The sequence below is a fragment of the Elongatibacter sediminis genome, assembly GCF_037892215.1.
Classification (GTDB): domain Bacteria; phylum Pseudomonadota; class Gammaproteobacteria; order Xanthomonadales; family SZUA-36; genus Elongatibacter; species Elongatibacter sediminis.
In genome coordinates, this window is sequence record NZ_JAZHOG010000006.1 from 115,343 (window position 1) to 281,684 (window position 166,342).

The 166,342-nt window shown below is 63.6% G+C and carries 137 protein-coding genes and 2 tRNA genes (1 of these 139 only partly in view); 62 read left to right on the top strand and 77 right to left on the bottom strand.

Annotation, left to right across the window (positions count from 1 at the left end; genetic code table 11):
* Nucleotides 1-736 carry the 5' portion of an L-fuconate dehydratase gene (locus tag V3330_RS10370; RefSeq protein WP_354695348.1) on the bottom strand. Its footprint begins 602 nt before the window's first position, so 736 of the gene's 1,338 nt are visible here — the first part of the coding sequence; its start codon is at nt 734-736; its stop codon lies beyond the left edge, outside the window.
* A gap of 213 nt (nt 737-949) precedes the next feature.
* On the opposite strand from V3330_RS10370, the gene V3330_RS10375 reads away from it, so the two are divergent.
* Entirely contained in the window at nt 950-2,062 is a 1,113-nt protein-coding gene (locus V3330_RS10375) for a glycoside hydrolase family 172 protein (RefSeq protein ID WP_354695349.1), read from the top strand.
* 53 nt (nt 2,063-2,115) lie between these two features.
* Nucleotides 2,116-3,033, top strand: a complete 918-nt coding sequence (locus V3330_RS10380) for a hypothetical protein (protein ID WP_354695350.1) — start codon at nt 2,116-2,118, stop codon at nt 3,031-3,033.
* 7 nt (nt 3,034-3,040) lie between these two features.
* Here the strand turns inward: V3330_RS10380 and V3330_RS10385 are convergent, their stop codons facing one another.
* Together V3330_RS10385 and V3330_RS10390 are read right to left on the bottom strand one after the other, a co-directional pair.
* Nucleotides 3,041-4,243 (bottom strand): serine hydrolase domain-containing protein, encoded by a 1,203-nt coding sequence (locus V3330_RS10385; RefSeq protein WP_354695351.1) that lies wholly within the window; start codon nt 4,241-4,243, stop codon nt 3,041-3,043.
* 46 nt (nt 4,244-4,289) lie between these two features.
* Nucleotides 4,290-5,069 carry an IclR family transcriptional regulator gene (locus tag V3330_RS10390; protein ID WP_354695352.1) on the bottom strand — a complete coding sequence of 260 codons (780 nt, stop codon included), beginning with the start codon at nt 5,067-5,069 and terminating at the stop codon, nt 4,290-4,292.
* A gap of 269 nt (nt 5,070-5,338) precedes the next feature.
* On the opposite strand from V3330_RS10390, the gene V3330_RS10395 reads away from it, so the two are divergent.
* Nucleotides 5,339-7,525 (top strand): TonB-dependent receptor, encoded by a 2,187-nt coding sequence (locus V3330_RS10395; protein WP_354695353.1) that lies wholly within the window; start codon nt 5,339-5,341, stop codon nt 7,523-7,525.
* A 144-nt stretch (nt 7,526-7,669) separates the two neighbouring features.
* On the opposite strand, the gene V3330_RS10400 is transcribed toward V3330_RS10395, so the two are convergent.
* From V3330_RS10400 to V3330_RS10425, 6 genes are all read right to left on the bottom strand, one after another.
* A complete protein-coding gene (locus V3330_RS10400) occupies nt 7,670-8,944 on the bottom strand; it encodes an O-acetylhomoserine aminocarboxypropyltransferase/cysteine synthase family protein (protein ID WP_354695354.1) in 1,275 nt (424 codons plus the stop codon).
* 53 nt (nt 8,945-8,997) lie between these two features.
* Nucleotides 8,998-10,233: an aminotransferase class V-fold PLP-dependent enzyme gene (locus V3330_RS10405; RefSeq protein WP_354695355.1), complete on the bottom strand. Its 1,236-nt coding sequence runs from the start codon at nt 10,231-10,233 to the stop codon at nt 8,998-9,000.
* 211 nt (nt 10,234-10,444) lie between these two features.
* Nucleotides 10,445-12,436, bottom strand: coding sequence for a tetratricopeptide repeat-containing sulfotransferase family protein (locus V3330_RS10410; protein WP_354695356.1), 1,992 nt, complete (start codon nt 12,434-12,436; stop codon nt 10,445-10,447).
* Between the two features lie 5 nt (nt 12,437-12,441).
* Nucleotides 12,442-14,820 carry a TonB-dependent receptor gene (locus tag V3330_RS10415; RefSeq protein WP_354695357.1) on the bottom strand — a complete coding sequence of 793 codons (2,379 nt, stop codon included), beginning with the start codon at nt 14,818-14,820 and terminating at the stop codon, nt 12,442-12,444.
* 284 nt (nt 14,821-15,104) lie between these two features.
* On the bottom strand, nt 15,105-18,302 hold the full coding sequence (locus tag V3330_RS10420) for a WD40/YVTN/BNR-like repeat-containing protein (RefSeq protein ID WP_354695358.1): 3,198 nt from the start codon (nt 18,300-18,302) through the stop codon (nt 15,105-15,107).
* Nucleotides 18,303-18,403: 101 nt separating this feature from the next.
* Nucleotides 18,404-19,783 (bottom strand): amidohydrolase family protein, encoded by a 1,380-nt coding sequence (locus tag V3330_RS10425; RefSeq protein WP_354695359.1) that lies wholly within the window; start codon nt 19,781-19,783, stop codon nt 18,404-18,406.
* Between the two features lie 146 nt (nt 19,784-19,929).
* On the opposite strand from V3330_RS10425, the gene V3330_RS10430 reads away from it, so the two are divergent.
* Nucleotides 19,930-21,312 (top strand): FAD-binding oxidoreductase, encoded by a 1,383-nt coding sequence (locus V3330_RS10430; protein ID WP_354695360.1) that lies wholly within the window; start codon nt 19,930-19,932, stop codon nt 21,310-21,312.
* A 3-nt stretch (nt 21,313-21,315) separates the two neighbouring features.
* Here V3330_RS10430 and V3330_RS10435 read toward each other — a convergent pair whose 3' ends face one another.
* Nucleotides 21,316-22,281 carry a threonine ammonia-lyase gene (locus V3330_RS10435; protein WP_354695361.1) on the bottom strand — a complete coding sequence of 322 codons (966 nt, stop codon included), beginning with the start codon at nt 22,279-22,281 and terminating at the stop codon, nt 21,316-21,318.
* Nucleotides 22,282-22,312: 31 nt separating this feature from the next.
* On the opposite strand from V3330_RS10435, the gene V3330_RS10440 reads away from it, so the two are divergent.
* Complete coding sequence (locus V3330_RS10440) at nt 22,313-23,173, top strand: SDR family oxidoreductase (RefSeq protein ID WP_354695362.1); 861 nt, start codon at nt 22,313-22,315, stop codon at nt 23,171-23,173.
* A gap of 97 nt (nt 23,174-23,270) precedes the next feature.
* Here the strand turns inward: V3330_RS10440 and V3330_RS10445 are convergent, their stop codons facing one another.
* Nucleotides 23,271-24,455 (bottom strand): pyridoxal phosphate-dependent aminotransferase, encoded by a 1,185-nt coding sequence (locus tag V3330_RS10445; protein ID WP_354695363.1) that lies wholly within the window; start codon nt 24,453-24,455, stop codon nt 23,271-23,273.
* An 85-nt stretch (nt 24,456-24,540) separates the two neighbouring features.
* Nucleotides 24,541-25,809: a metal-dependent hydrolase family protein gene (locus V3330_RS10450; protein ID WP_354695364.1), complete on the bottom strand. Its 1,269-nt coding sequence runs from the start codon at nt 25,807-25,809 to the stop codon at nt 24,541-24,543.
* Between the two features lie 300 nt (nt 25,810-26,109).
* On the opposite strand from V3330_RS10450, the gene V3330_RS10455 reads away from it, so the two are divergent.
* Nucleotides 26,110-28,587, top strand: coding sequence for a TonB-dependent receptor (locus tag V3330_RS10455; RefSeq protein WP_354695365.1), 2,478 nt, complete (start codon nt 26,110-26,112; stop codon nt 28,585-28,587).
* 211 nt (nt 28,588-28,798) lie between these two features.
* A complete protein-coding gene (locus V3330_RS10460; protein WP_354695366.1) occupies nt 28,799-29,305 on the top strand; it encodes a RidA family protein in 507 nt (168 codons plus the stop codon).
* Nucleotides 29,306-29,463: 158 nt separating this feature from the next.
* Here the strand turns inward: V3330_RS10460 and V3330_RS10465 are convergent, their stop codons facing one another.
* The 7 genes from V3330_RS10465 to V3330_RS10495 all read right to left on the bottom strand — a co-directional run bounded on the left by V3330_RS10465 (nt 29,464) and on the right by V3330_RS10495 (nt 45,629).
* Nucleotides 29,464-32,622 carry a WD40/YVTN/BNR-like repeat-containing protein gene (locus tag V3330_RS10465; RefSeq protein ID WP_354695367.1) on the bottom strand — a complete coding sequence of 1,053 codons (3,159 nt, stop codon included), beginning with the start codon at nt 32,620-32,622 and terminating at the stop codon, nt 29,464-29,466.
* A gap of 858 nt (nt 32,623-33,480) precedes the next feature.
* Nucleotides 33,481-39,705 carry a putative Ig domain-containing protein gene (locus V3330_RS10470; protein WP_354695368.1) on the bottom strand — a complete coding sequence of 2,075 codons (6,225 nt, stop codon included), beginning with the start codon at nt 39,703-39,705 and terminating at the stop codon, nt 33,481-33,483.
* A 259-nt stretch (nt 39,706-39,964) separates the two neighbouring features.
* The gene (locus tag V3330_RS10475) at nt 39,965-42,592 is read right to left on the bottom strand and encodes a protein kinase domain-containing protein (RefSeq protein WP_354695369.1); all 2,628 of its coding nucleotides are present in this window, start codon (nt 42,590-42,592) and stop codon (nt 39,965-39,967) included.
* Between the two features lie 6 nt (nt 42,593-42,598).
* Nucleotides 42,599-43,195: an ECF-type sigma factor gene (locus tag V3330_RS10480; protein WP_354695370.1), complete on the bottom strand. Its 597-nt coding sequence runs from the start codon at nt 43,193-43,195 to the stop codon at nt 42,599-42,601.
* Between the two features lie 33 nt (nt 43,196-43,228).
* Nucleotides 43,229-43,672 carry a YybH family protein gene (locus V3330_RS10485; protein WP_354695371.1) on the bottom strand — a complete coding sequence of 148 codons (444 nt, stop codon included), beginning with the start codon at nt 43,670-43,672 and terminating at the stop codon, nt 43,229-43,231.
* A 107-nt stretch (nt 43,673-43,779) separates the two neighbouring features.
* Nucleotides 43,780-44,631 carry an ABC transporter substrate-binding protein gene (locus V3330_RS10490; protein WP_354695372.1) on the bottom strand — a complete coding sequence of 284 codons (852 nt, stop codon included), beginning with the start codon at nt 44,629-44,631 and terminating at the stop codon, nt 43,780-43,782.
* Nucleotides 44,628-45,629 carry an LLM class flavin-dependent oxidoreductase gene (locus V3330_RS10495; protein WP_354695373.1) on the bottom strand — a complete coding sequence of 334 codons (1,002 nt, stop codon included), beginning with the start codon at nt 45,627-45,629 and terminating at the stop codon, nt 44,628-44,630. Before V3330_RS10495 ends, V3330_RS10490 begins: the two co-directional genes overlap by 4 nt.
* Nucleotides 45,630-45,807: 178 nt before the next feature.
* Here V3330_RS10495 and V3330_RS10500 point away from each other — a divergent pair, with 178 nt between their 5' ends.
* The 7 genes from V3330_RS10500 to V3330_RS10530 all read left to right on the top strand — a co-directional run bounded on the left by V3330_RS10500 (nt 45,808) and on the right by V3330_RS10530 (nt 53,087).
* Entirely contained in the window at nt 45,808-46,278 is a 471-nt protein-coding gene (locus tag V3330_RS10500; RefSeq protein WP_354695374.1) for a c-type cytochrome, read from the top strand.
* 110 nt (nt 46,279-46,388) lie between these two features.
* Nucleotides 46,389-47,663 (top strand): metal-dependent hydrolase family protein, encoded by a 1,275-nt coding sequence (locus tag V3330_RS10505; RefSeq protein ID WP_354695375.1) that lies wholly within the window; start codon nt 46,389-46,391, stop codon nt 47,661-47,663.
* A gap of 64 nt (nt 47,664-47,727) precedes the next feature.
* Entirely contained in the window at nt 47,728-48,300 is a 573-nt protein-coding gene (locus tag V3330_RS10510) for a hypothetical protein (RefSeq protein ID WP_354695376.1), read from the top strand.
* Nucleotides 48,301-48,340: 40 nt separating this feature from the next.
* Complete coding sequence (locus V3330_RS10515) at nt 48,341-49,114, top strand: NRDE family protein (protein ID WP_354695377.1); 774 nt, start codon at nt 48,341-48,343, stop codon at nt 49,112-49,114.
* On the top strand, nt 49,107-49,943 hold the full coding sequence (locus V3330_RS10520) for a DUF3025 domain-containing protein (RefSeq protein WP_354695378.1): 837 nt from the start codon (nt 49,107-49,109) through the stop codon (nt 49,941-49,943). Before V3330_RS10515 ends, V3330_RS10520 begins: the two co-directional genes overlap by 8 nt.
* A 5-nt stretch (nt 49,944-49,948) precedes the next feature.
* On the top strand, nt 49,949-50,254 hold the full coding sequence (locus tag V3330_RS10525; protein ID WP_354695379.1) for a GNAT family N-acetyltransferase: 306 nt from the start codon (nt 49,949-49,951) through the stop codon (nt 50,252-50,254).
* A 211-nt stretch (nt 50,255-50,465) separates the two neighbouring features.
* Nucleotides 50,466-53,087: a M23 family metallopeptidase gene (locus V3330_RS10530; RefSeq protein ID WP_354695380.1), complete on the top strand. Its 2,622-nt coding sequence runs from the start codon at nt 50,466-50,468 to the stop codon at nt 53,085-53,087.
* 80 nt (nt 53,088-53,167) lie between these two features.
* On the opposite strand, the gene V3330_RS10535 is transcribed toward V3330_RS10530, so the two are convergent.
* On the bottom strand, nt 53,168-55,078 hold the full coding sequence (locus V3330_RS10535) for a gamma-glutamyltransferase family protein (protein WP_354695381.1): 1,911 nt from the start codon (nt 55,076-55,078) through the stop codon (nt 53,168-53,170).
* 178 nt (nt 55,079-55,256) lie between these two features.
* On the opposite strand from V3330_RS10535, the gene V3330_RS10540 reads away from it, so the two are divergent.
* Nucleotides 55,257-55,763: a hypothetical protein gene (locus V3330_RS10540; protein WP_354695382.1), complete on the top strand. Its 507-nt coding sequence runs from the start codon at nt 55,257-55,259 to the stop codon at nt 55,761-55,763.
* Nucleotides 55,764-55,833: 70 nt separating this feature from the next.
* The gene (locus tag V3330_RS10545) at nt 55,834-56,304 is read left to right on the top strand and encodes a cytochrome c family protein (protein WP_354695383.1); all 471 of its coding nucleotides are present in this window, start codon (nt 55,834-55,836) and stop codon (nt 56,302-56,304) included.
* Nucleotides 56,305-56,359: 55 nt separating this feature from the next.
* On the opposite strand, the gene V3330_RS10550 is transcribed toward V3330_RS10545, so the two are convergent.
* Nucleotides 56,360-56,995: a gamma-glutamylcyclotransferase gene (locus tag V3330_RS10550; RefSeq protein ID WP_354695384.1), complete on the bottom strand. Its 636-nt coding sequence runs from the start codon at nt 56,993-56,995 to the stop codon at nt 56,360-56,362.
* 125 nt (nt 56,996-57,120) lie between these two features.
* On the opposite strand from V3330_RS10550, the gene V3330_RS10555 reads away from it, so the two are divergent.
* Together V3330_RS10555 and V3330_RS10560 are read left to right on the top strand one after the other, a co-directional pair.
* Nucleotides 57,121-58,524: an SGNH/GDSL hydrolase family protein gene (locus V3330_RS10555; protein ID WP_354695385.1), complete on the top strand. Its 1,404-nt coding sequence runs from the start codon at nt 57,121-57,123 to the stop codon at nt 58,522-58,524.
* 14 nt (nt 58,525-58,538) lie between these two features.
* Nucleotides 58,539-59,006: an FKBP-type peptidyl-prolyl cis-trans isomerase gene (locus tag V3330_RS10560; RefSeq protein ID WP_354695386.1), complete on the top strand. Its 468-nt coding sequence runs from the start codon at nt 58,539-58,541 to the stop codon at nt 59,004-59,006.
* 360 nt (nt 59,007-59,366) lie between these two features.
* Here V3330_RS10560 and V3330_RS10565 read toward each other — a convergent pair whose 3' ends face one another.
* Nucleotides 59,367-59,771, bottom strand: a complete 405-nt coding sequence (locus V3330_RS10565) for a hypothetical protein (RefSeq protein ID WP_354695387.1) — start codon at nt 59,769-59,771, stop codon at nt 59,367-59,369.
* Nucleotides 59,772-59,856: 85 nt separating this feature from the next.
* On the opposite strand from V3330_RS10565, the gene V3330_RS10570 reads away from it, so the two are divergent.
* Both V3330_RS10570 and V3330_RS10575 read left to right on the top strand, forming a co-directional pair.
* Complete coding sequence (locus V3330_RS10570) at nt 59,857-60,753, top strand: AAA family ATPase (RefSeq protein WP_354695388.1); 897 nt, start codon at nt 59,857-59,859, stop codon at nt 60,751-60,753.
* Between the two features lie 25 nt (nt 60,754-60,778).
* Nucleotides 60,779-61,948 carry a vWA domain-containing protein gene (locus V3330_RS10575; RefSeq protein ID WP_354695389.1) on the top strand — a complete coding sequence of 390 codons (1,170 nt, stop codon included), beginning with the start codon at nt 60,779-60,781 and terminating at the stop codon, nt 61,946-61,948.
* Between the two features lie 143 nt (nt 61,949-62,091).
* On the opposite strand, the gene V3330_RS10580 is transcribed toward V3330_RS10575, so the two are convergent.
* The 4 genes from V3330_RS10580 to V3330_RS10595 are packed head-to-tail and all read right to left on the bottom strand — an operon-like array spanning nt 62,092 to nt 65,163.
* Nucleotides 62,092-63,414 carry an MFS transporter gene (locus V3330_RS10580; protein ID WP_354695390.1) on the bottom strand — a complete coding sequence of 441 codons (1,323 nt, stop codon included), beginning with the start codon at nt 63,412-63,414 and terminating at the stop codon, nt 62,092-62,094.
* A gap of 26 nt (nt 63,415-63,440) precedes the next feature.
* Nucleotides 63,441-64,067 carry an MBL fold metallo-hydrolase gene (locus V3330_RS10585; protein ID WP_354695391.1) on the bottom strand — a complete coding sequence of 209 codons (627 nt, stop codon included), beginning with the start codon at nt 64,065-64,067 and terminating at the stop codon, nt 63,441-63,443.
* Nucleotides 64,068-64,088: 21 nt separating this feature from the next.
* Nucleotides 64,089-64,703, bottom strand: coding sequence for a LysE family translocator (locus V3330_RS10590; RefSeq protein ID WP_354695392.1), 615 nt, complete (start codon nt 64,701-64,703; stop codon nt 64,089-64,091).
* Nucleotides 64,704-64,716: 13 nt separating this feature from the next.
* Complete coding sequence (locus V3330_RS10595) at nt 64,717-65,163, bottom strand: hypothetical protein (protein WP_354695393.1); 447 nt, start codon at nt 65,161-65,163, stop codon at nt 64,717-64,719.
* Between the two features lie 203 nt (nt 65,164-65,366).
* On the opposite strand from V3330_RS10595, the gene V3330_RS10600 reads away from it, so the two are divergent.
* Entirely contained in the window at nt 65,367-66,443 is a 1,077-nt protein-coding gene (locus tag V3330_RS10600) for a PQQ-dependent sugar dehydrogenase (RefSeq protein WP_435791796.1), read from the top strand.
* A 64-nt stretch (nt 66,444-66,507) separates the two neighbouring features.
* Here the strand turns inward: V3330_RS10600 and V3330_RS10605 are convergent, their stop codons facing one another.
* Nucleotides 66,508-67,191, bottom strand: coding sequence for a zinc metallopeptidase (locus V3330_RS10605; RefSeq protein WP_354695394.1), 684 nt, complete (start codon nt 67,189-67,191; stop codon nt 66,508-66,510).
* 123 nt (nt 67,192-67,314) lie between these two features.
* On the opposite strand from V3330_RS10605, the gene V3330_RS10610 reads away from it, so the two are divergent.
* Both V3330_RS10610 and V3330_RS10615 read left to right on the top strand, forming a co-directional pair.
* Nucleotides 67,315-68,178 (top strand): class I SAM-dependent methyltransferase, encoded by an 864-nt coding sequence (locus tag V3330_RS10610; RefSeq protein ID WP_354695395.1) that lies wholly within the window; start codon nt 67,315-67,317, stop codon nt 68,176-68,178.
* Nucleotides 68,179-68,412: 234 nt separating this feature from the next.
* Nucleotides 68,413-69,525, top strand: coding sequence for a sensor histidine kinase (locus V3330_RS10615; protein WP_354695396.1), 1,113 nt, complete (start codon nt 68,413-68,415; stop codon nt 69,523-69,525).
* Between the two features lie 52 nt (nt 69,526-69,577).
* On the opposite strand, the gene V3330_RS10620 is transcribed toward V3330_RS10615, so the two are convergent.
* From V3330_RS10620 to V3330_RS10640, 5 genes are all read right to left on the bottom strand, one after another.
* A complete protein-coding gene (locus tag V3330_RS10620) occupies nt 69,578-71,779 on the bottom strand; it encodes a TonB-dependent receptor (protein ID WP_354695397.1) in 2,202 nt (733 codons plus the stop codon).
* Between the two features lie 78 nt (nt 71,780-71,857).
* Nucleotides 71,858-72,700 carry a tetratricopeptide repeat protein gene (locus V3330_RS10625; protein WP_354695398.1) on the bottom strand — a complete coding sequence of 281 codons (843 nt, stop codon included), beginning with the start codon at nt 72,698-72,700 and terminating at the stop codon, nt 71,858-71,860.
* Nucleotides 72,681-76,100, bottom strand: a complete 3,420-nt coding sequence (locus tag V3330_RS10630; RefSeq protein ID WP_354695399.1) for a DNRLRE domain-containing protein — start codon at nt 76,098-76,100, stop codon at nt 72,681-72,683. The genes V3330_RS10625 and V3330_RS10630 overlap by 20 nt, the downstream gene beginning before the upstream one ends.
* Nucleotides 76,101-76,239: 139 nt before the next feature.
* On the bottom strand, nt 76,240-77,421 hold the full coding sequence (locus V3330_RS10635; RefSeq protein WP_354695400.1) for a cation:proton antiporter domain-containing protein: 1,182 nt from the start codon (nt 77,419-77,421) through the stop codon (nt 76,240-76,242).
* A 210-nt stretch (nt 77,422-77,631) separates the two neighbouring features.
* On the bottom strand, nt 77,632-78,528 hold the full coding sequence (locus V3330_RS10640) for an alpha/beta hydrolase family protein (protein WP_354695401.1): 897 nt from the start codon (nt 78,526-78,528) through the stop codon (nt 77,632-77,634).
* Nucleotides 78,529-78,669: 141 nt separating this feature from the next.
* On the opposite strand from V3330_RS10640, the gene asnB reads away from it, so the two are divergent.
* Nucleotides 78,670-80,535 carry an asparagine synthase (glutamine-hydrolyzing) gene (gene asnB / locus V3330_RS10645; protein ID WP_354695402.1) on the top strand — a complete coding sequence of 622 codons (1,866 nt, stop codon included), beginning with the start codon at nt 78,670-78,672 and terminating at the stop codon, nt 80,533-80,535.
* On the opposite strand, the gene V3330_RS10650 is transcribed toward asnB, so the two are convergent.
* From V3330_RS10650 to V3330_RS10665, 4 genes are all read right to left on the bottom strand, one after another.
* A complete protein-coding gene (locus tag V3330_RS10650; protein ID WP_354695403.1) occupies nt 80,527-81,735 on the bottom strand; it encodes a serine hydrolase domain-containing protein in 1,209 nt (402 codons plus the stop codon). The genes asnB and V3330_RS10650 overlap by 9 nt on opposite strands.
* Entirely contained in the window at nt 81,732-83,408 is a 1,677-nt protein-coding gene (locus V3330_RS10655) for a SulP family inorganic anion transporter (RefSeq protein ID WP_354695404.1), read from the bottom strand. Before V3330_RS10655 ends, V3330_RS10650 begins: the two co-directional genes overlap by 4 nt.
* A 16-nt stretch (nt 83,409-83,424) precedes the next feature.
* Nucleotides 83,425-83,688 (bottom strand): GIY-YIG nuclease family protein, encoded by a 264-nt coding sequence (locus V3330_RS10660; protein ID WP_354695405.1) that lies wholly within the window; start codon nt 83,686-83,688, stop codon nt 83,425-83,427.
* 135 nt (nt 83,689-83,823) lie between these two features.
* Nucleotides 83,824-84,228, bottom strand: a complete 405-nt coding sequence (locus V3330_RS10665) for a hypothetical protein (RefSeq protein WP_354695406.1) — start codon at nt 84,226-84,228, stop codon at nt 83,824-83,826.
* Between the two features lie 97 nt (nt 84,229-84,325).
* On the opposite strand from V3330_RS10665, the gene V3330_RS10670 reads away from it, so the two are divergent.
* From V3330_RS10670 to V3330_RS10690, 5 genes are all read left to right on the top strand, one after another.
* A tRNA-Ser gene (locus tag V3330_RS10670) sits at nt 84,326-84,415 on the top strand.
* Nucleotides 84,416-84,686: 271 nt separating this feature from the next.
* On the top strand, nt 84,687-85,262 hold the full coding sequence (locus V3330_RS10675; protein ID WP_354695407.1) for a hypothetical protein: 576 nt from the start codon (nt 84,687-84,689) through the stop codon (nt 85,260-85,262).
* On the top strand, nt 85,259-86,647 hold the full coding sequence (locus V3330_RS10680; protein WP_354695408.1) for a 7-cyano-7-deazaguanine synthase: 1,389 nt from the start codon (nt 85,259-85,261) through the stop codon (nt 86,645-86,647). The genes V3330_RS10675 and V3330_RS10680 overlap by 4 nt, the downstream gene beginning before the upstream one ends.
* A complete protein-coding gene (locus V3330_RS10685; protein WP_354695409.1) occupies nt 86,640-87,830 on the top strand; it encodes a helix-turn-helix domain-containing protein in 1,191 nt (396 codons plus the stop codon). The genes V3330_RS10680 and V3330_RS10685 overlap by 8 nt, the downstream gene beginning before the upstream one ends.
* Nucleotides 87,805-88,434, top strand: coding sequence for a PIN domain-containing protein (locus tag V3330_RS10690; protein ID WP_494400657.1), 630 nt, complete (start codon nt 87,805-87,807; stop codon nt 88,432-88,434). Before V3330_RS10685 ends, V3330_RS10690 begins: the two co-directional genes overlap by 26 nt.
* Nucleotides 88,435-88,866: 432 nt before the next feature.
* On the opposite strand, the gene V3330_RS10695 is transcribed toward V3330_RS10690, so the two are convergent.
* The 5 genes from V3330_RS10695 to V3330_RS10715 all read right to left on the bottom strand — a co-directional run bounded on the left by V3330_RS10695 (nt 88,867) and on the right by V3330_RS10715 (nt 94,093).
* A complete protein-coding gene (locus V3330_RS10695) occupies nt 88,867-89,145 on the bottom strand; it encodes a hypothetical protein (RefSeq protein ID WP_354695411.1) in 279 nt (92 codons plus the stop codon).
* Between the two features lie 102 nt (nt 89,146-89,247).
* Nucleotides 89,248-90,126, bottom strand: coding sequence for a DMT family transporter (locus V3330_RS10700; RefSeq protein WP_354695412.1), 879 nt, complete (start codon nt 90,124-90,126; stop codon nt 89,248-89,250).
* A 133-nt stretch (nt 90,127-90,259) separates the two neighbouring features.
* Nucleotides 90,260-91,729: a sensor histidine kinase gene (locus V3330_RS10705; RefSeq protein WP_354695413.1), complete on the bottom strand. Its 1,470-nt coding sequence runs from the start codon at nt 91,727-91,729 to the stop codon at nt 90,260-90,262.
* Between the two features lie 67 nt (nt 91,730-91,796).
* Nucleotides 91,797-92,537, bottom strand: a complete 741-nt coding sequence (locus V3330_RS10710; protein WP_354695414.1) for a response regulator transcription factor — start codon at nt 92,535-92,537, stop codon at nt 91,797-91,799.
* Nucleotides 92,538-92,641: 104 nt separating this feature from the next.
* The gene (locus V3330_RS10715; protein WP_354695415.1) at nt 92,642-94,093 is read right to left on the bottom strand and encodes a cryptochrome/photolyase family protein; all 1,452 of its coding nucleotides are present in this window, start codon (nt 94,091-94,093) and stop codon (nt 92,642-92,644) included.
* Nucleotides 94,094-94,313: 220 nt separating this feature from the next.
* On the opposite strand from V3330_RS10715, the gene V3330_RS10720 reads away from it, so the two are divergent.
* Complete coding sequence (locus V3330_RS10720) at nt 94,314-95,168, top strand: DUF3014 domain-containing protein (RefSeq protein WP_354695416.1); 855 nt, start codon at nt 94,314-94,316, stop codon at nt 95,166-95,168.
* A 27-nt stretch (nt 95,169-95,195) separates the two neighbouring features.
* On the opposite strand, the gene V3330_RS10725 is transcribed toward V3330_RS10720, so the two are convergent.
* Nucleotides 95,196-95,690, bottom strand: a complete 495-nt coding sequence (locus V3330_RS10725) for an aminoacyl-tRNA deacylase (RefSeq protein WP_354695417.1) — start codon at nt 95,688-95,690, stop codon at nt 95,196-95,198.
* A 64-nt stretch (nt 95,691-95,754) separates the two neighbouring features.
* A complete protein-coding gene (locus tag V3330_RS10730) occupies nt 95,755-96,777 on the bottom strand; it encodes a glucokinase (protein WP_354695418.1) in 1,023 nt (340 codons plus the stop codon).
* 109 nt (nt 96,778-96,886) lie between these two features.
* On the opposite strand from V3330_RS10730, the gene V3330_RS10735 reads away from it, so the two are divergent.
* Nucleotides 96,887-97,129 carry a hypothetical protein gene (locus V3330_RS10735; RefSeq protein ID WP_354695419.1) on the top strand — a complete coding sequence of 81 codons (243 nt, stop codon included), beginning with the start codon at nt 96,887-96,889 and terminating at the stop codon, nt 97,127-97,129.
* A 110-nt stretch (nt 97,130-97,239) separates the two neighbouring features.
* Nucleotides 97,240-99,042: an ABC transporter transmembrane domain-containing protein gene (locus V3330_RS10740; RefSeq protein WP_354695420.1), complete on the top strand. Its 1,803-nt coding sequence runs from the start codon at nt 97,240-97,242 to the stop codon at nt 99,040-99,042.
* A gap of 71 nt (nt 99,043-99,113) precedes the next feature.
* On the opposite strand, the gene V3330_RS10745 is transcribed toward V3330_RS10740, so the two are convergent.
* Complete coding sequence (locus V3330_RS10745) at nt 99,114-101,210, bottom strand: M13 family metallopeptidase (RefSeq protein WP_354695421.1); 2,097 nt, start codon at nt 101,208-101,210, stop codon at nt 99,114-99,116.
* A gap of 362 nt (nt 101,211-101,572) precedes the next feature.
* Here V3330_RS10745 and V3330_RS10750 point away from each other — a divergent pair, with 362 nt between their 5' ends.
* Nucleotides 101,573-102,163 carry a dTDP-4-dehydrorhamnose 3,5-epimerase family protein gene (locus V3330_RS10750; RefSeq protein ID WP_354695422.1) on the top strand — a complete coding sequence of 197 codons (591 nt, stop codon included), beginning with the start codon at nt 101,573-101,575 and terminating at the stop codon, nt 102,161-102,163.
* Between the two features lie 5 nt (nt 102,164-102,168).
* Nucleotides 102,169-103,020, top strand: a complete 852-nt coding sequence (locus tag V3330_RS10755) for a glycosyltransferase family 2 protein (RefSeq protein WP_354695423.1) — start codon at nt 102,169-102,171, stop codon at nt 103,018-103,020.
* Between the two features lie 79 nt (nt 103,021-103,099).
* Here the strand turns inward: V3330_RS10755 and V3330_RS10760 are convergent, their stop codons facing one another.
* The gene (locus V3330_RS10760) at nt 103,100-103,975 is read right to left on the bottom strand and encodes a peptidylprolyl isomerase (RefSeq protein ID WP_354695424.1); all 876 of its coding nucleotides are present in this window, start codon (nt 103,973-103,975) and stop codon (nt 103,100-103,102) included.
* Between the two features lie 7 nt (nt 103,976-103,982).
* Nucleotides 103,983-104,378: a hypothetical protein gene (locus tag V3330_RS10765; RefSeq protein WP_354695425.1), complete on the bottom strand. Its 396-nt coding sequence runs from the start codon at nt 104,376-104,378 to the stop codon at nt 103,983-103,985.
* Nucleotides 104,379-104,522: 144 nt separating this feature from the next.
* Between V3330_RS10765 and V3330_RS10770 the strand changes: the two genes are divergently transcribed.
* Genes V3330_RS10770 through V3330_RS10780 form a run of 3 tightly spaced genes read left to right on the top strand, consistent with a single transcriptional unit; the run spans nt 104,523 to nt 106,004 of the window.
* Nucleotides 104,523-105,350 carry a dienelactone hydrolase family protein gene (locus V3330_RS10770; protein WP_435791810.1) on the top strand — a complete coding sequence of 276 codons (828 nt, stop codon included), beginning with the start codon at nt 104,523-104,525 and terminating at the stop codon, nt 105,348-105,350.
* 4 nt (nt 105,351-105,354) lie between these two features.
* Complete coding sequence (locus tag V3330_RS10775; RefSeq protein ID WP_354695426.1) at nt 105,355-105,768, top strand: VOC family protein; 414 nt, start codon at nt 105,355-105,357, stop codon at nt 105,766-105,768.
* A complete protein-coding gene (locus V3330_RS10780) occupies nt 105,768-106,004 on the top strand; it encodes a SlyX family protein (RefSeq protein ID WP_354695427.1) in 237 nt (78 codons plus the stop codon). The genes V3330_RS10775 and V3330_RS10780 overlap by 1 nt, the downstream gene beginning before the upstream one ends.
* A gap of 44 nt (nt 106,005-106,048) precedes the next feature.
* Here V3330_RS10780 and V3330_RS10785 read toward each other — a convergent pair whose 3' ends face one another.
* A complete protein-coding gene (locus V3330_RS10785; RefSeq protein WP_354695428.1) occupies nt 106,049-107,041 on the bottom strand; it encodes a serine/threonine protein kinase in 993 nt (330 codons plus the stop codon).
* Nucleotides 107,042-107,232: 191 nt separating this feature from the next.
* Here V3330_RS10785 and V3330_RS10790 point away from each other — a divergent pair, with 191 nt between their 5' ends.
* Complete coding sequence (locus V3330_RS10790; RefSeq protein ID WP_354695429.1) at nt 107,233-108,030, top strand: NYN domain-containing protein; 798 nt, start codon at nt 107,233-107,235, stop codon at nt 108,028-108,030.
* A gap of 2,134 nt (nt 108,031-110,164) precedes the next feature.
* On the opposite strand, the gene ilvE is transcribed toward V3330_RS10790, so the two are convergent.
* Nucleotides 110,165-111,082, bottom strand: a complete 918-nt coding sequence (gene ilvE, locus V3330_RS10795) for a branched-chain-amino-acid transaminase (RefSeq protein WP_354695430.1) — start codon at nt 111,080-111,082, stop codon at nt 110,165-110,167.
* A 125-nt stretch (nt 111,083-111,207) separates the two neighbouring features.
* Here ilvE and V3330_RS10800 point away from each other — a divergent pair, with 125 nt between their 5' ends.
* Both V3330_RS10800 and V3330_RS10805 read left to right on the top strand, forming a co-directional pair.
* Entirely contained in the window at nt 111,208-111,492 is a 285-nt protein-coding gene (locus tag V3330_RS10800; RefSeq protein WP_354695431.1) for a TMEM165/GDT1 family protein, read from the top strand.
* A 13-nt stretch (nt 111,493-111,505) separates the two neighbouring features.
* Entirely contained in the window at nt 111,506-112,420 is a 915-nt protein-coding gene (locus V3330_RS10805; protein WP_354695432.1) for a cation diffusion facilitator family transporter, read from the top strand.
* A 17-nt stretch (nt 112,421-112,437) separates the two neighbouring features.
* Here V3330_RS10805 and V3330_RS10810 read toward each other — a convergent pair whose 3' ends face one another.
* Nucleotides 112,438-114,249 (bottom strand): sodium:proton antiporter, encoded by a 1,812-nt coding sequence (locus V3330_RS10810; protein WP_354695433.1) that lies wholly within the window; start codon nt 114,247-114,249, stop codon nt 112,438-112,440.
* A 214-nt stretch (nt 114,250-114,463) separates the two neighbouring features.
* On the opposite strand from V3330_RS10810, the gene V3330_RS10815 reads away from it, so the two are divergent.
* The 3 genes from V3330_RS10815 (at nt 114,464) to V3330_RS10825 (ending at nt 117,912) form a co-directional block, all read left to right on the top strand.
* Nucleotides 114,464-116,227, top strand: coding sequence for a monovalent cation:proton antiporter-2 (CPA2) family protein (locus tag V3330_RS10815; RefSeq protein ID WP_354695484.1), 1,764 nt, complete (start codon nt 114,464-114,466; stop codon nt 116,225-116,227).
* 42 nt (nt 116,228-116,269) lie between these two features.
* Nucleotides 116,270-116,716, top strand: a complete 447-nt coding sequence (locus tag V3330_RS10820) for a hypothetical protein (RefSeq protein WP_354695434.1) — start codon at nt 116,270-116,272, stop codon at nt 116,714-116,716.
* Between the two features lie 113 nt (nt 116,717-116,829).
* Complete coding sequence (locus V3330_RS10825) at nt 116,830-117,912, top strand: transporter (RefSeq protein ID WP_354695435.1); 1,083 nt, start codon at nt 116,830-116,832, stop codon at nt 117,910-117,912.
* Nucleotides 117,913-117,997: 85 nt separating this feature from the next.
* Here the strand turns inward: V3330_RS10825 and V3330_RS10830 are convergent, their stop codons facing one another.
* Together V3330_RS10830 and V3330_RS10835 are read right to left on the bottom strand one after the other, a co-directional pair.
* Nucleotides 117,998-118,522 carry an SRPBCC family protein gene (locus V3330_RS10830; protein WP_354695436.1) on the bottom strand — a complete coding sequence of 175 codons (525 nt, stop codon included), beginning with the start codon at nt 118,520-118,522 and terminating at the stop codon, nt 117,998-118,000.
* Between the two features lie 26 nt (nt 118,523-118,548).
* On the bottom strand, nt 118,549-119,976 hold the full coding sequence (locus V3330_RS10835; protein WP_354695437.1) for a M20 family metallopeptidase: 1,428 nt from the start codon (nt 119,974-119,976) through the stop codon (nt 118,549-118,551).
* Nucleotides 119,977-120,240: 264 nt separating this feature from the next.
* On the opposite strand from V3330_RS10835, the gene V3330_RS10840 reads away from it, so the two are divergent.
* From V3330_RS10840 to V3330_RS10850, 3 genes are all read left to right on the top strand, one after another.
* Nucleotides 120,241-121,758, top strand: coding sequence for a peptide MFS transporter (locus V3330_RS10840; protein ID WP_354695438.1), 1,518 nt, complete (start codon nt 120,241-120,243; stop codon nt 121,756-121,758).
* Between the two features lie 101 nt (nt 121,759-121,859).
* Nucleotides 121,860-123,659 carry a DUF885 domain-containing protein gene (locus V3330_RS10845; RefSeq protein ID WP_354695439.1) on the top strand — a complete coding sequence of 600 codons (1,800 nt, stop codon included), beginning with the start codon at nt 121,860-121,862 and terminating at the stop codon, nt 123,657-123,659.
* On the top strand, nt 123,649-125,040 hold the full coding sequence (locus V3330_RS10850) for an MBL fold metallo-hydrolase RNA specificity domain-containing protein (protein WP_354695440.1): 1,392 nt from the start codon (nt 123,649-123,651) through the stop codon (nt 125,038-125,040). The genes V3330_RS10845 and V3330_RS10850 overlap by 11 nt, the downstream gene beginning before the upstream one ends.
* Before the next feature lie 38 nt (nt 125,041-125,078).
* Here V3330_RS10850 and V3330_RS10855 read toward each other — a convergent pair whose 3' ends face one another.
* The 11 genes from V3330_RS10855 to V3330_RS10905 form a co-directional block, all read right to left on the bottom strand.
* Nucleotides 125,079-125,993 (bottom strand): bifunctional helix-turn-helix transcriptional regulator/GNAT family N-acetyltransferase, encoded by a 915-nt coding sequence (locus tag V3330_RS10855; protein WP_354695441.1) that lies wholly within the window; start codon nt 125,991-125,993, stop codon nt 125,079-125,081.
* A gap of 579 nt (nt 125,994-126,572) precedes the next feature.
* Complete coding sequence (locus tag V3330_RS10860) at nt 126,573-129,296, bottom strand: cation-translocating P-type ATPase (protein WP_354695442.1); 2,724 nt, start codon at nt 129,294-129,296, stop codon at nt 126,573-126,575.
* A 60-nt stretch (nt 129,297-129,356) separates the two neighbouring features.
* A complete protein-coding gene (hisIE, locus tag V3330_RS10865) occupies nt 129,357-129,992 on the bottom strand; it encodes a bifunctional phosphoribosyl-AMP cyclohydrolase/phosphoribosyl-ATP diphosphatase HisIE (protein WP_354695443.1) in 636 nt (211 codons plus the stop codon).
* The gene (gene hisF, locus V3330_RS10870; protein ID WP_354695444.1) at nt 129,986-130,777 is read right to left on the bottom strand and encodes an imidazole glycerol phosphate synthase subunit HisF; all 792 of its coding nucleotides are present in this window, start codon (nt 130,775-130,777) and stop codon (nt 129,986-129,988) included. Before hisF ends, hisIE begins: the two co-directional genes overlap by 7 nt.
* On the bottom strand, nt 130,774-131,508 hold the full coding sequence (locus tag V3330_RS10875; RefSeq protein ID WP_354695445.1) for a 1-(5-phosphoribosyl)-5-[(5-phosphoribosylamino)methylideneamino]imidazole-4-carboxamide isomerase: 735 nt from the start codon (nt 131,506-131,508) through the stop codon (nt 130,774-130,776). Before V3330_RS10875 ends, hisF begins: the two co-directional genes overlap by 4 nt.
* A 16-nt stretch (nt 131,509-131,524) precedes the next feature.
* The gene (hisH, locus tag V3330_RS10880; RefSeq protein WP_354695446.1) at nt 131,525-132,112 is read right to left on the bottom strand and encodes an imidazole glycerol phosphate synthase subunit HisH; all 588 of its coding nucleotides are present in this window, start codon (nt 132,110-132,112) and stop codon (nt 131,525-131,527) included.
* Nucleotides 132,109-133,188, bottom strand: coding sequence for a bifunctional histidinol-phosphatase/imidazoleglycerol-phosphate dehydratase HisB (gene hisB, locus V3330_RS10885; protein ID WP_354695447.1), 1,080 nt, complete (start codon nt 133,186-133,188; stop codon nt 132,109-132,111). The genes hisH and hisB overlap by 4 nt, the downstream gene beginning before the upstream one ends.
* Nucleotides 133,185-134,270 carry a histidinol-phosphate transaminase gene (gene hisC / locus V3330_RS10890; protein WP_354695448.1) on the bottom strand — a complete coding sequence of 362 codons (1,086 nt, stop codon included), beginning with the start codon at nt 134,268-134,270 and terminating at the stop codon, nt 133,185-133,187. Before hisC ends, hisB begins: the two co-directional genes overlap by 4 nt.
* Nucleotides 134,267-135,598 carry a histidinol dehydrogenase gene (hisD, locus tag V3330_RS10895; protein WP_354695449.1) on the bottom strand — a complete coding sequence of 444 codons (1,332 nt, stop codon included), beginning with the start codon at nt 135,596-135,598 and terminating at the stop codon, nt 134,267-134,269. Before hisD ends, hisC begins: the two co-directional genes overlap by 4 nt.
* The gene (gene hisG, locus V3330_RS10900; RefSeq protein ID WP_354695450.1) at nt 135,595-136,473 is read right to left on the bottom strand and encodes an ATP phosphoribosyltransferase; all 879 of its coding nucleotides are present in this window, start codon (nt 136,471-136,473) and stop codon (nt 135,595-135,597) included. Before hisG ends, hisD begins: the two co-directional genes overlap by 4 nt.
* The gene (locus V3330_RS10905; RefSeq protein ID WP_354695451.1) at nt 136,470-136,784 is read right to left on the bottom strand and encodes a YerC/YecD family TrpR-related protein; all 315 of its coding nucleotides are present in this window, start codon (nt 136,782-136,784) and stop codon (nt 136,470-136,472) included. Before V3330_RS10905 ends, hisG begins: the two co-directional genes overlap by 4 nt.
* Before the next feature lie 250 nt (nt 136,785-137,034).
* Between V3330_RS10905 and V3330_RS10910 the strand changes: the two genes are divergently transcribed.
* The 7 genes from V3330_RS10910 to V3330_RS10940 all read left to right on the top strand — a co-directional run bounded on the left by V3330_RS10910 (nt 137,035) and on the right by V3330_RS10940 (nt 144,190).
* On the top strand, nt 137,035-137,796 hold the full coding sequence (locus V3330_RS10910) for a DUF4097 family beta strand repeat-containing protein (RefSeq protein ID WP_354695452.1): 762 nt from the start codon (nt 137,035-137,037) through the stop codon (nt 137,794-137,796).
* Between the two features lie 108 nt (nt 137,797-137,904).
* Complete coding sequence (locus tag V3330_RS10915) at nt 137,905-138,807, top strand: dihydrodipicolinate synthase family protein (protein ID WP_354695453.1); 903 nt, start codon at nt 137,905-137,907, stop codon at nt 138,805-138,807.
* A 3-nt stretch (nt 138,808-138,810) separates the two neighbouring features.
* Complete coding sequence (locus V3330_RS10920) at nt 138,811-139,488, top strand: GntR family transcriptional regulator (RefSeq protein ID WP_354695454.1); 678 nt, start codon at nt 138,811-138,813, stop codon at nt 139,486-139,488.
* A 3-nt stretch (nt 139,489-139,491) separates the two neighbouring features.
* The gene (locus V3330_RS10925) at nt 139,492-140,754 is read left to right on the top strand and encodes an NAD(P)/FAD-dependent oxidoreductase (RefSeq protein WP_354695455.1); all 1,263 of its coding nucleotides are present in this window, start codon (nt 139,492-139,494) and stop codon (nt 140,752-140,754) included.
* An 88-nt stretch (nt 140,755-140,842) separates the two neighbouring features.
* Complete coding sequence (locus V3330_RS10930; RefSeq protein ID WP_354695456.1) at nt 140,843-141,844, top strand: proline racemase family protein; 1,002 nt, start codon at nt 140,843-140,845, stop codon at nt 141,842-141,844.
* Between the two features lie 4 nt (nt 141,845-141,848).
* The gene (locus V3330_RS10935; RefSeq protein ID WP_354695457.1) at nt 141,849-143,666 is read left to right on the top strand and encodes a DUF885 domain-containing protein; all 1,818 of its coding nucleotides are present in this window, start codon (nt 141,849-141,851) and stop codon (nt 143,664-143,666) included.
* Between the two features lie 47 nt (nt 143,667-143,713).
* Nucleotides 143,714-144,190, top strand: coding sequence for a DUF4399 domain-containing protein (locus V3330_RS10940; RefSeq protein WP_354695458.1), 477 nt, complete (start codon nt 143,714-143,716; stop codon nt 144,188-144,190).
* Nucleotides 144,191-144,210: 20 nt separating this feature from the next.
* On the opposite strand, the gene V3330_RS10945 is transcribed toward V3330_RS10940, so the two are convergent.
* Nucleotides 144,211-145,200, bottom strand: coding sequence for a Vgb family protein (locus V3330_RS10945; protein WP_354695459.1), 990 nt, complete (start codon nt 145,198-145,200; stop codon nt 144,211-144,213).
* Between the two features lie 83 nt (nt 145,201-145,283).
* Here V3330_RS10945 and V3330_RS10950 point away from each other — a divergent pair, with 83 nt between their 5' ends.
* Nucleotides 145,284-145,766 carry an FKBP-type peptidyl-prolyl cis-trans isomerase gene (locus V3330_RS10950; protein ID WP_354695460.1) on the top strand — a complete coding sequence of 161 codons (483 nt, stop codon included), beginning with the start codon at nt 145,284-145,286 and terminating at the stop codon, nt 145,764-145,766.
* Between the two features lie 56 nt (nt 145,767-145,822).
* Here the strand turns inward: V3330_RS10950 and fnr are convergent, their stop codons facing one another.
* The 4 genes from fnr to V3330_RS10970 form a co-directional block, all read right to left on the bottom strand.
* Nucleotides 145,823-146,572, bottom strand: coding sequence for a fumarate/nitrate reduction transcriptional regulator Fnr (gene fnr, locus V3330_RS10955; RefSeq protein WP_354695461.1), 750 nt, complete (start codon nt 146,570-146,572; stop codon nt 145,823-145,825).
* 149 nt (nt 146,573-146,721) lie between these two features.
* Entirely contained in the window at nt 146,722-148,113 is a 1,392-nt protein-coding gene (hemN, locus tag V3330_RS10960; RefSeq protein WP_354695462.1) for an oxygen-independent coproporphyrinogen III oxidase, read from the bottom strand.
* Nucleotides 148,114-148,241: 128 nt separating this feature from the next.
* Nucleotides 148,242-148,598 (bottom strand): 6-carboxytetrahydropterin synthase QueD, encoded by a 357-nt coding sequence (gene queD, locus V3330_RS10965; RefSeq protein ID WP_354695463.1) that lies wholly within the window; start codon nt 148,596-148,598, stop codon nt 148,242-148,244.
* A 38-nt stretch (nt 148,599-148,636) separates the two neighbouring features.
* On the bottom strand, nt 148,637-149,278 hold the full coding sequence (locus V3330_RS10970; protein WP_354695464.1) for a CDGSH iron-sulfur domain-containing protein: 642 nt from the start codon (nt 149,276-149,278) through the stop codon (nt 148,637-148,639).
* 89 nt (nt 149,279-149,367) lie between these two features.
* On the opposite strand from V3330_RS10970, the gene V3330_RS10975 reads away from it, so the two are divergent.
* Nucleotides 149,368-150,957 (top strand): amidohydrolase family protein, encoded by a 1,590-nt coding sequence (locus V3330_RS10975; protein WP_354695485.1) that lies wholly within the window; start codon nt 149,368-149,370, stop codon nt 150,955-150,957.
* Between the two features lie 15 nt (nt 150,958-150,972).
* On the opposite strand, the gene V3330_RS10980 is transcribed toward V3330_RS10975, so the two are convergent.
* From V3330_RS10980 to V3330_RS10995, 4 genes are all read right to left on the bottom strand, one after another.
* Entirely contained in the window at nt 150,973-151,509 is a 537-nt protein-coding gene (locus V3330_RS10980) for a peroxiredoxin (RefSeq protein WP_354695465.1), read from the bottom strand.
* 239 nt (nt 151,510-151,748) lie between these two features.
* Entirely contained in the window at nt 151,749-152,927 is a 1,179-nt protein-coding gene (locus V3330_RS10985) for an ABC transporter permease (protein WP_354695466.1), read from the bottom strand.
* A complete protein-coding gene (locus V3330_RS10990) occupies nt 152,924-153,658 on the bottom strand; it encodes an ABC transporter ATP-binding protein (RefSeq protein WP_354695467.1) in 735 nt (244 codons plus the stop codon). The genes V3330_RS10985 and V3330_RS10990 overlap by 4 nt, the downstream gene beginning before the upstream one ends.
* Nucleotides 153,659-153,667: 9 nt before the next feature.
* Nucleotides 153,668-155,176 carry an alpha/beta hydrolase gene (locus tag V3330_RS10995; protein ID WP_354695468.1) on the bottom strand — a complete coding sequence of 503 codons (1,509 nt, stop codon included), beginning with the start codon at nt 155,174-155,176 and terminating at the stop codon, nt 153,668-153,670.
* A gap of 214 nt (nt 155,177-155,390) precedes the next feature.
* Between V3330_RS10995 and V3330_RS11000 the strand changes: the two genes are divergently transcribed.
* The 3 genes from V3330_RS11000 to V3330_RS11010 all read left to right on the top strand — a co-directional run bounded on the left by V3330_RS11000 (nt 155,391) and on the right by V3330_RS11010 (nt 158,396).
* On the top strand, nt 155,391-156,332 hold the full coding sequence (locus tag V3330_RS11000) for an ABC transporter ATP-binding protein (protein WP_354695486.1): 942 nt from the start codon (nt 155,391-155,393) through the stop codon (nt 156,330-156,332).
* Nucleotides 156,329-157,102 carry an ABC transporter permease gene (locus V3330_RS11005; RefSeq protein ID WP_354695469.1) on the top strand — a complete coding sequence of 258 codons (774 nt, stop codon included), beginning with the start codon at nt 156,329-156,331 and terminating at the stop codon, nt 157,100-157,102. The genes V3330_RS11000 and V3330_RS11005 overlap by 4 nt, the downstream gene beginning before the upstream one ends.
* A 133-nt stretch (nt 157,103-157,235) precedes the next feature.
* Nucleotides 157,236-158,396, top strand: a complete 1,161-nt coding sequence (locus tag V3330_RS11010) for an acyl-CoA desaturase (protein WP_354695470.1) — start codon at nt 157,236-157,238, stop codon at nt 158,394-158,396.
* A 75-nt stretch (nt 158,397-158,471) separates the two neighbouring features.
* Here V3330_RS11010 and V3330_RS11015 read toward each other — a convergent pair whose 3' ends face one another.
* The gene (locus V3330_RS11015) at nt 158,472-158,939 is read right to left on the bottom strand and encodes a methyltransferase family protein (RefSeq protein WP_354695471.1); all 468 of its coding nucleotides are present in this window, start codon (nt 158,937-158,939) and stop codon (nt 158,472-158,474) included.
* Nucleotides 158,936-159,775 (bottom strand): TatD family hydrolase, encoded by an 840-nt coding sequence (locus V3330_RS11020; protein ID WP_354695472.1) that lies wholly within the window; start codon nt 159,773-159,775, stop codon nt 158,936-158,938. The genes V3330_RS11015 and V3330_RS11020 overlap by 4 nt, the downstream gene beginning before the upstream one ends.
* Nucleotides 159,776-159,924: 149 nt before the next feature.
* Here V3330_RS11020 and ubiA point away from each other — a divergent pair, with 149 nt between their 5' ends.
* Nucleotides 159,925-160,785: a 4-hydroxybenzoate octaprenyltransferase gene (gene ubiA, locus V3330_RS11025; RefSeq protein ID WP_354695473.1), complete on the top strand. Its 861-nt coding sequence runs from the start codon at nt 159,925-159,927 to the stop codon at nt 160,783-160,785.
* A gap of 7 nt (nt 160,786-160,792) precedes the next feature.
* Here ubiA and V3330_RS11030 read toward each other — a convergent pair whose 3' ends face one another.
* A complete protein-coding gene (locus V3330_RS11030) occupies nt 160,793-161,536 on the bottom strand; it encodes a double zinc ribbon domain-containing protein (protein ID WP_354695474.1) in 744 nt (247 codons plus the stop codon).
* 169 nt (nt 161,537-161,705) lie between these two features.
* On the opposite strand from V3330_RS11030, the gene V3330_RS11035 reads away from it, so the two are divergent.
* Nucleotides 161,706-162,620, top strand: coding sequence for a methyltransferase domain-containing protein (locus tag V3330_RS11035; RefSeq protein WP_354695475.1), 915 nt, complete (start codon nt 161,706-161,708; stop codon nt 162,618-162,620).
* 293 nt (nt 162,621-162,913) lie between these two features.
* On the opposite strand, the gene zapE is transcribed toward V3330_RS11035, so the two are convergent.
* Together zapE and V3330_RS11045 are read right to left on the bottom strand one after the other, a co-directional pair.
* Nucleotides 162,914-163,999, bottom strand: a complete 1,086-nt coding sequence (gene zapE / locus V3330_RS11040; RefSeq protein ID WP_354695476.1) for a cell division protein ZapE — start codon at nt 163,997-163,999, stop codon at nt 162,914-162,916.
* Between the two features lie 4 nt (nt 164,000-164,003).
* Entirely contained in the window at nt 164,004-164,609 is a 606-nt protein-coding gene (locus V3330_RS11045; protein ID WP_354695477.1) for an alpha/beta hydrolase, read from the bottom strand.
* 139 nt (nt 164,610-164,748) lie between these two features.
* Between V3330_RS11045 and V3330_RS11050 the strand changes: the two genes are divergently transcribed.
* Nucleotides 164,749-165,459 (top strand): acyl carrier protein phosphodiesterase, encoded by a 711-nt coding sequence (locus V3330_RS11050; protein ID WP_354695478.1) that lies wholly within the window; start codon nt 164,749-164,751, stop codon nt 165,457-165,459.
* Between the two features lie 45 nt (nt 165,460-165,504).
* On the opposite strand, the gene V3330_RS11055 is transcribed toward V3330_RS11050, so the two are convergent.
* On the bottom strand, nt 165,505-165,996 hold the full coding sequence (locus V3330_RS11055) for a c-type cytochrome (RefSeq protein ID WP_354695479.1): 492 nt from the start codon (nt 165,994-165,996) through the stop codon (nt 165,505-165,507).
* Nucleotides 165,997-166,178: 182 nt separating this feature from the next.
* Between V3330_RS11055 and V3330_RS11060 the strand changes: the two genes are divergently transcribed.
* Nucleotides 166,179-166,255, top strand: a tRNA-Arg gene (locus V3330_RS11060).
* The last annotated feature ends 87 nt before the right edge of the window (nt 166,256-166,342 follow it).

The following is a 166,342-nucleotide window of genomic DNA, read 5'->3' on the forward strand; positions in this document are numbered from 1 at the left end:
TTTCCTCGCGAATGATGGCCGCGCGGCGGCAGTCGTCCTCCAGCGAGACTCCGACCTTCATCTTCAGGTGCGTCCAGCCCTGCGTCACGGCCTCCCGGCACAGGGTCCGAATCCGTTCGTCCGAATACCCGAGCCAGCCGGCGGATGTCGTGTAGCCGGGAAAGCCGTTATTCCTGAGCTGCTCGATGCGTTCTTTTCGGCCGGGTGTCATGCTCTCCAGCAGTTTCAGGGCTTCGTCCGGGGTGAGGGCATCGGTGAGGTAGTTGAAGTCCACGCAGCGCACCAACTCTTCCGGGCTCAGCTCCGACAGCAGCAGCCACAGGGGTTTGCGCGCGAGGCGTGCGTACAGGTCCCAGACCGCGTTGATCAGGGCTCCGGCCGCCATATGGACCACCCCTTTCTCCGGACCCAGCCAGCGCATTTGCGCATCACCGGTCAGTTCCCGGGAAAACGCCGCGAAATCATCCGTGATGGATGACAGCGTTCTGCCGATCACCGCATCGGCGATGGATTCCAGAGCGGCGCAGCAGATCTCGTTGCCCCGCCCGATGGTGAACACCAGGCCGTGCCCGGTCAGTTCCGGCCGGTCCGTGAGCAGCGTAATGTAGGCACACGAGTAATCGGGGTCGTTGTTCATGGCGTCGGAGCCATGCAGCTCATCGCTGGTGGGAAACCGGATATCGCGTATCGTGTGGCCCGTGATGCGCACGCCGTCCGGATGTTGCCCGGACGTCAACGGCGTGTCCTCGCATCGACCGAAGGCCGGGCGGGCCCGGCTTTCGGTTGACGGGCCTGGAGAGGGAGCAATAAAATCATTTATGAACTCTGGATTTATATATAAATTTCAAAAACGATACTATTCGGGGTCGTTGAAGTCAACGAGACAATCACGGCCGGTGCCTTGCCATCGGTTGCCTGATACCAGGGCCCTCATTCGGAGAATCCACACATGAACCGGTTCGATTACCTGCGCGACCTGCATGACCTGCCCGCCGACATTCACAGTCGATCGATCAGCTTCGAGAATCCGACGGGTGAAAAAGGTGCCGGGGGCCGCTCGGCCAGTCCGCTGGGGGTAGGGAGAAAGGGCAGCCCGGCGCGAATGATTGCGCCGGGGGAATGTGTCGAACTGGCGAATATCGAAGGTCCGGGCGTGATTCGCCATTTGTGGATGACCACGTACGACATTGCCGATACCATGCGCGGCCTCGTGATCCGCATGTACTGGGAGGATCAGGAGCATCCGGCCGTCCAGGCGCCCCTGGGCGATTTCTTCGGTTTCGCGCACGGTGTTACGGAGCCTTTTCACACGGCGGTCCACGCGGTCAGTGAAAAATTCGCCCTGAGCATGTGGCTGCCCATGCCGTTCGCCCGCCGTGCGCGGATCACGATTACCAATGATCTGTCGTTTCCGGCCTTGTTCTTCTATCAGATCGACTACACGGTCGGTGACCGCCTCGTGGAACCGTTCGGGCGGTTGCATGCCCACTTCAGACGCGAGAATCCGACAACGGCGGGCCGCGATTTCGAAGTGTTGCCGCGGCGCCGGGGTTCGGGACGCTTCCTGGGTACGGTCATCGGCGTGCGGCCTGGCGGCCCCAACTGGTGGGGTGAGGGGGAGGTCCGTGTGTTCCTGGACGGTGATGAGTCCCATCCGACGATCGTCGGCACCGGAACCGAGGATTACGCCGGCTTGTCCTGGGGTCTGCAGCAGAATGCTTTCCCCCTGTGTGGTGCCAGCCGGGTGACCACCGGTGACCGGCTTGAAACCGGCCCGGTCTCGCTGTATCGCTGGCATCTGCCGGATCCGTTGTACTGGCACCAGGACATCCGGGTGACCGTGCAGCAGATCGGGCTGCAGCCGCCGGCGCGCGATTTCGAAGACTATCTGGCCAGTCTGTATGACCGTGAGGACGACTGGTGCGCCTGCACGTTCTGGTCCGAACCGGTACCCGGGGACCCCCTTCCGCCCTTGCCTGATGTCGAAGCCCGGCTGGCGGATCTCGATCTCGTGCCCGATCCGGACAGTCTGCCTTTGCAGGGTCGCAATGAGAACCTGTAATGACAGGCGGCGGAGCGGGCCCCTGGGGTGTGACGGGTGCGTTGAGGGATCGAATGATTGAATGGCGCAAAACGGAATATGGCGGTTGGGACAACTGCCTGGTGGGGAAATGGGGCGCGCTCGAACTGGTGGTTACCCTGGACGTGGGGCCACGGATCATCAGCCTGAGGGTCGATGAGGGCCCCAACCTGTTCAAGACCTTCGACGAGGAACTGGGCCAGACTTCCGGCGAGGAGTTCGCCTTGTTCGGTGGTCATCGCCTGTGGCACGCCCCGGAAGTCCATCCGCGCAGCTGGGTGCCGGATTTCGAACCGGTCCCGCATCGCTTTGATGAGGGATTCCTCGTTCTTGAACCGCCGACCGAGCCCGATACCGGAATTCGCAAATCCATGTGGATTCGCGGTGAAGATTCGGGGCGTATCCGTGTACGCCACTGTCTGGCCAATACCCTGGCCTGGGCGGTGGAGCTTGCTCCGTGGGCCATGAGCCTGATGGCGCCGGGCGGCCGGGCCATCATCCCCCAGGAAGATTACAGAACTCACCCGGAGCACCTGTACCCGGCCCGCACGGTGACTTTGTGGCACTTCACCCGCATGAACGATCCCCGCGTGCGCTGGGGAGAGCGTTACATTCAGCTTCGCGAAGACCCGGCCGTGGATCAGAAGATCAAGTTCGGCGTGCTGAACAAGCAACGCTGGGCGGCCTATGAGAACCGGGGTAGCGTGTTTGTGAAGACCTTCGGCTTTCTCGAGGAGGCCACTTATGCCGATATGGGCTGCAACTTCGAAACCTTTACCATGCCGGGATTTCTGGAACTGGAAAGCCTGGGCCCGCTGCAACGAATCGAACCCGGGGCGACGGCGGTCCATGATGAAATCTGGCACGTCCGAAGTGGCGTGCGGCTTCCGTCTGACGGTGATGCGTTACATCAGGCCATGCAGGACATCGTGGCCGGTCTGGCGTTTCCGTAAATCCCGCTCAGTGGCGCCAGAAACCCGGTTTGCGATCGCGTAATCCGGCCGCCCGGTAGGTTGCATCGATCAGCGACTGGGCACGCTCATCCAGCGAGGGCAGGCCATTCATCCGGGTCATGACGTAGCCGAACGCCAGGTGGTTGGCGGGATCGGCGAAACCGATCGATCCCCCCATGCCGGGATGACCGAACGCCGACTCACCCAGACAGAAGCCCAGGCCGGGTCGATGGGTGCCTGTGCCCCATGAGGACGTGAAGCCCAGCGTGAATGCGGTGGGGATGTCGAGGACCGCGTCGCGATCGCTGACGGACCTCGGTCTCGCCATGGACGGGATGGCATTTTCGGAAATCAGACGCTTGCCGTGAATCGTCCCGTCGAGTGACAGCGGGGCGTACATACCGGCCAGGCCGGCTGCCGTGGCCACCCCGCCTCCGGCCGGATTGCCGGCGGCGCGAAATTCGCGATCGCGGCAGGCCGCCAGCAATACTTCGACGTTGCGCCGCACGGCCGCGACGGTATCCGAAGCGCTGACGGGCTGCCGTGGGTCGGTCGCCGCGGGAATATCAGGAAGCACGATCGGCGCGAGCCGTGGTTCGACGCTTTCCGGCAGTCCGATCCAGTAATCCAGGCCCAGTGGCCCGGCCACTTCGTCGCGGAAGAACCTGCCGGCGGATCGGCCGGTCACGCGGTGAATCACCTCATCGATCAGGACGCCGAAACTCACGGCGTGGTAGCCATGGCTTGTGCCGGGTTCCCAGACCGGTGCATCGCGCTCGATCAGCCGGGCCAATGCCCGTCCGTCGAACAATTCGTCTGTGCCGAATTCCGTGCGAATGGCCGGTAGTCCTGCCTGGTGATTGAGCGCCATGCGCAGCGGAATCTCTGCTTTGCCGTTTTGACCGAATTCGGGCCAGTAATCCCGGATCGGACGTTCGAAGTCCAGCTCTCCGGCATCGGCCAGCAGGTGGGCGCAAAGCGCAACCGCGCCCTTGGTACAGGAAAACACGTGACACACAGTGTCTTCGTTCCAGGGTCGGCCGGAATCGTTGACCGACTCGCCGCCGGACTCCCCGCCCCACAGATGAACCACGGTCTCGCCTTGCGCGATGACGCAGATCGAGGCGCCGCGCTCGCCGTGTTCGGTGAAGTTCCGCGCGAAGGCCTCGCGCACCGACCGGTAGCGCGGGTCGCAGTAGCCCTGAAGCATATTTTCGGCGGGGGGGTGTTGCGCTGTGCCCGGCTGGCGGGGCGAGTCAGAATCCACCATGCCGTGCGCCCAGAGTCGACAGTTCCCGGGATGCTTCGCGCAGGTGGGTCAGCGTGTCCTTGACCGACACTTCGGCGGCCCGGCCTTTGAGGTAGGGCACCGTGAGGCTCGCGATGACATGTTCGCGCTCACCGAGAAATACCGGACAGGAGAGATCCTCGACACCCTGAACGAGCGAACTCTTGTGGCGAAGATAGCCGGAACGGCGCCCGCGTTTGAGTTCGGCTTCGAGGCTCTCGCGGTCGAAGCCGCCGGTTCTTTTTTCATACCGGTCGAGCAGAGCGGAGCGTTCGTCTTCGTCCATCCACGCCAACAGGGCGAGTCCGGATCCGGACTCGTACAGGTCCAGGTTGTGTCCGACCCGAACCGCGATTCCAACATTCGAAGGGCTTTCCACCCGCGCCACGACCACCATTCGGTAGCCGCTCACGACCGCCAGGTGACAGGGCTGACGAGTGCGTTCCGAAAGCCGGTGCAGGGTTGGGAAGGCCTCTTCGACGAGGGTTCCGACCGGGCTCGCTTTCATGCCCAGATCGAACAGGCGGTTGGAAATGTGCAGTTCGTCGCTGCTGGGATCCCGAGTCAGGTAACCGCGTTCCACCAACACCGCCGTCATGCGGTAGAGTTCGCTGCGCGAACGATTCAGTTCGGCGGCGATCTGGGTCAGCGTCATCGGTTCCTTGATGTCCGCCAGCAACTCCAGAATTTCCAGGCCCTTCTCCAGGGCCGGGGCGCGGTATGCCGGTGTCTTTTCCTTGCTCGTCATGGGTGTCAGCCGCCCGCTCGCCTGTTCATGCCTGTGCCTTCCATTATCCATCGTGAAGGAATTCGGCGCCATGCGCACCGAACGATCGGGTCCGGTTCTTGACAACCCTGAGCCTTGATAGTACCGTCCATTTTCATAATGATCATATATGAACAGTAAGTTCATATGCAATTAATAGGTTTTACTTTGAGGCACCCAATCCGAACGGGCCAGACCTGCCCTTCGGTATCGGCTTGCCGGCCCCTACTCGCAACTGTGGAGTCCCAAGCATGAACCGGTCAGTCATCACACCGCTCAACACCCTTACTGCAAGCCTGCTTTTCGCTTGCGCAACGCTGTCGCAGGCGCAGGAATCGGCGGGTGAAGCCGCAGATAACAATCCCATGGTTCTGGAGGAAGTGGTTGTCACGGCAACCAAGCGGGAGCAGTCACTGAGAGACATTCCCACCAGCATCGACGCCTTTTCCGGGCAGCATCTCGATGGAATCGGCGCGACTGCACTGGCCGATATCATCAAGCTCTCGCCGGGTGTGACCATGGAGCCGGGCTTCACGCCGGGTACCTCGACCGTTCAGATTCGTGGCATCACCAACGAATCGCGGGGCGTGGGACCGCGCACCGTGGGGCGTTTTTACGATGGTGTGCCGCTGATCAATCCGTCCATTATCGGCGTGCAGCCGGACGTGGATACCGTCGACATGCGCGCGGTGGAAGTGCTCAAGGGCCCTCAAGGCACCCTGTTCGGTGGTTCGGCCCTGGCCGGCGCTGTGCGTTACGTGCCGGCGCAACCGGAGTTCGACCGCTTTTACGGCCGGGCTTCGCTGGGCTATGGCACCATGGCATCGAGCGACGACAGCAGTTCCGAGTACTCGTTGATGCTCAACCTGCCTCTGGGAGAAACGTTCGCCCTGCGCTTCGCTGGCGCGATCCGGGACTACGCGGGATTCATCGACGATGCGGTCAGTGGCGACGAAGACATCAACGACTATCGCTCCGAACATGGCCGCTTGTTGGCGAAATGGCAGGTCACCGATCAGTTTTCGGCCAACTTCACCTACCTCAAGCAGACCGGCGAAATCGGGGCCTACAGTTTTCTCGAAGGCACCGACAACGACCGGGTGCGTCAGTACAAGTACCTGCCGGAGTTCGAAGATACCGAATTTGAAATCTACGGTGCGCGGTTCGACTTCGCGACAGAGGATTTCACCATCGTGTTCGACAACAACTGGCTGGACAAGGAGCGCAGCAGCCAGGCGGACCTGACCTACGTGGTTCAGCTGCAGGGCAGTGGCATTACGGTAAACCAGAACTTCATGCCCACCACCGACCAGAACACGCATGAACTACGCATCGTCTCCAACCGGCCGACCGGCGGCAATGCATTGCTTCGTGACTGGGAGTACACCGTCGGTCTGTTTTACATGCAGTCGGATCAAACCCGGCCCAGCATCGTCGATATCAATTTGCCGGGAGCGGTGTCGCGTTCCATCGGCGGTGAATTCGCCGAGGCCAGGGAAAAGGCGATCTATTTTGATTTGACCCGGACGTTCGCGGAGCGCTGGGAACTCAATCTGGGCGGCCGCTATTTCGACCAGAAGACCGAAGGCGGAAATTTCCTGTCCGGTGGTGGAGATCTGGGCATTCCCGATGGCAGCACCCAGGCAACCTTGAAGGAAAGCGACTTCAATCCCAAGGCCGCCCTGATGTTCCATGCCAATGAGAATGTCACCGTGTTCGCGAGTGCGGCATCGGGTTTCCGTTTTGGTGGCATCAACGGCGCGGCGGTGGCGTCCGGTGACTTCGGTGTACCCACGAGCTACAAGTCGGACTCCCTGGACAATTATGAACTGGGAATCCGCACCAACTGGATGAACAATCGGGTGACCGCGGATTTGACAGCGTTCCGGATCGACTGGACCGACATGCAGATTCAGCAGCGCGCCGGTGTGGTGGCCTACGTGGACAACATCGGCAAAGCCAAGGTCACGGGCTACGAGTTCGCGCTGAACGCCTTGCTGGGTGAAGGCTTCTCGACGCGAATCGCGGGTTCGTACACGAAAGCGCGCACCCGGGAAGACTTCGAGTCGGCCAGCTCCGGTTTCATTCCTTCGGGTTCTCGTCTGCCCCAGGCCCCGAGATGGACGGGCTCCGCCAACCTGAGCTACGACACGTCCTGGGAGAACTGGGATTTCCGGGGATCGGCCACCTACTCGTACCGCGGATCGTCGCACAACAACCTGCAGAACAGCATTCCCCTGGATTCGTACAACATGTTGGACCTGGCATTCAGCGTTGGCGCGCTGAACCTGCCGATGAATCCACGGCTCAACCTCATCGTGAAAAACCTCACGGATGAGAACGTGGCAACCTTCGGCTGGTCGCTGGGTACCGCCGTCGACCTGGTTTCCCTGCTGACGCCGCGCCAGGTACTGTTGAGACTGGACCTCGAATTCTAACCAGGCACCGGGGGGGATGCTGCGAGCCCTGAGAAACTCAGGGCCAGAAACTTGGGGTCAGAGTAAAGGGACAGAGTCGTTACTCTGTCCCTTTACTCTGACCCCAAGTTTCGTTCAGGGCTTTTCCGGGGTCGGGCGCGGTGCTTACCGCGCGGCCTTAAGGGCCTGGTCCAGGTCGGCGATGATGTCGTCGATGTGCTCGATTCCGACGCACAGCCGGATCATGTCCGGGGTGACGCCGGCCAGCTTGAGCTCTTCTTCGCTGAGCTGCCGGTGCGTGGTCGAGGCCGGGTGCGCGGCCAGTGATTTCACGTCGCCGATGTTGACCAGCCGTACGAACAGATCCAGCGCGTCATAGAACTTCACGCCGGCGTCAAAGCCGCCCTTGATGCCGAAGGTCATCAGCGCCGACGGGCGCCCATTGGTGTACTTCTGCGCCAGGTCGTAGTACGGGGAGTCTTCCAGGCCGGCGTACTGTACCCATTCCACCTGCGGATGTTCCTGCAGATACTTCGCCACCGCCAGCGCATTGTCGGTGTGCCGCTCCATGCGCAGCGGCAGGGTCTGCATTCCCTGGAGGATCAGAAACGCATTCATCGGACTGAGGGCGCTGCCCGTGTTGCGCAGTGGTACGGTACGGGCGCGGCCGATGTAGGCCGCCTCTTCCATCGCCTCGGTGTAAACCACGCCGTGATACGACGGCTCCGGTTCGGTCAGCATGTGGAAGCGTTCGGGGTGATCCGCCCACGGGAACTTGCCGGAATCGACGATGACGCCACCCAGGGAGTTGCCGTGGCCGCCCATGTACTTGGTCAGCGAGTTGACGATGATGTCGGCACCCCACTCGATCGGCTTCATCAATGCCGGAGTCGCCACCGTGTTGTCGACGATCAGCGGCACGCCTGCTGCGTGCGCCATGTCGGCGAGCGCCTCGACGTCGACGATGTTGCCGGCGGGATTGCCGATGGATTCGCAGAACACTGCGGTCGTCTTGTCGTCGATCAGCTTCTCCAAGTCGGCCGCCTGGTCGCTCGCCGCGAAGCGTACGTCGATGCCCTGCTTTGGCAGCATGTGCCGGAACAGGGTATAGGTGCCGCCGTAAATCTGCGGTACGGTGACGATGTTATTGCCCTGCTCGGCGATATTGAGAATCGAATAATTTACTGCGGCGCTGCCGGCGCTCAGCCCCAGCCCGGCCAGGCCGCCTTCGAGCTGGGCGCATCGCTGTTCCAGCACATCGGTGGTCGGATTCATGATGCGGGTGTAGATGTTGCCCGGCACGGCCAGATTGAACAGGTCGGCGCCGTGTTGCGCGTTGTCGAAGGTGTAGGCGACGGTCTGGTAGATAGGAACGTTTACGGCGTGGGTTTCCGGGTCGGACTTGAATCCGGCATGGACCGCCAGGGTTTCGTCTTTCATGGGGCAAACTCCAGGTTCTGAGCGCTGTTGGTTGGGGGTTCAGCCCCCTATGGTCAACGCATCGAGGCCTGCAGGTCAACCAGCGTGTCGATGTCTTCCTCGGTGTTGAAAAAATGAGTGCATACGCGCAGGTTGCCGACGCCGCCCAGCGCACGCATCGAAATGCGGATCGGTTTTTTGCAACGCCCCGGTGCGGCGCAGCGCCTGAAGAATTCGAGGTCGCGATCGTAATCGCCGTTGGTATAGGTGATCAGACCGTGCCGCCGCTCCGGATCGAGCGGACTGGTCACGGTGCAGCCGATGTCCTGCAGGCGTTCGGTGGCATAGGTCCCCAGCCGCCTCACCCGCTCCTCGATGTTGCCGATGCCGTGACGCTCGTAGAACTTCAAAGTGGCATTCCAGCCGAACAGCGAGGGCCCGATCACGGTGTCCTGGGAAAAGCGGTTGGCGTTGTTCACCGGCGGATGGTCCCAACTCGCGAGGTTGTCGTGGTGGGGATCGGCGAACGGAATGCCCCCGGGCACGTCGGCCCAGATGTAATTGCGGAAACGGGCGTCCACCGTGTCCATGAAGGCGCGCCGGATGTAGAACAGACCGGCGCCTTCAGGACCACATTGCCATTTGTAGGAACCTGAAATCAGCAGGTCCACCTCGTCATCGGCGACATCGATGTCGATGGCGCCCAGGGCCTGCATCGCGTCGTCCAGCACCACGGCGCCCTGATCGTGCGCCAACCGGCACAGGCTTTTCATGTCGAAGGTGAAGCCGGAAAAAGCCGCGGTACGGTCGACGGCGACCAGCCGGGTACGGCCGTCGATGGCGGATTCCATCTTTTCCAGCGGCACCTCTCCCTCCACGTGCCGCACCACACGTATTTCCACGCCGTGTCGGCGCGCGATGTCCTGCAGGATGTAAGGAATCGCCGGGTAGGACAGGTCGGTGATGACGACGTTGTCGCCGTCATGCCACTCGAACATGTTGTACAGGATTAGATTGGCCGTAATTGCCGGCCGGTACATGTTGGTCACTTCGTCCGGTTGCGCGTTGATGAGCCGCGCACCGCGTTCGATGCATTCCTGCCAGGCGGGGGTCAGAAATGGGTGAGTGGCGGCGTCAGCGGTCGGGATGTCCTCCATGCGGCCGCATTCCTGAAAGCGGTAGTAATCGCGTGCCGCGTCGAGCCAGTAGTTGCCGGGCACCATGATGTCGCCGGCGTTGAGGTACACCCAGTGGTCGAGCATTTTGAACTGGGCACGAATGTCATCGATGTGTGAGTCCAGGGGATTCATGGCGTTTCAACAGACCTTTGGATTCCGGTGGTTATCGCTCCGGGCGTTCGCAGCGGACTGCATCGGTGAGGATTTGCATGCCATTCTCCGCTGTGAATCTCCCGGAAAGCCGTATTTTCTCAACGACATCGGGGCCGTGACCCAATCCAGATCAGGAGAAAGGCAAAAAGGGTCCCGGGTGTGCGAATCGGCGTGCGCCGGAATGGCGGGGTCAGTCCGTGGCAGGCATGGGGTAACGGTCTGGCAGGTCGCCAAGCGCACTACGCAGCGGACCCAGGTGCGGCTCGAAGTGGCGCCAGTGCTCCAGCCCGCTGCGGTAGATGGGCTGACGGACCTGTTCCGAACTGGGGGTGCGGATCGAACGGTCCGTGGCGTGGTAGTTCAGGCAGGCTTCCTCGAACGGCAGGCCGAGAAAATCGAGGATGCGGCGCACCTGGGTCTCGAGGTCGGCGACCACGTGTTCGTAATGCACCCGCAGCACCCGCCCGGGCAGCACGTGGTCCCAGTGTTCCATCAGTTCGACGTAGCCACGGTAGTAGCGGCCGACTTCCTCCAGGCCGTAGGTGAACTCCTGGCCGTCGGCGAACAACTGCTTGAACCCGCTGAAGCAGCAGGCCATGGGGTGGCGGCGCGCATCGATGATGCGGGCATTGGGCAGCATCAGGTGAATCAGGCCGATGTGCATGAAGTTGTTCGGCATCTTGTCGATGAAGCGCGGCGCGCCCTGCCGGTGAATCTGCGTGTCGCGGATGAAGGCGTCGGCCATCGCACGAAGTTTGTTTCCGTCCAGTTCATCGAGGATGGCGGGATACCGCGGCTTCTCGGTCACGAAACGGCGGCCGTTCAGCCGGTGCGCCAGCGCGATGATGTTGGGCAATTCCATGGTGCCGTCCACCTGCGAATGGGAGGCCAGGATCTGCTCCAGCAAGGTGGACCCGGCGCGCGGCAGCCCGACGATGAAGATGGGATCGTCGTGCGCGCCGCCGAGTCCCGACTTGCGCTCGAACAGGTCGGTCGTGCAGCTCTCGATCTGGCGGCGCATGGCTTCTTCCAGCCGTTCGGGTTCGTAGCGCACATGCGCCTTCTTCAGGCGGTTGCCCTGCTCGTACCAGCGGAAGGATTCGGCGTAGTCTTCGCGGGACTCGTGCGCCGCGCCGAGGGCGAAACACAGGTGAAAGCGGTCGACATCGGTGGTTGCCGGTTCGGCCACGTGGCGGTTCATATCCGCCAGTTCGTCGTCGGTGAACCGGTAAGTCTTGAGGTTGGCCAGACTCCAGTAGGCATCGCCGAAACCCGGCCGGGCGCGGTAGGCCGCGCGGTAGGACTCGATGGCCTCGTCGAGCCGGCCAATGGTTTTCAGCGCATGTCCGCGGGACAGATGTGGGTATTCGAAATTCGGACGCTCCCGGGTAATTCGCTCATACCGTTCCAGGGCGGTGTCGAACTGGCCGACCGCGACGCATTCGTTGGCATAGGCCAGATCGAAGGCGTGATTGCCGGGATGGGCGTCACGCAGGATGGTCGCCTGCTCCAATGCCTTCTCGAACTTCTGCCGTTTGTGCAATACCGAAACGTAATCGTAACGCGCCTGCCAGTTCTCCGGCTCGAACTCCACGCAGCTTTCCAGCAGGAACTCGGCATCGTCGTAGATGAAGAGTTTCATGCCCAGCACCGCCAGCAGGCGCATGGCTTCGACATGGTGCGGATTCTGGCGCAGGAAGGCTCGGCACAGGGTTTCGGCCTTGTACAGTTTGCCTTCGTGGAGCAGGCTGCTGACGCTGACCAGCTCTTTGGGCAGTTTTGACAGGCGTTCGTACTCGGCCTGCGCCGAATCGGCCGCCGCGGTGCGGTCTTGCCGCCGGTGCAGCCGGGCCAGTTCCCGCCAGGCGGCCGGCAGTGCATGATTGAGCTCCACGGCGCGCTGGTAGGCGGCCAGGGCGCGGTCGGCGTCACCCAGATCGCGGAAATTGTGGCCGGCCTCCTGGAATGCCCGAGCATGGTCGGGCTGCAGGTTTCTCAGGTGCTCCAGGGTGGTCAGCGCATCGGGGTGCCGCCGCAGGTAGCGCTGCGCGACCGCCTGCAGATACAGCGCGGCGGCGTCATCCGGCTCCTCGCGCAGCCGGGCGCCAGCCAGCGAAAGGGCGTCCTCGAGCTTCCCGGACTGCAGTGCTTTCCGGGCCTGGGCCATGGGGTCCGACATCATTTCATTCAGTAGTCGTACGAGACCCTCAGGCCGTAGGTCCGCGGACGATTGGTGGTAATGCGCAGGTCGGTGTCCAGGGAGTTGATGAACAACTGGGCGCGCTCGTCCGTCAGGTTCTCGCCAAACAGTTCGACGCTCCAGTTGCCACTGCTCACGCCAATGGCGGCGTCCACCGTGTCGTAGGAATCCTGCAGGAAACGGTTGTCGACAACGATGGAGCTGAACTGGTCGCCGGTGTAGGCGTACACCAGTTGGGCGTAGGGACTGTATTCACCGGCCGTCCATTCGTAGCGCGCGCTCAGGTTGTATTGCCATTCCGGCGCCAGTGCCAGTCTCGATCCGGGCCCTGCGATGTCGCTCACGCCCGGTGGCACGCGGGTCATTTCCGTATCGTTGTAAGACCATGCGGCGTTTAAGGTCAGGTTGTCCGTGGCCAGGAAGGACAGGTCGCCCTCGATGCCGGTGATCTCCGCGTCGGCTGCATTGGTGGTGAAGGTGATCACGGAAATATCGAAGTCCGTGATACCCACCTGCAGGCCGTCCCAGTCGATCCGGTAGATCGAGCCGTTGAAACGCAGCCGCCCGTCGAGCAGCGTGGTTTTCCAACCCAGCTCGTAGTTGGTGACCTCGTCACTGACGTAGGTTTTGGGCACGCCGTCGTTGTCGATGCGATTGAATCCGCCGGGGCGGAAACCCTCCGACCAGGTGGCGTAGAAAAGGACATCGTCCAGCGGCTGCCACGACAGGCTGGCCTTGACGATGGTGTCGTCTTCTTTCAGCGGTAATGCATCGGCGAACACCAGGTCGTAGCTGATACCGCCGTCGCCGTCGACATCGCCGAGCGTGGCGAAATTCGATGAGCCGACCAGCCGCGATTCGATGTCGTAGTAGCGGGCGCCGCCGGTGATCGAAACGGTTTCGGTGAGATCGAAGGTGACTTCACCGAAAAAGGCCAGTTGTTCCTCGGTGCGGATGGCGTCGTTGACGAAGGTGATGCCGGGCGGACGGGCCTCCGGGTTGAACTGTGTCGCCTGCGAGTGCGGCTCGTTGGGAGCGAAAAACCCCTGTGAACCGGCGACGTAGAACTGCGTGTCCACCTTGGTTTCGATGTCGTCGTAAAACACGCCGGCTACCCAGTTGACCCGCTCACCTTCGTCGTAGGAAAAGCGCAGTTCGTGGGTTGTGCGCTCGTTCTTGATGAAGGTGATAACCCCCTGGGTCGGATCGCCACACAGCGTGTAATCGGGCTGGCACAGGTAGTAGTACCCGTAGCTGCCGATTTGCGTGTAGCCGCTGTAATCGAAGTTGTTGTTCACTTCCCGGTCGAGGTAGGAGCCGGCGTAGAGCACATTGAGCCCCGCCAGGCGTCCGCTGACGGTCAGCGAATACTGAGCGAACTCATCGTCGAGTTCGTCGGGGAAGAAGCGCTGCACCTGCAGGTCGCCGACGATTCGGCTGCCGGACTGGCCGGTCGACAAATCGGCGATTTCCTCGGGGGAGTGATCGAATACGCCGTCCACGTCCAGTTCCTGGAACATGACCTGGCCGAGCAGTTCCCAGTCGTCGTTGATCACGTACTTCGCGGCGATTCGCCCGCCGGTGTAGCGGGCGTCATTGAAGTCGTCCTCGACCAGCGGCAGGTTGTTGACCACCGTGGACTCGGCGCCTTCGGGAAAACCGACGTCGGCCGCGGTGTAGGCGTTCTCGCCGAACACATTGTCGATGTAGCCGCCTTCGACGGCGTTGTAGAACACGCCGCGGATCGCCAGGGTGTCTTCGATCAACGGCCAGTTCACGTAGGCTTCGACGCTGTTGCTGAGATCGCCGCTCTTCGTGGTCGCAACGCTGGCGTCGAACCCGGCCTGAAATTCATTGAGCACCGGCTTGCGCGTGATGAGACGAACGGTGCCCGCCTGCGAGGAGGCGCCGAACAGTGTGCCCTGGGGCCCGGGCAACACCTCGATGCGTTCGATGTCGGCGGCGTACAGGTCGAGATTGCGCCCGCCCGAGCTCACCGGCTGCTCGTCGAGGTACAGGGCCACGTTGGGCACCGGGGCGCCGATTTCGATCGAGGTCTGGTCGGAAGAGTCGGTGGCCATGCCGCGAATGAAGATGGACGACTGGCCCGGCCCCCGGCCGGCCGCGTTCACACCCGGCAGATAGCGGATGTAATCATCAAAATTGGCCACGTTCAGTTGCTCGAGCTTTTCGCCCGAAAGCGCCGTGACGGTGACCGGAATGTCCTGCAGATTTTCCGCCCGCTTGGTCGCGGTGACGATGACTTCCTCCAACTCGCCGGCAGCGCCGGCGGCGATGGGTGCGGCGCCGGCCAGTGTCGTCAGGCCAAGCGCAACGGCTTTGCTCAGTGTGTTTCGGTGGTTCATGGCAGGCCTCTCGTATTGATTCTTGTGGGGACGAGTCCGGTAGGAAGACCCTGCTGTGCCGGTGGTTCGTTGCATTTCAAGTGTAGCACTTACCGGGCGGAACGCGATGCCGCCACCCGGCAATGGGCGACCCCAGGCGGGCAGGGAGAGGGCGTGTGTGGAGGTGGCCGGAAGTGTTTCCGGCCAGGCTGTGAAACGGTGTCGGCCGAAGCCGGCGCCGGAGGACCCGGCGCCGGGTGGATCGTGGTTATGCCGCAGGAAGGCTTCCCAGGGTCACGGTACGGTCACGGCACGATTACGCTGGGAATGCCGGCCGATTCGAAAGCCGCATTGAAAGCGGCCAGCTCCTGGTCGAGGATGGACTCGGCATCGGCAGCCAGCCGGGCCCATTCCTGGGCGATCTCGTCCGTGCGCTCGAGAATTCCCGCATTGACCGGCGGTTCCTGGTCAGAGGCCCGCAGCACGTGCAGGGCCTGCACCGAAAGCAGCAGGCTGGGCACCGAAACCACGTCGCGCAGATTGTCCGGGAGCGGCGCCTGCGGAGTGTGGATCTCCCACGTGCGGATGCGGTCGACCAGGGCCTCGCCGGCCGCCTGGATATCGGCGGAATTGTCCAGGCCGGCGGTACGCGCCATCAGCTCTTCGGCCTGATCGGCCACCGAGCGCAGGGCGTTGGTGGTGCCATGGATGTCGTTGACCAGCCGGTACAACCGCAGACTGACCCGGCTTTGCTCGGCCCAGGCCTCGGCTCCGGCGGGTTCCCGGCGCGGATCCTCCGCAATGTGAACCGGCTGTTCGGCCACGTGGTCGCCATGCCGCAAGCGTGCGCGGTAGGTGCCCGGGGCCACGCGTGGCGGCCGCTGGCTGACGTAGCGAATGGTATCGGCCACCGCGGTCATGGGCTCGCGGCGGAAATTCCAGATCGCTTCGTTCATACCGCGCCGGGTGCCCAATGGCGGTGCCGGCGGCTCGCCCTGCACGCCCTTGACCAGGGTCCGGGCTGCGCGCTGCGGCGGTTTGCTCGAATAGCTGCGGATCACCTCACCGTCGCTGCCGAGGATCTCCAGGGTCAGTGGATCGCCGTTCGCGGGCAGCGCTTCGGCCAGGCTGTAGCGGATGACCACGCCTTCGGGCGGATTCTCACCGCCGTCGTCGCGCGGCCAGCGGCTGACGTTGATACGGTACGCCGTGCGGGGCTCGTACAGGTGCACGGCTTCTTCGCTGACTGCGGGTTCCAGGGCATGCAGCGGGGTCAGATCGTCCAGTATCCAGAATGACCGCCCCTGGGTGGCGGCGACGAGATCGCCGTCCTTGACCCGCAGATCGGTGATGGGCACCTGAGGTAGATTGAGTTGCAGCGACTGCCAGTGTTCGCCGTCGTCGAAGGAGACGAACACACCGCGCTCGGTGCCGGCATACAGCAGGCCGCGGCGGGCGGGATCCTCACGCACCGCGCGGGCGAAGGCGACATCGGGTATCCCGTCGACGATGAGATCCCAGGATTCCCCGTAATCCCGCGTGCGGTAGATCAACGGCGTGTCGTCGCCGAGCTTGTAGCGGTTCACCGCGATGTAGGCCGACGCGGGGTCGTGCGGTGACACCTCGATCATGTTGATCTGGCTCTCCGGCAGATTGCGCGGAGTGACGTTGGTCCAGCTGTCGCCGCCGTCACGGGTGACGTGAACCAGTCCGTCGTCGGAACCGGCCCAGATCGTGCCGGCATCGTGCGGTGACTCGGCCAGGTACATCAGGGTGCCATAGTGCTCGCCGCCGGCACCCTCGATGGACAGGGGGCCGCCGGTGGTGCCCATTTTCGAGGCGTCATTGCGGGTCAGGTCACCGCTGATGGGCGTCCATGACTGGCCGCGGTCGGTGGATTTCAACACCACGTGCGCGCCGTGATAAATCACCGACGGATCGAACTGAGAGACCACTACGGGCGCGTTCCAGTTGAACCGGTAGCGCAGGTCTTTGGCCTGCAGGAAGCCGATGAAGGCCGGGTAGGCTTCCAGGCTGCGCACGTTTCCGGTGGCATCGTCGTACTCGGTGATCGATCCCAGCAGGCTGGTGCCGTAGACCCGTTCCGGGTTGTCCGCGTCGAAACCGAACTGGGCGCTCTCGCCGCCGCCCACCGGCTTCCAGTCGGCCCGGCCGATGGTCGCGCCGAAGGTGCGGCTGGCGATGCGCAGCGCCGAATTGTCCTGCTGGCCGGCATACAAGCGGTACGGGAACACGTCGTCGGTGATCACCCGGTACAGTTGGGCGGTGGGCTGATTATCCTGGGCGGACCAGGAAGCGCCGCCGTTGACACTGACGTTGGCGCCGCCGTCGTTGCCTTCCACCATGATCAACGGATTGTCGGGGTTGATCCACAGGTCGTGATTGTCGCCGTGGGGTGTCCGGATTTCGGTCAGGGTGGCGCCGCCGTCGACCGAACGGGTCATGGAATTGGACAGGATGTACATCGTGTCCGCATCCTGCGGGTGGGCGAAAATGTGGGTGTAGTACCAGCCGCGGTCGCGAATGCCCTTGTCGCCGTTCACCCGCCGCCAGCTCTCACCGGCGTCGTCGGAACGGAAGATGCCGCCTTCGGTGGCCTCGATCATCGCGTAAACCCGGTTGGGGTCGGCCGGCGAGACCACGATGCCGGTGTTGCCCATCAGTTCGGGCAGCCCGTTCTCCAGCCGCCGCCAGGTTTCGCCGCTGTCGGTGGATTTCCACAGGCCCGAGCCGGGTCCGCCGGAACGGATCGTCCACGGCGTGCGCTGGTGATCCCAGGTACCGGCGTACAGGATGCGGGGATTGTGCGCATCCATACTGAGGTCGTGCACGCCGGTGTGCTCGTCGACGTAGAGCGTCTTGCGCCAGGTTTCCCCGCCGTCGGTGGATTTGTAAACGCCGCGAGCCTCGGAATCCACCCAGGCATTGCCCTGTGCACCGACGTAAACCACATCCGGATCGCGCGGATCGACCACCACGATCGAAATATGCTTCGTGTCTTCCAGGCCGATGTGGGTCCAGGTCTTGCCGCCGTCCACCGATTTGTACATGCCGTCGCCATCAGCGGTCGATACCCCGCGTACGGGCGCTTCGCCGGTGCCGACGTAAATCACGTTGGCATCCGAGCGCGCCACCGCGATGCCGCCGATGGTGACCGTGTTGAAGAAGCCGTCCGACACGTTGTGCCAGGTCATGCCGGCATCGTCGGTACGCCAGACGCCCCCGCCGGTCGCACCCATGTAGAAGGTATAGGGTTGGTCCGGATGGCCGGCCACGGCGGTGACCCGTCCGCCACGCCACGGCCCGACGTTGCGCCAGCTCAGGGCCTGGAAGAACGCCGGGTCGACGTAGCTGCCGCCGCGCCGTTGCGCCGTGGCGTCGAAGCTGGACAGCAGGGCGAGCATCGCGACCAGGCACACGACCACACTCGCGCGGGTTCGTGATGCCGGCCGTGGGGCGCGAAGCGGGGTAAGTCGGGTCATGGTGCGATCCTCCGATGTATGTTGATGAGTCTGCGTATATTCGTTCCGGGTTGGTATTCGAAAGGGGGTCGATTCCTGGGCTGTCCGGGGTTCGGCCGGGCTTAACGATTGACCGGCAGGTTCAACGCCGAACGGTCAATGACCTCGCCGGCCTTGATCACCTGGCGAATCTGCTTGGCGTTGTCGATATCGGCGGACGGGTCGGCATCGAGCAATACCAGGTCGGCGATTTTGCCCTCTTCGATGGAACCCATGTCATCCGCACGGCCGAGGAAGGTCGCGCTGTTCAGGGTGGCGATTCGGATCACCTCCAGCGGCGGGATACCGGCTGCCGCCAGCAGTTCCATTTCGCGGTGTACGGCAGGACCGGACGATTGGTCGGTTCCCAGCGCCAGCACGCCGCCGGCTTCATGAATTTTGCGCAGGTTTTCGGCGGCGACCGGTGACATCAGCTTCATCCACCAGGTCCAGGTTTCGGCCCGGTACTTCGCGGCGGTCTCTTCCTGCAGGGTGCGGATTTCCTCCGCATCCAGAACCGCCTGGTACAGCGGCTGGTCCAGGTATTCGGGGTGTTCGGCCAGCCGGCTGTAGTTCTCGCCGATGGTCAGGGTCGTGGTCATGGGAATTTTCTTGGCGCCCATCAGCTTGGCGAAGGCGTCCGTGATGGGTCCCTGGATGACCGGGTGGGCCAGCGTATCGATGCCGGCGTAAATGGCCTGGCGCGCGCGCCATTCGCTGGACGTATGCGCCGTGGTGCGAATACCGCGCTCATTGAAAAATTCGATCGAGTGCTGCAACAGGTCCACCGGCAGCAGCGGAATCAGCGGCCGCGCGCCCCAGCCGCGCTCTTCCAGCGTGAACTTGACCATGTCGGGCTGGCGGTCGGCATGTGCCTGCAGGGCGACGGTCGCTTCAGGCCAGTCATCGATCAGGGTGGCGCCGTGATCGGAGCCGTGGCTTCCGGGGTAGGTGACGATGCCGCCCGTGGCCAGCAGGCGGGTGGAGATCAGCTCGCCGGAACGCTCGCGTTCACGCAGGCTGAAGATATAGTCGGGCACGTTGCCGACGTCGTAAACCGTGGTCACGCCCGAATACAGAAAACCCTGCAGCGCCTGTTCGCCCAAACGGACATCGTGGTCGTCTTCGACAAACCCGTCCTTGGCGACACGCACCGCGCCGCGCAGATGGATGTGCACGTCCATCAGGCCCGGAATCAGGTACTTGCCTTCACCGTCGATGCGATCGACGCCGCGCGGCGCATCGACCGCGTCACGTCCGACCCGGGTGATGCGGTCGTCCTCGACCAGCACTGTAGCGCCTGCGACGGGCGCGCGACCGGTGCCGTCGATCAGCGTGACGTTCTCGATCAGCAGGTCCGCCGATGCGGAAACCGCGCTGAAACCGGCCAGCAAAGCGGATGCGCACGCGGTGAAAGCGCGGGTTCTAAGTGGGGCGGACAGTCGCATTTCGGACTTGGGCATGGGTCTGGATCCTCGGAATCGGGCGGTTGATCCCCCTACTATCGCCACATTAGCCGTGCGGCTTCAAGCAACAGGTTAGTCCCTAATGACTAAAAAGCCGGATGAAATCGCTTTCGGGGCCGCTGCCTCCGGGGTATGTTGCAGGGATGGAAACCGCAACGACGAGAGCAATTGAAGAGCTGCGCGAAGCGCTGGGTGAGCGTCTGGCGACCGGAGAAGCCGTGCGCGAGCATCATGCAGGAGATGAATCCTGGCACGAACGGCAGGCGCCGGCGGCCGTGGTTTTTGCCGAGAGCGCGGAAGACGTGGCCGCGGCCGTGGCCATCTGTGCGAAGCATCACGTTCCGATGATTCCGTTCGGCACCGGTACCGGTCTGGAAGGTGGCACCGTGGGACGGGATGGCGCGGTGAGCATCGATGTGTCCCGCATGGATGCGATCGTGTCCGTGAACGCCGAGGACATGGACTGCGTGGTGCAGCCGGGCGTCACCCGCGGCCAGCTGAACCGCTACCTGCGCGACACGGGACTGTTCTTCCCGGTGGATCCCGGCGCCGATGCCTCCCTGGGCGGTATGGCGGCGACCCGGGCTTCGGGCACCAATGCCGTGCGTTACGGCACGATGCGCGAAAACGTCCTCTCGCTGAAAGTGGTCACCCCGGACGGCCGGCTGGTGACCACCGGTCAGCGGGCCCGGAAGTCGGCGGCGGGTTACGACCTCACCCGCCTGTTCGTGGGTTCGGAGGGCACTCTCGGCATCATTGTGGAACTGACCGTGCGCCTGCACGGCCGGCCGGAAGCGATCTCGGCGGCGCGTGTGTGTTTCGATAACGTCTCCGGCGCCGTCGACGCGGTGATTCTGACCATCCAGAGTGGTATTCCCATCGCCCGCATGGAGTTGATCGATGCCGAACAGATGCGCGCGATCAACGCGTATTCGAAAACCGATTATCCCGAACAGGTGACCCTGTTCCTGGAATTCCATGGCAGCGAGGCTTCGGTACGCGAGCAGGCCGAGTGCGTCGGCGAGATCTGCGACTCGCTGGGGGGTTCGGGTTTCCAATGGACGGCCTTCGAGGAAGAGCGCAGCCGCATGTGGGAAGCGCGGCATCATGCGGCCTATGCGGCGATGGCCGTGCGCCCCGGCGCGCGTGCTTACGCGACCGACGTATGCGTGCCGATTTCACGGCTGGCCGAGTGCATCCGAGAAACGCGGGCCGATGTGCACGCGCACACGCAGATCCCGACTTTTCTGCTGGGCCACGTGGGTGACGGGAATTTCCATTATGTGTTCCTGGTCGATCCTGAAGACCCGGAAGAACTGGACCAGGTGCATGGGCTCAGCGGGCGCATGGTGGAGCGCGCGTTGGCCATGGGCGGAACCTGCACCGGTGAGCACGGCATCGGGCTGGGTAAGCAGGCCTACCTTCAGCGTGAGCTCGGCCCCGACGCGGTCGACCTCATGCGCACGCTCAAGGGCGCGCTGGACCCCGGCAATCTGATGAACCCCGGCAAGCTGTTACCGGACTGAAGCTCAGAGTTCTTCGTTGAGAATGGCGGCAAGCACGTCGGCGTCGATATTACCCCCGGTCACCACGCAGACGGTCTTGCCCTCGTACCCCCCGTCCGCCAGCGCGGCCGCCACCGGCAGGGCGCCCGCCCCTTCGGCCACCACCCGGTTGTGCCGGCACAGGTGGCGGATGGCCCCGGCAACCGCGGCCACCGGCACCACCCGGGTTTCGATTACCAGTTCGTTGATCAGTGGCCACATTTCCTTCAGCACGCAGGGCGCGCCGGCGCCCGAGATGAAGGATGGCGTCACCGGCACCTCGGTGGGGTGACCGGCGGCGAAGGCCGCCGAGGCCGGGGTGGCGGCGTCGCTTTCGGCCACCATCACCCGTACGCCCGGCTTGACCATGTTCAGTCCGGCAGCGGTGCCGCAGGCCACACCGCCGCCGCCAAACGGCAGGATGACGGTATCGACATCCGGCAACTGACCGGCGATTTCCACGCCGATCGTCGCGTTGCCGGCCAGCGCCAGGGGGTCGCGAACGGCGTCGGCGTACAGGCCCGGGTCTTTCGCATACCCGCTGTCTTCAATGATGTGCCACCATTCCTCCGCGTCGAGCAGACAGACCTCCGCGCCGCAGTGGCGAATGGCGTCGAGCTTGGCTGCCGGGCTGCTTTCGGTGGCATAGACCCGGGCCGGAATACCGAGTTTCTCCGCCATCCAGGCGAGGGCCAGGCCGGCGTTGCCGGAACTGGCGGTGTAGGCGCCGTGGCGCAGGTCCGCCGGGTCGGTGTTCAGCAGCAGGTTGCCTATCGAACGGACCTTGTAGGCACCGATGGTCTGCAGGTTTTCGAGCTTGAGGTAGACTTCCCCCGGGCCCTCGTAGCCGTTCAGCCGGAGCAGCGGAGTGCGAACGCGATACGGTCCGAGAGCATCCGCAGCGGCCTGGATGTCGTCCGCGGTGGGCGGCCGAAGGGTGTTTGCATTCATCAATTTTCAACTCCCGCGGGGAAAGTGCAGCATGATATTACTCAGTGGCGCGACCGGAAAGACCGGCAGACACGTGGTCGATCGCATCATCGCCGATGAATTGCCGGCACGTGCCTGGGTGCGAAACCCCGCGGCGGCGGACGCGCTCCGGGCGGCGGGCCTGGACGTGGTCGTCGGCGACCTCGGGGATGAAACCCTGCTGGCGGGGGCCATGGACGGGGTTACCCGGGCATTGTTGCTGGCGGCCAATACGCCGGCCCAGCTCGAACAGGAACGGCGATTTATCGCGGCCGCCGAATCGGCGGGCGTCGAACACGTGGTCAAAATGTCCGCCATCGGCGCGGATGCCGGCGCCGATGCCGTGTTGAAATCTTTCCACGGCCAGTCGGAGGATCGTTTGCGTGGCGCCTCGATGGCCCACACCATCGTCCAGCCCAATTTCTTCATGGACAATCTGCTCAATGTGGCCTCCACAATTGCCGGCCAAGGCCGCTTCGCGCTGCCGATGGGGGCGGGTCGGGTAGGGCCCATTGACGTGCGCGACGTCGCTGAAGCCCTGTTCATCTCCCTGACCCGGCCCGGGCACGAAAACCGTACCTATTTGATTTCGGGTCCGGACCTGCTGTCGTTTGCGGACATGGCGGGAGTCTTTTCGGAAGTTCTCGGTCGGCCGGTCACCTATGTCGAGCAACCGCCCGCGGAATTCCGCGAGCAGATGATCGGCCTGGGCCTGCCAGCCTGGAATGTCGATGCCATGCTCGAGTTGTTCGCCCTGATCGCACAGGATCGCAATGCCAGGGTAACCACCGAATTCCGGGAAATCACCGGCCGGGAGCCGCGTGACCTCGCCCGGTTCATTCGCGATCACGCCGCGGCCTTCGAATCTGCCTGATGCGTGGCCGCCCCTGCGGCCGGCCGAGTGGTCCGGGGCCCTGCTGAAGGGCCTGGGCCGGTCCGGCGCGGGTGCGCCGGACCGCCGCGATACAAGCTCAAGATGCCCGGAGCTGGAGTTTCGCGAAATAGGCCGCGATACGATCCAGGGCTTCCTCCAGCACGGCATAGGGTTCCGAGCCGAAGCAGACGCGCAGGTGGCCTTCTCCGGCCGACCCGTAGAAGGCGCCGTCTTCGGTGACGACGTGGGTGGCCTCCAGCAGGCCTTCGGCGATCTGCTTGGACGTCAGTCCGAAAGCGCTCACATCCGGATAGGCGTAAATCGTGCCTTCCGGCAGCGGGCAGGTAATGCCGTCGATGGCATCGAGGCGTTCGCAGACCAGCCGGCGGCGGCGGTCGTCTTCGGCCACCATGGCGTGCATGGGCTCCTGCGGTCCGCTGATCGCCGCGATCGCGCCGTGCTGGATGAACACGTTGACATGCGCCACGTCGGTGGCGGTAACCTGCACCAGGGCGGGCATGAACTTGCGCGGGCAGGCGATGTAGCCCAGGCGCCAGCCGTCCATCGCGAAGGCCTTGGTCAGCGCGTACATGCTGAAGGTCCGTTCCCACATGCCCGGCAAGGACGCGATGCTCACGTGCTTGTTGTCGTCGTAAACGATGTGGTCGTAGACCTCGTCGCTGGCTACCAGCAGGTCGTGCTCGATGGCCAGGTCGGCCAGTATCTGGAGTTCTTCCCGGGTGTAGACGCGGCCGGTCGGGTTGCTCGGGTTCACCAGGCAGATCATGCGGGTCTTGTCGGTGATACAGGCCTCGATGGGCTCGCGTTCGATGGGAAAGCCCTTGCTGCCGTCGAGTACCGCCTTGACGACCTTGCCGCCGGCCATTTCGATCTTGCCGACGTGCTGCGGGTAGTAGGGCTCGAGGAGGATGACCTCATCGCCGGGGTCGACAGCCGCGGTCAATACCGCGAAACCGGCATGGGTCAGCCCGTTGGTTACGAGAACCTCGTCCGGTGCGGCGTCGATGCCGTTGTAGGACTTCAGCTTTGCGCAGATCGCTTCGCGCAGTTTGATGTCGCCGGCGAAATCACCGTAGTGGACGATGCCGTCGTCCAGCGCTTTCTTGGTGGCTTCCTTGATATGGGCCGGCGTGTCGGCATCGGGACGGCCAACTTCGAGGTGAATCAGTTCATGCCCTTCGGCCATGAAGGACAGGGCACGTTCGTACATGCCGAAACTCTTGGGGGAACACTGTGCGATCCGGTCGGATGGCCATTTCATGGTGAAACCTCTGCTTCTTGCTACTGAATGAAGGCCCGCGGTTGGCGGGCCCGGATGATGTTCGGTGCCGGTACGCGAAGCCGGGTTAGTCCTGTTGCTTGAAGACGATGCCGTCGCGCATCACGAAACGCACGTCGAGCACCGCCTCGATGTCGTCCAGCGGGCTGGCGCCCAGGCCCACGATGTCGGCGGCCTTGCCGGGCACGATGGATCCGGTGGTGTCGGCGATGCCGGCGGCTTCCGCGGCGTACACGGTGCCGGCCTGCAATGCCTCCGTGGGGCTCAGGCCGGCATTGACGTATTCGATGAATTCGTGGGCGTTCTCACCGTGCGGCGAAATCGCCGAGTCGGTGCCGAGCGCAATCCGGACGCCTTTCTCGTGCGCCAGGCGGGTCATGTCCTTGGGCTGGCGGCCCAGTTCCAGCAGTTTCGCCATGCTGGCCGGCGGCAGGTCCTTGAGCGGGCCCTGTTTCATTTTCTCGGGCGTGTCGCCGACATAAGTGATCGGGTAAACCGTGGGTATGATCCACACGTCAAGGCGCTTGAGGATCTTCATCGTTTCCTCGTCGGCCCACATGGCGTGTTCGATGGAGTCGAAGCCCGCCTCCGCGGCCGCGATGATGCCTTCGCGGGCATGTGCATGGGCGGTGACCTTGCGGCCGAGCGCGTGAGCCGTCTCGGCGATTGCCCGCAATTCCTCGTCGGTGAACTGCTGGCCGGTACCGGTGGCCGTATTGCTCAGCACGCCCCCGGTGGCGGTGACCTTGATCACGTCGGCACCCAGTTTCACGGCGCGGCGCACCGCCCGGCGGCAATCGTCCGCGCCGTCACACACGGCCGGTGAAGCCAGTACTTCGAGAATCTCGGCCCGATAACCGTGAACGTCACCGTGGCCGCCTGTCGGGGTAATTGCCGGGCCCGCCACCAGCAGTCGGGGGCCAGCCACCTTGTTGGCCCGGATCGCGTCGCGCAGGGCATACAGCGGTTCGCCGCGTGATCCCAGGTCGCGCAGGGTGGTGAAACCGGCCATGAGCGTGCGCCTCGCATACATCGAGGCATTCAGCGCCACGTCGGCGTCGCTCATCGTGACCGTATCCGTCCGCCGGCCATCGCCGGCCTGGCTGGAAAGATGGACGTGCAGGTCGATGAAGCCGGGCATGACGAATTGATCGGACAGGTCGATCACCCGCCGGTCTGTGGAATTTCCTTGCCCGCCGATGAAACCGTCGCGAATTTCGGTGATCACGCCGTCAACGATGACGATGCTTTGCTGGTTCTGCGCAGGCTCGCCGGGTTGCGCAAGCAGGGTGCCGGCGTGAACCACGACTTCGTCGGCGAGGACGGGGCTGCTCATGGCGAGGGAGAGCAACAGTGCTGAGAGAGTTTTCGCTAGCGCTTTCATGGCAGGTGTCCAAATCGGGAATGTCGGGAAATTTACACTTTAAGTAATCCCACATACCGACCGGTCACGCAAGACAGCGGTTAGTCCTAACTGACTAAAAAGTACCTTGCCTATCGATACTTGCGGCTTATTATTAAAATAGCGTTAAATAGACAAGGCATGGCTTGCACTACCAGACCGAGATTATTTTGGCAGGGCCGGGCCGCGAACGTCGTCGTATTGACGGCGAACCACGTACGGGAGGTACTCTTGATGAAGTTGTACAGGCACACCGGGGATTGTCGACTCAACCGCGCTTCAGCCAGGCGGTATGTTCACCACACACTGTTTTCCGCGATTGTCGCCGGCCTGGCGGCATCCGCGTCACCCATGGTCCTGGCTCAGGACGCCGAAGCCGACAGCGCGAGTCGGGGAGGCCTGTTGGAAGAGGTCGTCGTTACGGCGCGTAAGCGTGGCGAGGAAGTACTGCAGGACATTCCCGCCAGCATCACCGCCATCACCGAACAAACCCTGCGGGAGATGGGCGTATCCGATTTCGAGGATTTTGCTTACCAGGTTCCCGGCCTGACCTTTACCGAAGGAGGTCCCGGTGAGAAGCGTTACATCATCCGTGGTATCCAGTCGGCCGGTCAGCAGCAGGTGGCCGTTTATTACGACGAGGTTCCGCTGCCGGGCGTGCAGGGCGCTTCTTCGAACTCGGGTTCGCAGACCACGGACCTGAAGATTTACGACGTCTCCCGGGTCGAGGTTCTGCGCGGGCCGCAGGGCACCACGTTCGGCGCCAACTCCCAATCCGGTACCGTGCGTTTCATCACCAACAAACCAGTCATGAACGAGGTCGAAGCCTCGGTTCGCGCGGACTACTCGGTGACCCAGCACGGCGGGGACAACTGGGGCGGGTATGCGATGATGAACATACCGCTCGCCGAAGACAAGTTGGCATTTCGCCTGGTGGCCTACAGCACCGAGGACAGCGGATACGTCGATAACGTCCGTCTGGGCATGGATGACATCAACTGGACCGAAACCGTGGGTGCCCGCGGCATTCTGCGCTGGGAGCCGACTGAAAACGTGACCCTGGATGCGATGATTTGGCACCAGGACCGGGACAATGGCGGCGACCTGCGTTACCACCCGTATGACACCATCTTTGACGACAGCCTGACCCAGGCCGAAAAGGTCCTGCTTTCCAGCGACCAGGGTGGCCGGGACAACGTTTCCGAACTCGCCCAGTTCCAGACCGGCGGGTTCAATGTCGGCGACTACACGCAAACCCCGAAGCCGGACGATCAGACGATCTACTCCCTGACGCTCAACTGGGAACTGCCGTTCGCCAACCTGACCGCGGCCGCATCGCGATACGATCGTGACTTCCGCTTCAAGTTCGACTCTTCGTGGATTCTGTTCTTCCTTGGAATTCGGCCCGCAAGCGAAGGGGACCCGGGTACCCGCCCGGACCTGTTCCCGGCCCTGACGGACCAGAAGCAAAGCGTGGAACAGGATGCGTTCGAGATTCGTCTGACTTCGACTCACGACGGGCCGTTCCAGTGGTTGGCCGGCGCGTTTTGGCGTAACCGCGAAAGCGAGTTTCAGAGTTATGTGCCGGTGGTCGATGAAAACGGCGATGTCTTCGACCCCGGCACGGCTCCGGGTGAATTGCTGCCGCCGAACCCCGGTGCCGGCATCGAAGGCTGTCTGCCCTGTGTGTTCGGCCGCATTGCGACCAAGGACATCGAGGAAATCGCGTTTTTCGGTGAAGTCACCTACGCCTTCAACGACTGGCTGGAAGGCACGGTGGGACTTCGCTGGTTCGAAGTGGACCAGTCCGACTTCGGCGTGACCGTGTTCCCGTTCGCATTGTTCCCGCCCAACCCGGCTTTGCCGCTGGAACAGGATTTCAGCGAAAACCGCACGATTCCGAAATTCCAGTTGGCTGCAAAGCCCAACGACAACGTGACGATCTTCGCGCTGGCATCGCAGGGCTTCCGCCTGGGTGGCACCAACAACCAGGGCGTGGTCGACATTCCGCCGTTCTACGAGGCTGATGATCTGTGGAACTACGAACTGGGCATCAAGAGCGAATGGTTCGACAACCGGATGATCTTCAACGCCTCGCTGTTCCACATCGTCTGGGACAACCTGCAGGTGTCCGGTGAAGATCCGACGGGCGCATTCGGCTTTGTCGGCAATGCCGGTTCGGCCGAGGTCACGGGCCTGGAAGCGGAGGTTTTCGCCAGCCCCAACGAGAACTGGAACCTGACGTTCGGTCTGAGCTGGCTGCCCAAGAAGGAGCTGACCGAGGACCAGGTGTCGGACGAGATCGTGGCGCCGGGCCTGGACGGCGACGAGATCCCGCGGATTCCCGAGCTGACGGTCAACGGCACGGCGCAGTACAACTTCCCGCTGCCGGTGTCTGATGGCGGCTGGTGGGGTTTCGTGCGCGGCGAGTACTCGTACAAAGACGGGTCCAGCACCGACCTGAGGCCATTCACGGTCAACGCGGACGGCAGCATCAGCTCGCCCAACCAGCGTGACCAGGATGACTATCAGATCGTGAACCTGCGGTTCGGCGTGCACTCCGATGCGCTCGAGGCGGACTTCATTCTCTACGCCGAGAACGTGTTCGACGTCGAGGGTGATGTATTCCTCAGCGGCGCCAACGGCCAGCCGACGGCAAAAATCACGAACCGTCCGCGAACGGTCGGAATCCAGTTCAACAAGCAGTTCTGATTCCGGTATTTTCCTGAAACCGAAGGGGATGCTCCGGCATCCCCTTTTTTTTGTCGGGAGAAAACCCGTGTGGGACCGGTCACCTCAGGCAGTGGTGCTTGAAACGACCAGGAGAAACGGCATTGATCCACGTGCCCCTGGTCCGAAACCGGAATCCGTATCAGCCGCCGATTCCACGCTTCTGTCGTCCCTGAACTGAAGGAGAATTCAGATGAACGCTACGCTCATTCGCACCTTGCTTGCCGGGTTGGTTTCGGTGGTGGTGATGGTGACGGCCGCTTCGGCGGTTGCCGATAATCGCCAGAATCTGAAGAAGGAAGCGCTGACCAGCGACCGCCTGCCCGACTTCACCAGCATCTTCAACTGGGGTCTGAAGCTCAACAACATCAAAGAGTGGTATCTGTTTGCCGGAATTGCGGCCCAGAATCCGGATTTCAGCATCGTCGATCCCGGAGACTACGTCTCCCAGACGACCTTCATCCTCGAAGAACTCGACATTTTCCTGGCCGAGAACGACCTCACACGCGACGACATCATCCGCATCGAGTTCACGCTGGTGGAGGGATTTTCCGATGAGGATTTCGGCGCGATACTCGGTCAGTTCGCCGGTTACTTCGCCGAGGTGCCGGTCAAGCCGGCGGCGGGAACCTTGCGGGTCGTTAGCGCACTCGCGTTTCCCGGACTGGTGGTGGAGTACGAGGTCTGGGCCGCCCGGTGAGTCGGAAATCCGGGGCCGGTCACCAGGTGCCGGTTAACGAGCGCAGGCCACGGAGAACCGGCAACCGGATGCCGCCAGCTTTTTGACCGTGAGTCCGGACCCGGCCTTTGCGGCCGGGTCCGGCACAGGAAGAAGCGGCCCGTTGGCGACGGCCCGGATCAGCTCCCGGGCGCCGTCACGTGCGGTACGTCGTGTGCTTTCGCCCAGGCATTGATCGGCGCCAGGTGATTTTCGCTGATGGCCCGCAGTTCGACTCGCCGCTGGTCCCATTCCGCCTTCAGATCAGCGAGACGCTCGAGCTGACCACCCGTTATCGGTGCGCCGGTGTAGTCGATCACGTCCAGCAGGTAACGGATCTGGCCGCCGAGCATGGTTTCCCAGGCGTCCTCATCCTCGTAGGTTTCGTGCAATTGCTGGTTGATCTGGTGGTCCCAGGCGATGATCGCATCGATGGCCGCCTGACCGGATTGCTGCAGTTCAGCGTCGCCGGGATACGCGTTCATCAGCCCTTCGACCTGGCGGCGTGCATCGCGAACCTCGCCAAGCCGCCGCATGACATCGTCGAGCAGTGCCGCGGTTTCCTCCAGTCGTCCGCTCCATTCGCGGATTTCCTGTGGTGTGGCAGTGACCCGGGTGTCGGGCACCAGGGTAAATCCGGTTTCCGCTGTGTCGCTGCCCACGGTGATGCGCGCGCGGTAATCGCCCGGCGCCACGGTCGGGCCATGGAAGCCGGCGAAAATGTCCACGTCCTCGGTGCAGTGCACTCCGTCGCGCCGCAGATCCCACATCCACTTGTTGAGCCCTGGTGAGGTGGGCGGATACTCGAGTTCGAACGGCAGGCGCGGATCCATGTTGGCGAGCAGACAGCGGTCACGCGCACTTTCCTCGGTTGAATAGGTGCGAACGAGCTGCCCGTCATCGTCGAGGATTTCGATGGTCAGCGGGCCTTCCGCCTCCTCGCCGAGATAGTAGTAAAGCGGTGCGCCGCGAGGCGGGTTATCGCCCTCGAACAGGTCACCGCTACCGCCGCTGCCGATAGTCATTTCCACCGTACCCGGGTCATACAGGGCCACGGTGCCCGTGCCCGATCCGGCGGCCGCCTGGCGTACGACGAACAGATCATCCAGAACCCAGAACGAGCGGCCCTGGGTGGCGACCACCAGTTTGTCGTGGCGAAGGGCCAGGTCGGTGATGGGCACTGGCGGCAGGTTCAGATCCAGCGACTGCCAGTTGCCACCGTCGTCGTAGGACACGAACAATCCGGCCTCGGTGCCGGCGTACAGCAGCCCGGGTTGCGCCGGATCCTCGCGCACCACGCGCACGAAGGTATCTTCGGGCAATCCCGCATCGATACGGGTCCAGCGCCGGCCGTAATCGGTGGTTTTGTAGATGTACGGGCTGAAGTCGTTCAGCTTGAAGCCCGCCACGGCCAGGTAGGCGGTCGCCGGGTCGTGCGGACTGACCTCGATGGCGTTGATGTAGGCCTCATCGCTGAACTTGCCGCGATGTTTCGGCGACACATCCGACCAGGTCTCGCCGCCGTCCCGCGTGAGGTGCACCAGGCCGTCGTCGCTGCCGACCCAGATCACGCCCTGCTCGTGGGGCGAAGGCGCGATGTAGAAAATCGTGTTGTAGAACTCGGCGCCGACGTTCTCCGGGGTCAGCGGTCCGCCGTTGCGACCCTGTTTTTCGGGGTCATTGCGGGTCAGGTCCGGGCTGATCGGCGTCCAGGTGGCGCCCCGGTCGTCGCTGCGCAGCACCATCTGCGCGCCGTAGTAGATAACCGACGGGTCGTGCGGGTCGGCCACCACCGGCGTGTTCCAGTTGGCCCGGTAGCGCAGGTCCTTCGAATCCTTGCCGTACATCATTTCCGGATAGGGAATGATGACACGGGTGAGTTCCGAATCGCGGTCGTACTCGGTCAGGGTGCCGTTGATCGACGTGGCGTAGATCAGCCTCGGGTCATCCGGGTCGAAGGCGATGTGGGCGCTTTCACCGCCGCCGACGTCGAAATAATCCTCAACGCCAATGCCGCCGTAACGGCTTTCACTGGCGATCGCCACGGTCGTGTTGTCCTGCTGGCCGCCATAAATGCGAAACGGCTTCTGATTGTCCGTGATCACCCGGTAGAACTGAGCTGTGGGCTGGTTCATGATCGACGACCAGGTCTCGCCACCGTCGAAGGTGATGGTCGCGCCGCCGTCGTTACCGCTGATCATGTTGTTCGAGTCGGCGGGGTTGATCCAGTGATCGTGGTGATCGCCGTGCGGCGTGCGCATCTTCTCCCAGGTCTTGCCGCCGTCGATGGACTTCATCAACGGCGCATTGAGCACATACACGGTATTTTCGTCCAGCGGATCGGCCTTGATGTGGATGTAGTACCAGGCCCGCGTATGCAGGACCCGGTGGCCGTCGATCAGCGACCACGAGGCGCCGCCGTCGTCACTGCGCCACAGCCCACCCTGATCCGGTCCGGCTTCGATGATGGCGTAGACCCGGTCCGGATTGCTGGCCGAGACATCCACGCCGATTTTGCCGATCATTTCCGGCAGTCCGCCTTCCAGTTTTTCCCAGGTGTCGCCACCATCACGAGTTTTGAACAGGCCGCCCTCGGTGCCACCGGATTTGATGAACCACGGGGTGCGTCCATGGTGCCACATGCCGGCGTAGAGGACGTTCGGGTTGGTCGGGTCCATGCGCAGGTCGGAAGCCCCGGTCTCCGGGCCGACTTTCAGCACATGCTCCCAGGTTTCGCCACCGTCGGTGGTGCGAAAGACGCCGCGCTGCTCGTTAGGCCCCCAGATCTGCCCCTGCACTCCGATGTAGGCGATGTCGGGGTTGGTGGGATGTATCTGAATCCGGGAGATCTGGCCAGCTTCGGGCAATCCGATGTGTTTCCAGGTCTTGCCGGCGTCGACTGATTTCCACACTCCGTCACCGTGTGAAGTGGTCACGCCCCGGATCGGGGATTCGCCGGTTCCGACATATACCACGTTGTTGTCCGACTCCGATACCGCGACGGCGCCGATCGTCCCGACCTTGAAGTACTCATCGGAAAGGTTTTCCCAGGTCGTGCCCGCATTCTCCGTTTTCCATACCCCGCCGCCGGTGGCGCCCATGTAATAAAGGTGGGGTTTGCCGGGCACACCGGTCACCGTGGTCACCCGGCCACCGCGCCACGGACCGACCAGTCGGAATTCAAGTCCTTCGATTTCCGCGGTGGTGGCAGCCGATGCTCCGGTCGTTGTGATGAGTCCGATCAGCAGGGTCGTTGAGACGGACAGGAAGAAGCGACGTGCAAAGGAAGACATCTGCATGAAAATGAACTCCCGGGCTGGTTTATTTTTGGAGACGGGTTCGAGCGGGCAGAATACCCAAATCGCCGCGGTTTAGCACGTGGATATGGTTCTGACTCTGTTCTGTTTTCGTCTTGTTCAAATTCCGATCATTTGATGCGATCCAGAAAAAATGGGCAATCGAGCCGACAGGCGCTGCGACATATTCCCTTCAGGGCCTTGGTGCAATAGCCTGGAGATTTGGCTGGTTTCGCGTTAGCTGAATTTCGCTCATCTGAAAGGCTCATGGAAATCGTGCCCTCGAGCAGGCAGGTGCTACGGCACATTCCCCTCAGGGTTGTGGCGCAATAGCCTGGAGACCTCGCCGGTTTCGCGTGAGCTGAATTCTGCTTATCTGAATGGCTCATGGAAACCGTGCCTTCGAGCAGGCAGGTGCTACGGCACATTCCCCTCAGGGGACACGGGCTACGGCTTCGCTCCCTTACTCATTTCGCTCCGCTGCGCTGCGCTCAATCCGTGCGGTCACTCTCGCCTGCCCTGTAAACCCTTCCCTGGGGCCTTCGCGCCGCCGTCCTGGCGGCGAGACCCCTGAGGGGAACGCGCCGCATCACCTGCCTGGGCAGATGTGGACCTTCGCGGAGGTTTTCCTCAACTCCGTACCGCTACTACGGCGCTCAAATTCACTTCTGCCTTTCTGTTCGCCCCGCCAAAGTCTCTGCAGCCCAGCCGGGGCATGTCACAGCGCGCGGCGGAACTAGTGGCAACGCCATCGAGTTGGGGGTGCGGCACGGCGAGCTTGATCTTGCGTAAAACTCACAAATCGTGACCAAGCTGAACTGTCAATCGGCACCTCAGGAGCCGCGCCAGACGTCTGGACCTCTACCACGTGAGCGGTGGCAGACAACCCCGAAGGAACGCACTGGCCTCGGCCCGGCCGCTCAGCTTGGGCTTGAGACCCTTGGGCGATGGTACGGACTTGGGAAAGGCATTGGCGATGGATCGTGCTAGCTTGCCCCTCCGGCCCGGGAGGTCGTCGACCTCATTGGCCGCCTGCTCGAAGACGCCTCCGATCTGGTCGTCGACGACATCGTTCACGTCTTCGAATGTCCCGCTGAAGCCGTCCCATCCCACGGTCGGGTTGCCGCTGGCGAAGCACTCGTCAAACGGGATTTCGATGCCGGTGCCCAGTGGCCCGAGACCGACCGCGGCGACCGCCGAAATGCCGCCTTGGGATAGCTCCGACTGCTCGATGCCCACGCCGCCTCCGACGCCGACGCCACCTTCAATGCAGAATCCGATGCCGTTGGGCGATATCGTCACTGAAACGCCACCACCCAGGCCGCTGTAAGCCGAGGCGCCGATTTTGATCAGCAGGCCGGAGAGGTCTCGGTGGTTGATGGGGTCGTTGTCGACATATTGGTAGAAATTGGTCGTCCCGCCAGCGAGCAGCAGCGGGTCCCGGCCGGTGAAACGCCCGGCCGCTGGCTCGTAGTCGCGGAGCCCGAAGCGGAGCAGGTCCGAAACGGGATCGGAGAGACCACCGGCATAGCCGACGGGCAACACGAAAGCCGGGTTGGTGTCGCTGAGCAGTTCGCCGAACGCGCTGTACTCGAGCACCTTGACCGTTGCGCCGCTGGCGGCATCGACTACCACGCGGGGCGAGCCAACGGCGTCGGTACCGACGTAGTACCAGGCGCCACCGCGTCGGAACGCGAACAGTACGCCGCTGTCGTCGTACAGATACTCACTGACCGTCGTATCCGGAGCGATTGAAGCGGTAACCCGGAACGGGTGGTGCTGGTCACCGTAGACGTACATCGTCGTACCGCCGGCGTCGGTGCGGGCCACACGGCGGCCGAAGAAGTCGTGGGTGTAGTTGACCGTCACACCCCCGACCGTGGCCGAGCGCAGCACGCCGTCCGCGTCGTATTCGAAGACTTCCGCGCCGCGGCCGGCGAGGAATCCGTTCCCGTCGTAGGCATAGACGATGCCGGCCCGGCTCACCAGCCGGTCCTGGCTGTCGTAGGAAGCGTTTTCGGTGCCGCCGGCGGTCGTGTGGGTGAGCCGATTGCCGTTGTCGTCCCAGGTGAACGACTCGACCGGGTTGGCGAGACCGTCCTGCACGGCCGTGAGCTGGCCGTCGGCGTCGTAACTGTAATGTCGCTCCGTGGTGATGCCGCCGAGGGTTTCGGTGCGGCTGGTGATCCGCGTGCGATCATCCCGGACCAGGGTGAGATCATGAATTTCGGTGACCGAATGGCTCAGCACGCGGCTGGCGAGGTTCGCGCGGGAGTCCAGGGTGATCTGCAGATCCAGGGTGCCGTCCGAAACCGAGTCGAGCAGGCCCGTGGCGGGCTCACGGGCGAACGTGAACGGACCTTTGCCGGTGATCAGCCCGTCGTCGTCGTAGCCGAATGCCACGGATGGCTCAGCATTCAACGTCCGGGCGGTCACCCGATAGGGATAGGCGTGCGTGTAGGCGACCGTTGCCATGGCGGGGCCGGTTACGTCCATATCGGTGATCAGCCGCCCGTCCAGTACGTAGTCGGTGGCCTGCACAGGCGCGGTGTCCGGTTCGCGGCTCAGGTGACTGATCTGGGTCGTGCTGCCCGGCCCGCTGATTTCCGGAGCATGACCGATGGTCAGTTGCGAGTCCGGCAGGACGGCGCCGGTCGGCAGGCTGTCGAAGAAGAGGTCGTCCCGCAGCGTCCCGTCCGGGTAGGTGAGGCCTTCCCGCCGTCCCAGGCCGTCGATGTCCAGGATCAGCGGGTTCGCCGTCGGCAGCGAGTAGGACTCCAGCCGGTCGTTCGCGTCGTAGGTCATCGTGTGGATCTGGCCTTTCGGCGTGGTGACTTCGGCCCGGTTGCCGTTGGCGTCGAGTGTGAACGAATAACTGCGGCTGCTGGGCAAGGTCGCGGACAGCATTCGGCCGGCGGGGTCGTAAGTCCAGCTCGTCGTTTCGCCCTCGCTGTTGGTGGCGCTGACGAGATCGCCGGCCGCGTTGTACGTCAGGCTGACGCTCTCGTTGAGCTTGGTGATAGACGTGACTCGTCCCGCGCCATCATAGGTGTAGGTCACCGGCGCCACGCCTCCGGGCGGATTCAGGTTCAGAACACGGCCGAACTCGTCGTATTCGATCGAACCGGTGCGCCCTTCAGGTGTCACCCAGGTCTTCGTTCGCGTCGCCACGTCGTAGGTGGTCGTGGTGGTGCGTCCGTCGCGGGTCAGGGTTTCTTCCCACTGCGTCATCGACGTGAGATCGTGAGGGTCGCTGTACGTGACCGAAACGTCGAGGCTCGCCGTCGTGGAAATGCCGCCGGGCGTCTCCATATGGGATTCGACAACCCGGGAAGCGATGGCGCCGTGCCGGGGGTCCGGACCGCGGCGGTACGTGGCGACGGTGCCATCCGGGAAGGCGCCCTCGGTGATTCCGTCCGGGCGGCGGTAGACGACCGTGGTGGCCCCCGTCGGGTCGATCACGGTCTTGACCAGGTTCGCTCCGTCCTGCTCGAGGCGATAGGTCGTCACGTCCGTGCCGCGCCGGGTCGCTGCTACTTCATAGCCGTCGAGACCCAGCAGCGTACGCTCCAGCGACAGGGTGCCGCCGCCGCGATTGGTCGCCAGCGCGAGGCGGCCGAGATCGGTGTACTCGTAGGTAGATGTATTGCCGCGTGGATCGGTGTGCGCGCTCACTGCGCCGATGGCCGCATCGTAGGTAAACGTGTGTGTGTCTCCGGCCGGGTTGACCAGTTGGGTGAGTTCGCCGTCCGTGAAGCCCAGGTCCGTCTGGTGCCCGTCCGGACCGATGACGGCAGTCGCGGTGCCGCCGGCATCGCGTGCGATGGTGGTGGTGCGGCCATAGACGTCTGTCATCGACAGCAGGCGCCCGTCCGCGTCGTAGCCGAACGTCAGCACGTCTCGACTGAGGAAGGTGTCGAACGTGCGCTGGTGCCGGCCGGCGCGGTCGAAGATGTACACGTACCGCCCGTCTTCGGAGGGGACTGGCGTTTCAAGTTCGTCGATATTGCCGAACAGCGGTCTGATCAGATAGACGTTTTCCTGGCCGGTCGACCCCTTGTACATGAGGTCGCCGTCCGCGGTCAGGTGCAGTTCGCCGACCAGGTTGCCGATCCGGTTGCCCAGCGCAAACCCGCCGGGAACGTACTCGACCAGGTTGAATCCCCCCGCAATGATCTCGACCCGCTCGCCGTCGAACAGATAGAGTCGCTGGGTGTAGGCGTTCAAGCCGCATCCGGCCTGCGTGCAAGCGAATGCAGATGCGACGAATACGTTGCCGTCGGATGAGATGGCCAGCGCCTGGGGCTGGCACAGCTCGGTGTCCAGCGCCAGCCCCTCATCGAGCCAATCACCGGTGCAGACGCCCGATCCGATGACCCGCTCCACGATGCCGCCCGAAATGCGCCAGACCTGATGGCCGAACCGGTCGCTGAACCAGATGTCGCCGTTCGGCGCGATGGCGATGCCGTCGGCATAGATCTCCGCGTCGATGGCCGCCTGGCCGCTGGTCAGGCCGGCGCCGACGATCGCGCCGGCGATCCGCATCGCGGTGCCGTCGGGCGTGACCTGCCAGATGCTATCGGAAATCGAGCCGACTTCGTTCGCCGCGATGAAGTACGAACCGGCGGGGCCCGCGGCGATGTCGTTGATGGCGCCGAGGTCCAGTTCGATGGCCGGCCCGACGTAGTCCAGGTTGTCTTCGATCGGCACCGAGCCCACGCCGGTCACCGTGTTGATGATGCCGGCGGGGTCGACGGCCCGCACACGCGAGCCTTGACCGATCAATACCGTGCCGTCCGCCAGGCGTGTCAGATGGTCGGGTTGACTGCTTAGCCGTGCGATGGTCGCCAGTCCGCCATCGCCAAAGGATGCGAACGAGTTGGAAGACCCCGCGAACAGCGACGTGGTGCCGTCGGGCTGAACGCGCCAGACCTGTCCGTTATCACCGCCGTCCTTCTCGCCGACGAGGATGGATCCATCCGGCATGGGTACGGCGCTGGTTTCGTCCGACTGGAAATTGCGATTGGCGTCGAGCTCCCGGACAATTTTGTCCTGCAGGCCGTCGGCATTTCGCCGCATTTCGCCATTGCCAAGTAACAACGAGCCATTTTGGGTCGCCAGGGTATGGTGGTCGGTCAGGGACCAGTCGCCGAGACCCGCCTGGTCCGGGTGGGTGCCTTCGAAGGTGCCAACGTATCGACGCGACAGCACGATTTCCTCGCGTGCGAGGCTGCCGGTGATGGTGACCCCCGGTTGACCGAAAAAGCTTCGGGCGCCGCCGCCTCCGCCTCCGCCACCGGAAGCGCCTCCACTCGAAGCCTGACTGTAGCTGGCAGGGTAGACGAAAGCGATCGTCACAACGTAAGGCTGTGGACCGAAAATCCGCCTGCCGTACACATCGAAACCGTCCCATTCCAGGCTGAGTGACACATCTCCGGTTGCCAGTACGGTGTAGGACTCTTTTTTCCCCGCGACTTCGAGGGTAACGCGAACGCTGGTGGCGATTTCTGGAATGTCTTCGTCCGGAATCGAGATCTGCAGGGAGCGTCCGGCGACGTGGTTCGGTGCCCGGTCGCTGCGGTAATGCAGCGCCTGGGTGGTGCCGGCGAGCAGAATGTCCTCGCGCATGATCTGGGACTGGCACTCGATGCGGGAGAAATTGAACGTTGGGCAGTCCCGCCCTGGGACGAAGCCGCCGCGGTTGGGCCGGTGGCCCGGCTGCGGCGCCAGGGCACCGTCCGGCGGCCCGAACGGCCAATTGCAGTCCCACGGACTGAAGTGGGGTACCGCGGCGCGCCACAGCTCCGTGCCGGGATCGTAGCGTACAGCGAGCTGGGTGCGTTCCTGGTCGGTCATGCCAATGGACGCGGGATCGTCCGGGCTGCCATCACCATCCAGATCCACATCCGCCATCCCGTCGGTTTCTCCGACGATTTCCAGTACCAGGCCATCCGGCGCGGCTTCCCACTGCCCCGCGGTGCGGTCGTAACCGCCCAATGGCACGGCGGTGCCCACGGGAAAGTCCAGGAAATTGTCCACGTAGAATACGGCATCCGGCTCGAAATGGACGCGCACGGCGCCCGCGGCGATCGCCTCGTCGACCGAGAACTCCGCGGCATACGTATAGCCCGATGTGGGTGGAAGTTCCGCCGGCATGGCCTCGGGCCCGTTGGGGCCGACCGTGTACTCGGTGATACGTACGTCGAGCGAACTGAGTGACTGGGTGCTTCCGTCCGGGAGCTCCATTTCCGCCGTCGTCCCCGGCTGAAACAGCAGCACGCCCTGGCGCTGGCCGTCGGCGTCGGCTTCGACGTCGCCGGGCGCCACCGGCGCTTCCGTCGGAGAGAGGTTGACGGTCGTAACGGTCGAAGAGAGCGGAACGAGCCGCACGGTATCCAGTGTGCGGAATTGATTCCAGGGCAGTTCGACGTGCCGTTGCGCGGTCAAGTATCCGTTCAGCTCGAATTGAATCACGACGGTGCCGCCGCCGTTGACGGCGAGATCGTACGAGCCGTCACTGCGGGTGAGGGTGTAGCCCACCTGGTCCTGTTGCAGCGCGGTAACCCGAGTGCCGCCCAGAGGGGCGCCATCACGGCTCAGCACCGTGCCTCGTGCGACGGCCACGCGGCGGGCTTCCAGCGCGCCTTCCTGGACATCGTTCTGGATGGCGTCGGGACCGTTGTGCAGGAATTCCACCGAGTCCGCGAACGGGGTTGCGACGGTGTCGTCGATGTCCGACGGAACCGGGAGCGGGCCACCTCCCGAAGCGACAGTGATGGTCCAGGATTGCTGATCCAGGCCGTCGTTGCCATCCGTAACCTCGATCGTCACGGGAAATTCGCCGGCCTCGTTGGGCGTCCACGTGATCTCGCCGGTGGCTGAGTCGATGTCCATTCCGGATGGCGCCTGCAGCAGCGAATATTCGAGGGTATCGCCGTTCGCGTCGCTGGCGTCGACATCGTAGCTGTACGGAGAATCGATTTCGGCGCTGGTCGGGGGAGTGGAGACGATAACTGGCGCCTGGTTGCTTTCGAAGCCATCGACGAAAACGATGTCCTGCCCCCAGGCCGCAAGACTGGCGAGCATCAGCACGCTGCCGAGTATCGCTTTGGCCCAGATCCAGGATAACGCCGTTTCGTTACGGGCAAGGCGTTGTCTGCACCGGTAGCGCGGAGGATGAGTCGATGAAAGGCTGGCTTGCTGTGCCCGCAATGTGGCGTTGCGCGAAGGCTGCATGAGTATCCGGATTATTCAGTGACAGGGTGTAGAGGAATTGCACCTCTCACTGAAAAGAACGAAAAAACCGGGAAAATGCCGCCATTAGCGGCGCGGTAGCGTGCCAGGATCAGCTTTGCCGCGCCTGGGTCAGGGCCTCCCGACAGGCTTCCAGGTGCTCTCCTGAAATGCCGACTTTGCCGGTCAGGCCATCGACGGCCCGCTCCAGCAGCGAGATGCCCTGTTCCCGTTCTCCGTTACGAACCAGGCTGTCGCCAAGCAGGCAGCGTGCGCGGAGCAGGGCCGGGTGATCGTCTGACACCTGCCCCTGGAGCAGGGTGAGCGCCTTGCGGGCGTGCTGCTCCTGCAGGGCATCCGCTCCGATTCCAGCATACGCGATGGCCAGAGAAACATGAGGATAGGCTGTTCTCGAGTGACCGGGTGCGTTCACCAGTGCATAGATTCGTCCGGCTTCTTCGAGTGGTGCGATGGCTTGGTCGTAACGGCCCGTGTGAACCAGCTGCGAACCGATATTCTGCAGCGAGTCGGCGACCTGGCGATGTGTGTCACCAAACTTCTCCCGCCGCCGCTCCAGCACTCCGCGGTGCAGCCAGATGGCGTTCTCCCGGTTTCCAGCCAGCGAATGGCTGTAGGCCACGTTGTTCATGACGGCCAGCACTTCCTCGTGCAGCGGGCCCAGGCGTGACTCCAGTGGGGGCAGAATTTCGTCGTAGATGGCGATGCTTTCCGCGTAACGCCCCTGATTGCTGAGGTTTGCCGCAATCCGTGCCCGACTGATCAGGGTGGCGACGTCCTGCTCGCCGCGATTCTTATGGTTGATTTCATGGGCCCTGGCGTAGGCGTTGTACGCTTCCTCAACCTGGCCCAGCAACCCGAGGCTGTTCCCGTACACCGTCGTCGCCTGAGCCAGCAAGCTGGGATCCTCGACTTCGGTCTCGAGCGTTTCGACGGCCCGACGCCCGTGGGGCAAGGCATCTTGAGCTCGACCATAGGTATTGTGGTAGCGGCCGATTTCAATATCGATCAGGGCAGCTTCCCTCAACTGATCCGGAAAGGCTTGAGCGATGCGTGCCAATAGCCGTTCAAGCGTTGCAACGGCGGTCCGGGTTTCACCGACCACCATTTGCGACTGTGCCCGTTTGCGTTGAGCCTGCAAGCTCGCGAACGAATTCGCCGTACCCAGCGTCCGATGCAGGGCGAGCGTTTTCTCGCGCAGGGCGACCGAGCGTTCGTGTGCGGCGAGGTTCTGGTAGACGTCAGCCAACGCGCCGTAAAGCACGACCTGAAGCTCAGGGCGGCCCTCGAGCTGCGTTTCGATGGTGGCTTCCGAGTGCTGCAGGATGTCGCTGACCCGGGCATCGGCGCCGCTGCCGGACCAGGGATCCGGTGACCGAATGAAACCCACCAGCAAGTCTCTGACTTCCGCCGCCCTGGCAGCCGCATCGAGCGCGGACTGGCGCTCTGCTTCCAGTTGGCGGTTGAAGTGCGCCAATACCAGAATGAAGACCAGGCCGCCGGCCAGTGAGAGGCCCAGCGCGGCGGACAACACCGGACGCCTGCGGGCGAATTTTCGCAGCAGATAGGGGGCGGTGGCCTGGCGGGCGTTGACGGCCCGTGAACTCAGGTAGTTCTCGAGATCGGCGTCGAGTTCCGCAGCTGAGGCGTAGCGGTCTTCGGGGCGAGGCTCCAGCGCCTTGAGCAATATCCAGTCGAGGTCGCCTCTCAATTCGCGTGGACGAAAAGGTGAGGCACCGTCGACCTGCAGCATGGCTCGGCTCGGTGTCCGCGGAGGCGCCTGGTGCCTGTCTGGACCTCCGGAGAGGCCCAGTGCATCGCGGGCGTTCGAAACGCCGGTCAGAATCTCGGTGAACAGCAGTCCGAGTTGGTACACGTCGGTCGCCGAGGTGATCGCCTCACCGGCCACCTGTTCGGGGCTGGCGTAGCGGGGCGTCATGGGCCGAACCACATCGACGGTTTGTGCTGCAATGGCGGGGTCGACATCGGAGCCCAGCAATTTCGCGATGCCGAAGTCCAGCAATTTCACTTGCCCCGCGTCCGTCACCAGGATATTGGACGGCTTCAGGTCGCGGTGAACCACGAGGTGCCGATGCGCGAACGCGACCGCGGAACAGATTTGGCGGCAAAGTTCGAGCCGCGTTTTGAGCGGCAGGTTGCGCTCGGCGCAGTAATCCGTCACCGGCCGTCCTTCGATGTACTCCATGACGAAGTACGGCAGTCCGTCTTCGGTCCTTCCGCCGTCCATCAGCGTGGCGATGTGTGGATGATCAAGCAGCGTCAGAATCTGACGTTCGGCGAGAAAGCGCCGAAGCACGTCGTCGGAGTCGACCCCGCGCTGCAGCACCTTGATCGCGGCCACCTGCTCCCATTCCGTGTCGATCCGGCGCGCTTTATAGACCACAGCCCGGTATCCACGCGCGATTTCCCGATCCAACCTGAACGAACCGAGTACCTGGTTTGACCGATCGGTCGCTACGGCCATGACTCCGTCTTCGAGATCGAGCGCCGCTGCCAACAGCCTGTCGCGGGAGTGCCAGGCGGAAAGGGAAAGGAACGTGTCGGAGGAGCGGAACTGTGCAATCAGTTCGCGGAGTTCGTGGGCGAGTTCGGGATTCTCGCCCGCCAGGGAGTCGATGAACCGTTCCTGGGCCGTTTCGTCCTGCTCGATCGCCTGGTCGAACAGTTCGTCGATGTATTCGAAGTGTTTATGGCTGAGCATGATTCCTTACGCGTTCATTTTGGACTTGTCCTCCTGGAGAAAACGCAGCAGGTACGCCTTGGCCTTTCGCCAGTCGCGTTCAACGGTGCGCGGGGACAATCCCAGGGCATCGGCTGTTTCCTGCACGTTCATGCCTCCAAAAAACCGGCACTCGACGATTTTTTCCAGACGTGGCGAACGTCCGGAGAGTCGGTGAAGGGCGACATCGAGATCGAGCACACCGACATCCAGCATAGGCTCGATGAGTGAATCCTCGATCCGTTCGTGCGGTGCATTGGCGGCATCCCGTTTCGCGGCTCCGGCGCGGCGCGCATAGTCGACTATGATGTGGCGAATAATGCGTGAAGTGAGGGCCTTGAGGTGCTGCCGGTCCTGCAGTGAGAGTTCCGAGTCAGTTCCCGCCATTCTCAGGTAGGCTTCGTGTACCAGGGCGGTCGTCTGCAGCGTCAGATTCCCATAGGCACCCCGGCGATGCAGGTGGGCGATCTGACGCAGATCATGATAGATCTTGCCGATCAAATCATCGAGATGTGCGGCATTGTCTTCGGCCGGTGAATCGTCCCGCCCCCGCCCCGATTGCGAACTCATATCATCTTCGGCCACTTTTCTGTTCCGTGTCGGCGTCTTTATCGGTCATCATTCCTGTGGTGGCAGCGGTACCGAGGCGTGGTCCGCGAGGTACAGCCATTGGCCCTCGAAGTTTCGGGCCACATCCATGTAGCGTCCCTTCATGACGATGGGTTCACCGCCCGCGCGCGGCTGCGCATTGATTGTGAACAGGCCCCAGGCCGCGGCCAGATCGCCGGACTGGACCATGTGCTGTTCGGACAGCGTCGCCGACATGACCTGGTACTGTTCGAAGAAACCGCCCCAGGACTGGCGTGCGGAGTCGGGTCCGTAACCGATCATCCGATCGGGGGTGAAGTTCGTGGCATCATCGGTGTAGCAGGCGGCGATGCCGTCGGCGTCACCGGCCCGCAGGGCTTCCATGAAGGCGTTCTGCAGGGCTTCGGGGCTGTCGAAGCCGCTGGCTGTGGTGGCACAGCAGACCAGGGACAGAACGATAATTCGCGGACTCATTGGCGTCTCCCGTGATCTGTGAATTCAGTTTACCCAGCATGTCCCGACCCGTGCCCGCGGTCAATATCCGGTGGCCGAGTGCGGGGTGAAACGGCAGCGCAGACGACTCAGTCGAACGGGTAGACGGTTCGCCAGTCCGGGGGGGCAGTCACGTTCAGTGCGCCACCAATCGCGGCGATGGCCTGTTCCGCGATCTCCGCCGTGGTGCGGCCATCGCGGGTGAACGCCGAGGCGTAGAGTTCGGCCGTGATGGATGCATGTTCGGTTTCCACGCCGAACCACCCGGACAGGATCGCCGCCGTGCGGTCGGGTTCTGCGTGGATCAGGTGGAGGCTTTCGCGATGCACATTCGTTAAGGCCGATACCAGCCCGGGATCGCGCTCCAGCATGGACCGGTCGACTCCGAGCCCGGTGGTGGGCAGTCGCAGATGGTCTCCGAAAAAGCAGGTCTGGTGCAGCCCCAGTGCCGTGAGCCGTGCCGGTGGGACCGCGGAACTGAGCACGGCGCCATCCGCGCTGCCGCTTCGCAGCAGGCCGATGCGCGCCACGTCGTCGCGGGCGGGCAGCAGCTGCACGTCGCTGTCGGCGTTCACGCCGGCCTGCCCGAGGATGACCCGGGCCAGGTTGTACGGGGGTGCCTGAACGGGAAAGGTCGCAAGGCGCCGGCCTCTGAACCCGGCCAGGGCCGATACTGGCTCCTGCGTCCAGATCCAGAACATGGGGCGGTCGACGGCGACGAACAGCACCCGCTGGGGCAGCCCCCGGATCGCGCTGGTCAGGGCGGCGCCGCAACTGGCCTGGAACACGTCGGGCGGCAGCTCGGTATCCGCCACGAAGGTGATGTCGGTGAGGGTGATATTGAGATTTTCGCGCCGGTACAACCCGGCTTCGACGGCCATGAAGTGAACCAGCAGTTCATGCGGGTCGAAAGCCTTGAAACCGAGGGTCACGTCGCTCATGCGGGATCCTGAAGGTCCGGCAGCACGCGTTCGGCCAGCAGATTGATGATCTGGTCCGGGTGTTTCGTGGCGATCGGCAGCACGAAGTTCTCCACTCCCAGATCCATCAGTTCGCGGAAACGGGGTACGGCTTCTTCGGGGGTGCCGGCGATGGCCACCGCGTCCAGGATGCGGTCGGTGATCAGGCCCGCGTGTTCGGCGTTCATGTCGCCGTGGCGCTGGTAGTCGTAGCGTTCCTTCATGCGTTTGAGATCGGCGTACAGGTCGTCGGGAATGTCGTCCCGTGGCACGGCCGAGTAAATCGTACCGGCAGCGACCGAGGCGTAGCCGCGCACCTCGGTGCGCACCGCTTCGCGGTCCTCCGCGACGCCGCAGGCCAGGCGCTGGTAGAGCTTGATGTCCGAAGGATCGCGTCCGGCCTGCTCCGCGCCGATACCGATGTTCTTGCGTGCGTACCGGACCAGCGCCGGGTCGGCGCCGACCTGGAACAGCACGCCGTCGGCGATGCGCCCGGCCAGTTGCAGGGATTTCGGGCCGGTGCAGGCCATGACCACGGGGACGTTCCGCGGCGGCCAGCTCACCTCCAGCGTCTGACCATCGAATTCCACGGGCTCTGCCCGCAGCAGTGAACGCACCACGCCAATCACCTCTTCGAGCCGGGCCAGCTTCGAAGGTCGCTGACCGATGGTGTGGATGGCGCTCTCGCCGACTCCGATGCCGAGAACCGCGCGGCCGCCGGACAGCTCGTCCAGGGTGGCGAAACTGTGTGCCAGCACGGCCGGATGACGGGTGATGATGTTGGTGACCCCGGTGGCCAGTTCCATCGAGCGTGTGCGCTTGGCGAACAGCGCCAGGGCCATGTAGGCATCGCGAAATATGGATTGGGAGTCGGCCACCCAGACGCCGCCGAAGCCGAGTTCGTCGGCGCGGGCGATCCAGTCCGTGAACTCGTCCAGGGGGCGGTTGGGCAGAATACCGACGTGAAAGGATACGGCCATGATTGCGAAGCCTCGCGGAAATGGGCGCCGGGTGGCGATGCTTCAAACCCTACGCCGGCACCCCGGCCCGGTCTTGATTCTCGCTGCATTGCGCATTGTCCGGAAGCGAAGCCGCCGGCCGGCCGGTCCGGGCGCGAACGGGTATCGATGGATGCCCGGCCGGGGAGTCAATGATTCGATGACGTGCATCATCATCCAGTTCCTCGACGCGTCGTATTGTGACTGGCGGTCCGGACGGATGCGCCCACTGGAGGCAGACATGAACCTGATCAGAATTCCCGCGTTGATCGTGACTTGCCTGGCCGTTTTGTCGGTCACCCAGGCCTGCGGGGCGGATCAGGCCCCGGACGAACTGCAGCCGCCTCTCGATCTGCCGGCCCTGATCGAGCGTTGCGAGGCTTGCCACGGTCCGGGTGGCGTATCGAGCCGTGAAGAGGTTCCCAGCCTGGCCGGAACGCCGGCCGAGCGCATCATCGCGTCGCTCGAAGCTTTCTATTTCTACGAGCGGCACTGCCCCACCGTTCAGCCCGATGAATCCGGTTCTCACTCCGGCCCCGACAACATGTGCAGCGTCGCCAGCACACTGGCCGATGACGAGGCGGCTGCACTGGCCCGGTACTTTGCCGGGCGGGGTGCACCGAACGACTAGAGCGGGCCTTTTTGGGCGGGATGGGTGCGCCGCCGGCCCGGAAGCGGCGGCAGGTCCCGCACGGCGCTAGAATGGGCGCTTCCCGAAAGCGACCGACGAGGATTCTGATCATGCACTCATCAATTCGCCGCCTGGCGTGGATACTCTGCCTGTCCCTGGTTCCCTTCAGCGCGTGGGCGGCGGGCGAAGCCCGGGTAATCGAAGCCGCTGCGTGGATGGATGTCGTCAGCGGAGAGATCGAGCGTCCGGCACGAATCGTCATCGAAGGCGAGCGGATTATCGCGGTCAATCCCGACGAATTGCCGCCGGACGCGGAAGTTGTCGACCTGGGGGAGCTGACCCTGTTGCCGGGCATGATCGATGTGCACACCCATCTGTCGCTGGAAATCATTCCCGGCTGGACCACTGAGGCGGTGCGATGGCTGCCCGGCGAATACGCCATACGCAGCGCGAAGAACGCGCGCATTACCCTGTTGGCCGGGTTCACCACGATTCGCGAGCTGGGCGCGGTTCCGCCGTTCACGGATGTGGCGACCCTGCGGGCCATCGAGCGCGGCGAGATCATCGGTCCGCACATCATCCCGTCCGGGCACGCCCTGAGCACCACGGGTGGGCATTGCGACACCACGGGTTTCGCTCCGGGCGTGGGTGAGCGCGATTACCGCACTGGATTGGCCGATGGCGTCGACGAGGTGGTCAAGGCCGTGCGTTACCAGATCAAGCACGGGGCCCAATCCATCAAGGTCTGCGCCACGGCGGGTGTTCTGTCTTTCGAGGGTCCGGTCGGCGCGCAGCAGTACTCATTCGAGGAACTCAAGGCCGCCGCCGAGGAAGCCCATCGCCACGGGGTCAAGATTGCCGCGCACGCGCACGGCACCGAGGGCATCATCGCCGCGTCCGAGGCGGGCATCGACTTCATCGAGCACAACAGCCTGATGACCGAGGAAGCGGCGAAGATCATCCGCCGCAACGGCACGTGGGTGACCCCGAACATCCATCTGACGACCGCCATCGACATGAACGCGCTGCCGCCCGCGCTGCGCGAGAAGGCCGAGTACGTCAGCCCGCTTTCCTACGAGAGTTTTCAGCGCGCCCTGGACATGGGGCTGAACATCGCCTTCGGCACCGATGCCGGCGTTTATCCGCACGGAGAGAACGCCCGCGAACTGGAGGCCCGGGTTGGCCTGGGCATGGAACCCGCCGCGGCCATCCGCAGTGCCACCGCGGACTCGGCCCGAGCGCTGGGCCTGGACGATCGGGGCCGCATCGAGCCGGGCCTGCTGGCCGACCTGATCGCGGTGGAGGGTGATCCGGTGGACGACATCACCCGGCTGCAGGACGTTCGTTTCGTCATGAAGGCCGGGGTGATCCACAAGCAGCCTTGAAAACGGACCCGCTCCGGTTGGAATTGACGTACGCTGGGTATTCCTGACAAACAGGAGGTGATCCATGAACAGGTTGTTCGCAGGCGTGGTTTTCGCGGTGCTGCTTTCGGGCTGTTCGTCGGTGTTCGTCACCGAGCCCGTTGGCGAGACGGTGGAGCCGTTGCAGATTGAACAGTGGCAGGGCAGCTGGACCAGCGGCGAATTCGTGCTGATGACCACGGTACTCGAAGCCGAAACCGGCCTGCTCGAAGCCGCGTGGCTGGAACGCGGAGACGCCGGCGCGCGGATGGAACGATACGAGGGGCAGGTGCGGCGCACCGGCGACTGGCTGTTCATCAACATGACCGAACCCAATCAGTCTGCGCCGGCCCCGGACGGTGAGGAAGCGGAGGTCACGGTTCCGGAGTACCTGTGGGCGCGGCTGAGCAATGACGGCCGTACGGTGCTGATGTGGTGGCCGAGCCCCGAGGCGTTTCGGACCGCCGTGCGCGATGACCGGGTGCCGGGCGTGATCAAGGACGACGATGACGTTCGCCTCGAGCCCCTGACGCCGGAACAGCTCGCCTGGATCAACGACCCCGGATCCGGCCTGCTGAGTTGGCAGGAGCCGATGGTCTTCGTGCGCATCGGCGATTGACGCCGGCAGGCTGACCCGTCCGGGACGACACTGAAACGCCATGTGCCTGATTCTGTTCGCCTGGCGAACCCACCCCCGTTATCGTCTGGTGCTCGCGGCCAATCGCGACGAGTTTCACGCGCGGCCGACCGCCGCCGCCCAATTCTGGGACGACCATCCCGGCCTGCTGGCCGGCCGCGACCTGCAGGCCGGCGGCACCTGGCTGGGCGTCACCGGGTCCGGGCGCTTCGCGGCGATCACCAATTACCGCGAGCCGCGGCAGCCCGAGCCGCCGCCGGCCCGGTCGCGTGGCCACCTGGTGCGTGATGTCCTGATCGCACGGGCAGCGCCGTCCGCGTGCGCCGATCGCGTGGCAGCATCGGGCCAGGCCTATGGCGGTTTCAGCCTGCTGCTGGGGGACGCCGACGAACTGGTCTGCGTGTCGAACCGCGCGCCGGCGCCGGTGGCGGTGAGCGCCGGGGTTCACGCCCTGAGCAATCACCTCATCGATACGGACTGGCCCAAGGTCCGACGCGGTCGCGAGCGGCTTTCCGCCGCGCTGGAAGCGGAACGTATCGATCCGGATGCACTGCTGGAACTGCTGGCGCATGACCGCCCCATCGCCGGCGAGGAACCACCGGGTTTCGATCCGCGGCTCGATCCCGAGCGGTTGAGCCGACTGCTGTTCATCCGCTCTCCCGAATACGGAACCCGTTCTTCGAGCGTGGTGTTGATCGACCACGAAGGACGGTTGGAATTCGTGGAGCGTCAGTACGGTCCGGAGGGTGGGACGATCGACACCCGGCGGTTCAGCCTCGAGCCGGACCGTGCCTGACCGGTACGCCGGATTCGACGAACCGTACTGGGCGGACTACCGGGACGCCCTGCGGCGCGGTCCGCCGGACGGAAGGGCCGTGCTCCCCGCCCCGGAAGACCTCAACGCCTGCCTGCCGACGGGAACCGTCAGCGGCGGAGGCCAACCGATACGCTTCGTCGATGCCGATCGCCTGCCGAATACCGACTACGAGCGACATATCTTTGAGACCGGAGAGGTCAGCACGCGCCGGAATAGCTGGCATGATGTTTTCAATGCGCTGGTATGGTCGCGGTTCCCCGCCGTCAAGGCAGCCCTCAATGCGCGGCATCGGGCCGAAATCATTGCCGGAATGTCGCCGGGCGACGCCGGCAGGCGCGGGCCCGTACGCGATGCCCTCACCTTGCTGGACGAATCCGGCGCCCTGGTCGTCACGCACCGGGCCGACGTGAGCGGGATCATGGCGCGTCACGACTGGCGCACACTGTTTGTCGATCATCGCGACCGGTGGCGGAACGATATCGCCGTCTTCGTGGTCGGTCATGCGGTGCTGGAGAAGTTTCTCGATCCGTACAAAGCGATAACCGCGCATGCCATCTGCCTGCGAATCGAACCGGCGCCCGGCAGGTTTGCGCGCGCGGAATTGCGCCAGCGAGTGGACCGCGAACTGGCTGCTCGCATCCGGTCGGGCCTGTGTTTGAACAGCACCGCCGAATTGCAGCCGCTGCCGCTGATGGGTATACCGGGCTGGTGGCCCCGTCCGGAGCAGGACGGCGGTTTCTACGCCGACACGCAGGTATTCCGGCCGGCTACCGGCAAACGTAATCCGCTGATCATTGAACTGGAGTGACTCGCATGAGCCAGAACGACCCCCAATCCCAAACCGCCATCACGCACCACGAAACCGAGAGCGACGGGCGCTTCGGGCTCGGCGAGAAGGCTGAATTGACGTACCGCCGGCCCCGCCCCGATGTGATGGACGTCGATCACACCTGGACCGACCCTGCGTTGCGCGGCCAGGGAATTGCCCATCAGCTGTATCGGGCGATGACCGAATTTGCACGGTCCCACGACCGCAAGGTCATTCCCAGTTGCCCGTACGTGGCGCGCATGTTCGAGCGGCATCCGGAAGACGCGAAGGACCTTCAAGCCCCGGGCTGACCCGGGTGTTCACGGGGTCACGCAAACCGTGACACCCTGAAAAATTCCCCGGCACTCCTATACTTACCGGTGTATTGAATCACGCGGTCCGGCGTGTGTGTCCTGCACGGGACCGCGACACCGCTTGATTGCCGGACGGCCGCAGCAAGCACACAGACGGCGATTTCCCGGCGGCCCCGGCTGACGGCAGGCAAGCACACGGAGGTCGCTGATGATTACTTCATTCCGCACGATTTCTCATTCCCCGTTCCTGATTGCAGTGCTGCTTCTGGCCCTCTGCGGCCCGGCGGGCGCCGGGTCCGTGATCACCGAACCGGGTGATCTGGAGGTTCGCGGACACGGCCCGGAACCCGACGCGCTGATGAACCACTACGCGCTGGAGAACTCCACGCCGTTCCAGATCCGCATCATTCGCGGTGTGTGTTCTTCCAACACCAACACCTGCGTTGGCGGCGGCGACGACGGAGCCGCCTGCGCGGTCACCACGGATTGTGCGTCCGGCCCGCTGAATTTCCTGTCCGGCGAGGTGGAAATGTACGATGCCGACGGCAATTCGGTGGCTGGCCCGTTCCCGTTTTCCGATACGGATTTCGAGGACGGCACCTCGCTGGGCGGTCTCGGCATCTGTGCCGCCGATTCGACGGTCAGCTGCTCCGACCCCGGTGGCAGCGACGAGGACTCATGCGGCAATGTGGATCCGACCTGCGACGCGCGTCCGTCACCCGGCTACGTGCCGGACCACGCCAACTTCACCTTGCGTGTGCCCGAGGAAATCGTGGGACACAACCTGGTGCCGGCCGAGGCGGAAGTTCGCATCTGTTTCGATGAATTCGATGATGTTGGCGGCTGCGACGAGGTCATCGTGCGTCAAACGCTGACCGAATACCGGGTGCCGCCGGGGCAGACCTACATTTATCCGATGCCGGCTCCCGACACCGTCGGAGAAGTGCTGGAGAACAACGAGGCGCACGAATTCTTCTCGCACCATCGCGGCGTGAACAACCAGCGCCATGCCTACGACGTGTTGTCCAACATCGGCGGCAGCTTCAGGGTCGCGTCCAGTTGCGTCGATGATGCCTGCGATGGTGGCGTGCGCGATGGCGATGCGTGCAGCGAGAACCTCGACTGCTCGGCCAACGGCAATTACTACGTCTACCAGGAACCGATACTCGCCATGGCCGATGGCGTTGTGGTGGCGCTGACCCAGGGCTACCCGGAAAACCCGAACCCTCCCGAAAAACTTCCGGGTGTCACATCCGGTGACTGCCGGGTGGTGGCCTGCGGCGGCACATCGAACTGCGACGGCAACGAAGTGCCCGTCGTCGGCAACTCGGTGTTCATTCAGCACGCCAACGGCGAAGTGTCGATGGCGGCGCATATCATCCCGGGCACCAACGATCACCTCAGCTGCGGTGACGTGGTCCTGCAGGGTGATGTCGTCGGCCTGGTGGGCAACTCCGGCAATTCGACGGCGCCCCACCTGCATTATTCAACCGATGTGATGGCCGCGTTCTGGGCCGGCGGCAACTACAGCCTGCCGTCCTATTACACCAATGCCGCGTTCGCGTTCGGGCCCGACCCGACCGTGCGCCGCCAGCTCGACGTCAGCCTGCACAGCTTCACCACCCTGGAAGTCTGGGCGCCGGTGACTCCGCTGGCTTCCAACGCACCGCTGGCCGCCGGTGCCGTCAACGAGGCGGAACCCAACGATACCCTGCCCGGCCACAACACGCTCACCCTGCCGACCACGGTAACAGGCGTAATCGAAAACCAGGACGTGGGGGATCTCGCCGTCCGCGGCGACGGCATCGAAGACGTCTTCCGCTTCGACCTGGGCGCGCCGGATGAAATCCGCATCGCGCTCACCGGGGCGGATCCCGGCGAGAATCTGGACATCTATGCACTGACCGAAGATCTGCGGGTGCTGAACGAGACCGGACAGGGCACCAGCCCCGGCGCCACCGAAGCGGTGTGCCTGAACCTGGACGCCGGCGCCTACTACCTGATGGCGACCAACGTCGAGCTCAGCCAGGACAAGGACGAGGACTACACCCTCGAAGTCAGCAGCGATCCGCAGACCATCGCGGCCGTCATCACCAATGCGCAGCAGCCGGTGGAGGTGGACGACGGCTGCATGGCGACGGTCGAGTTCACGGTATCGATTCATGACAATTGCTGCCTGGATACCGACAATCTGGCCCTGGACGTGTCGGCGGCCAATCCGACCAACAACCTGACCCTGGGCAGCGTGGTGATCGACTCCGTCGTCGCCAACGGCCCCCGGGACGTGGAGGTGACCGGTCATGTGGACGTTTCCGATGTCACCAGTTGTCCGGCCGAGGTTGTGATCGACGCCAGCGCGCAGGACTGCTCCGGCAACGTCGTGGATACCGTCAGTCAGGGGACCAGCGCCGAAGTCGAAGTCATCGACGCGACGCCGCCGCAGATCGTGCAGACCGATGACGATCTGTTCTGCATGTGGCCGCCCGAGCACAATTACGTCTGTTTCGATGCCGCCCAGTTCATGCCGGCCGTTACGGACAACTGCGACGCCAACCCCACCTGGGAATTCGCGGCCTGCACGTCGGATCAGCCGGACAACGGCAAGCGCGACGGCAATACTGTGGACGACTGCGTGCTCGATGGCGACTCACAGGGCTTCTGCGCCCGCTCCGAACGGCAGGGCGGTATATTCGAAGGCCGGCGTTACGATCTCGACATTACGGCCACGGATGTCTGCGCCAACACATCGCTTGCGACCGAGATGGGCAACATCCACGTGCCGCACGACGAAAACCCGCAACTCATGTGCATCGACTCGACCCTGCCGTGAGGCTGAATGAAGGGGCGGAGCGGTCAGCCAGGGCTGATCGTCTCCGCCCGACCCGACCGCTCCGCCTGACCGCAGGCGGGTTACCAGGCCACCCCGTAATCGTCGCCGTAATCGCTGGCAGCGCCCCACATCGTGCCGTGTACGCGGTCGAACCAGATCGCGGTGATCGGGCTGTAGGTGCGGTCGATGATTTCAACCTCGTAGCCGCGATCGGTGAGCTTCTCGCGCACCCATTCGGTCACCTTCGGGGTGACCTGGAGGCGTCCCGGCTGTGAGTCGTGCGCCCCGAACGAGCTCTGCATCTGGAAACTCGTGACGTTGTGGGCTTCGGCGGCCTGCTGCACGTTCATGTCGAACTCGACCATGTTGAGGAAAAACTGCAGCAGGTTCTGGTCCTGGGTGTCGCCACCCTGCACCGAGAACGCCAGCATGGGTTTGCCGTCCTTCAGCGCCATGCTCGGCGTCAGCGTGGCGCGCGGGCGTTTGCCGGGTGCGACCACGTTGAACGGGTTCAATGACTCGTCCAGCACGAAGCTCTGCATGCGCTGACTCAGACCGACGCCGGTGCTGCCGGCGATGAAGGCGGGAATCCAGCCGCCACTGGGCGTGACCGATACCACCCAGCCTTCCGCGTCGGCGGCCTGGATCGAGGTGGTGCCGGCGCGGAACCCTTCATCGTGGGTCATCAGTCCGGCCTGCTGAAAGCCTTCCGTGCCCTCTGCTTCGGCACTGGGAGGTATGGGGGTCCATTTTTCCAGCAGTTCTTCGAACGGATTCTCGTCGCCCTGGAACGGATACGGGTCACCGGGTTTCACATTCGGATCGTTGCGGTCGGGATTGAGCGCCTGCAGGCGCTGTTTCGCATAGGCCTTCGACAGCAGGCCCTCGACCGGCTCCGCCGGCGGGAAGTACGGGTCGCCGTAGTAAAAATCGCGGTCGGCGAAGGCGTGGTTCATCACCTGGTACAGGGTATGGATGTAGCGCGCGGTGTTGTAGCCCATCGACTTCACGTCGATGTTCTCCAGCATGTTCAGCGCCTGCAGCAGCACGGGGCCCTGCACCCACGTGGTCAGTTTGTAGACGTCGATGCCCTTGTAGTTGGTGGTGACCGGTTCCTCGATGTGCACCTGCCAGTTGTCCAGGTCTTCCAACGTGAACAGTCCGCCCGCCTCGCGGTTGGCCCGCACGATTTCCTCGGCGATGTCGCCCAGGTAGAAACGGTCGTAGGCGGCCATGATGGCTGCCTTGCGGCTCTTGCCGGCCGCCAGGGCTTCGGCCTCGGTGTCGACCAGTTTCTGCAGGGTGGCCAGCAGATCGTGCTGGCGGAAAATCTCGCCGCCGCGCGGCGCAGCGCGTTTGTCCGGGTCGTCTTCATCCAGGTGCGGCAGAAAGACGCGTTTGGAATCCGGCCACTGCGAGAGGATGTCGCGGCGGCTCTCGATGTAGTCGGCCTGGCTTTCCTCGATGGGATAACCCTCGGCCATCTGCATGGCCGGCGCCAGCACCTCGGCCAGGCTCAGCTTGCCGTACTCGGCCAGCATTACCATCAATCCACCCGGGGTGCCCGGCGTGACCGCGGCCAGCGGCCCGAATTCGGGCGGATAGACCATGTCCTGCTCGCGGAAAAATTCCGGGGTCGCGCCGGTTGGCGCCACGCCCAGGGCATTGATACCCTTGACCTCGCCGGTATTCGGGTTGTAGATCAGCGCCTGGGTTTCACCGCCCCAGCTCAGCACATCCCACATCGTGGACGTGGCAGCCAGCATGGCGCAGGCGGCGTCGACGGCGTTGCCCCCGCGCTGGAAGGTCATGGCGCCGGCGGTGGCCGCCAACGGTTTGCCGGTGACGGCCACCCAGTGACGGCCGTGCAGCACGGGTTTGGTGGTGGCGTCGGCGACGGCCGTGTTCGGATCGAATAGTGTAACGGTCATGGCGGCGGCCAGCATCACACCGGCACGGCGCACGGTCAAGAGTCCGGAAAAAAGGCGCATGTTCAGGTTCCTTGTCAGCGAGCGCCAAGAATAGCAAACGCGACCGGCGTTCACCCGGCCACTCTCGCTCCCGAAGGTTCGGGCCGACATTCGTGGACCGGTTTGACCCGGCTCATGGCCGCAATCGCGTCCGGCTGCCATAATTGGGTAATGAAATTAGATCGGGAGGAATTTGATGATGCTTAATGAAGTTCGGTGCGTTTTGACTCTGGCGTTGTGTGCCCTGATGCTTACGGCATGCAACCAGGAGCAGCCGGTCGAGGTGTTTGTTCCGCCGGAGGGTGACCCGGAACAGGGGCGGCTGGTTTTCCTGCAGCACGGTTGCACCGACTGTCACACCATTCCGGACGTCGATCTGCCGGGCGCTTCTCCGGTCACGGAAACCGTCATGCCCCTGGGTGTGCGCATGCACCGCGTGCGAAATTACGGCGACCTGCTGACGTCGGTGATCTATCCGGACCATGTCGTTTCGCCCAAGTACGTCGCCGCGCAAACTGCCGCGCAGCCGGATGCGGAACCGGTTGAGATGCCCGATTTCACGCAAACCATGACCGTCGCCGAATTGATCGACGTCGTGGAATTCCTGCACGTTGAGTACAGTCGTCTGCTGTCGCGACAGTATCAGGGCAAGAACACCCCGCCGCGCAGCCGGCTCGAGCGCGAACGCGAACGCAATCCGAACTGATCCAGAGCAGCAGTCGCCCGGGGAACCAGGTTCATACTGGTCACTGAGCCAAATGATGGGGAGGTATGCCATGAACACACGCCGCAGCGGTCATATCGCAGCCCTTCTGTTATCGCTGTTACTGGCGGGTTGCGAACGGGAAGCACCGGTCCGGGGCTTCGTGCTGCCGCCGGGGGATGCCGACCGGGGCCGGCAGGTGTTCATCGACTACAACTGCTACCGCTGCCATTCCATCCCGGACGTCGAGTTGCCGGAACGTGACTTCGAGCCGCCTTTTGTTGTTGAGCTGGGCGGCGAGGTTCTGCGCGTCAAGGGCTACGGTGAGTTGCTGACGGCCGTGGTCTACCCGGACCACATCATTTCTCCGAAGTACCAGAATCTGCTTAACCGGGCGGGCAAGGACGTGCAGATGACGGCCATGCCGTATTTCGGTGACTCGATGACGGTGACCGAGCTGACCGACCTCGTGGAATTCCTGCACGGCCAGTACACCCGGCTGCAGCCGACCTATTACCAGCCCCATTATCCGGGCATTCGCTGAGAACAGCGCGCCCGGGTCGCCGCGAGTGGCGGTCCCGCCCTGCTGACAGGAGAATTCAGGGTTCGGATTGCATCCGGAGCACGGCGTCCGTCAGGGCCTCCACATGCGGATCATGCGCGTCCAGCTCCCGCAGGGCGTCGTGGAGGCGCAGCAGGTATTCGAGGTTGGGGCCGCTGGGTCCGTGTGAAGTGAGCACCTGGCCGGCAATCTCCTCGAGCGGGGCATCGCCCAGATAATTGGGATTGGCGGGCGTGGCGTGATACATCAGGCCTTCCACGGCGCTGCCATCGTCGAAGTACAACGGCAGGCGCACCCGTTCGTAGCCGCCTTTCTCGCGGTGATCGAGCTGCGCCAGAACCTCTTCCTCGATTCGCCGCTCCAGGCGGTAGGCCCGTCCGCGGCATTCGACGTTCGCCGATTCGATCAGGGTCACCACCCGTCCCGGCGCGCCGGGCACGCCGCGGTGATCGGTCGAACCCTGCCAGAAGCGCCGCGACCAGCCGTTGATGCGGGCCGGCCGGCTCTCGGCATACGGAAAGCCGGTCCGCCAGATCAACGACCCGTAGCCGAAGATCCAGGTACCGCCGGTGGAAACCCGCAGGGGTTCATCCGGCGTCGCGGGGCCGTTCTGCCTGGCAGTCTGTGATGGGGTGATGGGGGTCCTCCTGCGATCAACTCTTGTCGCGTGCATGGATGTTCGGCCGGGAGCCTACCATCAAGTCGGGTTTCCCGCTCGTGAGCCCGCTGATGCACTTGCAGGGGGCTTCCCTGACGTCTATGTTGGATGTGAGCACCGATCAAACGGGGGGAGGCCGCTTGAACATTTCAGCCGCATTTCGAATGACCCTGGCGGCGGGCGCCGTGCTGTTGGCGCTTGCGCTCATGGGCCTGCCAGACGATGCATGGGCGGGGAAGCCGTTTTGCGGAGATGGCCGCTGCAAGGGCGGCGAGACCGTCGCGAGCTGCCCCGCCGACTGCGCCACCGATCCCGGGGACGTGTGCGGGGACGGCATTTGCGGTGACACCGAGAGTTGCAGCAGTTGTTCCACCGATTGCGGCGTCTGTCCGCCGGTGGCGTGCAATAACGACGGTATCTGCAACGAGGGCGAGGATTGCAACGGCTGCTCCGATTGCCCCGGCCGCACGAGCGGGAATCCCCGGAACCGGTTCTGCTGCGGCCTGGATACCTGTTCCACCTCCCAGTGCGGCGCCAACGCCTGCGACCCCGTACCGGTCTGCGGCAACGGGGTGCTCGAGTACTCCGAGGAGTGCGATGACGGTAATCTCGATCCGGGTGACGGCTGCGATGGTTTCTGCGTGATCGAGCCGATGACCGATCCGGTGCCGCTGAACCAGTTCAACATCGGTGATTCCATCGGTGAAGGAGAAGCGGCCAACGGCACCATCGGCGACCCGAATCACGAGACCGTCTGGTCCACCGGTTACGATGGCGGTGATGCCGTGAACGCCTTGAACGAACGCTTCGAATCACGCGACCCCATCGGCTACTACGAGAACAATTCCAGCCGCGACGGCGCGTTCAACCAGGCCATCAGCGGTTCGGTGATGGCCGATTTCGCCAGCCAGGCTCAGTCGGTCGCCACCGCCGCGCAGTCCATTCCGGATGGCGCGGCTGGCATGGTCACGGTCTTGCTGGGGAACAACGACGTGTGTGCCGATTCCATGGCGGAAATGACCGACCCGGCCGTGTTCGAGACCCAGTATCGGGCCGGGCTCGACGTACTGGCCGGAGCGGATTTCCCCGACACGGTCAACCTGCATATCGCCGGCATACCCGCCATCTACTGGCTGTGGGAGGCCAAGCGCGGCGACTTCTGGTGCCGCGCCTTCGCGTGGCCGTTCGTTCCTTGCCAGAATCTGCTGGACAACGCCGCAGACGACTGCGCCAGCTCCGCCTCCCGGCAGGATCCGGACACGGTTTTTCCCGGCGACGGCGCCAATTGCCAGCGGCGCAAGGCATTCCACGCTGAGATTCGTGATACCTACAACCCGATCCTCAGCGGCGTGCTGGCGGAATATCAGTCCAACGGGCAGTTGGCCAACGCGGAATTCGTGGACATTTTCGACGTTCGGTTCGGTTCCGCTCATGTCAACGGCGGGGATTGCTTCCACCCCAGCGAGGCAGGCCAGGCATTGCTGGGTCACGAACACTGGTGTCGCTCGTCCTGGGGTCAGGGCGACGCGGCATGCACACCGTAGCGGGAGGCGAGGCGATGATTCAGAACAGAGTGAATGATTCCCGCCGCTCGTTCAGGCTCCTGCAATGGCTGATCGTCGCCTGCCTGCTGCTCGCGCCCAGCTTGTCGGCCGACACGTTCCGTGGTGGGGCAGGCGGCATGAGAATCAAGGATCTGCAGTCCGGCAGCGGCGAAGTGGCCGCCGAAGGCATGATCGCGACCATCCATTTCACGGGCTGGCTCGATGACCGCGGGGCCCGTGGCCGTGAAGTCTACAATTCGCGCCGCCAGCGAGGCGAGCCGGTGTCCTTCGTGATCGGCACGGATGGCGTGATGCCGGCCTGGAACGAAGGCGTTCTCGGCATGCGGCCAGGCGGACGCCGCCTGCTGCTGGTACCGCCGGGAATGGCCTGGGGAGAACGCGCCATCGAAGGCGTGGTGCCCGCGAATGCGGCGATGCAGTTCACGATCGAGTTGATCCGCCTGGAGCCCGGCAACCCCTGAGAGACGTATTCCTGGTGCTCTTAAAGGCCATGGCTGTCCGGTAGGTCGAAATACTTTTCCCTTTAAATCGGAAGGCCATGGATTTGGCATGGCAGGAGGCCAGGGGGTGTGCGGGTTCTTTGAGCCGCCGGGTCCGCCGCCCTTCGGGTCCCCTCGCGGATCGCCGGCTGCCGGGGTCGGCCTGACTCGCATCCATGCTCGGTCATGCCTCGCGGGTGCATCCCTGCACCCGCGACCCCGGGTCCGACAATCCACTCGGCGGCTACCAGGCGACTCAAAGAACCCGCACACCCCCTGTCCGGAAGCCTTGCAGGGGGCAGGTTTGAAGACCCTGCCGGGTTCGGGTCTGTTCCCTGGCGGTTACCGGTCCAGCAGGTGATTGGATTTCGGTGTGTACGCCTCGGCTTCCTCGCGAGTGAGCTGGATCACTTTCAGGGTCCAGCCCATCAGGGTCGAGTCCACCCGAAAATAGAAACGTCCGGACTGGTCGAACAGGCGGACGCCGTTGCCTGCTGACTTGGTTTGCAGCACCGAACCCTCGTGGGCCCCGGTGGCGGCGTTCATCAGCGAGACATCGACCGCCACGACCTGGCTCAGATCGCCGGTCACCCGCCAGTCCAGAATCCAGGGCGCGCGCACCTCGAACTCCGGGGTCGACCGGCTGCGGTCGCCCGACCAGGTGCCGATCACCGTTTCGGCGGCCGCAAGGGTGCTGAAGCCGGACAGAAGCGCGGCGAGTAAAATCAAAATCGGTTTTTTCAACATGTTTCTTCACTCCTGCCAGTAGACCGCCGCACGCCTTCAGGCGGCGTGATCCGGTAAACTGGCGTTTTGCCAACAGGGTACCAGCGTGTCCGGTAATTCCAATTCTTCAGGCGGCTCAAACGATGCCGCCGCGGCCGGTCGATTCACCGGCACCGAACGTTACGTTGCCACCGATGATCTCGCAACGGCCGTCAACGCCGCCGTGACCCTCGGCCGGCCCATCCTGATCAAGGGTGAGCCGGGCACCGGTAAAACGCAGCTGGCCGAGGAGATCGCCAGCAGCATGAACCGTCCATTCCTGCAGTGGCACGTCAAATCGACCACCAAGGCCCAGCAAGGGCTGTACGAATACGACGCCGTCGCTCGCCTGCGGGACTCCCAGCTCGGTGACGAGCGGGTGCATGACATCCGCAATTACATCGTTCGCGGGCCGCTCTGGGAAGCCTTTACCCAGGATGAACAGCCGGTACTACTGATCGATGAGATCGACAAAGCGGACATTGAGTTCCCCAACGACCTGTTGCGTGAACTCGACCGGATGGAATTCTACGTGTATGAAACCCACGAAACCGTCGTGGCGAAGCACCGGCCCATCATCGTCATCACCTCCAACAACGAGAAGGAACTGCCCGACGCCTTTCTGCGCCGCTGCTTCTTCCACTACATCCGTTTTCCCGACAAGGACACGATGGCCGATATCGTGGCGGTGCATTATCCCGGTTTGAAGAAATCATTGCTGGCCGAGGCGCTGGAATCGTTTTACCGCCTGCGAGAGGTGCCGGGCCTGAAAAAGAAACCCTCGACCTCGGAGCTGCTGGACTGGCTCAAGCTGCTGGTGGCCGAGGATATCCCTCCGGAAGCCCTGCAGACCGATGATCGTCGCAAACTGCTGCCACCGCTGCACGGCGCCCTGCTGAAGAACGAGCAGGACATTCACCTGTTCGAGCGCCTGGCTTTTCTCCACCAGCGCGAGAACCGCTGAGCCCCATCGCCTATCTGGAATCCCGGTGCTGGTCGATTTTTTCTATAGCTTGCGTGAAGGCGAACTGAAGGTCTCGGTCACCGAGTACCTTGCCCTGCTCGGCGCGCTGCGTGCCGGGCTCGCCCGCTATTCCATGGACGAGTTCTACTTTCTCGCCCGCACCTGCCTCGTCAAGGATGAAAGCCTGTACGACCGTTTCGATCGCATATTCGGGGCCTATTACCAGGGCATCGAGGCGGCTTTCGGGACGGCCGGCGCGGAAATCCCCGAAGAATGGCTGCGCCAGCAGTTCGACCGTCTGTTCAGCGACGAGGAGAAGGCACGGCTCGAGGCCATGGACTGGGACGAGCTGATGGAGACCCTGAAGAAGCGTCTTGAAGAGCAAAAAGAACGGCACGAGGGCGGCAACAAGTGGATTGGCACCGGTGGCACGTCTCCCTTCGGACAGGGGGGCTATAACCCGGCCGGCGTGCGCATCGGTCCCGGCGGCGGCCAGCGTTCGGCGGTCAAGGTCTGGGACAAGCGCGAGTACCGCAATCTCGACGACAGCCTGGAACTGGGCACCCGTAATCTGAAAGTGGCGTTGCGCCGCCTGCGCCGCTTCGCACGCGAGGGTGCGGCCGACGAACTCGATCTGCCAGGCACCATTGACTCAACTGCCCGCAATGCCGGCTGGCTGGATCTGCGCATGCGCCCGGAGCGACACAATGCGGTCAAGGTGCTGCTGCTGCTCGATGTGGGCGGATCGATGGATGATCACGTGCGCGTATGCGAGGAGTTGTTTTCCGCCGCGCGCGGCGAATTCAAGCATCTGGAGTATTTCTACTTTCACAACTGCGTTTACGAGGGGCTGTGGAAAGACAACCGGCGGCGTCACAGCGAGAAAACCCCGACCCTGGACGTGCTGCACAAATACCCGGCCGACTACAAGCTCATCCTGGTCGGCGACGCGACCATGAGCCCGTACGAGATCACTTACGCCGGCGGTAGCGTCGAGCACTTCAACGAGGAACCCGGCGCGACCTGGCTGCAGCGACTGCTGGAAACCTACCCCAGGGCCATCTGGCTCAACCCCGAACCCGAGAACCGCTGGCGGCACACGCCATCCATTGCGCTGATCGACGAAATCATGGAGCAGCGGATGTTTCCGCTGACGGTCGCCGGCCTCGAGGCCGGAATCCGCAAGCTGACGTGAGACCGTTCAGGGCCGTGTAGACGTTCTGGCCTGCCCGGCCGCGAGTTCGCGCGCATGGGCTGGCGGCCTGCGTCGAAAGAGAGGGCCAGCAAGATGCACAAATCAAACGCGGGCAGTACCAGGCCGGGTGCGGTCCTCTCCGGTCAGGGTTGCGATTCGGTTACCACCGCCGAAGGGGTGGCCCGCTGTCGAAGTAATGGAACGCTGATCGCGCCCAGGGCCACCACGGTGGCCAACACGCTGAATACCAGCATGCCGTCTTCCGACACCATTCGGATGCGGCCCATCAGCACCGGGCCGACGTAGCCACCCAGGTTGCCCACCGAGTTGATCCAGGCGATGCCGGCCGCGGCGGCCGTTCCGGACAGAAATTGCACCGGCAGCGACCAGAACACCGTGATGCCGCTGAGCAGGCCGGATGTCACCAGGGTCAGACAGATGATGGAGAGGTAGGGATCGTGGCCGGCGAAGGCGAGTCCGGTCAGCCCGGTGGTGGCGGTGGCCAGGGCGATGGTGGTGTGCCAGCGCCGTTCCTGGGTGCGGTCGGAGTGAATGCCCCACAACACCATCGCGATCACCGCCCCGCCCCAGGGAATCATGCTGAGCAGTCCGACCAGGAAGTAGTCCCGGGGGTCGATGCCGATTTCGGAAATCAGGGTGGGCATCCAGAAATTGATGGCGTAGAACCCCACGATGATGCAGAAGTAGATGAAGGACAGCAGCCAGATGCGGCGGTCGATGAACGCGTCTCGCAGCCGGTGCCGCCCGTCCGGTCCCTGACGGGTCAGGGCGTCGGCTTCGAGGATCTGCTGAATGCGCGTCCGCTCGCTGTCCGTGAGCCAGCGTGCGTCCCGGGGGCCGTTGGCGAGAAATGCCAGCACCAGTAATCCCACCAGCGCGGACGGAATACCCTCCACCAGGAACAGCCATTGCCAGCCGGCCCAGCCGTTGGAGCCATCCAGATACTGCATGATGGCACCGGACAGCGGTGCGCCGATAACGTTGGAAATGGCGACGGCGGTCAGGAACAGCCCGGTCATGCGGGCCCGGTTGGCGGCCGGAAACCAGTAGGTCAGGTACAGGATGATGCCCGGAAAAAAGCCCGCCTCGGCCACGCCCAGCAGGAACCGCAACAGGTAAAAACCCCAGGCGCTCTCCACGAACATGGTGCAGGCCGAGATGATGCCCCAGGTAATCATGATGCGGGCGATCCAGATGCGTGCGCCGACCCGCTCCAGGATGATGTTGCTGGGCACCTCGAAAATGAAGTAGCCGAGAAAGAAGATTCCTGCTCCGAGACCGAATACGGCATCGCTGAACTGGAGTTGTTCGGCCATTTGCAGTTTGGCGAAGCCGACGTTGACCCGATCCAGAAACGCGAGCACGTAACACAGGAAGAGAAACGGCACGGTGCGCCAGAAAACTTTGGCGTATAGCTGCTTGTCGTCCTGGCTGAGTGCGGTCATGGGATTCTCCCTCGATGTCAGGCGCGTCAGGCGCGCACGAAAGCATTCTGCCGCATCTCGTTACCGATGGTGGTTTCCGGACCGTGTCCGGTCACCACCGATGAGGCTTCGTCGAGCCGATAGAGGCGCTGCTGAATGGACGCCTGCAGCGCCTTCGGGTCGCCGCCGGGCAGGTCCGTGCGGCCGACCGAACCCAGAAACAGGGTGTCCCCGGCCAGCAGCAGTTTCTGCTCCTCGAAGTAAAAGCTGGCCGAACCGGGGGTATGCCCCGGCGTGTGGATGCAGCGGCCGCCGCACTCCAGGTCCTGTTGGTCTTCCAGCCAGTGGTCCGGGTCGGGTTGGGCCGTATACGGAACGCCGAAAGCCAGGCACTGCTGTTCCAGCGCGTCCCAGAGGAACTTGTCTCCCCGATGCAGCCAGATGGGCGCGCCGGTGTGGCGGCGAACGTCGCCGGCGGCCAGGAAATGGTCCAGGTGCGCGTGGGTATGGACGATGCCGGCGATCTTCAGCCCCAGTCGCTCCACGGTGGCGATGATGCGTTCCGGGTGACCGCCCGGGTCGAAGACGTACCCGGTACCGGTGTCGCGGTCGCCGAGCACGGTGCAGTTGCACTGCAGCGGGCCCACCGGAAAGGATTCTCGAACGAAATTCATCGGCGTTTTATATCACAGCGGTCACTTCAGGGTTTCCAGCAGCAATCGCCCGGCCAGCCCCAGCAGGATCACGCCGAACAGGCGCTCGAACCAAACCGCGTTGCGGCGCAGCGCGGCCAGCCAGCGCGGATTGGAGAACAGCCAGGCCACGACCAGGTACCACGCCGTGTCGATGATCCAGGCCGTGGCCGCGTAGCCGACGCGCGCCGCCGCCGGTGTGTCGCTGCCAATGACCTGGCTGAACAGCGCGATGAAGAACACCGCGATCTTGGGATTGAGGAATACGATCAGGAAACCGTCGCGGATGGCGCCGGCACCGCCGGCTGCCGGCGGAGGCTGGTCCTCGTCCGCGGGTCGCGCCAGCAGGCCGCGCAGTCCCATCCAGGCGAGGTAGGCGGCGCCGGCCCATTCGAAGGCCCGAAACACGGTTGGTGACGCGGTGATCAACAGCGCGAGGCCCGACATCGAGGCGAACGAGTACAGGCCCACGCCCGCTCCATGGGCAATGGCGGTGACCGCGCCGGCGCCCCGGCCGCCATGCAGTGTATGGCGCAGCACCACGGCCAGCGACGGCCCCGGCGACATCGCCCCGAGCATGCAGATCGAAACCACGGTAAGCCAGGTGGCGAGATTCATGGTGACTTCATGCTCATGGCCGGCGCAGGCGCAACACGGCGTAAAGCCCGCCGCCCGCTGCACCGGCCACAGCCTGGGACAACAGGCCGGGAATGGTTCGCGCGACCGCAACCGGCGTGATGCCGAACGATGCCTTCAGAATCAGGTGAACCGCGACCAGGGCCACGGCCCCGGCCAGGACGGCGAGACCGATACGCCACTCGGGGCGATGCCGGGCGAGGCCCGCGGCAACGGGTAATGCCAGGGCCAGGCCGATGGCGACGGCCGGCAGAAAGATACCGGTCATGCCTGCCCAGTCGTGCAAGACCATGCCGAACACCGTGCCCGGATCCAGCGGAACCTCGAGCCGGCGCAGGGCCAGCACGACCGCCCCGGTCGCGAACGTGGCCGCCAGCAGGTAGGCCAGCACGACGGCGGCCATCCATGCGGTCACGATCCTGATCGGTGCGGATGCGATCATGTAAGCTTTCCGGGGTTCCCATGCCAAGGCGCGTTTCGCAGGCAAGGCTAGCACACGGGCCGGCGGAGCCGAAACGGGTCCCGGCCGCGGACGGGAAGCGCACAGATTCGGAGGGGCGGCTCATGCCAACACAGATCAGTCATGCAAGCGTCCGGGCCGGTCGAACCGCTCCGGCCCGTCGTCCGCCCGGCCGGATGCTCAGCTTGCTACTCGCCGCCGCATGCGCGGTGATCACGACGACTTGCGGCGCGCAGGTCCCCTGGCGGCTGGAAACCTGGGCGACGGGTCTGGATGCGCCCTGGAGCCTGACCTTCCTGCCCGATGGCGGCGCGCTCGTCACCGAGCGGCCGGGCAGCTTGCGGCGTATCGCTGCGGACGGGTCGGTCGGTGAGCCTCTGGCGGGTGTGCCGGCGGTGTATGACGCGGGTCAGGGCGGTTTGTTCGACGTGGTCCTGCATCCACAGTTCTCCGACAACGCCCTGGTGTACCTCAGCTACGCCGAGGGTCCGCCGGCCGCCAATGCCACGGCGATCGCCCGCGGGCGCCTGACCGATGACGGCCTCGCCGGCGTCGAAGTGATCTACCGGGTCTCGCCGCGCAAGGACACGCCGGTACATTACGGTGGACGGATGGCGTTTCTGCCCGACGGCACCCTGCTGCTCACGACGGGCGACGGTTTCGATTACCGCGAAGCGGCCCAGGACATCGAGAGCGGTCTGGGCAAGGTGCTCCGCATCACCGATAGTGGCGAACCCGCGCCGGGCAATCCCTTCGCGGAAGCGCCCGATGTCTGGAGCTACGGTCATCGCAATGCCCAGGGCCTGGCGGTGGCCCCCGACGGCACCGTCTGGTTGCACGAACACGGACCGCGGGGCGGTGACGAGGTCAACCGGCTCGAGGCGGGCTCGAATTACGGCTGGCCGGCGGTAACCTACGGCATCGATTACTCGGGCGCGGTGATCTCCCCGCACACCGCTCTGCCCGGCATGGTGCAGCCCGAGTACTACTGGGTGCCCTCCATCGCTCCCTCCGGGCTGGCCGTTTACACCGGCCGGATGTTTCCGGAATGGGTCGGCGACCTGTTCGTCGGTGCGCTGGTCGACCGTGAAGTGCGCCGGCTGGACATCGAGGACGGCCGGGTCGTCGGCGAGGAAGCCTTGTTCGCGGAACGGAGGGTACGCATGCGGGACATCCGGGTGGGGCCGGACGGTGCGCTGTACCTGGTGACTGACGCAGTTCCCGGTGAGGTGATCCGGGTGACCCGCGAAAATCCGGACTGAAATTTCCGCAACGGCTCCCGTGGGTGCATCCGGCCGATCACGGGGGGCAGGACGCCCGGGCAGCCTAGCGTCGCAGGATGGCCCACCACCGCGCGATGTTGAGCAGGCTGGTCAGCGACGCGGCCACATAGGTCATTGCCGCGGCGCGCAACAGTTTGCGGGCGTGCGCAAAGTCGGACTCGTACATCAGGCCGGACTGCTCCAGCATCGGCAACGCCCGCTGGTAGCTGGCATCGAATTCGGTCGGCAGGGTCAGCAGGTGCACCAACACCGCGGACCCCAGGGTCAGCAATCCGCCCAGCAGCATCAGCCCGCCTGCCAGCGGCATACGGGTGATGGCGACGATGATCGGCGTGAACATCAGCAACGCGGCGCCGGTTTTTTCCAGCGGTCTCAGCCAGGCGACCAGCCGCGTGCGCATCCGCAGCGGCGCGAAGCCGGTGGCGTCCTGAACGGCATGACCCACCTCGTGCGCCGCGACGGTCACCGCGGCCAGCGATCGGCGCGCATGGTGGCCGGGCGACAGGCGGACGACTTTCTCGACGGGGTCGTAGTGATCTCCGCCCTCGGTCACTTCAACTTTCACGTCGCCGAGTTCCCGGGCGTCCAGCAGCCGCCGCGCCATCTCGGCTCCGGTCAGGTCGTACCGGTCGGCCGGTTCGCTGTAACGCTTCATCACGCGCTGCACCCAGATTCCGGGCCCGAGCACGATGATGAGCACGATCACGATGGGCAGTATCAAATGCACGTCGAGCGGTTCCCCGGTGGTTGCCGGCCGCTGGCCAGCCGGACGGCCTGCGACCATAATGAGACAACATGGCGATCCGTCAAGCGGATACCAAGTTCCCAAACCGAACCCCGAGGTCCCACAATGAAGCATTCCGCATTGATTATCTGCACCATGGCGCTCGTGCTCCCGGCCGGCCTGGCCACCGGTCCGGCGCTGGCGGACGAAGCCCGCCTGCAGACCGTGCTCGACGCGCAGCCGGAAGAAACCCAAGCCCGTTATTCACACCGTCATCCCCGTCAGACCCTGGAGTTTTTCGGCATCGAACCCGGCATGACCGTGCTCGAGGCCCTGCCCGGGGGCGGCTGGTATACCCGCATTCTGCTGCCCTATCTCGGCGCGGACGGGACCCTGATCGGCGCCGATTATTCGCGCGAGATGTTCCCGTTGTTCGGTTTCTTCAGCGAGGAGCAACTGGAAGCGAAAAAGACCTGGGTCGAGGATTTCAAGGCCGATGCCAACGGTTGGAGTGGCGAGGATGGCGCGGCGGTCGAGGCATTCGCGTTCGGCTCGATGCCTGGCGAGCTCAAAAACCGGGCTGACGCGGTGCTGCTGATCCGCGCCCTGCACAACCTCAACCGGTTTGAATCACAGGGCGGTTTCCTGAGCGCCGCGCTCGCGGATGTCCATTCCGTGCTCAAGCCGGGCGGCATCGTGGGTGTGGTTCAGCATCGCGCGCCGGCGGAAATGCCTGACGAGTGGGCCGACGGTTCACACGGCTACCTGAAGCAGGATTTCGTGATCGAGCGGATGAAGGCGGCCGGCTTTGAATTCATCGCGGCCAGTGAAGTCAATGCCAACGCCAAGGACCAGCCCGGTGAAGCCGACATCGTCTGGCGACTGCCGCCGACCCTGGCGACCAGTCGCGACAACCCGGAGCTGGCCGAAGCCATGAAAGCCATTGGTGAGTCGGATCGCATGACCTTGCTGTTCCGCAAGCCGGAATGAGGGCCATGCATGCGGTCCGCCGCTGCGCGGCGCGCTGAAGCATCCCAGGTCAGACCGCCGGCTGCATTGGCAGTTCGTCCCGTCGGAAGGCAGGGCCGGCGGGACGCGATGAGGCGCCCTCCCGGCGCGACGAATCGAACATCGGGCGACAGGGCGAACACAGAACAGGCTGAGCCGTCGCCCGCCGGCCGTGAAATTCAGTCTCCGTTCACGGCGAGCGGGTAAACTGGAACCATGAAAATAAGGAGTTGGCTGGAGGATCAGCGCCACCTGTTCTGGGTGCTGCACCTGGGGGGCTGGGCCGCCTGGGGGCTGATCGGCAAATACGGTCTGACACGTGCGATGCTGGGCGAAGTGGCCCCGCATTACGCCGCGTATGTCGGCGTCATCACGGTCATCGGGATCGTGCTCACGCTCGGCCTCAGGATCCTGTATCACCGGGTGTGGAAAAGCCCGCTGTGGGTGCAGGCCATCACCTTTCTCGGCGGCAGTTACCTGGCCGGCTACGCGTGGATGCGGTGCCGCGGTTATATCTATTACAACTGGCTGGAAACCGCCAAGGACGTTGAAGCCTGGATGGAGCGGCTGGGGGATGCCGCGGAGGTCTACCAGAAGGTGTCGTTCGTGGAGAGCCATTTGTCCGGGCTGAGCGTGATGCTGGCCTGGAGTGCGCTGTACTTCGCCATCAAGTACTACCGGATATTCCAGGAGGTTCGTGAAAGTGCGCTGAAGTCGGCGGCGATGGCGCACGAGGCCCAGCTAAAGATGCTGCGGTATCAGCTCAACCCGCACTTCCTGTTCAATACGCTGAATGCGATTTCCACCCTGATTCTCGAGCAACAGACCGAGCTGGCCAACCGCATGGTCACGCGGTTGTCGAGTTTCCTGCGCTACTCGCTCGACAACGATCCGATGCTCAAGATCACCCTGAAGCAGGAGCTCAAGGCCCTGCAGCTTTACCTGGACATCGAGAAGGTGCGTTTCGAGGAACGCCTCAACCTGGAATTAATGATCGATGATGACGCCCAGGACGCCCTGATCCCCAGCCTGTTGCTCCAGCCCCTGGTTGAAAACTCCATCAAGTACGGTATCGCCCGTGCCGAGGACGGCGGCACCATCCGCATCGGCGCCAAGGTTTTTGCCGGTGACCTGCTGATTCAGCTCAGCGACGACGGGCCCGGCGTGGACCTCGTCGATGGCGAGATTCCCGAGGCCAAGGGCGTGGGTCTGCGCAACACCCGCGAACGGCTGTTCGAGCTGTACGGCAGCCAGCATTCCTTCCGGCTCAGCGAAACCGACCCGCACGGCCTGACCATCAGCATCCGCATTCCCTGCGAAAAACGCTAAGAAAAAGCCCGGCCGGAGCCGGGCTTTTCGCTTTGACGCCTGGTGCGTTCGATCAGAAGCTCCAGCGGAACTCCCCGCCCCAGTAGGCCGGCTCGTTGACGAAGGCCGTGAGATTGAGGAAGTTGATGCCGCCCTCGACCGTGACCTCGTCGGTGATGTTACGACCGACCAGCGCGAAGTCCATGCCGTTGGCGGTGCGGTAACCCACCCGCAGGCCGCCCAGCCAGCGCTCTTCCTGAACGAATTCGATGGATTCGTGCAGGAACAGGTTGGACTCGTCGCGATAGTTCCAGTCGGTATTGAAGTAAATTTCGCCGTTCTGGACCGGGTGTGTGTACTCGAGCAGGAAATTGAAAATCCACTCCGGCGTGCGCGGCAGCGGGTTGCCGTCGATGAACACCTCGGTGACGGGGCCGAACGGGCCGACGCGTGTGCCAGCCACCGGGTCCAGACCGGTGCAGGTCGGTGCAGATCCGCACAGGTCATCACGCAGGCCGGGGTCGTCGATCTCGGTGTCGTTGTAGCTGAAGTTGGCCGACACGAACAAATTCTCGGTCACCTGCAGATCCACTTCGGATTCGATACCAAAGCCGTCGACCTGGTCGGCATTCAGCAACTGGTTGACGTTGGCGGCGCCGCCGGTGGCGGTCAACTGCTGGTCGTCGTTCTTGAACTGGTAAACCGATGTGTTCCAGCGCATGCGGTCGTCGAGCAGGCGGGCCTTGAAACCGATCTCGGCGGACAGCGTGTCCTCGGTCTTGGCCGAGCTGACGAAGCCGAAGCGGCCCAGGGTGACGGGGCCGCGCGAGCCGGTGGCGACGCGGCCGTACCAGGTCCAGTCGTCACTCATGTCGTAAGTGAGAGCCACATCCCAGTTGAAGAAGTCGTCCTGCACCTCGATGGATGCGGGCGCGACAAATCCGCCGGCAACGCCCGGCCCGACCGACAGGTCTTTCTCGTCGTCGGTCCAGCGCCCACCCACAGTCAGCGCGATGGTGTCGGAAAATGAATATTCAAATTGCCCGAAGAACGCGTGCGACTTGGTGTGCTGGGTCACGATGGCCGTCAGGGGCGGGGTGAGGAAGTCCTGGTTGATCAGGTCGAAGTCTTCATCGAAATAGAAGAAACCCACCTGGTAGAACAACCGATCACTCTGGCCGGCCAGACGGAACTCCTGGGTGAACTGCTCCAGGTCGTCCAGTCCGTCGCCGGTGGCGACGCCGAAGAAAACCTGCTTGCCCAGTTGGCCGATGTCGGCCGGGTTGAAGGAGATCTCGCCGCCGTCCACATCCGCGCTCTGGAAATTCTCCAGCGTGTCGTAGCCGGTGATGGACGTGAAGCTCAGGTCGTCGGAGAACGACCATTCCAGGGTCAGCGCGCCGCCGTAGTGGTCCAGGGTCAGGTCGGCGATGTCGCCACTGTCGTTGCTGACGATTTCCTCGTCGAATTCGGGCCGCAGGCCGGAACTGCCCAGCGCAATGGCGTTGGCGTAGAACACGTTCGGGTCGCTGCCGTCCTGGTTGAAACCGTGCAGCTTGAGATGGGCGGAGAAGGAGTCGGTCGCATCCCACTGAAACTGCAGGCGCCAGGCGAACTCTTCAAAACCGCCGAAATCGTCACCGGGACCGTTGACCGTGTTGTCGATCCATTTGCCGCGTTCCTGGTATTTCAGGGACGCACGCATGTGGAAGTTGTCGGACAGCGAGAAATTGCTCGCGCCCTCGACGACGAAGGTTTCGCGCGAACCATAGGCCGCGCTGAGGTAACCGTTACGTTCCTCGCTGGGCCGCACGCTGTCGATCTTGATCACACCGGCGTTGGTGTTGCGCCCGAACAGCGAACCCTGCGGCCCTTTCAGGACCTCGATCCGTTCGATGTCGAACAGGGGCAGGCTGCGCAGCGTGTTGTTTTCCAGCGAAATCTCGTCGAAGATCATCGCCACCGGCTGGTTGGCGTTGACGTCGAAATCAATGTTGCCCAGACCGCGCAGGTAGAAGCGGGGCTGGGTACGGCCGTTCGAGGTCTCGATGTTCAGCCCCGGCACACGGGCGGCCAGCGCGCGGATGTCCTGTGCGCCGTTCAGGTATTCCTTGACCATTTCGCCGCTGATGGCCGATACGGCGGCCGGAACTTCGGTCAGCGTCTGCTCGCGTTTCTGGGCGGTGACCAGCACTTCCTCCAGCGCCAGGTTCTGCGCCATCGCGGCGGGCGTTCCCAGGACGCCGGCTATGGTCAGCACGAGGGTTTTTCTCATGAATGTGCCATGCATTCTTCTTCTCCGGGTGAATGTGCCCGAAGTATAGCGCCGAACCGGGGCTCGGGTAAGCACGGCTCAGCGGTGGGGCGAATCCACGGCACCGTGTTCGGCCGACAAGCGAATCCGGATGGAAGCGGTGCAGGAAGCGCCGTCATCACGGTCTGCGCCGTTGTTCAGGCAGCCCCGTGCGGCCACCCGGGTTTTCCACACGGCCAGGCCGAGGATGGGGGCCGGCAGTTCATCCAGGTATCGGCCAGCTCCGTCCACGTCACCCAGGACCAGTGCGAGGTCCGTCGCCAGGCCTCGGAGGGCGGGGTCTCCGGGATGTCGTTCCAGACCCCTGTCGGCAGCATCTCGGGCGCGAGTCCAGCCGTCAGGACCGACGGCGGTGAGCGCCCGGGCACGTAAACGGTACAGGTCGGGTGGTGGCTGCGCCGTGCGGTCGATCGCCTGGGCGAAATCCCCGGCCGCCTCTTCATGGCGTCCCAGTGCCTGCAAGGCCAGGCCCCGGAACCGCCAGGCCGCGGGGTCGGCGGGGCGGGATGCCAGTGAGCGGCCCAGGTACTCGACAGCGGCGGTGAACCGCTCCTGGTCCAGCGCCAGCCGGCCGGCCGTTCGGTCGATGGCCGGCTCGAAAGCGCCGTGGGTTGCGCGGTCCGCGCGTGTCAGTAGGCGCGCTTGCTCCACATCGGCCTCCGCGGCGTCGTAGTCAACATGGCGCCGATGCAGATCGGCCCGTCGCAGGTAGGCGCCCACGTCCTCCGGATTCAGGGCGATTTCCGAGTCCAGTTGCGCGATCTGCGCCAACAGGTCGGGATGGGCGACAGCGGGACGCGCAACCGGACCGCCGGCCAGCGCCACAAGGGCGAGGGCCACCAGGCTCTGGCGCCGCAGGGCGTCAGAACTCGACCGTGACATCGTTGGAGCAGGTCGATGTGCCAGCCTCGCACACCCGGTAGATATAGGTCGCTCCACCCTTGTTGCCGGTGTTGTCGTGGTAGTTCCCCGAGTTGGATACCGTGGCGATCGTGCCGCCGTCACGAACAACGTCAACCTGGGAGCCACCGGCGCCGGTCCAGGTCAGATCCACGTGGTGTACGCCGCGTTGCTTGTAACCGCTCGCATCCAGGCTGATGGCCGGCGCCGGATCCGTCGTGCCGCTGGCGACGTTGGACCAGGCGGAAGCCCCCGCCGCATTGGTAGCGCGCACCCGGTAGTCGTAGGTCGTATTCGGGGTCAGTCCCGTGTCGTTTGTTCCGGTACTGCCACCGCCGGGGGTCGCGACAACAGCCCAGTTTCCGCTGCCGCCCGGTGCGCGTTGCAGGTCGAAACCGGTTTCGTCCCCGGAAGGATGCTGCCAGGCCAGAGTCAGCGAACTCGAGGTCGAGCCGGTGATCTGGAGGCCGGTTGGAGCCGCTGGCGGTTCGGATGGCATCGCGTTTTCAGAGCGGATGTAAATCTGGTCCACGAACACCGTGTCGAGCGCTCTCATTCCGGCGGTCTGGTCCGTGTCGCTCACCCGAACGTAAATCGTACCGCTTTCGCCCAGGGTTGCCGAACGAAGACTGGCCGGATCGGTGCTGGAGATTGTGAACAGGTCGGTAAAGCTGTTGTTATCCGTCGACCACGAGAAAACGAATTCATCGCCTTCAGCGGAACCCCCGGACCAGGCATTGGCCCACAGTGTGATCGCGCTGCCGGACGGTACCTGGAAACGCCACGTGTGTTCCAGGTAGCTGTACCGCCGACTCTTCTTGCCGCCGCTCTCGCGTTCGGTGATCGACTGTACCTGGCCATCGTCCGCGTGGGTGTCGGCGTAGGTGCCTGATACGCTACCCGCCGACGGCAGGTCGGCATCGGCGAGGGCGTCGGTGAAGGCCGGAGGCTCGCTGACACTGACGGTATCGGACAGGGCGTCGGTGGCGCCGTCGTCGTCGGTGACCGTCAACACGACGGTGTAGTCACCCGCTCCCGTGTAGCTGTGCGACGGGTGCTGCTGATTGGCGGTCTGGCCGTCGCCGAAGTCCCAGTCCCAGGCAACGATGGCGCCATCGCTGTCGCTCGAAAGATCGGTGAAATCACAGTCGAGGCCGCCGCAACTGAAGCTGAAATCGGCGATCGGATCGGCGTTGGGGGTGTCGACCGGCACGCGGTAGGTCACCTCCAGCCGGGGCCGGGCCATCGCGGTGCCCGACTCTCTGGAATGAAAATCGGCGCCGTCCGATGTCGTGGGGTCGCTGATGACGATGCCGTGATTTCCGCCGGGTGCGTCGATCCAGTTTTGCACCGTCGCCACGCCCGCCGCGTTCAGCGTTATGGTCAGCGGACCGGTGGCGGTTGCGCTCACGCCGCAGAGTGGCTGATTGTCGCGGTCGCCGGCCCCGAGTGCGCCCGGGCTGCTCCAGGGGGAGCCGTTGGCGGCCTGATTCCAGGTGACCTCGGGTTCGGCCCAGGCGCGCTGCAGTCTGTAACAGCTGTAGGAACCACCGCTGGCGTTGGTGACTTCGAGACCGATCGCAGCCGATTCGACCTGCGAACCCGGGGGAATAGAGGACAGGTCCCAGGACAGCACGATGCTCATGTCGCTGCCGCTGCCCGACGGATCGTCGCCGTCGACCTGCAAGCTCGTCTCCAGGCCGTGCGGCGTGGTGGCGGAAGCCTGACGGATGTAGGCGTCGGCCGTTCCCAGGTAGCCCGGGTCGGGGGCCAGCCCATCCTGAAACGCGACCGTCCGGGTTTCAAAGAAGTCGAAGTTCACGCTGCTGTCGGGCGCGATGGTATTGCCGGATACATCTTTCAAATGGTTGACCACCAGCGTGTAGCTCGCTCCGTTGATCATCGCCGAGGTGGTCAGGCGCACGGTATCGGCCGCTGTCTGCTGCGCGGCATCGCTGACGGTGAGGCCGGTGATGGTGTAATTGGCGGCGTTGTTGGCTTCGACCGGGTCCAGGGCTTCGTCGAATTCGACCCGAACGTGAGTGGCGTCTTCGGCGGTCGCAGAGGCAATCAACGGAGGATCGGAATCCGGGGTTTTCAGCACGGTGAATTCGTCCTGCACTGATCCCGTCTGGTCCAGGAACACGACATCCATGCGATTGCCGGACACATCCAGCACCAGCGAGCCCAGTGAATTGAGCGACACGAACATCGCCGGGTGGTCCAGCGCCCCGCCGGAAATCTTGCCCGAGCTGCCGGCCACGGCATACACCGCGCCGGCGTTCTGGGCGGCCACGAGATCGGGTTTTTCGTAAGCGCCGTCGCCGCTTTCACTGCCGTCGCCGGGATCGAGCACGTGGGCGACGGGGTCGAGACTGGTCGATGCGCCGTAATGACCGTCGAGCAGGTAGGACCGCTCATAACTGTGGCTGTGGCCGGTCATGACGAGATCCACACCCCAGGCCTCCAGGATGGGGAGGGCGTTCTGGCGCATGTCGATCAGCCGTCCCTCAGTGTCGGAATTGTGCGAGCCCTTGGTATAGGGCGGATGGTGCCAGTAGGCGATGACCCATGGCTGGGTGTTCAACGCGAGGTCGCTCTCCAGCCATTGCAGCATCGTGCCGGACGGCGAGCGATCGGTGTCGTAGGAATCCAGGCAGACGAAGTGGATATTGGCGTAGTCGAAGGAGTAATACGCCTCGGTGCCGGACGCCAGTCCACCGGCCTCGGCGGCGGTCGGCAGGTCGAAAATATCGTAATAGGGGCCGGTCTGGGTCGCCGAATCGGCCGTGTGACCGTCATGATTGCCAAGAGTCGACCACAGGGTGAGCTGGCGCAGTATTTCCGGGTAAGTGTCGAACACCGCGGCCTGGTACTCCGCGTCGGTACCGTCGCTGTAGGCGTTGTCGCCGAGCATCAGCCAGAAGTCCGCCGGATTCGACGACGACCAGGTCTTGTAGGCGTCACGCACGGCGCGTGCGTTGGCGTCGGCCGTGCCGGAATCACCCACCACCCAGATGCGGGTTGCCGCCGGCAGGCCCGGAGTGGGAGCGGTCTGGAAATGAAAACTCGCATCGCCGGCGATCGTTCCTATGGAATCGCCGACCGCGTACCAGTACTGCTGCGCCGGGTTCAGTCCGGCCAGCCGCACGCTGTGTTCGGTGCGCGAACCCGCGACGGTGACCATCTGATCCAGGTTTCCCGGATCCGGGCCGAACCGGACGACGGAGTCCGTGACCACATCGGTGCGCCAGCGCACGGTGATGGCGGTATCGGTCTGCAACTGCAGGTAGGGACCGCGGGTGACGGCGGCCGCATGTGCCGATGCGGTCAGCAGCAGGCCAAGCAGGACGGGAGCAACGCGTATCATGAGGATTTTCATGAACTTTTCCCCTTGCGGTATACAACCATCATAGCGCATCGCGGCCGGTTGGCACGCCGTTCATCGTGTGCGGCCTCGCGTATGGATTTGCTGGAACCGATGGCAGCACGACCGGGCTCCGTGCCCGGCTGCCTGGTTTTCAATCCCGGCGCAGCCGGTCGTTGGCGGCCACAGGGGTCGGAAAATTCAGCACCACGATGGTCGAGGATCCGATGAAGGTAATGATGGTGGCCAACTGGATCATGATCACGACGGGTTTGCCGATGAACGGACTTTGCAGTGCGAGAAACGTAATCAGCAGCGCGAACTCGCTGAGCTGGCCCAGCCGCCAGCCGGTCTCCCAGGCCAGCCTGGGGCTTTCGGAGACGCTGGCGATGGCGAAGCGGAATACCGTGGGTTTGAGTGCGAGCATGAGCGCGGCCAGCAGCGAAGCCGGCAGCAGGACTTCGCGCGCGACCACCAGGTCGAGGCTGGCGCCCAGCGCGAAGAAAAACAGGACCAGGAAGAAATCGCGTAAAGGCTTCAGGCTGATGGTGATGAACTGGGCGACCGGGTTGGCCGCCACCACGATGCCGCCGATGAAGGCGCCGATCTCGTAGGACAGGCCGATGAACTTCCCCAGTTGTGCGATTCCCAGGCACCAGGCGATGGTCAGCAGAAAGACGTACTCCTGCACCCGGTCGAAGCGCCGGAACAGCGTCATCAGCACATAACGTTCCAACAGCCAGGCGATGCCGATGAGCGCCGGCAGGGCCAGTATCAGCAGACCGATGTCCAGCAGCACGGTGTCCACCACTTCCTCGCCGCCCAGGCCCTGCAGGGCGAGCAGTACGAGGATGGCGATCAGGTCCTGCAGCAGCAACACGCTGATGATGACTTCGCCGGTGTGCCGGTGATGCAGCACCGTGGTCGGCAGCAGCTTGAGCCCGATGATGGTGCTGGAAAACATCGCCGCGACGCCCACCAGCAGACTCTCGTGATTGGGGAATCCGAAGGCGCGCGCCAGGGCCCAGCCGGCCAGGCAGAATGCGGTCGATGTCAGCAGGGTCACGATGGTGGTCTGCCTCAGCATCTGCACCATTTTCTGTGGCGACAGGTCCAGGCCCAGCAGAAACAGCAGGAAGATGATGCCGATCTCCGCGATGTCGGCGATCAACTCGGTGTCGCCCACCCAGCCCAACGCCCAGGGCCCGAATGCCACGCCGACGAAGATGTAGCCGATGATCAGCGCCTGCCGCGCGTACAGCGCCAGGGTGGTGACCACGGCGGCCCCGGTGAAAATCAGGAACAGCGAGACGACGATGGAGTGTTGTTCGGCCACTCGTCGGGTCAGTCCGGACGGACTGCAAGCATTTTCGGAAAGTCGTGAAGCCGGACCGGGCCGTTCGCCCGGATGTCCGGGCGGGGAGACGGGCGGTTCGGGTTCGCGGTCATGACGGTCGGGTGCTCAAACAGGTGACATACCTGTTTGTACCACAAATGACGGCGCCGGAACGAAGCCCCGGCGCCGGGTGATCGGGAGGCGGGTGGTTTACTGCGCCATCTTCACAATCGCTTCCCGTACCACCGGAAACGTCGTGGAGGTCGGCATGACCAGTTCGAAATGCCCGGCATCCGGCGGCACGATGATCGGAACTTCCTCGCCCGCGGCGCGCGCTTTCTCCTGGTATGCCCGTGACACGATCAGCCAGCCTTCGTCGTGCGCACCGTTGATGATGAGTTGTTCCAGACCCAGTGGCAGCAGTTCGGAGGCCGAGCCGTGCTGGTAGCGCAGCGGATACTCTTCCGGCGTGCCGCCGACGAGTCGCTCGGCCGCCCCGCTGCAGGTCTGGTTGCGGTGGGTCAGTTCCAGGTCCGCGGCCGGCGCGAGACCAATCACGCCCCTGGCCTGCAAGGGGTCGGGCAGGTACAACGGGCTGTCCGGCGGCAGCTTGTGCCGTGCGGCCAGCCACAGGGCCAGGTGACCGCCGGCCGAGTGGCCGGCGATGACCACGCGATCCAGATCCAGCGGGTAATCCTCCGCGATGTCGCGTAGCCGATCCGCGCCGTTGGCCACGTCGAGGAAGGTGCCGGGCCAGCCGCCGCCTTCGTTGCCGATGCGGCGGAATTCCAGGGTCCAGGTGGCGATGCCGTGTCGGGTCAGGTCGTCGGCCATCGCGCCCAGGTGCTTGATGTCGTATTCAGCCAACCAGCAGCCGCCGTGTACCAGCACCGCGACCGGGAACGGGCCCTCGCCTTCAGGCAGGCGGAGGTCGGCGAACTGCAGCGGATCGTCGCCGTATGGGAAACGGGCATCGGCAGGTGGCTCGGGCATCGCGAGCAGTTCCGGGACGCCGGCGAGTTCGGGTTTTTCTTCAGCGCTCATGGGTGTCGATACCAGGCAGCAGGTCAGGGTGATCAGGCAGATTCGCGGGATTGAAAGTTTCATGGCTTCGGAATGCTACACCGTTTCGGGTTGCGCATGCCCGCAGCGTGCGTTGCGTGGCAAGCGACATCCGGTCCCGCGGCTCGCTCACCCCGGCCAACGGGTACCATGGTGCCTGGAAAATTTGGGTTGGGGGAACGGACGATGTGTGGATTCGCGGGCGAACTTCGCCTGGCCGGACTGGAAGGCGACGAGAACGAGCGGCGCGACGTTTTGCGCGCCATGGGCCGGCAACTGGCTCGCCGCGGACCGGATGACGAACAATTCCATGACGACGGTTATCTGTCCCTGGTCTTCCGCCGTTTGTCGGTGATCGACGTGGAGGGTGGCCGCCAGCCGCTCTGGAATGAAGAGCGCAACCTGCTGGTCACGGTCAATGGCGAGATCTACAACCATGCGGATATCCGCAGCAGACTGCGCGACCGGCACCGCTTCGCCAGCCAATCCGATGCCGAGGCGGCCGTCCATCTGTTCGAAGAAAGGGGCGAGGCCATGCTGGATGAACTCAACGGCATGTTTGCCCTGCTGGTTTGGGACACCCGTCGCCGCCGGCTGTTGCTGGCTCGCGACCGATTGGGCATCAAGCCGTTGTTCTACGCCCGGGTTGGCGACCGCCTGTTGTTCGCTTCCGAGCTCAAAGCGCTGCTGGCCCATCCGGACTGCCCTCGGGAATTCGATTGGCGCGACGTCGAAGGAAGTGACAGCATGTCGTGCTCCAACCCCACTTATATCCGCGGAGTCGAGGGGCTGCCGGGCGGCCACTGCCTGGTCATGGGCGAGGGAGAATGCGCGGAGCCGCGTTGCTGGTGGCGCATCGAGGAACACTTCCCCGGGCCGGGCGACGTTGCGCGCCGAAGCTCGGACTGGATCGACACCTACGGTGAACTGTTGCACGACAGCGTGCACCGGCACCTGATGAGCGACGTGCCGGTCGGGCTGTTTCTGAGCGGTGGTATCGACTCTACCCTGCTGGCGGCGCTCGCCGCGGACGGAGGCCGGGACCTGCATTGCTTCACGGTGGTCGAGGACAGCACGCTCGACGCCGGCGATGTTGAACAGGCCGAGCGCGCCGCAAGGCACCTGGGTTTCGCCTATCACCCGGTGCGTTACGATCCGGCCGGGCTGCTCGATCGGCTCGATTTCAATCTGGGCGCATTCGAGTATCTGGTGTGGGCGCTGGAGCGGCCGGCTTTCAACCTGGAGTGGCTGTTCAAGCACGAACTGCACCGCTATGTCCGGACCCGGGTACCGGAACTCAAGGTCGTTCTGCTCGGGCAGGGCGCGGATGAGTTTGCCGGCGGCTATTCGCAGTCCATGGGGCGCGAAGAGCAGACCTGGCGGATGTACCTTCAGCGCCTGCGGCCGCTGCACCGGGACCTGCGGCGCATGGATGCCGGTATTCCAACCTGGATGGGTCAGGCACTCGACGATCGCTACCCGCCACCGGCCGACGAGGCGCCCAGCGAGTTTCATCGGCAGATGGCCTTTCGCACCGCTTTCCTGCAACGCTACAACCTGTGGCACGAGGACCGCACCAGTTCGGCGCAGGGTATCGAAGCGCGCGTCCCGTTTCTCGATCACCGCCTGGTCGAACTGCTGGCCGCGGTGCCGGGGGAACAACATGCCGAGCTGTTCTTCGACAAGGCCATCATCCGTGAACAACTGGCACGCGCGGCGCCTTTTTATCCGCGCGACAAGCTCAAGGTCAGGTTCTTCGAGACCGGTCGCGGGAGGTCGATCCCGGACCTGCGCAGGAACATCGTCAGGCGCGTGTACCCGGATTTTCGGGAGAAGTACCTGTGCGGTGACAAAACCGTGTTCTCGGCCGAGCGGTTGGACCTGCATTTTCGGCACATCACCGGCAATCCGCAGGCCACGGACCAGGACGTGCGCGATCTGCTGCAGTCGATGGCCATCGCGATGTTCATGCGGATGTGCGCCAGCCTGCCCGAAACCGGTCCGCCACCCGGTCTCAACCCGCCTTCGCCGCTGCAGGCCTGGTCAGGGTGAGGTGGTCGGGGGCGGGCTGTGGAGCCGGGCGAAGGCCATTTCCCAGAAGTGGGTGCTCATCGTGCTGATCACGGAACCCTCCACGTTCATCAGCACCGCCAGGCCCAGACCGTGTTCGGGCGACCACGCGATGTCGGCCCGATAACCCGAAACCCAGCCGCTGTGATAGGCGATGCGCTCGTCGCCAATCTGATACACGCGCCAGCCCAGACCGTAATGCGCATCCGCCAGGAGGCGCTTCCATTCCTTGCGACGGAGGTCGCGGGGCGTGCGTACCCTGGGGGTGATCAGGGTATCGACGACGGCCGGCCGCAGCACTTCCGGCGCGGTGCCGAGCTGGGCCATCAGCCACTTGGCCAGGTCGAGCACGCTGGCATTGATGCCGGCGGCAGGCGCGACGCGGTAGTAATTGGGCAGAACCGGCACGGTACGCCAGCGGCCGTTGCGTTTTACATGCGGCAGTGCGCGGTTGCGGGTCGCCAGAAAGGCTTCATAACCCACCGATGCCGTGCGCATGTCCAGTGGCCGGAAAATTCGCTGATCAACGAGATTGGCGTAGCTGTCGGCGGCGGTGCGCTCGACCACGGTTTCGATCAGGCTGAACAGGGTGTTCTGGTAGGAATAGCAGCTGCCGGGCTCGCAGGTCGGGGCGAGCTCGGCGAAGCGGGCCCGGATTTGCGGAATGGATACCCCGTCCTCAAGCAGGTTGTCGTAAGCATGCGGCACCAGTCCGCTGCTTTGGCCCAGCAGATGTTCGACGTGGATGCGGCTGGTTTCACCCCGAATGCGAAAATCCGGCACATAATCCGTGATCGGGTCGTCCCAGCGAAAACGGCCCTCGTCGACCAATTGGGCCGCCAGCCCCGCCGCAAACGTTTTCGAGACCGATGCCAGGCGGAAGGCCGTGTCGCCGTCGACCTGCCGTTTCCGGGTGGTATCGGTATATCCGTGGGTGCCGACCCGGACGATGTGGTCGCGGGAAACGATGGCGAAGGCCGCACCCACGACGCGTTCGTCCTCTGCCTGCTGCCGGAACCAGCGGTCGTAGTCGGCCGCCAATTCCTGCTGCACCAGCCCGACCCGGTCCGATTGGGACTCCGCCCGCAGCGTGGAACTGCTGGCGAACGAGAATGCAACGATCAGCGCGGCCAGCAATCCGGACGGTGGGGATAATCCCGATCTGAGCCAGCGGAACCTCACACGTCAGTCGCTCCCGGGCCGTGCCGGTCTTCGTCAGGGGTTTGCAGCCAATGGACTGCTGCCTGCACGGCGCTTCGACGGTCGTCGAAGCGTTCCGAGTCCCGCACCGCGCTCAGTGCGCCGAGACGGCCGAGCAGCCGCGCCACCGGATAGGTCATGCCAACCACGATCACGTGCCGGCCCGCTTCGCAGGCGCGTTGCATCACTTCTTCGAGCGCCAGCGCAGCGCTGCCATCGACCTTGGGTACGTCCAGCAGGTCCACGATCAGCACATCGTACTCGCCGACTTTGCCGAAGCGGCGAACGAGTTCATTTGCCGCCCCGAAGCTGATCGGGCCGGACATGTGCAGAAACATCAACCGGTCGCGGTGCTGGCGGTACAACGAGGCCGTCGCATCGTCGAACAGGCGTTCGTTTTCCGGGTCGTTGATGGTGCGAATCGCTGCAATTTGCACCTCCGCCATGTCCTTGACGAACACCAGGCTGGCGATCACCACGCCAACGCCAACCGCAGTCACCACGTCTACCACCACGGTCAGTATCAGCACCACGACCATCAACACGGCGTCGGTTCGGGGCGCCCGGTGCAGGCGGCGCAGGAAGCGCCAGTCGATGACGTCGATGCCCACCTTGAACAACAACCCGGCCAGCGCGGCATAGGGAATGTAGGTGACCAGCGGGCCCAGGCCCAGCGCGATCCCCACCAGCAGGCCCGCGTGCACGATGCCGGACAGCGCGGTACGGCCGCCGGCCTGGATATTGGCCAGAGTCCGGATGGTGGCGCCCGCCCCGGGGATACCACCGAGCACGCCGGCGATCAGGTTGCCAATGCCCTGGCCGCTCAATTCCTTGTCGGAATCGTGGAACGTGCGCGTCATGTTGTCGGCCACCAGCGAAGTCAGAAGGCTGTCGATGGAACCCAGCGCTGCCAGCACCGCGGCCGCGATCAGCATGTCGTTGAATTGCGCAAAATCGATCGCCGGAATCTGCAGTTCGGGAAGCCCCGAAGGCACTTCGGCGAGCACGGGCGCGCCGGGCAGCAGCGGGACCATCAGGCTGGCCACCAGCAAAGCGAGCAAGGGGGAAGGGACCACCCGGGTCAAACGGTTGGCCGGCAGCAGGACGATGCCAAAAGCGACCAGCCCGATGATCAGCGCGTGCACATTGGGCTGCGCCAGGTCATTGGGCAGCACACTCAGCGCATTGATCACCGACGGCTGGCCCGGATAGCCCAGGAAGGGGTCCAGCTGCATGATGATCAGAATGCACCCCACACCGGTGAGGAAGCCGGATATCACCGGATACGGCATCAGGTTGACGAAGCGCCCCAGCCGCAGGTAACCAAAGAGGATCTGGAATCCACCGGTCATCATCACCACCGTGAAGGCCACGGCGGGTTGCTGCGCGAATTGCGTGAAAACCGAGGCCGCGACGATGGTCATGGGGCCGGTCGGTCCCGAAATCTGGCTCGGTGTTCCGCCGAACAGGGAAGCGAACAGCCCAACGCACGCGGCGCCCCAGAGCCCGGCCACGGGCCCCGCGCCGGAGGCCACGCCGAATGCCAGCGCCAGCGGCAAGGCGATGATGGCGGCCGTGACGCCGCCGAACAGGTCGCCGCGCAGGTGACTTAGACCGAGGCGATTCGGCCGGAACATTGACAGGCGTTTCAGCATGGAGAGGGGCTGGGGCTCAACAGGTTAGCCCGATGAGTCGAAGTTTGGCGGCCCGGTTCAGCTTCTTGATGGCGGCCTCGCGGCGACAGGCCGAGCTGCGGGTGTGGCCGTCTTCGCGGAAAGCGATATCGAGGGGCCGGCGGCCGTTGAAGTAGCGGGCGCCGCGACGTCCACCCTGGGCCCGGTTCCGGTGTTCGGCGAGCCGACGTTCCGGGTCCGTCGTGACCCCCGTGTACAGCGAACCGTCATCGCAGCGGATGATGTAAACCGTCCAGTCCATGACTGTTGTTGTGAGAGCGCCCCGGGTTCGTGCCTGCCTTACCGGTTAATGTAACCGATTGGAGACCCGATTTGGAAAATTTTCCGGAAAAACGCCGGCGCGCCATGGTTGCGCCGGCATGTTTTTCCCCTGGGCTTACCGCTTTCCGCGCGCGGGCAGAACCGGGCAACGGAAGTCCGCTTCCAGCATCCGGGAGATGGACACGTCACCGGCCAGGTAGGCTTCCAGAACTTCTTCCTCGGAGGTCAGCAGGTACGGCTCGATGCCGGCGGTCCACATGACCACGTGCACGGCCCACAGCCCGCCGTGATAGTCCTTGTCGCCCGGGGCGACGGCGCTGACCGCGAGCTGGTCTTCCACGCCACCCACGATTGGGTAGATATTGTCCCTGCCGCCCATCGGAGTCGCGGCAGGGACGCCGAAAGTCCGATAGACCTCACCGTCCGCGTAGAGCGAGCCGAAGCCACCCGGTGGATCGGCGAGGACGTTGCCGGTGAAGGTGAGTGCCGTGATCAGAAAAATGGCGATGAGTTGTTTCATTTGAATCTCCAGTTGTCTCAGTGTTGGATACGGACAGGTCTCCCTGCCCCCGCCGAATACAGAAGATACGGACTGAAGTTCACAAAAGAATCACGGCGGGCCGGGAAATTGGACTGCCGGTACCAAAACGCGCGTGCCGGGCTGAAAATCCGCGTATCGGTGGTTTGATTCCACCCCGGCCACCCCATCCATTGCAACCTGGCTTTGAGCTTCGTCTGGAGCCCAGGTCCACATGTAGGGGATGGGACGGTTCAGCCCTGGAATGGTTCGCCGACATCCCGTACGCCAGTTCGCTCGGTTCTGTGCTTGCGCAAAGTTTTTACTCTGACCTTAACAAGGTCTAATCAGTGGAAGGCGTTCCCCTCCAAATCGAGTATAAGTAGAAAATGTCAGGAGTTTCTTTCTAATTATTGACTTTGTCAGCTTTTCTTTTCATACTCCTAACATAGGAGGTAGAAATGACCGACGGACCCTTTAAGAATTTGCCACTGGATCGCCGCTCAAAGCGGTTCGCCGAGGCCGTTCAGAACGAGGCCGTCGATCAGGAGACTCGGTGCGCTTATGCCAATGATGCGATCTTGAACGGCATCTTGCGCGAAAACCGAAAGCTGGTCTGCGCGCTGCTTCAAAAATTTGGGCAAGATGGCCAGCTCCTTCTCGATCCGAATGCTCTTATCAACGACATTTTTGAAGACTGCCCCAAATCGGAGTTTGCAGATCGCTGGCAACGGGAGGTTGATCTGCGTCTACATGAAGGGGAGCCCGCGCTGGTGGCCATTAACAGCGGACTGGAAGCAGCTTTAGAAACCGATATAAATGAGTTTCGAACTCGTATTCACGAGGCCGGTCTCGAAGCGCAAAAAGAGCGTGGCATGCGCAAAGCTCAATTTGAGCAGCTTATTGAAGGCTGCAATCGTGCCCTTGAGGGCGTCGACCGTACTCGCATCATCGAAGCCCTCCGTGCAGAGAACAATGACGCTTTCAAGCACGACAAGAGAAAAAGAAAAGGTCTAGATGAAGGGCCCAAACTATGAAAGATGCAAATGATGTAAACCAAATAATTGAACGAAAGCTGCATATTCTTGAAGGAGATAAGCCCCTCCCGCGCCGTCGATCAAACGGAAGCGTCTATGCGACCATAGGGTCGGACATTGAGTGTGATAAGGAAATCTTCGACAGCTATTCCTACGATGGCTGGCAGAGTATCCACCATGACCTTTTAATACTTTGCGCAGCAGTGGAGTATGCCGACAGGCGCTGGGCGCGAAGCGTGCGCCAATGGGCGCGCCGCTTTCACATAACTGTGCCAGTGATGGAGATTTCGACTTGGCAGGATAAAAATGTAGAGCGAAATCTCCGCGAAACTTTGCGACACATCACGGGAGATGAATGGCGGGTTTCCTTCGTGCGGTTCGAGGGGTCTGCAGCCGACAAGCCGCGTCAGCGTCCCCTCCCTTTCAGCCAACCCAAGGAGTTCGCTATTGCTTATAGCGAGGGCTTGGACTCCTTTTGCGTCTCCGGCTTGTATAACAAGGAGGACGACGTAGCTGTGCGTGTCCGCGTAGCCAAACATAAGCAACATCGCCGCAAAGACGAGCGTCCCTTCGACCGTCTGCCGTTCCAGGTAAGACTTGGATCAAAAAGCCATGAGTCTAGCGCCCGTTCACGCGGCTTCAAGTTTGCGGCAATCACCGCAATAGCCGCGCACCTGTCGAAGGTCAGCCGGATCATCGTACCGGAGAGCGGTCAAGGCGCTCTTGGGCCTGTTTTGCTGCCTCTGTGGAACATCTATCCCGATTACCGAAACCACCCGACCTTCTTCCGTCGAATGGAACGGTTTATCCATGCCTTGCTGGGGGTCGAGCTTCGTTATGAACAGCCGCGCCTCTGGTGCACCAAAGGAGAGACGATAGCGGACTTTCTCGCAATACCGGGAATTAAGACTGAACAGGTCATAAAGACTCGCTCTTGCTGGCAAAAAAGAGCAAATGTAGGTGTGGGGGGCAAGCGGCGCCAATGTGGTGTCTGCGCGGCCTGCCTGCTGCGACGAATGAGTCTACAAGCTGCACGGGTGGACGAGCCATCTGAAGCCTATGCCGTTGCCAACCTGAAGGCAGAGCAGTTTAGTGATGCGTTACCACAGCTAAAGAGTTTCAAAGCGACGGCGACGCTTTTCGACTACGGATATATGGGTGCGCGTCACCTGCACCAACTGGCCGAAATGTCGAATGAACTGCCCGTAGCCTTAAGACCACATGTCTTTGAGTTAGCGCAAGCTCTTGGCACATCGACGGACGAAGTTCAAAAGAATCTCCGGCACATGCTGCTCCAACATGCGGACGAATGGGCGGCATTTTTGGCTAGTCAGGGAAAACAGAGTTTCTTGGAAATTTGGACGAAAGGAGGGCGACATGGCTGATCTGAACGATCTCAGCGCACAAGAAATAGGGCGCCGTCTACGTCTCGCTCGTAAAACTGCGCAGATCCGTCAGGACGACGCGGCCAAGGTGATTGGCATGTCGCGCCCCACTCTTGTATCCATTGAAAAGGGTGATCGCCGAGTTCGTATTCAGGAACTTCAACTACTGGCCAACCATTACGGTGTATCGGTCAACGCATTGCTGAGGCGCGAGGCTGTCCACACTGATCTTGTCCCTCGCTTCCGCAAGCTGCGTGAAACTGAGGAGGATCACACGGGAGAGGCTGTAAAGCTCCTGAACGATCTTGTGAAAGCGGAAGTTGAACTCGAAAACATTTTGGGAATCGTGCGCCATAAGAACTATCCGCCTGCGAGAGTCATCGACACCGGCGATGTTCTCGCCTTGGCGGAAGTACACGCGCAAGACCTGCGGGATTGGCTAGGAATGGGTTCCGGACCAATTGCAGATATTTTCTCCTTAATGGAGTTGGATATTGGCATTCGACTTTATCAACGGCGATTATCGTCAGGCTCCAAGGTTGCGGGGCTGTTCACTTACTCGCAGGAGATCGGTGCTTGCATTCTCTTGAATGCAAATCATCCGTTGGAACGGCGCATTCAGTCTGCTGCCCATGAACTAGGCCACTTCATCGGCACGCGCCAGGCGCCAGAAGTGCTTGAAGAGAACGAGAGATTTCTTTCACGAGAAGAACGTTACGCGCATGCCTTCGGTCACGCATTCGTGACGCCAAGGACGAGCTTCGAAAACACCTTTCGCCAATTAACCGCCGGGTCTGAAAAACTCACGCGCCGACATGTCATATTGTTAGCCCATCAAAATCACATTTCCCGCGAGGCATGTGTTCGCAGACTAGAAGAACTAGGACTCGTGAAAAAGGGTATCTGGGCATGGTTTGAAGCCAATGGCGGAATCACTAATGCGCAGGCGCATGATGTTCTTGGCGGCTCAGCTATTAGGCCTGACCCTGCAAAAGACGATGCGGATCGTCCTGTATCGAACCGCATGGGGCTGATGGCGTATGCAGCCTGGAAGCGTCAACTTATGTCGGAGGGACAGCTAGCGGAGCTATTGAACATTCGGCGTGTGGAGTTGCGCGCTCTGCTCGATCAAATCGACTTGGAGGAAAGCGAGACTGATGACCTGTTCAAGCTCCCTCGCTGATGAATTGACGACGTTAGTCTTGGACACGAGTGTGCTGATCAATCTGCACGCCTGTACCGTTGGCGAGGAAATTTTAGACGCCGTACCGAATGGCGTCGTCGTTTCAGAGGTTGTCATTAGGGAGCTAAGCCATCAGACAAGCAGGAACAATGGCGAGTATGAATTTATTCAAGGCTTAGTTTCGCGTGGCAAACTCGAACCCGTGCCGCTCGACGGCAAAGGCTTTGAAATTTTTCAAGCGCTGATCAGCGGCACCGCATCCATAGGCGATGGCGAAGCAGCGACGATAGCTATTGCTGCAAGCCAAAGGTTTGTCCCCGTAATCGATGATGGAAAAGGCCGGGCTCAAGCTGAGTCCACGATAAAAAAAGCTCAACCTGCTTGGTCACTCGACCTGTTCTTGCACCCGAGAGTTCAAGCCGAATTAGCAGGTGGAAAGTATGTCGATGCAATCCATTTGGCCTTACGCGAGGGCAGAATGCGTATCGATGAAAAGCGCTGCAACGCCGTGGTGAATCTAATTGGAGTTGAGCGGGCAAAGCTTTGCGTTAGTTTGCCAGGATACAAGCAGCTACTCAGAGGCTGGGAACAGAAAAAGTGTTAGCGGCGACTTCGGCCGAAGCCGCCAGAGCGGCGGATTCGATGGGCACGTTTGGCCGCGTCCTTATGATTTGTCCCTCACAGCCGATACACGCCCTCTGCGAGGGAGATGGTTGATTTTTGATCATTTCGTACTGACGCGCAACTTTCATCGGGGTTCCATAGTTGAGCGAGCGTGCGGACGGACATGATTGTAATCCAGTCGCCCGACCACCCGAAAATCCGCGTGTCGGTGGTTTGATTCCACCCCGGCCACCCATGCCAGTTCAATCTGTCCTTGAGTTGCGTCAGGAAAGCAGGGCCGCATTGCTCGGAATTGTGCCGCTGAACATTGGAATGGTTGATCCACATCCTGCGCGCCCGTTCGCTTGGTTCGGTGCTCGCCCGAAGGGTCAACTTTGTCCCCAAAATCGAGGAGTCGACACGTTTAGGATCCTCAGAGTCTCGCCGTAATTTCCTCCAACTTCCTCAGACTTGACGTTGCGTCTATGCCTTGAATCTCTTCATCAACCCAGGGTGACAAGAACGTGAGTTCCCGTGGGCTCTGAAGCCGCCACCAGGACTGCGTGTAGCGATGTCCAAAGAAAAACGGGTCGTAGTCGCGAACCATGATGTCACATTTCGTGAAGACTTCCCGCTCCTTGGGGTAGAGCTCCCGAATCAGGAGCAGTTTGACCGCATCGAGAAAACCGTTGAGTTGCAGTTTTTCAGACATCGTGAGCTGTCCCGGCTTCACTTTAGGACACGGCAGGAAAGGCGATTTTCGTGCTTAAGCCAGCCTGCGCCTTCGGCCGCGGTGTCGAAGGGTGCCGGGTTGTCAGTCGCTGCGGCGCTTCTCACGGCGCCGCAGCGCCCGGATGGAGACGACCAGGATGCCGGACAGAACCAGGGCGCCGCCCGCCAGCAACCGCCATCCCGGCCGGTCGCCCCACACCACGATGCCGAAGATGACGGCCAGTACGGGGGCGAGCAGGATGTAGGGCATGACGGCCGATACCGGGTGCCGCTGAACCAGGTAGAAGAACAGGCCGTGGCCGAGGATGGACGCGAACACCGTCGTGTACACCACGGCGCCCCAGTCCAGCGGGCCTGCGCTCAGTACCATCGCGACCCGGTGATCGTCGAACAAAAGCGAACCCAAAATCAGTGGTGGCAGGGAAATGGCCGCCGTCCAGGCCTGGAAGTTGAGCACGCCCAGCCCGCGCAGACCGCGCATCAGCACCGACCCCAGTGATTGGAAAAAAGCCGCCAGCAAGGCGATGCCGACCACGTCCACCTGCTCGAAAATCAACGGGTCCAGGCTCAGCATGGCAACACCCGCGAAGGACACGCCAATGGCAACCCCCGTGCGCCAGCCGACCCGCTCGCCCAGCAGGGCGATCGCCATCAGCACGGTCATCGGTACATAGGTCTGCAGGGTGATGGCCACCGAGGTGACGTCGGCGGAACGGCCCATCGCCCAGAACAGGAAGCCGAAATGCAGGGCACCGGTGCTGAGGCATACGGCCACCAGTCGGGGCCACTGGCCTGTCGGTGGCAGTTTCAAAAAGGGCAGCAGCAGACCCAGCAGCAGCGAAAAGCGCAGCACCGTGAAGACGTACGGTGAAAAGTGGGTCATGCCCTGGGCCACGGCGATGAAATTAAAGCCCCACGCAACACAGACTATCAATACCAGGATGAGGTCGCGAGCAGGCATGGGGGAACCGGGGTGAATCGGGCAGACGCCAGCATGGCGCGCAGCATCGCTGGAGTCAAACCCGCAGGCGGTGTTCGTGCGACTCGGCGCCCCGCCACCGGCCCGCCGTTGTGCTTCGTCTCAGCCCTGGAGTTCAGGCGGCAGCGGCGGTGGGCAGATCGAACTCGAAACGGGTGCCCTGGTTCAATGCGCTGGTGACCGTGATCCGGCTGCCGTGAAGGTCGAGAATCCGCTTGACGATGGCCAGTCCCAGTCCCGCCGACGAGTCGCCGTGCTCACCTTCGCGCCTGGCGTGAAAATAGCGGTCGAAGATATGCTCCAGGTCTTCGGTCGGGATGCCGCATCCGGTGTCGGTGACCGCGACCCGGACCGCACCGGAACGCGGCGCCAGATGGATCCGGACTTCGCCGCCGGCCGGCGTGAATTTCAGGGCATTGCGCAGCAGGTTTTCGAGCACGCGCTGCATCAAACCGATGTCCGCCTTGACCATCGCGGGTTGCTCGCCCGTATCCACTGTGAGCGTGATGCCGCGGGATTCGGCGTCGAGTTCGAATTCCTGGCTGACATCGTGCAGCAGTTCCGCCAGCGAGAAGCGCTCCAGGCTGGGCCTTACCGCGGCGGCGTCGAGCTTGGACAATTCGAACAGTTCGCCGATCAGCCGGTCGAGGTGTCGCGTGTGTTTGCGGGTGATTTCCAGGTACCGCCGTCTCTCGCCGGCATCCAGGCCTTCGTTCTTCAACAGCAGTGTGTCCACGTACCCCAGCATCGAAGCCAGCGGCGTGCGCAGATCGTGTGACACGTTGCCGATCAATTCCCGGCGCAGGCGGTCCGTTTGTTTGAGGTCTTCGAATTGTTCGCCAATCTTGTCCGCCATGCGGCGGAAAGCGGAGCCGAGCTGTCCGATTTCGTCGTCGGTATCGTCGGTTTGAATGACGGTGTCGGGATCGAAATCCGAGGCCGTGAAACGCCGTACGTCACGGGTCAGCCGGGTCAGGCGCCGGGTCAGCAGACTGAAGACCAGCAGGCCGGCCAGGAAGGCGGCGATGACGATGGCCACGATGGCGCCCAGGCTGATCTTCTGCACGTAGCTGCCGCGAATCGAACTGGCCAGTTCATCGTACTTCTGACCACCCAGGATGGCGTATAGGTAGCCCTGCACCGCGCCGCTGTCGACCACTTCGGCCGCCGAGAAAACCTTGTTCCGGTTGAGATTGCGCGGGTCGGTGCCGCGAAACGGCATATCCACCTCTCCGGCAATGAGCCGGCGGACCGGTTCCGGGTCGATGCGCTCGGTCTGAATGCTTTCGGGGGGAAGCGTATGTCCGAGAATCCGGCCTTCGGTATCCAGCAGATACACCTCGACGGTGGGATTGACGATCATCGCCTGGCGGGCGAGCTGTTCGAGTGCCCCGGTGTTGACCACCCCGTCTTCGATAAGCTGGCTTTCACCGGCAACGTACATCGCGATCGAGCTGTTCAGACGCTGGGTGAGTTCCTCGTAATAGGTTTGCGTGCTGTACCGATCCACCAGGTAGAAACCGCCACCGGCCAGTACGATGAGGGCGAGGAAAGCGACCGACAGCCGGGCGAACAGGGTTTTCATGGGCCGGTGCGCCGCACCACCGGGGGCGGACCGCCGCGGGCAGGATGTGGGAGGGTGGTCATTTCGATCAGGCCGCGTTGGCGGCCGACGATCCGCTGTCCAGCTTGTAGCCGACACCCCAGACCGTGACCACGTATTCGGGCTCGGACGGATCCGACTCGATCTTGGCGCGCAGCCGGTTGATGTGCGAATTCACCGTGTGTTCGTAGCCGTCGTGCCCGTAGCCCCAGACCGCATCCAGCAACTGGGCGCGACTGTACACCCGGCCCGGATGGCGGGCGAAGTGCAGCAGCAGGTCGAATTCCCGCGCGGTGAGCGAGACCCCGGTACCGCCGATCGATACCTCGCGCCGTGCGGGATCAATGCGCAGCCGGCCGTGCGTGATCACCTCCTCCCCGCCGGGGTTTTCCCGCGCCAGGGAATCGACCCGCCGGAAGATCGCCTTGACCCGGGCCACCAGTTCCGAAACGCTGAACGGCTTGGTGACGTAGTCGTCCGCGCCCAGATTCAGCCCCAGCACCCGGTCCAGCTCCGCCGACTTGGAAGTCAGAATCAGGATCGGGACGAAGCGCTGATCACGCCGAAGTGCGCGGCAGATGCTCAGGCCGTCCGGCCCCGGTAGTCGCAAATCCAGGATGACCAGATCCCAATTCCGGGCGAAGGCAAGGCGCATGCCCTCATGGCCGTCGCGGGCCACCGCGACGTCGAAGTCGTTGTCGTTGAGGTGCAGTTCCACGAGAGCGGCGATGTCCGGCTCGTCTTCGACCACCAGTATTCGGCGCCGGGCCGGGTTTTGGAATCGGTTCATGCCGTGATGTCCCGTGGCAGTTGTTCCGATACTAGACCGGATTTATCACGAAACAATCACGCGAACACGCTGCCGATGGGACCTGAAGTGGCGCTTCCCGGACTTCAGCCCGCCTGCTGCCTGGTGGCCTCCAGAGCATCCAGGGCACGTTGCCGTCCGGCCCGGTGTTCGATGATGGGTTCGGGGTAGGTTTCGCCCAGTACCACACCGGCCTTCGCCAGCACCTCGTCGGGCGCCTCCCAGGGGCGGTGGATGTATTTGTCGGGGAGACCGGCCAGTTCCGGCACGAATTCACGCACGTAGTCGCCATCCGGGTCGAATTTTTCGCCCTGCCCGAACGGGTTGAAGATGCGGAAATACGGAGCGGCGTCGGCCCCCGAGCCGGCGACCCACTGCCAGCCCATGGTATTGCTGGCCAGATCGGCGTCCACCAGGGTGTCCCAGAACCAGCGCGCGCCGTCCTGCCACGGTTGCAGGAGGTGCTTGACCAGGAAGGAGGCCGCCACCATACGCACCCGGTTGTGCATCCACCCCGTTTTCCACAATTGCCGCATGCCGGCGTCGACGAACGGATAACCGGTTCGCCCCTTCTGCCAGGCCTGTAGTGCCTGCGGGTCGGGCGCCCAGGGAAAGTCCCGATATTTCTCGTACATGGGCTCGTCCGTGGTGCGGGGAAAGTGGTGCAGCAGGTGGTAGGCGAATTCCCGCCAGGCCACCTCGCTGAGAAAGGTGAAGCCACCATCGTTGTCCGCCCCGCCGGCGGCATGCACCGCGGCCCAGACCTGGCGCGGCCCGACCTGGCCGCTGTGCAGATACGGCGACAGGCGCGACGTGCCGTTCACGCCCGGCACGTCACGGCAGCGCTTGTAGGCGGTCACGCGCTCTTCGACAAAGTCTTCCAGTACGGTCCTCGCGCCTGCAGGTGACGGATCCCACGCAGCCGCGATGCCATCGTCCCACGACCGGGTCGGCAGCAGTTCCAGATCGTCCAGGGCTAGCGAGTCTGGGACGTGATCCGGCGCTTCGAGCCGGTCCGCGTCCACCGCGACCGGCGGCTCCGGTGGCAGGCCGCGCAGATGTTTCCAGAAGGGCGTGAACACCCGGAAGGGATCGCCGGACTTGTTGCACACATGCTCGGGTTCGATCAGCAGGCTTGCGTTGCCCTGCCACCAGCCCACCCCCACCTCGTCCAGAACCTCGCGGACCTGTTCATCATGCTGCACCCGGTCCGGCTCGTATACCCGCGCGCAGGCGACCGAATCCACCGGGTGGCCGGCGCCGCGCATCGATGCCACGATCGAGGTCAGGGCTTCTTCCGGAGATCCGCGGCGGATCACCAGCGGGAGTCCGAGCGCCTCGAGGTCCCCGGCCAGTCCGGCGAGCGCGTGGTACAGCCACCAGCGTGACGCGGCCCCCGGCGCCCACGCGCCGTCCTCCTCCGGAGCGTGAATGTAAACGGGCAATACTGCGGCATCACGCCGCAGAACTTCGGCGAGCACGGGGTTGTCCCGAATCCTGAGATCCTGCCGAAACCAGGCAATGATGACCTTGCTCATGATGGATCCATTCGTATGACGCGATACATCATCGCATTTTGGCAAACCGGCCGTGAACGGTTCGTGAGGGCGAGAGATGCCATAATTGCAGTAAGGGGACGGTTTTCGCGGTCCCAGTACAGAGAGGGATTCTCTTCGCGCCGGAGCGTCGTGGCCTGTTCGCGCGAGTTCCCGACCCAGGGAAGGAACAATTCCGACTCGCATCGAGGTGGTATCTGTCGTGAAAAAAGTTCTGGTCGTACTGTTGATTGCCGTGGTGGCCGTGGCTGCCTGGTTCCTGGCGCCACGCTTCATGGACAAACCCGTCGAGCCACCGCCCGTCCCGGAAACCATGGCTGAAGCGGAGCCGCCGCCCGAGCCCGAAGTCAGGCCGACTGAACCGGAAGTGGCGACACCCATGACGCAGGCGGAACCGTACGAATCGGCGCCCGCCGAGCCCCCGCCGGAACCCTTGCCGGCGTTGTCCGATAGCGATCCGGTTGTGCGTGAAACCGTTCAGGAAGTCACCGGGGGGGTGGCGCCGAACGAAGTGCAACTGCGTGACAGCATCGTCCCGCGGCTGGTGGCGGCGGTGGATGCCCTGACCGGAAATCAGGTTCCCGGCAGCCTGCTGCCCGTGGAGGCGCCGCCGACTCCGTTTCAGGCCAATGTCGATTTCCAGCCACCCACGGTCGTGACCAATGCCCAGGGGGACGAACTGGAGCAATACACGCTGGATCCGGTCAACTTCGCTCGGTACGAGCCTTATGTCGACTACCTGGAATCCATCGATGCCGGTCAGTTCGCCGCCGAGTATCTGCACTACAACCCGTTGCTGCAGCAGGCTTACGCCGAACTCGGCTATCCGGACGGCGACTTCACTGCCCGCCTGCTCGAGGTGATCGATCATCTGCTGGCGACACCACAACCCGAAGGACCGGTTCGCCTGGTCAAGCCCGAGGCGTACTACGAATTCGTCGATCCGGAACTGGAAGCGCTCAGTGCCGGCCAGAAGCTGCTGATTCGCATGGGCGGGGACAACGCTGAGCGGGTCAGGCGCAAACTGGTCGAGTTGCGCACCGTGCTGGGCGGCTGAATCAGCCTGCCGCGGGCGGGCGGCCGCTCACTCGTACATCCAGCTCGAGTAATCCTCGCTGGCGCTGATGATGCTGTGCGGCAGACGGCGCATCAGCTGGCGAAAATCCTCGCCGCTCAGGTGCACCAGGTGCTGGTGATCTCCGCCTTCGATGTAGACGTCGCTGACGTGCTTGAGGTGGTCGTCCCAGATGGCGTCCAGCCCGTAAGCCTGGGTCAGCGCCGGCACGGCACCGATGTCGCAGTCGTCGAACAGGTTGCCCAGTTCCGGTTCCGTTGCGAGGTGCAGATCACGCTGCAATTCCTCTTTGACCCATTCCAGGTTCAGGCGGTTGTTCGATGGAACGATGCTGACCACGTAGCCCGAGTCGTCTTCCAGCACCACGGCTTTCGCCACCTGGTGCACTGGCACGTGGGCCGAACGCGCGGAATCCACGGCGGTTTCGGTGGGCGTGTGGGTGACCGTGTCGTAACGGACGTGGTGTTCGTCGAGGTAATGTTTGAGGGTGCGTGCGATGGCCATGGCGGTCTCCTGTCAAATCGATCACGAGGACAGGTTCCCCCGGGCCTGTGCCCGTACCTTGAGTTTAGTACGTGCCGGGTGGCTTTGCCGGGCCCGCGGCGCGCAGGCGGACGGCGGCGAACACCGCGGCGCCGGTCATGCCAAGGTCCTGGTCGCGGTTCAGGCCGATGGGAATGTGGTGCAGAAGATTCCGGTACGCTCCGGCATCTTCGAATTCCTCGCGGAATGCCGATGAATGCACCAGGTGGGGATTGCGGGCCGCCACCCCGCCCGAGATCACCAGGCGGGAAACCGGGAAGATGTTCAGACAGTAGTTGCGGCAGGCGCGCGCGTACAGGCGTGCGAACCAGCGTGCGGTTTCGCCGTCCGGGTCCCGCAGTGCCTCCGCCGGCTCGACGGTCTCACCGCTCAATGCGGTATGCAGCCGGGCTGCGCCCGGCCCGCTGACGACGTCGTCGTTGCTGAGCCAGGCCTCTCCGGTCAGTTCGAGCAGTCGCTCCTCGATTTCCTTCTCCTCGAGGCCGTGAAAAGCGAATGTCGCGTGGCCGGCCTCCGAACCGGTGACGGACCAGCCCGGATTCAATTCGCCGTCGCGGGCATCGGTGGGTGGATGAATCGAGCAGTGGCCCAGGCCCGTACCGGCGCCGACCATGGCCACCGCGCCCGGACCGTCCTGCCCTTCGCGCACCGGTTCCAGATGGCGAATGCCGTTCGCGGCGAGCGCCCAGCCCTGGGCGACGAAGTCGTTGACCAGGCAGAAGCTTGCGAACGGGTCGAGGTCGCCGGTACCGATGTCCCAATCGATGTTGGGCAGCACTGCACGGTCCCCCGCCACCGAGCCGGCCAGCGCCAGCCCCACGGCATCGAAAGCGGTTTCGTCACCGAGCTCCGGTGGCGCCATGTCACGGACGGCTTGCCAGAACGAGGCAAAAGAGTCGACGCCCGGCTGGCGGGTAGCCATCCGGAACACGTTACCGGTTCTGACCCGGAACCGGCTGTCGACGGTGCAGGCTGCGAGGCGGGTGTAAGTGCCGCCGATATCTCCCGCGAGAATGCGCAGCGGGTTCGAATGAGCTTGTTGACTCATGGTCTGTCCATCCCGGATCGGTCGTTTCTGTCCCTGGTCAATGCTCTGGCCACAGCCAGGCGCTAAACTGGAAATACTGGGATTTATTATGCCTATCCGGGAGAATGTAATGGCTGATCTCGATGATCTGAAGCAGGAAGTGAAAAAATTGCGTGGTGAAATGGAGCTGCGCCTGCACCTGGCTTCGTTGGAAGCGAAGGATGAATGGAATGCACTCGAGGGAAAATGGGAGCGGTTTTCCTCCCGCGCCGGCCTGGAGGACAGCGCCGGAAACGTCGGCGAGGCCCTGGAGTTGCTGGGGGACGAACTCAAGCGGGGTTACCGGCGGTTGTTGGGAGCGATTCGGGACTGATCCTTTGATCGGGGCCCATATGCCCCCATGTTGCAGCCTCACGAGCACGACCCTGAAGATCGTCCCAGGAGCAATGTGAAATGAGCGCAGCCCCGTGAGGCGGGTAACCCGTGGCTGAGGCCGGCGGAGTCGATCGACCGGCGTCCCGGTCGCTGAAGCCGCTGGCGGCTCTGTGGCCGTTCATCCGGCCCTACCGGCGCACCCTGGTGGCGGCCATGGCCGCGCTGCTCATCGCGGGAGCGGCCATGCTGACCATGCCGGTGGCTCTGCGCTACCTGATCGACAATGGTTTCATCGCGCAGGACGTCACCACGGTCAATCGTTACTTCGGCTGGTTCCTGCTCGCCGCCCTGGTCTTCAGCGTTTTCGCGGCGCTGCGGTATTACCTCGTCACCTGGCTCGGGGAGCGGGTGGTTGCGGATATTCGCGATGCCGTCTACCGCAAGGTGGTGCGCATGGACCCGGCCTTCTTCGAAGTCACGCGCACCGGCGAAGTGCTTTCCCGCCTGACCACCGACACCACCCTGGTGCAGACGATTTCCGGAGTGGGTCTGTCCATGGCGCTGCGCCACTCCCTGTCCCTGGTCGGCGGTCTGGCGTTGCTGGTTCTGACCAGTCCCAAACTCGCCGGCTATACCCTGATCGGTATTCCGCTGGTGGTGCTGCCCGTGATCACGGTGGGCCGGCGAATACGCAAGCTGTCACGCCAGTCGCAGGACCGGGTGGCGGATACCAGCGCGCTGGCGGACGAAACCCTCAATGCGATGCAAACGGTGCAGGCCTTCACCCTCGAGGAACTGCAGTCCCGGCGGTACCGGGAAGCCGTGACGTCCAGTTTTCGCACCGCGGTGCGCCGCCTGCGCATGAACGCTTTCCTGACGGGCATGTCGGTGGCGCTGGTGTTCAGCGCGATCACCCTGATCCTGTGGGCCGGCTCACGCGCGGTTCTGGCCGGCGCCATGACCGGCGGTCAGTTGGCCCAGTTTCTGATGTATGCGCTGGTGGTCGGCGGTTCATCCGCCGCGCTCAGCGGTCTGTGGGGGGAAATTCAGCGTGCGGCGGGCGCCATGGAGCGCCTGGCCGAGCTGCTGCGGGCGAAGCCGGAAATCGTCGTGCCTGCGGAGCCAACGCCGATGCCGGCCCGGGTGCAAGGGCGGATTGCGTTCGAGGGCGTCGGCTTTCACTATCCCTCGCGGCCCGACACCCCGGCGCTGGAGGACTTCTCGCTGCAGGTCGCGTCCGGAGAGACCGTGGCGCTGGTGGGTCCGTCCGGCGCGGGCAAGTCGACGGTGTTCCAGTTGTTGTTGCGCTTTTACGACGTGCAATCGGGGTCCATAAGGATCGATGGCATCGACATCTCGCAAACCGACCCGCGCGCTTTGCGCTCGCAGATCGGACTGGTCCCGCAGGAAACCGTGCTGTTCGGCACCACGGCCCTGGAGAACATTCGCTACGGCCGGCCGGAGGCGACCGATGCCGAAGTACGGCGCGCCGCGGAAATGGCCGCCGCGGACGAGTTCATCGAGGCGCTGCCCGAAGGCTACGACACCTACCTGGGTGAGCGTGGCACCCGCCTGTCCGGCGGGCAGCGCCAGCGTATCGCCATCGCCCGCGCCATCCTCAAAGACCCGCCCATCCTGTTGCTCGACGAGGCGACGAGTTCGCTCGATGCCACCAGCGAACAGTTGGTGCAGCAGGCGCTGGAAGGCCTGATGCACGACCGCACCACCCTGGTCATCGCCCATCGGCTGGCCACCATTCAGAAGGTCAGCCGCATCCTGGTGATGCAGCACGGCCGGGTGCAGGCATCCGGCAACCATCACGAACTGATCGCGTCGAATCCCCTGTATGCCCAGTTGGCGGCCTTGCAGTTCGATCTCGACCAGCCCGGCCAGCAAACCGAATCCGCCTGATCCATGGCACGCGCGTGCCCGTTCAGGTGCCCGAGGAGCCCCGCGCCCGCGATACGCATCGACTCAGCCGCTTACCAGATTTTCACCCGCGCCTCGGGCGGCAGCCACATGCCGTCGCCGGGCTGGGTGTTCCAGGCCTGGTGGAAGGCATCGAGGTTGCGATAGACGCCGTTAACCCGGTATTTCAGCGGTGAATGCGGGTCCGACGACAGCAGGTTGATTTCGGCCTCCCTCTGGTACTTGCCCTTGCGCGACATGGCGTAGCCGATGAAGAAGCGCTGCGGGCCGGTGAAGCCGTCGATAACCGGAGGCTCGGCGCCGTCCAGGCTGCGGATGTAGGCGCGGTAGGCCATCGCGACCCCGGAGACGTCGCCGATGTTCTCGCCCAGGGTGAGTTCGCCGTCGACGTGCATGCCGGTCACGGGCTCGAAGGCACTGTACTGCTCGACCAGCACCTGGGTGCGGTCTTCGAAGGCCTCGCGATCGGTTTCCGTCCACCAGTTCTCGAGGTTACCGTCGCCGTCGAACTTGCTGCCCTTGTCATCGAAGCCGTGGCTGATCTCGTGTCCGATCACGCCGCCGACCGCGCCGTAATTGATGGCGTCGTCGGCATTGAGCTGGAAGAACGGCGGTTGCAGGCGCGCGGCCGGAAACACGATCTCGTTTTTGGTCGGGTCGTAGTAGGCGTTCACGGTCTGCGGCGTCATGAACCATTCGGTGCGGTCGACCGGCCGGTCCAGCTTGGCGATCTCCTGCCGATGGTTCCATTCGATGGCGCGCCGCAGGTTGCCGATGTGGTCCCCGGCCACGATTTCCAGGTCGGAGTAATCCTTCCATTCATCCGGATAGCCGATCTTGGCCGTGAAGCGAGAGAGTTTCTCCGCGGCTTTCTCGCGGGTTGCGGGGCTCATCCATTCGAGGTCGGCGAGGTCTTCTTCCAGGGTCGCGAGCACGTTTTCGACCAGTTCCTCCATGCGATGCTTGGCTTCCGGCGGAAAATACTCGGCGACGTAGAGCTTGCCGACCGCTTCACCGACCATCGCGTTCACGTTGGAAATGCCGGTTTTCCAGCGCGGACGTTCCTGCTGTTGCCCGTACAGGACACGGTTGCGATAGTCGAAACGGATGGCGGCCGTTGCCTGATCGAGATCGCGGCCGCGGCCGTCGATGACGCGGAAGCGGAAATAGGCTTTCCAGTCCGCCAGCGGACGTTCGGCGAGCAGCCGGTCCAGTGCTTCGAAGTAGCTCGGCTGACCGATGACGAGCTTGTCGGCGGAACCGAGACCCAGGGTATCGACGGTCGCGGGCCAGTCGATATTGCCGCCCAGCTCGCCGAGGTCTTCCAGCGGATACGGGTTGTAGATTTTCTCCGGGTCACGGTTTTCCACGTTGTCCCAGTGCGCGGTGGCGATGGCCTCTTCGATGGCGTACACCCGGGGCGCGGCGTCGGCGGCGGCTTCCGCGTCCATGCCCGAGCGCACCAGCATGCGTTCGATGTAAGCGGGCAGTGCTTCGCGCGCGGTGGCGAAGTTTTCGTTGTCCTGCTGCAGGTAGTAGTCGCGGTCGGGCATGGTCAGGCCGTCCTGGGACACGTAAACCGCATAGGCGCTGGAGTTCTTCAGGTCGGGAAAAATAGAGTAGTCCCACGGCGTCGCGATGCCGGCCCGCTCCAGCCGCGCCATCAGCCGGGACAGACCGGCAGCGTCCTCGACGGCCTCGACGGCATCGAGTTCGGCCTGAATCGGCTGAATACCCAGGGAGTCGATGGTCTCTTCGTCCATCCAGCTGTTGTAGATATCGCCGACCTGCTGCGATTCCGACCCCGGTGGTCCGGGGTTGGCGGCGGCGTCCTCCACGATCTGGCGCAGAGCCTGTTCGGCGTCTTCGTACACCTGGTGGTACACGGTGTAGCCCGAGTAGATATCGGGTATTTCGGTGGTGTCCAGCCAGCCGCCATTGGCGAACTGGTAGAAGTCGTCCTGCGGCCGGGTCTCGCGGTCGAGGGCAGCGAAGTCGATGCCGGAGATCGGTGACTCCGGAACCGGCTCCGCCTGCTGCGGGGACTCTTTGCCTGCAGCGGTTGCCGCCGGGCCGGGCTCCGAATCCGGGGCGCAGGCGCTGAGGCTCGTCAGAACGATCAGCAGAACAAGCGATGTCACAGGTTTCATGCGGATTCCTCGTGCCAGGGCGGGGCGCGCCCTGCTTGTGGGTTTCGGCGCATTATTCCTCGCGCGCGTGACCGACAGGAAGTGTCGATGGTTGGGTCGGCGCGCCGGCGCTGCGGCCGGAGTGCTGGTGGGAAACAGGCTGCGAAACCGTGCCGGGCAATTCGTCAATTGGCTTTGTGCATGGCAGGGGTGGCCTGCAGTCCCGAAGTCCTGTGGAATAGCGGGAAATGTTTCGTGGCCTCAAGTTGGAAGTCAATCCCGGCCGATTGCGGCGCAACCAGGCTGCGGCGTTCCAAAGTTGCACCGGAGCCAACAAGGCTGCTCTAATCCCAGCAATACAACTCCTGCGAGGACCCGTAAACGTGACGGCTGACAAGCCCAACCCCCCGCGCGATACTCTGCCCGATACCCGTTCCGCCAGGGGTGCGATCAAGGGCTACGATCTGCTGGTGGCCAAGCACTCGGCGGTTGACGCGAGCGGCCAGTTGAATTTGAAGCCCATAGAGGGCGTCAAGATCCGGCCAGTGCGGCCGGTTCCCCACGAGGATGGCGTCGTGGCGGAGGTGGCCCGTACCGTATGGCCAGAGGTCGATCTCGAAATCGTCCAGGTTCACATCACCACGACCCAGCCCGGCCGTATCCGTGCCTGGGGATTGCACGAGCAGTCCACCGACCGGCTATTTGTCGTCAAAGGCCTGGTGTCAATCGTGATCTTCGACGGGCGCCGGGATTCACCCACCTTTGCGCAGGTGAATGAAATCCGCCTGAGCGAACGCAACCCGGCGCTGGTCGTCATCCCACCCTGTCTTTACCACGGCTGGAAGAACATCGGAACCGACGAAGCCTTCATGATCAATATGCCGAGTTCGCTGTACGATCACGACACACCTGATGCGCTCGATCTTCCATACGACCACCCCCGCGCCGCGGAGGTCGTTCCCTGGAGGTGGTGAGGGTCGTGGGATCACCCCGATGCAGTGTCGTTATCCCTACCTACAATCGGTCGGCCGTTCTGGCGTATGCGATACGGAGTGTCCTGGCACAGACCATGGAAGAGTTCGAACTGCTGGTCGTCGGAGATGGTTGCGATGACGACAGCGAGGACCTCGTGTCAGGTTGCGCCGACTCGCGGGTTCACTGGTTAAATCTCCCCGTCAATACCGGACACCAGTCCGGGCCCAACAATGCAGCACTGCGCCGGGCGGCGTCCCCTTTCGTGGCTTACCTCGGCCATGATGACCTTTGGTTGCCCGGGCACCTCGAAGCCATCATGCCCGCGCTGGAGAAGGGTGCGGCATTCGTGCATTCCTCTGTCGCCATTTGCAGCCCCGGACGGTCGCTGCGGCGGTTGGACAAGCCACCCTGGTGGCGGATTCGGGGGCGGCGCAAACCGTGGATACCGCCCACCTGCTTCGCTCACCCCGTGGCGCCGGCCATTCGCTTGGGCGGTTGGCCTGGCCCGGACGCTTGCGGGCGTGTGGATCCGGAGGCCCAGCTTGCCTGGGCGCTCACCCGCGGTGGGGGCAGACGGGTTCACATTCCCCGTCTTACAGCGGTCAAGCTGCCAGCGGCGCATCGAGAGAATTGCTACCTTGACGCGAATGCGCTCGAGCAAGCCGCCTGGTGGGCGCTGATCTCACACGCTCAAGATTCCGAAGCGAGCGTCGCGGAAGCGGTACGACTCAACCGGCCACCCGTCGCCCCGAAGGCGAACGCCACGAAGATGCCCGGCCCGATACTGTCCACGCCCAAACGGCATCAAGTCCGGCGGCGCTACAAGGGCCTGCCACCCGTATCCGGCGCGGACTGACACCATCGCTCCACGTGTTCGAAGGCATTAGTGCCTGAGAACTGGGGCGGCAGAATGGACTGCACTGATCGCTGAAGGGCTACTTGGTGACGCGTGCGCCCAACGGCACCTGGCACACATCGATGACGCGGGGCGGCTTGTTGACGAAGAATCGGTGTTTGCGGACCCGCCGGTCATCGACCAGTCGGTCGAACGGTTTGCTGGAAGTGTCCATCACATAGACATGCAGGCGTTCGGCCTCGGGCATTTCGCTGCCGAGGCGCATCGACCGGATGCGGCTGCGTTCGAGGTCGGATTCGATCACGCCATTGGCAGCGGCCGGGCCCCGGCGGATCCGCTGGACCACATCCATGCCCTCCACCACCCGTCCGAAAACGGTGAGATTGCGGTCGAGATACCGTGGCGCCTGACCGATCACGATGTAAAAGTCCGTGCGGCTGGAATCGCGGTCGTCGTTACGCGCCATCGCCACCGTGCCAGGGCAGTGCGTCAGCCAGACCTTGCCGGCCTCGGGGTCGCGTCCGGCCGGAAAGCCATCGACGAACCCGGTCTCGGGAGCGAACAGGTCCGGCTCCTGCACGGAAAAGAACGGCAATTCGTCATGCCAGTCGATTTCGAACTCGGCGTCGATCAGCGGAACATTGCTCAGTTCACCCAGGTCACTGCCGTCGCCGCCCTGGGCCACGAATCCGTCGATCACGCGGTAAAAAGGGAGCCCGTCGTAGAAACGGCTCAGCACCAGCCGCTGGAACTGAGCCACCGTCTTGGGCGCGAACACCGGATTGAGTTCGATAATCACGCGGCCTTCCTGGAGTTCCATGAAAACCACGTTGTTCGGCTCGACTTCGCGCCAGACCATGTCGTCCTGAGCGGCGGCCGCGGAGCTGCCGGCCAGCAGGATCAGCAACAGCGCGAGGGGGGCGATGAACTCACGCGTCATGGGCGAGTCGCTCAAGCATTCATCACGGCATCTGGATGCCGCCGCCGGAGCCGCCACCCATTTTGCCGGGATCGACGCCGCCGCGCGGTACGACGATGGAGGAAGCCTGTTCGCGCTGGTATTCGCGCAGTTCTTCCATGGTCCGTTCGAACGACTCCTGGGCTGCCACGGAGAAATTCGCAATGGCCTCGGCGAGCGAGGTGCCGGGCACTTCGAAATTCAGGGGCAGCGGGCCGGCATTGGTCAGTACCTGGGTGGAGCCGACGAAGCGGGTCGAGCGTGACGCGTCGTCGTCGCCTTCGGGAGTGACCGGGGTCAGGCGCCGCAGTGTTCCTACCGCGTTGTCGGTGAAGACATCTTCACGGTACATGTCGTCGCCATTCATCTGAATGGCATTTTCGGTTTCTGAGGGGTTCATTGGTTCTGTCCTTTAAGGCTGCCCATGAATCTGGGGCCGACCCTTGCGCAAGGCAAGTTTGTAACCGGTGGAAACACGGCCGGCGGCAAAAACGCTATCATCGGACACGGAATTCGGCAAGAAACGAGACAGGAGGACTGGTTCATGAAGCGGCAACGAGCCCGGCGGCGGACGCTGTTGATCACCTTTCTGCTACTGACAATCGGGAGCATGAGTACAGCCATGGCGGAATTACGTTCGGAAGAAATCAGCTACAGCGCGGACGGCGTGACCATGAAGGGTTACATCGCCTGGGACGACAGCGTGGAAGGCCAGCGGCCGGGTGTGTTGGTCGTGCACGAGTGGTGGGGGCACAACGACTACCCCAGGAAGCGCGCCGACATGCTGGCCGAACTCGGTTACACCGCGCTGGCGCTCGACATGTACGGGGATGGCCGTACCGCCGACCATCCCGAAGACGCGCAGAAGTTCATGCAGGAACTGACCGACAACCTGGAATCCAGCCGCGCGCGCTTCGACGCGGCGCTGGCGCAGTTGAAGGCGCACGATACCGTCGACACCAACCACATCGCCGCTATCGGGTATTGCCTCGGCGGCGGCCTCGTACTGCACATGGCGCGCTACGGCGCCGACCTCGATGCAGTCGCATCCTTCCACGGCAGCCTGCCGCTGGCCGTGGCGCCGGACGGTGAAGGCGCGCCGGTCACCGCGCGCGTGGTGGCCTACAACGGCGAGGCCGATCCCTTCGTGCCGCAGGAAGCCATCGACGCGTTCCAACGGGAAATGGAAGTCGCCGGCGCTGATTACCAGTTCATCAACATGCCCGGCGCCGTGCACGGATTCAGCAATCCGGCGGCGACGGACAATGGTGAAAAATTTGGTCTGCCTCTGAAGTACGATGCGCTGGCCGACGAGAGCTCCTGGGCGCACATGCGGCTGCTGTTGCAGACCGCGTTCGCGGACGAAGGCTGAGCGCATGCCCGACACCACGAAAGGCCGGGCGCTGGGCGTGGGTGGGGTCTTCTTCCGCTCCACCGACCCCCGCCGTCTTGGAAAGTGGTATGCCGAGCAGCTGGGCATCGGGGTGGAGTCCTGGGGCAGCACCCAGGGCACGAGTTTCTTTCCCGCCGACATGCCCGATCACGCCTTCACCGTGTGGAGCGTGTTTCCGGCCGATACCGAATATTTCGGCGATTCCGGCCAGGCCTGCATGATCAACCTCGTTGTTGATGATCTCGACCGGGCGCTGGCCAACGTCGCGGCCGGCGGCGCCACGGTTCTGCCCGAGCGCGAGGAGCACGACTACGGGCGGTTTGGTTGGTTCGTCGACCCCGATGGTAACCGCGTGGAGCTCTGGCAGCCGCCCGACGAGGCGCCGGAAGACGGCTGATGTCCGAAGCGGATACCCACGGCATCAGCCCGCGACGCATGGAAGAGGCGGAAAGCCGGCTGGCGTTTCTCGACGATACCGTCGACAAACTGGGCGAAATCATCGCCCGGCAGGACCGCGAACTCGCCGAACTGCGCCTGCAGGTCAGCGCTATGGCCCGGAAACTGCGTGAACTGGGCGAGGCGGCCGTCGCCGAGGGCGGGGAAATGGGGCACGAGCCGCCGCCGCACTACTAGCGCCGGTTTACGCACCACCGAGCCGCACCGACCGTCGCACGGACTCAGTACGACAGTTCCAGGGGCGGTTCCTGCATCGCGGACAGTTGTTCGCGCAGCGACAGAATCCAACCCTCCCAGTAGCGAGGCTCCCCGAACCAGGGGAAGGCGGCCGGAAACGCCGGGTCCTCCCAGCGACGCGCCAGCCAGGCGGCATGGTGCAGCATGCGCAGGGTGCGCAAGGCCTCCACGAGGTGCAGTTCCCGCGGATCGAAAGGGTGGAATTGCCGGTAGCCTTCCAGCAGCCAGTCCAGTTGCCGGGCCATGTCTTCCCGGCTCCCCGACAGCAGCATCCACAGATCCTGGACGGCCGGTCCCGTCTGGCAGTCGTCGAGATCCACGAAAAACGGGCCGTCCCGCCACAGCAGGTTGCCCAGGTGGCAATCACCGTGCAGGCGGATGGCGGTAAAGTTTCCGGTCCGCTCCCAGGCCGCGCGCACATGCGCCATCAGATCCGTGCTCAGGGTCGCGAAGGCGTCTTCGAGGTGCGGCGGCAACCATGAATCTTTGGCCAGGGTCGCCAGGGATTCGTCACCGTAGCGCTGCGGGGTCAGGGCCGGCCGGTGGTTGAACGGCCGGGCGGATCCCACACCGTGCATGCGCCCCAGGAACCGCCCCAGCCACACCAGCGTGTCACGGTCGTCCGGCTCCGGCGAATGTCCCCCCTGGCGGCGAAACAGCGCGAACCGAAAGCCCTGGTGATGATGCAGGGTGGCACCTTCGATAACCAACGGCGGAATCATCGGAATCTCGGCCTCGGCGAGTTGCAGCGCGAAGTCGTGTTCTTCCTGGATCTGTTCATCGCTCCAGCGGCCGGGCCGGTAGAACTTGGTCACCAGCGGGTCGCCCTCGTCCATGCCGACCTGGTAGACCCGGTTCTCGTAGCTGTTCAGCGCCAGCAGGCGCCCGTCGGTGACGAGACCGAGCGACTCGACGGCGTGCAGCACGGTGTCGGGGTCCAGGCGGTAATACGGTGTGGCTGTATCGGGTTCGTTCATCGGCGCATGATACCCGAGCCGGGCCGCCGTCCGGCCGTGAGGTGCGACCGCTGATGAAATCATTCCCACGGCACGGCGCGGAATCCAGTAGAATGGGTCCACGGCGCGAACCCCGCTTCAGGATGCATTCCGCTCATCCCGGCAAACGCAGCGTCGGCACCGACCACCCTTCGATTCAGACATATAATTAAATGGCAAACGGCACCAAGAACCTCGCACTATTCTGTGATTTTGAAAACATCGCCCTCGGCGTCCGCGACGCCAACTTTTCCCGGTTCGAAATTGAAGAAGTACTCGAGCGCCTGCTGGTAAAGGGCAACATCGTCGTTAAAAAGGCCTACTGCGACTGGGAGCGCTACAAGGATTTCAAGCGCGACATGCACGAAGCCTCGTTCGAACTCATCGAAATTCCACACGTACGCATGTCCGGCAAGAATTCCGCCGACATCCGCATGGTGGTCGATGCACTCGATCTCTGCTACACCAAGGAACACGTCGATACTTTCGTCATCATTTCGGGTGATTCCGACTTCTCTCCGCTGGTGTCGAAACTGCGGGAGAACAACAAGGAAGTCATCGGCGTTGGCGTGAAAAACTCCACGTCCGACCTGTTGATCGCCAACTGCGATGAATTCATCTATTACGACGACCTGATCCGGGCATCGCAGCGGCGCAAGCCCGCCAAGAAGAAGCCCGAACCCAAGAACACCGAAGGAAAAAACAGCGGACGCCAGGAATCACGCTCCGAAAAGGCCTTCGAGTTGATCCTGGAGACGATCGACGATTTGTACAGCGAACGCGGCGACGAGGACCCGATCTGGGGTTCCATGGTCAAGCAGGCGCTGAAGCGGCGCAAACCCGGCTTCAACGAGAGCTACCATGGGTTCCGTTCGTTCGGAAAGATGCTCGAGGAAATGCAAAAGCGCGGCATGGTCACGATGAAGCACGATGAAAAGTCCGGCGGTTACATCATCACGGGCGTCAATTAAGCCCCACGGATAGCTGCTCCCTCCCTCACGAAAACTCCCGCTCTTGAGTTGGAGACCTTGCTGGTTTTGCGTTAGTTCAGATTCCGCTCATCTGGAAGGCTCATGGAAACCGTGCCTTCGAGCAGGCAGGCGCTACGGCACATTCCCCTCAGGGGACGGCTTTAATACGTCCGTGTAACCTTCGCGCCGCCGTCCTGGCGGCGAGACCCCTGAGGGGAACGCGCCGCATCACCTGCCTGGGCGGATGCGGACTTTCGCGGTGGCTCTCCTCAACCCCGTACCGCTGCTACGGCGCTCAAATTCACCTCTGCCTTTCTGTTCGCCCCGCCAACGTCGCTCCAGCCCAGCCGGGGGACGTGACATAACGCTCAGGGTCCTGGTGCAATGGCTTTGACTCTTTACTGTTTTAGCCTGGTTCAGATTCCGCTTATCAGGAAGGTTCATGGAAGAACGTGCCCTCGAGCAGGCAGGTGCTACGGCACATTCCCCTCAGGGGACGGCGTGGACCCTTCCCTGGGGCCTTCGCGCCGCCGTCCTGGCGGCGAGACCCCTGAGGGGAACGCGCCGCATCACCTGCCTGGGCAGATGTGAACCTGCGCGGGGGTATTCCTCAACCCCGTACCGCTGCTACGGCGCTCAAATTCACCTCTGCCTTTCTGTTCGCCCCGCCAGCGTCGCTCCAGCCCAGCCGGGGGACGTGACATAACGCTCAGGGTCCTGGTGCAATGGCTTTGACTGTTTGCTGTTTTCGCATCGTTCAGATTTCGCCTTTCTGGAAGGCTTATGGAAAGCGTGCCCTCGAGCAGGCAGGTGCTACGGCACATTCCCCTCAGGGGACGGCGTGGACCCTTCCCTGGGGCCTTCGCGCCACCGTCCTGGCGGCGAGACCCCTGAGGGGAACGCGCCGCATCACCTGCCTGGGCGGATGTGAACCTGCGCGGGGGTATTCCTCAACCCCGTACTGTTGCTACGGCGATCAAATTCACTTCTGCCTCTGTGTTCCCACCCTACACGCCCCTGCAGCCCAGCCGGGTGATGTGACATGCCCCTTCCAGGACTGTCGAAAACAGGACGTTTTCGATCAAGGCCCCAGGGATGGGTTTATGCAGGGCAGGCGAGAGTGACCGCACGGATTGAGCGCAGCGAAATGAGTAAGGGAACGAAGCCGTAGACCGTGTCCTGGAAGGGGCATGTCACAGCGCGCGGCGGACCTCATTGGCACCCAGCCAATGATTTTCATGAGGCGGAGATTCACTTTCGGGTGAAACAAGGAGGGGAGTGAAGCCGGGGTCCGCGTACCTTGGTAGGGGTATGTCACAGCGCGCGGCGGACCTCAGTGGCACCCAACCCCTGATTGATGAAGAGGCGAAGGTTCACTTCCGGGCAAGACAAAGAGGGGGAGCGAAGTCAGAGTTCCCGAAACTGAGCGTGGTGCCAACCGCAGGGGGCGAATGAACGATAGCCCGACCGGGTTCCGAGTGTCACGCAAAAAAAAGCCCGACTTGCGTCGGGCTGAGTGTAATAGCGATGTCCGTGTTCTGTGTTGGGCACAGCGGTCATCTCTTGTTGGAGTGGGCCTGTACTACCCCCCTGGCTTCACTCCGTTTCTGCCTGTCCCCCATGCAATTCTGTGAACAAGCTTTCAAACTGCGTATCGGTTTCATCTCTCTTGAAATCCGATACATACTGATCTTCAGTCAGCTTGCAGGTGGCGATGATCTGTTTGCGTCGTGGATGAAATCAGCAAGATCTCGCTTTTCCTGCTGCGCGTCATCCTTGATCGCGGCTGTCGCTCCTGTCTCGTCTGGCAGACTCTTCAGGTGGGAAGAGCCGGAGCCCCGATTGGGCAAAGAGGGGCGGGGCTCCGTCTCGTTCCCCTAACTGCTACCAGTCAGTTAGTATCCCCTTACATGCAAAACCCGGGCCAACTTAAAGGAAAGTTGACAAATGCTTTAAATACAATGTCTTGAAAGAAAACAGGCACCACCCGGACTGGAGTTGGATGCCGGGTTCTGGTCAGGCTGTGTCAGGGGCGTGACAATAATTGTCACCCTGGAACGGCCGGGAGGTGCAATCGGGGCTTCTGGCGCCGCGGAGGACCCGCGGCGCGCTCAGGCAGTGGCAAAAACGGGGGTCAGAGCGGTTCCAGCCAGCCCCAGCGGTCCTCGGTTTTGCCTTCGAACAGACCGAAGAATGCATCCTGAATCTGCCGGGTGACGGGGCCACAGCCGCCGGAGCCGATCGTGATGTGATCGATCTGGCGAACCGGGGTCACTTCGGCCGCGGTACCGGTCATGAAGACCTCGTCAGCGCCGTAGATTTGTTCTCGGGCAATCGCCTGTTCCACCAGGGGCAGGCCCAGTTCGGCGGCCAGGGTCATAACGGTGCTGCGCGTGATGCCCTTGAGAATCGATGCGGCTCCCGGCGGGGTGAGGATACGGCCATTGGTGACCACGAAAATGTTCTCGCCGGCGCCCTCGCTGAGCAAACCGTCCGTGCCGAGCGCGATGCCTTCATCGCAGCCGCGATCCCGGGCTTCCCAGCCGATCAGTTGGCTTGACAGGTAATTGCCACCGGCCTTCACGCCCGGCGGGATCGTATTCGGGGCCAGCCTTTGCCACGAGGTGATGCACGCGCGAATTCCGTTGCGCAAGCCATCCTCGCCCAGGTAGGCCCCCCATTTCATGGCGATGATTACGACATCGATGGCGTCCATGTCCTTGGGAATCACACCCAGACCGGAGTTTCCGCGCATCACCAGCGGCCGCAGGTAGGCACTGGTGAGTCCGTTGGCCTTGATGGTTTCCCGGCAGGCTTCCACCAGTTCCTCGTCGGAGTAACGCAGGGGAATGCGGTACACGTCTGCAGAGTAGCGCAGGCGCTTGATATGATCGGTGAGTCGGAACACGACCGAGCCGGATGGCGTATCGTAAGCGCGAATGCCTTCAAACACGGAACTGCCGTAGTGCAACGCATGGCTCATCACCGACACCGTGCATTCTTCGGCGGGGCGAAGCGCCCCATTGAACCAGATTTTATTGATGTCGCTCATGTCGCAATTGCCTTGTAACGGATTCGAAAGGGTGAAAAAGAGTAAGTATCGGTGCTCCGAGCCGTGCGAATCAACCGGCGCGACGCGATAGAATCGGAACCCCGGACACCACTGGAACCAGCGGTATGGAGTGGAAACTTTTCGCTACGGTCTTCGCGAGCGTATTCATCGCCGAATTGGCGGATAAAACACAGGTCGTCACCTTGCTGTTCGCGGCTGATCGAGCGGCCGGAAAATGGGTCGTTTTTCTCGGCGCGGCCTCGGCCCTCGTGCTCACCAGCGCCATTGGCGTGATGGCCGGTGCTGCGCTGTCGAATGTCGTCAACGCGCGGGCCATGTCCATTATCGCCGGGGCCGGTTTCATCGTGATCGGCGCGTGGACCCTGTACCACGGCATTCGATCCGTGTAACACGGCTACGACCATGAACCGGCAAACCGACCACGCGCATCACCACGCGCCACCCAACTACGACCGCGCCTTCGCGGTCGGCGTGACCCTCAACGTGATTTTTGTTGTGGTCGAAGCCGTTTTCGGGTTTCTTTCCGATTCCCTGGCCCTGCTCACCGACGCCAGTCACAACCTGAGCGACGTGATCGGGCTGCTGCTGGCCTGGGGTGCGGCCGCGCTGGCGCGGCGGCGTCCTTCGCTGCGGCGCACGTATGGCTATTCGCGCGCGACGATTCTGGCTTCCCTGTTCAGCGGCCTGCTGTTGATGGGGGCGGTCGGCGCCATCGGCTGGGAAGCGGTGAACCGGCTCATGGAACCGGCGGAACCCGCCGGATTGACCATCATGGTCGTGGCGGCCGTGGGTGTGGTCATCAATACGGTCACCGCGATGTTCTTCTTCGCCGGCAAGGATTCGGATCTCAATATTCGTGGCGCTTATCTGCACATGGCCGCGGATGCTGCGGTGTCACTGGGTGTCGTGATATCGGGCGTGTTGATCTGGCGCTACGGCTTCCAGTGGATGGATCCTGTAATCAGCCTGGTCATCGCCGGCGTCATCCTCTGGTCGACCTGGGGTTTGCTGCGCGATTCGCTCAATCTGGCAGTCGATGCCGTTCCCCGTGCGGTCGATCCCCTGGAAGTGCGCGACTACCTGCGTGGCCTTCCCGGAGTGGTCGAGTTGCACGATCTGCACATCTGGCCCATGAGTACGACGGATACGGCGCTGACGGCGCATCTCGTGATGGATCCCGTGCCCGTGGACGACCGGTTCCTGTTCGAGGTGTCGCTTGAACTCGATCAGCGCTTCGGGATTCACCATCCCACCATCCAGATCGAACGTCCCGATTCCGAGGTCGTCTGCCACCAGGCCGTGCACTGCGCCGACTAGATCTGGTGGTGTCCGTGTCAGTCGGTTCCGGAGTCCAGGGGCCAGAACCACGGGATGACCAGCACCGATACCAGCAGGGCCAGCACGTTCATGGGTAAGCCGATCCGTATGAAATCCGTGAACCGGTAACCGCCCGCCTGGTAGACGAAAGTGTTGGTCTGATAACCGATCGGTGTGGCGAAACTGGCGCTGCCGGCCAGCATCACCGCAACGATAAAGGGGCGTGGGTCGAGGCCGGCGTTTGCTGCCACGCCGATGGCAATCGGCGTGAGCAGGATGGCGGCGGCGTTGTTGCTCATTACCTCAGTGGCCAATGACGTCACGATGTACAGGGTGATCAACATGCCAATGGGCCCCAGGGTCGCCGTGCTCTGCGTCAGTGCCGTCACCAGCAAATTCATCGCGCCGGTCTGCTCCAGTGCGAGGCCGACCGCGAGCATGGCGAAGATGAGCATGAGAATAGGCCATTGCACTGCTTCGTATGCCTCGTCCGCGGACAGACAACCCACCAGAACGACAAAGGTCGCACCAATGACGGCCAGTACGACGATGGGCATGACCTTCAGCGCCGCCAGAATGACTACCAGCACGATGGCGAGGATTGCCAGCGGGGCTTTTTCGCGTTGCAGCGCACGGATTTCCGGAACGGCGACGTTCACGAACGACCGGTTGTTGTAGAGTTGCGACAGGTCGCGGGGCCTCCCTTCCAGCAACAGAATATCGCCGACCTTCAGGCGTAATTGATCGAATCCCCGTTTCAGGCGTTTCTTGTGCCGGTGCACACCCAGCACAAACACGCCGAAACGCCGCTCCAGGTTTAGCTCGGTGACGGTCATACCGAGAATGCGCGCTTCCGGACCGACTATGGCTTCCGCGAGTTGCGTCTGGCGCTGCGCCAGCGTCTGCAGGTCGCCTTTCTCCAGTTCCTGTTTGCCTGGCTCGCTCATCTGCACGATGCGGCCGCCTCGCAGGTTGGCGACCTCATCCCGCGCGCTTTCGATGACGAGTCGGTCGCCGGCGCGCAAAACCGCGGCCATCGTATTGCGCTTGATCACGTGTTCGCCGCGGTGAATCTGCAGTACCCGATGCCGGGACAGCGAACCATCGCTGACCCGTTTTCCAACCAGGGGCGAACCCGGCGGCACGATGGCTTCGGTCAGGAAGCGGCGTTCACCCGCCGGCAGGTTCAGGCTGCGTTCGGGGCGGTCCGGAAGCAGCCACCAGCCGAACAGCAGCACGTAGAGCAGACCGGCGATGGCCAGGATGATTCCCACGCCCGTGATCTCGAAAATTCCGAAAGCGGCCATGCCTTCGCGCTGGGCGATGCTGTCGACCAGCAGATTCGTCGATGTGCCGACAAGGGTGCAGGTGCCGCCGAGGATGCTGGCGAAGGACAGTGGAATGAGGTATCGCGAGGACGCGTGGCCTTGCTGGTGCGCGAGCGTGATGACCACCGGGGTCAGCACGACGACCACGGGCGTATTGTTGACGAAGGCCGAAAGAAAGGTGACAGGTAGCAGCAACAAGAGCATGGCCCGCAGCCAGGAGGCGCCGGCTACCCGTTTTGCCACACGGCCCAGTTCGGCGATGACGCCCGTGTTCTCCAGTGCCTTGCTGAGCACAAACATCGCCCCGATCGTGATCGGCGCGCCATTGGCGAACACGCTGAGGAATTGTCCGGCTTCCAGGGCACCGAAAATCAGCAACAGGCTGACGCCCAGCAGGGCCGTTACATCGGGTGGTTGACGCTCGCGAACGAACCCGAAGAAGATGATCGCGGTGACCAGTAAAACCAGAGCCATCTGCATTGTCATGGGGCGTACCTCCACCAGCCTGAGCTCAGGAAACTGACGAACTCCCCACGACTTGCACTAAAAATAGTGGCTGATCACGGGAGGCGTCGCAAGAAGAATCGCCTTCCGCTTATCGCAAATTCCGGCGCGACGCACTGCCGCAAACCGGGTATGCTCAGACAGGCCCGAACGACACCAAACTCCGGAGCAGGCAGCCTTCAGCAGCTTCTTTTCACAGGCTTTTATCTACCTGGCAGCCGCGGTTTTGGCCGTGCCGCTCGCGCGCCGTCTGGGCCTGGGCTCCGCTCTCGGTTACCTCATGGCGGGCGTGGTGATCGGCCCGCATCTGCTCGGTCTGGTCGGCGAAGAGGGCCAGGATGTCCTGCATTTCGCCGAATTCGGCGTGGTGCTGATGCTGTTTCTGGTCGGCCTGGAACTGCGGCCATCCCTGTTGTGGCGGTTGCGGGTGCCCATCCTGGGCCTGGGCGGCGCCCAGGTGGTGGTGACAGCGGCCGTGATCACCCTCGCGGCCTGGCTGCTGGGGCTGACGTGGCAGGCCGCGGTAGCCATCGGCATGACGCTGTCGCTGTCGTCCACGGCCATGGTCCTGCAGACACTGGACGAAAAAGGCTGGCTCGCGACCCAGGCCGGGAAAGGCGGGTTCTCGGTCCTCCTGTTTCAGGACATCGCCGTCATCCCGATGCTGGCGGCGATGCCCTTCCTCGCCGATTCGGGCCAGGTCAGCCTGCCCGATGACGGGGGGCGCGGCTGGACTTACGCGCTGTTGGTGCTCGGGGTGGTGGCGGCGATCGTCATTGGTGGACGCTTTCTGACCCGGCCGGTATTTCGCTGGATCGCCGCCTCCCGCAGCAGCGAGGTCTTCATCGCCACAGCGTTGCTGCTCGTGATCGGGATTTCCCTGGCCATGGACTTCGTGGACCTGTCTCCGGCTCTGGGTACCTTCCTGGCCGGTGTCGTGCTCGCCGAAAGCGAATACCGCCACGAACTGGAAGCCAATATCGAACCGTTCAAGGGCCTGCTGCTCGGGCTGTTCTTCATCGCGGTGGGCGCCAGTATCGACTTCGGCCTGGTGGCCGAATCACCGGGGCTAGTGATGGGACTGGTGTTGCTGCTGATCGGCATCAAGTTCCCGTTGCTGTTGCTGCTGGGCAAACTGTTCCGCCTGACGCTGGCCGACAACCTGATGTTCGCCTTCGTGTTGGCACAGGGCGGTGAGTTCGCATTTCTGCTGTTCTCCTTCGCGACCCAGACGCGCGTGCTGGACGCCGGTACCACCAACCTGATGATCGTGGTCGTGGCCCTGTCAATGGTGCTCACCCCGCTGATGATCATCTTCTACGAGCGTTGGGTGCGGCCCCGCTTCATCAATTCCGTTCAACCGCCTGAAGATACCGATATCGACGCCTCGCCCGCGCCCGTCATCATCGCCGGCTTCGGCCGCTTCGGGCAGGTCGTCGCCCGACTGCTGCGGGCGGCGGGCGTGGAGACCGTGCTGCTGGACCACGATGCCAGCCAGATCGAGCTGACCGCCCGCTTCGGCAACAAGGTGTTTTACGGCGACGCCGGCCGTGTCGATCTGCTGCGGGCCGCCGGGGCGGAAAAGGCGAAATTGCTGGTGGTCGCGTTCAGCAGCCGCAAGATGTCGGTCGACCTGGTAAAACTGGTCAAGATGCACTTCCCGCGAATGCGCGTGCTGGCACGTTCCTACGACCGTGCGCACACCTATGCCCTGATGGAGGCGGGAGCCGACGGCGTCATCCGGGAGACCTTCGGCTCGGCGCTGATCACCGGTGAGCAGGCGCTCAAGCTGCTCGGCTTCGACAGCGAACGGGCGACCCGCGCAATGCGCATGTTCCGGCAGCACGACGAGGCCGGGCTGAAGAAAATGTACGAAGTCTGGGGTGACGATCAGGCTTACGGCATACGCATTCGCGAGGAACTCGATCAGCTCGAAAAAGTCCTGCAGGATGATCTCAACGACCCGCAATCCTGAGGGCATGTCCGGCGGCTCGCTTCATGCCAGAATAACCGGGATATGAAGAACCGGTTTTTCTTCGCGCGTCGGCTGGCCCTGGTTGCGCTGGCGCTCAAGCTTGCGGTACCCGCCGGCTTCATGCCGGGCAGCCTGGCATCGGGCCAGTGGCTGGTGGTCTGCCCGTCGGGTCTGCCCACCGGCATGCTGGCATCGTTTTCCGGACACGGTGGCGAAAGCGTGGGCAGTGGGCCGCACGCCGGTCACCACGGAGCCACTGACGGCCGGGGCGAACCTTCTCAGGCGCCGGATCATGCCGATCATTTCGAGCGTTCAGGCGACTGCCCCACCGGTGCCAGCGCCGCCCAGGCGGCGCTGGTGGCCGCCTTGCCCGGGTTCAGTCTCCGCCAGGCCCGCCTGACCGCCACAACCGGAGCCTGCATTCCGCTCTACACCCGTCCCAGCCGTAACCTCCACTGTCGGGCACCGCCCACGCTTCTCTTCACCTGAATTCCTGATCGTCCAGTCCCGGACTGCGCGTCGTCGACCGCGGCGGGACGACTGGCCGTGTGCGAGCGCCCCTGGCGTCCGTGGCGGCTGATATGAACGTGTGGAGAAACACAATGTTTAACAGCAAGAAACTGAGCGGCGCGGCGGTCGCGCTGGCGTTGGCCGTAAGCGCCCCCGCTGGCGCGGACCAGCCGGGTGAGCCGGCCCGCGCGGACGACCATGCCCCGATCGGGGTGATGGGCGACCACCTGCACGACAAGGGTGAATGGATGGTGTCCTACCGCTTCATGCGCATGCGCATGGACGGCAATCGGGACGGCACCGATGGTATCGACCCCGGCACCATCGTGACGACGGCGCCGAACCGCTTTTTCGGCATGCCCGGCCAGCCCCCCACCCTGCGCGTGGTCCCCGAAACCATGACCACCGACATGCACATGTTTGGCCTCATGTACGCCCCCAGTGACCGCGTGACCTTGATGCTGATGGCCAACTATCTCGAGAAGGAAATGGGTCATGTGACCTGGCAGGGCCCGATGGGAACGACGGTTCTGGGGCGCTTCACGACCCGCACCGAAGGGCTTGGCGACACATCGATCAGCGCCCTGGTGGGACTGTTCGACAATGGCAGCCAGCGGGCCCACCTGACCCTGGGTCTGTCCCTGCCGACCGGCGACATCGAGGAGAGCGGGACCGTACTGACCCCGATGGGGATGACGCCGAGTCTGCGTCTGCCGTATCCGATGCAACTCGGCTCCGGCAGCTACGATCCCATCCTCGGCATCACCTGGGCGGGAAGGGCGAACGCCTGGGGCTGGGGGGCGCAATGGCGCAGCGTCCTGCGGGTGGCGGACAACGACGAGGACTACCGACTGGGTGACGAGCACCGTCTCAATGTCTGGTTAAGCCGGCTGCTCACGCCGGGCGCCAGCCTGTCTCTCCGGCTGGAAGGCTACGACCGGGGCAACATCTCCGGGCAGGACAGGCTGATCATGGCGCCGGTACAAACCGCGGATCCCGACCGCCACGCCGCCCGGCGGCTGGGCCTGGGTATCGGCCTGAACCTGGCCGGCAGCGGTGATCTGGCCGGTCATCGGCTGGCGTTCGAATTCCATGTGCCGCTCTACCAGGACCTCGATGGTCCGCAAATGGAGAGCGACTGGATGCTGACCGCCGGTTATCAATACGCGTTTTAAAGGGGAGCACGAAGCCGACGGGCGGGGTGACCCGCCCGATCGGTCTGTCCGTTGCCGTTTCGATCGGAAGCCGGCGCCGGCGCTGTCAGGAATCCTGCAACAGGTTCGCCAGGCGCTGGTGTTGTTGCCCGATCACGCTGTCGACGACCGGGGCGAGCCCTTCGAACCCCCCTTCCATCACGCCGAAGACCCGGTACGTGAAGGTCACGGTGCTGCCGTCTTCAACCGGGTCGATGCGCCAGGTCATGCGTCCGTCCACGGACAGGTCGACCAGTGGGCCCAGGGCGCCGTTCAGGCGTACCGTCCGCTCCGGTTCGAAAAACACGATGCGCAGGTGTTCGACGGCACCGCCGCTGGCCGGCAGCCGCTCGCAGAAGCATCCACCCAGCCGGGCGTCGATGTACAGGTTGGAGGCATCCGCGCTCCAGCTGTGGTCCGGGTGCCACCAGTCCTCTATCCGGTACATCATGGCCTGCCACACCGCTTCCGGTGTCGCCGCGACTGTGGTGCTGTGCCGCACCGCGAAACCGCCGTCGGCCACTTCGACGACTTCGGCGTGCAGGGGCGCGCTGGTCATCAGAACACAGGCCATCAGGGTTGGCAGACGCATCGTATTCTCCCGGTTCGGTTTCCGTGTCAGCCATTCCGGCGCTGGTAATGATCGGCGATCACCTGGGCGACGCAGGACGTCAACTTGCGCGCAAACGGCACGTGCAGGAACTCGTTCGGGCCGTGCGCGTTCGAATTCGGTCCCAGTACCCCGGTGATCATGAACTGGGCTTCGGGAAATGCGTCGCCCAGCATTGCCATGAACGGAATCGTACCGCCCTCGCCCATGTACATCACGCCCTTGCCGTAAGCCGCCTGCGAGGCGCGTTCAAGCGACTCGTGCAACCACGGTGCGACGTCCGGGGCGTTCCAGCCGGTGGCCGCGTGATCGGGTTCGAAGTTCACGCGGGCGCCGTACGGGGGGTCGGATTCGAGGGTCTCTTTCATTTTCCGGGTCGCTTCCTCGCCGTCGACGGTCGGAGGCAGGCGCATCGAGAGTTTCAGAGACGTGTGCGGGCGCAGCACGTTACCGGCGGATTCCAGCGACGGCAGTCCATCGGCACCGGTGACGGAGAGTGCGGGCCGCCAGGTGCGATTGAGGATGCGATCCACATTGTCCGAACCCATGGGGCCGACGCCGTCAACGAACGGATAAGGCGTATAGATCTCGTCACCCAGGGCTTCGGCCATGCGCTGGACCTGTTCGATCCGTTGCTGCGGTATTTCCGCATGCAGAAAGTCGGGCAGGATTTCTCCGGTGGTTTCATCCTCCAGCCGGCTGATCAGCCGGCGCAGTACGCGGAAGCTCGACGGCACCACGCCCGAGGCATAGCCCGAATGGACGCCCTCGCCGAGCACGTCCGCCCGGAGTTCGCCGGCCGTCATGCCCCGCAGTGACACCGTCAACCACAGTTGCTCGTAATTGCCGGCGCCCGAATCAAGGCAGATCACCAGGGAGGGCGTGCCGATGCGGTCCATCAGGTGATCGATGTAATGCGGCAGGTCGTAACTGCCCGATTCCTCGCAGGCTTCGATGATGACCACGCAGCGCGCGTGCGGGCGCTGTTCGCGCTGCACCGCCATGATGGCGGTGAGCGAGCCGTAGGCGGCGTAACCGTCGTCGGCGCCGCCGCGACCGTACAGTTTTTCATCCTTGATGACCGGCTTCCACGGACCGAGATCGTCGGCCCAGCCGGTCATCTCCGGCTGTTTGTCGAGGTGGCCGTAGAGCAGGATGGTGTCGTCGTCAACGCTGTCCCCCTGGCCTGGAATTTCCATGAAAATCAGTGGTGTACGCCCTTCCAGGCGCACCACCTCGGCCGTCATTCCCGGCAGATCCTGCGCTTTGCACCAGTTGAAAATCTGGTTGACCGCGTCTTCCATGTACCCGTGCTCGTCCCAATCCGGGTCGAAGTGCGGTGACTTGTTGGGAATCTTGATGTACTCGACCAGTTCAGGAACGATCTCGTCGTTCCACTTCTCGTCGACGAACTGCTGCAGGGCTTGCTGGTCCATGGGTGGCGGGTTCCTCGGTGGTTTGACGAAACCGGAATTATCTCACGCCGCCTGGCGCGGCGCAGGTATGGCGCTGCGGCGGTGAACCGGTCACGTGCCCGCGCCGGATGAGCAGAACCGGTTTTCGGGGAACCCGCTCGCGGGCGCGTCTGCTATGCTTGCCGCAATCCGCCGTCCGGGGCATTCGCCGTCGCGGCGCGGAGTGCGCAACGATCACCCGTTCCGGCAGGGCCGGATAACCCATAAGAACAGCGGAGAGAACACGTGAGCACCCAAACCGATCTACCCGACGCACCCAATATTCCGCCCGGCGAAATCCTTGGACACCCCAAGGCCCTGTGGCAGCTTTCCAACATCGAGATGTGGGAGCGCTTTGCCTATTACGGCATGCGCGCACTGCTGGCCGTTTATGTTTCGGTCACCTTTTTCGAACACCTCGGCGACCAGGCCAATGCCGAGGCCAGCCTGGTTTACGGCGGCTACACCGCCCTGGTTTACGCCACGGGCGTCATCGGCGGCTATGTCGCCGACAAGGTTCTTGGATTCCAGCGCTCCATTCTCCTCGGTGCCCTGATCATGGCGGCCGGCCTCGTCATACTTCTGATCGAGGATCTCACCTGGTTCCTGATCGGTCTCGCACTCGTGGTGGCCGGCAACGGTCTGTTCAAGCCCAATATCTCGGCGATGATCGGCGAGCTTTACGCACCCGGTGACGTGCGGCGCGATTCCGGTTTCACGATTTTCTACATGGGGATCAACCTGGGTGCCTTCATCGCACCGTTCATCACGGCCGCTTGGATCGGCGCGGTATTCGGCATGAAGTGGGGCTTTTTCGCGGCCGCGGTGGGCATGATTCTCAGCACCCTGTTCCTGGAAGTCGCCAAGCGGTCGCTGGGGCACGTCGGACGGCCGGACCCGGACAAGCAGGGCTGGGGCCGGTTCTTCATCGTGCTGCTGTGTGTGCTGGCCCTGGTGCCGTTGATCTACTTTCTGCTCAGCGAAAGCACCATCCTCGGGTTCCTGCTTGTCGGGGTCATGATCGGGCTCTCGATTTACTTCATCATTGCCGGCATTCGTTCCGGCGACCGGGTACAACTCCACCGCTACATCGCCATGCTGATCCTGTTCGTCGCGAATGCCTGTTTCTGGTCGTTGTTCGAACAGGCCGGCAGTTCGATGAACTTCTTCGCCCGCGAACACACGACGCCAATGTACGGCAGCATGGAGACCTGGCAGGCGGGCGGTTTCGGCGTGTTTCAATCCGCCAATCCGCTGTTCATCCTTCTTTTCGCCCCGCTGTTCGCCGCCTTGTGGCCAAGACTGGAACGGGTGGGCGTGAATCCGTCGATTCCGCGCAAGTTCGCGCTGGGCCTGATCCAGGTGGCGCTGGGTTTCTGGCTGCTGGTGTTCGCCATCAATAATTTCCAGAACGCCCTCGGGCTGGTGCCGTGGATTTTCCTGGCGCTGTGCTACCTGCTGCACACCACGGGTGAGCTGTGCCTGTCGCCCATCGGATTGTCCATGGTGACCAAGCTGGCGGAAAAAAAGGAAACCGGCCTGGCCATGGGTGGCTGGTTCCTGTCCATTGCGATGGCGCAGTACATTGCCGGCATTTTCGCCGCGATCGCATCGGGCGGCGGCGGACATGCCGTGGTCGAAGGGGCGGGTCTCGCGCAATATGCCGATACCTACATGCTTTTGTTCTGGATCGGCCTGAGTTTCGGTGCCGCCTACCTGCTGTTCGCGCCGCTGATCAACCGGTTGATGCACGGCGTGAAGTAAGCGTCTGCGGGCGCCCGTGCTGACCGGCCAGGACGGGCGCCGCGCATTGCGCCGCCGGGGCGCGTTGTTAAAATGCGTATTTTCCCATCCGGAGTTCCCCCATGCGTTCCATTCTCATGGCCGTGCGCGGCCTGACGACAGCCCTGGCCATCGTGCTGCTGGCAGCAGCCTGCAAGCCCTCCGATTCGCCAGTGCAACCCGAAAGTCAGGCTGCCCCGGCGCCGCAGGCCGCGGCTTCGGCACCGGATGAAGCTCCGGCGCCGGCATGGAACGCATTCGTCGATGACTTCATCGAGGCATTTCTCGTTGCTCACCCCGCCTGGGCGGTGGTTCAGGGCCGGCACGAATTCGACGGCCAGCTACCGGACTGGAGCCAGGACGGAATCGCCGCGGAAATCGCCCGGCTGAAAACCCTGCGTGACCAGGCCCGGAGTTTCGCTTCCGCCGACCTCGGTCCGGAAGGGGAATACCAGCGCGATTACCTGTTGGCAACCGTCGACCGCATTCTGTTCTGGATGGACAAGGCGGAGTGGCCGTACGCCAACCCGGCCTTCTACTTCGACTGGCAACTGGACTCGCTGGACCCCAGCCCCTACATCGCCCTCGATTACGCACCGCTGGCCGAACGCATGCAGGCCTTCACGCGCTACGCGGAAAACATTCCCCGTGCCGTTGCCCAGATTCGCGAAAACCTGCGCATGCCGATGCCGCGTACGCGGCTCGAGTACGGCATCGCATCGTTCGGTGGGATGGCGACTTACTTGCGCGACGATGTGCCCGGCGTGTTCGCAGGTGCCGGTGACGAGTCGGCCCAGGCCCGCTTCTCCGAGGCCAATGCCGCGGCCGCCGATGCCCTGACCGAACTGACCGACTGGCTGATTTCCAACCGTGAGTCCGCCACCGAGGACTACGCCCTGGGTGCCGATCTGTTCCGCCAGATGTTGTACGACACCGAACGGGTGGACATCAGCCTGGCCGACCTCGAAGCCATGGGCCGTGAGGACATGCGCCGCAATCAACGGGCTCTGGGCGAGGCCTGCGCCGAGTTCGCGCCGGGCGAAAGCATCCAGGCCTGCTTCGCGCGCATGGCCAATCGCAAGCCGCCGGGCGGCGCGGTCGAGACCGCGCGTGAACAGGTCGAGGAAATCCGGGCATTTCTGGTGGAGCAGGACCTGGTGACGATTCCGGGCCCGGAAAAGGCGCTGGTGGCGGAGTCGCCACCCTACGCCCGGTCGAACTCGGCCTACATCAACATTCCGGGGCCATTCGAGAAGAACCAGCCTTCGGTGTATTACATTTCCCCGCCCGATCCGTCCTGGCCCGAGGAAGTACAGCAGGCCTACATTCCCGGGGAATCGGACCTGTTGTTCACCTCGGTGCACGAGGTCTGGCCGGGACATTTCCTGAATTTCCTGCACGCCAACCGGGCCGAGTGGATTTTCGGGCGCCTGTTCGTCACCTACGCCTTTGGCGAAGGCTGGGCGCACTACACCGAGGAGATGATGCTGGAAGCGGGCTTGCGCGACGCATCGGCCGAAACCCGTATCGGCCAGATTTCGAACGCGCTGCTGCGCAATGCACGCTTCCTGTCGGCCATCGGCCTGCATACGCAGGGAATGAGCGTGGCGGAGTCAGAACGCCTGTTCATGGAAGAGGCCTACCAGGACGAGGGCACTGCCCGGCAGCAGGCTGCGCGTGGCACCTACGACCCCGCCTACCTCAATTACAACCTGGGCAAGCTGATGATCCGGCAGTTGCGCGAAGACTGGACCGAGGGCCGCGGCGGGCGTGATGCCTGGCGCGAATTCCACGACACCTTCCTGTCCTTCGGCGGGCCGCCGATTCCGCTGGTACGCGCACGCATGCTGGGCGGAAAAGCCGGACACGTCGATGGAGATTGAATTCTACGGCGCGGCCGGTGAGGTCACCGGCTCGTGTCACGTGCTGCGCACCGGCAGCCACACGGTATTGCTGGACTGCGGCCTGATTCAGGGCAGCCGCCGCGACGAGGCACGCAACGCCGACCCGTTTCCGTTCGACGCGGCGGACATCGATGCGGTCGTGCTCAGTCACGCCCATCTCGACCACAGCGGCCGCCTGCCGCTGCTGGTCAAACGCGGTTTCCGCGGCCCGGTATTCGCGCAGAACGCGACCGGCGAGTTGGTCGCCATCCTGCTGGCCGATGCGGCCCACCTGGCCGAGCGCGATGCGGAATACCACTCGCGCAAGACCGGCAAGCAGGTCAAACCGCTGTTCACCGTGGCCGAGGGCGCCGAGGTGATGCGCCAGATGCGGGGCGTGAAATACCACGAAATCTTCGACGTCGTCCCCGGCGTCCGGGCGCGTTTTCGCGACGCCGGTCACATTCTCGGCTCGTGCGCGGCGGAACTCTTCATCGAAACCGAAGCCGGCAGCCGCACCGTGGTCTTTTCCGGGGATCTCGGCCAGTACGACACCCCCATTCTGCGGGATCCCGATCCGATCGACGAAGCGGATGTCGTGCTGATGGAGTCGACTTACGGTAACCGCCGTCACCGCGACCGCGAAGCAACCGTGCGGGAAATCGGCGAGATCATCCGGGCCGCCCGCGCCAGCCAGGGCAACATTCTGATTCCCGCCTTTGCCATTGGTCGCAGCCAGGAAGTGCTGTACCAGTTGGGTAAACATTACGAGGAATGGGGACTCGATCGCTTCCAGATTTTCCTCGACAGCCCCATGGCCGTCGAGGCATCCAGGGTGTATTGGGAGAACTCCCACCTGTACGACGAGGAGGCCAGCCGGCTGCGCTCGGGGAACGGGGGCATGCCGCTGCTGCCCAACCTGCGGCTGACCCGGGATACCGAGGATTCCATTGCCATCAACCGCCTGCGCGCCGGCGCCATCATCATCGCCGGCAGCGGCATGTGCAACGGCGGGCGCATCATCCACCATCTCAAGCACAACCTGCCCAGCGAAAAAAACCACGTCATCATTGTCGGCTACCAGGCCTACGGGTCGCTGGGACGGCGACTGGTGGACGGGGCGGAGCGCGTCCGTATCCATCGCACAGACGTGGCGGTCAAGGCCACCATCCACACCGTCGGTGGACTGTCGGCGCATGGGGATCTGGAGGATATGTCGCGCTGGTACGGCCACATGAAAGGCCATCCGCCGGTGTACCTGGTGCACGGCGAGCGGGACTCGCAGGCAGCGTTCAAAACCCATCTGCAGGAGCGTTTCGGTTGCCGGGTCGCCCTTCCGGAACCGGGCGAAACGCTCGATTTGTCGCGCCTGCCCGGCTGATCCGGGTCTGTTGCGGAAATGGTTTCCGCCGGGCGTGACTAAAGATCGGCCAGCATGAAGCGATTGCAGCCCGAGTGCCCGGTCGCGCCCAGAGCCCCATCGATCTCCGCGAAGCCGTGCTTTTCGTACAACCGCCGCGCCTGTCCCATGGACTCCAGGGTTTCCAGGTAACACTGCCTGTAGCCCGCAGTTCGCGCGGCCTCGAGAATCATCCCCAGCAGCCGGGTGCCGAGTCCGGTGCCCCGCAGTTCCTGCCGAAAATACATCTTGCGCAGCTCGCACACGCCGGAATCACCGCCCGCCAGCGGACCCAGGCCGCCGCATCCAAGAACCCTGTCGCCCTGCTCGATGACGAAAAACGCGGAACCGGGCGCCGGGTAGGACTGGTACATGGCATCCACTTCCGGGTCCTCGATCGAATAGCCGGGGCCGACCGCTCCGAACTCGGTCATGACGTCCCGGATGATGCGCGCCACCGCCGGATTGTCGGCCCGGCGAATGGGCCGTATCCGAAAATCCCGGCCGGCCCGGGCATAGCGAAGTGCACGCGCATAGCGATCCAGGCCCGCCACAACCGCTTCGCGTTCGCCGGGCGCCATGAAGGCCAGCGCCTCGACCACCAGGTCATCCGCGTGGCCGTGGATTCGCCGCAGCGCGCGCCGCCCGGCGTTCGTCAGTGACAACAGCCGCCGCCGGCCGTCTCCCGGATCAGGCCCGGCACGGATCTCACCCCGTTGTTCCAGGCCGGCGACCAGCCGGCTCACCGTCGACTTCTCCAGCACCAGCCGCTCTCCCAGCTCCGACGCCGCCGCCTCGCCCAGCACTTCCAATTCGGTCAGCAGATGGCACTCCGACACGGAATGCCCATCGAAACAGTGCCGCGAGTCGAGCAGGTGCAACTCCCGCACCATCTCCCGCGAAGCCCGCCGGATGGATGAAACCAAATCGCTCATGGTTGCAAATTACCATCAATAAGTTGCAGCATACAACTAAATGCGAGGCCCGTTGCCCGACCCCACCGAGGGCGTCGACCCGAAAACACCAAAGGCCTGTCGGACCCGGGCCTGTTTCCCCTGTCAAGGATGCCGAGCGAGAAGAAGCCGACGGGTCGGCTGGACAGGGATGTCCAGCTAGGTCCGCAGGGGCAGGATGCCCCATCGGACCGCGGCCCCAAAGGCGCTCGCCGGGCGAGGGAAGCCGAAGGCCATCCACCCAGGGGAAACAGGCCCGGGTCCGGCAGGCCGTCCGGCGCCCAAAGAAGCCGACGGGTCGGCCAGGTACGGATGTCCAGCCAGGTCCGCAGGGGCAGGATGCTCCTCGGACCGCGGCCACAAAGGCGCTCGCCGGGCGAGGGAAGCCGAAGGCCATCCGCCCAGGGGCAACAGGCCCGGGTCCGGCAGGCCGTCCGGCGCCAGGCGACTTGGCGAGTTTTCCTGAATCCGAACAGGAGATCTGCCAGGTTCATCGCCCCTGACGCGAAAGCCGAACGCCGGGAATACGTCTTCGAAGGACAATCGCCGGATTCGGCCGATTCATTCAGGAGCGGACCGCAAACGGAGACGAACGAAAAACTTGCGAATCTCCTCGGCCCAGAGCACCGAACTCGCGGTCAGGACCATGAGGCCGACGTCGGCGACCGCGACGGGCTGCGTGTGGAACAGGGCATTCATGGGCGGCCAGTAGAGCACCAGCACCTGGAGCAGGACGCTGAGGATCAGCCCGCCGAGCATCCAGCGATTGCGCATCAGGCCCAGACCAAACGCCGAGCGGGTGGCCGACTGACAGTTGACCACGTTGAACCACTGGCAGGCGGCCAGCACGGTGAAGGTCTCCGTCTGGACCTGCACCAGTGGCACACCCTGGGACACGCGCCAGGCGAAGTAACTGAAGGTGGATGCCGCCATCACCGGCGTCATCAGCGCGACCCGTTTGAGCAAGTCCGCGCTGAGCAGAGGCCGATTCAATTCCACCGGTCGCTGACGCATCTCGTCGCCTTCCGGCGGTTCCATGATCAGGTTTACCGTCACGGTGCCCTCGGTGACGATATTGATCCACAGGATCTGTACCGCGGCCAGCGGCAGCGGGTAGCCGAGCAGAAGGGCGGACATCAGCACCACGATCTCGGCCATCGAGGTCGCGAACAGGTAAAGGATGACCTTGCGCAGATTGCGGTGAACCAGGCGGCCTTCGCGCACGGCGTGCACGATGGTGGCGAAATTATCGTCGGTGATGACGATTTCCGCGGCTGACTTGGCCACTTCGGTACCGGTCAGGCCCATGGCGACACCGACGTCGGCCTTGATCAGCGCCGGCGCATCATTGACCCCGTCGCCGGTCATCGCGACGACCTCGCCGCGGTCCTGGTATGCCTTCACGATGCGCAGCTTCTGCTCCGGGTGTACCCGGGCGAATACCGCAGCGCGACCGGCTTTTTCCCGCAGCTGGTGGTCGGCCATTCCGGACAGTTCACTGCCGTCGATCGCGAGATCGCCTTCACCGGCGATGCCGAGCGATTCCGCCACCGCCATGCCGGTGAGCTTGTGGTCGCCGGTAACCATGACGGGCCGCATACCGGCCTGGCGGCATTGTTCCACGGCGCGGCGAACCTCGTTTCTCGGCGGGTCCATTTCGCCGGCCAGCCCGAGCAGTGTCAGCCGACCCGCGAACCCGGAGAAGTCCGCGGTGGCATCCAGGCCGGTGCCATCGACCCGCGCGAAAGCCAGCACACGCAAGGCCCGTCCGGCCAGCGTGGCAGCGGCCTTGAGTACCAGTTCGCGGCGCCGTTCGTCCAACGGCTCTGCACTTCCGTTGTCCCAGACGTGACCGCACATGGCGACAATGGCCTCGGGCGCGCCCTTGAACGCCACGAACGAATCGCCGCTGTCCGGATCACAATGTGCTGTGGCCATCATGCCGGCATCCGCATCGAACGGGATGTCGCCGTGGCGGTGCCAACAGCGGCCCAGATCGTCCAGGTCGATGCCGGCCTTGCGCGCCGCGGTCAGCAAGGCGGCCTCGGTGGGGTCGCCCAGCGCACGCCAGCGGGTGTCGCTCCCATCGGGTGGCACCAGCCGCGCATCGTTGCACAGCGCGGCGACCGTGAGCAGAGTGGCGAGTGCGGGGTCTGTGGTCGGATCGATGCGCTCGTCGTGTTCGAGAAAATCGCCCCGGGGCTGGTAACCCGCGCCGGTGATGTCGATGATCCGTCCCGGTGCCAGCCACACCGCGGTTACGGTCATTTCGTTGCGCGTCAGGGTGCCGGTTTTGTCCGCGCAGATCACCCGCGTGGAGCCCAGCGTTTCAACGGCCGAGAGGCGCCGCACGATGGCGCCGTGACCCGCCATGCGCTGCATGCCCACGGCCAGCGCGATGGTCATGGCCACCGGCAGGCCTTCGGGAACCATCGATACCATCTGGCTGATCGCCACCATGAAGATTTCCACGGTGTCCATGCCCCGCATCAGTCCGAAGCTCATGACCGCGACGAACAAGGTGACCGCGCCGGCGACGAGGTACCGGCCGAATTGCGCGATCGAGCGTTCGAGGGGGGTTTTCGGCGCCCGGGATTCGACCGTCATGCGCGCGATCTTGCCCATCTCGGTCGCCGTGCCGGTGGCGGTGACCACCGCCCGTGCGTGACCGGCGGTAATGTAGGTGCCGGAGTAGACCATGTTGGCCCGGTCGGCGAGCAGGGTGTCTTCCGCCAGCGTTTCAACCGACTTGCGCACCGGCAGCGATTCACCGGTCAGAGTGGCTTCCGCGGCTTCCAGCGCGCTGGACTCCACCAGCCGCGCATCCGCGCCGACGCCGTCGCCGGCGGCCAGGACCAGCAGGTCACCGGGCACCAGGTCACGGGTATCGACTTCCACTTCCTCGCCGTCGCGTACAACCCGGGCGCGCGGGCTGGAGAGCCGGCGCAGGGCTTCCATGGCGCGTGCGGCGCGGCCTTCCTGGAACCAGCCGATCAAGGCATTGATGATGACGACGATGAGGATGACCGCGGAATCGCCGTGTCGGCCCAGTGCGAACGCGAACAGGGCGGCGATGAAAAGAATGTAGATCAGCGGCGACTGAAACTGTTCGAAAAAGCTGCGCCAGACCGACCGGCGAGGCCCTTCCGGCAGGTCGTTGGGGCCATGCTGCCGCCGGCGCGCTTCCACTTCGGCGACACGCAGTCCGCTGTCCGCGGCGGATTCCAGAGCCGTGAGCGCGGCTTCGGGGCCCAGTCCGTGCCAGGGCCGGTCAGGGTTTTCCATGGCGAATTGATGTCAGCACGGCCGCCGCCAGGGGACACGGCCGCGCCGGCCGAAAAGGGACTATCCGTGCCTGTCGCTCAGAGTACTCACGATGCGTGCGAACGGCAAACCCCGGGCCCGCAGCAGGACCAGCAGGTGGTACAGCAGATCGGCCGACTCATCGGCCAGTTCCCTGTCGTCGCCGGCCGCCGCCGCCAGCGCGGTCTCCACGCCTTCCTCGCCGACCTTCTGGGCGATGCGGCGCACGCCTTCTTCGAGCAACTCCGTGGTATAGCTGCCCGGGGGGCGTTCGCGGTCGCGTTGGGCGATCAGATTCTCCAGCCGGGCCAGAAAGGCCAGATCGGGCGCGCAGTAACCCATGTCGCCGGCTTCATCGAAACAGGTGTCGGAGCCCCGGTGGCAGGTCGGACCGTCGGGTTGCGCCAGCACCAGCAGACTGTCCCGGTCGCAGTCCGCATGCACGGCTGTTTGGGTCAGGGTGTTGCCGGAAGTTTCGCCCTTGGTCCACAGCTGCTCGCGCGAACGGCTCCAGAAGGTCACACGGCCGGATTCCAGGGTGCGTGCCAGCGCTTCCCGGTTCATATAGGCCTGCATCAGAACGCGGCCGTCGAAAGCGTGTTGCACGATGGCCGGCAGCAGGCCGCCGGACTTGTCCCAGTCGAGTTGGTCGAATTGATCCGGGTCGGTGATCAGCATGGTCGTACCTCGATGCCGGCAGCCTGGAGCTGGCGTTTGAGTTCGGGAATGGGAATCTGTCCGGAATGGAACACCGTCGCGGCCAGGGCGGCGTCGACATCAGCCACCCTGAAGACATCGATGAAGTGCTGTTCCGCGCCGGCGCCTCCGGAAGCGACCAGCGGGATTGGCAATACGTCGCGCGCGGCGGTCAGTTGAACCTCATCGTAGCCATCGCGGGTGCCGTCCGAGGACATGCAGTTGAGCACCACCTCGCCGGCGCCGCGGTCGACGACCTCGGCCAGCCAGTCCAGGGTGCGGCGGCCCGGCTCGCGCATCGCGTCCGGCGTACCGGTGTGCGAGCGAACCGTCCATTCGCCTTCGCTGCCGGTGGAGTCGACGCCGACGACCACGCACTGGCTGCCGAAGGCCCGTACCAGGTCATCGATCAGGCCCGGGCGTTCCAGCGCCGGCGTGTTCACCGAGATTTTATCGGCGCCCTGCTCCAATACCCGCCCGGCCGCCTCGACCGACCGGATGCCGCCGGCGACACAAAAAGGAATATCGATGGCCTCCGACACCCGGCGCACCCAGTCCACATCCACGCTGCGCCCTTCCGGGCTGGCCGTGATGTCATAGAACACCAGTTCGTCCGCACCCTCGTCGCGGTAACGGCCGGCGAGTTCGATGATGCCGCCCATGACGCGGTGATTGCGGAAGCGCACGCCCTTGACCACCTGGCCATCGCGCACGTCCAGGCAGGGCACGATGCGGCGCGCCACGCCGGCGGGAGACGGGGTCGTCAACGGATGGCCTCCAGCGCTTCCTCGATGGAGAAGCAGTTTTCCAGCAGGGCCTTGCCCGAGATCGCCGCGGCCGCTCCGGTGCCAACCAGTTCCTGGAGGTCGCGCAAGCCCGACACGCCCCCGGAGGCCTGGACCTGCACGTCGGGATACCGCCGCACGAGCTGACGGTAGAGGTCGAGGTTGGGGCCGTGCAGGGCACCGTCCTTGCCGATGTCGGTGCACAGCACGTGCCGCAGGCCTTCAGCGCACAGGCGGTCCATCAGGTGCCAAAGGGTGACGGAACCGGTTTCGGTCCAGCCGTGGGTGCGCGGCCAGGGTACGTGGTTTTCGTCCAGTGCAATGTCCAGTGCCGCGACCAGGTGGTCGGGCCCGAACTGCTGCAGCCACCCGGTGAAAACGTCAGGCCGGGTGACGCAGACCGTGCCCACGACGACCCGGTCCGCGCCGTGTTCCAGGCGCAGGGCGATGTCCTCGTCCGTGCGCACGCCGCCACCGGTCTGAACCGATTGGGGTGCGGCCGCCAGCAACTTCAGCAGCGGGCCGGTGTCGGCACCCTCGCCGTCGCGCGAGGCGGCGAGATCGACCACGTGCAGCCATTCGGCGCCGGCCTCGGCGTAGGCGGCCGCCAGTTTGGCGGCATCCACATCGTAGCGGCTCACGTCCGCGAAATCGCCGTGGCGCAGCCGCACCACGTCGCCGTCGAGAAGGTCGATTGAAGGGATCAGGTACACGGGTTTCCCCTGTCAGTCAGCTTGAAAGAAACGCCCGCAGCAACCGGCTGCCGGCCGCGGCCGAGCGTTCCGGATGAAACTGCGCGCCGAGAAAATTGCCGGTCCGGACCACGGCACTGAATGCTTCACCGTGGTAGCTGCTGGCCAGGGTCCAGGCTCCGGTCGGCGCGGCGTAGGAGTGCACAAAATAACACCATGCGCCGTCCAGCAGATCGCCGACCGGGTCATCGGCCTGGCGTCTGAGAGCGTTCCAGCCCATGTGTGGCACCCGCAGACCGGGTCCGCCCCGCAGGCGGCGCACCCGTGCCGGGATCAGGCCCAGCAATGGCACATCGCCCTCTTCGGACGACTCGAACAACAGTTGCATGCCCAGGCAGATGCCCAGAACGGGTTGGGTCAGGTTACGGATCACGTCAACCAGGCCGTGGCCGCGCAATACGTCCATGGCACGTCCGGCAGCTCCGACGCCGGGCAGCAACACGCGCGATGCCCGCCGGATCCGATCCGGGTCGGCGGTGAATTCGGGCTCCTCACCGAGACGCCGCAGCGCGTGCAGCACGGACGCGATGTTGGCGCCGCCACTGTCGACCACGACGACGCTCACAGCCGCCCCTTGGTGCTGGGCAGTTCGTGCCCGCTGCGCGCCAGTGCCGGTCGCAGTGCGCGGCCGGCGCCCTTGAACAGCGCCTCGACCATGTGATGCGTATTCTCGCCGCTGACGGTGAGGTGCATGGCGGCACCCACCGACTGGCTCAGGGAATGAAAGAAGTGGCGCACCATCTCGGTGGACAGACCGCCCACCTGGTCGCGCGGAAAATCAGCCTCGAACACCAGCGCCGGACGACCCGACAGGTCGATGACGACATTCGCCAGCGATTCGTCCATTGGCAGCACGAAGCCGTAGCGGCCAATGCCGCGACGGTCGCCCAGCGCCCGATCCAGCGCCTCGCCAAGCGCCAGCGCGCAGTCCTCGACGGTATGGTGCTCGTCGATTTCCAGGTCACCGTCACAGCTCAGTTCGAGCCGGAAGCCACCGTGACTGGCCAGCTGGTCCAGCATGTGGTCGAAAAATCCGATACCGGTGGCGCACTGGCTGCCGCCGCCGGCATCGAGGTCGACGAAAACCCGGATGTCGGTTTCGGAGGTTTTCCGGGTGACTTCGGCCTGGCGGGGCCGGTTCAGCAGCCGGTGCGCGATATCGCGCCAGGCAGCGTGCTCCGGCCCCAGGCGAATGCCACCTATGCCCATGTTGCGAGCCAGTTCCAGGTCGGTTTCACGATCCCCGATGACCCAACTGTCCTCCAGGTTCAATTCGCCGGATTTCAGGTAGTCGAGCACCATGCCGATCTGCGGCTTGCGGTTCGGCGAACCCTGGTCCGGAAACGTCGTGTCGATGTGCACGGCGTCGAAGCGCACGCCCTGAGATTCGAACAGCGACAGCATTTTGGCCTGAACAGCCTCGTAGGTCTCAGTCGGGTAGGCGTCGGTGCCCAGCCCGTCCTGGTTGCTGACGATGACCAGTTCGTAGCCCGCCGCGCGCAACTCGAGCAGAGCGGGAATGACGCCCGGTACGAGCTCCAGTTTTTCCAGCGTGTCGATCTGCTCGTCCGCCGGCTCGACAATCAGGGTGCCGTCGCGGTCCACGAACAGGATGCGACGTTTGCCGTTCTGGCCACTCACAATTCGGTCTCCCAGGCATCGAGTGCCTCTTCCAGTGCGTCGAGATCCTTCTGGCTGCCGACGGAAATGCGGATGCAGTCCCGCAGCGCCGGGTCCGACGGAAAACCGCGCAGGATGACGCCGCGCGCGGCGCAGAATGTCAGCAGCCCGGCCGCGTCATCGACCCGCACGAGTACGAAATTGGCCTTGCCGGGCCACAGCCGCCGCACGAATGCCCGGCCGGTCAGCAGGTCGACCAGCCGGCTCTTGTTGCGGAGGATTTCGCGCAGCAGGCCTTTCTGCCGCATCACCATGTCCGACTGCAGTCCGCGCAGCGCCAGCGAAACCACCGGGGTTGCCAGCGGATAGGGCGCGATGATGCGCCGCAGCAGGCTGATCACTTCGGGGTCGGCCAGCACGGCGCCGCAGCGCAGCCCGGCCCCGGCCCAGGCCTTGGACAGGGTTCGCAGCACCACGAGATGCGGCGTGCGGCCCACCTGTCCGGCAAACGCGTCGTCGGGGCAGAATTCGGCATAGGCCTCGTCGACAATGATCAGGGCGCGTCCCTCGGCCGCCGTCAGCAGTCTTTCGAGGAAGGCCGGATCGACGACGTCGCCGGTGGGATTGTTGGGTGAGGTGAGATACACCAGCCGGATACGGTCGTCGGTGCGAACGGCTTCCAGCACGCCGGATTCATCCAGGCTGAAGCCGGACTCGAAATCCCGGGGCACCGACACGACGTCCGCGCCCTGTGCCTGGGCGGCGATGCGGTACATGCCGAAGGTCGGCGGGCAGTGCAGAATGGCGTCCCGTCCGGCGCGGCAGAAGACGCGGGTGAGCAAATCGATGCCCTCGTCACTGCCGCGCGTGACCAGCACGTGATCCGCGGGCAGTCCGTAACGCTCCGCCAGGCCTTCCACCAGTGCGGCGGGCTGGGGCTCGGGGTAGCGATTCAGCTCCAGCGGGTGCTCGTCTTCGTCGAACAGCGGCCACGGTGCTTCGTTGGCGTTCAGCAACACACCGCGGCCGGGCGCCTCGAGACGGGCCGAGGAATACGGTTTCATCGCCACGATGTCCGGGCGGGCCAGGTCGGTGACGCTCATGTCGCGTCTCCAATGGCGTTCAGGCGTGCCGTGACCGCCATGCGGTGGGCCTCGAGGCCTTCGACCGCGGCCAGGGTTTCGGCGGTGGGACCCAGACGGGCCAGGCCCTCGGCCGAGGCTTCCTGCAGGGTCATGCGCCGCAGGTAGTCGCCCAGTCCGAGCGCACCGTGCGCCCGCGCCCAGCCGTAGGTGGGAAGAACGTGGTTGGTGCCCGAGCAGTAATCGCCCAGTGACTCCGGGGTCCAGCGGCCGATGAACACCGAACCTGCGTGCCGCACCCGTTCCGCCTGTTTCGCGGCGTCGCGGGTGTTGATGATCAGGTGCTCCGGTGCGTAGTCGTCGACAATGGCCAGCGCCGCGTCCGGGTCCGCCACCAGAATGATGCGGGCGCTGCGCAGGGACTCGGCCAGGATGCCGGCCCGCCGCGACGCCGGCACCAGCTCCCCCAGGCGGTCGATCACGGCCTGCGCCAGGCGCCGGCTGTCGGTGACCAGCACCACCTGCGAATCCGCACCGTGCTCGGCCTGCGACATCAGGTCCCAGGCGACCAGGGTGGCGCCATCGTCGTCAGTGGCGGAATCATCGGCGATCACCATGACTTCGGAGGGCCCGGCCGGCATGTCGATGGCCGCGCCCTGCGGATCCAGGCTGACCTGCTGTTTGGCCTCGGTGACCCAGGCATTACCGGGACCGAAGATCTTGTCGCAGCGCGGGACCGTTTCCGTGCCGTAGGCCATGGCCGCGACCGCCTGGGCGCCGCCGGCGCGGAACACACGATCGACCCCGCAGCGCCACGCCGCCGCCAGGATTTCGGGTCCGATGTCGCCATCGCGGCCCGGAGGTGAACACAAAACGACTTCTGAACAGCCGGCCAGTTCCGCGGGGACGGCCAGCATCAACACGGTCGAGACCAGCGGCGCGCTGCCGCCGGGCACATACAGGCCGACGGTATTCAGAGGCAGATAGACCACGCGGCACATCACGCCCGGAGCGGTTTCCACCTGACGGTCCACCGGCCGGTCCGCGGCGTGAAACCGGCGAATACGCTCGGCCGCGTCATCAATGGCGGCGGCGAGGTCCGGGTCCAGGGCGTCCCAGGCTTCCTTCATGCGTTCGGGCGGAACTTCCAGCATGTCCGGGCGCACGCCGTCCAGTTTGGCGGTCAGTTCGGTCAGGGCCGTGTCGCCGCCGTTCCGGACCCGGGCGACAATGTCGGACACGCCACCGCTGAGGTCGCCCCGATCGGGGCGCGGCCGCGCCAGCGCCGCACGGCGGGCCTCGGGTGCCAGGGCGTTCCAGTCGAGAATGTCGAAGCGCGGTGGGTTCATCCGAGCATTTTCTCCACCGGCAGTACCAGGATGGCGGAAGCACCCACGGCTTTCAGCGCTTCGAGGTGTTCCCAGAATACGGTTTCGACACAGACGGCGTGTATGGCGATGCGGTCGGAACCTTCCAGCGGCATCACCGAGGGGTGCTCGACACCGGGCAGAAGCTCGGTGATCTTGTCCAGGGCTTCACGCGGAGCGTGCAGCATGACGTACTTGCTCTCCGCGGCCTGCAACACGCCTTCGAGCCGGGCCAGCAGCCGGTCCAGCAGTTGCTGCTTTTCATCCGGCAGCGGCGTGGACGGGCTGTACAGCGCCGCCTGGCTGCGGAACAGGACTTCCAGTTCCCTGAGGTGGTTGGCCCGCAGGGTCGAGCCGGTCGAGACCAGGTCGGAAATGGCGTCGGCCGTGCCCAGCCCCGGAGCGATTTCGACCGAACCGGACAGCTCCACGGCCTGCACGGTAACCCCCTGTTCGCCCAGCAGGGCCCGGGTCAGCGCCGGGTAGCTGGTGGCCACACGTTTGCCCTGCAATTCCTGCAGGCTGCCGATTTCAAGGTCCTCGGGAACCGCCAGCGACAGCCGGCACTGTCCGAAGCCCAGTTTGCGCAGGCAGGTGAGCCCGGTGCCGCCGTTTCGCTCCAGCATCACTTCGCGAGCGATGTTTTCCCCGACAATGCCGAGTTCGCAGACGCCATCCAACAGCATTCGGGGGATGTCGTCGTCGCGCACGAGCAGCAGGTCGACCGGAAAATCCTGGCCGAACCAGAACAGTTTGTCCTTGCTGTGGGCGAAGCGCAGGCCGCAGCGTTTCAGAACGCCGAGTGAACGGTCGGACAGCCGGCCCGACTTCTGGATGGCGACGCGGAGTCGGCTCATGTTTTGCTCCCGGCAAATCGGTCCAGTACCGTGCGGTAGCCGCCGGTACCCATTTCGAGAAATCGTGCAACGCGGCCGATAGTGGTCACGCTGACTTCCGTCAGTTCGCTGATATCGCGATAAGTCATGCCCTGGTCCAGCAATTGCGCGACTCGCCAGCGGTCCACCATGGCCTCGATTTCGGCCGGTGTGCACAAGTCCTCCAGAAAGCGTTCCGCCTCGTCGGCGTTGGCCAGGGAGGCGATGGCTTCGCACAGGGATTGCGCGGCGCTTTTCAGTTCATGGTCCTGGGTCTGGTCGTGGTGTTTCATGGCTTTGTTTTTCGTTCAAAGATCCGCTGGCGATGTCATTTATTTGTAATAATGTAATAGCGTGCTATTACAATAATAAACGGACGACGATCGCATCGCAAGCTTTGCGGGCCACCGTGTTCGGCGTGCGGGGGGGCGAAGCACCACACTTCGGTACGAAGCCGGGGCACGGCATGCGCTTAAACCCTTTGTTTCGGCGGGGCATCCAAAGGGTGTGATCCACTGACCCGTTTTGCAGGGAGCCCGACTGATGACCATGAAAGGATGGAAGCCATGGGTGTTGCTGGCGCTACTGGGCGCGGCGTCCTGGGCGCATGCCGAGGTAAGCCGCACCGAGGAGTTCAACTATCCGCTCAACGATGGCGGCCGTGTCAGCCTGAGCAATATCAACGGTGATATTCGTGTCACCGGCGGAAATGACGGCGCGGTGACCATCGTCGCCACCCGCCGCGCCAACAGTGAAGAGGCCCTGGAGCGGCTGAAAGTGGTCATTGATGCGAGTCCGGACGCCATCATTATCGAAACCAGGCGTCCCGAGAGCCGCTGGAGTTGGAACAACAGCGGTGGTGGCAGCGTGGCCTATGAGCTCACCGTGCCTGAATCGGCCCGGCTCGACGGGGTCTCCACCGTCAATGGCGACGTCACGGTCTCAGGCGTCGGCGGCGAAGTGCGGGCCGAAACGGTCAATGGCGACCTGGAACTCGATGGCCTGGCCGCGGATGCCGGCCTGGACACTGTCAATGGCGCCATTCGGGCCCGCTTCAGCCGGGTCGGTGGCAATCAGCGGATATCGGCGGACACTGTCAATGGGCGCATCGAACTCGACCTCCCCGCCGATACCAGTGCCCGCGTCACGGCCGACACGCTCAACGGTGGCATGGACGTCGGTGACTTCGGCCTCGAGGTGGACAAGGGTTACGTGGGGCGTGAGGTCGACGGTGACATCGGCTCCGGCGACGCCCGTATCAAGCTGGATACGGTCAACGGTACCATCCGGCTCCGTCGCTACTGAGGCGGACTGTGGTGGGCGGGGCCCGGACGCCCCTTGCCCCGTGGCTGCTTGCAATCGTCGGTTTGAGATATATCATGGATATATCAAGAATGTTGCCGGCGGGCGCCCATGACCGAAATCTCGTGGCGCGGGGTGTTCCCTGCGCTCACCACCAAGTTCACCGCTGATGACCGCCTGGACTGGGAGGCCATGGAACGGCATCTGGCGTTTCAGATCGATGCCGGCGTCCATGGCCTGATCATCCTCGGTTCGCTGGGCGAAAACGCCACCCTCTCCCCGCAGGAAAAACTCGAAATCGTCCGTTTTTTCGCTGGCGCCGATCGGTCCGGCCGGCCGTTGATCGCCTGTATCGCGGAATCCTCGACCCGGCGCGCCTGTGACTTCGCGGCGGCGGCGGCCGATGCCGGCGCCGATGGATTCATGCTGCTTCCGCCGATGCGTTATGTCGGTGACGGGCGGGAGACGCGAACCTTTTTGAACACCGTGTCGAACGCCACTGACCGGCCGTTGATGCTTTACAACAACCCCATCGCCTACGGCACCGACCTGACGCCGGAGGACTTCGCGCGGCTGGCGGAAAATCCGCGGTTCGAGGCGATCAAGGAATCCTCGGCGGACACCCGCCGGATTCCGGAAATTCGCCGTCTGACCGGAGACCGCTACGCTCTGTTCTGCGGGGTTGACGATCTCGCGCTGGAATCCTTCGCGCTGGGCGCCGACGGTTGGGTCGCGGGCCTGGTCGTGGCGTTTCCCGCCGAGACGGTTCGCCTGTGGGAGTTGACCCGTGCCGGCCGCTGGGACGAAGCCCGGACCCTGTACGAGTGGTTTCTGCCGCTGCTTCATCTCGACATTGGCCCGCACTTCGTACAGCAAATCAAACTCGTCGAGGCCCTGATGGGGGTGGGTAGTGCCCGGGTTCGCGGTCCCCGGCTGCCCCTGAACGATGAAGCCGCCAGCCGGATCGAGTCCGTTCTCGAAGCCGCTCTGGCCGAGCGGCCGGAGTTGGACTGAGGCATGGCGGTTTCGCAGACAGTCGCCGCCAGCTCTTCCGGCATGGCCCCCGCCACCAGCCTCGCCAGCCAGGCGTACACCCGGATCGAGGAACAGCTCGTAACCCTGCAACTCGCTCCCGGCGCCCTGGTGTCCGAAGGGGAACTGATCGAATTGACCGGCATCGGGCGCACGCCCGTGCGTGAAGCGATCCAGCGCCTGGCCAGCCAGGAACTGTTCCAGGTGATTCCACGCAAAGGGCTGCTGGTCGCGCCGGTGAGTCAGTCGGCCATGCTGGACATACTCGAAACGCGCAAGCCGCTGGAGCGGCTGATCGTTCACCGCGCGGCGCTGAGCGCCCGCGATGAGCAGCGCAGCGCCCTGTCTTCACTCGCCCGCGACATGGCGACCGCGCATGAGCGCTTCGACCGGTTCCTGCGGCTCGACCACGATCTGGACAAGCTGCTGGACGCATGTGCGGAAAACCCGTTCGCCTCCAGCGCCCTGGAGCCCCTGCGCACCCACAGCCGGCGTTTCTGGTATTTCCACCGGGAGCGGGTGCAACTGTCCGACGCCATTGCCGCGCACGCGCAGCTTGCCCGGCTCGTTGCGAGGCGTGATTTCAATGGCGCGCAAAGAGCCTCCGACGCGACCATTGCGGTGCTGGAACGGCTCGTGGGCGGCATCGACCGGGTGAGCTGAACGATGAGTCGGGAAAAACCCCGTTGCATCGTGATCGGTGCCGGCATCGTCGGCGCCAGTTGCGCCTGGCATCTCACCCGGCGCGGCGCCGACGTCACCGTCGTCGACCCGGAGCAACCCGGCCAGGCCACCAGCTACGGCAACGCCGGCTGTCTTTCCACCTCCTCCATATTTCCGTTTTCCTACCCCGGCGTGATCCGGCAGGTTCCGGGCTGGCTGCTCGACCCGCTGGGGCCGATGCGCATCCGCTGGCAGCACTTTCCGCAACTGCTGCCCTGGTTCTGGCGCTTCTGGCGCGCCGGTACACGGCAGCGCGTGAACGCCGTGGCCGCCGCCCAGCACCGGCTGATGGCGACGGTGTTGGAGGATTACGATCAGATATTGCAGGCGACCGGCGCGGGCGGTTTGCGCGAGTCCCGCGGCATGATCCTGTTGTACGGCAGTGAGGCCGAGTACGAGGGCGATCGCTGGCACTACGACCTGCGCGACCGGTTCGGACTGGCCTGGCAACGGCTATCGGCGGGAGAACTGGCTGAACGTGAACCGGCGATTCGCCTCGGCCAGGGGGTCGCCGTGTTCGATCCGGCCTGGCAACACCTGACTTCACCCGCCGACGTGACCCGGACCATCGCCGAGGCCGCCTTCGCCGGCGGCGCACACTGGGTGAATGAAAAAGTCCGGCGGGTGACGGATGACGGGGATGGCGTGACAGCCATTCTGTCCGACGGCAGGCGTCTTGGCGGAGATCGCCTGGTGCTCGCCGCGGGCCCCTGGAGCAATACCCTGCTGGGTCCGCTGGGCGCCCGGGTGCCGCTCACGCCCAAACGCGGATACCACAGCATGCTGTTGCGGCCCAGCGTGCAGTTACACCAGCCCGTCATGCAGTTTTCCGAGTACGTGATGATGACGCCGATGCGGGACGGGTTGCGCGTGGCGGGGACCGCGGAGTTCGCGCGCCTCGATGCCGCGCCGGATTATCGCCGTGCGAAAGCCCTGTTGCAGCACGCGCAGCGATTCCTGCCCGGCCTGGAGGGGGAGGCGGTGACCGAGTGGATGGGGCAGCGCCCGATGATGCCGGATTCACTGCCCGTGATCGGACCGCTTCCAGGCCACCCCAGGGTGTTGTGCGCCCTGGGTCACGGCCATTATGGCCTGACCCAGGGACCGACGACCGGGCGCATCATCGCCGATCTGGCCTTCGGCGACGCGCCGCATCTGGACATCGAGCCGTATTCGGCGGCGCGCTTCTCTGGTGCGCGGGGCTGACGACGATGGCTCACGCTCACCCGCAGCGCCGGGAATTCGACTGCATCGATGCACACACTTGCGGCAACCCGCTTCGCCGGGTGACCTGATGGAACGCGAGTGGATCGAAACCGTGGACTACCACACGGCCGGTGAGCCGCTGCGCATCGTGACCGGTGGCCTGCCGCCCATCCATGGCGAGACCCTGCTGGAACGGCGCCGGTATCTTCGCGAGCACCTGGACCCGTACCGCCGCCTGTTGATGTGGGAACCGCGCGGACATGCCGACATGTACGGCGCCGTGCTGACTCCGCCGGTCAGCGATGACGCGGACATCGGCGTACTGTTTCTGCACAACGAGGGCTACAGCACGATGTGCGGTCACGGCATCATCGCGCTGGTGCATGCGGCGCTGGAAGAAGACCTGTTCGAGGTGGCGGACCCGGATGCGATCCGCATCGACACGCCGGCGGGTCTGATCGTCGCCCGTGCGAATCGGGACGCTTCCGGCCGGGTCGAATCCGTCACGTTTCGCAACGTGCCGTCTTTCGTCCTCGAAATGGAATACTCAGTTCGGGTGGATGACCGCGCCGTGGACATGACCATCGCCTATGGCGGCGCATTTTATGCCTACGTTGATGCCGCGGCGCAGGGCTTTTCGCTGCAACCGGCCGAAGCGCCGCAACTGCGCGAACTGGGTAAACGGATTCGCCGGGCCGTGGCCACCCACTACCGGGTCGAGCATCCGCAGGGCGATGGCGACCTGAATTTTCTTTATGGGACGGTTTTCTGCCTGCGGCGGGATTCCGATCGGCAGTGGCGCAATGCCTGTGTGTTCGCGGATGGTGAGTTCGATCGCAGTCCGACCGGTACCGGGGTCAGCGGCCACGCCGCGATCCTGTGGACCCGCGGCCTGATTGAACTGGACCAGGCCGTGGAAGTGGAAGGGCCGCTCGGCACCACGTTTTCGGTCCGCTGCGTGGAGGAAACCACAGTCGCCGGGCAACGTGCCGTGGTGCCGGAAGTGACCGGCCAGGCGGTGCTTACCGGCCGCCACCGCTTTTGCCTCGATCCCCGGGATCCGTTACCCGGGGGCTTCCTGATCCGCTGATTCCATGCCTGAGGAGCGAACGTCCATGTATCACGTTACCCGCAGCACGATCGCAGAAAAACTCTCCAGGCGCCTGGCCATGACGGCGGCAGCCCTGGTGATTTCCGCCCTGTCGGTGCCAGGCTGGGCCGCACCGTCAGACGGTGAACGGTTTCGCGAGATCTACCAGAAAGAGTGGGAGTTTCGCATGGCCGAATTTCCGCTGTGGGCTTCCGGCAACGGTATCGACGAGCATGCCGCCGAATTGGGCCATGTAGCGGAAGCGGACCAGAAGCGGCGTTACGAATACTGGCGTCGTATCCGCACCGAACTGGATTCCATCAGCTGCGAGCGGCTCGAGCGGGCTGAGTGCATCAACTACCGGTTGTTCGTCAAGCAGATCGACGATTTCCTCGCCGCCTACGAGACCCGTGCCTACCTCATTCCATTCAACAGCGACTGGGGTTTTTACATGGAATGGGGCCGTCTGCCCGCGGATACGGACTTCACGTCGCTCGCCGACTACCGGAATTACCTTTCCCGCCTGAGCCAGATCGGCCCGGTCATGGACGAGTACATCGAACTGATGCGAACCGGCATTGAAATCGGCATGACCCAGCCGCGGGTGATCCTCGACGGCCGCGACCAGCCCATCCGGCGGCAATTGGTGGAGCGGCCGGAACAGAGCCCGTTCTTCGCTCCCTTCCTGAACATGCCCGAAACCCTCGACAACGGGGTGCGCGCGGAGCTGCTCGAACAGGCCGGCGAAGTGATCGGCCAGGGCGTGGTGCCCGCCTACCGCCGCCTGTACGATTTTTTTCACGGCGAATACGTACCCGGGGCGCGCCGCACACTGGGCGCGTATGAACTGCCAGGCGGTGAAGCGTTTTACGCGGCGGAAATCCGCCGTTACGCGACGGTTGATCTGTCGCCGCGGGAAATCCACGACATCGGGCTGAGCGAAGTGGCCCGCATTCGCGCGGAGATGGATGCGGTCATCGAAGAGACCGGATTCGAGGGCGAGTTTGCCGACTTCATCACCTTTCTTCGCACCGACCCCCGGTTTTACGCAAAGTCGCCGCGTGAATTACTGGCGACCGCGTCGTACTACGCCAAGAAGATCGACGGGCGGCTGCCCATGCTGTTCGGTCATCTCCCGCGGCAACCCTACGGCGTGGCGCCGGTTCCTGACGAACTGGCCGAGTTCTACACCGCCGGCCGTTACGTGGGTGCGCCGCTCGAAGCGCATCGTGGTGGTTATTACTGGGTCAACACCTGGAAGCTGGAAAGCCGGCCGTTGTATGCCATCCCGGCGCTGACCCTGCACGAAGGCGCGCCCGGCCATCACATCCAGGGCGCCCTGGCCATGGAGCAGTCCGACCAGCCGCCCTTCCGCCGCAACGATTACATCTCTGCCTTCGGCGAAGGCTGGGGTCTGTATGCGGAAAAACTCGGCGTGGAGATGGACATTTACGAGACCCCCTACGAGCAGTTTGGCCGGCTGACCTACGAGATGTGGCGGGCCTGCCGCCTGGTGATCGATACCGGTGTCCACGCCATGGGCTGGAACCGTGAGCAGGCCCAGGAATACCTCGTTTCGCGAACCGCGCTGTCGGTGCACGAGGTGACCACCGAAGTCGATCGCTATATTTCCTGGCCGGCCCAGGCCCTGAGTTACAAGCTCGGTGAATACACCTTATGGCAGTTACGGCGCGAAGCCGAAGCTCAGCTGGGCGAACGATTCGACGTGCGCGCCTTCCACGACTTCATACTCGGTCTCGGGTCGGTTACGCTTGAGATATTGCAGGACGAAGTGCGTTCGTGGATCGAGGCTCAAGGCTGAAATCGGGGAGCGCGCCCGTCATCCGGAAAACGCATCAGGAGAAAACCATGCACGTATCGCGACTCGGCGCGGCATCGCTCGCACTCATCATGGCGTTTTGCGCGCCGAACCTCTTCGCCGGCGGGGGCGATGACGCCGGGTCCGGAATCACCCGCAGTCCGTCACCGCACGGGGCGGCCGTGGGTTTTGACGGACTGGCCAACGGCGACACCGTCGCCACCCCGTTCACCGTTCATTTTCGCGTGGAAGGCATGGATATCGCGCCGGCCGGGACCGAACAGGCGAACAGTGGCCATCACCATCTGCTCATCGATATGGATGAACTGCCCGATCCGAACCTGCCCCTGCCGGCCAGCGAGCAACTGATCCACTTCGGCGGCGGACAGACGGAAACCGAACTGACCCTGCCCGCTGGCGAACACACACTGCAGCTCGTATTCGCCGACCACCGGCACGTCCCGCATGATCCGATCGTGAAATCCGACCGGATTACCATCACGGTCACGTCCTCCGCGGCGCCTTAAACCGGCGCACGCCGCGCCGGTCAGGGCAGGCGCGCGCGGCCCAGATTGTTGGTGTCGGTGCCGAACCAGAGGCTGTTGCGGGCTTCGTCGTAGACCATGTGGCGAACGGTTCCGCCGCCGGAAGGCACCGGCACCCGGACGAAGAATTCTTCGGTCTGCGGGTCGAAACCCACCAGCAGGTTGGGCCGGGTTCGTGTTTCAACGAACCAGACCCGGTCGCGGGAATCCACCGCCATGGCATAGGGGCCGGATTCCTCGCTCGGGTTCTTCCATTCCCGAATGTCACCGGTCGCGGGGTCGTAGCGGCCGAGATAGCCCTGGGCGTAATCGCCGTACCAAACGACACCGTCTCCGGTCAGCGCCAGGCGTCGCGGCCGGGCGTCTTCCCGGGGCAGATGGATGATTTCCAGTTTCAGTGTTTCCGGATCCACGGTTGCCAGGGCGTTGGTGCCGAGCAGCGCAACCCAGGGGCGGCCGGACGGGTCGAGCTCGATGCCGTAGGGCCGTGACTTGGGAATCGGCAATTCGACCAGTTCGGTCGCGCCGGTCGCCTTGTCCATGCGGCCAATGTAATTGCCCCATTGCACGGTGAACCAGATCTGGCCGGTCTCATTGAAAACCAGTGTGTGCGGATCCCGCGCATCGCTACTGGGCATTTCATGTTTCATCAGGTGGCCGGTCTCCGGGTCCATCTGACCGATCCAGCCCTTGCGGTTTCCGGCGATCCACAAGGTGTCGTCGCGGTCCACGATCACGTTGTGAGGGCCGGTGCCCTCGGGCAGGTCGAGGCGCTCGAAGTCTCCGGTATCGGGGTCGAACCGGGCGACGTAGTCACCGGCCTGGCCGACCAGCCAGATGTCGCCGTCGGGGGCCACGTCGGGATCGCGCGGCCGGGTGTCGGCCCAGGGCACGGGCCATTCGGTAATCGAGACTTCGACCGAGGCGAGGCCGGCCATCGGCTGCGCCAGCATGATCGTGGCGCACATCAAGGTCAGAGGCTTGCTGAACATAGGTCCTCCGTGCTGTGTGAGTCAGCGGCAGTATCGCTGACCAGACAGTATAATCGCAGCCTTTTCCGGGTGCTGTCGAGCCAATGAACATCACAGAGAATTCCGTAGTGCGTTTCCATTACACCCTGACCGATGCCGCAGGAAGTGAACTGGAGTCATCGCGCGAAGGCGAACCCATGTCGTATCTGCATGGTGCCGGCAACATCATTCCCGGGCTCGAAAAAGCCCTCGAGGGACGCGGTGCCGGCGACACATTCCAGGTCACCATCGAACCGGCTGAAGCCTATGGCGAGAAGGCGGAACCCAACATTCAACGGGTCTCGGCCAAGCATTTCCGCGATCCGCGCAAACTCAAACCGGGGCAGGTCATCGGCCTGCAGACCCGGGAAGGTCCGGTGCAGGTGACAGTGGTCAAGGTCGGGCGATTCAACGTGGACGTCGATGCCAGCCACCCACTGGCCGGCCAGACCCTCACCTTCGACATCGAGATCGTCGAAGTCCGGGAATCAAGCACGGAAGAACAGGCGCACGGCCACGTTCACGGGCCGGGCGGGGTGCAGCACTGATATCGGGGTTGGGTCCGCGACCTGCGGCGCGTGGGTCGCGCCGAAGCTTGTTTCGTTTACGCGGCCTGCTGGCGGGCAACCTCGCGCAGGGCATCGAGATCGCGAATCCGAACCTGCTTGCGGTCCACCTTCAGCAGGCCTGATTTCTGCAACCGCGCCAGCACCCGGCTGACGGTCTCGGTGGCCAGTCGCAGAAAGCTTGCGATATCCCGCCGCGACATCGCGAGAATGAACTCGTGTTCCGAGTAGCCACGCCGGCTGAAACGGTCGGACAGAGAGAGCAGGAACATCGCGATCCGCTCATCGGCGCTCAAATCGCCGGCAATGGTCTCCAGTTCGCTGATGCGCGCGCTCATGATGCGGAAGAGTTCCGCCTGCAGTTCCGGCATGCTCCGTGCCATTTGGGTCACGGACTCGAAGGACAGCGTGCAGACCGCGCTGGTGTCGAGTGCGACCACGCTGGCGGTATGGCGGCAGGAATGGATGGCATCGAGACCGATGATCTCACCGGGCAGGTGGAAGCCCAGTACCTGTTCCTGGCCCTCCGCGTCGACGACGTAACTCTTGAAACAGCCGGTGCGCACCGACGCGACGGAGCGAAACTCGTCGCCGGCCCGGAACAGGTGTTCGCCGGCCCGTAGCGGCCGTGACCGGTTGACAATTTTCTCGAAGCGCTGGACTTCATCCGGGTCCAGCCCACGGGGGAGACACAGTTCACCGAGGGAGCAGCGGCTGCACGCCACCTGGCTGCGGCTGGCGTCGCGCCGGAATTCACGGATGTTGATGTTCGCTGCCGAGCATTCCATGACTACTCTCCTAATTCATGCCTCATATGGGAATGTTACGACTGCGCTGGCGTGCTCCGCATGCGTAAAACTACGTAGTCCTCTGGAAAAAACGTATTTTCAAGGCCAGGGGCGTTCCGTTCGCGGTGCACTCCGTTGGGTGGTGGTGTTCAGATCACGCGGGAAAACCGGGGTGCGGACTGGCTGGCCGTCAGGTGGGCATCGAAGACCATCGCGATCGCGCGCAGCAGCAGTCGGCCCGCGGGCGTCACCGTGAACCGATCCTCTTCGATGTTGATGAGTCCGTCTTTCTCGAGGGGGCGAAGGTTTTCGATCTCGGCGGCGAAGTAATCGTCAAAAGCCATGTCGAAGCGGTTTTCGAACCAGTCGTACTCGACCATGCCGCGGCACATGATGGCCTCGATGATCCCGCGTCTCAGGCGGTCTTCGGCGTTCAGTGTATAACCACGCCAGATCGGAAAATCGCCGTTGTCGACGGCATCGGCCCAACGTGGAATCTCCTTGATGTTCTGGGCGTAGCAATCACCCACCTTGCCGATCGCGCTGACGCCAAGGCCGATGAGGTCGCAGTCACCGCGCGTGGAATAACCCTGGAAATTGCGCTGCAGGCTGCCGTTCGTCAGGGCGACCGCGAGTTCGTCCTCAGGCAGGGCGAAGTGGTCCATACCGATGTAGACGTAGCCGGCCGCGGTGAGGTGCTCGACAGCCAGTTCCATCAGTTCCAGCTTGGTTTCCGGCGTTGGCAGGTCGGAGTCACGAATCAGCCGTTGTGCACGAAACGCATTGGGCATGTGGGCATAGCTGTACACCGCCAGGCGGTCGGGGCGGGCTGCGGCCACGGCCTCGAGAGTGCGAGTGAACCGTTCGGGAGTTTGCAGCGGTAGGCCGTAGATCAAATCCATCGACACGGAACCGATGCCCGCCCTCCGAGCCTGATCAACCAGACCCAGGGTATGCTCCGTATCCTGAACCCGGTTCACGGCCTGCTGAACCTCCGGGTCGATGTCCTGCACGCCCACACTGACCCGGTTGAATCCGGTATCGGCCAGAAACGCGAGGCGGCCGGCATCCACGGTGCGCGGGTCCAGCTCGATGGAAAATTCCCGGTCATCCGACTTGTCGAAGCTGAACGATTGCCGCAGACGGGCCATCAATTGTTCGATCTGGATGTCTTCGAAGAAGGTCGGCGTACCACCCCCGAAGTGCAACTGCCTCACCGGGCGGTCACGATCGAACAGCCGGCCCTGCATTTCGATCTCTTTTGTCAGGCTTTCGAGGTAGCGCTCGCCGTGTTCGGCATGGCGGGTGATCTTCTTGGTGCAGGCGCAGTAGTAACACAGCGACCGGCAGAAAGGCAGGTGCACGTAAAGGGACAGCGGCGCCGGAATCAATTCGTCATTGCTCATCGCGACGAAGCGGCGGTAGGCCTCGGCGTCGAAACCTTCGTGAAAACGGGGCGCGGTCGGGTAGGACGTGTAGCGAGGGCCGGCGATGTCGTACCGTCTTATCAGCGCCCGGTCAAAATGAACCGGATGAGTCATGGTCTGGGCCTGCGGCATCTCAGTGAAGTGCTGAAGGTGACGATACCTCAAGCGGACGGGCCTGATGTTGATGCCTGTCAACTGGGGGCAGTTCGCGTGCAGCCCGAGTGCCGCGGAATTTCGGGCATTCAGCCGCCGCGGTAGATGCAACCGGCGTTGCAGGTCTCCTGCACGATGATTTGGGTCAGACCGGGCAATTCCGGCTGAAGGCGCTGCCAGATCCAGCGGGCGAGGTTCTCGCTGGTGGGGTTTTCCAGGCCTTCGATGTCGTTGAGGTAGTGGTGATCCAGTCGGTCGAAAAGCGGCTGGAAGGCGCGCCGCAGGTCGGCGAAATCCATCACCCAGCCCTCGGGCTCGTTCACTTCACCGCTGACGTGTACTTCGATGCGGAAGGAATGTCCGTGTACACGGGCACACTTGTGCCCTTCGGGCACGTTGGGCAAGCGGTGTGCTGCTTCGATCTGGAATACGCGAAAGACGTCCACGGGCGGATTGTGCCGCCGTGGGCTGAGATTGGCAATGATCAGCGTCCGCTGCGGAAACCGACCTTTTCGTGCGAGCCGTCACAAAACGGCTTGTTGGTGGACTGTCCGCAACGGCACAGGGCGCCACGCTGCTTCACGCACTCCTGGCCGAGATTGTTGTGCAGGCGCAGCCGACCGCGAAACGTCAAGGGTCCGTCCTTGATGGCCGACAGGGTGATCTTGCACGGGCGTTCGGAGTGCACCGCGTCGGAAGCCTCCTGAATTCGGCCCGAATGCAGGAATTCGCGTTCGAGGTGCTGACCGTCGCATACCGGTTTTCCCCGGGATGCCCCGCAGCGGCACAGATTCAGGTGGTTGGCGTAACTGACGTTACCGTTCTCGTCCACCAGGGTGATGTTGCCGGTCAGATGGAGCGGCCCGGCGCTGCTGACCAGCGCTTCGTTCGGGATTTCCAGCAGACGGGGCTGACTCTTGGTTTTCTGACGTTTCCGGAACCATCGGTCCAGGGCCTTGGCGGATGTCGTGAGGTCTTCTCCCGGCAAGGCTTCGTGAGCCCGGGCGGAATCGTCCATGTAGGCAATGAAACTGCCGTCGGAATTCTTGGCGACAGATCCCGGTGTCGAAGTTTCCCGATCGGGTGACAGGGTCGGTTTGGCGACAGCCTTTGAGGGGTCTTCCATGTTCGTGTTTCTCCAGGAAATCCTTTTCCCTCTTATACTGTAGCACCGAAATTACCGCCCTGCGAGATAAAATAATGGCCCGAACTTCGGTGAAGTCCTTGTTGCTGCTCATATTATCTGTCCCGGCACTGGTTCTGGCCGCTCCGGAAGCGGCTCCTGACCGGACCCGCGGCGATGGTCCCTTCGAGCGCCTGGTGTTGCGCGGCGTGACAATCATCAACGGCGAAGGCGCCCCGCCCATTGGCCCGGCGGACATCGTCATCGAAGAAAACCGGATCGTGCAGGTCGAGGTTGTGGGAAACCCCGGTGTGCCCATCGAAGGTGATCGCCGGCCGGAGACCGGCCCCGAAGACCGGGTATTGGAGCTGGACGGCCATTACGCGCTGCCCGGGTTCATCGATATGCACGCGCACTTCGGTGGCGATGCGCAGGGTGTTCCGGCGGAGTATTCGGCCAAGCTGTGGCTGGCGCACGGCATCACCACGATACGCGAGCCCGGTAGCGGCAATGGCCTGGAATGGGTGCAGGCCCATCAGCGCCGCAGTGAAGCGAATGCGATTGCCGCGCCGCGCATCGTTCCCTACGTGGTGTTCGGTCAGGGTGCGGACGGGCCGTTTCTGAGCCCCGGCGAAGCACGCGAGTGGGTGCGCGATATCGCCGACCAGGGCGCCAGCGGCATCAAGTTTTTCGGTGCGCCGCCGGACATCATGCGCGCGGCGCTGGAAGAGGCGGCCGAACAAGGCCTGGGTACTGCCATGCACCACGCGCAGATGGATGTGGCGCGTTGGAACGTACTGGACTCCGCTCGCGCCGGCCTGACCACCATGGAGCACTGGTACGGGTTGCCCGAGGCGCTGTTCACCGATCGCCAGGTGCAGGACTACCCGCTGGACTACAACTATGCCGACGAGCAGCATCGCTTCGGCGAAGCGGGACGTCTGTGGGCGCAGGCCGCTCCGCCCGGTTCGGAGCGGTGGGCGAGCGTACGCGACGAACTGATCGCGCTCGGCTTCACCCTCGATCCCACCCTGACCATTTACGAAGCCAGCCGGGACCTGATGCGCGAAATGAATGCCGATTGGCAGCAAGATTACGCGCATCCCGCCTTGTGGGACTTTTTTCAGCCATCGCGCAACGCACACGGTTCCTACTGGTTCGACTGGACCACTTCCGACGAAATCGCGTGGAAAAAGAATTACCGCCTGTGGATGGCCTTCCTCAACGACTACAAGAACCACGGCGGGCGGGTGACCCTGGGGTCCGATTCAGGCTACATCTGGAAACTGTACGGTTTCGGGTATATCCGGGAAATGGAGTTGATGCAGGAAGCCGGATTTCATCCCCTGGAGGTGATCCGCGCAGCGACTCTGAATGGCGCGCAAACGCTCGGCCTGGACGACCGGATCGGTTCCGTCCGTCCGGGTAAACTGGCTGACCTGGTGATTACCTCCGAGAACCCGCTGGCGAACTTCAAGACACTGTACGGCACGGGCCATTTTCGGCTGGATGAGGACAATCAACCGGTGCGGGTGGGTGGCGTCCGGTACACGATCAAGGATGGCATCGTCTACGACGCCCGGGAACTGCTCGAGGACGTACGCGGGCTGGTGGCCCGCGCCCGTGAAGCAGCCGGAGATTCGCCGGACAGCCCGCGGCGGCTGCCCTACCGGGTCCGCTGACCGTCCGAACGATGTTCAGCCTGCCGTTGCCGGCTCCCCGGCGCTGAGATTTTCGATATCGGCCAGCACGTTCTGCGTGTGGGTTTCGGGATCCACGTCCTCGTAATGCTTGACGATGACGCCCTCCGGATTGACCAGGAATGACTGCCGGTCGGCGATTTTCATCAGCTTGTAATCGCGCAGCACGCCGTAGGTTTTGGATACCTCGCCACCGCTGTCGGCCAGCAGCGTGAACGGCAGCTTGTATTTCTCTTCGAATTCCTTGTGGGAATCCACGTCATCGACGCTGATGCCCACCACTTCAGCACCGATGGCCTTGAACGCGTAGATGTTGTCACGGAAGTTGCAGGCTTCGGTGGTGCAACCGGGCGTGTCGTCCTTGGGATAAAAGTAAACGGCCAGCCATTTGCCCTGGTAGTCGGACAACTGGTGCCAGTCGCCGTTCTGGTCCTGGAGCCGGAAATCCGGCGCCGTGGCGCCCACTTCCGGTGTGCCGCCCGCGTGGGCGATCGAGGCAGTGGCGAGTATCAGAAAGCTCAAAAGAATGCGCATGCTGGGTGTCTCCGGCTGGGTATCTGTCTTTGGGACAATGAAATCCTAGCTTAATTCTGCCGACCCGGCTGTCAACGCCCTGTGAAACTTCGCCAATTATTTACGGTACGGCCCGGGAACTGATCCGGCTGATACCCCTTCCGGCCGCGTTTCGCGTAGGTTCCTGTGGAGAATGTTGTTGTCTCGTTCGGGAACCGGTCCGGCCGTGCCGATGGGGCAGGGGGTAGTGAGGCTGGGGCTCAGGATCCGCTGAACACCAGCTTCGGCCGGTTGTAGAGGGTGGCCGCGACCGCGGCGAGGGCGAGCCCGATGATCAGGGTGCTGCCGATCGACAGGGCGTACCACACGAACGGTGCGGCGTCGCCGCGGACGATCTCGCCGATCAGAAGATTTTGCGAAAACAGCGGGATCGACATCATCCACAGGTCCGGCTTGATCGGATTGGCCATGAAGATGATGCTGGGAATCAAGGGAATGATCACCACCAGGCCCATGTAGGACTGCGCTTCGCGGTAGGACTTGGCGAACGCCGCCAGCAGTGTGAGCAGGCTGGCGGCCAGGATTGCGACCGGGGCGATGACCAGCAGGATGAGCAGCAGTGATTGCAGGCGGATGGTCAGGTCGATGCCGAACGCCCCGATGGGCATCAGCGGCAGCACCAGCTTGAACGACAGCAGGGTCAGGGCCAGCGAAGCCATCGCGAACAGCATCGTGGTGACCAGCTTGCCGGTCATGATCTGCCAGCGGGGCACCGGGTTGATCAGCAGTGGCTCCAGGCTTTTGCGTTCCTTTTCGCCCGCCGTCGTATCCATGGCCAGGTGCATGCCGCCCGTGAACGCGGTGATCATCAGGATGTAGGGCAGGAAAATCATGGCCAGAATCGCTCGGCTCTTGGCCGTCGACAGGTCGACATCGCGGATCAGTACCGCCATGGATGCCTGCGGATTGACGCCGCGCAGGTGCAGTCTCAGCACGCCGATCTGCTGGCCGTAGGTCGCCAGCAGCGTTTTCACCCGGCGCACCGGAACATCGGATTCCTGGCGGGACGGATCGTGGATGACTTCCACGGGTGCGGGCTCGCCGCGCCGCCATTTCTCCGGATAGGCCTCCGGTATGCGCAGAACCACCATTTCTTCCTGGCTGCGCACGACGTCTTCAGGGTGCTCCGGCGCCTCTTTGACCACCATGCCCTTTTGCTCCAGAAACCGGATCAGGCTGGGTGCCCGTTCGGCGCCGACCACCGGAACCTCGAGCGTTTGCTCGGCGCGTTCCTGTTCGGCCGCCGTGGTGAACCACATCAGCGCGATGAAGATCAGTGGGAAAAGGATCGGGCCCACCAGCAGTGAATTGAACACGGCACGCCGGTCGCGGATGTTCTCCTTGATTTCCTTGCGCATAACCGTCGTCAGGCCTCTCATGCCAGCAGGCCCTCCTCGGAACCGATCAGCTTGACGAAGGCATCCTCCAGCGAATCGCAGCCGCTGCGGCGGAGCAACTCGTCGGCGGTTCCGTCTGCCGCGACCCGTCCCTTGGCGATGATGACGATGCGGTCACACAGCGCGGCCACCTCCTGCATGATGTGGGTGGACAGCACCACCGAGTGCCCGCCCTGTTTGAGGCTTTGAATGTATTCCCGCAGCGCCCGGGTGCTCATCACGTCCAGGCCGTTGCTGGGCTCGTCCATCAGCACCGTCTGCGGGCTGTGCACCATGGCCCGCGCGATGGCCACTTTCACCCTCTGGCCCTGTGAAAACCCTTCGGTGCGCCGGTCGATGAAGTCACCCATGTCCAGGGTGGTCACCAGCTCCTCGATGCGGGCGTTCAGCGCCGCGCGGCTCAGTCCGTGCAACTCGCCGTAGTAAGCGATGTTCTCGCGCGCGGTCAGCCGCGTGTAGAGGCCCCGGCTGTCCGGTACCACGCCGAGGGTGCGCTTGATTTCCATGGCGTCCCGGGTGGGGTCGAGTCCGTCGATGCGAATCTCGCCTTCATCCGGTGGCAACAGCGAATACAGCATGCGCAGGGTGGTCGTTTTGCCCGCCCCGTTGGGTCCGAGCAGTCCGGTGATCTCGCCGTCGTGGGCAGTGAACGTCACGCCCTGCACCGCCTTGACCTTGCCGAAGGATTTGTGAAGATTTTCAACCGTAATCATGAGCCCGCCTCAGGGTTCCGGTCCGGTCAGCGACATGAACCAGGGTGAAGGCTGCAGCCGTTCGATGCAGGACGTGTCGAGTTCCGCCGGCGAGGCGGATGCGATGAATTCCGATACCAGGTCTCCGAGGCAGCCTTTGCCGGTCACGCTGTGGCCCTGGCCGCGTGCCACCAGGTGCAGACTGTTGGACAGGTGCGCCTGGACCGAATCGCCATATTCCGGTGGCGTGACCGGATCGTACTCCCCCGACAGCAGCAGGGCCGGCACGTCGCTTTCCACCGGGTCGTGGAAACCGTCCGGGACCTCGCCCGTGGGCCAGATCGAACACTGGATCCGCGAGGCGCGCATCATGGAATCGCCCAACAGGTATTCCGTTCCGTCCCGGCCTTCGTCCGGTGACGGAAACCAGGGAAAATCTTCCGCGCACACCACCGAGAGCTCCATGCCCTGCGCGATGCTTTCCGTCAGGCTGCCGGCGGTGATCAGCAACTGGCTCGCCAGGCGGCTGAAATCGTCCGTGGTGCCGGCTTCGTGAATCAGCAGCGGCAGCAGCGCCTGGGTTTCGGCCGCGTAGGTCAGAAAGCGGATGGTGGCGGCCAACATCTCGCGGTCGAATTCCATCGTGTGGGGCTGGCCCGTACTGGGATGGTCGATGGTGACAGTGGCTGGCGATTCGTCCAGCCGTTGCATCAATTCCGCCAGCCGAAGCCGGGCATCCGGGTACGCGCTCCGGCAGGCTGCGTCGTCGGCGCAGCCCTCCAGGACCCGTCCCAGGGCCTCGTCCAGCTTTTCGGCGTGTTCGGTGCCCAGGGCCAAGGTCTGCGGCACCACGGAGTCGAGTATCACGGTGCGAACCCGGTCCGGAAACTGCCGCAGGTAGACCTGTGCCGCGCGGGTGCCATAGGAAACCCCGAACAGGTTGACCTGCTCGTAACCCAGGGCGGCGCGCACCTGGTCATAGTCCTGCATGGCGATGGTGGTGGTGTAGAAGCGCGGATCGCCGTCGAGGCTGTCCAGGCAGTTGCGGGTGGTGTCTTCGAGATGCTCCCAATCCAGCGCCAGGGCTTCTTCGAGATCCATGCTCGGGCAGCGCAGCGGGTTGGACTGCCCGGTGCCGCGCTGGTCCACCAGCAGGATGTCGCGGTCCTCGTTGACCTTGTGCAAGGCGCCGGCGACGATCAGCCAGGCTTCGGTGGCGGCCTGTCCCGGACCGCCTGCCAGAAACACCAGCGGGTCGGGTTTGGCCGACCGTCCCCGTGCCGGTACCCGGGCGACGTGCAGCCTGATCTGCCGTCCCTCGGGTTCAGCGGGATTCTCGGCAACGGAATACCAGCCGCATTCGGCCGCCGCGGTGAGCGGCGTTCCGGGAAGAAACAATTCGCAGGGGCTGAGTTCGAGCGTATCGGGCGGGCTTTCCGGTGCCGTCTCGTCCGTGGCGAACACGGTCAGGGGCAGCAGCACGGAGGCCAACCAAACGGTGGCCAACAGAACGGGCAGGCGTAAATTCCGCAAAATCATCCTCGTTTGCACGTCTGGTGCCGTCCCGCCTGAATCAACCAGCCGAAACGATAGGGAATCCGTGCCGCCCTGTCCATAGGCCAGGCGTTGAATTGTCGGGCGGCGCGCTCCATGTAGTGGGGTCCGGGGTGGGATACCGGCCATCGAAGCATCGGCCGGAGTTCGCGCTACCATATCACCTCACCCGCAATGATTCGTGATCAGCCGTCTGCCGATGTATGCGCTCGAAGTCAATAATCTGAAAAAAACCTATCGTAACGGCGTTCAGGCCCTCAAGGGCGTTTCCCTGAACGTTCGGGAAGGTGATTTCTTCGCGCTTCTGGGACCCAACGGGGCCGGAAAATCCACGCTCATCGGCATCGTTTCCTCGCTGGTGAATTCTTCGTCGGGTGAAACACTTGTATTCGGCGCCAGCGTGCAGAAGCAGCGCTCTCTGGCGATGTCCTATATCGGACTCGTGCCGCAGGAGATCAACTTCAACCAGTTCGAGAAGCCGTTCGAGATCGTGGTCAATCAGGCGGGGTACTACGGTATTCCGCGCGCCACGGCCATCGAGCGGGCTGAGAAATACCTGCGGCAGCTCCATCTGTGGGACAAGGCGTTCACCCAGTCACGCAACCTGTCCGGGGGTATGAAGCGGCGCCTGATGATCGCCCGCGCCATGGTCAACGAACCCCGGCTGTTGATCCTCGACGAACCCACCGCGGGTGTGGATATCGAAATCCGCCGCTCGATGTGGGAATTCATCGAGGGCATCAACGAATCCGGCACGACCGTCATTCTCACCACGCATTACCTCGAAGAAGCCGAGCAACTGTGCCGTAACATCGCGATCATCGACCAGGGGCGGATCGTGGAGAACACCGACATCAAGTCCCTGCTGGCGACCCTGGACATCGAAACCTTTGTGCTCGATACGCGCGAATCACTGGAACGCGCGCCCGTGGTGGACGGTATGGAAATCCGCCTGCGCGACGAGCGCACGCTCGAGGCCTCATTGCCCAAACAGAAATCGCTGAATACGCTGTTCGCCGCGCTCGACGATCAGGGCGTGCACGTCCTCAGCATGCGCAACAAGGCCAATCGCCTGGAAGAGTTGTTTCTGGGCATGGTCGAAAAGAACGCGGAACGCGCGGCCCGGGAGGCGGTGGAATGAATGCCCGAATTCACTGGGTCGGCTACAAGACCATCGTGCGCAAGGAGATCACGCGCATCCTGCGAATCTGGGGCCAGACCATCGTGCCGCCGGCCATCACGATGTCGCTGTACTTCATCATCTTCGGCGAACTGATCGGTCGCCGCATCGGCCAGATGGACGGCTTCAGTTACATGGAGTACATCGTTCCCGGCCTGGTCATCATGTCGGTCATCACCAATTCCTACGGCAACATGGTGTCTTCGTTTTTCGGCGCCAAATTCGGCAAGCACATCGAAGAATTGCTCATCTCGCCGCTGCCCAACTGGATCATTCTCGCCGGTTACGTTACCGGGGCCGTGACCCGCGGACTGCTGGTGGGTGCTGTCGTGCTGCTGGTATCGCTGCTGTTCACACATCTGCCGGTCGTCAACGTCCTGGTGTCCCTCAGTGTTCTGCTGCTGACCGCCGTCGTGTTCGCGCTGGCCGGTATGGTCAACGCCATCTTCGCGCAGAAGTTCGACGACATCGCCATCATTCCCACGTTCGTGCTGGCGCCGCTGACCTACCTTGGCGGGGTGTTCTATTCCATCGACCTGCTGCCGGAATTCTGGCAGAAGGTGTCGGTCTTCAATCCCATCCTGTACATGGTGAACGGCTTTCGTTTCGGAATTCTCGGTGTCTCGGATGTCGGTTTGACGCAAACCTACAGCGTCATTCTGATCGCGGCAGCGCTGTTGTTCGGGGGGTGTATCTGGTTGCTGCACAAGGGCGTCGGAATGCGCACCTGAGGTTTCTGATCCATGCGTGTTCAGGGCGTCGAAATCGACCCGGTCCCCCGATTTGGGGTAAAGTTGCCGCAGTCTCGGATGCGACACGGTCGTGGCGTCCGGGTTATTCATCGAAATTGAACAGGATAGTGTAATGACAGGAAATTCGGAGGGCGTAGCCCAAGAGGAGCGCGCCCCGCTCAACTGGCCGGTGACCATCGTATTCGGCCTGACCTTTCTCGCCGCGGTAACCATCGTTCCCTGGTATGGGTTCACCCATGGTTACAGCAGTTGGGCCTGGGTCTTTTTTGGCGTTTTCGCGGTTCTCAACGGGGTCAGCATCGGCAGCGGATATCACCGCCTGTGGTCGCATCGCACCTACGAGGCGCATCCGATCCTGAAAGGCTTCCTGGCCATATTCGGTGGGATGGCGCTGCAGAACAGCATCATCGTGTGGTCCGCACGTCACCGCGTGCATCACCGCGACGTGGACGATAACGACAAGGATCCGTATTCCATCGGACGCGGTTTCTGGTTTGCCCACATCGGCTGGATGCTGCGGGATTACAAGAGCGGCGAGATCGATTACAGCGTCGTGCCGGACCTGTACAAGGACCCGGTGGTCGCGTGGCAGCACCGCTGGTACTGGACCCTGGTCTGGGCGACCAACGTCGGCCTGCCCCTGCTGCTGGGCTGGATCGTCGGCGACGTGATCGGGGTGTTCCTGCTGGCCGGAGTGCTGCGGCTGGTGGTCAGCCATCACGGTACGTTCTTCATCAACTCGCTGGCTCACATGTGGGGCTCGCAGCCGTACACGGATGAGAATTCGGCGCGGGATAACCATCTGCTGGCCCTGATCACCTATGGCGAGGGTTATCACAACTACCACCACCTGTTTCAGAGCGATTACCGCAACGGCATTCGCTGGTGGCACCTCGACATCAACAAATGGTTCATTTCCACCTGCGCAATGCTGGGCCTGGCCAGGAATCGCAAACGCGTACCCCAGTTCAAGGTGCTGCGCGCCCGCCTGAACATGGAATTCAAGAGGGCCCGTGCCAAGCTCGAGAAAGCCCAGGACAACGCCGGTGCCGGTTGGCGCGAACAATTGGAGAATGAGTACGCCCAGTTCGCGGAGACCGTCAAGGAGTGGCAGCACCTGCAGATGGAGCGCATGCAACTCGGCAAGCAGAAGATCGCGGAAAAAATCGAAACCGAAACCGCATCCTTGACCGCGCGCTACCGCGATCTCGAGCGCAGCCTGAAACTTCAGCACAAGCGGGTCGCCCTGCTGACGGCTCAGGTGACGTTCTGACGCGGCGAGCGCAGGCCTGATCGATTGGAAAGGGAGGCTTCGGCCTCCCTTTTTCGTGTTCCGGACCCGGCCGGTTTACAGCCAGCGCCGCACGCGCCCGCAATAGACGCGAAAATCCTCGCCGTGAACGGACTCGAGAAAGCGCTCCTCGTTGAGAATGAAGCGGTGGTGAATGATCCACGCGAAGACGGGGATGGGCAGCCAGGCGCCCACGGATCCGAGCCGGAAGGCGCCCGCGATCAGCAGCAGCACCATGGCCAGGTACATCGGGTTGCGGCTGAAGCGGTACAAACCGGTGGTGACCAGCGCGGTGGATTCACTGAAGGGCACGAGACCGGTGCGAACCCGCAGGAACGCAGCCACCGACCAGGCCAGGATCACCAGGGCCGGGATCAGGAAAATTATGAACAGCAGGGGACCGTGCTCGCCCACCGGTTGCGCCAAGGGGAGCCAGCGGTCCAGTGCCACCATCGCCAGCGCGGTCAGGGCCAGCCACATCGGCGGCAGAATGCGCGGCTTGCGGAATGGCGCGGGCGCGTTCACGGCGACGAGTGTTCAACCATGCCGGAGCCGGCTTCCGCTTTCGTCGTTGCGGGCAGTTCGAAAAACGCCCGCGCCGCGTGTGTGGTCGACGCCGCCAGTGCTTCCGGTGTTTCCCCGCGGCAGGCGGCGAGCGTACCCGCGATCCACGGCAGCCACTGGGGTTCGTTGCGGTGGGTTTTGACCCGCGGGCGAAGATTGCGCGGCTTGAGATACGGTGAGTCGGTTTCGATCATCAGCCGGCCGTCGGGAATGTCGCCCATGTAGTCCTTCATATGCGTGCCTCGGCGCTCGTCGCAGATCCAGCCGGTGATGCCGATGTGACAATCGAGGTCGAGGTAGGCTGCGAGTTCCTCCCGGCTGCCGGTGAAACAGTGCACCACGACCCGTGACAGCGCATCGCGCGCCGAGCGCAGCACCGCAATAAAATCGTCGTGGGCGTCGCGCTGGTGCAGGAACAGCGGCAGGCCGGTATCGGCCGCGATCTCGAGCTGACGCTCGAACGCATCGCGCTGTGCGCGCCGGGGTGAGAAATCGCGGAAATAATCCAGCCCGGTTTCGCCGATGGCGTGAACTTCGTCCGTCGCGGCGAGTTCGCGCAGGACCGACTCGGTGTCGGCGGAGAATTCGGCGGCCTTGTGGGGGTGAACGCCGGCGGTGGCGAACAGTTCGCCCGGATGCGACCGCGCCAGTTCGTGCGCCGCGATGCTGCCGGCTTCGCTGGCGCCGGTCACCACCATCTGCACGACCCCGGCGGCGCGGGCGCGTTCCAGCACCGCATTCCGGTCGCCGTCGAAACTGTCGTGCGTGAGATTGCAGCCGATATCGATCAGTTCCATGGTTCGGGGTCCGTCTGACAATCCAGATCATCTGTGGGCGCAGTGTGCATTTTAAAGGGATCGGCCGGCGCCGGCCTTGAACCTGAGCCGGGAGCGGTCACAATAGCGGCTTCCCCGGCCGGTCGTTCCGGCGCCGGATGAGTTCATCTATGGGTTCCAGATTTTCAGCCTACTGGCGACTGATGCGGTTCGACCGCCCCATCGGCATCCTGTTATTGCTGTGGCCGACGTGGTGGGCGCTGTTGCTGGCCGGTCACGGCCGGCCCGCACTGCGCAACATTGTTGTATTCACGCTGGGTGTCATCGTGATGCGGGCGGCGGGTTGTGTCATGAACGACATTGCCGACCGGAAATTCGATCCCCATGTCGAGCGCACCCGCAGCCGGCCGCTGGCCAGCGGTGAACTCGGCGTGCGGCAGGCGGGAGCCGCGTTCGTGCTGCTCCTGGCTCTGGCGTTCGGGCTGGTGTTGCTGACCAATGCTCTGACCATCATGCTCGCCTTCGCCGGGGCGGCCCTCGCCACCAGCTACCCGTTCTTCAAGCGTTTCACCCATCTGCCGCAGGTCATGCTGGGAGTTGCCTTCGGCTGGGGGATTCCCATGGTGTATGCGGCGGAAACCGGCGGCGTGCCCGGCGCGGCCTGGGCGCTGTTCGCGATCAATGGCATTTGGGTGGTCATTTACGACACCCTGTACGCGATGGTCGACCGCGAGGACGACCTGGCCATCGGTGTGCGCTCCAGCGCCATTCTGTTCGGGCGTTTCGACCTTGCCGTGGTCGGGGGTCTGATGATTCTGATGCTGGTCGCGTTGTGCGTGTTCGGGTGGCGCCAGTGCCTGACCTGGCCCTGGTTCGCCGGAACCGCCGGCGCCGCACTGCTGTTCGCTCACCAGTTCTGGCGGGTTCGCCACCGTGACCGGTCCCGCTGTTTTCGGGCTTTTCTGGACAACAACCGGGTCGGTTTGCTCATCTGCGCCGGACTGATGGGTCATTACCTTCTGAACGGCTGAGCCCGATTCAAATCCGTGGTTGCCACGGCGCCGGAACCCGCGCGACCACCCAGGCCGCCACTTCCACCGCGCCCGCCTTGAGCAGGGTGCGGGCGCACTCGTTCAGGGTGGTGCCCGTCGTCAGGACATCGTCCACCAGCGCGATCCGCCGTCCGGCCGCTCCGCCACAGCGAAAGGCGCCACGCAGGTTGCGGCGTCTGCTGCGAAGGTCGAGTCCGGATTGCGCGGAAGTGGCCCGTGCGCGCCGCAGCAAGCCGCAGTCCACCGGCATCTCCAGCACCGAGCCGAGTCGCCAGGCGAGCAGCTCCGACTGGTTGAATCCCCGTTTGGCCCGCCGCACGAAATGCAAGGGAACCGGTACCAGCGCATCCGGCCGCCAGGTGATCCGTTCCGCGAGTCCCGTGGCCAGTTCGCCTGCCAGAAGGTGGCCGGCGGCGAGTTGGCGCCGGAACTTGAACTGCCAGACAAGCCGGTCGACGGGGTAGGTATAAGCGAGGACGGCGGCGGCGCTCCGGAAGCCTGGCGGACGCCGCAGGCAGGCACCGCACAGCCGCCCCGGCGGAGGCCCCGGCAGGGCACATTGCCGGCAGCCGCCCGCCAGGCGGGGCAGGTCCGTCCGGCACGGGCGGCACAGGCCGTGGGAATCGGCGCTGGCGCCGCACAACAGGCAGGTGGGCGGCAGTAAGCCGTCGAGGAAGCGCGCGGCGAGGGCCCGGGCTGTCGAAGGTGGGTGGTTCTCGGGGTGACGCATCGCAAAAGCTCCTGCTTGCCGCCAGTATGCTTGCGATCCCGCCCGCCGGACGACGGATATCCACCCGGTGGACCGTAGGAAAGTGGCCCGGCCGACCCCACCTCGTTAACGCAGATCCCGGTGAAGTGGATGGATTCGACCGGGGCGCCGCGCGGCGGCTTGGACCCGCGTGGAACGGCAGGCAGAATGGACTTTCGATTCACGGGCATCGGGCGCGATGGAACAGACAGGCGGATCATTGGCGGACGAATCCCTGCGTGGTGCATTCGAGCGGTTGGCGGATGCTTACGATCGGCATGCCGTGCTGGAGCGGGAAGTGGGCGATCGCCTGCTCGAACGGGCCGGTTTTCAGCGGCGTGAGCCGGAGCGGATTCTCGATCTCGGCTGCGGGACGGGCTACGGGGCGGAAGCGTTGAAGCGCCGCTACCGGAAAGCCGAGGTGGTTGCCGTGGATTTTTCGCCGGCGATGTGTGAACGGACCCGGGTGCGCTCGCGCATGCTGCGTCCCTTGCGGCTGGTGTGTGGTGATTTTCACGCACTTCCACTGGCCAGCCGGACCATGGACCTGATCTTTGCCAACCTGGGATTCCAGTGGAGTGGCGACCTGCCTGCATTGTTCAACGGCTTGCGCCGTGTCATTCGTCCCGGTGGGCTGCTGCTGTTCTCGTGCCTGGGCCCGGTTTCGCTCCGGGAGTTGCGGCAGGCACTGCCCCGGGCCGGGTACACCGATGCGATGCGCAGTTTTCCCGATATGCATGATATTGGCGACGCGCTGGTGGCCGCCGGTTTCGACGAACCGGTGATGGACGCAGAGGTGCTGACCCTGGAATATCGTACCTTCGACGCCCTGCTCCAGGATTTGCGGGCCACGGCGGCGCACACCCACGTGGCTTCGTGGGAGTCGATCGAGCCGGCGAAGCTGCAATCGGGCTGGCCGGTCCACGGTCAGTCATTCACCCAGAGCTGGGAAATTGTCTACGGTGCGGCATTCGGGCCGGCCGAAGGGCGGCCGGTTCGGACGGCCTCGGGGGACGTGGCGACGTTTTCCGTGGAAGCCTTGCGGCGCGGACCCGGAGGTTCGTGATACAGTCTGTGTCGCACGGAGCGATTTCTTTGCCAAAAGGCCAATCGTCGGCTATTATTTCTATGGGCAACCAGAAATAATTACTGTATAGTAACGAACAGATCAGATCGGAGATGTCGTTCCCCCTTACGACGCCTCCGTTCCGAGACCGGTGTTCCCCTTGCACTAGGTCTCACGAAAGGGCCGGTTTACCCCTTACCGGCCCTTTCTTTTTATCCCTCCCTGAAATTTCGTCTGCCTGGCTGTCGCTCGCCTGAATTCAGGTCGTGCGTTTTGTCAGACCGTGCGCCGTTTCAGGGCTGGTGTGGTCGCGCCAGATACTCGTGGGTCTGCATTTCTGCGAGTCGGCTTGTGGTGCGCTGGAATTCGAAACGCAGCCGCCGGCCCGTGTAGAGGGTCTCTACCGGTACCGCGGCCGACAGCAGCAGCTTGACGCCGTGGTCGTAGAACTCGTCCACCAGCACGATCAGGCGCCGGGCCGCGTTCGAATCTTCCTCGCCCAGTTGCGGAATTCCCGAAATGACCACGGTATTGAACGCCCGTGCCAGTTCGATGTAGTCCACACTGCCCCGGGGCTTGTTGCATAACTCATTGAACGTGAACCAGATAATCCCGTCGCCTCGTCGTTCCGCCTGCAGCACCCGATCATTGATCTTCAGGTCTGCATCCAGCTCGCAGCCTGCGGCCATCTGCTCGAACTGGTGAGACAGCGCTTCGTCGGCGTCCGCGCCCAGGGGCCAATGAAATACGGGCGATTGCTCCAGGATGCGCAGCCGGAAATCCGTGTCTCCGGCCAGGTGGAGCACCTGGGTGTGGCGCTTGATCAGGCCGATGGCGGGCAGGAACTTGGCGCGCTGGAGCCCGTCGCGGTACAGGTCGTCCGGAGGCAGGTTGGAGGTTGTGACCAGGGTGACACCGCGTGCGAACAGGCTTTCGAGCAGGCCGGCCAGGAGCATGGCGTCGGCAATGTCGCTGACGAAAAACTCATCCAGGCACAGAACGCGGCATTCGCGTGACCAGTCCTCGGCGATCCGTTGCAGCGGATCGCGCGTGTTTTCGAGTTGCCGGAGGGCGTGATGAACCCGCTGCATGAAGCGGTGAAAATGGATTCGCTGTTTGCGGCGTACGGGTAGCGACTCGTAGAACAGATCCACCAGCCAGGTCTTGCCCCGGCCCACGCTGCCCCACAGATACAGGCCGCGGGAGGGAGGGGGTTCGCGGCCAGTCAGGCGTTGCCACCAGTTTGGTTCCGGTCCGTCCCGCAGTTCGCGCCACAGTGAATCCAGTGCCTGAACCGCCGCCCGTTGTTGCGCGTCGGGAAGTATCTCACCTGCCTCGACCAGCGCTTCGTAGCGGTCCTGCGGAGGAGGCAGCGGCATGCGCTCAGGGCTGGGCGGTGTTCCCGGAAGCTTCCGGCAGTTGTTCGCGGACGCCATTTTTCAGTAAGCCCCGCAGGTCCATCAGTCGCCGGTGAAAAAAGTGACCGGCCTGCTGCATGATGACCAGGTCGGGCGCCGGCTCGAGCGATTCGGCCCATTCCTGGACGGCATCGATGGAGACGACATCGTCCTCATCCCCCTGCACCACGAGCCAAGGGCATTCCGGGCGCGAGAGGCTGGCGAACTCGTAGCGGTCGACCGGCGGGGCGATCGAAATAAGCTGGCCCAGTCTGAGGTTTTGCGCCGCCCGCACCGAAACGTAGGCGCCAAACGAAAATCCGCCCAGCCACAGTTCGTCGTCCGGACGTACCTTGCGCACCCATTCGGTTACAGCGAACAGATCGTCGGTCTCTCCGTAACCATCATCGAACGAGCCTTCACTGGCGCCGACCCCGCGAAAGTTGAACCGCACCGTGTGCAGGCCCAGTTCGCGCATTGAGCGTTCCATGATGGTCACAACCTTGTTGCGCATGGTACCGCCGTGCTGGGGGTGCGGATGGCAGATGACCATGGTGGCGGGACGCTCTTCGCCCGGCTCCGGAACATCCACTGCGCATTCCAGCGCGCCGGCGGGCCCGCGAAGCAGTAAATCGCCTCGTTCCTGCGGGAAAGCGGGGGCGGAGTCAGCGGGGGCGGTTTGGGTCATCTGGCATCTGTCTTGCCGGCGGAGCGGGCATGATAACGCACCGGTGGCGGATCAGGCCAGAAACGCGCCCGAGCGGGCGTTCGTGCGGTCCTCGTTTGCGGTAAACGGCACGCCGCCGCCGTTCGATTCTGGTATCGTGCCCGCCATGAATTTCCTGGCCCATCTCTGGCTGGCCGGTGAGGACGAAGGTCTCCGGCTCGGCGCGATGCTGGGGGACTTCAAGCGCGGCCGGCCCGACAATCTGAATCTGCCGCTTCCGGTGGAGCGTGGAGTTCTGCTTCACCGGTTCATCGATCAGCACGTCGATGCCCTGCCTGAGGTCGCGCGTCTCCGTGAGGAGTTCGATGCACCCTTTCGCCGCTACAGTGGCATCATCCTGGATCTCGCCTTCGATCACGAACTGGCCCGGCGCTGGACGGAATTCTCACCCACGCCCTTGACCCGCTTTGACTTCGAGGTTCGCCAGCTGCTGTCACGCAACGAGGCTTTGCTGCCGGAGGATCTTCAGGTGTTCATGCGTTACGCGGATCGCCGCGGCCTGTTTGCCGCCTATCGGGAGGAGTCGGAAATTCTGCACAGTCTGCGGGGAGTCGGGCGCCGCCTGTCACGGGCCAATCCGTTGCATCGCGTGGATGAGATCTGGCCGCAGATGCGCGACCGTTTCCGAACCGGATTCGAGCAGGTTTTCCCGATCGTTCGGGACGCCGTGGATCAATGGCTTGAAGAGTCCGGCGAGACCCGGCAAACGGCCTGATCACTCACCGCCGTACCATCAACGGCGGGAGTAGCCGGGCGTGGTTTACTGCAGCATGAAATCCACAGCGGCCTGAATCTGCTCGTCCGTCAGGTCCGGGCGTCCACCGCGTGGTGGCATCACGTTGAGGCCGTTGATCGCACTGGAAACGAGTCCGTCCGTGCCCTTGGCGGCGAGCCGTTCGGCCAGCGCATCGGACCCCGGGATCGGCGCGCCCGCGACACCGGCTGCATGGCAGGCCATGCACACGGACTGGTACACCTGTTCCCCGTCGACCGGTCCTGCGGCTTCGGCAGCGGCGGGTGCCGCGGCGGCCGCCGCCTGAGCCAGCGCGGCCTGGCCGGCTTCTCCCGCCCGCACGTCGGAAACCGGCGCCAGGCGCTCTTCGATAAAGGCCTGTTGGCTGGGGTTGGCGGCCGGGTCGGGTTCGTTACGCACACTGACCGCCAGCACGATGATGGTGACCGTCACAGCCACCAGGCCAAGTATGATGCCGCTGAATCTGCGGAGAAAGACGCGGTCGTCTGCTTGATTCATGGAGAACCTCTGAAAAACAATTCGGAATTGGTTGGCGGCAGGATCCGTGACCCGCCACCCGGGCCGCCGGAACGGCCCGGCAGGGCACGTAGTATAGCCGCTGGCCTGCCGCATCGGAAGCCGGTAACGCGTTTACTTCATGCCCTCAAAACCGCTAAACTACGCGCCCCAAAGCGCACTACGCGCCCGTAGCTCAGCTGGATAGAGTACTGCCCTCCGAAGGCAGGGGTCACAGGTTCGAATCCTGTCGGGCGCGCCATACAAACAGAGGTGCATTCCGATCACATGGTTTACACCTTATTCCGGGCACATGGTTAACACTGTGCCCGGCGCGAACGGATCAGGA

Bases quoted from the DNA above. Each gene is read 5' to 3' on its own strand.
- V3330_RS10375 (WP_354695349.1), top strand. From the start codon at position 950: ATGAACCGGTTCGATTACCTGCGCGACCTGCATGACCTGCCCGCCGAC.
- V3330_RS10380 (WP_354695350.1), top strand. From the start codon at position 2,116: ATGATTGAATGGCGCAAAACGGAATATGGCGGTTGGGACAACTGCCTG.
- V3330_RS10385 (WP_354695351.1), bottom strand. From the start codon at position 4,243: ATGCTTCAGGGCTACTGCGACCCGCGCTACCGGTCGGTGCGCGAGGCC.
- V3330_RS10390 (WP_354695352.1), bottom strand. From the start codon at position 5,069: ATGACGAGCAAGGAAAAGACACCGGCATACCGCGCCCCGGCCCTGGAG.
- V3330_RS10395 (WP_354695353.1), top strand. From the start codon at position 5,339: ATGAACCGGTCAGTCATCACACCGCTCAACACCCTTACTGCAAGCCTG.
- V3330_RS10400 (WP_354695354.1), bottom strand. From the start codon at position 8,944: ATGAAAGACGAAACCCTGGCGGTCCATGCCGGATTCAAGTCCGACCCG.
- V3330_RS10405 (WP_354695355.1), bottom strand. From the start codon at position 10,233: ATGAATCCCCTGGACTCACACATCGATGACATTCGTGCCCAGTTCAAA.
- V3330_RS10410 (WP_354695356.1), bottom strand. From the start codon at position 12,436: ATGATGTCGGACCCCATGGCCCAGGCCCGGAAAGCACTGCAGTCCGGG.
- V3330_RS10415 (WP_354695357.1), bottom strand. From the start codon at position 14,820: ATGAACCACCGAAACACACTGAGCAAAGCCGTTGCGCTTGGCCTGACG.
- V3330_RS10420 (WP_354695358.1), bottom strand. From the start codon at position 18,302: ATGACCCGACTTACCCCGCTTCGCGCCCCACGGCCGGCATCACGAACC.
- V3330_RS10425 (WP_354695359.1), bottom strand. From the start codon at position 19,783: ATGCCCAAGTCCGAAATGCGACTGTCCGCCCCACTTAGAACCCGCGCT.
- V3330_RS10430 (WP_354695360.1), top strand. From the start codon at position 19,930: ATGGAAACCGCAACGACGAGAGCAATTGAAGAGCTGCGCGAAGCGCTG.
- V3330_RS10435 (WP_354695361.1), bottom strand. From the start codon at position 22,281: ATGAATGCAAACACCCTTCGGCCGCCCACCGCGGACGACATCCAGGCC.
- V3330_RS10440 (WP_354695362.1), top strand. From the start codon at position 22,313: ATGATATTACTCAGTGGCGCGACCGGAAAGACCGGCAGACACGTGGTC.
- V3330_RS10445 (WP_354695363.1), bottom strand. From the start codon at position 24,455: ATGAAATGGCCATCCGACCGGATCGCACAGTGTTCCCCCAAGAGTTTC.
- V3330_RS10450 (WP_354695364.1), bottom strand. From the start codon at position 25,809: ATGAGCAGCCCCGTCCTCGCCGACGAAGTCGTGGTTCACGCCGGCACC.
- V3330_RS10455 (WP_354695365.1), top strand. From the start codon at position 26,110: ATGAAGTTGTACAGGCACACCGGGGATTGTCGACTCAACCGCGCTTCA.
- V3330_RS10460 (WP_354695366.1), top strand. From the start codon at position 28,799: ATGAACGCTACGCTCATTCGCACCTTGCTTGCCGGGTTGGTTTCGGTG.
- V3330_RS10465 (WP_354695367.1), bottom strand. From the start codon at position 32,622: ATGCAGATGTCTTCCTTTGCACGTCGCTTCTTCCTGTCCGTCTCAACG.
- V3330_RS10470 (WP_354695368.1), bottom strand. From the start codon at position 39,705: ATGCTCGCCAGTCTTGCGGCCTGGGGGCAGGACATCGTTTTCGTCGAT.
- V3330_RS10475 (WP_354695369.1), bottom strand. From the start codon at position 42,592: ATGCTCAGCCATAAACACTTCGAATACATCGACGAACTGTTCGACCAG.
- V3330_RS10485 (WP_354695371.1), bottom strand. From the start codon at position 43,672: ATGAGTCCGCGAATTATCGTTCTGTCCCTGGTCTGCTGTGCCACCACA.
- V3330_RS10490 (WP_354695372.1), bottom strand. From the start codon at position 44,631: ATGAGCGACGTGACCCTCGGTTTCAAGGCTTTCGACCCGCATGAACTG.
- V3330_RS10495 (WP_354695373.1), bottom strand. From the start codon at position 45,629: ATGGCCGTATCCTTTCACGTCGGTATTCTGCCCAACCGCCCCCTGGAC.
- V3330_RS10500 (WP_354695374.1), top strand. From the start codon at position 45,808: ATGACGTGCATCATCATCCAGTTCCTCGACGCGTCGTATTGTGACTGG.
- V3330_RS10505 (WP_354695375.1), top strand. From the start codon at position 46,389: ATGCACTCATCAATTCGCCGCCTGGCGTGGATACTCTGCCTGTCCCTG.
- V3330_RS10510 (WP_354695376.1), top strand. From the start codon at position 47,728: ATGAACAGGTTGTTCGCAGGCGTGGTTTTCGCGGTGCTGCTTTCGGGC.
- V3330_RS10515 (WP_354695377.1), top strand. From the start codon at position 48,341: ATGTGCCTGATTCTGTTCGCCTGGCGAACCCACCCCCGTTATCGTCTG.
- V3330_RS10525 (WP_354695379.1), top strand. From the start codon at position 49,949: ATGAGCCAGAACGACCCCCAATCCCAAACCGCCATCACGCACCACGAA.
- V3330_RS10530 (WP_354695380.1), top strand. From the start codon at position 50,466: ATGATTACTTCATTCCGCACGATTTCTCATTCCCCGTTCCTGATTGCA.
- V3330_RS10535 (WP_354695381.1), bottom strand. From the start codon at position 55,078: ATGCGCCTTTTTTCCGGACTCTTGACCGTGCGCCGTGCCGGTGTGATG.
- V3330_RS10540 (WP_354695382.1), top strand. From the start codon at position 55,257: ATGCTTAATGAAGTTCGGTGCGTTTTGACTCTGGCGTTGTGTGCCCTG.
- V3330_RS10545 (WP_354695383.1), top strand. From the start codon at position 55,834: ATGAACACACGCCGCAGCGGTCATATCGCAGCCCTTCTGTTATCGCTG.
- V3330_RS10550 (WP_354695384.1), bottom strand. From the start codon at position 56,995: ATGCACGCGACAAGAGTTGATCGCAGGAGGACCCCCATCACCCCATCA.
- V3330_RS10560 (WP_354695386.1), top strand. From the start codon at position 58,539: ATGATTCAGAACAGAGTGAATGATTCCCGCCGCTCGTTCAGGCTCCTG.
- V3330_RS10565 (WP_354695387.1), bottom strand. From the start codon at position 59,771: ATGTTGAAAAAACCGATTTTGATTTTACTCGCCGCGCTTCTGTCCGGC.
- V3330_RS10580 (WP_354695390.1), bottom strand. From the start codon at position 63,414: ATGACCGCACTCAGCCAGGACGACAAGCAGCTATACGCCAAAGTTTTC.
- V3330_RS10585 (WP_354695391.1), bottom strand. From the start codon at position 64,067: ATGAATTTCGTTCGAGAATCCTTTCCGGTGGGCCCGCTGCAGTGCAAC.
- V3330_RS10590 (WP_354695392.1), bottom strand. From the start codon at position 64,703: ATGAATCTCGCCACCTGGCTTACCGTGGTTTCGATCTGCATGCTCGGG.
- V3330_RS10595 (WP_354695393.1), bottom strand. From the start codon at position 65,163: ATGATCGCATCCGCACCGATCAGGATCGTGACCGCATGGATGGCCGCC.
- V3330_RS10610 (WP_354695395.1), top strand. From the start codon at position 67,315: ATGAAGCATTCCGCATTGATTATCTGCACCATGGCGCTCGTGCTCCCG.
- V3330_RS10615 (WP_354695396.1), top strand. From the start codon at position 68,413: ATGAAAATAAGGAGTTGGCTGGAGGATCAGCGCCACCTGTTCTGGGTG.
- V3330_RS10620 (WP_354695397.1), bottom strand. From the start codon at position 71,779: ATGAGAAAAACCCTCGTGCTGACCATAGCCGGCGTCCTGGGAACGCCC.
- V3330_RS10625 (WP_354695398.1), bottom strand. From the start codon at position 72,700: ATGTCACGGTCGAGTTCTGACGCCCTGCGGCGCCAGAGCCTGGTGGCC.
- V3330_RS10630 (WP_354695399.1), bottom strand. From the start codon at position 76,100: ATGAAAATCCTCATGATACGCGTTGCTCCCGTCCTGCTTGGCCTGCTG.
- V3330_RS10640 (WP_354695401.1), bottom strand. From the start codon at position 78,528: ATGAAACTTTCAATCCCGCGAATCTGCCTGATCACCCTGACCTGCTGC.
- asnB (WP_354695402.1), top strand. From the start codon at position 78,670: ATGTGTGGATTCGCGGGCGAACTTCGCCTGGCCGGACTGGAAGGCGAC.
- V3330_RS10655 (WP_354695404.1), bottom strand. From the start codon at position 83,408: ATGCTGAAACGCCTGTCAATGTTCCGGCCGAATCGCCTCGGTCTAAGT.
- V3330_RS10660 (WP_354695405.1), bottom strand. From the start codon at position 83,688: ATGGACTGGACGGTTTACATCATCCGCTGCGATGACGGTTCGCTGTAC.
- V3330_RS10665 (WP_354695406.1), bottom strand. From the start codon at position 84,228: ATGAAACAACTCATCGCCATTTTTCTGATCACGGCACTCACCTTCACC.
- V3330_RS10675 (WP_354695407.1), top strand. From the start codon at position 84,687: ATGACCGACGGACCCTTTAAGAATTTGCCACTGGATCGCCGCTCAAAG.
- V3330_RS10680 (WP_354695408.1), top strand. From the start codon at position 85,259: ATGAAAGATGCAAATGATGTAAACCAAATAATTGAACGAAAGCTGCAT.
- V3330_RS10685 (WP_354695409.1), top strand. From the start codon at position 86,640: ATGGCTGATCTGAACGATCTCAGCGCACAAGAAATAGGGCGCCGTCTA.
- V3330_RS10690 (WP_494400657.1), top strand. From the start codon at position 87,805: ATGACCTGTTCAAGCTCCCTCGCTGATGAATTGACGACGTTAGTCTTG.
- V3330_RS10695 (WP_354695411.1), bottom strand. From the start codon at position 89,145: ATGTCTGAAAAACTGCAACTCAACGGTTTTCTCGATGCGGTCAAACTG.
- V3330_RS10700 (WP_354695412.1), bottom strand. From the start codon at position 90,126: ATGCCTGCTCGCGACCTCATCCTGGTATTGATAGTCTGTGTTGCGTGG.
- V3330_RS10705 (WP_354695413.1), bottom strand. From the start codon at position 91,729: ATGAAAACCCTGTTCGCCCGGCTGTCGGTCGCTTTCCTCGCCCTCATC.
- V3330_RS10710 (WP_354695414.1), bottom strand. From the start codon at position 92,537: ATGAACCGATTCCAAAACCCGGCCCGGCGCCGAATACTGGTGGTCGAA.
- V3330_RS10715 (WP_354695415.1), bottom strand. From the start codon at position 94,093: ATGAGCAAGGTCATCATTGCCTGGTTTCGGCAGGATCTCAGGATTCGG.
- V3330_RS10725 (WP_354695417.1), bottom strand. From the start codon at position 95,690: ATGGCCATCGCACGCACCCTCAAACATTACCTCGACGAACACCACGTC.
- V3330_RS10730 (WP_354695418.1), bottom strand. From the start codon at position 96,777: ATGAGTCAACAAGCTCATTCGAACCCGCTGCGCATTCTCGCGGGAGAT.
- V3330_RS10735 (WP_354695419.1), top strand. From the start codon at position 96,887: ATGGCTGATCTCGATGATCTGAAGCAGGAAGTGAAAAAATTGCGTGGT.
- V3330_RS10745 (WP_354695421.1), bottom strand. From the start codon at position 101,210: ATGAAACCTGTGACATCGCTTGTTCTGCTGATCGTTCTGACGAGCCTC.
- V3330_RS10765 (WP_354695425.1), bottom strand. From the start codon at position 104,378: ATGAACCCCTCAGAAACCGAAAATGCCATTCAGATGAATGGCGACGAC.
- V3330_RS10770 (WP_435791810.1), top strand. From the start codon at position 104,523: ATGAAGCGGCAACGAGCCCGGCGGCGGACGCTGTTGATCACCTTTCTG.
- V3330_RS10775 (WP_354695426.1), top strand. From the start codon at position 105,355: ATGCCCGACACCACGAAAGGCCGGGCGCTGGGCGTGGGTGGGGTCTTC.
- V3330_RS10780 (WP_354695427.1), top strand. From the start codon at position 105,768: ATGTCCGAAGCGGATACCCACGGCATCAGCCCGCGACGCATGGAAGAG.
- V3330_RS10785 (WP_354695428.1), bottom strand. From the start codon at position 107,041: ATGAACGAACCCGATACAGCCACACCGTATTACCGCCTGGACCCCGAC.
- V3330_RS10790 (WP_354695429.1), top strand. From the start codon at position 107,233: ATGGCAAACGGCACCAAGAACCTCGCACTATTCTGTGATTTTGAAAAC.
- ilvE (WP_354695430.1), bottom strand. From the start codon at position 111,082: ATGAGCGACATCAATAAAATCTGGTTCAATGGGGCGCTTCGCCCCGCC.
- V3330_RS10800 (WP_354695431.1), top strand. From the start codon at position 111,208: ATGGAGTGGAAACTTTTCGCTACGGTCTTCGCGAGCGTATTCATCGCC.
- V3330_RS10805 (WP_354695432.1), top strand. From the start codon at position 111,506: ATGAACCGGCAAACCGACCACGCGCATCACCACGCGCCACCCAACTAC.
- V3330_RS10820 (WP_354695434.1), top strand. From the start codon at position 116,270: ATGAAGAACCGGTTTTTCTTCGCGCGTCGGCTGGCCCTGGTTGCGCTG.
- V3330_RS10825 (WP_354695435.1), top strand. From the start codon at position 116,830: ATGTTTAACAGCAAGAAACTGAGCGGCGCGGCGGTCGCGCTGGCGTTG.
- V3330_RS10830 (WP_354695436.1), bottom strand. From the start codon at position 118,522: ATGCGTCTGCCAACCCTGATGGCCTGTGTTCTGATGACCAGCGCGCCC.
- V3330_RS10835 (WP_354695437.1), bottom strand. From the start codon at position 119,976: ATGGACCAGCAAGCCCTGCAGCAGTTCGTCGACGAGAAGTGGAACGAC.
- V3330_RS10845 (WP_354695439.1), top strand. From the start codon at position 121,860: ATGCGTTCCATTCTCATGGCCGTGCGCGGCCTGACGACAGCCCTGGCC.
- V3330_RS10850 (WP_354695440.1), top strand. From the start codon at position 123,649: ATGGAGATTGAATTCTACGGCGCGGCCGGTGAGGTCACCGGCTCGTGT.
- V3330_RS10855 (WP_354695441.1), bottom strand. From the start codon at position 125,993: ATGAGCGATTTGGTTTCATCCATCCGGCGGGCTTCGCGGGAGATGGTG.
- V3330_RS10860 (WP_354695442.1), bottom strand. From the start codon at position 129,296: ATGGAAAACCCTGACCGGCCCTGGCACGGACTGGGCCCCGAAGCCGCG.
- hisIE (WP_354695443.1), bottom strand. From the start codon at position 129,992: ATGCTGATCACCGACCCGGATCAATTCGACCAACTCGACTGGGACAAG.
- hisC (WP_354695448.1), bottom strand. From the start codon at position 134,270: ATGAGCGTCACCGACCTGGCCCGCCCGGACATCGTGGCGATGAAACCG.
- hisD (WP_354695449.1), bottom strand. From the start codon at position 135,598: ATGAACCCACCGCGCTTCGACATTCTCGACTGGAACGCCCTGGCACCC.
- hisG (WP_354695450.1), bottom strand. From the start codon at position 136,473: ATGAGCCGACTCCGCGTCGCCATCCAGAAGTCGGGCCGGCTGTCCGAC.
- V3330_RS10905 (WP_354695451.1), bottom strand. From the start codon at position 136,784: ATGAAACACCACGACCAGACCCAGGACCATGAACTGAAAAGCGCCGCG.
- V3330_RS10910 (WP_354695452.1), top strand. From the start codon at position 137,035: ATGACCATGAAAGGATGGAAGCCATGGGTGTTGCTGGCGCTACTGGGC.
- V3330_RS10915 (WP_354695453.1), top strand. From the start codon at position 137,905: ATGACCGAAATCTCGTGGCGCGGGGTGTTCCCTGCGCTCACCACCAAG.
- V3330_RS10920 (WP_354695454.1), top strand. From the start codon at position 138,811: ATGGCGGTTTCGCAGACAGTCGCCGCCAGCTCTTCCGGCATGGCCCCC.
- V3330_RS10925 (WP_354695455.1), top strand. From the start codon at position 139,492: ATGAGTCGGGAAAAACCCCGTTGCATCGTGATCGGTGCCGGCATCGTC.
- V3330_RS10930 (WP_354695456.1), top strand. From the start codon at position 140,843: ATGGAACGCGAGTGGATCGAAACCGTGGACTACCACACGGCCGGTGAG.
- V3330_RS10935 (WP_354695457.1), top strand. From the start codon at position 141,849: ATGCCTGAGGAGCGAACGTCCATGTATCACGTTACCCGCAGCACGATC.
- V3330_RS10940 (WP_354695458.1), top strand. From the start codon at position 143,714: ATGCACGTATCGCGACTCGGCGCGGCATCGCTCGCACTCATCATGGCG.
- V3330_RS10945 (WP_354695459.1), bottom strand. From the start codon at position 145,200: ATGTTCAGCAAGCCTCTGACCTTGATGTGCGCCACGATCATGCTGGCG.
- V3330_RS10950 (WP_354695460.1), top strand. From the start codon at position 145,284: ATGAACATCACAGAGAATTCCGTAGTGCGTTTCCATTACACCCTGACC.
- fnr (WP_354695461.1), bottom strand. From the start codon at position 146,572: ATGGAATGCTCGGCAGCGAACATCAACATCCGTGAATTCCGGCGCGAC.
- hemN (WP_354695462.1), bottom strand. From the start codon at position 148,113: ATGACTCATCCGGTTCATTTTGACCGGGCGCTGATAAGACGGTACGAC.
- V3330_RS10970 (WP_354695464.1), bottom strand. From the start codon at position 149,278: ATGGAAGACCCCTCAAAGGCTGTCGCCAAACCGACCCTGTCACCCGAT.
- V3330_RS10980 (WP_354695465.1), bottom strand. From the start codon at position 151,509: ATGCGCATTCTTTTGAGCTTTCTGATACTCGCCACTGCCTCGATCGCC.
- V3330_RS10985 (WP_354695466.1), bottom strand. From the start codon at position 152,927: ATGAGAGGCCTGACGACGGTTATGCGCAAGGAAATCAAGGAGAACATC.
- V3330_RS10990 (WP_354695467.1), bottom strand. From the start codon at position 153,658: ATGATTACGGTTGAAAATCTTCACAAATCCTTCGGCAAGGTCAAGGCG.
- V3330_RS10995 (WP_354695468.1), bottom strand. From the start codon at position 155,176: ATGATTTTGCGGAATTTACGCCTGCCCGTTCTGTTGGCCACCGTTTGG.
- V3330_RS11000 (WP_354695486.1), top strand. From the start codon at position 155,391: ATGTATGCGCTCGAAGTCAATAATCTGAAAAAAACCTATCGTAACGGC.
- V3330_RS11005 (WP_354695469.1), top strand. From the start codon at position 156,329: ATGAATGCCCGAATTCACTGGGTCGGCTACAAGACCATCGTGCGCAAG.
- V3330_RS11010 (WP_354695470.1), top strand. From the start codon at position 157,236: ATGACAGGAAATTCGGAGGGCGTAGCCCAAGAGGAGCGCGCCCCGCTC.
- V3330_RS11020 (WP_354695472.1), bottom strand. From the start codon at position 159,775: ATGGAACTGATCGATATCGGCTGCAATCTCACGCACGACAGTTTCGAC.
- ubiA (WP_354695473.1), top strand. From the start codon at position 159,925: ATGGGTTCCAGATTTTCAGCCTACTGGCGACTGATGCGGTTCGACCGC.
- V3330_RS11030 (WP_354695474.1), bottom strand. From the start codon at position 161,536: ATGCGTCACCCCGAGAACCACCCACCTTCGACAGCCCGGGCCCTCGCC.
- zapE (WP_354695476.1), bottom strand. From the start codon at position 163,999: ATGCCGCTGCCTCCTCCGCAGGACCGCTACGAAGCGCTGGTCGAGGCA.
- V3330_RS11055 (WP_354695479.1), bottom strand. From the start codon at position 165,996: ATGAATCAAGCAGACGACCGCGTCTTTCTCCGCAGATTCAGCGGCATC.